The 170,539-nt window shown below is 43.1% G+C and carries 156 protein-coding genes, 2 tRNA genes, 3 rRNA genes and 21 pseudogenes (1 of these 182 running past the window's edge); 53 read left to right on the top strand and 129 right to left on the bottom strand.

All coding sequences use genetic code 11. The features are described 5' to 3' along the window. From rrf to ONZ52_RS21845, 11 genes are all read right to left on the bottom strand, one after another. Positions 1-98: ribosomal RNA gene (gene rrf, locus ONZ52_RS21895) — 5S ribosomal RNA — on the bottom strand; the annotation flags it as partial. Between the two features lie 199 nt (positions 99-297). Further along, positions 298-3,187: ribosomal RNA gene (locus ONZ52_RS21890) — 23S ribosomal RNA — on the bottom strand. 267 nt (positions 3,188-3,454) lie between these two features. Continuing rightward, positions 3,455-3,530: transfer RNA gene (locus ONZ52_RS21885), tRNA-Ala, on the bottom strand. A 133-nt stretch (positions 3,531-3,663) separates the two neighbouring features. Continuing rightward, positions 3,664-3,740 (bottom strand) — tRNA-Ile (locus ONZ52_RS21880). A gap of 172 nt (positions 3,741-3,912) precedes the next feature. Then, positions 3,913-5,456, bottom strand: a 16S ribosomal RNA gene (locus tag ONZ52_RS21875). Between the two features lie 336 nt (positions 5,457-5,792). Beyond that, the gene (locus tag ONZ52_RS21870; RefSeq protein ID WP_265220735.1) at positions 5,793-6,398 is read right to left on the bottom strand and encodes a protein-methionine-sulfoxide reductase heme-binding subunit MsrQ; all 606 of its coding nucleotides are present in this window, start codon (positions 6,396-6,398) and stop codon (positions 5,793-5,795) included. Position 6,399: 1 nt separating this feature from the next. Continuing rightward, the gene (gene msrP / locus ONZ52_RS21865) at positions 6,400-7,392 is read right to left on the bottom strand and encodes a protein-methionine-sulfoxide reductase catalytic subunit MsrP (RefSeq protein ID WP_265220734.1); all 993 of its coding nucleotides are present in this window, start codon (positions 7,390-7,392) and stop codon (positions 6,400-6,402) included. Positions 7,393-7,495: 103 nt separating this feature from the next. Further along, entirely contained in the window at positions 7,496-8,266 is a 771-nt protein-coding gene (gene pssA / locus ONZ52_RS21860) for a CDP-diacylglycerol--serine O-phosphatidyltransferase (RefSeq protein WP_265220733.1), read from the bottom strand. A 27-nt stretch (positions 8,267-8,293) separates the two neighbouring features. Next, the gene (gene hemL, locus ONZ52_RS21855) at positions 8,294-9,577 is read right to left on the bottom strand and encodes a glutamate-1-semialdehyde 2,1-aminomutase (RefSeq protein ID WP_265220732.1); all 1,284 of its coding nucleotides are present in this window, start codon (positions 9,575-9,577) and stop codon (positions 8,294-8,296) included. Between the two features lie 91 nt (positions 9,578-9,668). Continuing rightward, positions 9,669-11,330 (bottom strand): chloride channel protein, encoded by a 1,662-nt coding sequence (locus ONZ52_RS21850; protein WP_265220731.1) that lies wholly within the window; start codon positions 11,328-11,330, stop codon positions 9,669-9,671. A 107-nt stretch (positions 11,331-11,437) separates the two neighbouring features. After that, a complete protein-coding gene (locus tag ONZ52_RS21845) occupies positions 11,438-11,866 on the bottom strand; it encodes an Lrp/AsnC family transcriptional regulator (protein WP_265220730.1) in 429 nt (142 codons plus the stop codon). Between the two features lie 159 nt (positions 11,867-12,025). Between ONZ52_RS21845 and yjeH the strand changes: the two genes are divergently transcribed. Further along, positions 12,026-13,303 (top strand): L-methionine/branched-chain amino acid transporter, encoded by a 1,278-nt coding sequence (gene yjeH, locus ONZ52_RS21840; RefSeq protein ID WP_265220729.1) that lies wholly within the window; start codon positions 12,026-12,028, stop codon positions 13,301-13,303. Between the two features lie 64 nt (positions 13,304-13,367). Further along, positions 13,368-13,880, top strand: coding sequence for an S-ribosylhomocysteine lyase (gene luxS, locus ONZ52_RS21835; RefSeq protein WP_265220728.1), 513 nt, complete (start codon positions 13,368-13,370; stop codon positions 13,878-13,880). 77 nt (positions 13,881-13,957) lie between these two features. On the opposite strand, the gene ONZ52_RS21830 is transcribed toward luxS, so the two are convergent. Beyond that, positions 13,958-14,593, bottom strand: a complete 636-nt coding sequence (locus tag ONZ52_RS21830; RefSeq protein ID WP_265220727.1) for a LysE family translocator — start codon at positions 14,591-14,593, stop codon at positions 13,958-13,960. 311 nt (positions 14,594-14,904) lie between these two features. Here ONZ52_RS21830 and ONZ52_RS21825 point away from each other — a divergent pair, with 311 nt between their 5' ends. Continuing rightward, positions 14,905-15,786: a DMT family transporter gene (locus ONZ52_RS21825; RefSeq protein ID WP_265220726.1), complete on the top strand. Its 882-nt coding sequence runs from the start codon at positions 14,905-14,907 to the stop codon at positions 15,784-15,786. Here ONZ52_RS21825 and ONZ52_RS21820 read toward each other — a convergent pair. The 3 genes from ONZ52_RS21820 to ONZ52_RS21810 all read right to left on the bottom strand — a co-directional run bounded on the left by ONZ52_RS21820 (position 15,783) and on the right by ONZ52_RS21810 (position 18,549). After that, complete coding sequence (locus ONZ52_RS21820; protein ID WP_111607977.1) at positions 15,783-16,244, bottom strand: Lrp/AsnC family transcriptional regulator; 462 nt, start codon at positions 16,242-16,244, stop codon at positions 15,783-15,785. The genes ONZ52_RS21825 and ONZ52_RS21820 overlap by 4 nt on opposite strands. Before the next feature lie 99 nt (positions 16,245-16,343). Continuing rightward, complete coding sequence (gene ilvN, locus ONZ52_RS21815) at positions 16,344-16,835, bottom strand: acetolactate synthase small subunit (protein ID WP_111607978.1); 492 nt, start codon at positions 16,833-16,835, stop codon at positions 16,344-16,346. A gap of 1 nt (position 16,836) precedes the next feature. Continuing rightward, entirely contained in the window at positions 16,837-18,549 is a 1,713-nt protein-coding gene (locus ONZ52_RS21810) for an acetolactate synthase 3 large subunit (RefSeq protein ID WP_265220725.1), read from the bottom strand. Between the two features lie 438 nt (positions 18,550-18,987). Between ONZ52_RS21810 and ONZ52_RS21805 the strand changes: the two genes are divergently transcribed. Both ONZ52_RS21805 and queG read left to right on the top strand, forming a co-directional pair. Then, the gene (locus ONZ52_RS21805; protein WP_012069032.1) at positions 18,988-19,248 is read left to right on the top strand and encodes a hypothetical protein; all 261 of its coding nucleotides are present in this window, start codon (positions 18,988-18,990) and stop codon (positions 19,246-19,248) included. A 61-nt stretch (positions 19,249-19,309) separates the two neighbouring features. Continuing rightward, entirely contained in the window at positions 19,310-20,383 is a 1,074-nt protein-coding gene (queG, locus tag ONZ52_RS21800) for a tRNA epoxyqueuosine(34) reductase QueG (protein ID WP_265220724.1), read from the top strand. A gap of 28 nt (positions 20,384-20,411) precedes the next feature. Here queG and ONZ52_RS21795 read toward each other — a convergent pair whose 3' ends face one another. Continuing rightward, positions 20,412-20,786, bottom strand: a complete 375-nt coding sequence (locus ONZ52_RS21795) for an acyl-CoA thioesterase domain-containing protein (RefSeq protein WP_265220723.1) — start codon at positions 20,784-20,786, stop codon at positions 20,412-20,414. Then, positions 20,693-21,268, bottom strand: a complete 576-nt coding sequence (locus tag ONZ52_RS21790) for an acyl-CoA thioesterase (protein ID WP_265220722.1) — start codon at positions 21,266-21,268, stop codon at positions 20,693-20,695. The genes ONZ52_RS21795 and ONZ52_RS21790 overlap by 94 nt, the downstream gene beginning before the upstream one ends. 179 nt (positions 21,269-21,447) lie before the next feature. Here ONZ52_RS21790 and moaA point away from each other — a divergent pair. From moaA to ONZ52_RS21765, 5 genes and pseudogenes are all read left to right on the top strand, one after another. Beyond that, a pseudogene (gene moaA, locus ONZ52_RS21785) lies at positions 21,448-22,436 on the top strand (GTP 3',8-cyclase MoaA). Positions 22,437-22,449: 13 nt separating this feature from the next. Continuing rightward, positions 22,450-22,989 (top strand): molybdenum cofactor biosynthesis protein B, encoded by a 540-nt coding sequence (moaB, locus tag ONZ52_RS21780; protein ID WP_265220721.1) that lies wholly within the window; start codon positions 22,450-22,452, stop codon positions 22,987-22,989. Between the two features lie 5 nt (positions 22,990-22,994). Beyond that, the gene (locus tag ONZ52_RS21775; protein ID WP_265220720.1) at positions 22,995-23,975 is read left to right on the top strand and encodes a molybdopterin molybdotransferase MoeA; all 981 of its coding nucleotides are present in this window, start codon (positions 22,995-22,997) and stop codon (positions 23,973-23,975) included. Next, positions 23,957-24,187: a hypothetical protein gene (locus ONZ52_RS21770; protein WP_265220719.1), complete on the top strand. Its 231-nt coding sequence runs from the start codon at positions 23,957-23,959 to the stop codon at positions 24,185-24,187. The genes ONZ52_RS21775 and ONZ52_RS21770 overlap by 19 nt, the downstream gene beginning before the upstream one ends. An 89-nt stretch (positions 24,188-24,276) precedes the next feature. Then, positions 24,277-24,705 carry a hypothetical protein gene (locus tag ONZ52_RS21765; RefSeq protein ID WP_265220718.1) on the top strand — a complete coding sequence of 143 codons (429 nt, stop codon included), beginning with the start codon at positions 24,277-24,279 and terminating at the stop codon, positions 24,703-24,705. A gap of 4 nt (positions 24,706-24,709) precedes the next feature. Here ONZ52_RS21765 and ONZ52_RS21760 read toward each other — a convergent pair whose 3' ends face one another. Next, complete coding sequence (locus tag ONZ52_RS21760) at positions 24,710-25,645, bottom strand: LysR family transcriptional regulator (RefSeq protein WP_265220717.1); 936 nt, start codon at positions 25,643-25,645, stop codon at positions 24,710-24,712. A gap of 82 nt (positions 25,646-25,727) precedes the next feature. Then, positions 25,728-26,645 carry a phosphoserine phosphatase SerB gene (serB, locus tag ONZ52_RS21755; protein WP_265220716.1) on the bottom strand — a complete coding sequence of 306 codons (918 nt, stop codon included), beginning with the start codon at positions 26,643-26,645 and terminating at the stop codon, positions 25,728-25,730. A 258-nt stretch (positions 26,646-26,903) separates the two neighbouring features. Between serB and ONZ52_RS21750 the strand changes: the two are divergent. Both ONZ52_RS21750 and ONZ52_RS21745 read left to right on the top strand, forming a co-directional pair. Continuing rightward, positions 26,904-27,338 (top strand): annotated as a pseudogene (locus tag ONZ52_RS21750) (AhpA/YtjB family protein); the annotation flags it as partial. 128 nt (positions 27,339-27,466) lie between these two features. Next, a complete protein-coding gene (locus ONZ52_RS21745; RefSeq protein WP_265220748.1) occupies positions 27,467-28,327 on the top strand; it encodes a hypothetical protein in 861 nt (286 codons plus the stop codon). Positions 28,328-28,488: 161 nt separating this feature from the next. Here ONZ52_RS21745 and rpoS read toward each other — a convergent pair whose 3' ends face one another. The 14 genes and pseudogenes from rpoS to ONZ52_RS21675 all read right to left on the bottom strand — a co-directional run bounded on the left by rpoS (position 28,489) and on the right by ONZ52_RS21675 (position 40,801). Next, positions 28,489-29,490 (bottom strand): RNA polymerase sigma factor RpoS, encoded by a 1,002-nt coding sequence (gene rpoS, locus ONZ52_RS21740; RefSeq protein WP_265220715.1) that lies wholly within the window; start codon positions 29,488-29,490, stop codon positions 28,489-28,491. A gap of 26 nt (positions 29,491-29,516) precedes the next feature. Then, complete coding sequence (locus ONZ52_RS21735) at positions 29,517-30,293, bottom strand: peptidoglycan DD-metalloendopeptidase family protein (protein ID WP_265220714.1); 777 nt, start codon at positions 30,291-30,293, stop codon at positions 29,517-29,519. A gap of 140 nt (positions 30,294-30,433) precedes the next feature. Then, positions 30,434-31,354, bottom strand: a complete 921-nt coding sequence (locus ONZ52_RS21730; protein ID WP_265220713.1) for a DUF368 domain-containing protein — start codon at positions 31,352-31,354, stop codon at positions 30,434-30,436. Then, complete coding sequence (locus ONZ52_RS21725) at positions 31,347-32,012, bottom strand: protein-L-isoaspartate(D-aspartate) O-methyltransferase (protein ID WP_265220712.1); 666 nt, start codon at positions 32,010-32,012, stop codon at positions 31,347-31,349. The genes ONZ52_RS21730 and ONZ52_RS21725 overlap by 8 nt, the downstream gene beginning before the upstream one ends. Beyond that, positions 32,009-32,755, bottom strand: coding sequence for a 5'/3'-nucleotidase SurE (gene surE, locus ONZ52_RS21720; protein ID WP_265220711.1), 747 nt, complete (start codon positions 32,753-32,755; stop codon positions 32,009-32,011). The genes ONZ52_RS21725 and surE overlap by 4 nt, the downstream gene beginning before the upstream one ends. Next, the gene (gene truD / locus ONZ52_RS21715) at positions 32,733-33,827 is read right to left on the bottom strand and encodes a tRNA pseudouridine(13) synthase TruD (protein ID WP_265220710.1); all 1,095 of its coding nucleotides are present in this window, start codon (positions 33,825-33,827) and stop codon (positions 32,733-32,735) included. Before truD ends, surE begins: the two co-directional genes overlap by 23 nt. Further along, on the bottom strand, positions 33,824-34,360 hold the full coding sequence (gene ispF / locus ONZ52_RS21710; protein WP_265220709.1) for a 2-C-methyl-D-erythritol 2,4-cyclodiphosphate synthase: 537 nt from the start codon (positions 34,358-34,360) through the stop codon (positions 33,824-33,826). Before ispF ends, truD begins: the two co-directional genes overlap by 4 nt. A gap of 16 nt (positions 34,361-34,376) precedes the next feature. Next, positions 34,377-35,096, bottom strand: a complete 720-nt coding sequence (ispD, locus tag ONZ52_RS21705) for a 2-C-methyl-D-erythritol 4-phosphate cytidylyltransferase (RefSeq protein WP_265220708.1) — start codon at positions 35,094-35,096, stop codon at positions 34,377-34,379. Further along, positions 35,093-35,371 carry a septum formation initiator family protein gene (locus ONZ52_RS21700; protein WP_111639602.1) on the bottom strand — a complete coding sequence of 93 codons (279 nt, stop codon included), beginning with the start codon at positions 35,369-35,371 and terminating at the stop codon, positions 35,093-35,095. The genes ispD and ONZ52_RS21700 overlap by 4 nt, the downstream gene beginning before the upstream one ends. Positions 35,372-35,480: 109 nt before the next feature. Beyond that, positions 35,481-36,776 carry a phosphopyruvate hydratase gene (gene eno, locus ONZ52_RS21695; protein ID WP_265220707.1) on the bottom strand — a complete coding sequence of 432 codons (1,296 nt, stop codon included), beginning with the start codon at positions 36,774-36,776 and terminating at the stop codon, positions 35,481-35,483. Between the two features lie 51 nt (positions 36,777-36,827). Then, positions 36,828-38,463: pseudogene (gene pyrG, locus ONZ52_RS21690) on the bottom strand (CTP synthase). 198 nt (positions 38,464-38,661) lie between these two features. After that, positions 38,662-38,865 carry a 2Fe-2S iron-sulfur cluster-binding protein gene (locus ONZ52_RS21685; RefSeq protein WP_265220747.1) on the bottom strand — a complete coding sequence of 68 codons (204 nt, stop codon included), beginning with the start codon at positions 38,863-38,865 and terminating at the stop codon, positions 38,662-38,664. Then, positions 38,850-39,617, bottom strand: coding sequence for a ferredoxin reductase (locus ONZ52_RS21680; RefSeq protein ID WP_265220706.1), 768 nt, complete (start codon positions 39,615-39,617; stop codon positions 38,850-38,852). Before ONZ52_RS21680 ends, ONZ52_RS21685 begins: the two co-directional genes overlap by 16 nt. Before the next feature lie 80 nt (positions 39,618-39,697). Beyond that, positions 39,698-40,801: an aromatic ring-hydroxylating dioxygenase subunit alpha gene (locus tag ONZ52_RS21675; protein ID WP_265220705.1), complete on the bottom strand. Its 1,104-nt coding sequence runs from the start codon at positions 40,799-40,801 to the stop codon at positions 39,698-39,700. Between the two features lie 227 nt (positions 40,802-41,028). Between ONZ52_RS21675 and ONZ52_RS21670 the strand changes: the two genes are divergently transcribed. Further along, the gene (locus tag ONZ52_RS21670) at positions 41,029-41,760 is read left to right on the top strand and encodes a GntR family transcriptional regulator (RefSeq protein WP_265220704.1); all 732 of its coding nucleotides are present in this window, start codon (positions 41,029-41,031) and stop codon (positions 41,758-41,760) included. Here the strand turns inward: ONZ52_RS21670 and ONZ52_RS21665 are convergent. Then, on the bottom strand, positions 41,752-42,048 hold the full coding sequence (locus ONZ52_RS21665) for a DUF6482 family protein (RefSeq protein WP_265220703.1): 297 nt from the start codon (positions 42,046-42,048) through the stop codon (positions 41,752-41,754). The genes ONZ52_RS21670 and ONZ52_RS21665 overlap by 9 nt on opposite strands. Before the next feature lie 126 nt (positions 42,049-42,174). Between ONZ52_RS21665 and ONZ52_RS21660 the strand changes: the two genes are divergently transcribed. Further along, positions 42,175-42,852 carry a nucleoside/nucleotide kinase family protein gene (locus tag ONZ52_RS21660; protein WP_265220702.1) on the top strand — a complete coding sequence of 226 codons (678 nt, stop codon included), beginning with the start codon at positions 42,175-42,177 and terminating at the stop codon, positions 42,850-42,852. A 5-nt stretch (positions 42,853-42,857) separates the two neighbouring features. Here the strand turns inward: ONZ52_RS21660 and ONZ52_RS21655 are convergent, their stop codons facing one another. From ONZ52_RS21655 to rpsB, 26 genes and pseudogenes are all read right to left on the bottom strand, one after another. Beyond that, entirely contained in the window at positions 42,858-43,229 is a 372-nt protein-coding gene (locus ONZ52_RS21655) for an FUSC family protein (protein WP_265220701.1), read from the bottom strand. Positions 43,230-43,254: 25 nt separating this feature from the next. Further along, positions 43,255-44,436 carry an FUSC family protein gene (locus ONZ52_RS21650; RefSeq protein ID WP_265220746.1) on the bottom strand — a complete coding sequence of 394 codons (1,182 nt, stop codon included), beginning with the start codon at positions 44,434-44,436 and terminating at the stop codon, positions 43,255-43,257. Further along, positions 44,349-44,909, bottom strand: coding sequence for an FUSC family protein (locus tag ONZ52_RS21645; protein ID WP_265220700.1), 561 nt, complete (start codon positions 44,907-44,909; stop codon positions 44,349-44,351). Before ONZ52_RS21645 ends, ONZ52_RS21650 begins: the two co-directional genes overlap by 88 nt. A gap of 14 nt (positions 44,910-44,923) precedes the next feature. Beyond that, complete coding sequence (locus ONZ52_RS24920; protein WP_321160393.1) at positions 44,924-45,127, bottom strand: hypothetical protein; 204 nt, start codon at positions 45,125-45,127, stop codon at positions 44,924-44,926. Next, positions 45,124-45,783 (bottom strand): HlyD family secretion protein, encoded by a 660-nt coding sequence (locus tag ONZ52_RS21640; RefSeq protein ID WP_321160392.1) that lies wholly within the window; start codon positions 45,781-45,783, stop codon positions 45,124-45,126. The genes ONZ52_RS24920 and ONZ52_RS21640 overlap by 4 nt, the downstream gene beginning before the upstream one ends. Positions 45,784-45,787: 4 nt before the next feature. Further along, positions 45,788-45,991, bottom strand: a complete 204-nt coding sequence (locus tag ONZ52_RS21635) for a DUF1656 domain-containing protein (protein ID WP_111608007.1) — start codon at positions 45,989-45,991, stop codon at positions 45,788-45,790. A gap of 157 nt (positions 45,992-46,148) precedes the next feature. Beyond that, a complete protein-coding gene (gene tilS, locus ONZ52_RS21630) occupies positions 46,149-47,453 on the bottom strand; it encodes a tRNA lysidine(34) synthetase TilS (RefSeq protein WP_265220699.1) in 1,305 nt (434 codons plus the stop codon). A gap of 89 nt (positions 47,454-47,542) precedes the next feature. Then, positions 47,543-48,491: pseudogene (accA, locus tag ONZ52_RS21625) on the bottom strand (acetyl-CoA carboxylase carboxyl transferase subunit alpha). Between the two features lie 123 nt (positions 48,492-48,614). After that, positions 48,615-52,092: pseudogene (gene dnaE / locus ONZ52_RS21620) on the bottom strand (DNA polymerase III subunit alpha). A 4-nt stretch (positions 52,093-52,096) separates the two neighbouring features. After that, positions 52,097-52,696 (bottom strand): ribonuclease HII, encoded by a 600-nt coding sequence (rnhB, locus tag ONZ52_RS21615; RefSeq protein WP_265220698.1) that lies wholly within the window; start codon positions 52,694-52,696, stop codon positions 52,097-52,099. Continuing rightward, positions 52,696-53,846 (bottom strand): annotated as a pseudogene (gene lpxB / locus ONZ52_RS21610) (lipid-A-disaccharide synthase). The gene rnhB and the pseudogene lpxB overlap by 1 nt, the downstream one beginning before the upstream one ends. A gap of 70 nt (positions 53,847-53,916) precedes the next feature. Then, positions 53,917-54,693, bottom strand: coding sequence for an acyl-ACP--UDP-N-acetylglucosamine O-acyltransferase (lpxA, locus tag ONZ52_RS21605; protein WP_265220697.1), 777 nt, complete (start codon positions 54,691-54,693; stop codon positions 53,917-53,919). After that, positions 54,693-55,129: pseudogene (gene fabZ, locus ONZ52_RS21600) on the bottom strand (3-hydroxyacyl-ACP dehydratase FabZ). Before fabZ ends, lpxA begins: the two are co-directional and overlap by 1 nt. A gap of 6 nt (positions 55,130-55,135) precedes the next feature. Then, positions 55,136-56,167 carry a UDP-3-O-(3-hydroxymyristoyl)glucosamine N-acyltransferase gene (gene lpxD / locus ONZ52_RS21595; protein ID WP_265220696.1) on the bottom strand — a complete coding sequence of 344 codons (1,032 nt, stop codon included), beginning with the start codon at positions 56,165-56,167 and terminating at the stop codon, positions 55,136-55,138. 3 nt (positions 56,168-56,170) lie between these two features. Then, positions 56,171-56,665: an OmpH/Skp family outer membrane protein gene (locus tag ONZ52_RS21590; RefSeq protein WP_265220695.1), complete on the bottom strand. Its 495-nt coding sequence runs from the start codon at positions 56,663-56,665 to the stop codon at positions 56,171-56,173. A 30-nt stretch (positions 56,666-56,695) separates the two neighbouring features. Beyond that, positions 56,696-58,630: an outer membrane protein assembly factor BamA gene (gene bamA, locus ONZ52_RS21585; protein WP_265220694.1), complete on the bottom strand. Its 1,935-nt coding sequence runs from the start codon at positions 58,628-58,630 to the stop codon at positions 56,696-56,698. Between the two features lie 80 nt (positions 58,631-58,710). Then, positions 58,711-59,013 (bottom strand): POTRA domain-containing protein, encoded by a 303-nt coding sequence (locus ONZ52_RS21580; protein WP_265220693.1) that lies wholly within the window; start codon positions 59,011-59,013, stop codon positions 58,711-58,713. A gap of 10 nt (positions 59,014-59,023) precedes the next feature. Further along, positions 59,024-60,370 carry an RIP metalloprotease RseP gene (rseP, locus tag ONZ52_RS21575; protein WP_265220692.1) on the bottom strand — a complete coding sequence of 449 codons (1,347 nt, stop codon included), beginning with the start codon at positions 60,368-60,370 and terminating at the stop codon, positions 59,024-59,026. Further along, positions 60,367-61,542, bottom strand: a complete 1,176-nt coding sequence (gene ispC, locus ONZ52_RS21570) for a 1-deoxy-D-xylulose-5-phosphate reductoisomerase (protein ID WP_265220691.1) — start codon at positions 61,540-61,542, stop codon at positions 60,367-60,369. The genes rseP and ispC overlap by 4 nt, the downstream gene beginning before the upstream one ends. Beyond that, a complete protein-coding gene (locus ONZ52_RS21565) occupies positions 61,542-62,078 on the bottom strand; it encodes a phosphatidate cytidylyltransferase (protein ID WP_265220690.1) in 537 nt (178 codons plus the stop codon). The genes ispC and ONZ52_RS21565 overlap by 1 nt, the downstream gene beginning before the upstream one ends. Beyond that, positions 62,026-62,346, bottom strand: coding sequence for a phosphatidate cytidylyltransferase (locus ONZ52_RS21560; protein ID WP_265220689.1), 321 nt, complete (start codon positions 62,344-62,346; stop codon positions 62,026-62,028). The genes ONZ52_RS21565 and ONZ52_RS21560 overlap by 53 nt, the downstream gene beginning before the upstream one ends. Before the next feature lie 2 nt (positions 62,347-62,348). Beyond that, positions 62,349-63,077, bottom strand: a pseudogene (gene uppS, locus ONZ52_RS21555) (polyprenyl diphosphate synthase). 49 nt (positions 63,078-63,126) lie between these two features. Further along, entirely contained in the window at positions 63,127-63,684 is a 558-nt protein-coding gene (frr, locus tag ONZ52_RS21550) for a ribosome recycling factor (RefSeq protein ID WP_111608020.1), read from the bottom strand. Positions 63,685-63,691: 7 nt separating this feature from the next. Next, positions 63,692-64,414 (bottom strand): UMP kinase, encoded by a 723-nt coding sequence (gene pyrH, locus ONZ52_RS21545; RefSeq protein WP_265220688.1) that lies wholly within the window; start codon positions 64,412-64,414, stop codon positions 63,692-63,694. Positions 64,415-64,546: 132 nt separating this feature from the next. After that, positions 64,547-65,407, bottom strand: coding sequence for a translation elongation factor Ts (gene tsf / locus ONZ52_RS21540; RefSeq protein ID WP_111608021.1), 861 nt, complete (start codon positions 65,405-65,407; stop codon positions 64,547-64,549). Positions 65,408-65,492: 85 nt separating this feature from the next. Then, complete coding sequence (gene rpsB, locus ONZ52_RS21535; RefSeq protein ID WP_265220687.1) at positions 65,493-66,227, bottom strand: 30S ribosomal protein S2; 735 nt, start codon at positions 66,225-66,227, stop codon at positions 65,493-65,495. A 520-nt stretch (positions 66,228-66,747) separates the two neighbouring features. Here rpsB and map point away from each other — a divergent pair. The 8 genes and pseudogenes from map to ONZ52_RS21500 all read left to right on the top strand — a co-directional run bounded on the left by map (position 66,748) and on the right by ONZ52_RS21500 (position 73,071). Further along, the gene (map, locus tag ONZ52_RS21530; protein WP_265220686.1) at positions 66,748-67,605 is read left to right on the top strand and encodes a type I methionyl aminopeptidase; all 858 of its coding nucleotides are present in this window, start codon (positions 66,748-66,750) and stop codon (positions 67,603-67,605) included. 92 nt (positions 67,606-67,697) lie between these two features. Then, a complete protein-coding gene (locus ONZ52_RS21525) occupies positions 67,698-68,843 on the top strand; it encodes a [protein-PII] uridylyltransferase family protein (protein ID WP_265220685.1) in 1,146 nt (381 codons plus the stop codon). A 28-nt stretch (positions 68,844-68,871) separates the two neighbouring features. Then, a pseudogene (locus tag ONZ52_RS25630) lies at positions 68,872-68,964 on the top strand (hypothetical protein); the annotation flags it as partial. A 30-nt stretch (positions 68,965-68,994) separates the two neighbouring features. Beyond that, the gene (locus ONZ52_RS21520) at positions 68,995-69,840 is read left to right on the top strand and encodes an HD domain-containing protein (protein ID WP_265220684.1); all 846 of its coding nucleotides are present in this window, start codon (positions 68,995-68,997) and stop codon (positions 69,838-69,840) included. A 20-nt stretch (positions 69,841-69,860) separates the two neighbouring features. Continuing rightward, positions 69,861-70,391, top strand: coding sequence for a hypothetical protein (locus tag ONZ52_RS21515; protein ID WP_265220683.1), 531 nt, complete (start codon positions 69,861-69,863; stop codon positions 70,389-70,391). A gap of 5 nt (positions 70,392-70,396) precedes the next feature. Then, a complete protein-coding gene (gene dapC, locus ONZ52_RS21510; protein WP_265220682.1) occupies positions 70,397-71,584 on the top strand; it encodes a succinyldiaminopimelate transaminase in 1,188 nt (395 codons plus the stop codon). Positions 71,585-71,612: 28 nt separating this feature from the next. Further along, a pseudogene (dapD, locus tag ONZ52_RS21505) lies at positions 71,613-72,651 on the top strand (2,3,4,5-tetrahydropyridine-2,6-dicarboxylate N-succinyltransferase). 78 nt (positions 72,652-72,729) lie between these two features. Continuing rightward, a complete protein-coding gene (locus tag ONZ52_RS21500) occupies positions 72,730-73,071 on the top strand; it encodes an ArsC family reductase (RefSeq protein WP_265220681.1) in 342 nt (113 codons plus the stop codon). On the opposite strand, the gene ONZ52_RS21495 is transcribed toward ONZ52_RS21500, so the two are convergent. After that, positions 73,068-73,271 (bottom strand): hypothetical protein, encoded by a 204-nt coding sequence (locus ONZ52_RS21495; protein ID WP_111639572.1) that lies wholly within the window; start codon positions 73,269-73,271, stop codon positions 73,068-73,070. The two genes, ONZ52_RS21500 and ONZ52_RS21495, sit on opposite strands and share 4 nt — an antisense overlap. Positions 73,272-73,350: 79 nt before the next feature. Here ONZ52_RS21495 and dapE point away from each other — a divergent pair. From dapE to panD, 4 genes and pseudogenes are all read left to right on the top strand, one after another. After that, positions 73,351-74,497, top strand: a pseudogene (gene dapE / locus ONZ52_RS21490) (succinyl-diaminopimelate desuccinylase). A 12-nt stretch (positions 74,498-74,509) separates the two neighbouring features. Next, the gene (locus ONZ52_RS21485) at positions 74,510-74,776 is read left to right on the top strand and encodes a hypothetical protein (RefSeq protein WP_265220680.1); all 267 of its coding nucleotides are present in this window, start codon (positions 74,510-74,512) and stop codon (positions 74,774-74,776) included. A 4-nt stretch (positions 74,777-74,780) separates the two neighbouring features. Next, positions 74,781-75,155 (top strand): hypothetical protein, encoded by a 375-nt coding sequence (locus ONZ52_RS21480; protein WP_265220679.1) that lies wholly within the window; start codon positions 74,781-74,783, stop codon positions 75,153-75,155. A gap of 50 nt (positions 75,156-75,205) precedes the next feature. Beyond that, entirely contained in the window at positions 75,206-75,586 is a 381-nt protein-coding gene (gene panD, locus ONZ52_RS21475; protein WP_265220678.1) for an aspartate 1-decarboxylase, read from the top strand. A 47-nt stretch (positions 75,587-75,633) separates the two neighbouring features. Here the strand turns inward: panD and ONZ52_RS21470 are convergent, their stop codons facing one another. From ONZ52_RS21470 to ONZ52_RS24915, 3 genes and pseudogenes are all read right to left on the bottom strand, one after another. Continuing rightward, the gene (locus ONZ52_RS21470; RefSeq protein WP_265220049.1) at positions 75,634-76,989 is read right to left on the bottom strand and encodes an IS5 family transposase; all 1,356 of its coding nucleotides are present in this window, start codon (positions 76,987-76,989) and stop codon (positions 75,634-75,636) included. A 186-nt stretch (positions 76,990-77,175) separates the two neighbouring features. Continuing rightward, positions 77,176-77,674, bottom strand: a pseudogene (gene tpx, locus ONZ52_RS21465) (thiol peroxidase). 27 nt (positions 77,675-77,701) lie between these two features. Then, entirely contained in the window at positions 77,702-78,172 is a 471-nt protein-coding gene (locus tag ONZ52_RS24915; RefSeq protein ID WP_321160391.1) for a cold-shock protein, read from the bottom strand. Positions 78,173-78,460: 288 nt separating this feature from the next. Here ONZ52_RS24915 and ONZ52_RS21455 point away from each other — a divergent pair, with 288 nt between their 5' ends. Beyond that, on the top strand, positions 78,461-78,673 hold the full coding sequence (locus ONZ52_RS21455; protein WP_265220677.1) for a SlyX family protein: 213 nt from the start codon (positions 78,461-78,463) through the stop codon (positions 78,671-78,673). Between the two features lie 20 nt (positions 78,674-78,693). On the opposite strand, the gene ONZ52_RS21450 is transcribed toward ONZ52_RS21455, so the two are convergent. The 9 genes and pseudogenes from ONZ52_RS21450 to cysM form a co-directional block, all read right to left on the bottom strand. Next, entirely contained in the window at positions 78,694-79,488 is a 795-nt protein-coding gene (locus ONZ52_RS21450) for a class I SAM-dependent methyltransferase (protein WP_265220676.1), read from the bottom strand. 65 nt (positions 79,489-79,553) lie between these two features. Further along, positions 79,554-80,354, bottom strand: a complete 801-nt coding sequence (locus ONZ52_RS21445) for an undecaprenyl-diphosphate phosphatase (protein ID WP_265220675.1) — start codon at positions 80,352-80,354, stop codon at positions 79,554-79,556. A gap of 4 nt (positions 80,355-80,358) precedes the next feature. Then, positions 80,359-81,066, bottom strand: coding sequence for a tRNA (adenosine(37)-N6)-threonylcarbamoyltransferase complex dimerization subunit type 1 TsaB (gene tsaB / locus ONZ52_RS21440; protein WP_265220674.1), 708 nt, complete (start codon positions 81,064-81,066; stop codon positions 80,359-80,361). Between the two features lie 7 nt (positions 81,067-81,073). After that, positions 81,074-81,730 carry an adenylate kinase gene (adk, locus tag ONZ52_RS21435; RefSeq protein WP_265220673.1) on the bottom strand — a complete coding sequence of 219 codons (657 nt, stop codon included), beginning with the start codon at positions 81,728-81,730 and terminating at the stop codon, positions 81,074-81,076. Between the two features lie 227 nt (positions 81,731-81,957). Further along, positions 81,958-84,588: pseudogene (gene ppc / locus ONZ52_RS21430) on the bottom strand (phosphoenolpyruvate carboxylase). Positions 84,589-84,659: 71 nt separating this feature from the next. Beyond that, positions 84,660-85,463, bottom strand: a complete 804-nt coding sequence (gene mazG / locus ONZ52_RS21425) for a nucleoside triphosphate pyrophosphohydrolase (protein ID WP_265220672.1) — start codon at positions 85,461-85,463, stop codon at positions 84,660-84,662. Further along, positions 85,460-87,709, bottom strand: a complete 2,250-nt coding sequence (gene relA, locus ONZ52_RS21420) for a GTP diphosphokinase (protein WP_265220671.1) — start codon at positions 87,707-87,709, stop codon at positions 85,460-85,462. Before relA ends, mazG begins: the two co-directional genes overlap by 4 nt. 16 nt (positions 87,710-87,725) lie before the next feature. Continuing rightward, complete coding sequence (gene rlmD / locus ONZ52_RS21415) at positions 87,726-89,042, bottom strand: 23S rRNA (uracil(1939)-C(5))-methyltransferase RlmD (protein ID WP_265220670.1); 1,317 nt, start codon at positions 89,040-89,042, stop codon at positions 87,726-87,728. Positions 89,043-89,161: 119 nt separating this feature from the next. Next, positions 89,162-90,055 (bottom strand): cysteine synthase CysM, encoded by an 894-nt coding sequence (gene cysM / locus ONZ52_RS21410; protein ID WP_265220669.1) that lies wholly within the window; start codon positions 90,053-90,055, stop codon positions 89,162-89,164. 126 nt (positions 90,056-90,181) lie between these two features. Between cysM and ONZ52_RS21405 the strand changes: the two genes are divergently transcribed. Further along, on the top strand, positions 90,182-90,406 hold the full coding sequence (locus ONZ52_RS21405) for a hypothetical protein (RefSeq protein ID WP_265220668.1): 225 nt from the start codon (positions 90,182-90,184) through the stop codon (positions 90,404-90,406). A gap of 24 nt (positions 90,407-90,430) precedes the next feature. Next, positions 90,431-93,229 carry a response regulator gene (locus tag ONZ52_RS21400; RefSeq protein WP_265220667.1) on the top strand — a complete coding sequence of 933 codons (2,799 nt, stop codon included), beginning with the start codon at positions 90,431-90,433 and terminating at the stop codon, positions 93,227-93,229. On the opposite strand, the gene acpS is transcribed toward ONZ52_RS21400, so the two are convergent. The 8 genes and pseudogenes from acpS to glgC all read right to left on the bottom strand — a co-directional run bounded on the left by acpS (position 93,192) and on the right by glgC (position 101,115). After that, the gene (gene acpS / locus ONZ52_RS21395; RefSeq protein ID WP_265220666.1) at positions 93,192-93,605 is read right to left on the bottom strand and encodes a holo-ACP synthase; all 414 of its coding nucleotides are present in this window, start codon (positions 93,603-93,605) and stop codon (positions 93,192-93,194) included. The genes ONZ52_RS21400 and acpS overlap by 38 nt on opposite strands. A gap of 26 nt (positions 93,606-93,631) precedes the next feature. Continuing rightward, positions 93,632-94,369 (bottom strand): DNA repair protein RecO, encoded by a 738-nt coding sequence (recO, locus tag ONZ52_RS21390; protein WP_265220665.1) that lies wholly within the window; start codon positions 94,367-94,369, stop codon positions 93,632-93,634. 5 nt (positions 94,370-94,374) lie between these two features. Beyond that, the gene (gene era / locus ONZ52_RS21385; protein ID WP_265220664.1) at positions 94,375-95,277 is read right to left on the bottom strand and encodes a GTPase Era; all 903 of its coding nucleotides are present in this window, start codon (positions 95,275-95,277) and stop codon (positions 94,375-94,377) included. Next, positions 95,270-95,953, bottom strand: coding sequence for a ribonuclease III (gene rnc / locus ONZ52_RS21380; protein WP_111608048.1), 684 nt, complete (start codon positions 95,951-95,953; stop codon positions 95,270-95,272). The genes era and rnc overlap by 8 nt, the downstream gene beginning before the upstream one ends. A 26-nt stretch (positions 95,954-95,979) precedes the next feature. Beyond that, a complete protein-coding gene (gene lepB / locus ONZ52_RS21375) occupies positions 95,980-96,795 on the bottom strand; it encodes a signal peptidase I (RefSeq protein ID WP_265220663.1) in 816 nt (271 codons plus the stop codon). A gap of 51 nt (positions 96,796-96,846) precedes the next feature. After that, positions 96,847-98,651, bottom strand: a pseudogene (lepA, locus tag ONZ52_RS21370) (translation elongation factor 4). A gap of 240 nt (positions 98,652-98,891) precedes the next feature. Continuing rightward, positions 98,892-99,524 carry a riboflavin synthase subunit alpha gene (locus ONZ52_RS21365; protein ID WP_265220662.1) on the bottom strand — a complete coding sequence of 211 codons (633 nt, stop codon included), beginning with the start codon at positions 99,522-99,524 and terminating at the stop codon, positions 98,892-98,894. 337 nt (positions 99,525-99,861) lie between these two features. Then, a complete protein-coding gene (glgC, locus tag ONZ52_RS21360; RefSeq protein WP_265220661.1) occupies positions 99,862-101,115 on the bottom strand; it encodes a glucose-1-phosphate adenylyltransferase in 1,254 nt (417 codons plus the stop codon). 92 nt (positions 101,116-101,207) lie between these two features. Here glgC and glgA point away from each other — a divergent pair, with 92 nt between their 5' ends. Next, positions 101,208-102,641: a glycogen synthase GlgA gene (glgA, locus tag ONZ52_RS21355; RefSeq protein ID WP_265220660.1), complete on the top strand. Its 1,434-nt coding sequence runs from the start codon at positions 101,208-101,210 to the stop codon at positions 102,639-102,641. A gap of 49 nt (positions 102,642-102,690) precedes the next feature. Here glgA and ONZ52_RS21350 read toward each other — a convergent pair whose 3' ends face one another. Then, complete coding sequence (locus tag ONZ52_RS21350; protein ID WP_265220659.1) at positions 102,691-103,527, bottom strand: substrate-binding periplasmic protein; 837 nt, start codon at positions 103,525-103,527, stop codon at positions 102,691-102,693. 275 nt (positions 103,528-103,802) lie between these two features. Beyond that, entirely contained in the window at positions 103,803-105,950 is a 2,148-nt protein-coding gene (locus tag ONZ52_RS21345; protein ID WP_428981196.1) for a transglycosylase domain-containing protein, read from the bottom strand. A gap of 438 nt (positions 105,951-106,388) precedes the next feature. Between ONZ52_RS21345 and ONZ52_RS21340 the strand changes: the two genes are divergently transcribed. After that, positions 106,389-106,718, top strand: coding sequence for a Rieske (2Fe-2S) protein (locus ONZ52_RS21340; RefSeq protein WP_265220657.1), 330 nt, complete (start codon positions 106,389-106,391; stop codon positions 106,716-106,718). 101 nt (positions 106,719-106,819) lie between these two features. On the opposite strand, the gene ONZ52_RS21335 is transcribed toward ONZ52_RS21340, so the two are convergent. After that, entirely contained in the window at positions 106,820-107,269 is a 450-nt protein-coding gene (locus ONZ52_RS21335; protein ID WP_265220656.1) for a DUF2798 domain-containing protein, read from the bottom strand. 98 nt (positions 107,270-107,367) lie between these two features. Here ONZ52_RS21335 and ONZ52_RS21330 point away from each other — a divergent pair, with 98 nt between their 5' ends. Then, a complete protein-coding gene (locus ONZ52_RS21330; RefSeq protein ID WP_265220655.1) occupies positions 107,368-107,814 on the top strand; it encodes a MarR family winged helix-turn-helix transcriptional regulator in 447 nt (148 codons plus the stop codon). 27 nt (positions 107,815-107,841) lie between these two features. Here ONZ52_RS21330 and ONZ52_RS21325 read toward each other — a convergent pair whose 3' ends face one another. After that, positions 107,842-108,477, bottom strand: a complete 636-nt coding sequence (locus tag ONZ52_RS21325; protein WP_265220654.1) for an HD domain-containing protein — start codon at positions 108,475-108,477, stop codon at positions 107,842-107,844. Between the two features lie 132 nt (positions 108,478-108,609). Then, positions 108,610-109,221 (bottom strand): OmpW family outer membrane protein, encoded by a 612-nt coding sequence (locus ONZ52_RS21320; protein ID WP_265220653.1) that lies wholly within the window; start codon positions 109,219-109,221, stop codon positions 108,610-108,612. A 315-nt stretch (positions 109,222-109,536) separates the two neighbouring features. Here ONZ52_RS21320 and ONZ52_RS21315 point away from each other — a divergent pair, with 315 nt between their 5' ends. Continuing rightward, positions 109,537-110,418 carry a carboxylate/amino acid/amine transporter gene (locus ONZ52_RS21315; protein ID WP_265220652.1) on the top strand — a complete coding sequence of 294 codons (882 nt, stop codon included), beginning with the start codon at positions 109,537-109,539 and terminating at the stop codon, positions 110,416-110,418. Positions 110,419-110,485: 67 nt separating this feature from the next. Here ONZ52_RS21315 and ONZ52_RS21310 read toward each other — a convergent pair whose 3' ends face one another. After that, positions 110,486-110,881, bottom strand: a complete 396-nt coding sequence (locus tag ONZ52_RS21310) for a DUF2057 domain-containing protein (RefSeq protein ID WP_265220651.1) — start codon at positions 110,879-110,881, stop codon at positions 110,486-110,488. Then, positions 110,850-111,212 (bottom strand): DUF2057 domain-containing protein, encoded by a 363-nt coding sequence (locus tag ONZ52_RS21305; RefSeq protein ID WP_265220650.1) that lies wholly within the window; start codon positions 111,210-111,212, stop codon positions 110,850-110,852. The genes ONZ52_RS21310 and ONZ52_RS21305 overlap by 32 nt, the downstream gene beginning before the upstream one ends. Positions 111,213-111,430: 218 nt before the next feature. On the opposite strand from ONZ52_RS21305, the gene ONZ52_RS21300 reads away from it, so the two are divergent. Next, entirely contained in the window at positions 111,431-112,468 is a 1,038-nt protein-coding gene (locus ONZ52_RS21300; RefSeq protein ID WP_265220649.1) for a GGDEF domain-containing protein, read from the top strand. A gap of 16 nt (positions 112,469-112,484) precedes the next feature. On the opposite strand, the gene ONZ52_RS21295 is transcribed toward ONZ52_RS21300, so the two are convergent. The 15 genes and pseudogenes from ONZ52_RS21295 to ONZ52_RS21225 form a co-directional block, all read right to left on the bottom strand. Further along, on the bottom strand, positions 112,485-112,919 hold the full coding sequence (locus ONZ52_RS21295; protein WP_265220648.1) for a GNAT family N-acetyltransferase: 435 nt from the start codon (positions 112,917-112,919) through the stop codon (positions 112,485-112,487). A 193-nt stretch (positions 112,920-113,112) separates the two neighbouring features. Next, complete coding sequence (locus tag ONZ52_RS21290) at positions 113,113-113,430, bottom strand: MgtC/SapB family protein (protein ID WP_265220647.1); 318 nt, start codon at positions 113,428-113,430, stop codon at positions 113,113-113,115. 164 nt (positions 113,431-113,594) lie between these two features. Beyond that, a complete protein-coding gene (locus ONZ52_RS21285; protein WP_265220646.1) occupies positions 113,595-115,586 on the bottom strand; it encodes a cache domain-containing protein in 1,992 nt (663 codons plus the stop codon). A gap of 196 nt (positions 115,587-115,782) precedes the next feature. Continuing rightward, complete coding sequence (locus ONZ52_RS21280) at positions 115,783-117,111, bottom strand: esterase-like activity of phytase family protein (protein WP_265220645.1); 1,329 nt, start codon at positions 117,109-117,111, stop codon at positions 115,783-115,785. A gap of 212 nt (positions 117,112-117,323) precedes the next feature. Further along, positions 117,324-117,668 carry a response regulator gene (locus ONZ52_RS21275; protein WP_265220644.1) on the bottom strand — a complete coding sequence of 115 codons (345 nt, stop codon included), beginning with the start codon at positions 117,666-117,668 and terminating at the stop codon, positions 117,324-117,326. Between the two features lie 23 nt (positions 117,669-117,691). After that, positions 117,692-119,128 (bottom strand): sensor histidine kinase, encoded by a 1,437-nt coding sequence (locus ONZ52_RS21270; protein ID WP_265220643.1) that lies wholly within the window; start codon positions 119,126-119,128, stop codon positions 117,692-117,694. Between the two features lie 180 nt (positions 119,129-119,308). After that, a complete protein-coding gene (locus ONZ52_RS21265; protein ID WP_265220642.1) occupies positions 119,309-119,821 on the bottom strand; it encodes a hypothetical protein in 513 nt (170 codons plus the stop codon). A gap of 44 nt (positions 119,822-119,865) precedes the next feature. Then, the gene (locus tag ONZ52_RS21260; protein ID WP_265220641.1) at positions 119,866-120,372 is read right to left on the bottom strand and encodes a hypothetical protein; all 507 of its coding nucleotides are present in this window, start codon (positions 120,370-120,372) and stop codon (positions 119,866-119,868) included. Between the two features lie 99 nt (positions 120,373-120,471). Beyond that, complete coding sequence (locus ONZ52_RS21255) at positions 120,472-122,985, bottom strand: hypothetical protein (protein ID WP_265220640.1); 2,514 nt, start codon at positions 122,983-122,985, stop codon at positions 120,472-120,474. Between the two features lie 48 nt (positions 122,986-123,033). After that, on the bottom strand, positions 123,034-124,080 hold the full coding sequence (locus ONZ52_RS21250; protein WP_265220639.1) for a toxin VasX: 1,047 nt from the start codon (positions 124,078-124,080) through the stop codon (positions 123,034-123,036). Then, positions 124,067-124,987 (bottom strand): DUF4123 domain-containing protein, encoded by a 921-nt coding sequence (locus tag ONZ52_RS21245; protein ID WP_265220638.1) that lies wholly within the window; start codon positions 124,985-124,987, stop codon positions 124,067-124,069. Before ONZ52_RS21245 ends, ONZ52_RS21250 begins: the two co-directional genes overlap by 14 nt. Before the next feature lie 3 nt (positions 124,988-124,990). Further along, on the bottom strand, positions 124,991-127,129 hold the full coding sequence (locus tag ONZ52_RS21240) for a type VI secretion system Vgr family protein (protein WP_265220637.1): 2,139 nt from the start codon (positions 127,127-127,129) through the stop codon (positions 124,991-124,993). Positions 127,130-127,209: 80 nt separating this feature from the next. After that, entirely contained in the window at positions 127,210-127,728 is a 519-nt protein-coding gene (locus ONZ52_RS21235; protein WP_265220636.1) for an Hcp family type VI secretion system effector, read from the bottom strand. Positions 127,729-128,003: 275 nt separating this feature from the next. Further along, positions 128,004-129,605, bottom strand: coding sequence for an isocitrate lyase (locus ONZ52_RS21230; protein WP_265220635.1), 1,602 nt, complete (start codon positions 129,603-129,605; stop codon positions 128,004-128,006). Positions 129,606-129,666: 61 nt separating this feature from the next. Then, positions 129,667-131,839 (bottom strand): annotated as a pseudogene (locus ONZ52_RS21225) (malate synthase G). A 143-nt stretch (positions 131,840-131,982) separates the two neighbouring features. Between ONZ52_RS21225 and ONZ52_RS21220 the strand changes: the two are divergent. Together ONZ52_RS21220 and ONZ52_RS21215 are read left to right on the top strand one after the other, a co-directional pair. After that, a complete protein-coding gene (locus ONZ52_RS21220) occupies positions 131,983-132,438 on the top strand; it encodes a helix-turn-helix domain-containing protein (RefSeq protein ID WP_265220634.1) in 456 nt (151 codons plus the stop codon). 38 nt (positions 132,439-132,476) lie between these two features. Further along, entirely contained in the window at positions 132,477-133,508 is a 1,032-nt protein-coding gene (locus ONZ52_RS21215) for a DUF3612 domain-containing protein (RefSeq protein WP_265220633.1), read from the top strand. A 122-nt stretch (positions 133,509-133,630) separates the two neighbouring features. On the opposite strand, the gene ONZ52_RS21210 is transcribed toward ONZ52_RS21215, so the two are convergent. Genes ONZ52_RS21210 through ONZ52_RS21200 form a run of 3 tightly spaced genes read right to left on the bottom strand, consistent with a single transcriptional unit; the run spans position 133,631 to position 135,043 of the window. After that, a complete protein-coding gene (locus ONZ52_RS21210) occupies positions 133,631-133,858 on the bottom strand; it encodes a DeoR family transcriptional regulator (protein WP_265220632.1) in 228 nt (75 codons plus the stop codon). A gap of 17 nt (positions 133,859-133,875) precedes the next feature. Continuing rightward, complete coding sequence (locus ONZ52_RS21205; RefSeq protein ID WP_265220631.1) at positions 133,876-134,094, bottom strand: hypothetical protein; 219 nt, start codon at positions 134,092-134,094, stop codon at positions 133,876-133,878. Between the two features lie 10 nt (positions 134,095-134,104). Continuing rightward, positions 134,105-135,043, bottom strand: coding sequence for an MFS transporter (locus ONZ52_RS21200; protein ID WP_265220630.1), 939 nt, complete (start codon positions 135,041-135,043; stop codon positions 134,105-134,107). Positions 135,044-135,201: 158 nt separating this feature from the next. On the opposite strand from ONZ52_RS21200, the gene ONZ52_RS21195 reads away from it, so the two are divergent. After that, the gene (locus ONZ52_RS21195) at positions 135,202-136,158 is read left to right on the top strand and encodes an AraC family transcriptional regulator (RefSeq protein ID WP_265220629.1); all 957 of its coding nucleotides are present in this window, start codon (positions 135,202-135,204) and stop codon (positions 136,156-136,158) included. Positions 136,159-136,211: 53 nt separating this feature from the next. Here ONZ52_RS21195 and ONZ52_RS21190 read toward each other — a convergent pair whose 3' ends face one another. Next, on the bottom strand, positions 136,212-137,558 hold the full coding sequence (locus ONZ52_RS21190; protein WP_265220628.1) for an alpha/beta hydrolase family protein: 1,347 nt from the start codon (positions 137,556-137,558) through the stop codon (positions 136,212-136,214). A 182-nt stretch (positions 137,559-137,740) separates the two neighbouring features. Here ONZ52_RS21190 and ONZ52_RS25505 point away from each other — a divergent pair, with 182 nt between their 5' ends. Then, a complete protein-coding gene (locus ONZ52_RS25505) occupies positions 137,741-138,202 on the top strand; it encodes a LacI family DNA-binding transcriptional regulator (RefSeq protein ID WP_418138635.1) in 462 nt (153 codons plus the stop codon). Beyond that, on the top strand, positions 138,085-138,828 hold the full coding sequence (locus ONZ52_RS21185; protein ID WP_265220627.1) for a LacI family DNA-binding transcriptional regulator: 744 nt from the start codon (positions 138,085-138,087) through the stop codon (positions 138,826-138,828). The genes ONZ52_RS25505 and ONZ52_RS21185 overlap by 118 nt, the downstream gene beginning before the upstream one ends. A gap of 65 nt (positions 138,829-138,893) precedes the next feature. Here the strand turns inward: ONZ52_RS21185 and nudK are convergent, their stop codons facing one another. Beyond that, positions 138,894-139,469, bottom strand: a complete 576-nt coding sequence (gene nudK, locus ONZ52_RS21180; RefSeq protein WP_265220626.1) for a GDP-mannose pyrophosphatase NudK — start codon at positions 139,467-139,469, stop codon at positions 138,894-138,896. Between the two features lie 261 nt (positions 139,470-139,730). Here nudK and ONZ52_RS21175 point away from each other — a divergent pair, with 261 nt between their 5' ends. Continuing rightward, the gene (locus tag ONZ52_RS21175) at positions 139,731-140,942 is read left to right on the top strand and encodes a phosphoribosyltransferase family protein (protein WP_265220625.1); all 1,212 of its coding nucleotides are present in this window, start codon (positions 139,731-139,733) and stop codon (positions 140,940-140,942) included. A 79-nt stretch (positions 140,943-141,021) separates the two neighbouring features. On the opposite strand, the gene ONZ52_RS21170 is transcribed toward ONZ52_RS21175, so the two are convergent. Continuing rightward, positions 141,022-141,552 carry a hypothetical protein gene (locus tag ONZ52_RS21170; RefSeq protein WP_265220624.1) on the bottom strand — a complete coding sequence of 177 codons (531 nt, stop codon included), beginning with the start codon at positions 141,550-141,552 and terminating at the stop codon, positions 141,022-141,024. A gap of 240 nt (positions 141,553-141,792) precedes the next feature. After that, a complete protein-coding gene (locus tag ONZ52_RS21165) occupies positions 141,793-142,056 on the bottom strand; it encodes a DksA/TraR family C4-type zinc finger protein (RefSeq protein ID WP_265220623.1) in 264 nt (87 codons plus the stop codon). Positions 142,057-142,224: 168 nt separating this feature from the next. Between ONZ52_RS21165 and ONZ52_RS21160 the strand changes: the two genes are divergently transcribed. Next, positions 142,225-143,328 carry an OmpP1/FadL family transporter gene (locus ONZ52_RS21160; protein WP_265220622.1) on the top strand — a complete coding sequence of 368 codons (1,104 nt, stop codon included), beginning with the start codon at positions 142,225-142,227 and terminating at the stop codon, positions 143,326-143,328. A 123-nt stretch (positions 143,329-143,451) separates the two neighbouring features. On the opposite strand, the gene ONZ52_RS21155 is transcribed toward ONZ52_RS21160, so the two are convergent. Beyond that, a complete protein-coding gene (locus ONZ52_RS21155; protein WP_265220621.1) occupies positions 143,452-144,087 on the bottom strand; it encodes a LysE family translocator in 636 nt (211 codons plus the stop codon). A gap of 264 nt (positions 144,088-144,351) precedes the next feature. On the opposite strand from ONZ52_RS21155, the gene ONZ52_RS21150 reads away from it, so the two are divergent. Continuing rightward, entirely contained in the window at positions 144,352-144,933 is a 582-nt protein-coding gene (locus ONZ52_RS21150; protein ID WP_265220620.1) for a HupE/UreJ family protein, read from the top strand. Between the two features lie 204 nt (positions 144,934-145,137). Beyond that, positions 145,138-147,333: a bifunctional diguanylate cyclase/phosphodiesterase gene (locus tag ONZ52_RS21145; protein ID WP_265220619.1), complete on the top strand. Its 2,196-nt coding sequence runs from the start codon at positions 145,138-145,140 to the stop codon at positions 147,331-147,333. 112 nt (positions 147,334-147,445) lie between these two features. On the opposite strand, the gene ONZ52_RS21140 is transcribed toward ONZ52_RS21145, so the two are convergent. The 5 genes and pseudogenes from ONZ52_RS21140 to ectA form a co-directional block, all read right to left on the bottom strand. Next, positions 147,446-148,888 (bottom strand): aspartate kinase, encoded by a 1,443-nt coding sequence (locus ONZ52_RS21140; protein WP_265220618.1) that lies wholly within the window; start codon positions 148,886-148,888, stop codon positions 147,446-147,448. A gap of 92 nt (positions 148,889-148,980) precedes the next feature. Beyond that, a complete protein-coding gene (gene thpD, locus ONZ52_RS21135) occupies positions 148,981-149,898 on the bottom strand; it encodes an ectoine hydroxylase (protein ID WP_265220617.1) in 918 nt (305 codons plus the stop codon). A gap of 154 nt (positions 149,899-150,052) precedes the next feature. Then, complete coding sequence (locus ONZ52_RS21130; protein WP_067013657.1) at positions 150,053-150,442, bottom strand: ectoine synthase; 390 nt, start codon at positions 150,440-150,442, stop codon at positions 150,053-150,055. 150 nt (positions 150,443-150,592) lie between these two features. After that, a pseudogene (gene ectB / locus ONZ52_RS21125) lies at positions 150,593-151,907 on the bottom strand (diaminobutyrate--2-oxoglutarate transaminase). 117 nt (positions 151,908-152,024) lie between these two features. Then, the gene (gene ectA / locus ONZ52_RS21120; protein ID WP_265220615.1) at positions 152,025-152,534 is read right to left on the bottom strand and encodes a diaminobutyrate acetyltransferase; all 510 of its coding nucleotides are present in this window, start codon (positions 152,532-152,534) and stop codon (positions 152,025-152,027) included. A gap of 441 nt (positions 152,535-152,975) precedes the next feature. Between ectA and ONZ52_RS21115 the strand changes: the two genes are divergently transcribed. Next, entirely contained in the window at positions 152,976-154,334 is a 1,359-nt protein-coding gene (locus ONZ52_RS21115; protein WP_265220614.1) for a sodium-dependent transporter, read from the top strand. Positions 154,335-154,397: 63 nt separating this feature from the next. On the opposite strand, the gene ONZ52_RS21110 is transcribed toward ONZ52_RS21115, so the two are convergent. Together ONZ52_RS21110 and ONZ52_RS21105 are read right to left on the bottom strand one after the other, a co-directional pair. After that, positions 154,398-154,637: a DUF2061 domain-containing protein gene (locus ONZ52_RS21110; RefSeq protein WP_265220613.1), complete on the bottom strand. Its 240-nt coding sequence runs from the start codon at positions 154,635-154,637 to the stop codon at positions 154,398-154,400. 98 nt (positions 154,638-154,735) lie between these two features. Continuing rightward, on the bottom strand, positions 154,736-155,665 hold the full coding sequence (locus tag ONZ52_RS21105; protein WP_265220612.1) for a MerR family transcriptional regulator: 930 nt from the start codon (positions 155,663-155,665) through the stop codon (positions 154,736-154,738). Positions 155,666-155,847: 182 nt separating this feature from the next. On the opposite strand from ONZ52_RS21105, the gene ONZ52_RS21100 reads away from it, so the two are divergent. The 5 genes from ONZ52_RS21100 (at position 155,848) to ONZ52_RS21080 (ending at position 159,930) form a co-directional block, all read left to right on the top strand. Then, complete coding sequence (locus tag ONZ52_RS21100; RefSeq protein ID WP_265220611.1) at positions 155,848-156,858, top strand: NAD(P)/FAD-dependent oxidoreductase; 1,011 nt, start codon at positions 155,848-155,850, stop codon at positions 156,856-156,858. A 22-nt stretch (positions 156,859-156,880) separates the two neighbouring features. Next, positions 156,881-157,861, top strand: coding sequence for a YbgA family protein (locus ONZ52_RS21095; RefSeq protein WP_265220610.1), 981 nt, complete (start codon positions 156,881-156,883; stop codon positions 157,859-157,861). A 15-nt stretch (positions 157,862-157,876) separates the two neighbouring features. Continuing rightward, the gene (locus ONZ52_RS21090) at positions 157,877-158,665 is read left to right on the top strand and encodes a deoxyribodipyrimidine photo-lyase (RefSeq protein ID WP_265220609.1); all 789 of its coding nucleotides are present in this window, start codon (positions 157,877-157,879) and stop codon (positions 158,663-158,665) included. Then, entirely contained in the window at positions 158,574-159,164 is a 591-nt protein-coding gene (locus ONZ52_RS21085) for a cryptochrome/photolyase family protein (protein WP_265220608.1), read from the top strand. The genes ONZ52_RS21090 and ONZ52_RS21085 overlap by 92 nt, the downstream gene beginning before the upstream one ends. Positions 159,165-159,441: 277 nt before the next feature. Beyond that, complete coding sequence (locus ONZ52_RS21080) at positions 159,442-159,930, top strand: MarR family winged helix-turn-helix transcriptional regulator (RefSeq protein ID WP_265220607.1); 489 nt, start codon at positions 159,442-159,444, stop codon at positions 159,928-159,930. A 74-nt stretch (positions 159,931-160,004) separates the two neighbouring features. Here the strand turns inward: ONZ52_RS21080 and dapB are convergent, their stop codons facing one another. The 3 genes from dapB to pomA form a co-directional block, all read right to left on the bottom strand. Then, positions 160,005-160,805, bottom strand: coding sequence for a 4-hydroxy-tetrahydrodipicolinate reductase (gene dapB / locus ONZ52_RS21075; protein WP_265220606.1), 801 nt, complete (start codon positions 160,803-160,805; stop codon positions 160,005-160,007). Between the two features lie 137 nt (positions 160,806-160,942). Then, entirely contained in the window at positions 160,943-161,935 is a 993-nt protein-coding gene (locus ONZ52_RS21070; RefSeq protein WP_265220605.1) for a flagellar motor protein MotB, read from the bottom strand. 26 nt (positions 161,936-161,961) lie between these two features. Then, entirely contained in the window at positions 161,962-162,717 is a 756-nt protein-coding gene (pomA, locus tag ONZ52_RS21065) for a flagellar motor protein PomA (protein WP_265220604.1), read from the bottom strand. A 175-nt stretch (positions 162,718-162,892) separates the two neighbouring features. On the opposite strand from pomA, the gene ONZ52_RS21060 reads away from it, so the two are divergent. From ONZ52_RS21060 to dxs, 3 genes and pseudogenes are all read left to right on the top strand, one after another. Beyond that, a complete protein-coding gene (locus ONZ52_RS21060) occupies positions 162,893-163,135 on the top strand; it encodes an exodeoxyribonuclease VII small subunit (RefSeq protein WP_265220603.1) in 243 nt (80 codons plus the stop codon). Next, positions 163,132-164,013, top strand: a complete 882-nt coding sequence (locus ONZ52_RS21055; protein ID WP_265220602.1) for a polyprenyl synthetase family protein — start codon at positions 163,132-163,134, stop codon at positions 164,011-164,013. The genes ONZ52_RS21060 and ONZ52_RS21055 overlap by 4 nt, the downstream gene beginning before the upstream one ends. Before the next feature lie 51 nt (positions 164,014-164,064). Beyond that, a pseudogene (gene dxs, locus ONZ52_RS21050) lies at positions 164,065-165,943 on the top strand (1-deoxy-D-xylulose-5-phosphate synthase). Between the two features lie 60 nt (positions 165,944-166,003). On the opposite strand, the gene ONZ52_RS21045 reads toward dxs, so the two are convergent. From ONZ52_RS21045 to ONZ52_RS21015, 7 genes and pseudogenes are all read right to left on the bottom strand, one after another. After that, complete coding sequence (locus ONZ52_RS21045; RefSeq protein WP_265220601.1) at positions 166,004-166,357, bottom strand: succinylglutamate desuccinylase/aspartoacylase domain-containing protein; 354 nt, start codon at positions 166,355-166,357, stop codon at positions 166,004-166,006. Positions 166,358-166,560: 203 nt separating this feature from the next. Beyond that, positions 166,561-166,878 (bottom strand): annotated as a pseudogene (gene sugE, locus ONZ52_RS21040) (quaternary ammonium compound efflux SMR transporter SugE). Between the two features lie 74 nt (positions 166,879-166,952). Beyond that, positions 166,953-167,192 (bottom strand): helix-hairpin-helix domain-containing protein, encoded by a 240-nt coding sequence (locus tag ONZ52_RS21035; protein WP_265220600.1) that lies wholly within the window; start codon positions 167,190-167,192, stop codon positions 166,953-166,955. Between the two features lie 71 nt (positions 167,193-167,263). After that, positions 167,264-167,597, bottom strand: a pseudogene (locus ONZ52_RS21030) (YnfA family protein). 25 nt (positions 167,598-167,622) lie between these two features. Beyond that, the gene (locus ONZ52_RS21025) at positions 167,623-168,066 is read right to left on the bottom strand and encodes a GNAT family N-acetyltransferase (protein ID WP_265220599.1); all 444 of its coding nucleotides are present in this window, start codon (positions 168,064-168,066) and stop codon (positions 167,623-167,625) included. Between the two features lie 209 nt (positions 168,067-168,275). Next, positions 168,276-168,715, bottom strand: a pseudogene (locus ONZ52_RS21020) (DMT family transporter). A 35-nt stretch (positions 168,716-168,750) separates the two neighbouring features. Next, positions 168,751-169,139, bottom strand: a pseudogene (locus ONZ52_RS21015) (DMT family transporter). 128 nt (positions 169,140-169,267) lie between these two features. On the opposite strand from ONZ52_RS21015, the gene ONZ52_RS21010 reads away from it, so the two are divergent. After that, the gene (locus ONZ52_RS21010) at positions 169,268-170,209 is read left to right on the top strand and encodes a LysR family transcriptional regulator (protein ID WP_265220598.1); all 942 of its coding nucleotides are present in this window, start codon (positions 169,268-169,270) and stop codon (positions 170,207-170,209) included. A gap of 52 nt (positions 170,210-170,261) precedes the next feature. Here the strand turns inward: ONZ52_RS21010 and ONZ52_RS21005 are convergent, their stop codons facing one another. After that, positions 170,262-170,539, bottom strand: the 3' portion of a protein-coding gene (locus tag ONZ52_RS21005; protein ID WP_265220597.1) for a DUF7282 domain-containing protein. Its footprint extends 148 nt past the window's final position; only the last 278 of its 426 coding nucleotides appear in the window; its start codon lies beyond the right edge, outside the window — the gene reads right to left on this strand; its stop codon occupies positions 170,262-170,264.

The following is a 170,539-nucleotide window of genomic DNA, read 5'->3' as shown; positions in this document are numbered from 1 at the left end:
TCTCACATGGGATCTCCCACACTACCATCGGCGATGGCGCTTTTCACTTCTGAGTTCGGGATGGGATCAGGTGGTTCAACGCCTCTATGATCGTCAAGCAATTCGTTTTGCGTTTTGTTCTGGCTGGGCGTCTTTGTGGTCTCACCAAAACACGCGAATACGTGCTTGGATCTTTAACAATTCATTTTGAAATAGTGATAACCAAGTATCAAACCGATGCTCATCATTGCTGATGCTTTATCGTAATCTGTGTCTGTGATTGTAGCGTTTCCGCTTTAAAAACCACTTTGGTGTTATATGGTCAAGCCTCACGAGCAATTAGTATTGGTTAGCTCAATGCCTCACAGCACTTACACACCCAACCTATCAACGTCCTAGTCTCGAACGGCTCTTTAGGGAACTTATGTTCCAGTGAGATCTTATCTTAAGGGAGGCTTCCCGCTTAGATGCTTTCAGCGGTTATCCCGTCCGAACATAGCTACCCGGCAATGCCACTGGCGTGACAACCGGAACACCAGAGGTTCGTCCACTCCGGTCCTCTCGTACTAGGAGCAGCTCCTCTCAAATCTCAAACGTCCACGGCAGATAGGGACCGAACTGTCTCACGACGTTCTAAACCCAGCTCGCGTACCACTTTAAATGGCGAACAGCCATACCCTTGGGACCGGCTTCAGCCCCAGGATGTGATGAGCCGACATCGAGGTGCCAAACACCGCCGTCGATGTGAACTCTTGGGCGGTATCAGCCTGTTATCCCCGGAGTACCTTTTATCCGTTGAGCGATGGCCCTTCCATACAGAACCACCGGATCACTAAGACCTACTTTCGTACCTGCTCGACGTGTCTGTCTCGCAGTTAAGCGTGCTTTTGCCTTTACACTCTATGCATGATTTCCGACCATGCTGAGCACACCTTCGTGCTCCTCCGTTACTCTTTGGGAGGAGACCGCCCCAGTCAAACTACCCACCACACAGTGTCCTCGATCCGGATTACGGACCTGAGTTAGAACCTCAAACATACCAGGGTGGTATTTCAAGAGTGGCTCCACGGTAACTGGCGTCACCGCTTCAAAGCCTCCCACCTATCCTACACAAGTAGGTTCAAAGTTCACTGTGAAGCTATAGTAAAGGTTCACGGGGTCTTTCCGTCTAGCCGCGGATACACAGCATCTTCACTGCGATTTCAATTTCACTGAGTCTCGGGTGGAGACAGTGTGGCCATCGTTACGCCATTCGTGCAGGTCGGAACTTACCCGACAAGGAATTTCGCTACCTTAGGACCGTTATAGTTACGGCCGCCGTTTACTTGGGCTTCGATCAAGAGCTTCGCTTGCGCTAACCCCATCAATTAACCTTCAAGCACCGGGCAGGCGTCACACCCTATACGTCCACTTTCGTGTTTGCAGAGTGCTGTGTTTTTAATAAACAGTCGCAGCCACCTGGTATCTTCGACCGACTAGTGCTTACGGAGCAAGTCCTTCACACCGGCCGGCGTACCTTCTCCCGAAGTTACGGTACCATTTTGCCTAGTTCCTTCACCCGAGTTCTCTCAAGCGCCTTGGTATTCTCTACCTGACCACCTGTGTCGGTTTGGGGTACGGTTCCTGCATATCTGAAGCTTAGAAGTTTTTCCTGGAAGCATGGCATCAACCACTTCGCCCAAAAGAGGCTTCGTCATCAGTTCTCGGTCTTAAAAGGCACCGGATTTGCCTAAGCCCTAAACCTACCGCCTTAAACACAGACAACCATCGCTGTGCTGGCCTAGCCTTCTCCGTCTCTCCATCGCAATATGCACGAGTACAGGAATATTAACCTGTTTCCCATCGACTACGCATTTCTGCCTCGCCTTAGGGGCCGACTCACCCTGCCCTGATTAACATGGGACAGGAAACCTTGGTCTTCCGGCGGGGGAGTTTTTCACTCCCCTTATCGTTACTCATGTCAACATTCGCACTTCTGATACCTCCAGCCTGCCTTACAGCTTGACCTTCAACGGCTTACAGAACGCTCCTCTACCATGCCTAGTAAACTAAGCATCCGTAGCTTCGGTGTACAGTTTTAGCCCCGTTATATCTTCCGCGCAGGCCGACTCGACTAGTGAGCTATTACGCTTTCTTTAAAGGATGGCTGCTTCTAAGCCAACCTCCTAGCTGTCTAAGCCTTCCCACATCGTTTCCCACTTAACTGTAACTTTGGGACCTTAGCTGACGGTCTGGGTTGTTTCCCTTTCCACGACGGACGTTAGCACCCGCCGTGTGTCTCCCGTAATTGCACTCATTGGTATTCGGAGTTTGCATGGGGTTGGTAAGTCGGGATGACCCCCTAGCCCAAACAGTGCTCTACCCCCAATGGTGAGATACGAGGCGCTACCTAAATAGCTTTCGAGGAGAACCAGCTATCTCCGAGCTTGATTAGCCTTTCACTCCTATCCACAAGTCATCCCCAGCCTTTTCAACGGATGTGGGTTCGGTCCTCCAGTTGATGTTACTCAACCTTCAACCTGCTCATGGATAGATCGCCCGGTTTCGGGTCTATTCCCAGCAACTAAACGCCCTATTAAGACTCGGTTTCCCTACGGCTCCACTACATGTTTAACCTTGCTACTGAAAATAAGTCGTTGACCCATTATACAAAAGGTACGCAGTCACGGAACAAGTCCGCTCCCACTGCTTGTACGTACACGGTTTCAGGATCTATTTCACTCCCCTCACAGGGGTTCTTTTCGCCTTTCCCTCACGGTACTGGTTCACTATCGGTCAGTCAGGAGTATTTAGCCTTGGAGGATGGTCCCCCCATATTCAGACAGGATAACACGTGTCCCGTCCTACTCGTTTTCATGATTAAGGTGTTTTCGTATACGGGGCTATCACCCTCTATCGCGGCACTTTCCAGAGCCTTCTACTAACACCAAAACCACTTAAGGGCTAATCCCCTTTCGCTCGCCGCTACTTAGGGAATCTCGGTTGATTTCTTTTCCTAAGGGTACTTAGATGTTTCAGTTCCCCTCGTTCGCCTCCTCACAGCTATGTATTCACTGTGGGATACTCTACAAGTAGAGTGGGTTCCCCCATTCGGACATGTTCGGATCAAAGCCTGTTTATCGACTCCCCGAACCTTTTCGCAGATTACCACGTCCTTCATCGCCTCTGACTGCCAAGGCATCCACCGTGCACGCTTGGTCACTTGACCATATAACCCAAAATAGTTTCGGATCACATACCAAAGGGCTTTTGTACCCCTCTGGATTTACGATTTAGAAAGTCATCTAGGTTAAAGATGCTTTCCACCGGTTTGACGCTTGATTATCGTCTATTTCAAAATTCGAATTGTTAAAGAGCAAGTTTAGTGCAAAGCACTAAGTCAGAGACTAAAAATCACCCAACACACGAATGCATAAGATGTTTAGCGTCTTGCTTAGAACTCTCTTCTAATCTTTTACACAGAATGATCCGTAAATGGTGGAGCTATGCGGGATCGAACCGCAGACCTCCTGCGTGCAAAGCAGGCGCTCTCCCAGCTGAGCTATAGCCCCATTTTTCTCTAGATCGTATTTGCTAATTGGAATAAACATCTCCAATTAAATACCAGAATTTCAAGAACAAGACTTTTAAGGTCGACGTTTAATTCGCTAAACGAGATCTTAAATAACGAAGTTATTGGAATTCTGGTGGGTCTGGGCCGATTTGAACGGCCGACCTCACCCTTATCAGGGGTGCGCTCTAACCAACTGAGCTACAGACCCAAATACAATATAATTTGCTGTTTGTTTTAGTTCGGTCGACCTCACCCTACTCTTTACCAAAATAATGGGGTACGCTCTAACCAACAGAACAACAGATTAAAACACTTCTGTGCTTCTCATAAATTAGACATCAGATAATTTGTGTGAACGCTCACCAGAGGTTTCTATCGTTTAAGGAGGTGATCCAGCCCCAGGTTCCCCTAGGGCTACCTTGTTACGACTTCACCCCAGTCATTGACCACTCCGTGGTAAGCGTCCTCCTTACGGTTAGACTACCTACTTCTGGAGCAATCAACTCCCATGGTGTGACGGGCGGTGTGTACAAGGCCCGGGAACGTATTCACCGTGACATTCTGATTCACGATTACTAGCGATTCCGACTTCATGGAGTCGAGTTGCAGACTCCAATCCGGACTACGACGTACTTTCTGGGATTCGCTTACTCTCGCAAGTTCGCAGCCCTCTGTATACGCCATTGTAGCACGTGTGTAGCCCTACTCGTAAGGGCCATGATGACTTGACGTCGTCCCCACCTTCCTCCGGTTTGTCACCGGCAGTCTCCTTAAAGTTCTCGGCATTACCCGCTAGCAAGTAAGGATAAGGGTTGCGCTCGTTACGGGACTTAACCCAACATTTCACAACACGAGCTGACGACAGCCATGCAGCACCTGTCTCAGAGCTCCCGAAGGCACAAACACATCTCTGCGTTCTTCTCTGGATGTCAAGAGTAGGTAAGGTTCTTCGCGTTGCGTCGAATTAAACCACATGCTCCACCGCTTGTGCGGACTCCCCGTCAATTCATTTGAGTTTTAACCTTGCGGCCGTACTCCCCAGGCGGTCTACTTATTGCGTTAGCTGCGCCACTAAGTCATTACAACCCAACGGCTAGTAGACATCGTTTACGGCGTGGACTACCAGGGTATCTAATCCTGTTTGCTCCCCACGCTTTCGCACCTCAGTGTCAGTATTAGTCCAGGGTGTCGCCTTCGCCACTGATGTTCCTTCCTATATCTACGCATTTCACCGCTACACAGGAAATTCCACACCCCTCTACCATACTCTAGCCTGCCAGTATCGGGTGCCATTCCAAGGTTGAGTCCTGGGATTTCACATCCGACTTAACAAACCACCTACGCGCGCTTTACGCCCAGTAATTCCGATTAACGCTTGCACCCTCTGTATTACCGCGGCTGCTGGCACAGAGTTAGCCGGTGCTTCTTCTGGGGCTAACGTCAAGATAATTGGGTATTAACCAATCACCCTTCCTCACCCCTGAAAGTGCTTTACAACCCTAAGGCCTTCTTCACACACGCGGCATGGCTGGATCAGGCTTGCGCCCATTGTCCAATATTCCCCACTGCTGCCTCCCGTAGGAGTCTGGGCCGTGTCTCAGTCCCAGTGTGACTGGTCATCCTCTCAGACCAGTTAGAGATCGTCGCCTTGGTAGGCCTTTACCCTACCAACTAGCTAATCTCACGCAGGCTCATCTAATAGCGGAAGGCTCCGAAAAGTCCCCTCCTTTCCCCCTCAGGGCGTATGCGGTATTAGCATGCGTTTCCACATGTTGTCCCCCTCTACTAGGTAGATTCCTACGCGTTACTCACCCGTCCGCCGCTCGTCACCCAAGAAACAAGTTTCTCCGTGCTACCGCTCGACTTGCATGTGTTAAGCCTGCCGCCAGCGTTCAATCTGAGCCATGATCAAACTCTTCAGTTAAAAAGTTTGCTTACTCAAAATCTATTACACTAACAATAACTTAATCATTTCATCATCCCGAAGAACAACGAAACAACATAAAGCGAATTGACGTGTTAGACGTTTCGCAAGACTTCAATTTTTTTGACCATCTCGAATCAGTTAAAAACCAATCCGGACAATCTTCTGAAGCCTCCAGCGAGCGCCCACACAAATTATCTGATTATCTATTTTAAAGAGCGTCTGATACTTCGTTCAACTTACTTACCTTAGTAAGTGCAAACTCTTGTTTGCGTCGTTGTCCGTGTCAGTGGGTGCGTATAATACATCCCTAAATTTTCTGCGCAAGTACTTTTTTTAGATTTTCTTAAAAAAATGCTTATATATAGGTAGCGTAGGTATTTTAGATATTAACAAAGGAATTAATAATAAAGAAAAATAGACAGCTAGCGAAATATCATCTTTAACCTGCCACCATAAATGAGCAAGTATCGCTATAGCGGCTAAATACATGAAGCGGTGTAACGGCTTCCACCTCTTCCCTAGCTTGCGCATCATAAATTTTGTACTTGTTACTGTTAAAATCACTATGATAACAAGAGCTAAAACACCAGCATAAATGTAGGGTTTTTCAATAAGATCTGAAGCAATCCAAGTCCAGCTTAACCCAGCAAATAAAATTAAATAGATAATAAAATGGAGCAACGAATAGAAAAAAGCCGTTAGACCGATGAAACGACGGTAGCGATTAACAAACTTCAAGCCCCCTATTTTTCCAATCAATGTCATGGCCATGACCGCGACCACAAATATGGATGCCCAAATACCGCTCAATCTCATCAGTAACTTACCCGGATCGGGAAAGTACTGCCCCATTAATAAGGAAAGAAACATCCACAAAAATGGCAAAGCAAACAATATCAACACATAGGGCTTTTCCTTTCTATCCCAGAAACCAGCCATATTAATAAAACCTTTTCAAATCCATACCCGCATAAAGAGATGCCACTTCCTCTTCATAGCCATTGAACATTTTTGTTTCAATAACATTTGGAAAAAGCACGCCACCAGGCAAACGCCTTTCTTGCTGTTGCGACCAACGGGGATGGTCAACGCTGGGATTCACATTAGCATAGAAACCATATTCATTAGGCGCCAACATATTCCAAGTCGTCTCAGGCATTGTTTCTACAAAACGAACTTTCACAATCGATTTGATACTCTTAAAGCCATATTTCCAAGGTAAAACCAATCTAACAGGTGCACCATTTTGATTTGGCAAAATACTTCCGTACATACCAACAGCAAGAAAAGCCAAAGAATTCATCGCCTCATCAATACGCAACCCTTCTCGGTAAGGCCAATCCAGTCCGCTCCCTAATTGACCGGGCATCTGCTTAGGATCGTATAAGGTTTCAAAGTAAACATATTTAGCTTTTGACGTTGGCTCAAAACGCTTAAGGACCGTAGCAAGAGAAACGCCGACCCAAGGAATAACCATTGACCATGCTTCCACGCAACGAAGTCGATAGATTCGTTCCTCCAACATGGAATCTTTGATAATACTATCTAGATCAAATACCCCTGTTTTGGCCGCCTCACCTTCAACAGTAATGGTCCACGGCGTGGTTTTAAACTGAGATGCGCGATCTTTAGGATCACTTTTACCATAACCAAATTCATAAAAGTTATTGTATGAAGTGGCAACATCATAAGGAGAGAGTTTGTCATCTTTGCCAAAAGGCGTTTCGGCTATATTATCAAAGGAGGATTTGAGAGAAGGCGGAGGTAACAAAGGGTTCCCCTCTTGTAAGGCCGCTGACACTTGGCCAACAGCCCCCACCCCAAGCGCTAAACTTGCAGTGGTTTTCATAAATTGACGGCGATTCAGATAAATGGATTTATCAGTCACTTCTGACTCAGAGCAATCAGACGCTTTTTTATTCAAAATCAGCATAGCATGTCCCCTTATGTTATTAAAATTATTGACAAGGGAGCACGCTACTAGTTCAAAAAAAGCACCCGCAATAAAGCAGAATGCTTTTTTATATCACAATCCTCTAGCGCAATCGCTTAAACACAATACCAAGCGGTCCCCACACCCCATATAAACAAAACACACTCATCAACACAAAAGCGGGCTGTAAAGCCACAAAAACCAAAATCAAAACAGCAATTAACAAAACCACAAATGGAACACGCCCTTTCAAATCCAAATCTTTGAAACTGCGATATTTCACATTACTAACCATTAGCAGGCCTGTAATAGGAACAAGCAAAGCCATGAGTGTCGCCATACTTTCGCCTGAGATACCATTATCATTCGCAGCCCAAATAACACCCGCCACAATGGCTGCCGCTGCGGGACTAGGAAGCCCAGTAAAATAACGTTTTTCTTCAACCCCAATCATAGTGTTAAAACGAGCCAAACGCAGTGCTGCACCAACTGCATAAATAAACGCAGCAATCCAACCAATTTTACCAAGTGGTGCTAACGACCAAGTAAATACAATTAATGCAGGTGCGATCCCAAAAGACACCATATCCGCTAAAGAATCATATTCCGCACCAAAGGCACTTTGCGTATGAGTCAAGCGAGCCACACGACCATCTAAGCCGTCAAAAATCATAGAAATAAAAATGGCCACTGCTGCATGGGAGTAATTCCCATTCATAGCCGCGATAATAGAGTAAAACCCTGAAAAAAGTGCCGCCGTAGTAAACAAATTTGGTAATAAATACACCCCTTTGTGGGGCTGTTTTTTGTCATCACCAACGTCAATATCTTCAATTTCATCAACTGGTGATTTTTTGATATCATCAATGGACATGCTGTAAACCTTCCTTCCACAAATTATTTATACAAGCTTAGCAAAAGAACGCTTAGCGGCTTCTATTGTGTAATCAATATCTTCTTCAGTGTGCGCCTGAGAAATAAAACCCGCTTCAAACGCAGCTGGGGCAAAATACACACCCTCTTCTAACATATGGTGAAAAAAGGCCTTGAAACGCGGCAAATCACAACGCTGAACCTCGCTGAAACTGGTCACTGCTGTCGACTCTGTAAAGAAAAAGCCGAACATCCCCCCCACACTCACAACACAGAAAGGCACACCAGTATCGTCCGCTGCCTTTTTTAGTCCCGCCACAAGACGAGCAGCTTTAGAACCTAAAGTTTGATGAAAACCTTCTTCACTAATTTTGTTCAAAACAGCCAAGCCCGCCACCATAGCAACAGGGTTACCAGACAAGGTACCAGCTTGATAAACGGGACCTAACGGTGATATACATTCCATGATGGCGCGTTTACCACCAAACGCACCAACCGGCATGCCAGCGCCAATCACTTTACCTAGTGTTGTCAGATCAGGAACAATACCAAAATGATCCTGTGCACCACCAAGGGCAACGCGGAACCCAGTCATCACTTCATCAAAGATCAACACAGCGCCTGATTCATCACACACTTGGCGCAAGGTTTCAAGGAATCCTTTAACTGGCAGAATGCAATTCATGTTGCCAGCAACAGGTTCGACAATGATACAAGCAATTTGATCCCCGATTTCTGCAAAACAACGAGTCACTTCTTCAATATCATTGTATTGCAGTGTAATAGTATGTTTGGCCAAATCTGCAGGCACACCAGGAGAATTCGGAACGCCAAGCGTTAATGCACCAGATCCAGCTTTTACTAATAAAGAATCTGAGTGACCATGATAACAACCTTCAAACTTAACAATTTTATCGCGTCCGGTATAACCACGAGCCAATCGGATCGCACTCATGGTGGCTTCAGTACCCGAGTTCACCATGCGTACCATATCCATAGAAGGGACAAGTTCACAAACCTTTTCGGCCATGGTGATTTCAACTTCTGTTGGCGCTCCAAAACTTAAACCAAAATCTAGCTGTTTTCTAACTGCGTCTAACACATCAGGGTGAGAATGACCTAAAATCATTGGCCCCCAAGATCCAACATAATCTATATAGCGTTTTTTGTCTTCATCATAGACATAAGCGCCTTCCCCACGCTGGAAAAAAATAGGCGTACCACCTACACCATTAAAAGCTCGCACTGGGGAATTGACACCACCAGGAATACGGTGTTGGGCGCGTGCATATAGATCTTCTGAGCGACTCATATTTTCAAATCCTATAACCAATAATTTAATACATCTAGTAAGCGAGCAATCTAAAATAAAAGCATTAGACTAACGTTAACGAGGTAATTTTTTAATCACTTTTTAACAAAAATTGATCAAGCCGGTGTCTTGCAACCAGACTAAAAGAAGACATAGACAAGGACACCAACACTTCAGACAGCCCTGTTTTTTGAAACCAACTCAACATTGCCTCCAATGAGGGAGGCTCATCTATTAAAGGAATACAAGTAGATTCTAAAGCCAATGATAAGTTCATCGACACCTTTTCATCCTGAAAAACTAACCACGATTGAGGTCCAGAGTCTAACGTTTGTAATGCGTCTAACAAAGCGACGCGACGGACAAGCCGCCACTGACCACCAGCTTCAAATACAGCGTAGTCTACCATACTTGATGCCAAATCCTTTACTTGCTCAAGAGGAACACTGGCAGGTAATACCAAAACGTCTTCAGCCACTGGCTTAACGGTGTGATGACGTAAATAGCGTTGAAAGGGACTAATATTAGAAGACATCCCCATGTAACTTAGACGCTCAGCAAAAACTGACTCTTGGTGAAAGAATACACGCATTAATAAGCAGGCTAACACAATCACAAATAAAGCCGGAACAATTGCCTCAGAGGAGTGAGTCATTTCAATAATAGCGACCAATGCCGTCAGCGGAGCTTGAAAACAAGCGGCCATCATTGCAGCCATTCCAAGCAAGGCAAACAAAGCGATATCAACCGCCCCATGATCAAACATTAAAGCAACTTGAGCACCAGCCAGCCCCCCAATAATAAAGGTTGGACCTATCATACCACCCGGTATTCCCAACCCAATGGTCAATGCCGTTAATAGGGTTTTCACAACTATTAACAGGAGCAGAGAATAAACCAACAAATCACCCGATATTGAATGACTCAGCGAGCTGTAGCCACTGCCCAGTGCTTCTGGCAAATAAACCGCCGCAAAAGACGTCGCAATAGCCACGATAAAAAAGCGCAACCAGACAGAAAAACCACTCAGGTGCCACAAGACTTTTTGCGCATGGAGAAATAAAGCCGACAACAGCACGATAAAGACAACCAAAATAAAACATGCCACAAAAAGATCGGCCGAAAATACAACTGACGAAATATCCCCAATACTGAATATATTCAAAGGCCCAATAACATAATGACTAATCAGAGTCGCAACCACAGAAGACAGCAAAACTGGCAATACATAACGCTGACGATATTCCAAAAAAATCACTTCAAAAGCAAACAACACACCAGCCAAGGGTGTTTGAAATATGGCCGAGATGGCACCAGCAACACCACAAGCCAACAGCGTCTCAACCCCATATTGGGGAAGCTTAGCCTTTGCTGCTAGAAAGCCTCCCATGGTTGCGCCCAAATGTACCGCAGGTCCCTCTTTACCAATAGAAAGTCCTCCTATTAAGGCAATGACTGCAGAAAAAAACTGCACAACACCATTCCCAATAGGCAAATTACCACCATGATAATTCAGTCTTTCGATAACATAAGGTACGCCAACCTTGTGATAACGAGCGGGAAGGAGTGTCAAGAGGCTCGCTAGGGCAGTACAAGAAATGATGACTAAAGCAATCCGCCACTCTACAGGTAAAATCTCAAATGCATCAAAATCTGCCCCCAAAAAATAGCGAGTAGGCAAATAAATGACAGCATAGAAAAAGACCATCACTAAGCCACTGAATAATCCACATAATGCACCTAGGAGCGACAATGTCAGTAAATCATCGTAAGATCTCGCTTTAATAGACCATTTTTCTTTAAGCTTCCAAGCTATCAGATCGACACCTCATTTTTATACAGAAAGACAATTAAACACCTTCACCATCGATCTACACGCTTTGCTAAGCACATGTGCGTTACAATTTTATGTAGATTTGGCCAACTGTCCATTTCACTTCGAATGGCATGCAAGCGCGCCATAGAACTGGCCTGAACCAAGAGCAATAAATCCAAATCACCACTAATAGAATGAGCAAGCTTTACTTCAGGTATGGCATTAATCAAGGGCTGAACAAGATCACAAGAGAGCGGTCTAAAAGTAAGCGCTAAATAGGCCGTCACGCCATCTTCTTTTGAAACAGAGGTATGCGCGTGGTATCCAGTGATAGTACGATTTTCTTCCATACGGCGAATTCGCTCGGTAACAGCGGAGCGGGACAAATTTACCTGTCGACTTATATCTGAAACAGACAGTCGGGCATCCCCCACGAGCAAAGCCAATATTTTCTGATCATAGTGATCCGCCACTCAGTATTCCTCTCTTGTGATGTGCCACTCAAACTGACCGTTTTTCCGGCAAAATGCGCCCTAATAGGGTCAACTTGTATAGCGTATTATTCATCCGGCTATTTTATCCTTAGCGACAATAAAAAACAGCCACTGAATTTAACAAGTACAGGCAAACAAATGACTCAATACAAAAAAACTCTCGGCCCACTACAAGGCATAGCGATGACTGTCACCACTTTCATAGGTACTGGACTGATGATTTTACCCGCCATGTCTGTTGCACAGGCTGGTTCCTTTGCGTTTTATGCTTGGCTTATTACCGCTGGCATGATCATCCCCATCGCCTTTATATTTGCGCTACTTGGTGCAAAATACCCTTCTGCTGGCGGTGCATCTCATTACATAGGTCGAGCATTTGGCTCAAAATACGAGAAAGCTGTCGGCTGGTTATTCCTCAGCATTTTATTCGTCGGCCCAGCCGTAGCGATTAAAGTCGCTGCCGCATACCTGACCATCATATTTAAAACATCGGATCAATGGATTCTATTTTTTAGCCTACTAACACTTGCTGGTATGCTTTTCTTCGCTGTTGTGGGAATGCAAACATCAGCACGTTTTCAAACGGGTATCGTGATTGTCATGATAGCTTCTATTCTATGGCTTTGCTTCATTGGCAACATCCAAGACAGTCGTCAAGTCATTGAAACACCTTCTACACCATCTCAGTGGCAACAGACCCTGTACGCCACAGGGGTAATTTTTTGGTGCTTCTTAGGAATAGAAGTGATGGCCCATATGGGTGCCGAGTTCAAAAATCCAACACGCGACTTTCCGATTGCCTTGCTAGGTGGCATTACTATCGTTATTTTAGCTTATCTAAGCTTGGTACTCTTGATCGCTTGGCACCATACTTATGGAGACGAAGTCACTAATAGCCAATCACTGGCATTGTTAGTCAGCAAACTCATGGGCGAAACCAGCAGTCGATTCTTTGCTGTTGGCGCTTATATTATTGCTTTTGCCAACGTCGCTATTTATATTTTAGGCTTCTCCCGTATGGTGCAATCCATGGCACTACAAGGCGCATTACCTAAACTATTTATGAGCCTTAATAGAAACGGCGCACCGGAAAAGGCGGTTTTTCTTGTTGGCGTAATCACCCTATCTTCTATTCTGTTTTCAGAGCTTTCAGGCTGGAAGATGTCATGGTTCATTGAAATGACAAACGGCAGCTTTTTACTCATTTACGCTCTGACCTGCATTGCAGCATTTAAGTTGGTAAATCGTGCCACACAACTATTGGCCCTTATAGCCTTAATAAGCTGCGGCTTTATGGTCTTATTCATCGGACAAAGCATGCTCTTTGCTGTTATCGCTTTTTGTTTAGCGCTCAGCTACGAATATTTAAGGTCGCCAAAAAGCCCAATCAAAGATTCGAAACTTCATGTACAATAATGATCATTGATATCACCATTTATAAAACAACGATGATTTCGTTGAGTTCAGTAGGAGAGATTTTATGCCATTATTAGACAGCTTCCGTGTTGACCACACTCGTATGGACGCACCTGCAGTACGTGTTGCCAAATCCATGTCAACACCTAAAGGCGATGACATCACCGTATTTGATTTACGCTTCTGCGTGCCAAATGAAGAGATCCTTTCTGAGAAAGGCATTCACACATTGGAGCATTTGTTTGCAGGCTTCATGCGTGATCACTTAAACAGCGACAGTGTTGAAATTATCGACATTTCACCAATGGGATGTCGAACTGGTTTCTACATGAGCTTAATCGGCACACCGTCAGAAGATGTTGTCGCCGCTTCCTGGAAAGCCGCCATGGAAGACGTATTAAAGGTAAAATCCAAAGCAGATATTCCTGAACTGAACGAGTATCAGTGTGGTACCTATGAAATGCATTCACTAGAAGAAGCGCAAGACATTGCGAAAATGATTCTAAGCCGTGACGTGAAAGTAAACAGCAACGAAGAACTGTACCTAAGTGAAGAGTTCTTAAAAGCACACAGCTAAGAAAAATTATTTAAGCTAGAGCGCAAAAAGGTGACCAAGTGTCACCTTTTTATTTAATTTCAACACTTCACACTTATTTAGGAACGTGTTGCGGTTGCTAAAAACGCACTCGCTAAAACAAACACACTGCCCATACCGCGGTTGAGGTTTTTCATGCCTTTAGGACTGCGAATCAAACGACGAATTTGCTTACCACTCATCGCGTAAACATACGCGGCAATAAACTCAGTGAAGCAAAAGGTTAATCCCATCCAAAAAAACTGCATAGGTACTGGCTGACTAAGATCAAGTAGCTGCGGAAAAATAGCAGTAAATAGCAATACGGCTTTAGGATTGCCAATCGCCACTAAAAACTCTTGACGCATTCGCGCTATATGGCCACGTTTTGCCTTGGTCCCCAACTCGCTTTCATGTTCTTCAAGTACAATTGCCGCACTACGCCATGTTTTAATGCCTATATAAAACAAATAAGCAACACCAAACCATTTAATAACACTAAACCAGAAAATGGATGAGACAATAATAGCCCCCAAACCCAGTGCTGAAATTAACATCAAGATGCTAAAAGCAAGATTTCGACCTACCACAGCAATTACCGCGTTTGTCGCACCAACCTGAATCCCATTGTGCATCGCAGTAAAATTATTTGGGCCTGGCCCCAAAGACAACAACATTAGCAACGGCGCCGTTGCCAACCAAACACTAAATGTCATAGCACTTGTTTCTCTCAATAGTGTGTTAGATCGATCTAATTAGAAATCACTGTAAGTTTTAAATTTTGGCGCAACTCTACAGCCAAACCATTCACCTGTCAGCCTATTTTTTAACCTTTTCGGTAATACAAAAATGAACATATTAAGAGGTTTAAAAATCAATTAGTTAGAATTCTGTATTGCAAAAGTAAAACCTTAAATTTACTTTTTTATCCAAAGCCAAACGCTCGAATAACTTTTTCTTTCATCTGTGGAAACCTACCCTCACTCAGTAAAATTGCCATTCAGTTAACAATAATTAGGGATTAGCTATGTCAATCGCACATATTTTTTTATGGGCCACCGCCGCCATTTGGGGTTTTGCCTTTGTCGCCCAAAGCGTTGGCATGGAAAGCCTTGGACCACATAGCTTTAACGCTATGCGTTTTCTATTAGCAACGCTATCACTCTTACCTTTATTGTTTATTTTTAAACCCAAGCAATCTCAAAATAATTCTAAGTTATGGCTAGGTGGCCTAGCGGCGGGAAATTGTTTGTTTTTGGGCTTTACGTGCCAACAAATAGGTTTGCAATATACAACTGCAGGTAACGCAGGTTTCATCACTAGCATGTACATTGTGTTCGTGCCGATACTGGGACTTATACTCGGTCATAAAACTGAAAGACATACCTGGATTGGAGTTGGTCTAGCACTAATTGGTCTTTACAGCCTAACCGTTGGGCCAAACCTATCCATCAACAAAGGCGATGCAATAGAACTATTAGGTACGTTTTTTTGGACAGGACATGTGTTGCTGATTGGCTATTTATCTCGATATGTATCCGCGTTGCCACTTTCTATCGTTCAGTTCTTCGTAGCAACAATATTAGCCTCTATCACCGCTTTCGCATTAGAAACACCAACGCTTGAGGGCATTAAAATGGCTTGGTGGCCCCTAGTCTATGCTGGCGTCGCTTCATCTGGTATTGCATTTACATTACAAACGTTGGGACAAAAAAATGTGTCACCTAGTATCAGTGCTCTTATTCTCTCATCTGAGGCGGTATTTGCCGTATTGGGTGGTTGGATATTTATGGAGGAAGTTCTTTCTACTCGCGCTTTGGTAGGTTGTGGTTTTATTATGACGGGGATGATTATTAGCCAATGGCCACGTCAGACAAAAACACCTATCGAGCTTGCCCAACAACCCTAATTAATATCAGCTTCAACTCCTTTTTCAATATTCACCGGCATTTCTCGTGAAACTGGGGTTGAAAGCACCATCATGGTATTGGTGTCACTTAAATCAATTAAACGTTCTAACAACTCATCCAATAAAGACATAGAACGAACGGCAACTCGAAGCACAAAAGCGTAAGGCCCTGTCACATTATGGCAAGAAATCACTTCATCCAAACTGAGCACTAACGCTTTAAACTCCCGCTCTTTGGTTCGGTAAACCTGACACTCCACCAACGCAGTAATGGGAATTCCGACTTTTTCTAGGTTAATTTTTGCACCGTAGCCAGTAATGACACCAGACTCTTCTAACTTTCGAACTCGCTCAGCGACCGCAGGTGCAGTCAGATGTACTAACTTACCCAGTTCCGCATAAGTTAAACGACCATTCTGCTCCAACAGTTTAAGCAATTTCCAATTCGTCTTATCCATTTAACTCTCTTTAATATTTGACATTTACGCGAAAAAAAGCCGCGTACAAGCGCGGCTTTTTCAATCTTTCAATGAGACGACTACAAAAGTAGTAGGCGATTACAAAGACAGTGTCTTTTCACCACGAGCAATACCAGACACACCAGTACGAACTACTTCAAGCAAATGAGCACCGCCTAATGCTTGCAAGAACCCATCCAGTTTATCTGACTCACCTACGATTTGAATCGTGTAAATAGAAGGCGTCATATCAATGATATTGCCTCGGAAAATATCAACAGTGCGTTTTACTTCCGCACGCTGAGCACCCGTTGCACGCACTTTAACCAACATCAACTCACGCTCAATGTGTTGACCTTCGGTCAAGTCCACAAGCTTCACGACATCAATCAACTTGTTCAGCTGTTTAGTAATCTGCTCTACAACCTGATCAGACCCAAATGTCGTCAGTGTAAGACGAGACAAAGTAGGATCGTCTGTTGCCGCCACGTTCAATGACTCGATGTTAAAGTTACGCTGCGAGAACAAACCAACGACACGCGACAAAGCACCCGGCTCGTTTTCCATTAGTACAGAAATAATATGTCTCATATTAGGTACGCTCCGTCTTGCTCAAGAACATATCCCGCATAGAACCACGAGGCACTTGCATAGGATATACATGCTCTTCTGGATCCACGTAACAATTAATGAAGACCAACTGATCTGTCATCGCAAACGCTTCTTCCATCTTGGCATCGAGTTCATCTTTAGTACGAATTTCCACATACTTATGACGATAAGCGTCCATCAGTATTTTGAAATCAGGCAATGAATCCATGTACGAATTTGAATAGCGACCTTCGTAGTTCATGTCCTGCCATTGGCGAACCATGCCCAAATAACCATTATTCAAGCACAAGATTTTCACTGGCAAACCGTATTGCAGACAAGTCGAAAGCTCTTGAATATTCATCTGAATACTGCCTTCACCTGTCACACAGACAACTGTCTCCGCAGGGAAACTCATTTTTACACCCATCGCCGCCGGAAGACCAAATCCCATCGTGCCTAGACCACCGGAATTTACCCAACGGTTTGGCTTGTCAAATTTATAGTACTGAGCAGCGAACATTTGATGCTGACCTACGTCAGATGCAACAAAAGCATCACCTTTTGTTGCACGCCAACATGCTTCAATTGCGGCTTGAGGTTTAATTTTATCGCCATTGGTGTCATAACGACCACCATGCACCAAACGCCACTCATTGATTTGTTTCCACCAACCAACTAGGGCTTCGGTATTTGAACTTTGGCCTTCCACTAAAGACAGCATTTCTTCCAACACTTGACTGACTGGCCCTACAATAGGCACATCTGCACGAATCGTTTTAGAAATGGCCGCAGGATCAATATCAATATGGATAATTTTTGCCCCTGGGCAAAATTTATCTGGATCATTGGTTACGCGATCATCAAAACGTGCGCCAACCGCGAGAATCACATCACTATGATGCATGGTCATATTCGCTTCATACGCACCATGCATGCCTAACATACCGACAAACTGCTTGTCTGTTCCTGGGTAGCCACCCAAGCCCATCAGCGTGTTAGTAACAGGCACGTTCAAAGACTTAGCCAGTTTTACCAGTAAATCGGATGCTCCGCCCATAATAACGCCGCCGCCAGCATAAATAATTGGGCGCTTGGCAGCCAACAACAAATCAACGGCCTTTTTAATCTGACCACTATGTCCTTTTGTTGGTGGAGTATAAGAACGAATAGAAACCGACTCTGGGTATTTGTATTCGTACTTATCACCAGGCATGGTCATGTCTTTTGGCACATCAATGACAACAGGGCCAGGACGACCAGTGCTGGCAATGTGATAGGCCTTTTTCATGATCATAGGAATTTCAGAAGGATGCTTCACTGTAAAGCTGTGCTTCACAATTGGACGTGACACGCCAATCATATCAGTTTCCTGAAACGCATCTTCGCCGATCAAGTAACTCATTACCTGACCACAAATAACGACCATGGGAATAGAGTCCATATAAGCCGTCGCAATACCTGTTACCGTATTGGTGGCTCCTGGACCAGAGGTGACAAGAACCGTACCGGCCTTGCCCGTGGCACGCGCATAACCATCCGCCATGTGCGTTGCCGCTTGTTCATGCCTAACCAGAATATGCTTTACGTCAGACTGACGATGCAAGGCATCGTAAATATGAAGTGCGGCTCCACCTGGATAACCATAGATATACTCAACTCCCTCATCTTTGAGGAAGCGGGCGATCATTTCACCACCGGATAATAACTCCACCTTGTTACCCTCTATAGTATGTATCTGTCTTTTAATTTTAGTGTGGCTATTGTAACCGCATAAGACGAACAGATTAAAGTTGATAAAACGATGTTTGCTAAACTAACTGAGGTAACTTTTAAAAATAAGAGGTGCTTATATAAAAGTAACAAACACTCAAACGCAAGAAATCGCAGTTTTTACACTGTCCGCGTTTTTTCGCGAGGAGAAGTGCAAGATGACAGTATTGCGTCATGTTACACTTGTGCTTATCAGACAAAATCTGATTGAGATGGGCTAGTGGCCCAAAGAAAGACGTCATCGACAGGGTGTCGTCGAATAATATAGCATTTGATTCTGTCTTTATGCCCTAGATTTGTCAACACAAAGTGTATAAAAACTTGCTCTAACCCACGCTTCATGGTGTCATAGCAGCATAAATTGATTAGGAGTTCTACCATGGCTAATGAGCTTAACCAACAACGAGTTATTGATGAATTTTTGCGCTGTTTTCGTAAGATGCTTATGGATCCAGAACTCGCTGGAGAATTAGTCCGTATCGCCAAAGAAAATATCAACCAGCCAAATGCGTACCAACGCATTGCGGAAGAAGTCTCAAACCAAACCACCATAAAAATCCAAGAAGAACACACAGAAGCTGATCGTAAATTCATCAAACTATTGATGGATGTGGTGAAAGGCGACTCTCAGCTTTACTAGTTTTTTGTTTTTTCACGCTAGGTGGAGTTTCTAGCCTAGCGTCTAATGTTTCGGTACTCACTTGCTTCCTTCGTTTTTATCCAGCCCAGAAGAATTAAACCAACTTGCTGATGACATCAAATCATGGGCAATTGAATTGGGCTTTGCTGAAGCTCGTATTGTTGAGCCAGACCTTGCACAATACAAAGACGAATTTAACGAATGGCTTAATAACAAATACCATGCAGGTATGGACTATCTTGCCAATCATGGCGACATGCGCTTTTATCCGGAACAATTGCATCCGGGAACTCGTCGTGTTATTTCCCTTCGCATGCACTATCTTCCCCAATCAGTCGAAACCGTAAAACGACTGCAAACCAAAGACAAAGCCTATATCGCTCGCTATGCCTTGGGCCGTGACTACCATAAATTAATTCGCAAACGCCTTACTCAATTAGCCAAGAAAATAGAGCAAAAAGTCGGCGATCATGGCTATAGAGCGTTTGTCGATAGCGCCCCTATCTTAGAAAGACAAATTGCCGAGCAAGCCGGCATGGGCTGGGTTGGCAAAAACACCTTATTACTGACCCCTAAAGCCGGCAGCTGGTTTTTGCTCGGTGAAATATTTACTAACTTACCACTTCCTGTCGACAAACCTACTGAAACAAGACATTGCGGAAGCTGTACCGCCTGCCTAACTCAGTGTCCAACTGATGCCTTTGTTGAGCCTTGGGTTCTGGATGCGGGAAAGTGCATTTCTTATCTCACCATTGAACATAAAGGCGCCATTCCAGAAGAACTACGCAGTAAAATGGGCAATCGGATTTTCGGCTGTGATGATTGTCAGCTAGTTTGCCCTTGGACCAAGTTCGCAAAATACACCGAAGAAGAGGATTTCCAACCTAGACACAATCTGGATTCAGCAGATCTAGTTGAATTATTTGAGTGGGACGAAGAGGCCTTCTTGAAAAATACCGAAGGCTCCCCTATTCGTCGAACTGGTTTTGAAAACTGGCGTAGAAACATTGCTGTCGCGCTTGGTAATGCACCTACTAACCAAACCACCATACAAACATTAAAAAATGCACTCCCTCACTCCTCTGAGTTAGTGAAAGAGCACATTCTATGGGCATTAACGCAGCACGACCTTTGATACATAAATAGTGTTTGCTGATTGACAATTAACGTGAGTAACGCAGCAAACCTTCTTGAGCAGTAGAGGCCACCAACTCGCCCTTTTGATTAAAAATTTGCCCACGAACAAAGCCGCGAGCCGCATTCGCCGACGGGGAGTCCGCTACATACAGTAGCCATTCATCCAATCTAAATGGACGATGAAACCAAATAGCATGATCTAAACTAGCAACCGTTAGGTAAGGACTACCAATTGAAATACCATGCGGCATCAAGGCGGTTTCGATAAAACCATAATCTGTTGTATACGCCAGCATAGACTGATGAACTAATGCTTCATCGGGTAAAGCAGACACACTACGAATCCACATATGACGTTTCGCAATACCTGGACGCGGACGAAATGGATTCTGATTTTCCACGATTCGATATTCAATAGGTCGGTCTGCCGTAAACAAATCTCGCACTTTTGATGGAATTTCATCTGCATGCTCTCGATAAAGTGACAGCTCAGACTGAAAGGATTCAGGACCGGAACATTGGGCATGGCATCCTGATGGTCTAACCCTTCTTCGGTGATGTGAAACGACACCGTCATCGCTAAAATACTTTTACCAAACTGCGAAGCAATTACCCGCCGAACACTGAAACTTCCGCCATCTCTAATCACCTCAACGTCATATTCGATAGGGTGAGCGGAATCTCCCGGCCTTAGAAAATAACAGTGCAGTGAATGTGGAAAACGTCCCTCTACGGTTTGAGTTGCCGCGCTTAGACCTTGACCAATAACTTGCCCACCAAATAGTTTCGGAAAACCAATATCCTGACTACGACCAATAAATTGAGTGGCGGAAACACGCTCTAGTTTTAATAAACCGATTAGATTATTCACAACTTGATTCACAACGTCCCTCCTACTTAATATACTACTTTCTATTATGCCGTCTTTTTTGCGACAGTCTGAACAGAAAATCTGCACAAAATACAGTAATACTAAGAATCTGATCAAAATCTTTTGTCTCACTTTGCTAAAGTGACATTTTTTTGCTTTGATGGACACCTAGATTGTGAGGTATTTTGTCCATGTCCGCTCTAATCGATCCATTTGGTCGAAAAATAGATTACCTACGTATTTCGGTCACTGACCGATGCGATTTTCGTTGCACCTATTGCATGGACGAAGACGTCACTTTTATGCCTAGAGATCACATATTGTCTTTAGAAGAGATCGTTTATGTAGCAAAAACCTTTATAGCAATGGGCACCAAGCGCATTCGTATCACAGGTGGTGAACCTTTGGTGCGCAAAAATATTCTCTGGGCCATTGAGCAAATAGCCAATACGAACGGACTAGAAGAACTGACCATTACCACAAACGGTTCACAACTTTATAAAATGGCGCAAACCTTGCTCAACGCTGGCGTCTCACGCATTAACATCAGTCTCGACACACTAAAAGCAGATCGCTTTTACGCCTTGACTCGCAGAGACAAATTTCAACAAGTAATCGACGGTATCGACACCGCCAGCAAACTGCCTTTTAAACGCCTAAAAATTAACAGCGTCATGCTCAAGAATCATAACGATGATGAACTTTTTGATCTTGCACAATTTGCCTTAGATCGCAAAATGGACATCAGTTTCATTGAAGAGATGCCGCTTGGAATAATCACCGACCATAATCGTGCAGCCACCTATTTATCTAGTGATGAGGTCATTAGAACCCTAGGGCGTCATTATGAATTAACCCCCAGCTCAGTGACCAGCAGTGGTCCAACACGCTATTATCAGGTAGCAGGTTACGAGCATAAAATTGGCGTTATTTCCCCTCATAGCCATAACTTTTGTGATACCTGTAATCGTGTTAGGTTAACCGCTGAAGGTCGTTTATTACTCTGCCTAGGCAATGAGCACTCAAAAGACTTAAAAGTGTCATTCGAAACACATCAACAGACTCAATATCATTGGAAAGCGCTATTATTGAAGCGCTTGCACTCAAACCTCAAAAACATCATTTTAACCTCGCTGAAGCCCCGCAAATCTTGCGTTTCATGAGCGCAACCGGAGGCTAACTAAGGAATTCTTATGGCAAAAACACCGACTCCTTTTCGCCCACTCAATATCAGCGTTCTAACCGTATCCGACACTCGATCCATTGCCGAAGACACATCAGGGGATGCCTTGATAGAACGGCTGACTCAAGCGGGTCATAAACTCAATGAAAGAAAGCTGGTCAAAGACGATGTTTACCAAATGCGCGCTGTTGTTTCCAACTGGATCGCCGACAAGGAAACTCATGTCGTACTCATCACTGGTGGTACAGGGTTTTATTCTCGAGACAGCACACCAGAAGCAATGACACCGCTATTTGATAAAACCATCGAAGGCTTTGGGGAACTATTTCGACATATTTCTTACACAGAAATAGGTACATCAACCATCCAATCTCGTGCTATTGCGGGATTAGCCAACCAAACACTTATTTTTTGCTTACCAGGCTCAACTGGGGCTTGTAAAACCGCATGGGATGGTATTTTAGCCGAGCAACTCAACGCTTCACATCGTCCTTGCAATTTTGTCAGTATGTTGATCGGCCCAGATACCACTCATCAGCACGAGGCCTAACACTTATGTCTACTTTACTCGCCTTTGAAGAAGCTTTAGAGGCAATCAAACAGAGTGCCAATGTACGTGTAGGACAACAAATAATCCCCCTAGCAAGCTCGGTAGGTCGCATCCTTGCAACCGATGTTGTGGCAAGCATTTGCGTGCCACCTAATGCCAACAGTGCCATGGATGGCTACGCGCTCGCCACAGCCGATTGGCAAGCCGGAAAACAATTCAGCATCAGTCAGCGCATAGCAGCTGGGCACGCTCCTCAGCCTTTGATGCCAGGCACCTGCGCCCGTATTTTTACAGGGGCAAATATCCCAGCTGGCGCAGATACTGTGATTATGCAAGAAAACGCCCAAATCATGGGCGAAAAAGTGGCTTTTAATGAACAGCCTAGGCAAGGTGAAAACATTCGCCCAAAAGGACAGGATATGCAAACAGGCCAAACCGTTGTGCAAGCTGGTGAGACACTTTCAGCAATGCACATTGGCCTTTTATCCAGTTTAGGCATAACTGACATCACGGTTTACAAGCAATTGCGCGTGGGCATACTCACCACTGGCGATGAGCTGATCGCACCAGGTGAAACATTACAAGCTGGGCAGATCTATAACTCAAATGGTCCTATGCTGAGCGCACTTGTCACTCAGGCAGGTTATCTAGTGAGTCACTGTATTCATGCCGCTGACACCCCAAAAGACACAGAAGACGCATTGCAAATACTCCTTGAATCTTGCGATGTCATTTTATCTTCTGGTGGGGTTTCTGTTGGCGAAGAAGATCATGTGAAAAGTGTCTTAGAAAAACGGGGAACCGTACATTTATGGAAGATCGCCATCAAACCGGGAAAACCCCTTGTTCATGCCACTCTTCAAGGCACTCCCTTTCTTGGCTTACCGGTAACCCAAGCTCCACGCTGGTCACCTATCATTGGTTCGCACGCCTTTTACTGTCTATTTGCTCTGGTCAGAAAGTACAATTGCCACAATCTTACCTAATTGATGCGGGCTTCAACCGATCAAAAACAATCACGCGTGACGAATTCCTACGAGTATCTATCGGTCAAGATGGTCTTGCTTATGCGCACCCTCAACAAAGTTCTGGCGCCTTGTTAGCGGCTTGCCAGAGCCAAGGCTATCTGCACGTCAAAGCAAATACGCAAATCGAATACGGCCATTCTTATTCTTTTTATCCTTTCTCTGGTTTCTGACTTTCCTGTTTCCATAGAACTCATCTAAACTGAAAGTAGTGCTCGGCAAGATTAGAGTGCTACTTTTTCTCGTTATAAGGCGAATTAATATGCGTAACATTGAGTGGGAACAATCTCTCTATGAACATCAACATGCGATGATCAAACGGCTCGATGCTTTCAGGAAAGCCTCAAAAACCGTTGCTTACTCAAAAGATGACATGATGATAATCGAGCATTCCTTTCAACTGCTTGTTGCTTCGATGTTAGATCTTGCCCAATACGTTTTAAAACACCATTACAAAACTGAGATTTCGTCACGCAAAGAAGTGCTTCACGCTCTTATCACAAACAAAGACGTCACCTATGAACAAGCGGAGCAAATACGCTCACTCATTCTACTAAGAGACAAAATCTTAAACGATTATCTCGAAGAACATTTCGCGGATTTAGACGAGGCGATGAAGCTTAGACGCTACAGCCTAGTGGAAGTATTAACAAAAGAATGGACTACGCGCTTATCAACTAAAGATTTGTAAACCTTTATGGCTGTGGCTTTCTAACCGAAGCATCAAGAAACGCTTTTCTTAATAGCCCCCTAAACCAAACATGAGCGGCATCGTGTTGGAAACGCTCATGCCAAATCATCGAATAATCAAACTCACGCGTTGCAAAAGGCAACTCATACAAGGCTATTTCAGAGACGGTTCCCACCATATCTTCGGCAAAAAGTCTTGGCACTGTCAGTAATAAATTACTGTCCATAACCACTCTTGCGGCAGGTACAAAATTAGGCAAATGCACAGCGACGTGACGCTTGTGGCCTATTTTATCCAATTCACGATCTACTGCAAAATACTCTCGACGCCCTAATACCACTTGAACATGGCTGGCCTGCACATAGCCTTCTAAAGTGAGCGTACCTTGGATACTAGGATGATCCTTACGAGCCAAACACACCATACGATCACTTTTTAAACGCATAGCTCGAATCCCCGCAGGAGGCTCTTTCGACAACACAGCAACAGCAACATCGATATTCGTTTGATCAAGCTCAGCAACCATGTCTTCATTCCAAGATTTAACATCCAAAATTGCGCTCGGTGCTTTTTGACGAAATTGATCCAGAATTTTAGGCAACACAGTTAAGGTACCAAAATCCGTCGTTGATAATATAAAGCGACGTTGACTGGTTTCGGGAGTAAACAAGCTAGGCTGAATAAGGCTCTCTAACCCTTTTAAAGTATCTGCCAAAAGCGGGGCTAAACTTTGTGTTTTTGCTGTAGCTGACAAACCATGAGAAGTACGAATGAACAAAGGATCGGCAAACACATCACGTAGGCGTGACAATGAGCGACTTACCGCTGGCTGAGAAACATTAAGCCGTGTCGCCGCCTTGGTGACATTGAGTTCTTCGATTAAAACCTGAAAAACATACAACAAATTTAAATCGATATCAGACAATTTTATCTCTGACAAAATAACACCTCAGCCAAGCTTGTTATCATTATAACTCCGAATCATAACAAGCTTTTTATAGGGACAATAGCGGTCTTTTACATTACTTATAAGACAGCAATGCCCGAATGTCCTTGGAGGTCATACCCAACAAATATAAAATACCATCCAGTCCAAGGTTGTTCATTGGGCAAGGAGCCTGCTCTCGCACTAAAGGCTTCGCATGCAAAGCCACGCCCAACGCGGCGTGATTCAACATTAGCAAATCATTCGCACCGTCACCGCAAGCAATTGTCTGCTTCATGTCGATCTTTTGTTTTTCGGCAATGCTCGTCAACAAGAATTTTTTACGCTCGCCGTCAACAATAGGACCTAAATGCTTACCCGTTAAGGTATGACTCTGAATTTCTAATACATTAGCGTGCACTTCAGCTATTCCATATTCGGCTTGAACTCGATCAGCAAAATAAGTAAAACCACCCGACAAAATCGCTGTATGCCAACCAAAATGATGCAGCACTGTCATTAACGTAGAAATACCATCCATATGTTCAATGCGGTTATAAACGCCATCCATAACATCGCTACTCAAACCTTTTAACAGCGCCAAGCGCTGAACGAAACTTTCGACAAAATCAATTTCACCACGCATTGCGCTTGCCGTAATTGCGGAAATTTGTTTGCCAATGCCAGCTTCAACGGCCAACTCATCCATGACTTCCGCTTTAATCAACGTAGAGTCCATATCAAAAACAGCCAAACCACCAGCCTGTATGTCCAACATCGTCGCTTGGTAGATATGATCAATACCGGTTTCATTTGATAAACTCAAAAGCGCAGCTCGAAAATCGTTGCTATCGGTTATCTCAGAGGTAAGGCGTATCTGCACCACAGACACATTATCACTCTCTTCCGTTAACACATGGCTCACTCCATACAAGCCTCGTTTATCCAACCAAACATTAAATTGATTAAGATATTCAGGGGTCAAAGACCCGATAAGAGTAATACTGGCTGACATAAAGGTTCCTCATTCGATAAGGTCGTTACTATAGCAAATCGTTTTCTTTTCGCTAAGCACCTGTTCTAATTTAAAGAATTTAGAAAATGGCCGTTATGGTGTATAGAGACACTTTAATGTGCAATAAAAGTGATGCTCAACCCGATAGATTAGTTATTTTGCTTGAATCGTCACAAAGTCACGGTCGTTACGATAGTTGAACAAAAGTCTCGTGTATACTTGAGTCGTTGTTTTACGAGTTACCCCTAAAGGAAGTGAATGGACACCCAACCAAAAACAAAAGCTATTACGGCTTTTATTCGTAAAAAGCTCAGTGCCTATACTGTCACTGTTGCTACTTTTATTTCACTTATGATTCTGACCGTCTGTATCTTTTGGTACACTATGACGCACGCACTTGGCAATTATTTGTCTCAACAGACGGAAGTATTAGGCAGTAGTTTAGCCACCCAAGCTGCTTTCAATGCCACACAATCCATTTTAAATAACGACTTGTTAAGCCTAAACGTGCTACTCAATCGTCTCGTCGTTGATGACAATATTTTAAGTGCTCGAGTTTACAATAAAAAAGACGAACTACTCGCAGAGGCTAATAGCGGCAGTACTAGTCGAATTTCAACAGAACAAGACTTACGCCCTAATGAGCAACGTCGTGTGTACAGTTCAAGCATTAAGTTTAGAGATGAAATAGTCGGACATGTCTTAATAACTTTGGATAAAACGCCAGCACAAGCGACCCTACAACACCTCAATAACTTACTAATTGGGGTAGCCATTTTTACTTGCACTATTGCCTTATTGTTGATCATACTGATAACAAAATGGCTTTTCTCCCTATCAATGACGCCACGACCGCATTGCTATCCCATAGCAAAGGTCGTAAGCCAAAAGCACTACCTTCACCTATTTATAAAGAAGCAAGGCAGCTTTACGATGCCGTTAAAACTATACAGACACTCCCACAGACTAAAGAGGCAATCGAAAAAGCCCCCCAAGAAGATCTTACAAAAGCGACAAAAGTACAATTCGAGATCAATTTTGATGCCATTTTCGAAGAATCCAGACAACGTAGCTGCATTCTCTACTTTGATATCTTAAATTTAGAAACTTGGCATAAAGACCTGACACCACTCCAAGTAGCAAATTTACTGACACCCGTATATCGAGCTATGTTTCAAGCAAGCGAAGTGTACTTAGGTCAAGTACATCAATACAACAGTGACTCCGCTGTGATTCTCTTCAGCGCTCATCACTGTGAAGATAATCTATACATCAATGCAGTATGTACCGCTCAACTTTTCTTAGGTTTGATCAATAAGCTTTTAGAAAACGAGTTATATGCAGAGACACCGAAGCTTACATTCCATCTAGGATTACACCAAGGCAACCAACAAATAACCAATATGGTGAAAGAGAACAGCTTCGAACCAGAAAAAATAGAACCCTTACTAGAGAGTATCCACCAACTCAGTCGATCAGAAAGCGTCAACAAGCTTATCATTAGTGATGACATTTTTACTCTGCCTCACATACAGAACAGAGTATTTACTGGATTACCAGAAATAATAGAAGACAATGGCAAAGAAATTTTAGCTTATGAAGTAAAAGGTATGTCGGACAAATATAAGCGCCAAATTCATCAGCACATTACTAACATTACCAATCCAGACACAGAGCATTAAAAACACGGCGGTGAGCCTTAATAAAAAAGACCCGTTATGAAGTGCCCCCATAAAATTGGACACTTCATAGAACGGATCTTTTATATATCAGTTTATCTTTATTAGGGCTTTCCTAAGTTATCAGCACAACAGAAAACCGTACAAACTTCGCAGCAAAGCTCTTAATCCTCAAAACGAATCACATCATCAAGTGACAGCCCTTCTTTATCCATAATCAAGCGCAGTTTGCGCAGCGCCTCCACTTGAATTTGGCGCACTCTTTCACGTGTTAAGCCAATTTCAGCTCCCACATGCTCTAACGTGCTGGCTTCATGACCACGTAAACCAAAACGACGTGTTATCACTTCACACTGTTTTTCACTCAATTCATCTAGCCACAGTTCAATACTGTGTAAGACGTCACCATCTTGTCGATCTGCTTCAGGGCCTTGATGAATAGTATCTGCTAAAATCTCCACCAAGCTTTTGTCGTTATCATCTCCGCCAAATGCCGCATCAATAGAGCTGATTTTTTCGTTTAGACCAAGCATCTTTTGCACATCTTCAACGGGGCAATCTAGCATTTCGGCAATTTCTTCTGCGCTTGGCTCATGGTCTAACTTTTGCGTCAACTCACGGGCTGCTCGTAAGTAGACATTAAGCTCTTTCACAACATGAATTGGCAGGCGAATAGTTCGAGTTTGATTCATAATGGCACGCTCTATGGTTTGGCGTATCCACCATGTGGCATAAGTAGAAAAGCGAAAGCCTCGCTCAGGATCAAATTTTTCAACGGCTCTAATTAACCCCAAGTTCCCTTCTTCAATTAAATCAAGAAGAGAAAGCCCACGGTTCAAATAGCGACGTGATATTTTTACGACTAGCCGCAAATTACTTTCTATCATGCGCTTACGCGCTTTAGGGTCACCTTTTAGAGCAAGGCGAGCAAAATACACCTCTTCTTCTGCCGACAGTAAGGGTGAAAAGCCAATCTCACTTAGATAGAGTTGAGTCACATCAAGGTGACGACTCGTATCTGCCTCCGCATAACGAGCACTGACTGCCGACTCAAACTCTTCGTCAATCAGTTCATCATCTTCAACAAAATCCTCAAGCGTATCAAGATCAAAATCACCAGTGTCCGAAATCTTAGCTACTTCTTTATCCATATTGGCTAACTTCATGCCCCCTCCTTAAACGCTCATCTCGCTTAATTTATTTTAGGTAAAACATCTAGCGGATCGATCGGCCTACCATCACGTCGAACTTCAAAATGTAATAATGGCCTGTCACTTCCTTTACCACCAATCACAGCAAGGGAATCTCCAGCCCGAACACTTTGTTGTTCTTTTACTAAAATCCTTTCGTTGTAAGCATAAGCACTAAGGTATACATCATTATGCTTTACAATAACAAGGTTACCATAACCGATAAGACCACTGCCCGCATAGACAACGGTACCATCGGCGGCGGCTTTTACTAATGCTCCCTGCTCCGCTTTTATATCTATACCTTTACTACTAACGCCAGCATTTGAAAACCCCCTAGTGACCTTACCATCCACTGGCCAGGCCCAATTACCAGATATTTTCTCGTCTTTTTTGTCTTTAGTGACGCTTTTAGGCAACTTTTCAGACACTATAATGGCGTCAGCAGAAGCGGGTATAGAGGGAATCGTTTTCTCCGTTTCAACAACTGGCTCTCTCTGTTTGACAATACTTTCCGCTTTGGGTTCCTCATTATTCACGATAACCGATGACGACTTTGAGAGACCGCCTAGACGAATTTTTTGTTTTGGATAAATAGTATAGGGGGCAGCAATACGATTAAATTTTGCCAACTCTCGATAGTCCAAACCATACCGAAAAGCAATAGAAAACAAGGTGTCACCGCGTTGTACTATGTACACACCTGATGTCGGGATAGAAGAAACACTCGCACCATTAGACGCAAATTTTGAGTTGTCTTGTGTAGGGTAATGCAACACTTCATAGGAGCACCCAGTCAGCAAAAGACAAAAAAATACAAGCCTACTTAACAAGCAAGTAGGCAAGAAAAAATCATGACTTTTAAAGACAAGACAACGGATAGTGCTTTACCCCAATATTCGCTTAAATTGAATTATTACTATTTGTCTAATTTTGGTAAAAATATGTAAGAAATAAGAATCACACTCAAGAACCCAATCAAAACAAACACTAAAGGAAGTAATAAATCACTTGGCCAATAAAAACTTGGTAAGTTCCAAGGTAAAACAAGATGCTCTTCTAAAGGCAATTTTTTATCTCCGACCAACGTCCAAGTGTCCGTAACCTTCCAAGGCCAAACCTTTACTAGTGCCCCAAGCATAACACCCGTCAGAAAAGACAAGGTCATCGATCTGGCATGATTAAGCAAATAATGTAGAACTTTGGAAAAACTTAACAATCCGATCAAAGCTCCAACAGCAAAAATAAAGATCACCAAGAAATCCAAGTTTTTCACCGCTGACAAAATAAAACCGTACATCCCCATCATAAGCAGTAAAAAACTACCCGAAATACCAGGCAAAATCATTGCACAAATAGCAATCATACCAGAGGCAAAAACCATCACTAACGAAGTATTTAACTGCGTAGGAACAAGCAACGATAAGCTGGCTCCAGTGGCGACACCTAAAATAAGCCCAACAAAATGACGCCAAGAAAAGCCAATAATTTGATGAATCAAAAAATACGCCGAAGCCAAAATAAGACCAAAAAAGAAACTCCATAAATAACTAGGATATTCCGCCAGCAAATGCGTTATTAGGCCCGCCAGCAAAAAAATACTGGTCACAATACCGGAACCCAACGTCAATAAAAAAGTACCGTCAAAATGACGCCATAATGCCTTTAAATCACCTTTAAGCAGCATGCTTGCACTGTGTCTATTAACACCACTTAGTGCGCCAATCAGGCGATCATAGACCCCTAAAATAAAAGCAATGGTTCCACCAGAAACACCAGGAACAACATCCGCAGCCCCCATCAACAAACCACTCAAATACACTTTTAGCCATTTAGGCATGTTCCAATCCTTCTAATAACGGGACAAAAAACGCCGGTTCAGTTCCCAAACATTTCCAACGCTCACCCTCTTTACGCCAACAACCAATTTGTGGACTAGGATGATCGATCGGCATAATTAAAATGCCTTGTTGTTTTAGACACTCCGTCAAGGCTAACGGAATTTTGCTTGCCATCGCGGTAATAATCACAGCGTCCATTTCTACTTTGTGAGGCCACCCAGTTTGACCATCAGCAAACAAATACTCAACATTTTTAACCCCCATGGACAGCAAGCGCTGCTTTGCCTGCAAGTAAAGCCAATGCTGACGCTCGACGGTATGAACTTTATTAAAAAAGTGCGCTAAGATTCGAGTTTGATAGCCTGATCCTGTACCAATTTCCAACACACGACCAAGACGGGCGTGGGTCAAAAGCCATTGCGTCATTCTCGCCACGGTCAGCGGCTGACTGATGGTTTGATTACGCCCTATCGGAAGAGAGGTCGCAGAATACGCTAAATGGGAAAATGCCGGCTCGACAAACTCATGACGCGGAAGGCTTCCCATCAGCGCCAATAATTCGTCATGCGTAATACCCTGCTCCCTAAGATACTTAACCATTTGAGTTGCTTTGGGTTCAGGGTGTGAGATTAGCCAATTGAGATCATGCAAGCTCATAGCGTGACAGTGTCGGTCCATCCTTTGAGAAGAGGTTGAACCCCATAACAAGTCATATCTGTATGGATCGGTGTAATTGAGACATAGCCATTCTCAATCGCACAAAAATCGGTTCCCTCAGACTCATCATGTGGGCCTGACAAAGCACCAATCCAAAAGCTTGGCATTCCCCGAGGGTGTTGAGCCGAGATAGGTGCTTGCGCCTTATGACGATAACCAAGGCGTGTTACCTGTATGCCCTTAAGCTCATCATAAGGAATATCTGGAACGTTTACATTCAATAGAATTCCTGCAGGCAAAGTCAATGTATGAGCATCTTTCAAGAGTTGCATAACCACCTTTGCCGCCGTATCAAAATATTGACTCCCCACCAAAGAAACAGCCAACGCAGGACGCCCCAAATGTCGAGCCTCCATCGCCGCCGCAACGGTACCCGAATAAATAACGTCATCACCCAAGTTGGCACCATGATTAATCCCTGACACCACTAAATCAACGTCACCATCAATCACGCCAGATAAAGCGAGATTAACGCAGTCAGTAGGCGTGCCATCAACACGGTATTGATGGTCAGCAACTTTAACTGGCTGTACTGGACGCGTTAAGGTCAGAGAATTACTCGCCCCACTGCGGTTACGATCTGGTGCGACGATTAGAATCGAATATTCTTGCTGTAAATATTGTGCCAGCGTTTGTATACCAACCGCGTCTAAGCCATCATCATTGGCGATCAAAATTCTCATGGTATTTCTCAGCTGATTTATCCGTAAAATCTATCATTTCACGCAAAATACTCGTGGCGAAACAGCCCTTGGTTAAAGAAAACTCAACGATCAATTGCGCGCTCCCTTCCCTCTCCCTAAGCAATTCCCACGCCATGTTCATAGGCACAAGGCGCGCTAGTCGGCTGTCTCGGGAAAGATCAAAAGCAATCAGAGCGTCCACCAGCTCGGCACTGTCTGACAAGGAGTGTTTCATGACTTGCTCACGTTGAGCACCTGTACCGGCCTCCCAACCCTCACTAATCATAGGCAACACAGGACTTATGTGACCTCGCATCACACTTAAATGCATGAGTGCGCCAACTTCTTTTACGCGAAATTGCTCATCCTTATGCTGAAACTGTGCAATGTCACCATCACATAAACGCATCCACATACCGTTTTCCACCTGATCACTTAATGCCTCATTGAAACACCAAGAACGAATTGCCGATAACCAAAAGGATTCTGTTTTCGATAATTTACGGCGACTTTGCCGCCCTTTTAAGACAAAGTCTTTGCCGTTATGCAAATTATTACCGTTTATGCCAAAACGTTGGGGGCCATAATAGTTAGGAACACCTGCCTGCTTAATCAGATGTAAGCGCCCTTCTAGCTCGTCCAAATCGCCATTGATCTCACGAAGTCGAATCACAAAACGATTCGCTAAGTGTGTACCAGTGCGCAGTTTTTTTGAATGGCGTAGCTGTGCAATCACACGAACACTTTCCGGCTCCCTAAAAGCTTCCTGAATGGTCGAAAAATCCGGCTCGCGATTCAAAACATGCAAACAAAACCACTGACGTGTACAGGCATGACGATCTTTCACACCACTATAAGTCACCTTATCAGGACCTATGCCAGCAATCTGCGCCAAGCGCTTTGCGAGAAAGTCGGTATTCACCCCTTCCTTTTCTATAAATACAAAGCAAAATTCCCCTCTTCCATCAGGCTCAAAACCCAACTGCTCTTCGACATAAAAGTCTTGCACATGGGTTTTCAAATCCCCAGTGACAGTCGGCTTAGACCAAGCATATCGCCATTCGGTATTCATACATTACCTTGATTAAAAAGAGCTTGATTAAAAAGAGCTTGATTAAAATGAGCCTGTTTAAAAATAAGCGCAACGGCTTCAACAGCAATACCCTCTTTACGACCGGTAAAACCAAGCTTTTCCGTGGTCGTTGCTTTCACATTGACAACATTGATATCTACGGCTAAGTCTTCAGCAATATTAGTTCGCATCGCATCGATGTAAGGGCGCATTTTGGGTGCTTCAGCAATAATAGTGATATCAACATTACCTACACAAAAACCAAGAGCCTGTATTTCCTGGTAAGCACGCTTTAACAGAACCCGACTATCAGCGCCTGAAAAAGCAACGTCAGTATCTGGAAAATGTTTTCCAATATCCCCAAGAGCCGCTGCCCCTAACAACGCATCGGTCAACGCATGCAATGCGACATCACCATCGGAATGAGCAACCAGCCCCTGAGTGTAAGGGATAGAAACACCACCGATGACAATGTGGTCGCCCTCGCCAAATTTATGTACATCAAAACCATGGCCTACACGAAACGGCATCATGATAGTTACTCCTATGCTATGAATGGCACCTATTGTTTGAATTCAGAAGAAAAGAAAAAAGTGCTTCAGCGATAAGCAAATCTTCAGGAAGCGTTATTTTTATATTACTGCTCTCTCCTATAATAAGATCAGGATGCCAACCAACACTCTCCATCGCTGAACATTCGTCTGTGACTGAGATTCCTTGCGCTTGTGTTTTCTCTAATGCCTCTAACAAAGCGTGCGCAGGAAACTTCTGTGGTGTCTGTGCCAACCAGATAGCATTACGATCTAGAGTCGCATCAACCAAGGGCCGATCTGACATCTGTCGCTTTACGGTATCTTTGGCAGGCATGGCTAATAATGCACCTTGTGCAGAGTGATGATTGATGATCCGGTTCAATGCCGTTTGACTTAACAAAGGGCGTGCCGCATCGTGAACCAAAACCTCTTGCTGAAGACCATCCAAGCTATTCAATAAATAACGCAGACCTTTTTGTACGGTATCACTGCGCTCTTTACCACCAATAAAGCTGTGAACACAGTCATGCTGATACCACATAGAATCTAACCAATAAGGATCATTCTCACCAATACCCACGAGCACACCAGCAATAAGTGGATGCGATATGAAAATCTCGATGGTGCGGTCTAAAATAGTTTGTCCGGCAAGAGATAGGTATTGTTTTGGACAATTCGCTTGCATACGTTGACCAACGCCAGCAGCAGGAATAAGAACCCACAGTGGCTTCGTCATTTTTTATTCACCATACGATAAAATACTTCACCATCTTTTATATATTGCAGCTCACTACGCACATGCTCTTCTACCGCCTCTTCACCAAGACGTAGATCGTTCACTTGTGCTCTTAATGCTTGATTTCGATGTTTTAGACGTAGGTTGATACGCTCTTGATAGGCAATCTGTTTTGCTAGCTCTTCCTGACGTTTAATCCCCTGCTCACCAAAATACAAATGATAGGATTGATAGCCAACGGCACAAACAAAAAAGAAAATTAACAACCGTGCCATACAACACCCTCAACATCTTAAAAATACATTCCTTATTATCGAAGGAATTGAAGCAAAAAAAAATAAAAAAAGGGAGAACCAAGTTCTCCCTTTATTAAGTCAGACGAAATTACGCCTGACCTTTGATCTCAGAGCGACCTTTGTACGGTGCTTTACCACCTAATTGCTCTTCAATACGTAGCAATTGGTTATACTTAGCAACGCGGTCTGAACGGCATAGAGAACCTGTTTTAATTTGACCCGCCGCCGTACCTACAGCAAGATCGGCAATCGTCGCGTCTTCTGTTTCACCAGAACGATGAGAAATAACCGCTGTGTAGCCCGCAGCTTTAGCCATCTTGATAGCCTCTAACGTCTCAGTCAAAGAGCCAATTTGGTTAAACTTGATCAAGATAGAGTTCGCGATGCCTTCATCAATACCGCGCTTTAAAATCTTCGTATTCGTCACGAAAAGATCGTCACCTACTAGCTGGATTTTGTCGCCAAGAATTTTAGTCTGGTAAGCGAAACCTTCCCAATCAGACTCGTTCAAGCCGTCTTCAATAGACACAATAGGGTACTGTTCACAAAGCTCAGCAAGGTAATCAGAGAAACCTTCAGAAGTGAATACTTTACCTTCGCCTTTTAGGTTGTAGTTACCGTCTTCATAAAACTCAGATGCCGCACAGTCCATGGCTAACGTGATGTCTTTACCTAGCTCATAGCCAGCAGCCGAAACGGCTTCTTTAATAACAGCCAGAGCTTCAGCATTAGAGGCAAGGTTAGGAGCAAAACCACCTTCATCGCCCACTGCTGTATTTAAACCGCGGTCGCTCAATACTTTTTTCAACGCATGGAAGATTTCAGCGCCGTAACGCAACGCTTCACGGAAATTTGGCGCACCAACTGGCTGAATCATGAATTCTTGAATATCAACGTTGTTGTCTGCGTGCTCACCACCATTAATGATGTTCATCATAGGCACAGGCATCGAATAAACACCTGGCGTACCATTAATGTCTGCAATGTGAGCGTATAATGGCACTTTCTTAGAAATCGCTGCTGCTTTCGCTGCCGCCAAAGAAACCGCCAAAATAGCGTTAGCACCAAAAGTAGATTTGTTTTCTGTGCCATCAAGATCAATCATAATATGATCAAGCTCGGCTTGTGCAAGGGCATCTTTACCAATTAAAGCATCACGGATTGGACCGTTTACCGCAGCAACTGCTTTTAATACGCCTTTACCAAGATAACGACTTTTATCGCCATCACGTAATTCTAAAGCTTCACGAGAACCGGTAGAGGCACCAGACGGTGCACACGCTGAACCTACTGAACCGTCTGCTAAAATAACATCCGCTTCAACGGTAGGGTTACCACGAGAATCTAAAACTTCTCTGGCTTTAATATCAACGATTTGACTCATAACAAACCTCTTAAAATAAATGAAAAATCACAAACTGCCTGTTTGCTCTACTTATTTTTCTTTACCTGCATATTTCAATGCCGCATGTACAAAGGCGCTGAACAGGCCGTGTCCATATCTAGGCGTCGAAGTGAATTCCGGATGGAACTGACAAGCAACAAACCAAGGGTGATCAGCAATTTCAATCATCTCTACCAAGGAGTTGTCTTCTGAACGACCTGAAATCGTCAGACCTGCTTTTTCCAACGCTTCAACATAAAAGTTGTTCACTTCATAACGGTGACGATGACGCTCTTTAATAACTGCTTTACCGTAAGCCTCAAAGGCTTTTGTGCCTTCCGTAAGATTACAGTTCTGCGCGCCAAGGCGCATAGTGCCGCCTAGATCGGATTCCTCTGACCGGATTTCTTTGGAACCCTCTGCATTAGTCCATTCTGTAATCAGACCAACAACTGGGTTCTCTGCTTTTAAATTAAACTCGGTACTGTGCGCACCGGCTAAATTTGCCACATTACGAGCAAATTCGATTACGGCTACTTGCATACCCAAACAAATACCTAAGTAAGGCACTTTGTTTTCACGAGCATACTGAGCCGTCAATATCTTACCTTCAACACCGCGCTCACCGAAACCACCAGGAACGAGAATCGCATCCATTCCTTTTAGGGCTTCTGTGCCTTTTTCTTCAATGCTTTCAGAATCAATATAGTGCAATTTCACTTTTGTACGGGCATGAATACCAGCGTGATCCATTGCTTCAATCAAGGATTTATAAGCATCCAACAACTCCATGTATTTACCAACCATGGCGATGTTGATTTGCTTCTCAGGGTTCAATTTAGCCTGAGTCACTTTATTCCAGATGTCTAGATTTGGCATATCGCAATCGAGATTGAAATATTCAACGATCAGGCTATCTAAGCCTTGGTCATTTAACATCTGTGGAATGCGGTAGATTGTGTCTGCATCAGGAAGCGAGATAACCGCACGTTCTTCAACGCTAGTAAACAAAGCAATTTTCTTACGCTCTGGCGCTTCAATAGACACTTCTGAACGACAGATAAGAATGTCAGGTTGAATACCAATAGAACGAAGCTCTTTTACAGAGTGCTGAGTAGGTTTGGTTTTTGTTTCGCCAGCAGTGCGGATGTAAGGAACCAGAGTCAAATGCATAAACAATGCGCGACGTGGACCCAACTCTACTTTTAACTGACGAACCGCTTCTAAGAAAGGTTGTGATTCAATATCCCCTACCGTGCCACCAATTTCGACCAACGCCACGTCTGCGCCTTCGGCACCAGAAAGAACACGACGTTTGATTTCGTCGGTGATATGAGGAATAACTTGAACTGTTCCGCCCAAGTATTCGCCACGACGTTCTTTCTTTAAAACATGTTGGTAAACACGACCACTGGTGAAGTTATTGCGTTTGCCCATTTTAGTGGAGATAAAACGCTCATAATGGCCAAGGTCTAGGTCAGTTTCAGCGCCGTCTTCTGTGACATAAACTTCGCCGTGCTGGAAAGGTACTCATGGTACCAGGATCCACGTTAATATAAGGATCTAGCTTTAGCATGGTGACTTTTAGACCACGAGATTCAAGGATAGCGGCCAAAGATGCTGCTGCCAAACCTTTACCAAGAGATGAAACTACACCGCCTGTAACGAAAATATATCGTGTCGCCATGAGTGTTTAACCCGCCTTAAAATATAAAAAAATGAGATTTGATGGCACAGATCAATGCACCTTCAGGACGGGTGAAAATAATAACATTGTCAGCCCCTTCACTCAATGTAAAACACAGTTGTTTTACATTGAGTGAAGAATCAGTTACTCAGCAAGAAGAGGCAATATGATATGAAAAGCAACCCCCATGGACAGACATTACAAGTCTAGCTCTAAAATGGGCGTTTTTGAACGAGAACAGCATGGCATGACAAGCTTTCCTGAGGCGTGCTCTTGATCCGTTAAAAACACATCTCGATGGTCAGGAACACCGTCGATCACCCCCGTCTGGCACGTACCGCACACGCCCGATTCACAGGATACTGCTAAGAAAACACCATTGTTATCTAGTACTTCAAAAATACTCTGATCAGCACCGACATCAAAGACCTCACCAGTGCTATGAATTTTAACTTTAAATGGCGTATTTTCGCTAATATTTTCATCCAGAACAGGGGCTGAAAAAATTCTCGGTGTAATCTATCTTCAGGCCAACCTAATATTTTCGCTTGCAATAACACATAATCAATAAAGGCAGCCGGACCACAGATATACAATTCAGAATCATGTGCATGACGAGATAAAACACTCACTACATCCATCTGACCAGATTCAGCGACTTCACTGAAATGAAAATGCATTTTATCCGCAAAAGAACCGCTTTTTAATGCCGATGCAAACGCCGCTGTCTCTGGGGTCCTTGCACAATAATGGAACTCAAAAGACAACCCCATTTTTTGTAGCTGTTGCGCCATTGGCAGTATTGGTGTTACACCAATACCACCAGCAATCAAGACACTATGACGTTTTGTGTCCATCAAAGGAAAGTGGTTCTTAGGTGCACTAATAGACAACTCATCACCAATTTCCAAGCAATGCACCTCTACCGACCCACCTCTTGACTGTGGGTCTTTTAATACTGCAATTTCATAGTACTGCGCTTCCGATTGCAAACGACATAATGAATATTGACGAACCAAACCACTTGGCAACTTAATGTCAATATGCGCACCAGCTTCAAAAGTGGGCAACTCTGAGCCATCCAAAGAACCTAGCACAAGCCGAACCACACCTTGCGCTTCGGTAACAACATTTCTTACAATGACCGGAATCATTTGGCTCTCCTGACCTATTATTTTTTTAGACCATAGCCAGAGAGTAAGTGAGAGCTACTCTCTGGCTGGCACTGATTATATTAAAATGACACTGTTTGAAGTGGCGCTGGCTGCGAAGGCGACACCGCAGTTGATGCTCTGGCGGTCTGCTCTTTAGCAATCAGTCGATCAATGATACGTCTTGACTGAACACCACCCGCGTCAATGTCTAACTTCAATAAATCATAATCAGGAAACGCCAAAAGGTTTTGTTGCTGACGTTCAAGCACCTCTAAATCTTCAGCAAAAATCTTACCTTGCCCTTCTCGAATAGTATCAGTTAACGCTTGGTCTTCCGGCTTGAAGCTACGCGCCATTCCCCAAAAATACCAAATTGAGGTCTCGGTTTCTGGCGTAATAAAGTCCACAACGGTACTGCTGGCTTTTTTATCTGCTGGCGCCTCAAAGCCGCCATTTCCTGCATGAGCTACGCCAACATCAATCATCACATGAGAAGGTGGACTGAATCGACAAATCTGCCAACGATCAACGGGGACATTATCGGCTAGCCCGTTACCACGAAGTGCGGCTTGCCAGAATGGTGGTGCCATAATATTTTCCATAAAACGGCTAGTAATAACCTTATCACCATCCACTTTTGTAGCAACAGGTGACTCATCAATTTCTTTTTGACCAATGCTGCTAGCATGCACATATGTTTCGTGGGTTAAGTCCATGAGGTTGTCTATCATCAAACGATAGTCACAGTTGATATGGTATAAACCGCCACCATAAGCCCATTCAGGACTGACCGCCCATTCCAAATGAGGAATCAAGCTTTTATCGGCTTGTGATTGATCGCCCGGCCATACCCAAATGAAACCATAACGCTCTTCTACCGCATAAGACTTCATGCAAGGAAAGCCTTTTACACGCTGCAACGGCATCTCTTTGGTTTTGCCATCAGCGCCCATTTTTAAACCGTGATAGCCACAAACTAAAAGACCCTCTTCGACATAACCTAACGACAACGCCGCACCACGGTGTGGACAAAAATCCAATACCGCAGCAATTTCATTATCGTGAGAACGATAAAAAGCAATGCTTTCGCCACAGATTTTACGGCCAAGAGGTTTGCTGCCCGCTACCTCTTCGGACATGGCGGCCACATACCATGCGTTTTTAAGATAAGTTTGCTGACTCATTTGAAGTTCTCCTGCTTTTATTTTTATTTATTGGATCCAATATAATCAAAATAATTGATAAGACAAGATTATTATGCATAAATTGGATCCAATGATTATATTATGAATAATAGTTCATACGCTAAACAGTTGAAAAATATAAGATTATCAATTGGATCCAATGGTTACTTTTTTTTCCGGTGTATACGTTATGATTATTTTTTACCAATCGACTAAAGGCAGACTCAATGAGCAAACCGGGCCAACATGTTATCAGCCGTTTACGACAAATGATTTTGTCGGGGGAGCTTGAGTCAGGACAACGCCTTGCGGAAATTCCCACAGCGGAACAATTGGGGGTTTCTCGAACACCTATTCGTATTGCTTTTCGCACCCTAGAGCAAGAAGGCCTACTAACCAAATTATCAGGTCGAGGCTATATGGTACGCCAAGTAACACAGGCAGAAATTAGCGGCTCTATCGAAGTGCGAGGCGTACTAGAAGGATTGGCAGCTAGACAAGCAGCGGAAAATACGTTATCGAACGCGCAGACCAAGGAATTACGAGAATTATTAAAACAAGGCGATGATTTGTTTTTGAAAGGCAGTATCAATGAACAAGACCTCGCCATGTACCATGACATGAACCAGCGCTTCCATCAAATTATCATCGAAGCCAGCTTAAATCCAGCCATCGCTGAAGCATTAAGCCGCAATGAACACTTACCTTTTGCATCGGTTAGTGCCTTGGCATTCGATCGCAACAACTTGGCTCAAGAGTATCGCCGCTTTAATTTCGCCCACATGCAACATCATGCCGTGTTTGACGCCATCCACAACGGACAAGGAAGCCGTGCTGAAGCAATTATGCGAGAGCATGCAAACGCCACCCATGGCTACGCGAAAATTTTTTCCCAAAAAGAAAAAAATGGCGAGAAGATGCAAGTTTTAAACAACATGAGTCTCAATCATTTAAGATAAGTCAGTATTTCCAAGTGGCACTTCTAGCGTGTTGCCAACACCAACTGGTTGACCGACCATTTCATCATAAGCACTCTGGTGACATAACACCATGGTGCCAACGCTCTTATCCTTAAACAAAGCCTGTAAGTCTAACTTGTTATGGCTGGTTAAAAAACGCCCTTCATTGGTTGTTATATACTCTTCTTTATCCCCTATGATAACGGACAGCTGATACAAATTTGACTCTAAAGAATGCAGCTTCACTTTATCGATATGAGGAATTTTTTTAAGCTCTTTTAGTTGCATGCTAATACACTCCAGTGATTTTCTTTAGGTACGGATCCAACCATCGATCAGTTCACTTAAAATGCCGAATCAACACAATAAGTTCATGCTAAAGTACTGCAATAAAAAACAACAACAGGAAAATTTATGGCCCTTGATATGAATGATAGCTATGCAAATTCAACAGATGTACATATTGCCTTAGATAAAATCCACGCTTACTTAAATCAACCTAACCGAACATTAATCGGGTTAACGGGAGGTCCAGGTTCAGGCAAAAGCACACTCGCAGATTATTTACTCAACTATTTCAGCAGACAACAAAACATGGAAGTCATTTGCCTTTCAATGGATGGCTTTCATCTATCGAAAGCCCAACTTAACGCCCTGCCTAATGCAGAAGAAGCATTTGCCAGACGAGGCGCTCCATGGACATTCGATAGCACCGCTTTTATCGAACGCGTTAAGCTTATTAAGCAAGGCTATCAGAAAGACGATATTTTGTGGCCAAGTTTTGATCATGCCATAGGTGACCCGATTGAAGACGATATAACCATCAAAAAAGACACAAAGGTCATATTAATTGAAGGACTCTACTTGCTGCATCAAAACGATGGTTGGCAAGCGTCTCAACCCCTCTTCGACGAACATTGGTTTTTAGACATCCCCGTTACAGTCGCCATCGAGCGCTTAGCAAAACGACACATGAAAGCTTGGAACTTCAATCATGAACAGGCTATGGACAGAATAAATCAAAGCGATGGACTAAACGCAGAATTAGTCGCAACGTATAAGGATCAGGCAGATTGGTTGTTAAGAGTCTAGGCTGTCTAGACTCTCTGAGCAGCAATGGCTTCCGCACTCCTTTCAAACGTCAGGTTGATCCGCAAGAACATACCTTGAATGACCTCAACCTGATTAGCATCCCCCACTAACCGAATCAACTCATCGTATAAAGAGTTGCAAGCTTTTTCAAAGCCATCATCACAGCGGCCTTTACTTGCCAATAAAAAAGCATTGGCTAAAGCTGCCTGCCAATTTTCTAATGAGTGCAATGGCTTTTTTCCAGCTAAGCTTTCACAGATCGAACGCAAGCGAATAGAAACATGCCCAAGGTTCAAGGCAGTCAATGCCAGATCTGTAATGGCTCGCGATGTAGAACCTTGATCATAGTTCGTTAAACGTAACAACCGATCCGCCATTCGACGGTTATACCAAGCTATTGGGCTAGCTTGCTGATTGAGCCTCTAATAAATCTTGGTAGGTTGTTTTGAAAATACGATGGACTAACAACTGAATACTTGGTCCGGTAATGAGATGAAACACCCAAAATAAAATACACACGCCAGCAAAAATTGCCATCGCAGAACTCAGTGTATAGTCGATAGAAAAAGTCCGACTCATATCACGACTTGGACTCACAAGAATAGAAAAAGGGATACAAAACCCTAAGCCATAGGGCAACGTTTGCCTATCGGCCAAAAGCAATAGACCAATAAAAAACGGCCCAGCCAAAACCAGTAATAAAATCTCTAATTGACCTGAGCTTTGCGACAATACGTTAAGCGCAAAGAAAATCGCCACAAATGACGCCACGACAACGCCAATCAGCAGCCTTTTTAAAACCACTTTCAAAATCATCAGGGGCAACCTTGCTAGCATGATGGAAAAAATAACAGGTAGAATCATGATCATCAACGCAGCTGAAGAACCAGTGCCCACCCAAATAGTTGCACCAATCAAAAACACCATCGTGGTTCGAATACCAATAATTAATCCAGCCAATGGATCTTGATAAGTCTGCATACTTGGCGCATTCAATAACGTACTGTCTCGCTCCTCTAACGCGCGAAAAGCGCGTAACAATACTGTCAGCTCAGAAGTAATCTCTGCCCCAACATTCAACATATGAGATTCAAAAGGCAAATCCGAGTCATTATTCGAGCGATACTTGCTAAGGTCACTTCGCAAGAGTTTCACTTGCTCTAAGCAGTAATCAAAATCATCTGACTCCGCAATGCGCCCAAATGCGTCTCTCAATCGATCAAGAAGTTGAGTTAACACTGGCGTCATCAGTTCAGCATGACGCCGCTGCAAACGACCAAAAATTTGCACTAATGCCAACAAAGATAAGACTTTCTGAGCCAATTGGTTGGCGGCTCGTGTCCGCCCTGGCCCCTTTGGTCCCTCGTAACTGACCGCACTGGAATCCTCACTGACCATACCCAAGGTCGCCATGATGCTATCTATTTGCGTATGACGGTTCTCATGAGTACCGGATTTATCCAACTCCGTCACCAAATATTGCAGTGTCTGATTAATCACCGACCTGGCTTGTCGCTGCAAACTGTCTTTGACTTTGACAGGCCAAAACAGATGACTGACCACACCGGCACAAATAGAACCAATAACAATTTCACTGACTCGAGCCTGTGCAACCACAAACACCGCCTGACTATCGGCCGTAGATGTAGCTTCACCATGACCATTAATACAATGATTTCAGCGGTCACCGCAGCCATAGCAAAGGCATACACAAAATTAGCCTGACGAACCATAGCAGATAAAGCGGCATTCAACCCTAACCATAAGGCCAGCACCCCCAGCGCCACATAGGGATAAGACATAAATTGCATCAACAGCAAAATACCAAACAATCCACCAATGACAGTGCCAACAATTTGGCAAATGGCCTTTTCAATCACCAGACCACTTTCAGGTCGCATTTGTAAAAAAACAGCGGACACTAGCGCCCAATATGGTCGATCAAGATTTAAAGAAAGGGCTATCGTTAATGCAAGTGCCATGGCAATGACACCTTTAAGGGCAAAAATAACCGCCTGTTTTTCAGGTAAAAACAGATTACGAAGGACGATTCCCAAAACGATTCTCCTTACTACTCAGTAAGGTGAATCGTAGCGGTCATACCAGCACTCAACTGGGTACCATCTGGCAGGGAATCCAGTTTTATATCGACAGGGATTCGCTGCGATAAACGCACCCAATTAAATGTTTGTTGTATTTGCGGGAGAAGCTGCCCATTGCTCTGAGTATTGATATTCGCGATGGCTTTACCAATACTAACCACATGTCCTATCAAGGGACTTCACCACCGCTTAATAGAGTGATCTTGGCTGATTGATTTAAATGCACAAGCGGAATCTTAGTTTCCTCAAAATAACCAGTCACATAAAATGAATCAGACTGTACGATGGCAAAAACCGCAACACCTTGAGCAACATAATTACCTTGATGTAAGTTCAAATTAATAATCTGCCCTGACACTGGTGCACGTATCTGGGTTCGATCTAAATTAAGCTGCGCCGTCATTTCTTGAGCCACAGCCAAATCATAATTCGCTTTCGCAATATCAGTGTTGATTCGAGCTGATTCCAAATCTTCATCACTAATAGCATGTTGGCTTCGCAGAGCAGTACGTCGCTCATATTTATGCTTTGCTAGCTGCCAAGAATATAAAGCATTTTCTGTGTTGGCTTTGCTTTGATTGAGTGCCGCTTGATAACGCTGCTGATCCACACTAAAGAGCAGGTCGCCTTTTTTAACCGCTTGATCATTAATCACATTCAGATTTGTCACCCATCCAGAAACATCAGGTGCTACTGTCACGATATCCGCTCGCACGCGGCCATCGCGTGTCCACGGTGAATGCATGTATTCATTCCACACCCAACGCCCAGCAAAAACAGCCAGCAATACCATCGACACAGTCAAAAGAATACGCAGATATTTCGTCATTGATTTACCTTCCATTTAATACATACACAGTGAACGCCAAGTAACAAACAAACAAGGACACTTCAAACCAAGCTACCCGCCAAATGCGATCATACCAGTTCAAACGATGGAGAATAAAACGTGTCAGCGCCGCCAATAAAAAGGCAATCGGAAAATAAATGACCAGTGGGCTAAACTCTAGCCCACCAAAAACAACAGTCTGAAGCATAATCAATACCCTGTCATAGAAAGAAGGCAGGCCGTGTAAACAAGATAAACAGTTTAGTGCTAAATTAAGGATAGGATTATATCGAGATAACACCAAAAAAATGTGCAGCTAACAGCTAAATAAAAGCACAATAACACGAAAAAACGAGATGAAAATTCTATTTTGGAAATGGCAAAATCCTGTTTACTTGCCATGTGATGTTGAGGTGCGAATAATGTGGATGCCGCCAAAGATCACCAATCGCCACCAAAGTATCCCCATGATACAAGTAAGGCAAATGATCTCGCCACCAGCTTGGAATCGCCTGGTCATTAAGCCATTTTTTAAATTTTCGGGTTTGACCATTGGGCATCATAAGATTTTCCCCCTGAGGACGAGCTTTTAAGACACAGCCATCGCTTCCACTGATACAAATTTGATCAAACGCACGTGACAGCATTTCACCGGACACCAATGGTGCCAGCGTCACATCTTCGTCCATAGGAAGCACATAGACCGCATTTTGGTGACGCATCACTCTTCCATGAGAGAACCTGAATTCAGGCTGCTTATCTTGTGCACTAGAAAACATGGCTTCGACGCTCTCTAACTGAGATTGCGACAATGAAACGCCGTTTCCCTGTAGAAAGTATCGCCACCAAAAAAGTCGTTCGTCTGTCGATTTTTCGACAAGATGCGACAAATCCAAACCACCAAATTCATTACACCACATGGTTAACTGTTGCTGAGCAAATTGAGCAAGCATCGCATAATCGGTTGTAATCCGCTGAGTGCTGGACACTATATTTTGCTCCATGCTAGGAAAACGCTCTGTCAGAATAGGCACAACACTTTGGCGAAGAAAGTTACGCGTAAAACGCCCATCAAGATTTGACTCATCATGAATCCAAACAAGTCCATGTTGCCGTGCGTAATCCTCAATATCATTTTTTGATGCGGTTAAAAAAGGACGAATCAAACGCGCCGTTCCATTACCAAGCAACCTTTCTTGCGGAATGCCTGCTAAGCCCTTTCCTCCTGTGCCTCGCAGCAAACGAAATAACACGGTTTCAACTTGATCCCCCGCATGATGGGCAAGCAATATAACATCGCGTCCTCTCATGTGCTTTTGGAATGCTTCATAACGAGCATTACGTGCGGCATCCTCGACTGAAGCTTGCGCCTTTAATCGTACCCGTTCAACGACATAAGGCACGCTAAGGCGTTCACAAATACACTCGCAATGTTTAAGCCAAGCATCTGCATTAGCACTTAAACCGTGATGAACGTGAATCACCGCGATTTTTTGTTTCTGCTCAATAGATACTTGATTAACCAAAGCGTGTAATAAAACATGCGAATCAACGCCGCCACTAAAACCGACCCATACTTTTTCCTCTTCGGAAAATACAGCATCAATCCAATTCATATTAAATCGAAGGGGAGACAAGGAAGATAGTGGTTTCAATGTAGAATACGTCATCACAGGCTCTATAGACAAAGCACACAAAACATAGGATGAGAGACAAAAAAGCCCCCTAAAGATAGGAGGCTTTTCATAATAGAAATATCTTACAAGCCGTAGGACATCAAACGGTTATAACGACGAGCCAGTAACTCTTCTGTCGTCAACGCTTCCATACGATCAAGCGCCGCTAAAATATTTTTCTTTAAACTTTGCGCCATTTCTTCATGAGAAATATGCGCACCACCAAGAGGCTCTCGAATGATTGTATCAACAAAACCTAGCTCTTGAAGACGCTGGGCGGTGATACCCATGGCTTTTGCCGCGTCAGACGCACGATCTGCGCTTTTCCATAAAATAGACGCACAACCTTCAGGAGAAATAACGGAATACGTGCCGTATTGTAACATCATTAGCTCATCACAAACGCCTATAGCCAATGCGCCGCCCGAACCACCTTCACCGATTACGGTCGAAATGATCGGTGTTTTAAGGCGAGACATTACCGCCAAGTTGAAGGCAATGGCCTCACTTTGACCGCGTTCTTCAGCACCGATACCAGGATACGCCCCAGGTGTGTCGATTAATGTAACAATAGGCATATTAAAGCGCTCTGCCGTTTCCATAAGACGCAGTGCCTTACGGTAACCTTCTGGGCGAGGCATACCAAAATTACGCAATACTTTTTCTTTGACTTCGCGACCTTTCTGATGACCAATAACCATCACTGAGCGGCCATCTAAACGGGCGATACCACCAACAATCGCACGATCATCAGCGTAATGACGGTCACCGTGCATTTCTTCAAAATCGGTAAAAGCATGTTTTATATAATCAAGAGTGTACGGGCGCTTTGGGTGACGCGCTAATTGAGAAACTTCCCATGCCCCTAAATTACTAAATAGGCTCTTGGTTAATGCTATTTTCTTATCTTCAAGACGACTAATTTCATCGCTTATGTTGAGTTCATTGTCATTACCAACTAAACGCAACTCTTCAATTTTTTGTTCGAGTCTCAGCAATCGGCTGCTCAAAAGGGAGATAATTTAAATTCATGTTTAATTACACTACTGTTTGGTTGCCATCAAATTCAAAGACAAAAGGCGATAGCCTATTGTCCCACAGCTCTACTAGGCGCGTCTCGACGCCGCATTCCATTGCAAAAACTATTAAATGAGACTAAGTATACACTAACTGAACATTTTGTTTACCGTATTGTTTCTGAAGTTGATGAATTAATTCGTCATCCGGCCGAACTTTCCAACCACTTCCTAAACGAATATCACCGCACGCTTGGGGCGTATCAAAGCCTATCACCACATCACAACCCTCGCCACGATATGACGCCATGGCGTTTGCCAAGGCTTGTATTTCGTTTGGCGTGACGGTTTCGGATGTCCACGTAATACGCAATGCTTCCACATACCGCACACGTGCCTGAGCAATATCAAGAATATTACGAGCAATCACTTTCTGACCGCCACGAAATTCATCTACGGTAATTTCCCCCTCAACAACCACCACTTCATCTTTAACGATTACGTTTTTAAAAGTGTCGTAATTATCAGGAAACACCGTTACTTCAATCCGAGCAGAACGGTCATCTAATGTAACAAAAGCGATGTTACCACCTTTTTTACTCTTGGTAATGCGCAAGTCTACAATCAAACCTGCCATAATCTGCGTATCACCACGCTTAGGCTGTAAATCCACAATTTTTGAACGAACAAAGCGACGAATCTCTTTTTCGTACTCATCTATCGGGTGGCCTGTCACGTACAAACCAAGTGTATCTTTCTCACCATCAAGACGCTGACGTGGCGTCCATTCATGCTGGATACCTATTTCTTTATAGGCATCCTGTGCATTGTCTTCTACCGCGACACCAAATAAATCCATCATGCCTGCATCTTGGTTTTTAGCATCTTGAACAGCTCGTTTCAGTGCCTCATCAATACAAGCAAATAACGTCGCTCGGTTCGGACCTATGGTGTCAAACGCTCCAGAACGAACCAAAGCTTCCATAACACGCTTATTTATTTTACGACCAACACGCTGGCAAAAATCAAAAATATGTTCAAATGGCCCTTCTTTCCGTGCTTCTACAATCGCTTCAATCGGCCCTTCACCCACACCTTTAATCGCGCCAAGCCCATAAACAATCGCACCTTTTGGATTCACGGTAAATTTAAAAACGGACTCATTCACATTAGGCAACTCTAACGCCAGCTTCATTGAGCGACATTCTTCAATGAAAATAACGATCTTATCCGTATTCTGCATATCAGCAGACAAAACTGCTGCCATAAAAGGTGCGGGATAATGATTTTTTAACCACGCGGTTTGATAAGAAACCAGAGCATAGGCAGCCGAATGCGATTTGTTAAAACCATAACCGGCAAATTTCTCCATCAAGTCAAAAATGTTACCTGACAAGTCTTTATCAATATTGTTTTTCAGCGCCCCTTCCATAAAGATTAAACGCTGCTCAGCCATAACCTCAGGTTTTTTCTTACCCATGGCACGACGCAGTAAGTCAGCGCCACCTAGAGAGAACTTAGCCAGCACCTGAGCAATCTGCATTACTTGCTCTTGATACAAGATAATGCCGTAAGTTGGTTCCAACACCGGAATCAAATCTTCATGTTGATAATCAGGGTGGGGGAAGGCAAGCTCTGCACGACCATGCTTACGATTGATAAAGTCGTCCACCATGCCTGATCCCCAATGGTCCAGGACGATACAAGGCCACCAAGGCGATAATATCTTCAAAGCGCGAGGGTAGAAGCTTCTTGATTAACTCTTTCATACCACGAGATTCCAGCTGGAAGACCGCGGTCGTCTCTGCGCGTTTTAGCAGCTCGTACGTTGACTGATCTTCCAAATCAATCAGCGCAATATCTAAGGGTGGTTTTCCTTCTAGGGCATTGATCGCATCAATGTTTTTTACCGCCCAATCCACAACGGTCAGTGTTTTTAATCCCAAAAAGTCAAACTTGACTAAACCGGCTTCCTCAACATCGTTTTTGTCGTATTGGGTAACCAGACCCGAGCCGTCTTCTTCACAGTAAAGGGGAGCAAAATCAATCAACTTAGTTGGTGCGATTACCACACCACCAGCGTGTTTACCAAAGTTACGCACCACCCCCTCTAAAGAAATCGCCATTTCCATCACTTCGGCGGCATCTTCATCACCAGCCAAAAACTCAGGTAACGCAGGCTCTTCTTCCAAGGCTTTTTTAAGCGTCATACCAATTTCAAACGGGATGAGCTTCGATAACTTATCCCCCAAACTATATGGCTTACCTTGCACCCTAGCAACATCTCGAACTACCGCTTTTGCCGCCATGGCACCAAAAGTAATAATCTGAGACACCGCATCTCGGCCATAAGTGCGAGAAACATAATCGATCACTCGATCCCGATTATCCATGCAGAAATCAATATCAAAGTCGGGCATAGATACCCGTTCTGGATTTAAAAAACGCTCGAATAGTAAATCGTATTCCAGTGGATCAAGATCGGTAATTTTAAGCGCATAAGCCACCAAAGAACCGGCACCAGAACCACGACCAGGGCCAACCGGTATACCGTTATCTTTCGCCCACTGAATAAAGTCCATTACAATCAAGAAATATCCGGGAAATCCCATCTGATTGATAATGGTCAACTCAAAATCCAAACGATCCCAATATTCTTGACGACGCTTTTCGATGCGCTCGCCATATTTTTTGGTTAGAAAATTGAAACGCTCTACCAGACCGTCGTAGGATAGTTTGCTAAAAAACGCCTCCATCGTCATGCCTTCTGGCACAGGATAATCTGGTAAAAAATACTCACCCAATAGAACATCGACACTGCAACGCTTGGCAATTTCTACTGTATTTTCTAGCGCCTCAGGAATATCTTGAAAAAGCTCTGCCATTTCTTCTGGCGTTTTAAAGTATTGCTCTTCTGAATAACGACGCTTGCGCCGAGGATCATCTAAGGTCACACCATCGTGAATACATACACGCGCTTCATGTGCTTCAAAGTTTTCTCGTTTCAAGAAACGTACATCATTTGTTGCCACGACGGGACAGTCAAGCTCACTCGCCAAAGGGACAACAGCATGTATATAACTCTCTTCTCCTGAGCGACTGGTTCGTTGTAATTCAATATAAAATCGATCAGGAAATACCGACATCCAATGAGCCATTCGGCTTCTGGCCTGCTCATTACGGCCTTTCTGTAATAAATAACCGATATCGCCAAACCCTGCACCAGACAGAGCAATCACATCTTCACTATGGGCCTCTATCCATTCTCGCTGTATAACCGGACGCCCCTCCACTTGCCCTAGCTGATAGCCTTTCGAAATAATGGCAATAATATTTTTATAGCCTTTATTAGACATCGCCAATAAAGTAAAACGATATCTCGACTCTACCTCATCGTCTTCAGCAACCATAACATCAGCACCACAGATGGGCTTAATGCCTTTTTCCATCGCACCTTTGTAAAAACGCACAAAACCACAAAGATTATTTTCATCCGTAATGGCAACCGCTGGCATGGACATAAATTCAGTCGTACCAAGTAAGCCTTTGATTTTTACTAAGCCGTCGACTAAAGAAAATTCCGTGTGGACTCGTAAATGTATAAATGATGTGGACAAAATATTATCCCTCTAAAATCTTTTTAACTGGGCCAAAGCTACGTCTATGAATGGGCGTAATACCATGTAGACGAATCGCTTCAAGATGCTGTGCAGTTGGGTAGCCCTTGTGCTTTTCAAAGCCATACTGCGGATAAATTTCTGCAGCTTTAACAATATCTCTATCTCGAGTGACTTTTGCTAAAATAGATGCTGCCGAAATCGCAGCATGCCGAGCATCCCCCTTAACAACGGCTTCTGCCGAACAAGGTAAATTGAGAGGAATACGATTACCGTCGATAAGAACATGTTCCGGCACAATAGAGAGTAAAGCAACCGCACGAGACATAGCTAGCATACTGGCGTGAAGAATATTGATAGCATCAATTTCTTCTATAGAAGCGCTGGCAATACCGTAAGCTAACGCTTTTTCTTGTATTTCAATAAACAAAGCATCACGTTTTTTTTCACTGAGCTTTTTAGAGTCTGCTAACCCTTTAATAGGACGTAATGGATCAAGAATCACGGCGGCCGCCACTACCTCGCCAGCTAACGGCCCTCGCCCAGCTTCATCAGCCCCAGCCAACAAATCGCCAAAATATACCTGACTAACAAAAGGCTCCATTATTTTGTCTCTTTATTAAGCATAGACACAATCGCCTGAGCAGCCTGGTACTTCGCATTTTTACGTAACATTTTATGCAAATCCAAATACTTAGCTTGGATCGCTTTATCTCCTATAAAAGACCGCCAAGTCTGCAATAAACGTGCGGCTAAATTATCAGGTGTCGCAGCATCTTGTAACAACTCTGGCACTAACGCCTCGTTGGCCAACAAATTTGGCAAAGACACATAAGGTACTTTCACCATCCTTTTCATAATAGCGTAGGTCAGTGCATTAACACGGTATGAGACAACCATAGGTCGTTTTACAAGCATCGCTTCTAATGCGGCCGTACCCGAAGCCAACAAAATAGCATCAGCGGCCATCATCACGGTACGTGACTGACCGTCAATCAAAATGGCTTCTGCATTCGCCTCTTGCAACATCGCCTCAATCTGTAATCGCCTTTCAGCGTTTGCAGCTGGTATTAAAAAAGTGGCCTCTGACTCTTTGTGTTTAATTAACTTCATCGCCTCTATAAAAAGCGGAGCCAGACGAGCCACTTCACCTTCTCTGGAGCCAGTAAAATAGCAAACACCGGACCTTGAATTCCTTCCAACCCTAACGCCTTGCGAGCAGTAACAGCATCGTTTTCAAAAGGAATATCGTCGGCCAACGTATGACCAACACAAACCACAGGGATATCATGTTGATGATAAATCGGTAGTTCAAAGGGGAACAAAGCCAACATAAGATCAACGGATTTTTTAATATTAAAAATACGCTTCTGACGCCATGCCCATACAGAAGGGCTAACATAATGCACAGTTGGTATACCCGCCTGTTTCAATTTACGGGCTAACGGCATATTAAAATCAGGAGAATCAATACCAATGAAAGCCGTTGGCGGGTTCTGTAAACAGGAAACATACAACCGCTTGCGAATACCAAGCAACTCCCGTAGACGACCCAAAACTTCGACTAACCCCATGACCGAAAGGCGATCCATAGGCACCAAGCTTTTCAACCCCTGAGCCTCCATTAGCGGCCCGCCAATTCCTTCAAATACGGCATCAGGTTGCAACGCTTTTAAATGGGCAATAAGGTTAGCACCCAAAATATCACCAGATGCTTCACCAGCAACCAATACATAACGTGTCACAGACGTCATTTGCATCTATCCAACCTCTATAATAAAAAACCCCGAAACAGTCCGGGGTTTTCTTTTTAAAATATGACGTCTATCGGACGATCCCACGTTTTGACTGCCGGATTGACAAAGTGAAGTCCGCTACTTCAGGAATGCCAAACACGCCTTCTTTTTCTAATTCTTGTAAGGCTGCCTCTAACGTTAAACCTTTAAGGTACACTGTCTTATAAGCCGTTCGTAATGCTCGAATGATCTCAGCAGGCACACCTCGACGACGCATACCCTCAAAGTTCATACCATGTGCTTTCGCGGGACTACCAGAAACCATAACATACCGAGGTACATCCTTAGCCACCATAGATCCCATGCCACACATACTGAAAGAGTTAACCTGACAAAACTGATGAACTCCCGTATAACCGCCAAGAATGACATGGTCACCGACTCGAACATGACCCGCTAATGCTGCAAAATTAGCCATAATATTATGGTCTCCCACAATACAGTCATGCCCAACATGCGTACTCGCCATAAACAGGTTATGATTACCAATTACGGTGACGCCATTATCCTGAATAGTACCCCGATGGATCGTCGCATTTTCACGGATAACATTATTGTCACCAATTATAAGCTGTGTGGGTTCACCCTTATACTTTTTGTCTTGGTTCGCTTCTCCAACAGAGGCAAACTGGTAAATTTCATTATTACGCCCAATTGTTGTGTGACCATTAATAACAACATGAGATTTAATAATACTACCAGCCCCAATTTTTACGTTCGGCCCGATCACGCAAAAAGGGCCAATCTCCACACTGGGATCAATCTCTGCTTTCGAATCGATTAAAGTAGTTGGATGTATCGCCACTATATTTTCCTGTCTGCACACAAAATAGTCGCAGAGCAAGCCAGCTGTCCTTCAACCGTTGCTCTACATTCAAACTTCCAAATACCACGCTTCTCAGCAACGATTTTTGCCTCTAATTGCAAACGATCCCCAGGCACTACAGGGCGTTTAAAGCGCGTATTATCGGCACCAACAAAATAATAAATAGAGCCATCTTCCGGCTTCTTATCCATTGTTTTGAACCCTAATATGCCCGCCGCCTGAGCCATGGCTTCGATAATCAGCACACCCGGCATAACTGGGTGATTAGGAAAATGACCATTAAAAAGGACTCATTTATCGTTACATTTTTATAGGCGATAATGGAATCGTTCAGATTTATCTCAACAACACGATCTACTAGTAAAAATGGGTACCTATGAGGTAAATACTGACGAATTTCATTTACGTCCATCATTAAACATCAACCTTTATCTGAAAGCTTTTTAATTTGTTGTTCCAAGTTTGAAATTTGCTTCGCCATACTATCAATTCTTCTAAACCTTGCGGCCGAGCGACGCCACTTAGCGGTTGGCTCCATCCCCATACCAGAAGAATATGAACCAGCCTCTAAAATAGACTTAGTCACCATAGTCATAGCGGTAATATGTACGTGATCCACTATAGTGATATGACCAGCAAGACCCACACCACCGGATATAGTGCAAAACGCACCTATTTTTGCACTACCTGCAATGCCAACACACCCCGCAACCGCTGTATTATCACCAATTATAACGTTATGAGCAATTTGAACTTGATTATCTATGATAACCCCGTCACCAATTAACGTATTTTCGATAGCACCACGATCAATGGTGGTATTAGCACCTATTTCAACATGATTACCTATAACCACAGATCCCAATTGATCAATTTTTTCCCAACGCCCCTGATCCGGAGCAAAGCCAAAGCCATCAGCACCAATCACAGTTCCACTATGAATAATGCAAGACTCACCAATCACGACATCATGATAAAGCGTAACATTGGGGTACAGTCGAGTATTTTGACCTACTCTAACGCCTCGCCCAATAACACAGCCTGCACCAACAATGCAGCCATCAGCAATAATTGTGCCATCATCAATAACGGCATTAGGACCTATTGTTACATCCTGACCTAATAACGCATTAGATGACACAACGGCACTTGAGTGGATCCCAGTCCAACACTGTGTGGCGGGAACGAATAAATGTGACAATTGAGCAAACGCCAAATAAGGGTTTGGAACAATAATGGCGTTATCCACTAGTTGAGCAAGCTCTTCTGTTTTAACAAGTACAGCACCAGCCGAAGTCGTCGATAGATGATTCTGGTATTTAGGATTCGCTAAAAAACTCAACTCTTGTTCAGTGGCTTTTTCGAGCGTACCTAACTTTTCTATGATGAGATTTTCATCTCCTTTTACTATACCGTGAACATTGGCTGCCAACTGCCCTAGCGTATAACTCATAGATTAATTGTCCTTATTAATACGTTTTACTAGTTCGTCAGTAATATCTGCATCCGCGTTGGCATATAAACTTAGTTGTCTGTTTAACACTAAGTCCAGTTTTCGTTCTTCAATCAATGATTTTAAAGCTGCTTCGCCTTTTGGTGTCAACGACTGTATCAACTGCTGTTCAAGCTCTTTCGCTTGACGCTGCATGTTAGCCGCCAAAGCTCGTACCTGATTTTGACGCTCTCCAAGCTGTTGACGACGTTTTTTGAACTCTTCTTCAGATAAAGTCAATTCATCACGCTTTAAGTTTTGTGCAGACGCTTCAAGATCCTCTTGCTCTTTTTTCAAACGAGCATCCATAGCGGCCACTTTTTGCTTAGGTTCTTTGGCCGCTTCCTGACCAATATTACTTTGCAAAAGAGCCGCCCTAAAGTCTACGACAGCAACCTCTGTTGCCTGAGCCGTGGCTGTCAAACACAGAACAAAAATGACCATTAATATATTTTTCATCTTACATCCTACTAAAAAAAGCTATCTAAACTAAAATGTGGTACCTAGCTGAAACTGGAAGAAGTCTGTTTTGTCGCCATCTTTTGAATTTAAAGGTTTTGCAAAATTGAATGACAGTGGCGCGATCGGTGTAATCCAAGTCCAACTAAAACCAACACTGTAGCGAATTTCGTCCAAATCAACACCTTCATTACACTCGGTATTACTAGCCAAACAGGTATCAGTGAATACGTTACCACCGTCTAGAAAAAACGCTGTTCTAACTGATTTATGATCTTCAACCATGGGTAAAGGAAAGATCAATTCCGCCGTTCCAGTCATCAGAATATTACCACCTAACGCAGAACTGCTGTTTGTCGAATCTGCATCGTATGAGTTCTTTGGACCCAATGAAGATGCACCATAACCACGTACCGAATAAGAGCCACCAGCGAAGTAGTTTTCAAAGAATGGTAAAGTATCCGTGTCACCATATCCAGAACCATAACCTAAACGACCTTTTAAGCGGAACAGCCACAAATTCGAATCGGTCATACTCCAATAACGCTGAGAGGTCAAACCAAGCTTAGTATATTCTTGGTCACCTACTGGCAAAGCCACCTCTAAGGTTGCTCTGGTTGAATAACCATCTGTTGGCAACACACCACCAACCAAGTCACTATCACTCCAAGTCAAACTAGCAATAACATCGTCATAGTTATCACCGTGGGTTTCAACATAGTCTTTTGTTTCATTAGAAGGGTCATAGCCCAACTTCACTGTACTTTCTTTTACTGTCAAACCAAAAGCCAAGCGTTGGGTATCCGATATTGGGTAACCATAACTAACGCCAGCACCGATCGAATCAAGATCATAATCCTCAACATCATCATCGGCATGATCACTGGTTTTATAAAATATTTCAAAACCACGACTCACGCCATCCACTGTAAAATAGGGATTGTCATAACTAATCGAGTAATCTTGCGTCTGATTTGTTCGCGACGCATTAAAAGATAACTTATTACCTGTCCCTAAAAAGTTACGCTTAGAAATACCAAAACCCAGCACGGTACCATCTTCTTGAGAATAACCAATGCTTGCTTGAATACTGCCAGATGCTTGCTCTTGAACGACAACATCAAGATCCACCTGATCTGACGTGCCCGCCACAGGTCGAGTTCTTAAATCAACACTGCCAAAGAAGCCCAATCGTTCAATACGACGCTTAGAGGATTGAATTTTAGAATGCGTTGCCAAAGCCCCTTCAAACTGAGTCATCTCACGACGCAATACCTCATCTTGAGTCTCGCTATTACCACTAAATGTAATACGACGTACGTAAACCTTTGGACCTGGCGCGATTTGATAACTGAGATTCACCGTATGATTATCAAGCTTCTCTGGAATAACATTGACGTTTGTGAACAAATAGCCATCATCACCTAATTCCGTCGAAATCCCTTCAATAATCTTTGTCACTTCACTACGAGAAAAAACGTCGCCGCTTTTCTGCGTGATTTGTTTCCATATGCGATCTTCTGCAATCGGCAGACTACCGCTTAAAGAAACGTTATTAATGTTATAAGGTTGACCTTCCTCGACGTTAATCACGATATAAACATCACGTTTATCGGCCGACAAGCTCACCTGACTAGACACCACATTAAAATCCAAATAGCCTTTGTCTAAATAAAAGCTCTTTAGGGTATTAATATCACCTTCTATTTTGGCTTTGGCATATTCGTCTGCCGAGCTAAAAGGATTCCAAGAACCTGTCTCTCTTGATTCAAAGTCTTTGGTTAAGGTTTCTTCGTCAAAATCCTTGTTACCGACAATGTTAATATGAACGATTTTTGCCGTATCACCTTCATCAATGTTAATAACAATACCTGTACGATTACGAGGCATTTCCTCAACAGAAATATCCACCTTAGCGCTATAGCGACCAAGTGCATAATATTGACGCTGGAGTCTCTTGAACAATCTGGTTCAACGTTTCTGGCTTGTATATTTCACCAATCTCCAAGCCTGATAACTTCAGACCTCGCTCCAAATCTTCTGTTTTAATGAGACTCATTCCCTTCAATCGTCAAGTTACCTATGGAGGGACGCTCTTCAACATCAAACACTAATACATTGTTGTCTTCATACACATCAATGTCGCTAAAGTAGCCTGTGTTAAAAAGAGCGCTAATCGCTTGATAGACCTTGCCCGAATCATAAGACTCACTTTTATCAAAGCCGATTACATCAAACGCTCTAGCAGATGGCATTTGAACTAGGCCATCAATTCGAACATCCTCTACGGTTTTTGCAACACTCTGCACGCTTATTAAAGCCAAAAATACTACTGAAACGACTTTCACATATACCTCTCTACAAGCGGGCAATATCATTAAAAATGGCAACAGCCATTAAAGCAAATAAAAGAGAAGCACCAACCCGATAAGCCATAGCCTGAATTTTTTCAGAAACTGGCTTCCGGCGTATAGCTTCAATGCCGAAAAATACTAAATGCCCACCATCCAACATGGGAATAGGCAACAAATTAAGCACACCCAAACTGACACTGAGGTAAGCCATGAATTTCAAAAAAGACTGCAAACCTGAATCTGCAGATGCACTCGCCACCTTGGCGATCGTTATCGGCCCAGATAAATTATCAACCGATATCAAACCCTGTAGCATCTTACCGACTGAAGAAACTGTCAAAGATACCATCTTAGACGTTTGTTCAACACCATAAGAAATTGCCTCAAACGGACCATAATGGCGCTCTCTGACAACACTCTCATCTAATTGAGGCGGAACAACAGCGAGTCCAGCATACCCTATCAGTTTACCATTTTGCTCCGTAGATTTGGGCAATAATAATAATTTAACAACGTCTTGCCCTCGCTGAACCTCAACATCTAGTGCTTTATTAGGACTGGCTTGCACCAATGCAACGACCTGCTGCCAATTTGATATAGACTGGTCGTTCACACTAAGAATTCTGTCATTAGCCTGAAAACCAGCACTCGCTGCAGCCCCATCCTCTACAACCTGTGCAATGATAGGTAACACATCAGGTCGCCATGGCACGACCCCAAACGCCTGGATTAAGTTGTTAGGCTCCTCTCCTACCAGCCAACGATCTAATCGAATCGCCTCCTCTTGCTGATAATCTCGACCATCTACCTGATAACGAACGATAATGGTTCCTGTTTTTCCGATCAAGCCTGCTAGCACTAAATTTACATCTTCCCAAGAGACAACAGCTTGATCCGCAATAGAAATCAGCTCATCCCCTGCTTGAATCTGGGTCTGCGCCAATGGCGAATTAGCCGCAACATGACCGACTTTAGGCGCAAGTGACTGAATACCAAGTAAAGCAACTAACGCGTAAATAATGACCGCCAAAATGAAATTGGCAATAGGCCCTGCCGCAACGATAGCAATGCGCTGCCAAACTGTTTTTGTGTTAAACGCCTGACTGCGTAAGGATGCAGGCACATCACCCTCACGCTCATCTAGCATACGAACATAACCACCCAATGGAATCATTGCTAGCGTGTATTCAGTCCCTGTCTTCCCCACATAACGATAAATGGGTTTTCCAAAACCAACCGAAAAACGCAGCACTTTCACACCGCAACGACGCGCAACAAAAAAATGACCAAACTCATGAAAAGTAATTAAAAGACCTAAAGCAACAACAATAGAAAGGATATTTAGTATCATAAAAAACGACCGCGATTGATCACATCAAGAGCTAGGCGGCGTGCATAAAGATCCGCCTCGAATACATCGTCAAGGGTATTAACCGCTACGATATTAGCACCAGCCAGTACCTGCTCATTAATACGAGCAATATCTAAAAAGCGAATCTGACGATTTAAGAAAGCCGCTACAGCAACCTCATTAGCCGCATTCAAGACGGCCATAGCCGTACCACCTGCAAACCAAGCATCAGCCGCTAATTGCAGGTTCGGAAAACGCATTAAATCAGGTGCATCAAAGTTCAAGCGAGATATATCCACAAGATTTAATGGTGCCACGCTAGTATCAATCCGATCAGGCCAACTCATACCATAAGCAATAGGTATCTTCATATCAGGGTTGCCCATCTGCGCTAGCACAGAGCCATCAACATAAGAAACCATTGAGTGAATAATGCTTTCCGGATGAACCACAACATCTATCTCATTTGGCGTCACATCAAATAACCAACACGCTTCGATTAACTCCAACCCTTTATTCATCAAAGTCGCTGAATCAATCGATATTTTTTGCCCCATAGACCAATTAGGGTGTTTGCAAGCTTGCTCGGGGGTCACCGAAGCCATGTCTTCTAAAGACCAAGCTCTAAAAGGACCACCTGAAGCAGTTAGGATAATTTTAGCAACATCCTTCTTGTGAGCGCCAATAGAGCTCTGGGGCAAGCTTTGAAAAATAGCATTATGCTCACTATCAATGGGCAGCAATACTACATTATGCCTTGCAACTTCATCCATAAACAATTTGCCTGCTGTCACCAGAGACTCCTTGTTTGCCAGAAGTATGCGCTTACCCGCACGTATACCGGCTAGTGTTGGCTTTAGCCCGGCAAACCCCATGATAGCCGCCATCACCTGATCAACATCGGGATCAGCAGCAATAGAGTCCAGTGCCTCTTCGCCCCACTCAAATGACGTTGGCAAACCTTGACACTTTAGAGCCAGCTGGTCACGAGCCTGCCTAGACCCCACCACCACTCGCTTAGGTTTAAAGCGGCGACATATCTCCGCCATTTTATCAACGCTTTCATTGGCCGATGCGCTAACCAAGGAAAATTTATCTGGGTGCAGCGCTATGATATCTAACGTGCTTTGACCAATGGAACCTGTCGCGCCTAATAAGCAAATACCTTGCATCAAAGCCATCCAGTCAAACTTAATAATAATACATAAATAGGTGCCGCCGCCGTCAAACTATCGACACGATCCATAACACCACCGTGCCCAGGTATAAGGTGACTTGAATCTTTTAATTGCTCATGACGCTTGAATAGACTCTCTGTTAAATCGCCTAAGACAGAGACGGAAGAAGTCAGTAAAGCAATAAACGACAATACACACCACTGTACAAACGTAAAATCACTCAATAAGGCAAACACAGTCACACCGATTTGCGTCAGCACCAAACCGCCTGCCACACCTTCCCATGACTTACCAGGACTCACAAAGCGAGCCAGCTTTCTTTTACCAAAAGCTCGCCCAACAAAATAGGCGCCTGAATCAGCTCCCCATATTAGCCCCATCAACAGCAGCACCCACACTAAAAAATTGTCAGACTGCCTTAACATAACCAATGCTGACCAAGTCGTTACTAGCACCAACATACCAAACAATAAGCGACTAAAGGTATGCTGCCAGAAAAGAAGCACTGGATATTTCATTACCCAATACAAGGCAACCCCCCATAAAATTGAGACTCAAATACAGTGACATTTCATGAATATTTAAGTTCAAAATAGACAAGCAAAGAACGCCGATAAAGACCGCAAACGCAATACGCCCCACCTGATTACGAACACCAGATAGACGCGCCCATTCCCAACCTGCTAAAACAACCACTCCAGCCATAGCAAAAATAAAATGCGCAGCGTTGAGAACAAAAACGGCATAAACAAACAACACTGCCATCACGATGGCACTTAAAATTCGAGGGAGTAACATGGTTATCGACCACCATAACGACGTTGACGATTTTGATAAATTTGAATTGCTTCATCAAAATGTTGTTGTTCAAAATCCGGCCATAACACCGGAAGAAAGACAAATTCAGAGTAGGCGGTCTGCCAAAGTAGAAAATTACTAATGCGCTCTTCCCCTGATGTTCGAATCAACAAATCTGGCGGTGGCAAATCGGCTAACTGCATATGCTCACCCAATACCGCCTCATTAATATCTTCTGGAGAAAGCTCACCTAACGCAACACGTTCAGCTATCGACCTTGCAGCCTGAGCAATATCCCAACGACCACCGTAGTTCGCAGCAATAACCAGCGTCATTTGAGTGTTGCTTGCTGTTGCTTCTTCAACATTCTTAATTTGATTCTGCAAACCGTGACTAAAGCCAGAAAGATCACCAATCACTCTAAGTCTTATTTTGTGCTCGTTTAAACGTTTTAGCTCTTTTTCAAAGACCGCATAAAAAGCGTCATCAACCCATCCACTTCTAGCTTTGGACGCTTCCAATTTTCACTGGAAAAAGCAAACAACGTTAACACTTTAACGCCGTCTCTAGCGGCAGCCTCAACTACACGCCTGACAGCTGAAGCACCTGCTGTATGACCCGCAATACTCGGAAGATGTTTTTTTGGCCCAGCGATTGTTGCCATCCATGATAATAGCAACATGCGCAGGCACGACAACTGAATCAACGTCAGCGCCATCTAATTCAGACATAGCGTCACCCTAGTCGATAAAAAAAGCGAGCCGAAGCCCGCCTCCTTTATTATATTTCCATCAAGTCTTTTTCTTTCGCAGCAAGACGCTCTTCTACTAAAGCCACATACTTATCTGTTATTTTTTGAACTTGATCTTGAGCACGACGCTCTTCGTCTTCCGAGATTTCTTTTTCTTTCACTAAGTCTTTCAAACTTCCGTTTGCATCACGACGAATATTACGAATCGCAATACGACCATTTTCCGCTTCATTCTTCGCCTGTTTGAAATAATTTTTACGAGTCTCTTCCGTCAAGGCTGGCATAGGGATGCGGATAAGACCACCGCTAGTGGAAGGATTCAACCCCAAATCGGATTTAAAAATCGCTTTTTCGATCTCTGGCACAAGATTGCTTTCCCAAGGAGAAATCCCCAGAGTACGCGCGTCCTCGACTGTAATGTTTGCCACTTGGTTAAGAGGCGTTTCTGTACCATAGTAGTTCACTTTAACTGGATCTAATATACTTGGGTGTGCACGACCTGTACGGATTTTTTTAAACGCAGATTCAACAGAAGAAACCGCTTTATTCATTCGATCTTCTGCATCTTTAAGAATTTCGTTAATCATAACTTCCTCACTTAATCAGTGTACCTTCATTGCCACCAACCATGATATTTATCAAGGCTCCCGGCTTATTCATATTAAAAACACGTATCGGCATAGCGTGATCACGAGTCAAACAGATAGCAGTTAAGTCCATGACACCCAACTGTTTTTCAAGTACCTCATCGTAACCCAATGTATCATATTTCACCGCGGAAGGGTCTTTCATCGGATCCGCAGAATAGACACCATCCACTTTTGTTGCCTTCAGTACGACATCAGCATCAATCTCAATGCCGCGCAAACAAGCAGCAGAGTCTGTCGTAAAGAAAGGATTACCTGTCCCAGCCGAGAAAATAAGCACATCACCTTCTTTCATTAAACGCATAGCACGACGTCTATCATAAGGCTCGACAATACCTGTCATGGTGATGGCCGACATCACTCGAGTTGCGATATTGGCACGTTCCAGTGCATCACGCATCGCCAATGCATTCATTACCGTTGCCAACATCCCCATGTGATCGCCCGTCACACGATCCATACCCGCTTGACTCAGCGCTTGACCACGAAACAAGTTACCACCACCAATAACAATACCGACCTCAACACCAATACCGCGCAACTGACCGATTTCAAGCGCTATGCGATTCAATACCTTAGGGTCAATACCGAAGGACTCATCACCCATTAAGGCTTCGCCGCTTAGCTTAAGCAAAATTCGTTTGTATTTTGGACTCTTTTCTTTTGACATATCAACCTCCGGCAATGGTTTTCTTTCTTAACTCACTGAGGTCAATCCTATCACCGACACTCATCAAACCTAGCTCTCATAAAAAGGGGCAGTCAAGCTGCCCCTTTTTTTGCAAGACATTACAACTCAGAATTAACCTCTAAGCTGTGCTGCTACTTCTGCGGCAAAATCCACCTCAGCCACTTCAATACCTTCACCCACTTCTAGGCGAATGAAAGAAGTCACTGTTGCACCAGCGTCTTTCACTAATTGACCCACTTTTACGTCTGGGTTCTTAACGAAAGGTTGCTCAGTTAAGCTGTTTTCAGCCAAGAATTTCTTCATACGACCAACAATCATTTTATCAACGATCTCAGCTGGCTTACCAGCCATGTCTGGCTGCGCACGAACAATTTCTTCTTCTTTTGCAAGAACTTCAGCAGGCATATCTTCACCGCGAACTACGCGAGGAGAAACAGCAGCAATGTGCATAGAAACATCTTTAGCTAGCTCGTCAGAACCACCTTCCAATTGAGTCAATACAGCAATCTGGCCGTTACCGTGTAGATAACCACCTACCAAACCACCTTCAACAACGACTGCGCGACGCGGAGAGATGTTTTCACCGATTTTTTGAACCAATGCTTCACGTGCTTGGCCGATTTCACCCGCCAACAACACTTCCATATCGGTTTGTTTTGTTGTGAAAACAACGTCAGCTACCTTGTTGGCAAAAGCAATAAAGCCTTCGTCACGAGAAGCAAAGTCTGTTTCAGAGTTTACTTCAACCAAGATACCGTAAGAAGCATCATCAGCAACGCGCATGATGATGGTACCTTCAGCTGCTGTACGGCCCGCTTTCTTAGCTGCCTTCATGCCACTTGATTTACGTAGCTCTTCAATTGCCACTTCAATGTCAGCGTCAGCAGCGACAAGTGCTTTTTTACACTCCATCATGCCAAGGCCAGTACGTTCACGTAGCTCTTTTACTAATGCTGCAGATACTGCGGCCATGTTAAATCCTCTTTATAACAATTCAAATTTAAAAAAGGAGGTAAGAAACCTCCCTTTAGAAACCAGAACAAACTAAACAGTTTGCTTACGCTTCAGTCGCTTCGTTTACTTCAACGAATTCATCAGCAGTACCAGCAGTCGCATTACGACCTTCTAGAACCGCATCAGCAAAAGCACCAACGTATAACTGAACAGCACGGATAGCGTCGTCGTTAGCAGGAATAATGTAATCAACACCATCTGGATCACTGTTTGTATCAACGATACCGATAACAGGAATGCCTAATTTATTTGCTTCTTTGATCGCAATACGCTCGTGATCAACGTCAACGACAAACAATACATCTGGAAGACCGCCCATATCCTTGATACCACCCATAGAAAGCTCTAGTTTTTCAAGCTCACGAGTACGCATCAAAGCTTCTTTTTTAGTCAGCTTATCGAATGTACCATCAGACATTTGTGTTTCAAGCTCACGTAGACGCTTGATAGACGCACGAATGGTTTTGTAGTTAGTCAACATACCACCTAACCAACGGTGGTTAACGTATGGCATACCAGAGCGAGCAGCTTGCTCTTTGATCGTTTTAGATGCAGCACGCTTAGTACCAACAAACAATACCTTGTTTTTGTTCTCAGCCATTTTTTTAACAAGCTCAAGAGCGTTGTTAAGAGCCGGAACTGTGTGCTCAAGGTTAATGATGTGAATCTTGTTACGAGCACCGAAAATGAAAGGCTTCATTTTTGGGTTCCAGTAACGAGTTTGGTGACCGAAGTGTGAACCAACCAATAATAGGTCGCGCATAGAAACTGTAGGCATTTTACTATCCTTTAAATTTGGGTTATATGTGCTTACCAGCTAAAAGCGTCAATCGAATAAGGTTTAAAGCAACCTAAGACACCCAAGACACTTTTATTTAATTGCGGCAAGATCGTTGATTTTAAAAAAACGCTTGTTTTAGGTACAATCCTAACAAGCGGGCGTTTTATACCATATTCAACGACAAACCAAAAGACTTGAACGTGTTTTTACACATCATTTGAAGCGCGTTTTTTTCCATGAGAGAGGCGATTCTGGCGCTCAAGTCATGTAGAATGTCTCGCAACTTACTCTCAATGAGACCTTCGCACGGCGTCGCGAGCAAAGTCAAGACGAGGCAAGAACAGACAAAAGGCGGATAACTACATGGATGTAGTTATTAGGGCGACGCAGGAAGCCAAAGCCGAGCTTATGGGTTATAAATGAGCATTTTGAGTCTGTTTTTAACAAAGTATTGACGAGCACAGTAGTCGTGCAAAGGTCTCAATATAGACATAAACCTATCTAAGACACCTACATTATGAGCAATGAAATACTACAGAAAGTTGAAGCATTAACCCAAAATGGCCGCATTGAAGTGCCAAGCTGGACGCCTCGTCCTGCTGCAACGCGCTTCACCGACATCAGCGATATTGAAGGCATGCGTACCGCTGGCAAACTGGCTGCAGATGTTTTAGTCATGCTCGAAGAATTTATTGTGCCAGGCGTGACAACCGAACAAATTGATATCATTGCCCACAACTACATCGTTGAAGTACAAGGCGCTATTCCAGCTCCCCTCAACTATCATGGTTTTCCAAAATCATGCTGTACTTCAGTCAACGACGTTATTTGTCACGGCATCCCAAACGACAAGCCACTCAAAAAAGGCGATGTGGTTAACGTCGACATCACCATTATCAAAGATGGTTATTACGGCGATACCAGCAAAATGTTTTTTGCCGGCCCAGCCCTCCCCCATGCAGAGCGTCTTGCCCAAGTAACTCAAGAATGTCTTTACCTTGCCATTGATATGGTAAAACCCGGTGTACGCCTTGGTGATATCGGCGCAGCGATTTCCGCCCACGCACACAAACACCATTATTCAGTGGTCGAGGAATATTGTGGGCATGGCGTTGGCACAACGTTTCATGGCGAACCGCAAGTAGCACATTACGGTAAAGCAGGAACAGGGGTGATGTTAGAAGAAGGCATGACATTGACCATAGAACCCATGATTAATGCAGGTAAAAAACAGGTGAAACATACTGGCCTGGATAACTGGATCGCTAAAACCAAAGACGGTCGATTATCAGCACAATACGAGCACACCTTACTGGTTACCGCAACTGGTGTTGAAGTTCTTACTCGTCGACCTGAAGAAACGCGCTTCGCTTAAATGAAGCGCGATACCTTTTGGGTTTACCGCTATGTAGCACCCCAACAAATCAAACAGTACTAACATAATTATTTATTCTTCGAGGCTTTTGTATGGACTTCCCTGCTTTTCCAGACGCTCCGCCACTTCTTACTCAGGAAGAAAAACAGGAGCTAGCCCAACCAAGCTGCTCAGTTTCGCGCTATCGAGCCATTATTGAAGAAAAAACACACCTTTATAACGATTTTTTTCATTCTCTTCATCCGATAGAAAAACTCGTAAAGGGATTATCGTCTTTTTACGATGAAATTATGTTAGCTGCATGGACTGCCAAAGGCTTACACCTAGAAAGCAATGTCAGCCTTGTTGCTGTCGGAGGATATGGGCGGAGTGAGCTACACCCCAAATCCGATATCGATTTACTTATCTTAATCGATAACGAAGCACTGGCGCCTAAAGACAAAATAGAAGCCTTTATCACTTTCTTATGGGATATCAATTTAGATGTTGGCCACAGCGTTCGTACCATTGACGAATGCACCGAGATGGCGGCAAAAGACATCACCATTATCACCAATCTAATTGAGTCACGCACACTCACTGGCCCAGTCGATCTATTAGCCACACTGAAACTGCATATTGATATATCACAAATGTGGGACGGTCACTCGTTTTATCAAGCCAAGCTTGCTGAGCAAAAGCAACGTCATGCTAAGTATCAAAACACGGCCTACAATCTAGAACCCAATTTAAAAGAATGCCCTGGCGGGCTCAGAGACATGCAAGTGATCGATTGGGTTGCCAAGCGCCATCTACATACACACCGACTTAGCGCCTTAATTGAAAAGCACTTTTTATCTGAAGACGAATACATACAACTAAAAGGCGCCGTCAGCCATTTATGGCGGATCCGCTGGGCTTTACACATGGTGGCTGGCCGCAAAGAGGATCGCTTACTTTTCGACCACCAAAGAACTCTGGCTAAGCTATTTGGCTTTGACGATGACGACCTAAAGCGCAATGTAGAACGCTTCATGCAAGGCTACTATCAAAGCGTGGCTGCCATTCAACAGCTTAACGATCTACTATTGCAGCACTTTGAAGAGTCATTTTTAACAAAGGACGCCATCAATAGCATCGAGGTGATCAACGACCACTTTCAAACGGTTAACGGGCAATTAGAAGCTCGTTCTACCACGCTGTTTCAAGATAACCCTTCAAGTATGCTGGAAATATATGTTTTATTGAGGCTCCCATGAGAATATCAAGGGTATTCGCGCCAATACGATGAGACAACTGCGGGATAACCTTGATCTAGTTGACGACGAATTTAGAAACAACAAAAAAAACACCGATCTCTTTCTAGACATCATATCCAGTCGATATAGGCTCACCAGTATTTTAAGATCCATGAAACATCTTGGACTACTTGGACGTTATTTACCTGAATTTGGTGCAATAATAGGCCAAATGCAGCACGATCTCTTCCATATTTACACAGTTGATGCCCATACACTTCAACTGGTTGAAAACCTACGTCGTCTCTGGCTGCCAGAATTTAAACAAAAATTCCCAATTTCAGCACAAGCCATTCGCCATGTTGCAAAAGTCGAACTGCTCTATATAGCAGGTCTATATCACGACATAGCAAAAGGTCGCGGTGGTGATCATTCAGAACTCGGCTGTGTCGATGCCCAAGCGTTTTGTGAACGCCATGGACTCTCTAAACGAGACACTGAACTTGTTGTTTGGTTAGTCAGAAACCATCTATTCATGTCGGTTACCGCACAACGCAAAGACATTTCAGACCCTGAAGTGATCTGGGAATTTGCCAGCTACGTAAAGGATCAAGAGCATCTAGATTATCTTTTTATCCTGACTGTTGCCGATATAAACGCAACAAATCCGACCATGTGGAACAGCTGGCGAGCTTCATTGATGCGCCAACTCTATTTAGAAACGAAACGCGCTCTTCGTCGTGGATTGGATTTCCCGATTGATGCAGACATGATTAGTGATGAACATAAACAACGCGCCTTAGAAATCATTATTGAACGCAACGTTGACATCATGGAAGCGGAAGCCATCTGGGAAACCATCGAAGAGGAATACTTCATCCGTTCAAATGGTGATGAAATTGCCTGGAACACTGAAGCCATACTGCGTCATCGCCCAAGCGATAAACCGCTAATTGCTATCACCCCCTTGGTGGACGTAATTTTTCTGGTGCCAGTAAAATTTTTATTTACACCTTAATTAGCAAGCATCTATTCGCTGTGACCGCCGCAACATTTGAGCAACTAGGGCTAACCATATTAGACGCTAAAATTAGCCATACAACCGACAATTACAGTTTAGATAGCTTTGTAGTGATGGATAGCAATGACAGTGACACCAATTTACATCTCGACAAAGAGCGCATCACTTTAATACGAAAAACATTGATGGAACAACTCGAAACCCCATCATTATACGAAAGCGTAGTGCAACGTCACACACCACGCATTCTAAAAATATTTAACTCTCCTGCCACTGCGCATTTTGTTAGCCAACCAGAAGAGGTTTGGTCAGCACTTGAAATAACTGCCCCCGACAGACCAGGTTTGCTGGCTTTGATTGGCCAGTTTTTTATGAACAACAACATCATGCTACATAAAGCCAAAATCGCCACACTAGGTGAGAGAGTAGAAGACACCTTTTATATTACAGAAGAAAATGGCGATCTTATTACGGACGAAGAGAGTATGAATAAGATTTGCACCCTTTTAAAAGAGAAAATAGACCGTTTTTCTCAAGCGATGGAATAAAGACAATGAACCCTCTTATACATTCTTTACACCCATATCCTTTTCAAAAGCTCGCTGAGCTTATCGAAGGGATAACACCGAACCCAGCCAAACCGCTTATCAAGCTCACTATCGGGGAACCTCAACACGAAGCACCCGCGATCGTCCTTGACACACTAGCCAAAAGCCTAAGTGGCATCAGCAAGTACCCGAGTACGAAAGGCGAATTACCATTAAGAGACTCGATCAGCCAATGGGCAAAGCGTCGTTTTAAGCTAGAAAGCCTCAACCCTGACACACAAATTTTACCTGTAACAGGAACGCGTGAGGCATTGTTCGCCATCACTCAAACCCTAGTTGGTGAAAAACAAAACTCGCTTGTTGTTAGCCCCAACCCCTTTTACCAAATATACGAAGGCGCAGGCATCCTTGCGGGAGCCGAGATGCATCTTCTACCCTGCAGCGCCGAAACAGATTACAAAGTTAACTACCACAATGTCAGTGACGATGTTTGGAAACGCTGTGAAGTCTTGTTTGTGTGCTCACCCAACAACCCAAGTGGTGCGATCACAACCCTAGAGGAATACGCTTTTTTGATTGAAAAAGCCAAAGCCTTCAATTTCACTATCGTGGCAGACGAATGCTACTCTGAGATCTATTTTGGCGATCAAGCCCCTTTAGGACTATTGGAAGCTTGCCAAATATTAGGCAACAAAGATTACCAGCACTGCCTAATATTCCAATCACTATCAAAACGCTCAAACATGCCAGGACTACGTTCAGGGTTTGTTGCTGGCGATGCCTCAATCATGAAGCCATTCTTGCTATACCGCACCTATCAAGGCTGTGCCATGCCGATCCATCACCAAGATGCTTCCATTGCTGCTTGGGATGATGAAGAGCATGTCATCAAAAATCGTGAAATTTACACCCGAAAATTTGATGCTGTACTAGAAATATTATCGCCTGTTATGCCAATTAACAAACCAGAAGCCGGCTTTTACCTTTGGCCTAAACTCACCATGACAGACGAAGATTTTTGTACTGCTCTATACCAAGAAGAGTCAGTTCTGGTTTTACCTGGCAGCTATTTAGGTCGAGAAGTAGAAGGCATAAACCCTGGTAGCCATCATGTTCGTATGGCACTGGTTGCAGAAGAATCTGAATGCGTTGAGGCAGCCAAAAGAATCAGAGACTTCCTCAATCGCAGATAACCCCTTAGCTCTTAGTTGGAGAAATAATATGAGCAATACCATTTTCGCGTTCGGTCTTGGCATCGGCACACAAAATAAAGAAGGCAATTGGCTAGAAATTTTTTACGCCTCCCCAAGCCTAACCCCTGAAAAAAACACCGTAGATGCGCTATTAGAAAGCACCAACTATGAGGGTGGAAATAACACCCTAGTGCTAGATGAAAGCGACCTTAATCGTCTACACATGAATCTTTTAAAAGCGGGCAACATAGAGCAAGCCGAATTAGCATCTCGCCTAAAAGCCTCAACCAAACCTGTCATTTTATGCGTATTAGCAACAGATGAAGCCCCAACCAATCCAGCAGAAGTGTATTTAAAACTTCAACTAATTTCTCATCGTTTAGTGACACCGCACAATACCGTCTTAGATGGCATGTTTGGTTTATTGATCAATACCGCTTGGACAAGTGAAGGCCCAATCGACGTAAGAGAACTCGCCGATCGTCAATTAAGCGCTCGCATGGAAGGCCGCACAATCGAAGTATTCAGCGTTGATAAATTCCCTAAAATGCTCAACTTTGTCGTTCCTACGGGCATCCGCGTTGGCGATGCAGCTCGCGTCCGTCTGGGTGCACATCTAGCGGAAGGCACAACCGTCATGCACGAAGGTTTTGTAAACTTTAATGCTGGCACACTTGGTAACAGCATGGTTGAAGGTCGTATTTCTGCCGGTGTTGTGGTTGGTAATGGCTCCGATCTTGGTGGTGGCTGCTCCACGATGGGAACGCTATCCGGTGGCGGAAACATTGTCATTGCTGTTGGTGAAAAATGCTTGATTGGCGCCAATGCAGGTATTGGTATTGGTCTTGGTGATCGCTGTATCGTTGAATCTGGACTTTACATCACAGCGGGTCTCTAAAGTTGCCGTACTAGATGAAAACAACCAAGTCGTCTCTACGGTGAAAGCACGCGAGCTGTCAGGTCAATCTGACCTGTTATTCCGTCGCAACTCCGAGACAGGCACAATTGAGTGTAAAACCAACAAAGCAGCCATCGCATTAAACGAAATGCTACACGCTCACAACTAATACTCAACACCTTAACCAATCAACAACCAAGCGCCATATTGAACACTCAACTCAATATGGCGCTTTGTGGATGAGACTATGATTCAAATATTTGGCATCAAAAACTGCGATACAATGAAAAAAGCCTTTCGTTGGCTAGATGAAAACAATATTGAATACTCTTTTCATGACTATAAGAAATTAGGACTAGATGAGACAACAGCAAAAGCTTGGGTAGATGCAATCGGCTGGGAAAGCATCATCAACAAGCGTGGTACCACGTGGCGCAAGCTAGATGAAGAAATAAAAAGCAGCATGAACGACGACAGCGCTATTCATGTTATGGTAACGCAACCCTCTATTATCAGGCGACCTTTAGTCATCGCCAAAGGGTCTATTCATTTGGGCTTTAGCCCAGAAGAGTATGCCAACCTTTTTTAGCGCAAAATAGGCGTGTAAAGTCGAGGTCTTTCTTTGTTAGACTTAGGTGGCACCACAGGGGTAACACTCGGTACATATCCCGAAGTAGAAACATCCGAGCGAATGACTGGAACGAAATACGACTCTTGAACGACAGGCTGCTGGAAAAGGCTACAACCAGAACCAAGTAACCCCAAAAAAACAACGACACCCAATTTCATAACGCCACCTTATAAGAATCTACTGCTATAGTAACAGAATCTTTATCTAAGGTAGCGAAAACCAACGCAAAGGTAAAGAATGTCTGACTTGTCATCCACACTAAAACTTGCCATGGATCTTATTTCTCGCCCATCTGTCACTCCAGAAGATGCTGGCTGCCAAGATCTAATGATAGAACGATTAAAAAAATTAGATTTTGAAATCGAATACATGCCTTTTGGCGATGTAAAAAACTTTTATGCTAAACGAGGTACATCTGGCCCCAATCTTTGTTTTGCTGGACATACTGATGTCGTACCGACAGGCCCAGAAGCAGAATGGAAAGTGCCACCGTTCTCACCAAGGATTGTTGATGGCATGTTGTTCGGCCGTGGCGCTGCTGATATGAAAGGCAGTCTTGCGGCTATGGTGACCGCCGTTGAAGATTTTGTTAGTAAGCATCCGAATCATCATGGACAAATTTCCTTTTTGATTACCAGCGACGAAGAAGGCCCTTTTGTAGATGGCACAACCCGAGTTGTTGATGCGCTAATGGCACGCAATGAAAAGGTAGATTGGTGCATAGTTGGAGAAGCCCTCCAGCACCAAAACACTAGGTGATATTATTAAAAATGGGCGTCGAGGCTCATTTAGTGGCGATTTAACGATTTATGGCAAACAAGGGCATGTCGCTTACCCACATCTCGCCGAGAACCCCATCCATCTAGCCGCCCAAGCCCTGGCTGAAATGGCTAGTACTCATTGGGACGATGGAAATGACTTCTTCCCTCCCACTAGCTTCCAAGTGTCTAATATCCATTCAGGAACTGGTGCAACTAACGTTGTGCCAGGTAAATTGAACGCCCAATTTAATTTCCGCTTTTCTTCAGAGTTAGACTTTGACGCCCTTAAACGTCGTGTCATTGACATTTTGGATAAACACAACTTACGCTACGATATTGAGTGGACGTATAACGGCTTACCATTTTTGACGCGACCTGGAGAATTGGTGGATGCCATTGTTGAAGCAGTGCAAACAACGGTCAACATTACACCAGAACTCTCTACTTCTGGCGGCACTTCTGATGGTCGATTTATTGCCAAAATGGGCACACAAGTTGTGGAACTTGGTCCTATCAATGCCACCATCCATCAGATTAATGAATGTGTTGAAGCCGAAAGCCTTAATCGTCTTTCTGAAATATACGCACGCATTCTAAAAAATCTATTTGCCAATAACGCTTAGATTCATACATAAATGAAAAACGCCATACATAAATTAGCCATGAAGCTAGGCAACAACCCAAGGTCGGCACTGATCAAAATGATTCAAGGCGGATTAATTTTCGTTTTCGGCATACTGATGCTCATGGTGGCAGATCGCGTCCTTGCCGATTCTTTTTCCCAAGAGATTATTGCATTATTTGGATTAATACTGGCGGGATGCGGTGTGCTTTGGACGCTTGTTGGCTACTTATCTATGAGCGTTCTTAGAATTTATCACATGATCAAAAATAAGGATTAAGGTAATGCAAACAGACGTTGAAGTATATGTATTGTCTTGCCCGACAGAAAACATCATCGCTTGGCTGGAAACATCATTCACCCTTGTCAAAAAAAGTACCAGTGGACCTCTTTGTTCAAAATTGACCCTTCTGTGGCAAAGCAATGAAGTAGAAGTTACCATCCTTGAACAGGCGGCAGGAAAACGCTTCACCTCGATCTGGTTCGACTCGGATAAAACCCCTTGGGAAGATGATATAACCTGTGCAAGACAAGTGTTTAAAGCACTAGACTGCGAAGTACGCTGCAATTTCCAAGGATGGGAAGAAGAAGGCAATCAGGATCCAGATCTATGGTGGCGAATTAACCACCACGGTGAAGGTCCATTTATTTGGAATTAACCCCCTTTGATAACATACGCTCCACAGACACCTTAATAGAGATTTTACACATGCAAATTACACTTCTTAAAGGCAAACTTCACATGGCTAGCGTTACCCAAGCAGAGCTTTGGTACGATGGTTCCTGCGCCATAGATAAAGACCTTGTAGAGCTAGCGGGGTTCAGGGAATTCGAACAAATAGACATTTACAACGTCGACAACGGCGAGCGCTTTCATACCTACGTCATTCTGGCTGAACCTGGCTCCGGCACTATATCAATGAATGGCGCAGCTGCGAGAAAAGTACAAGTCGGTGATCGAGTTATTATTGCGGCCTATGGACAAATGAACGAAGCACAAGCCGACGAGTTCAAACCCAAATTAGTCTACTTAAATAAAGACAATAGCGTTGAACGTACAACTAACACGATTCCAGTTCAAAAAGACTAACAAAATTCTTTTTAAGAAATAATCAGTCGTCCCTGAATAATGGCGTTTCAAGCAAGAAGCGCCATTCTATTTTTGGGTCTTTCAAGTGGAAAAGTTATTTTCAGCCATAATCGTCTTAAAAATGCTCCAAAATATGGGGCACAACAAAGCCACTTCAGTAGCTTACGTAGGTTCTGACCACAGGCACTTAAGATCACGTTGATCGCATCGCCTAGCACACCTTTTAAGAAGCATAGTCTGAGTTTTCCATCGGATTTGAGATGCCCTATGATGGGTTCTACGCTGTTTCGTCTTCCCATCCAGCGCTTCTCTTTCTTGGGGACTCCGCGTTTTTGACCTGCAATCAAGACGCTAATGTCTTCCACGCCAGACCCTTTATACCCTCTGTCAACAAAACAGCTGTCCGGTTTCGTGCCTGTCAGGGTTTCTACTTGTTGCAGTTGATCTTTTAACGTATGGCCATCATACGGATTGCCAGGATAGCTTCTTGCGCCCACGATGAAGGATTCTTTCGCGGTAACGGCTACACTGGCTTTTACGCCAAATTCGTAGCGTTTATGCGCTTTGCCTTTAGATATACAGTCCACATTGGGTTCATGTAGGCTGTACAGTTTATTCTTGCTCTGGCGAGTTTGTTTTAGTAATCGATAAGCTTGGTTGAGTATATCTTCCTGTTTTTGGGTGAGCGTTAATCCTTGTCGCTTTACTTGCCGATCTATGTCACGCAATACTCGCCCTAAGAAGCCTTTGACTTGCTTAATCGCTTTTCTCATCCGCTTATATTGTTTGGCGTGGCCATAGCGTCCAATTTTTGGCATTAACTCATGGCAGACTTTGTCGTAGGTTTGTCTTAACGTGATATTTTGTTCTTTGGCTACCTGCGTGAGCTGTTGTCGAGCCTTGTTGTAGAGCTTGGCATCTGTTGGGAAGGTGATGTTTTTTTCTTGTACCGTGGTGTCTACTACGACTCGTTTTAAGCTCGCTGGTTTGATAACTTTTAGTTTTAGCCCTGCTTGTATCGTCTGGGTAAGCAGCCATTCGCAGCCTTCTTCTCCTAACCGTTTTCGCCATTTAACAAGACTCGTTGGATGGCACGGGAAGTCGTGTTGGAAAAAGGTTTCGCCACAAAAATATTGGTAATAAGGCGATTCAAGCCATTGCTCTAATACCATTTCGTCAGACAAGTTATGCAAGTGTTGCAAATACAGTAACCCCGTCATAAGGCGCGTTGGCAACGCGGCTGCACCAACCGTTGAGAAGTGTGCCCCCAATTCGTTATCCAACAGGTTCCAATCAATGATCTTAGCCAGTCGAACTAAAGGATGATTGGGATTAATGATGTCTACGAGCTGAGGTTGGAACAAATCTTTTTGCGGCATGGTCTTTCTCTGACGAGGCTTCATAAAACTCACCCATTCTGCAACTTTTTAGGTCTAAAGGCGTATTTATCGTAAGGTTTAAGCATTAACTATCTTATAAAAACCTATTAGATTCAATAGGTTGAGAGTTTTTCAGGGGCGACTAATCACTTTAATTAAAAAAGGCCGCTTCCAATCAACTCAGAAGCGGCCTTTTTTTGTAATGGTAAACTACGCCAATACAGCCAATGCGGCTTCGTAATTCGGCTCATCAGCCGTTTCAGCCACTTGCTCAGTATAGATTACCGAGCCGCTCTCATCCAAAACAACAACGGCACGTGACAATAGACCAGTCAATGGACCAGTAGTAAAAACAAGACCGTAGTCCTCGCCAAAAGTAGAGCGGAAAGTCGACCCAGTATCAACATTATCAATCCCTTCAGCGCCACAAAAACGAGCCGCAGCAAAAGGTAAATCAGCAGACACACAAAGTACATTAACGCCTTTTAACGCTGCCGCTGACTCATTAAACTTACGAACAGACATCGCACAAGTAGGCGTGTCAACGGAAGGGAAAATATTCAATACCAGTTTAGCGCCTTTATAATCAGCCAACGTAGCGACGGATAAATCCGTTTTAACAAGCTCAAAAGCTGGCGCAGTAGAAGCCCACCGCAGGAAGAGAACCAGCCGTTTCAAAAGGATTACCTTTTAGTGTTACTGTTGCCATAAATACCTCTTTAAAAAAATAAGAAAATTAACCGCGAATAATAGAGACATTCTCAGCTTGCTTGCCTTTTTCACCTTCGGTGACATAAAAACGAACCAGCTGTCCTTCAACCAAAAAGCGACGACCACGACCACGAATAGCGCGATAATGAACAAATACATCATCACCATTCTCCATCGTTAGAAAACCAAAGCCTTTCGATGAGTTAAACCACTTAACGGTTCCCTGCTCACGATCATCATCTTCGTCTTCTTCAGAGTCTGAATCATAACCTACAGAGCCGACTTGACTCACCATGGCACCAACGTAAACAGAAACCAGTATAAAACCAAAATACACGAGAAAATGTTGGCCGATCTCTTCTTGCAATACGCCTGCAATAAGCAAAGGCACAATCAAAGCAATAACAAGGCTAACTATAAATGTACGTAACGAGAAAAAAGCAGAACCAACAGAAGATTCTTTATTACGCGAAACATTATCCTGATGATCATTCATAACAGTATATCTCTTATCAAATTAAATATTATTGTGAAGCGAAGCCAATTTCAAAGAAAACAGACTCCGTATTAGTGCAAAAGTGAATAAATGAATATTTTACTAAACTCTTTCTAAAATCACCGTGCGAAGCAAAAGAAGATAGTAGTAAAATACACAACTTCTTTTGAGAGCAATTTTCACGCCACTCTTACATTTTAAATGACCGATACTTGCGCCATATATTTTTATAGAAGAGTTCTTAAAATACGAGTTTAGCTTGTTAAGGTTAACACACAGAAGGTATCTATGAACACCTCACAAATCAACCAACGTATCGACGAACTGGAATTCAAACTACAATTTCAAGAAGATACGATCGATAGTTTAAATCAAGCGCTAATCCATCAACAAAAAGATTTACTACTAATGCAAGAAAAACTGACGATGTTAGGAAAACAGCTTGAATCCTATCGCCAGCAGCAACCTAACTTTGAAGCAGAAAAGCCACCACATTATTAGATATCACTCTTAAAATAATACTACATAGAAAGAGAATCGAGCGATTTGAGCACATAGACATCAAATCGCCCAGATTTTCCCTCTAATTGGTAAGTTGGTTGTGTATTATTTAAAAATGTTGCCCCTTTGGGACGCTTTACTACAACACGATACTTTGCCAATTCCATGGCTAGGGGCAATAATGTATCGGCATCATCGTCCTTTCCAACTAAATCCCTAAAAAAAGCCATTTCTTTTTTGGCCGCTGCTGACGATTTATCAGTATGTGGATACATGGGATCCAAATACACAACATCAAATACGGCATCATTAGAGATACCACTTATATCCGTAGTCAGTAACGACATCCTTGCCACAATATCAGCCACTTCATGGTGAAATGCGGCTCGATACAAACCATCTTGAAGCATCGCTCTAACAAAGCCCACACGCTCACAAAGCGACACTGAGCATCCAAGGCAAGCCAGAACAAAAGCATCTCGCCCAAGTCCCGCTGTCGCATCTAACACGGATAAGTTAGAGCCTTTATTTAAACCAACCGCTTTCGCAATATCTTGGCCCTTGCCGCCACCAAAACGCCTTCTATGATCTACCGCTCCAGAGGTAAAATCCACATAAACAGGTTTAGGCGCAGCCTTGCCCGTCTTTGCCACCGCAATACCATCTGGTGTATGCAATAAAAGATAATCGTAATTAGCAACAAACTTTATCGGCCCGGTAAGCGATAAGAAAGGCAAGCCTAACGACTGAGCTGACAGTCGAGCATCAGGTTCCAAAAACCTATCTGTTGTTGCAACCGCGATAGAATGAAGCAAACAAACCTCTCCTCGAAATAGTATAAAACACCTTATACGCTGAGCCGTACAAAAAAACCAAGGTATTAAAGATAAACAATCGCTAAAAGAATGAGACCTAAAATCAATCGATAGACAAAAAAGGGAAAGAAACCTATTGTATTAAGCCATTTCAAAAATAAATAAATACAAATATAAGCGCTGATAGCAGACAACATAACGCCCATAAAGATCCCACTCCAATCTACCGCCAAATTAGACGACACAAGCTCAATGGATTTTAGACCACCAGCTGCCAAAATAAGAGGGATGGACAAAAGAAACGAAAAACGCGCCGCACTTTCTCGGCTAAAACCAAGAAAACGTGCCGCCGTCATAGTAATACCGGAGCGTGATGTACCAGGGATTAAAGCTAATGCTTGAGCAAACCCGATGTATAACACACTTTTGAAACCAAGCTCTTGTTCTGATTTGGTCGTTGCTCCATAACGGTCTGACAACCAAAGCAATACCCCAAAACCAATGGTGGTGTAGGCAATTACCTCCAGTGAGCGCAAATGTGTTTCAATAAAACCATCAAACACCAAACCGGCAACACAAGCTGGCAATGTCGCCAGACAAATCCACCAGCCTAGCCGACTATTAGGCGTCGATTGCCTGTCTCTAATAGAAATACACCAAGCCACCATAATCTGGACAATATCTTTTCTAAAATAACCAACGATCGCAAGTAATGTGCCTACATGCACAGCAACATCAAACGCCAACCCCTGATCTTGCCAACCAAGCAGCTGTGCCGGCAATATTAAATGAGCAGAACTCGATATTGGCAGAAATTCAGTCAATCCTTGAATAACGGCCAAGAAAACAATTTGATACCACAACATACAATTAACGTTTTCCTATTCGAGGAGCCTGCTTTTCCCACGTAATTTCATCTCTTAGATAGGTTGGAATCGCATCGTATGCACTGACCATATCACCTCTTTGAAAGGCCAGCAGAGCCAATTCAGCAATACATGCCGCACGAGGTGCAAGGTCGACCAAAACATGTTCAGGAGGAACAGGAAGCAACGGTGTAAGAATATTGTCATAACACCAACCAGAACCGACACCGTTAAAATGAGTGGAAAACGCAGACAAGTCGGTCGGTTTCACTACGCATTCTTCAATTAATGCATCAACTTGGTAATTCCCCGCTACTTTATTAACGCAGTAGCCGCCCATATAGATTTCCCCCATACGGGCATCAAGCGCTGCCAACCAATTATTTTGACCCGTGGTTTGAAAACCCTCCAACGACAAAGCCGCGAGCGTTGACACAGGAATAACAGGCAGATCAGCGCCAAAAGCCAGTCCTTGAACGACACCTGCACTGATCCTCAGCCCCGTAAAAGACCCAGGACCTCGGCCAAACGCAATCGCATCAAGATTCGCGAGCGTCAGCCCTGCTTGGCTTAATATTTGATCCACCATTGGGAGAATCAGATCATTATGAAGGCGAGGCGCCATGCGGAAATCTTCCAACACAACACCGTTTATAGACAACGCCACTGAACAAGCTGGCGTTGAAGTATCTAATGCTAAAATAACCGCCATTGCGTGTTTAGGCCTTTAACGATGCTAATAGACTTTGTTTGATCTCATTCAAATCACCAACACCATTCACTTTAACGAATTTAGGCGCCGTCGCACTGTCTGCTTTTAGCCAGTCTTGGTAATAACCAATAAGTGGTGCTGTCTGTTCATGATACACACCTAAACGCAGACGAACCGTCTCTTCTACGTCATCAGCACGCTGAACAAGGTCTTCACCTGTAACATCATCTTTACCTTCTACCTTCGGTGGATTGTAAACTAGATGATAAGTGCGACCGGATGCCTCATGAACGCGACGACCACTCATGCGTTTAACAATTTCTTCATCCGCTACATCAATTTCGACCACATAGTCAATCTTAACACCCGCATCCTTCAACGCATCTGCCTGAGGGATAGTACGCGGAAAGCCGTCAAAAAGGGCACCATTAGCACAATCCTCTTGAGTAAGACGTTCTTTGACTAAACCAATGATAATGTCATCAGACACAAGCTGACCGGCGTCCATTACCGCTTTGGCTTTTAGACCCATCTCACTTCCTGCTTTGACTGCGGCGCGTAACATGTCTCCAGTAGAGATCTGAGGAATGCCAAATTCTTCCGTAATAAATTGAGCTTGAGTGCCCTTACCAGCGCCTGGTGCGCCTAATAATATTACTCGCATAAAAAGTCTCCAAAAAAACTACGTAAACTGAATAGCAAAGGTGACCAACACAACAAACCATTGACGTAAAATATGCACGGCAACAAAGTGTTCAGGCAAACCATTTGCATGCTAAAAAATTGAATGGTCGCCAAGCATACCCAAGCTGCCCTTCACTATGCAAATTTACGCGTCTTTTTTTATCATTTTCTTACTCATAGTGAGCATTTTCTAACCGTATAATCCCATTAACCTGTGTTTTGCATTCCGCTGGCAATACCCGCCATCGTAATCATTAACGCTTTATTCACCTCAGCATTACCTTCATCTTTACGGCTGCGATACAAAAGTTCAGCTTGCAAATAGTGCAATGGGTCGATGTAAGGATTTCGAACATCGATAGATTGACGAATGGTTTTATTGTCTTCAATAAGGCGTTCTTGTTTTTTCAACAACTTCACAAGCTCGCTTACTTGCTTCAATTTACCACGTAACAAGCGCCCTAAACCTTGCAGTTCTTCACCAACAAGTCGCTTTTCATAATATTCCGCTATTTCGGAACTCAGCTTTTGCTAACACCATGTCCAACATGTCTAAATACGCACCAAAGAACGGCCACTTTTTGTGCATCTCACGTAATTTTTCCAAATTACCAGAATCAACGCCTTGTTGTAATGCGCTCTCAGCCCCCAACCAAGCCGGTAACATCAAACGAATTTGCATCCAAGCAAAAATCCAAGGAATAGCTCGTAGACTCTCTACCCCCCATCAGAACGTCGACGGGCAGGACGTGAGCCTAATGGCAGTTTTGCCAACTCTTGCTCTGGCGTTGTGGCTCTAAAATACGGCACGAAATCTTCATGTCCACGTATTATTGAACGATATTGATTCATCCCCACTTCCGCCATTTCATCCATAATGGCACGCCACTCCTCTTTCGGAGGAGAAGCTGGTATTAAAGAGGCTTCCATTACAGCCGAGCAATACAGTTCAAGAGACCGCACGGCAATATCAGGGATACCAAACTTGAAACGGATCATTTCCCCTTGCTCGGTAACACGAATCGCTCCATTAACGGAACCCGGTGGCTGAGAAAGAATCGCCACATGAGCTGGACCGCCGCCACGACCAACGGTGCCGCCGCGACCATGGAACAGAGTCAGGTGAATGCCATGCTTCTTGCAAAGACGTGTTAAGGCTTCTTGGGCACGATATTGCCCCCAAGTTGCTGCGATCTGTCCCGCGTCTTTCGCTGAATCTGAGTAACCAATCATGACCTCTTGATGACCATTGATGTAGGACTTATACCAAGGAATCGAAAATAATTGCTCAATAATCGGTTCAGCATTGTCCAGATCCGCCAATGTTTCAAACAAAGGCACTATGCGCATAGGAAAGCTCACACTAGACTCTTTCAGCATCAGAGCAACTGCCAAAACATCTGATGGAGCACTCGCCATGGAAATAACATAAGAGCCAAAAGAGTTTTGCTGCCCTTTCGAAATCATCTTGAAGGTATCCAGCACCTCTTTTACTTCTGCAGTCGGTGTCCATTCCATTGGTAACAGAGGTCGTTTAGAGTTTAACTCAGTTAACAAAAAGGCTTGCCGAGACGCCTCATCCCATTCAGCATAATCACCTAAGCCATAAAAACGTGTAATCGCAGACAAGGCATCAATATGACGAGAAGCATCTTGGCGAACATCTAATCGTACAAGGGTGGCACCGAATGTAGCAGCACAGCGAATCAGATCCAACAAAGAGCCATTGGCAATAACCTTCATACCGCAATCTAATAAAGATTGGTAACATAATACCAAATCATCGATAAGCTCTTGAATATCAAGAAAAACATCTTCAGATGAAGTCGGCTTTCCATCCAAACTTGCTTTCGCCCAATTTTTGGTCGCCAGCATTTTATTCTCTAAGTGTCGCAACACTTCGCGATAAGGTTGCGCACTGTCACCAACACGCTCACGCAATGCTGCGTTGCATTGCGTCATAGAAAATTCAGAACGCAACACGTTGAGATCTTTTATGTAAAGATCAGCCGCCATCCAACGAGCCAGCAAAGTCACTTCTTTCGTCACTTTGTGAGTAACATTTGGGTTGCCATCACGGTCACCGCCCATCCAAGTTGCAAAACGAATGGGCGCTAAATCCAGCGGTAAGCGATCGGCTTTAGAAAATTGGCTAAACTGCTCATCCAGTTGACGAAAGAAGCGTGGTACGGCTTGCCACAAGGACTGTTCAATCACAGCGAAGCCCCATTTAGCCTCATCAACTGGTGTCGGCCTTTCTTCACGAATTTCATCCGTGTGCCAAGCTTGTGTAATAATTTCCTTCAAGCGTCGTATGTGTTTGGTTTCTTCGAGTGGTAAAATATTGTCTTTGTCTAAGGCTTCCAACTCGCTAGAAATATTGTCATATTTTCGAATCAAAGAGCGACGAACCACTTCTGTTGGATGAGCTGTCAACACAAGTTCAATAGATTGTGATTGCAATGAGGCAATCATTTGTTCAGCGGTAAAATTTTGCTTGGAAAGGCGGGTCAGTAAATCGCCTATGGGATTATGGTAAACACCTAAACTTTCATTCGTACGACGACGGTGAACTCGGTGGTATTGCTCCGCAATATTAGATAAGTTCAAAAACTGATTAAATGCTCGAGCGACAGGCACAATCTCTTTGTCTTCTAAAGCTTCTAAGGCCTGAATAAGCGCTGCCGAATCTCCAGATTGACGGCCATCTTTCGAAAGCTGGCGTATGTTTTCTACTTTTTCAAGAAAGCCTTCGCCCAAATGATTACTCATACTTTCGCCAAGACAATCTCCCAGCAACCTAACATTTTCACGTAATGACGCCTGACGATCACTCACTTCACCCTCCTAAAATTACCAATAGCACCAGCTTAAAGGCGTTCTTTTTATCCATTAAATAGATGCGCAGTCTACAAACCTTCTCGTTTGGCCTGCTCCCAATAACGGTCTAATTCCTCGAGAGAACACTCTGTTAATTTTCTATTTTGCATCGACACAAGAGTCTCTATGCGACCAAATCGGCGACGAAATTTTATATTTGTCTTATTCAATGCCACATCGGGTGATACCTTAAAATGACGAGCTAAATTACAGACAGCGAACAAAACGTCGCCCATTTCTTCTTCTATGTGCAAAACGTTTTGCTGTTTCATTGCTTCTTCAAGCTCGTCTAGTTCTTCCCGAATCTTATCGAATACAGGAGCAACGTTTGGCCAGTCAAACCCCACCTTAGCGGCTTTTTGTTGTATTTTCACCGCTTGCATTAACGCGGGCATGGAAGCAGGAATATCCGCCAAGAGACGTTTCTCACTATCCCCTTTCTCCAATGCTTTAATCTGCTGCCACTGATCAGCAATTTGCTGATCAGTAAGCAATGTTGGCTCACCAAAACGTGTTATATCGCCATCGGGAAAAACATGAGGATGACGACGCAGCATCTTTTCGACAATCCCATTCACCACCTCATCAAACGAAAAGCGCTGCTCTTCTTCGGCCATTTGCGCATAAAACACTATTTGAAACAGTAAGTCGCCTAGTTCTTCCTGCAAGTCCTCAAAGTCTTCACGCTCTATCGCATCTAGCACTTCATAGGCTTCCTCTAAGGTATAAGGCGCAACACTTTTAAAGTTTTGCTTTTTATCCCAGACGCAACCAAACTCTTTATCCCGAAGACAACGCATTAGATACTGCAACTGCTGCATTGATTTGCTCAAAAGTCCCTCTCTCTGAATACATTAAGCACATTGGGTAACTGATTAATACGATGTAATAACTTACTTAATACACTTAACTCACCTACCTCAATAGTAAAGCGAATGTTCGCCGTATGATTCTCCTTAGCGGATAACGTATTCATCGACAGCAAGTTGACTTTTTCATTGGCCAGCAAGCTGGTAATATCGTTTAACAATCCCGTTCTGTCATATGCCTCAACTTGAATGTTTACTGGATATTGGTTGTCTAGCTCTTCCCCCCAACTCACATCAATAATCCTTTCCGGCTCATCTAGCCCAAGTTGAACAATATTAATGCAATCTTGCCTATGTACCGATACACCTCGACCTTGAGTTATATAACCAACAATGTCATCACCAGGAATAGGGTTACAACATTTCGCCATCTGGGTAAGCAGCTTGCCAACACCCAAAATATGAATATCGTTATCAGACGATTTGTGACGGCTCTTTTTCAAGCGAATAGGACGCGCTGGTGCACTTTCACCATTAAGACTGTAAAAATCGTCAATGACGCGCAGCACTCGCGCTAGCTGAATGTCTCCAGCACCAAGCGCTACATATACCTCATCTGCGTAAGAAAAATTAAATCGAGAGGAAATCGCCTGTAAATCAATACGATTATCATCGAAACCAAGGCGCTTTAACTGCTTATCCAGAAGGTGCTTACCCGCGTCTAGATTTTTTTCTCTGTCTTCTTTCCTAAACCAGTTCTGAATTTTGGCTCTGGCTCGGTTGGTTTGCACATACCCTAAAGTCGGGTGCAACCAGTCACGACTAGGACCGCCTTCTTTCGTTGTCAGGATTTCAACCTTATCACCCGTTTTTAAATGCGTCACCAGTGAAATGATTTTGCCATTTACTTTGGCACCACGACAGCGGTGACCAATTTCTGTGTGTACTCGATAGGCAAAATCAACGGGGGTAGCATTAATAGGCAAGTCAACGACATGGCCGTCGGGCGTAAAGACGTATATACGATCTTGCTCAATGTCACTGCGAACTTGTTCAGATAAAGACTCCAAATCCCCTTGTACTTCATGAAAATCCAGAATGGTTCTTAGCCATTGCAGCTTTTCTTCATAACTGGTGCTGTTGGAGCTTAAATCCGTTCCCTTATATTTCCAATGTGCGCACACGCCCAATTCGGCATCTTCATGCATTTTGTGGGTACGAATCTGGATTTCCAGCGCTCTTCCTTGAGGGCCAATAACCGCAGTGTGCAAAGACTGATAGCCATTTGACTTCGGGTTACTGATATAATCATCGAACTCATGGGGAATAGGCCGCCACAAATTGTGTACTATGCCAAGAACGCCGTAACACTCCATCGGCTCATCCACTAAGATACGCACCGCTCTGACGTCGTACACCTCATCAAAACCGATGTTTTTATTCTTCATTTTGCGCCAAATGCTGTAGATATGTTTGGCTCGTCCCATTAAATCGGCGTGTATATTAATGCCCTTCAAACGCTCATCCAATAAGGCAATCACATCATCAATATACTGCTGACGATCAAGACGCTTCTCATCCAACCAGGTCGCGATTCGTTTATAATCAGAAGGATACAGATAGCGGAAAGAGAGATCCTCTAATTCCCATTTGATATGGCCAATTCCTAAACGATGGGCTAAAGGGGCATAAACACTCTGCACTTCAAGCGCCACAGCGACACGACGCTCTTCATTCTGATGTTTCGCTTCTTTAATAGCGCAGGCACGCTCAGCCAGCTTAATCAGCACAACACGAACATCATCAATAATCGAAACCAGCATTTTACGCAAAGATTCCAACTGATTTTCGCTACTACCAAGCACTTCAGCCGCAGAATCGGCGGTGAGGTTTTTAGAGACCTCACCCATGCGCATTACCCCTTCAATAATCGAAGACACTTTACGACCAAACATCTCAGTCACACGAGAAATAGGCAATTGATCTTCTCGTACCACTCGGTACAAAGCTGCAGCAACCAATGAATCTTGATCCGCCCGAAAACCGGACAGAATTTCGACCATTTCTAATCCAGCACGAAAAGTACTGGCTTGCGCGCCCCAATAAGAAGGTCTGGCACTTTTTAATTCTGATTGGCGGGCCAATTCACAGGCCATACGCAAAGGAACGCGAGCACTGTCATCAACCAAATGAGAAAACTGTGCCATCCAGGCATCAATATCAACACTGCCATCGTCTAATACAGGATGATCTTTTCTTACCGTTACCATTTATCCGCCCTTCAATTTACTTCTTTTTTTGCAATAACATCATGGTTTCTACATGCGATGTTTGCGGAAACATATCCATCAAACTAACACGTAAAACACGATATCCTTTTGCAACTAAATACTCGGCATCCCTCGCTAAAGTAGAAGCATTGCAAGAAACATACAATATTTGCATGGGTCCGATTTTTATTAAACTGTCTAAAAACTCAAACGCACCCGCACGAGGTGGGTCCAACAATACTTTGGTAATCTGTTGCGTTAAAAGTTCATTTTTTACGGGCTTAGTCAAATCTGCCGCCAAAAAAGACACATTATCAAGGCCATTCAGGCGAGCGTTCTCCTTAGCAGCCTCAACCATCCCCTCCTGAACCTCTACCCCAATAACCGATTTTGACAGCTGAGCTAAAGGTAAAGAAAAATTTCCCACGCCACAAAACAAATCCATTATGACATCCTGTTTATTTGGCTTTAACCAATCTAGTGCCTGCAACACCATTTTTTGATTCATACTGGCGTTGACTTGAATAAAATCTTGCGGATGATACTTCAGTCTTAGATTACTAAGATCATAATAGCGCATTTTATCCGTGGTAACGTCTGCTCTGCTCGCTTTCGGTGCTTGCCAATACAATGCCGTATTTTCTTTTATTGCCCAATCTTCCCAAATAGCTTGCAGTTCAGTAGACACTGGAGATATTAGGCGAAATAAAACGGATACCCCTTTAGTGTCTTCCAATAATTCCACATGCCCAAGTTGTGTAAACAAAGTACTGACTGACAATGCTTGCTTCAAGGAGCGAAGTATGACTTGAAGCTTATCCGTCAACACAACACAACGATCAATAGAAACTATGTCATTTGACGCTTTCCCACGAAACCCCAACACCATTTGACCATTTTTATGATCAATAGCGATACGCGCTCGACGGCGATAGCCAATAGAAGTATCCGACAGTAATTCAAGAGACTGGGTCGTAATAAGATGGCGCAATTGGCCTTGTAACCAGTCCGCCTTTGCTGAAAGTTGCTTTTCTCTTGCTAAATGTTGAAAACTGCAACCACCACAAGCATGAAAATGCTGACAATCTGGCTCTACCTGGTGGACACTAGGTTCGATGATATGAGTTAACACCGCTTCATCAAAACGACGACCATTTTTGGTCACTTGGGCAGCGACTGTCTCTCCAGGTAAAGCCCCTTCAATAAAGGTTACTTTTCCTTGCAAACGCGCAACACCCTTTGCTTCATGAGTTAGTCCCTCTACGTTAAAAGTCTGTATGGGACCTATCGACTGAGATTTAGGGGCACGACGCTGGGGGGTTCTTTTTCTCAAAGGGGGCTCTCTTGTTCCTGACTATTTTTCTGGTCAAATAGGATAAATGCCCAAGTATTCTATCGCATCTATCCCTAGAACTGTACGCGAAAACAAGCCCTTAATTAATAAAAGGTCTTTTAGCCATCGAACACCCCTGTTGATAGATAACGATCTCCACGATCACAAACAATCGCAACAATGACAGCATTATCGAGTTGCTCGGACAAAGCCAAGGCTGCCGCAACCGAACCGCCAGAAGACACACCACAAAAAATCCCTTCTTCTTTTGCCAAACATCGCATAGTCACTTCTGCTGTGGTTTGCGAGATATCCATCACTTTATCTACTTTAGTCTCGTCAAAAATCGAAGGCAGATACGCCTTTGGCCAACGACGAATACCAGGGATACTCGAACCCTCTTGCGGCTGAAGACCAATAATTTGAATCGCTTTATTTTGCTCTTTTAAATATTGGGATACCCCCATAATGGTTCCAGTTGTCCCCATAGAGCTAACAAAGTGTGTCACAGTCCCCTGAGTCTGCTGCCATATTTCTGGACCTGTGGTCAGATAGTGGGCATTAGGATTATCTTGGTTAGCAAACTGATTGAGCACAATACCAATACCTTGATCCTGCATCTCTTGAGCAAGATCACGTGCTCTTTCCATGCCCTCCTCTTTTGTCACCAAGTGCAAAATCGCCCCATAAGCCGACATCGCTGATTTACGCTCCTGACTCATGTTATCTGGCATGATTAAATGCATCTTGTAACCCTTAATCGCTGCGGCCATGGCCAAAGCGATACCGGTGTTACCACTGGTTGCTTCAATTAAACTATCGCCTGGCTTTATATCTCCACGTAACTCAGCTTGAAGTATCATGTTAAGCGCAGGACGATCTTTTACTGATCCAGCAGGGTTTTGACCTTCTAATTTTAGCAACACCGTGTTGCGTGGATTTGGATTGATTCGCTGCAAGCGAACCAGAGGTGTTTGCCCAATCAAGGACTCAATACTAGGATATTGGATCATATAAAAACTTCATTGACATTGATGACTTAGGGAATGAAACTTAACTATTTAAGAACACTAATGGCAAACAGTACAATAAGAAAGCGTTATAAACTTAGTTTCGATTTGACATTCTAGGGCAAGAGTATGCTCGTAACACGCGTTTTCACACTACTTTTTTTATTACTTTTACTAAGTAGCTGTGAAGAGTCCACTGAAGACCTCACTGGGCTAGATACCATTGAATTAAGAAAGAAATGGCGTGAATGTGCCTATATTCATGCCCCATCCAGCCGTGAAAAACAGACATGCGATAACTATGAAAAAGAATGCACAGATCGACAGAGCAAAGGCAATTTGGCCTGCTATTAATTCATTAAGCAGATTAGTAATACGATGAAATTGCATTTCCTCACCAATCTGTCACCACTTAGCGTAAGCCGTAAACTCTTTTGGGCGCTATTCACGCCTGTGTTTGTTATCTCACTGCTCACCAGCCTTTTTTTACTGTCAACTCGTTTTGATGATTTGAATCGCCAGTTGTTTGAGCGAACTAAACAAATTACAGAGCAAGTCGCTATGACCAGCGAATATGCGATTGTCTTTTCCGATCAAAACATGATGTATCGAATACTGCAAAACGCCCTCAGCAATCACGACATCAACAGCGTGCAATTATTCAACAGCGAGCAAAAAATCATTGCTGAACTGGGCAACGCACCCATACAAAACATTATGGCTTTCACAGAAGAAAGTCACATTATCGAATACGATGACCACCTAGAATCAATGAGCGCCATCTACTACGCTAATAATTCACTGGACGGCATATTCAATGCCCAAACGGACCTATTTAATCCTACCAACCAACGCAATCTAATTGGCTGGGTCAAAATTGAGGCCAACAAATCTGCGATCAAAATAGCAAAATATCAATACGCCAGCCTGATCATCTCTATTTTGGTTTTGCTAAACATACTAACAATTTTAAGCGCATATCATATTTCAACGCATTTAACACAGCCTCTCAATAAGCTTGCTATGGCTTTAAATAAGCTCGTTAAAGGCCAATTCTCAGCCGCAAAATTAACGAAACTACCACTAGAATACGCGGAACTGCAAAAGGACCTACTTGATCTAACTGAGAGATTAGAACACCACCATGAAGAACTCATTATTGGCATAGAACAATCGACCGAAGACATCCGGCGTAGCATGGACAGCATGGAGGAAAAAAGCGCGCAATTGCACATCGCCAATCGAGAGGCAATGGAGTCAAATCGCTTGAAATCGCAATTTCTAGCCAACATCAGCCATGAAATTCGCACGCCTCTGAATGCCATTTTAGGTTACACAAAAACGCTACAAAAAGACATTGCCGATCCCCAACAACGACTCTATGTAGATACCATCGAGCAATCAACAAACAGCTTGCTAGCGATTATTGGTGATATTTTGGATTTCTCGAAAATTGAAGCAGGAAAATTAAATCTAGAAAACAATCACTTCAACTTAAAAGCACTAGTAGATGATGTTTATCAGACGTTGAGTGTTAACTTACTGACTAAAGAAAAACAAATTGATTTAGTACCAGAGTTTTGCGCGAATATTCCGGAATGGTTTGTTGGTGACAGCACTCGCATTCGGCAGATTTTAACAAACCTAATCGGCAATGCCATTAAATTCACCCATCAAGGATCAGTACGCACAAAAGTATCCATCGCTTCACAAACCTCTCAGGAAATCACCTTATCCTTCCAAATCATTGACACCGGCATAGGCATACCGGAACACAAGATACATCGTCTATTCAAGCCCTTTTCTCAAGTAGACACCAGCACCACACGACAGTTTGGGGGAACAGGCCTAGGACTGGTCATCACTAAAAAACTGGTCGAGCAGATGAAAGGAAAAATTGAAGTCAGTAGTGACCCAAGCATTGGTTCAACTTTTCGCTTTACTATCACTCTAAAAAGGTCAAATAAACTCAGTCAGCACAAAAAGAAACTGGATCGACGCGTCCTGCTGCTCGAACCTAGCACCACCTATAAAAACTACCTAACGGCCTACTTAGATAGTATTGGTATTCGCTATGTCGCCTGCTCAGACATAGAACAGATCATCTCGACTTTAAACAAACAACACGATGCCATTGACGCCATCTTATTGAGCGTTACTCCTGACGACCAAAACACGACAGAAGCACGGGAACTGATTAGTTATTGCGCGCAACAATATGCCATTCCCAGTATTATGATGGTACAACCACCAGGTCAAATAGCGCACTATCCTGATCTAAAGAGCCTATGCAGTGACATACTACTTAAACCAATCAGTCAAGACAGGTTATACAAAGCATTGTTACACATCAACAAAGCACCGATCGAGTTACTGTCTCAGAAAGCACTCTCACCAGCCAATCACGAGCACTTGAAAAACTTTAAAATATTGGCAGTGGACGATTCTCCAGTCAATCTGCAACTACTGAATCATTGGCTCACGCCAGCCGGCGTCAGGGTGTCATCAGCCTACAGTGGACGCCAAGCGATAGACATGGCAATACATGAAAAATTCGACTTAATATTTATGGACATTCAAATGCCTGAAATGGATGGCATGGAAACGACCCAACAGTTACGACAACTAAAGCATTATAAGAATACTCCTATTATCGCACTGACAGCACACGCTTTGGGATCAGAGCAACAGCAAATACTTGCAAGCGGCATGAATGCCTACCTAACCAAACCCATCGATGAAGAGCTACTCTTCGCCACCATTGAAACATGGCGTAATAATACAAAAACCTTTCAAGATCAGGTAGATGACAAGCTCGTCAATATTTTTGATTTAGACAAAGCACTCGCTGTCGTTGATGGTAAAGCCGACATAGCAAAAGAGATGTTTGATATGCTAGCGGACTCTCTAGATGCGGAAAAAAAGTTAATTCAACATCACTTAGAAAAACAAGATACTGAAAAACTCATAGAAGTAGTGCATAGAATACATGGAGCCTCCAAATACACTGGCACCATTAATATTGCTCGCCATGCTGGCTTTTTAGAAACACATTTAAAAGAGTTAGGTTTAGAAGATGTTGACGGTGTGGCAGAAGACTTTCTTGAAGCCATTGAAGAACTTCTGAATCACAGAAAGCTTATTCCTTGGCCTCAATCTTTGCACTCAACACCTTAGATTCGAGAACAACAAAAGCCTGAGCATACACTTTCTCATCCGTTAGACTTAAATGCCATGCCACAGGGAAGTCATAGCGCGCAGTAATACTTTCATCAACCATGAGAACCGGCTGTCCAGAAGGCAAATTACTGATGCTAAAGTGTTGAAAACTTACCCCCGAACCAATCCCTGTTCCTAACGCCTTCACTGCCGCTTCTTTCGCTGCAAAGCGTTTTGCGACATAAGCATTGGCTTTATCTGCGTTGCTGATTTCTAACCAGCGTTGTTTTTCGGCAGCCGTCAATATGCGGTCAATAAAACGCTCTCCCAAACGCTCAACTGACTGAGCGATTCGTGCTATCTCAACCAAATCCGTCCCAACTCCGATAATCAAACTCCCCCCTTTAATAACGTAAATCATCACAAGGCACGAAAAATAGGCACCCCGAGATGCCGATCACCTTGAAAAGGCTGCTTTGGCAATAAGCGCCTCGAAACGATTGGCTTGCCATTTAATAAACTATCCAGCCAGTTACGATGTAACTCCTTGGCGAGACTTAACACTTGTTTATCCGTCCATTTGCCTGCGTGATAATCAAGGGCTATCTGCCCTTCAACAAACAACATAGGCGTTTGTTTTGGTATTTCACCATGATAAGGCCGTAAACCGAACTTATAGTGAAATTGATAAAGCTGACGCGCTTCAAGAGGCTCACCACGACCTGTAGATATCATGTTAATGCCGACACCAAGCTCGGAAAATAACCCCACCTCAAATCGACGTAACAAGGGCGCAATAACCACCCCTGAATGCAGACTTTCAATCAGCCATTGATATAATGCAAACACCTCAGGCAATGGCAAATTGGCAGGCAAAAGCTTTTCAAGTAACTCATGCACATAAAAAGCCGCGTACAAAGACAACCCCTCAAGCACAGCAGCGGCTTTTACCGACTCCAAACTTTTCACGGTTTTTAAGTCACCGCGACCAGAAAGCTCCATTTCGTAACATAAAAAAGGCCCAGGAATGACCCGAGCCTCTTTTTTTGGTAGTCGCCAAACACCTCGAATCAAACCTTGCTCAAGAGTTAATGCATCAAGCAGAATTTTGCCATCTTGAAAAGGCCGAGTATGAATGACATACGCAGAAACGCGCATTGAGATTATTCTTCCTGGTAACCTAAACTGGCCAAGGCACGCTCATCATCAGACCAACCTGAACGCACTTTAATCCAGAGATTCAACATGACTTTATGTTGAAATAAGTTCTCCATATCAATACGCGCCTCTTTGCCTATTAGCTTAATTTTATCACCACGCTCGCCAATAATGATGCGTTTTTGCCCATTTCGCTCCACCAAAATCAGCGCACTAATATGAATAGCCGTCTCTTCATAGACAAATTCTTCAATTTGCACGGCCACTTCATAAGGCACTTCTTGACCAAGCTGGCGTGTGATCTTCTCACGAACAATTTCAGCGGCCAAAAAACGTGAACTGCGATTGGTTATTTGATCCTCAGGGTAAAACTGCGTCCCCTCTGGCATATAACTTTCAACCAAACGTTCTAAACGGTCTAAATTATTATTACGCAAGGCGGATATTGGAACAATTTGCGCAAAATCCATCCGGTCAGCTAGGTTTGCCAAACGTGGCAAAAGATCTTCTTTTTGATCAAGTTGATCCACCTTATTCACTACCAGAATAACGGGACAGCGAGCGTGTTTCACTTTTTGTAACACCGCCTCATCTTCTTCTGTCCAACGATCCGCATCGATAACAAACAGCACCACGTCGACATCTTTTAATGCCGCCGCTGCGGTTTTATTCATGATGCGGTTAATGGCTTTGGCCTCCCCCAGATGCAAACCGGGTGTATCCACATAAATAGCCTGAACATGGCCTTCTGTTTTTACACCAAGAATCTGATCGCGGGTGGTTTGCGGCTTTCGCGACGTTATGGATAATTTCTGGCCTAAGATATGATTAAGCAAAGTTGACTTACCCACATTTGGGCGGCCAACAATGGCAATATAACCACAGTGCGTCACTTCAACGTCAGACATCTTTCTTTTCCAATTTTTTCAAGGCTTTTGCTGCAGCATTTTGCTCTGCGATTCGACGACTATTTCCCTTGCCTTCTATGGCACTTTCACAAAGCTCAATATGACAATGCACATAAAAAGTTTGGTCATGAGGCTCGCCTACAATATTCACAACATCGTACTGAGGTAACGCATGCTTTCTGGCTTGAAGATACTCTTGAAGCCTCGTCTTTGCATCTTTGGTCACCACTTTTAAGGATGTCGCATCTAAGCGCTCTTTGTACCAGGCTAAAATATGCTGACGACAAACTTCCATGCCCGCGTCTAGGTACATACCACCAATGATGCCCTCAACCGTATCGGCTAAAATAGAATCTCGTCTAAAACCACCACTTTTTAACTCGCCAGCCCCCAGTTTCAAATAATCTCCCAGCTCAAATTCTCTTGCCAGTTCAGCTAGAGTATCACCCTTTACTAGCGATGCCCGCAGACGACTTAATTCGCCTTCTTTAGCCTTTGGGAAACGATGAAAAAGGTCTTCCGCAATCACATAATTAAGGATAGAGTCACCCAAGAACTCAAGGCGCTCATTATTTTTCCCACCAAAACTACGGTGCGTTAGCGCCAGTTCAAGCAGTCCAAGGTCAGCAAAAAAATACCCTATGCGCTGACTCAGCTTCTGATACGATGAACTCAAAATTTCTCCAAAAAATACTTATTCAATCAAACCGTTATTTTTAAAACTTGGGATACTAAAAATTCGTCCCAATGCAGCCATACATAAAAAGCACGACCTTTCATATTTTCATCTGGAACAAATCCCCAAAATCGACTGTCAGCACTATTGTCTCTGTTGTCACCCATCACAAAATAATGGCCTGCTGGTACAGTCCATTCACCTTCATGTGGGGTAAATCGGTAACTATTATAAATCTCGTGTTGTGCCTCACCCAAGTGCTCAGAAAATACATCTACTGGCTCTTGATTTGGGTTCAATGACACAGGCAACTTGGCTAAAAATTCTTTGCTAACTGGCTCACCATTAACCATCAATGTCTTATTATGATAGCTGATTTGATCACCAGGCAAACCGACCAAACGTTTAATATAGTTTAAACTAGGATCAAGTGGGTATTTAAATACAACCACATCACCACGTTTTGGTTCTGTAGTTGGAATAATGGTTGTATTTAAGACAGGTAAACGAAGTCCATAGTCAAACTTATTCACCAGAATAAAATCACCTATCTTTAATGTTGGCAGCATAGATCCTGACGGAATCTGAAAGGACTCAACAACAAAAGATCGCAAACCAAAGATCACCGCAATGATAACGAAATAGGACTTCACCTCCACCACCAGCTTAGGTGTTTGCGCCAATCGCTGCTGGGCATCCTTACTGAGAGCTTTGCGTGTCTCTGTTGGCATATTTACCAACAGAGCTTTACGCTTGGGAAAATACACAATACGATCATACACCCAGAAGACACCCGTCACTAAAAACGCAATGGCCAGTATCAATTCGAAATCAAAACCCATACTTCATTTCTCCATCAGGGCGTGCTGAGCACGCCTGTTGTTTTTCTGGCTCTAGCTGTCTAGCTGCAAAACCGCAAGGAAAGCAGATTGTGGCACCTCAACGTTACCTACCTGCTTCATACGCTTCTTACCTTCTTTTTGCTTCTGCAACAATTTCTTCTTACGGCTCACATCACCACCATAACATTTGGCAATTACGTTTTTACGTAACGCTTTCACTGTCGTACGTGAAATGATTTTTGCCCCCACAGCACCTTGAATCGCCACGTCAAACATCTGACGCGGAATCAAATCTTTCATTTTTTCACACAAAGCACGACCTTTATACTGTACGTTATCTTTGTGCATGATCAGCGCCAAAGCATCGACACGCTCGCCATTGATCAAGATGTCTAATCGACATAAAGGTGCAGCACTAAAGTGGGAGAAGCTGTAATCTAACGACGCAAAACCGCGGCTACAAGATTTTAGTTTATCAAAGAAATCCATGACGACTTCGTTCATGGGTAACTCATAACGCAACTGCACTTGACGACCAACATATAGCATATCTTTTTGAATGCCACGCTTTTCCACACACAACGTAATAACGTTACCCAGATATTCCTGTGGCACTAAAATATTGGCTTCGACGATTGGTTCGCGCATTTCTCGAATCGAACCAGGATCTGGCATTTTTGATGGACTGTCAACGTTAATTACATCGCCATTATTTAATTCGATTTCATACACTACCGTTGGCGCAGTCGTGATTAAATCTAGATCATATTCACGTTCTAAACGTTCCTGGATGATCTCCATGTGCAGCATACCCAAAAACCACAACGGAAGCCAAAACCTAGCGCATCCGAGCTTTCTGGTTCAAAGAACAAAGAAGCATCATTCAATGTCAACTTATCAAGGGCAACACGGAAATCTTCATAGTCATCAGAGCTAACAGGGAACACACCCGCATAAACTTGAGGTTTCACTTTTTGGAAACCCGCTAATTGTGGAACATCTGGCGTAGAAGCGTGGGTAATGGTATCCCCTACAGGCGCCCCATGAATATCTTTAATACCCGCAACAACATAGCCAACTTCCCCCGCTCTAAGCATACCAGTTTCTTTTCGCTTAGGCGTAAAAATACCTGTCATATCAACCGGATGTGTTTGTTTGGTTGATTTAATGAAAATTTTATCTTTCTTACGCAACGTGCCTTGTTTGATACGAACAAGAGACACTACACCCAGATAATTATCAAACCATGAGTCAATAATAAGCGCTTGCAAAGGCGCATCAACGTCACCCTCTGGCGGTGGAATCGTCGCAATCAGGCGCTCTAATACATCATCCACTCCCAAACCTGTTTTTGCCGAGCACGTCACCGCATTCATCGCATCAATGCCAATGATCTCTTCAATCTCAGCACTAACACGTTCTGGCTCTGCTTGTGGTAAGTCAATTTTATTCAACACAGGCATCACTTCGAGGCCTTGCTCGATGGCGGTATAACAGTTTGCAACAGACTGTGCCTCCACGCCTTGTGCAGCATCAACCACCAACAATGCCCCTTCACAAGCAGCAAGGGAGCGCGACACTTCGTAAGAAAAGTCAACATGTCCCGGTGTATCGATAAAGTTCAACTGATAAACTTGCCCATCTTTCGCATGATAATCGAGCGTGACGCTTTGCGCCTTGATGGTAATACCACGTTCACGCTCAATATCCATCGAGTCAAGAACCTGAGCAGACATTTCACGTTCACTCAGACCTTCACAAGTCTGAATGAAGCGGTCGGCTAACGTCGATTTTCCGTGGTCTATATGGGCAATTATCGAAAAATTGCGTATGTGCTTAAGATTATTAGAAGACACTATTTACTCACACTTAAAAAGCGATATTTGAATGATTACCTGTTGAAAAACGCTCGTTAAACACCTATTTCATTCTGAGTGACAGAAGAATTAAACACCATCGTCATGACAATCATAAGAAATACGCACCAACACGTTTTCAGGATAGAAATTGGCGAGCATTCTACCGAAAATTGGGCAAGGACTCCATTTATTTCAAAACCAAGAAGAATTAGCCTCTTAAATCCGTTCGAAAGTGATTTAAGGCAAAACAATCCCTCTTTGCTTCAAGATACGCTCAACGGTATCGACGGTTGCCTGAGTGTGCGCATCGATTTCAAGATTCACTCGATCTCCTAGTGACAACATACCAAAGGTCGTTAATCTCAATGTTTCTGGAATCAAAGACACTTCAATCCAATCATTACCAATAGCGCTAATTGTCAAACTCGCACCATTTAGACCCACATAACCTTTATCAAACAAATAACGTCTTGCATCCACTTCGTGCTGACGATCTGTCGTAAAGCGGATATGGACACTTTCTTCAATTTTTTCAATTCGCGATACGGCAACAGACGTCATAATGTGACCAGACATAACATGCCCACCAATCTCGTCCCCCATTTTAGCAGCACGCTCAAAGTTTACCGTATCCCCGACCTGCAAAAGGCCAATATTGGTTAACGCCAACGTGGTATCAATTACATCAAATGTCAAAACATCATGACCAATCTCAGCAACGGTAAGACAAACACCATTGATAGCCACACTTGCCCCAAGCTGCTGACCCAGCATAACACCGGCTGGAAACACCACCTCTAAACGTTTGTTACGACCCACTTGATCGGCCGCTTTGACCATCGCGGTCCCCTGAACGATACCCGTAAACATAAAACCTCCTCACTAATAGGTGAAAATACAAACATATTTACCCAATACACTACGCCAAATGAAAGACTGAAGAAGAAATGAACACCAATGTCCAAAGCTGCATACCGACTGGTTTTGCGTAAGTTATCAAAGATTCACCAATAGGGTTATCCACAGGTTACGGGGATAACCAATTCTCTATTCAATAATCTAAAAGCGAAACCCTACTAATGCGTCCAATTCAGCATTTTACAAGGCACCGGTACACAAGATAATGAAACAAAGCTTTTCAAGGCACACAAAAAAGCCGCTGATATGAGCGGCTTCTTACTAAATCAACAATCATTCCTTGAAAGTACTATTCAGGCAATGCCTCAATCATCTCTTGCGTCACTAAAGTAATACCGTCTGAATTTCGATAAAAGCGAGCTGCATCTGCAACAGGGTCTTCACCAATTATCGTGCCTTCTGGAATATGGCAGTCAGAATCCACCACCACTTTACTAAGACGACAATGCCGACCGATATTGCAGCGAGGCAAAACTACAGATTTAATCACATGAGAATAAGAGTTTACTCGAACATTATTAAATAGAATGGATTGCTCGACCGTTGAACCCGACACAATACAGCCAGCCGACACGACTGAATTCAATGCCGTACCAATGCGCTCTTCGTAGTTATAATTGAACTTTGCTGCAGGTCGTTGATACTGCGCTGTTCGAATCGGCCACTCTTCATCATACAAATCCAACTCTGGCACCAATCTTGTCAGATCCATATTCGCTTCCCAATAGGCCGTTAATGTTCCTACATCACGCCAATACGGCTTATCAGGATAACTGCTATTACTAATGACACTATTGGAAAAATGGTGAGCTTTAATTTTGCAACGCCCAACAAACAAAGGAATAAGGTCCTTACCAAAATCATGACTTGATTCGTCATCGCTTGCATCTGAACGTAAGTTTTCAGACAAAAACTTCGTATTAAAAATATAAATACCCATGCTAGCAAGCGACACATCAGGCTTACCAAGCATCGTAGGTGGATTAGCCGGTTTTTCTTCAAACGCTATAATGTTATCGTTTTCATCAACATGCATTACACCAAACTGATCCGCTTCTTTCAGTGGCACTTCTATGCACGCCACCGTAACATCTGCACCGCTTTCAATATGGTCTTGCAGCATCAAACTGTAATCTTGTTTATACACATGATCACCAGCCAGAATCAGAATATACTCGCTGTCTAAACCATCTATCATACTTAAGTTTTGATACACGGCATCGGCTGTACCACGATACCAGTCACTGCCAGTCTGTTGCTGAGCAGGCCATAGTTCAATGAACTCATTAAAATCCGATCGCAGAAAATTCCAACCTCTTTGTACATGCTGATTCAATGTATGAGAGCGATACTGAGTCAGGACGGCAATACGACGCATACCTGAGTTAATACAATTGGAGAGAGGAAAATCAATAATTTTATATTTACCCGCAATAGGCACTGCAGGCTTAGAACGATTATCCGTTAGCTGTCTTAATCTTGAACCACGTCCACCGGCTAGAATAATGGACAAAGTTTTCATACGCGCCGTATTTAAATCCATGTGATGCCCTTAAAATTTTTATCAACACACCTATTTGAAGTCCTATTTAGGTATACTCTGATCATTATTCCAAATCAATAAGATGACTAATAATGAAAATACTCTTTGCTGCTTCCGAAATTTACCCCCTAATCAAAACAGGTGGATTAGCCGATGTGGCTGGCGCACTACCTGTCGCGTTAAGAAACAAAGGCCACGATATCAAACTTATCATGCCAGCGTATCAAGGCATACTAAAAAAAGTAGCGCCTATTCAAAAGAGTATCAACTTAGGAAATCCATTTGGCGTTGGAGATTTACTGTTACTTGAAACCCACATTCCTGACAATGACACACCAATCTGGCTATTACAATGCCAAGCACTTTACGAGCGTGAAGACGGTCCCTACGTCGACAAAAATGGCATCGACTTTCAAGACAATCACATACGCTTTGCCGCCCTTTCTTGGGCTGTTGCAACATTAGCGTTGCACGGCAACCTAATAGATTGGCAAGCAGATGTTCTACACTTAAACGACTGGCAAACTGGGTTTGCAGCTGCCTATCTTAAAAGTTGGAAAGTAGACCACATTCCTATTGTAACCACCGTACATAATTTACGTTATAACGGTAGTTTTGATATGAATCAATTTTCAGACACACACTTATCACCAGAACTCTTAAGCATGCATGGCATGGAGTTTTATGGTCGATTCTCAGGACTTAAAGCAGGCTTAGTGTATGCCGACGCAATTACCACGGTCAGTCCAACCTATGCACAAGAAATTCTCACGCCTGAATATGGAGACGGCCTAGATGGCACCCTAAGAGCGATGCAAAATAAATTAAGTGGCATCCTCAATGGCGTTGATTACAACCAATGGTCACCAGAAAAAGACGCACTCATTCCGCAAAATTACGACATAGACACGCTTCATTTAAAACAAACAAACAAGCTTGCTTTATTGCGAGAAAACTCGTTGTCAGAAGACCTTAACTATCCCGTATTTGGTGTTGTGAGTCGACTCACTGAACAAAAAGGACTGGATCTTGTATTACACGTTATGCCCTCATTATTAGACAAGGGTGCTAGACTGATTGTGCTTGGCTCTGGTGATAAAAACCTAGAGTCAGGCTATTTAGAATTACAAAAAAATTACCCGCAACAAGTCGCCGTTCGTATTGGGTATTTCGAAGATTACTCTCACCGAATACAAGCGGGTATCGATGCCCTGCTCATACCCTCACGTTTTGAGCCTTGCGGGTTAACACAGCTGTATGCCTTAAAATACGCCACATTACCCGTTGTAAGGCAAACCGGAGGATTAGCAGACACTGTGTTTGAAGAGGGCGACAAAGCCAATGGCTTTGTCTTTAAAGAGGCCAATGGAGAATCCCTAAAACTGGCCATGGAAAGATGCATGGCGTGCTTCTATGATGGCAATCGCTGGCTACAAAAACAACAAAATGCCATGCGTTATGATTACAGTTGGGAAGCTGTTACAGATCAGTGGGTTGATTTATACCAGTCCTTGTTAAATCGCTAAAAATAAAAAAGCGAAGCAACTTTGCTTCGCTTTTTTTGCTCTCAGCATACTAAGGCAAGACCACACTAATGCTACTATGCGCTTCCCATTCTTGAACGCCATTAATCAGTGCTTGTTCAGTAAAGCCATCTTGCTTCATTTCTTGCAGCGCCGTCGCAATACGCTGTTTGATTCCGCTATCATTACAAGGCGATTTTTTAGACATAGTCAGGTACAAACCCTCACTACTAATATATGGCACTGCCGCCACAATAAAATCGGACAATCCCAACATGGTGGCATAAGCATGAGCAGGGCTCTTTTCATACAAAACGTAATCCACTCTATCAGCCTCAAGCATACGCAAAGCTTGTGATAGACTAGAAACAGCCAAAATATTCAAATTACGCTGGGCATATTGATCAAACTCTTGACCAAAACTGTTGTTAATGACCGTGACCCCCCACTTACCTTTTAAATCTTCCTTTTTACTAAAAGGAAAAGTTTTATCTTTGCGCTGCCAAACAACACTTGTCGTATGCAATATCACAGGCGTGAAATAATCCATATAATCTGCGCGCTCATTCGTGTAGAAAGCCCCAGCCATTAAATCAATACGACCATTTTTAACTTCTGTCTGAGCACGAGACCAAGGACCAGAATGAACAAGTGTGATAGGAATATCAATACGCCGACTAAGCTCATCAATAACAAGGCGATTCACACCATGAAGTTCTGTTGATGTGTCATTTTCTCGCCACAAGAAAGGTGGATACTCAGAATTACCTGTGGCTGTGAGAGCGTTACAAGAAGAGGTCAGAGGCAAATTTGTTACGCCAAAAGCCATACCAGCATTAAAAAAAGTTGCTGCAAAAAAACAGCCAACTGCATATGTGTAAAGCCGCATAGCCGCGCCACTCCATTACCTATAAAATTAAAATAACCAAAAGCATTTTTCTTCTAAGTATCAAGGTGGTGTTATTTCCAAGAAGAGCCTAACACGTCTTCTCAGTACGACAACTAAATCTCCTGTATTGTCTAATATCCTACTTCCGTAAAGGCACCTAAAATGCTCAGTAAAGATCGACCTAAACAGTAACCTTTTTATTTTCAACAACCTAAAAGGCTATATAAGAATAAAAGAATTATCAATCTTCTTTTTATCTTTCATATAAAGACAAACTAAAAAGGCCAAAAACATGAGCTACTATCTTTTGGTTCAGTTCCTAGAATAAAGGCTAATGTCGTCTTCTCTTTGCAACGATCCGCCGCAATTTCAAACTGACTGTCTAATACACTGAAACGTGCAGCACCATCAGGCAAGTTTTCAGGTAAAGAGATTGGATTAACATGACGAGTAAAGTCTATCCAAACGTTTTGCGCACCACTGCTGCCAGTGATACTTAATGGCACATTGTCATCATCCCCCAACCATACCGTAGACGAGTAATCACCTGTAATGCCAACAAACCAGCTGTCTTTTTGTTGGTTGGTTGTTCCCGTTTTAGCGGCAAAATTCAGATTTGGAAAGGCCGCTTGAGCAGCACGCGCCGTTCCAATTTTTGGTGTTTTTGTCATTCCATCCAAAGTTACAGCCAACACAGCATCGGTGAAAGGCACATCATTATGTTGATCAAACCGCTTCATGAGCTGATCATTCTGATCCATCACAGCAAGTACGACACCAAGCTCACTACTCTTTCCCTGCGATGCTATTGGCTGGTACAAGCGTGACACTTCAAACGGCGATAACTCCAATGCCCCCAAAGCCACAGCAGGATGCATAGTAAATGGTCGTTTCACACCAAGCTGCCTTAAAGTGTCACCAACTCGATCAAAGCCTATTTGTTGCGCCAAGGACACCGTGGCCAAGTTATAGGACTTTGCCATAGCTTCATAAAGATGCACTTCTCCATGGGTCTGTCTGTCGTAATTTTCAGGCTCCCAAGTTTTCCCACCTACATTAAAACGCAGTTTTTTATCTTCAATCTTAGACCACCAAGTAAAACGCCCCGTTGCTAATGCTGATAAATACAACGGAGGTTTCACTAATGAACCGATCGGTCTCACCGCCCCTAATGCTCGATTAAATCCCGTATAAACTTGACCACTTGATCCTACGACAGCGCGAACTTGACCTGACAGTCTATCTGTTACCACCATAGCGCCTTGTAACCCTCTTAGTTTAGGGTCTCGCTTTTCTAACACCTGCACTTGGCGTTGCATAGCTAAACTTGCCGCACGCTGGGCTCGAATATCAACACCAGTGTAAATTCGTAAATTCTTGGTTGCCAGAGTGCTTTCATCAAAATCTCTCGACAGCTGCATAGCCACCAAGTCTAAATAATCGCCAAATATAGAACGCTCTTTTTTCTTACTGGCGAGCCGAAGAGGCTGCTTTATTAAACGATTGTAATCTGCATCGGATAACCGTCCCTGACCTTTCAATACTGCCAATACCATGTTACGTCTATCTTTGGCGCGTTTTGGAAAGCGTTCGGGATTATATAAAGAAGGACCTTTCACCATACCCACCAGCAAGGCAAACTCGTCAATGTTTAACTCATTAAGTGGACGACCAAAGAAATGCTGACTCGCAGCGGCAAAGCCATGTAAGGCACTATTACCCAGCTGAGCCAAATACACTTCATTCATATAAGCCGTAATAATGGCTTCTTTTGAATAATGATATTCAAGCAGGATACTCATTACGACTTCTGTCAGCTTACGCGTGTAGGTACGCTCAGAAGTCAAATACATATTTTTAACTAACTGCTGAGTCAGAGTAGAACCACCTTGACGTCGTGAGCCATGAGTAAAATTCACCACCAAAGCGCGAGCCATACCGGTTAAAGAAATCCCCCAGTGCTCATAAAAATCTTGATCTTCAACAGCAATCAAAATATCCATTAAAGGCTTGGGAATGTCATCATAGGTCAAAATTTGGCGGCTCTCTGTATTACCACCATACAAAAAACCGATACGCTGAGGCTCAATTCTCGCTTCTGCAATTTCGTCACCATTCAGTGCCTGTATCACCAACCGTCCGTTTTGAAACGAAAAAATGCGTCTTTCACTTTTATGAAAGCCTAAGTGATCAATATATGAGCGCAAATGAGCGCTTACTTTTGTCTGACTACGAGCAGCCCAACCAACATTCTGACTGTTACGCCCAAATCGATACCCTGTCTCTTCTAGTAAGTCTTCAAGATCTTGCTTATTCCAAGGTGCACCATTACGCAAAACTATGGGCGCACTGTAGACTTCAGAAGGCACTTGCCATTTCTGCCCTTCGAAACGACTCACCACTTGTCCATTCAACCACCACACCCAAACAGAGAAAGGAATACTACCAACTAAAGTAACGATGAGCCCCCATTTAAAAAGGGTGCTGAATACTCTCTTCAGCAAAGAAGATTTAGGTTTTTTTCTTTTGTGTCGAGGACTTAGACGAAGGTTTTGCAGGCGTTTTTTTAGTCATAACTGACAATTATAAGGAGCTTGATGTCAGCAAGCAACGATCCAAAAACAACTAACTTAATTCTTGCATATTGACTCGTGAGTAATAGCACTTTAGAGTCTTTGATCACGGAAAGTTTATTTAACTGACATTTTCCTGAATTTCACCAGCTCAGTCGGCAACAGAATTGGACAAAACACCACTAAGAGTATCGCTGTAATCGTAACTTCTCTTAGTTCGCATAATTATGGAAAGCAGCAATTCTGTTGGAATAAACAACATTCATCATAAAAAAGTGCGGTAATCACGTGTTTAATAAATATCTAATACCGAACGCGCACGACCTTCCAGAAGGCAAAGCGCTCAATATCACTGTCGAACAGTCTACGTTCTTAGTCACGAAACAAAAGGGACAGATTATCGCTTTCGAAAACCTGTGCCCCCACCAAAACAAACCCCTTAACTGGTCTTCTGAGTCTGTACTTGACGACGAGGGCGATTATCTACAATGTCACCACCACGGCGCCCTTTTTTCACCTTCAGATGGTGTATGTATTACTGGTCCTTGCCAAGGCAGTCAATTAAAGAAAGCCACTGTCGGAATGGAACAAGGCAACTGCTATCTGCTTTTTGCTTAATCGGCCACTGAGTATTATTGAAGTCGTGGAAACCACATCGGGCGATGACTAAGTTGAGCCTCATCATCTTTTTCTAATAGCTTTCATATCAAGAAATTATTTTAAGCTTTAGCCCAAAAAACAGCCAATTTTGGCTTAATCACAAGCGACATTAAAATAGAAATAACCAGACCTGCAGGTAACGCAGAAATAAAAGTCGCCCCCCACAAAGCAACAAACTCATTTAGAACAAGAAAACCATGCAAATTTATTGTTGTTACGATAGCCATAATAGATTCCATTATCACCGCCATGATAAGCCCGAAAACAATATTTTTTTGCATCATAGACAAAGTGTAAAACACTTTATTGACAAGACTATTCGTCACAATAGAAATCACACCACCGATTGGTGCAATACATAAAATACACAATGCAAACGACGACAACCAAGCAGCAATAAAATGACTAGAAAAACCCATATTTCGCCAAGTCATTAAAAAGGTTAAAAATCCCCCGATAACCACAATAAAACTGATAATGATGGCAACTTTCTGAATTTTTTTTGACATAGATACCCTTCCAAGGAATGATAGTGTGAGAATAAAACTAATTGACAAAAGCAACTATAATACATTAAGTTGACTTTGTCAACTACATGGGAATCACTATGCATAATACTGAATCAGCGCTTCAAACACTCTTCATGAATACAATTGGCGGGCTAAAGACTTCCATGAAAAACATCATGAAAGAAAAACAACTCTCCCTATCTCCAATGTATTTTATGATTTTAAAAAACATTCACGATACACAAAACTGCACCGCAAATTATCTTGCTGACATCACAGAGAAGGACAAGGGTCAGATCACTCGATTGGTCCAGGAGTTGATAAATCAGTCACTCGTGACCAAAATGCCAAACCCGATAGATAAACGCAGTCAGTTTCTCAAATTAACGCCACGTGGAATGCAGTGTTATCAAGAGTTAGCCAGTGCCGATCAAGCGGTACTAAAAGAGATGAGGGCAGATATTAGCGATGAAGAGCTGAAGCATTTTTTGACCATCGGTGAAAAAATGCTCTCGAACCTGAATGCGATCAATAACAAAGCATAATACGTTTTTTACACAAGCAGAATGTCATTAGATTTCTAACGCTAATTGCTCTAAGAAAATGCGCATTATTTTTTCACGCCTCCTGCCTTCCAACCTAGCCGAAGGCGTGTTTAAACCATCCGCAATACGAAACAACTTATTATAAAAATGATCAATTGCATAACGTCCATCATCAGGCTTACGCTCATCACAAAAGGGATCATCCTGCGCATATAAAACTCTGTTTATTGCACCACTCACTTGCATACAACGAGCAATACCGATAGCCCCCAGAGCGTCCAATCGATCAGCATCCTGAACGATTTTGGCCTCAAGCGTTTCTGGCTTCACATCAGCACTAAAGCTGTGGTACCGAATCGCATGATAAATTGCGTCATAATACTCTTTTGGATAAGCAATTGAACGCAAAAAATCAACGGCTTTGTCTCCTGCCAACGTGGAAGCTAGATGCCGCTGTACATGATCTTTGGGCAAAGACACGCAATCATGCAAATACGCCGCTGGTATCACTATCGCTAGATCGGCCTGTTCCTCACAGGCCAATTGCCGAGCAATCTTAACCACTCGATTAATATGAGCGAGATCGTGAGCGACATCGGTATGCTTTTGAGTATCTAAAAAGGCATAGAATTGCACTTCATATTTGGTTAACCACTCAGACACGATTCAGGCTTCCCTACTACAAAAATGATAAAACATTATAAAAGGTTTCGAATATAAACACTAAAAAGCACCAATAAAAAAGGCTTTGATCCGAAAATCAAAGCCTTCATTGTCATTAATCGCAGAACAATATTAAAAGGTGTAACCCACACTGCCCATAAAGGTGACTGGATCAATATCAGCATCAATGGTTCCAACGCTTGTGTGCACGTCAGTGTTAATATCCATGTACCAAAGCGATGCATTCGCAAACCAGTTTTCAGCAAAATTCACATCAACACCGACTTGAGCTGCCAAACCAAAAGAGTTATCAAGATTCACATCCGTACCAGCTAACGCCCCTTTGCCTTTTTCATCAAAGAAAACGGTATAATTCACGCCAGCGCCAACATAAGGACGAATTTGACTGTTCGCTTGAGCAAAATAATATTGCGCCATGAGAGAAGGCGGTAAATGAGAGACTTCGGCCACTTCTCCCAAACCTTTTGTCGATACTTTGTGAGTAAAAGGTGTAGCAGCTAATAGCTCAACACCAAATTGCTCCGTCAACATATAGGTCAAAGTCACTCCAACCTGAGTATCGTTATCAATCTTTAATTCACCTTTATTCAATACATTATCACTACTTTCATTCGGCATAACCACAGCAAGACCGCCACGAACAAAAATATCACCAGCATCATGGGCTAAAGCAACAGAGGAACAAAACGCAGAAACAAGGGCAATGGGAAGTATAGCTTTCATAATCGATTCCTTATTAGTCAAACAACATGTCTGTGACTAAAAGGTAACAGGATAAATATTTAAATTATTAACCTAGATCAAGGTTTTACTCCCTGGTCAGCCGCGATAAACACAGCATATCGATTAGATCAAGAAAAGATGAACTACCCCAATCAAATCACTTTCCACCCAACTGTGCATACAAAAAGACAAAATCAAAAAATAGATCACAAAAATAACACTAGTAAACCCATTGAAATATAAAAGTAAACTAATTTACCGTAGCTCAATTTATCGGTAAACTTTGCGAAATATTTTCTTATGGAAGAAATCTGCATGCCAATACTTATAGCCGTTACCTTACTTTGGGCTTTTTCATTTAGTTTAATTGGGGTTTATCTTGCTGGCCAAGTCGACGCTTGGTTCTCTGTTCTGATGCGAGTATCCCTTGCAACATTGGTCTTTTTACCTTTTTTAAAACTGCGTCAAATAGAAGCAAAAATCGCCCTAAAACTGATGATATGTGGCGCACTACAGCTTGGTATTATGTACGGCTTTTACTATCAATCTTTCTTGTATCTCTCCGTTCCAGAAGTGCTATTGTTCACTGTAATGACCCCCTTGTATGTCACACTTATCAACGACATGCTGGATAAACGCCTCAACATCGGCTTTGCCATCAGCGCATCATTGGCCATTCTTGGCGCTGTCGCGATCCGTTACCAAGGTGTGGACGAAGGCTTCATCAAAGGCTTAATTATAGTGCAGTGTGCCAACATGTGTTTTGCCGCAGGCCAAGTAGGCTATAAACGAATAATCGCAAAAGAGCGCCCAGACCTGCCACAACGCACGGTATTTGGTTGGTTTTTTATTGGTGCCTTGGCGGTGGTCATTCCATGTTATATCGCTATGGGCAACACAGAACAACTGCCTACAACGACGCTACAATGGAGTATTCTGATTTACCTTGGGATTGTGGCTTCTGGTTTAGGCTATTTTGCTTGGAACAAAGGGGCGACGATGGTGAACATAGGCACGTTGGCTGTGGCAAATAACTTGCTCATCCCAGCAGGCATAATTGTCAATGTGGTCTTCTGGAATCGCGATGCCGATATTTTTCGATTAGCCATCGGCGGCGGAATTATCTTGATGGCGCTTTGGGTCAATGACAAATTCAACCAAAAATTTACTAACGCAAAAACAGTAACAGCCAAATAACAATCCAATAAAAATGCCCAATAAACATTGGGCATTTTTATCCGCAAAGGAACTAGTTAACCATGTATTACTCTATCAACCATTTTTGAAAGGCTTTTTGGTCTTCTTGATTGGCTTTTTTAAACCAAAATTGTGACATGTCGAATTGAATACTGGATGCAGCAGGATTATATGCATCATCAGCAATCCAAATACGAATATCCTTACGAGTTGCATCATTGGATTGATTGTACCAGAATTTCATCATATCAAACGCAACATCTTGAGACATGGTAGTTGGAGCAGAGACAGGGCCAGTAGAGGATATGTCATGTGAAGCATTCTTCGCTGTTAAACGCTCAATCTCTTCCACATAATCACGTGTATTTTGAAAACCGGATTTCGTTGCTAAAATTTGGTGTTGATAATCAACTTCCTTGCCGCTTAGTTCATCATGAATGGTAAACTGTGGACTTCTTGGCATTCGCCTCAGCTTGCTTTCGGGTCGATATATATGGCGCTTTTAACGTAAGATACGTATCTTTTTCAAACTGTAAGTCCAGTACAATTGGCTCAGACTGAAAGACTTGAGTATCACCACCACTGCGTAATAATTTATTAAAACGTACCACAATCTGGTGCTGACCTGCATCAAGGTCTACTTTAAAGTCACTGCCGAATCGGCCTGCACTTTCAAGGTCAACATACATGATCTCAAACGACCGAGGAACCTCAAATGTTGCCGCCATTAAAGGCGATGTCATTGATCCAAACAATACGGTAACAAACACCAAGATACGATTTTTTAAGAACATAGAACACCCCTTACAACACATAACAAAAAAGAAAAGAATTTAGCATATAGTTCCGTGTTCTTTGTTTAGTAAAATAGACATATAAGAAACTTGCTAGATTTTGTCTTTTTTCATACCCTAAAAAACTAACTGATCAGGAAGTTAGATAGGCTACGAGTTGTAAAATATAGTATTGAAGACTTACTAGCGGCTAAAAACAGGATAACACTCATAAAATTATGCCAAACAGTGCACAGACTCAGCTCAACCATACGCTGACCTTACGGATCATAGAGCTGTCAATATTAACCTTGGCATCCTCACTGGTTATCAGGCCACTCTTTGTTGACTTATCAGACATTTTTCTATGGTCAGCTGTGGTAAACCTCATCCTTACCTCTGTTTTTTATTTTGTCGTCAGAGCACATATTGTCCCGAAATGGGAGATAACCCTTTCACTTATTGTCGCTCTAATCATTATCATGCCAACTCTCGCCATTTCCGGCGGAGTAAATAGTCAAGTCGCCTATTTTTTACCACTTTATCCTATTTTAGCAGCGTTAATAGGTGGTGCCAGAGAGTCTATTGCGATCACGATCATTCTTGTAATTTGTACGCTATCAGCAACTGTATTTGGGCATCTTCTGACCGATCTGACAGAAGAGGTGTATTCAGCGGAAAAATCCTTTGATCGTGGTTTTTGGTTAACAGCAGCGATTATTTTTAGTGCATTTTTTGGTCATTTCTTCTTACGTAAATACGCAGAACTGACAACAAAATTGAATGAGGAAAATACTCAAGATCCTTTAACGGGTCTTTTAAATAGACGAGGGCTAAACATCTATTTCAGTATAGAACTTAAAAAATCACTATTCACGTCGTCACCGTTAAGCCTAATTTTGATCGATGTTGATTATTTCAAAAAAGTGAATGATATGTTCGGACATGATATTGGTGATATCTGTCTGATTGAGGTAGGTCAGTTACTCAAAAGAAATCTTAGAAACCAAGACATTATTGCTCGATTTGGTGGAGAAGAGTTCATCATCATCCTACCCAACACCAGTAAGGATGGCGCAGCACTGATTGCCGAAAATCTAAGAAACCTAGTATCAAAAGAAACCTTTAGTGATTTCAATCTGCCACTTACCATTACCTTAGGTGTGACTGAATATGAAAAACACAACGATAATGCATTAAATATGACAAAGCGAGCGGACAAAGCCTTATACAGAGGCAAAGAAAATGGACGAAACAGAGTCGAGCTATCAAAATAGTCCACATCCGCCAGTCTCAATCAAATTCATTATAAACATCCGGATTCCATTTCTGCATAAAGGTTTCAGGATAATTCAACGGTGTATACCCAAATTGCCCATACAAACCATGAGCATCACGTGTCGCCAATAGAATTCTGCGTAAACCTTGTAACGATGGGTAATCATGAATTTCCTGCATTAGCCACTTTGACAATCCTTTTCCACGATGTTCTTCATCAATAAATACATCGGCTAAGTAAGCAAACGTGGCTTGATCAGTAATCATTCTAGCAAAACCTATTTGCTTCCCTTCCTGAGAAAAAACGCCAAAACATAATGAGTTATCAAGCGCTCTTTTCAATGTTGTTTGAGGAATATTTTTAGCCCAATAGGTATTTGATATGTAATGATGAATAACATCAAAGTCCATCTCTTTATAATCCCAGCTAATGCGATAACCAGAAACCATTTTAGTCCTCCAATAACTCTTCAGTGTATTTACTCTCTATTACGCCATCGACTATATTTAGAATGTACCCCTCGAGTAAAAGCCGAAGAGTATACTTCTAAAATGTCCACGCCATATAAAATAGCCACCACAATAAAAGACAGTTTTATCGCCACATAAGAGTCAATAATAGCAATACACACACCTATTGCGGCTAGAAGTCCCAGATGGTCGCTGCAGAAGTGACGCCAATCACAGAACCGTCTTTTGACAACATAACACCTGCCCCGAGAAAACCAATACCGGTAATCACCTGCCCTATAATTCGTGATGGATCCGTTATATCAACTGCAACCAACATAGAAGACGTAATAAACACATAGGTTCCGAGCACAATCAGTGCCGAAGTCCTTATACCTACAGGCTTTCCCCTAAGCTGCCGCTCTAAACCTACAATCGCACCGCAAAAAATGGCAGTTACAATCGCACTCCAGCGGTAAGGAGCAATGGAAAATAACAACTCTAAATTCATACAAGCTTTCTTAGGGCAGATGCCATGAGTGGAAGAATAAAACCTTATCAATAGGTTACTAAGTTTTTGCTATTAGTACAGTTTTTAATCAGAGATACGCACAGAAAAATAAAACACATATTAAAATAAAGACGTCTTCCATGACGTCATATGAATATTTTAGGCTAACAAGGCACAAGTACCCAAGCTATAATCGTATTCTCATAACCATCTTGACGTTTGTATTCTCGGTATCCGTTCGACATCGCAGCACCAATAAGATACACATTGCCATCGAATCTAATAGCAGTTGCTGTACTGCCATCTTGAAAGAGTTCAGTCAGGCTAATCTCAGGAAAAAAGACACTGCCAACAGCATGATCATCTGACGAACTTGCAATGACAAAGCCTTTATCTGTGGTGAACAAGGCTTTCGTACCTGCTTTTACAACACCGTTCTCTCTAGGCAAAATATCATTAAGAATGGCACGAAACTCTACCGTAGAATCGAATACGATACCGATACCACCAACCACCACATTGTTTTTTTCAGGGCTACGAATAGCGGCATTATAAATGTAAGTATGTGCACCACCATAACAATCAAAAGGCATGAATGGCGATACGCAGTAAGAGTAAATATCTTGCGAATGAAACACGCCCATTCCTGCAGAATTTGCCTCTATAGTCTGTCCAACTTGATGTTGATAAGTGTCATCTGAAAAAGCAAGATAACGCCCATTTTGATCATAAACGTATAAGTTATGATAAACAGTATACAAAGAGTGTATTTTCTCTAATGTCTGACGAATACGATTTTTATCAATCTCTGGTGTTGACAATGCCGTTTGTAACGACGTGCTCAACCCCCACCAGCGACAGTCATTTGCACGTTCATAAAGGTTACGATCCATAATATCTACTGCCAAGTTAGCTTGCAGAGCTATTGCGTTCAATTGACCTGAAATAATAGTAGAAAACAATGATTCAATAGAGTTCGCAAACACATTGTCTATGTCTCGACCAATCTTTTTGATGGCTTCTAATACCGGCACAAACTCTACTGCATCTTTGCGAGCCGCTGTGATAATGCCATTCAGAACAATCAACTCTAAATCATCATTAATAGAAATAGATTGGCGACGGATATCAAATAAATCTGCTGAAATAAGCCCAGCAAGATCAGCAACTAATGTTTGATGATCCTGTGTATCACTTACGCCCCTATCCATGTTTTCTAATACTAATAAAGACCCCATATGCCAATTTTCAGGTCCAGTATAACCTTGATAAGGTTGGCCTTTGGTCGTCACTTGCACACAGTCTTTATGATGAAACAGCACTACTTTTGGCACAGCGCTTATAGACAAATGCATCGGAAAATCCTGCTGGTAACGTTGTGGAGCAAACAGCACATCACCCGCACCATTTAAGAGCAGAAAGTGATTATCCTCCTGTTCAAATAAAAGATGATTGGTAATTTCTTCTAGCTCATTTTGAAAGCGAAAACACAAAACAATAACACCAACAACGCGTCCCTCATCTATTACCGCATTAGCATACAAAAGGTTTGATAGAGAACCCGCCATTAAAGACGTTTGCCCGAAATACTCCACATAGCGATCTGGATATGTAATCGCCTGCTGAATGAACGCATCCTGCACCTTGCCTCGTCGTGAAGGCTGGCTAAGCTGAAACACCACCTCCCCATCAAGCGTAATGAGAAACGCATCTTGATAAACTGAATAAATATCAACATAGGCTTGAAATCTCTGTCTTAAAAAAACGCCATCCTCTTCTTTTTTATCACTATTTTTTAAAAACTTGACAACATTATGGTCTGTAGCTAAAAAGCCAATATCAGCCGTTCGCTCAAAAAGGTTACGAATTAACACATCAATCGCCATCTGGCAGCGAGACAGATCTTGCATAATTACTTTTCGAGCATGCTCGTTTGTCAAACTTTCGATCAATCGCTTTTGCAAGATTTGGAACTGCCCAAGGGTATTATCCATATCCTCTAAAATTGTCGAGGCAACTTCAAAACTATTAATCTTGCCTATTAAGGCAATTTTTTCCCACCAAGTACCCAGTGATTTTAATGTTTGATCGTACTTATCCACCCCTTTGATAAAATGCTTAATGATTGATTGGTTTTTAACAAGGAACATGTCCACTAAAAATATCCTTGAAAGCATTGAAGATCGCCGTAAACAGCAATTAGCTTGCCAACACCAATACCACTGAAAAAAAGCAAAATAATAGTGAATGACACATAATAAGAGCCAATGAGTTAGGGAATAACTCTGCTTATTTAGGATATAAAAAAGGAATGCCCTTAGACATTCCTCTTTCGTCGTTTTGATAGATCGATCAATTCCCCATCAAATCTGCTTTAATAATGTAGAGACGATTCGAGTCAATTGTGCTTTGATCAAGGTGCTTTTGCTCCAACTTACCGTTAGTTGACCAAGTAGCAAAATCGTCATCGTTTAGTACCCCAAGATGATTGTTATCAATCACCCATAAACCTTCCATCTTATCGTGTGGATAAGCCACTTCCTTCACCATATCAACCACCAAGGTTTTGCTGACAGGTTTGATCCCTTTTGCCGCTAATGCATCCCAACCGTTTTTCTGTACATATTGCTCAAGGGTCAGCCCATCAATCATCAACCCATGACTTTCATCTTGCTTAATAGAAGAAGATAGAGACACTGTCGAAAGCGGTGTTCCCGTACTTAAATCAACACGATAAACCTGTTTTTGAGCATTCGGCTTAGCCTTTGATGTACCATCAGGACCTCCAAGTAAAAAACTTCCATCACGTTCTAACACCAAAAACTGGTTAGCCGTTAACGCAGAAATTTCAGAATTGGAATTCTCCGTTTTCTCTTGACGATACAGATACTGCTCAGTGCGGCCATTATTCAAATTCACCATGACAATACGAGTCAAATCGCCTTTATGCGCTGCTTTATCGGGGTTCGTCAATGTCGATTGCATAATGCCCACCAAGGTGGTTTCATCAGGTGTAATCGCTAAACCTTCCATGCCTCGATTAGCACGACGATGTTGAAATTCCGTAGGCAAATGAAACCTCACCCGACTATCGTCTTTAAAAGCATTAATACGGCCAATTTCGACGCCATTAGCATCAAAATGTACGATATGTGGACCATATTCATCACTCACCCAAAACGTACCGTCTTTAAGCGCAACCAAACCTTCGCCATCTAGGCCATAATCGTCCAATTTAATAGGGTTGGTCATTTTATCATACGGCTTGCTGTCGTCTTCTAACACCAACCTACCATCAGCATGATAAGGTGTTTCACCTGTACCACCCAACGCCGATGTATTGGGAAGGCCAGAAATCAAACTACCATCAGGTCGTTTTAATAGAATACTCTTGACCATGGTAATAGCACCGTTTGACGACACTTCAAATAAACCAATACGAGGCGTGTAATCGGCCACAGGAAAACTCTTTCCTTTACCATAATCACCACTGTAATCTGCATTTGGACCGCGATCGGTTAACGCATAAAACTGATTCGCTTGATTTGGATTCCCTATCATTGCCGATCCAAAACCACCATTGCGAATTTTAAATGGCTGATTGGTTTTTGCATCCACAAGATCGTTACGCAATACCGAATAGGGTAATGGGATTCCCTTGCTTCGGAAAGTTCGCCACAAAGTCAGAATTTTTTATTGTCGAACCATTGCTTGTACAACCAGATAAAACACACACAGAAATCAAACTTGCTAACCAGATTTTATCCATCATCGTTTGCCTTTTTAATATGCTCGCACATATAGATTATTGAAATTGTTTCTAAAGCATAAAAGACGGCCGTGACGATTTGATGAATTCTAAATGACAATTAAATTCTGAAATTATTTCTACGTTAAAGACTTCCTTCTTTTCGAATTTTAGTAACCATAGCTTCTAAATCTTCAAACAAAAAAGGTTTGCTTAAAAATGCGTTCATGCCAGCATCAAGACATTTTTGTTTTATGCTAGCCTCAACATGAGCAGTGAGAGCAACTATCGGTGTTTGCTTTAAGTGTCTGTCTCTTTCTATCTGTCGAATAGCTGACGTTGCTAAAAATCCGTCCATTTCTGGCATATTACAATCCATGAAAATAACATCATAAGGTTGGGCACTATTAAACCTTTCCAGTGCCATTATGCCTGTTTCTGCACAGTCAACGGAGCATCCTAATTTTAGAAAGAATTGCTCGCAGAGCATTTGGTTCACCTTGTTATCTTCAACTAAAAGAATGTGTAAATCTGATTGTAGGTCAGGCTTCCCCCTATTTTTGTTGATGACTTAAACGATTTTTGTTGCATCGTTTGTGCAATCAAAGTAAACGGAAGCTCAATGGTAAAAACACTTCCCACCCCCAATTCACTTTCAACCGAAATAGTCCCCTCCATAAGCTCGACTAAGCGTTGAGTAATACTCAGCCCCAGCCCTGAACCGCGAATATTGGGATTAAAATGGTTAACTTGATAGAATTGCTCGAAAATTTTACCTTGGTCTTCAGATGAAATACCAATACCGCTATCTCTAATAACAAACGACAAGATCAGTGTATTTTCGGCATGACTTTTCTTAGAAGAAACCTCAATAGATATTTCCCCTTCATGGGTAAATTTAAGAGCATTTCCGATGAGGTTATAAAGAATTTGATGTAGCAGATATGGATCGCCTTGTACTAATTCAGGTATATCACCAAACGTACAGAGAAAATTTATTGGCTTTATATCAAACTGCGGGGACAGAAGTAATACAACTTCATTTACGACATTACGTGGACTAAACTCGATTTTTTCTAATTTTAGTTGCTCTGCATTGATTTTAGAGTAATCTAAAATATTATTAATAATATGCATTAATGTTCGGCCAGCATTATTAATGACCGTCACTTGCTGTTTCTGCTGCTCATTAAGATCTCCCATAGATAACAATTGAGCCATTCCCAAAACACCATTCATTGGCGTTCGTATCTCATGGGTCATCGCGGCCAAAAAATTCGCTTTAGCCTGACCAGCCAACTCAGCAGCTATCTTGGCTTTTTCTAGTTCTTCCGCCTGCTCTGACAGTTTTAAATTATCATTCAGTGCCTGCCAATAAATGCGATTTTGTTGCTTCCCTGTTAGAAAAATAAATAACCCATAACCTAATATTAAACCGGTAACAATAAAATTACCTGGATTATCCAAAAGCAAGCCCGCTGCTAAGGCAAATGGCCAACAGATTAAGACAAAATAACTGCGCATTATCTTATAAGAAGGGGCCAATACGGTAACACCACCAATACTAATACCCGCCGCCGCCATCATATTGATTGACACCGCTAAATCGACCATTGGGTTAACATAAAATAACCAAGCGGATCCACTCACCCAAACAATAGCAGAAGCATTATAAACAAATGCATAACGAGAAAAATATGAAGAAATATCCATAGCATTAGATGAAGAAACGCTAAAAAACAACACTAAACGATAAATTTGTAACAGCAAAAAACAGAAAGAAAAAGCACCAATAATCTCCAAGTGTGCTCGTGCTGCCGTGGAGCTAAAAACCGCAGCCCAAAAGGCCAGCAAATAAAATACTCCACCAAACCTGGAGCGTTGAGCTAAATCCTTTAAGCTAATATGGTTGACTTGCTTATCACTAAGCATATAGCGTGAATGATTCAAACATGCTCTCTTAATATCTAGGCATAAGACTATCAGCGAAAATCAACTGATTTATCTGCTAGATAGTAGAGTATTTTAGAAATATTGAACACTAGAGAAAAAAACCAGCAGGGGGAAACTGCTGGTTTTTTGTTATCAATACACTTTGACGCTTATTTCATTAACCACCGAGTCCATTGGCTACTTCTTCTTATTACGATTGTGTTTTTTGCTTACAGTGGAGTTAGGGCCTTTGAAGATATCGATTGGCTTGCCTGTCGCTGGGGTGTTTTTCTGAGCCTTTTCGATCTCGTCCATTTTTTGCTTAAACTCTTCGTCTGTCATATCGCGCCAGTATCTTGGGTTGCGGTTATGCTCTTTGTCGTACGCGATGGTGGTTGGGTCACGTTGACGAGCTGGCTCTAGTACTAAAATATCTGGCAGCGGTTGGCTGATGTCCATGTAGCGCTGCACCATATTCCAAAAACGAAGGTATTCAATCACTTTATGATTGGCGCCCATGGAACCGCTAATCGGCACGCCTACAGAATAATCACGGTAACGATGAATTAAAGTTAACGAGTAATTTAAAAAGCCTTGCTGAGTCGGTGACGACATCAATACACAATCAAACTCAATAAAGGGATGAGTAAAATAAGGCTTATTCTTTTTAAACAAAGTCACCATACCCGTCGTGCGGTTTAACTCAAACACTCGCTTAGACCGTAAAAAAGGTGCAACAAAAAAATAACCCGCATTCAACAGAAGAAAATGAACATAAATGAGTAAACAAGGCAAGGTCGCGTACAAAGTAACTTCCGAAAAAGCTTCTGAAGGGCCTTCATTCCAGCCCCCCCTAACCACCACATTAGTAGAAAAATGACATACAACAAAGGCAACAAGCCCATTAAACACATCTTGGCGATGCCAACTATTAAAAAATATAATTGGGACCAGCCACTTAAAGATTCTCCATTAAGACTTATTTCATTCCAGTAACTCTGTTTTGAACTTTTTCCTCCTTCTGTCATCTTAGAGGGTGTCATATCGTCCAGACCATAGACGGTGATGCTGTCCGTGGTGTGGCTGAACGAAAAAGGTTTGCCGCTAGTCATCATGCGGCGTAAAAAGCCCTTTTCTTGGCGTGGCTTCTGAGCAGGAAAATTCTGTGAGTTATAAGCCGTGTCTTGATATTGGCTGATGGTATTCTCCGATTCTGTTTGCGAGTCGTTTTGTTTTTTGGTGGTGGCGTTAACAAAAGCCATGTATTTGATCCTTTACTGTTTAGCGCTTATGGCGCAAATTCGTTCACTCTTAGAGCGAGCTGCTTGTGGCTCTAAGAAGTCGTATCTATTTCAATTCTGTCAGGTTTGTTGACTCGGCGTCATGGTAACGGCTTGATTGATCCAAGATGTTTCATCCTCCGTAAAACGCGGCGGATCAAATACCTCGTCCTCAAAAGTGACTTTATCCAATGCTGGCATGGGAAACACTTCATCGCCAATGTGTAATCTCACTCTTGCAATAAAGGCTTTTGAATAAGTGTAAGTATGATGCTTTCCGCCAAACCAAGCACTTTCACTATGGGCTTGAGGTAAAGCAACATCGTGTTTTACAAAATAAACGGTGCCATCCGAGCCATCCGATTGTGCGAGAATCGGTAATGCTCGATTGCCTAACGGTTTGACTTCCTCGTCATGGGAAATAGCGGCGGTTCGAGAAGAGCGGGTTTCAATTTTCTCCAAAGCCGCAGGACGAACATAAAAATCGATACGGGCGTTGTCCTCCCCCATGAGCGCAGCGAGGTTACTGCTCACTTGTATCGCATGGGTGACGCCTTTAGACTGCATGGCGACATTAAAGTCCTCTGGTAAGCCTGTTTGAATACCATATGGATAGGCTTTTATTTCCACAGAGAATAGGCAATTCACAAAGCGCTCGAACGCGACTTTATTATCTTGCAGATGGGCGTATTGTTCACCTGGATCCTCTGCAAAGGGGCCATTTTTTAACCACTCTTCAATAGGTGTGTCTAAGAACAACATATATAAGAGTGCCCCCGAGACCGCAATACCAATGCCTAACCAAGCAATCGGCCCCATCCCGAATAAAATAGGCGCACCAGTGGTAAATAAGCCCGTAGCAAGGGTAGACATTGTTGTCCCCACAGCAACCATCGCCATCGCCATACTGGCATCGTCGTCATTCTTAGCTGACAAGCGAATCGCCTCCCAACCCGCCATACCTGCGGTCAGTAAGCCACCAACAAGCCCCGCCACGGCTAAACGGCTCAGACTGCCAACCAATTTAGCACTATTAGTAAAATAGTTAATAAAGGACGCAACTTTACCGGATACCTTAACCATCTCCTTATTCGCTGCGCGAGTTAACCAAGAAGCATTTTGTCCATGCAAATTCGCCGCATGGGTCACCGCCACGCTCAAGTCAAGAGAAGCACTTGCTATGTTTAAACCAGAATAAAGCCATCCGTTTTCCTTAAATGTAGTCAGGTGCTTAAGATTTAACACCAAATTCACGGTTTCAATAGCAACAATCCAGTACGGGATTCGTATGCGCTCGTAGGCGTTGCTGCTGTTAATCTCAGTATTGTTCATGTTCCGCAAAGCACGCTGGGTATTGGCTTGGTTATAGGCTTGTGCCATGTTGCTGTCTTCTGGCAACACCACCACTTTTAGATTACCACGCTCCGCTAAGTTGGCCTTGTCCGCGTTATTAAAGGGCTTTTTATTAGATGCCACCACTAAGCGGCCATTTTCTTCACGCAATTGACCTTGTAGCCCTTTACGTCTTTTGTTTTTAATGTGCTCTCTATCATCGGCACTCAGGCCAAATTTCAACCCTTGACCATGCACACCCACTACATAGCCCTTGGTTTGCGCTCCTTGGGCTGAGGTGAACAACATTTTCCCAAGATAGGTCGGATTCGTTGCCTTCGTTAATGCCAATACGGATGCATAGGCTTGGTTAAATTGAATAACTTTGGCTTCTGAAGCCACATCTTTTATAGACATCAGAGCTTCGTAGTAACCCTTTAGAATATTATCTAGAATGCTGCTTACACGCCTTGCTTGAGAAAATGCATCCTGTGCTTTATCTGACAAAGAAGCAGCCACGTTACTCTTGGTAATAAACACGAGATCAATGACTTCCAGCTGGTCATCTTCGAGCACAAAGTCGTTAAGGCTCCATTGTGCTAGGCTTTGAGGGGTGGCAAAGCCGGAACCATCATTTAAAGCTTCTGGAGACGTATATTCAGAGTCTAAGGGAACAGCTCCTTCTTCAACAAATAGCACTTTACAAAGAGGATGGCTACTGGAGGATAAGACATTTCTGAGGGTGGCATGACAGTCTTCTACACTCAGGCTATTTATCTGATTTAGCGGTTGATCAGACGGCAAGTAGTCATGTATGTACTGGTATTTCGAAAAGGCGTCAATTTTGTCGATGTTAATACTCAATGCGCTCATAGCATGACCGACGATCTTATGTGCACCTGCTGAATTAAGGCCATTTAGTGAAGATATATCACGTAATACATCGGCCGTACGTTGACTATTAAGTACTTGATCCAAGTGATATTGCAGTTCTTTGATGTCACGGTTGGCAATCAAGCGTTCTCGTGTACGCAATGTTCGATGAAAACATCCGCTTAAATCACGGCTGACATCATCGTTGAATTTATAAAGCGGATTCTCTTTTTCACCAAACCGTTCTGTCATGATCATTTGTTGTGTCAGTTCGGCGGTCTGATAATACTCTTGTTGGCTCATATTCACATACAGTTGCTGCATGTACGCCGCACCAGAAAGCACCATAAAGGCACGCTGTTTTAAATCAAATATAGGATCATCGAGCACTAAGGTTCTTAGCTGGCGAGCTTTGGCATCACTCAGATAATCTAAGCTTTATGACGCTTCCCAAGTTATATCTAGATCATTGTCATTGGTGATCAGAGACTTCAACGCCGTTTCTTTCATACCGTATTCGTACTGGAACGCACTTCGGTGCATCAGGGCTTCGAATTGTTCATCATCATTGTTATTGGCATTTTCTATGCCATTTTTGATGTCTGTATATTGTTGATTTAGCCAACTTCCGCTTAGGTCACGGTTAAACTTAAGTGGCTCACCAATATGCCATTCAATGTCCGCGCGAGCTCGCATTTCAGGTAAGTCGCTCGCAAGTAGAACACAAGCCTCTTTTTGTCTATGGCTGGGTGGATTATCAGCGCCTCTTAACTCGTGTAAGGATTGCGCGCGTTTCTGCAGCTCTGCTACATTATTTTCAAAATAATTTAAACGCTCGCCGCTCCATGGCACCTCTGAATAGGCAAGGTAGACAAGCGTGTCTTGGTTGTTGTCTTTTACTGGTAGCCAAATATCTTTTAGGGGGTTACCCACCGCCTCTCGTTTGTCTGACGAAAAAGTCTCGTTTTCACCGGTACGATAGGCAGACAAGTCCACGTCGAAGAACTGCACACCTTCGCTATCAGAGGCATGTATTTCCAGTTCCCGCCATGCTTTATTGTTATAAAACACGTAGAAGTAGCCATTACGTGAAGGAGCGTAGCGTTCATTATCTTGTAAGTGAGGATTATAAGTAGGCAGCAGCGTCAATGGCACCACCGCATGCATTAAGTAATCCTGCTCGCCATCCACACGCTCTTTGGGCTGAACATCATTAAATAACGGCAAAAGGATATCACCCTGCTGCCCTGCTATCGCTAAGCAAGCATCCACGGGAGATGCGTTTTGCTGCCATGGCCAGCTGTTAATCGTCGTATTCACCAATGGCATAGAGACCAGCTGACCTTCAATATCTTCTTTGCGGCTCGCGTCTTGCGCATCATAAAACTGAAAACGGCAGCTTGCATCATGCTGCACCCCAGTGACTTCGATAAATACTTTAGTGCCATCACAGGCAGGGCCTGAGCCTATTTTATCCGTTGGCATACGATTCATCCTTTTTAATCAGCATTTCTATATGATGTAATTTTTGAGCTTCATTCAATGACTGAATAGCTTTTATATCAAGGCGCTCAAACAAACTGGCAGCCACCTTTTCAGCACTATAATGCTCTTGATCACATGGGCTATTTTGCGCTCGACATAAAGTAAGGTATTGATAAATATTGTCTAGATCAGCAAAACCCAGTGTCTCTGCCTCATTGAAGTAGCGTCGATATTGAGTCCATATATGGCTATCTTTTAGATCTAACGAAACATTCGTGAAGTATGTTGTTAACGCTCTATCAATATTCAGCAGCTTAAAAGCCGCTTCTTGTGACGGCGTTATCACCCATGATGGCGTATGAGCTTCTGCTTTATCTGAATGATTTTGAACTTTGCACCATAATCCTTGGTTGGGTGAATTTTCTGCGCCATACCAGCAAACTTGTTTAATCATTCCAAGCCATGATTCTGTGTTGGTACGCAACTCCGTTTCACCAAAAAAATAGTTTGCTACGTTGGGGTTGGAATAGTGCAAAATGCCTTTTCTTCCTGAGGAAAAAGACACAAACAAACGCTGGCGTAAATGAGCCAGTAACGCTTCAAAGCTGGTCTCTTCAGTCACCGCAATTAAAACGCCTGTCCAACCTTTTTTTGTGAGTGCATTCTGCTCGTATTGTTGAAGCAAATGATCTCCTTCACGTACCCGAATAACATAAGGACTAACATCAAGGAATGTGGAAAGATCGGAATCAAGGTACAAAGCTGCACTTTCTACACTGTTGCTGTGGGTATAAATATCAGCACTTAATGTTGGTGTACTAGCAGGAACACTGTTAGCAATTAGGTAATACTGTAAGCCAGCCTCAAATGAATCCGAATGTAGATTTAACGTATCTGATGTAATCATCGGTTAATTATTCCCACAAGGACAATCACCTAAAGGACAGGTTCCGTCGGCTCTCTTTTGACACACTTCGGTGACTAGTTCATTTTGCAACTGATCCGATATCAATTGATGTTTTAATGCTGCAGTTGCCACTATTGGCGCTTCATTGCCCTCTGGCGCCTCAAGGTTGGCATCGTATTCCGGTGACACAACACTGAGCGGTAGTTCGGGTACTGCCCCACTAAATCCACTGCCAGAACCCGCACCACCGCCTGAGTTTAGGTTGATGGCAGAACCGACTAGATGAACCCCTGAACCATCAATTTTTAGGAAGCTTCCCCCGCCATTAAGGTGAGTCTCAGCCCCTGCGTTAACCACCAATTTCACACCGCTGCTTAGGTGAATCTCGTTCCCAGCATCGAGCACCGCTTTCGAACCTACTTTCTGTTGTAAGCTTCCGTCCACCATAAGTGTGTGATCTTTATCTATCTTGTGGCGACTTTCGCCTTTGATGATCAGGTGGTCGTTGCCTGTGCCGTTTTCACCGCCGATTTGGGTGAAGCGGTCGTTGTCGATTTGTCTGTGTTGGTCGTGACCGATGTGAGTAATGCTGTCGTTGAGGACATCGGTTTCGTGGTCTTTTTGCGCGTGTACATAGACTTTTTCGTTGTCGACTTGGTCTTCGAAGCTAATCTCGTTAAAGCCTTCCCCTTGGTGGGTGTCGCTGCGCCACACGGTTTTGGTTTTATTGTCCGGCAATAAATACGGTGGGGTGTTTTTGGCGTTAAAGGTGCGGCCAGTGACGATCGGTTGATCTGGGTCGCTGTTTAAAAAACTGACGATGACTTCGCTGCCGATTCGTGGGATGGCCATCATGCCATGTTGGTTACCGGCCCAGCCTTGGGAGACACGCACCCAGCAGGAACTGTGATCATTCGCTTCGCTGTATCTGTCCCATGGGAAGTGCAGTTTGACGCGTCCGTGTTCGTCACAGAAAATTTCTTCCCCTTCAGGGCCAACAACCGTGGCCATCATGGGGCCGTCGACACTCGGTTTGGGTTGTGGTGTCGCTTGCCAGTTGGTAGTGGCAGGAATAAAGGTAAAGCGATTGTTGTAGGTGGTGCTGCCCGTTTGGCCTTCTTCTTCCAAGACTTGCGGCTGGGTGCCGTGGTGTTCGACCCAGACCGGCAGCCACTCTTGGTTGATGGTGTCTTCGTTGTGCCCTTCGATGGTGATTTTCATGCCAGCTTGGATGCCTGCGTGGTTACTTTTTCCCACGAGAGTGCGAGCACTACGGCGCAGGTATTCTAGGCGTATGCGAGAAAAGGCTTTGCCTGTCACGTCGTCTTTGAAACGCCCCGGGGCATCGAAGTGTTCGTAACTGGGCAGCTGGTAATCCATGTTCTCGCCCTCTTGCTGGTGCAAGAAGCGGTAATCGGGCTTTTTGAAGCTGTAGTCTTTCAGTGTGCTTTGGCTTGGTAAGCTTTGTGTGTGGTGCGTCAAAGTGGAGATGTAAAGATCGTCTGAGCCACCACCGGATAATACATTGTACGGGATTTTTTCTGGGTACTTAGGTAAAAACTGGCTTTGATCAGCAAAGTGCAGCAGGTGTTTGCCTTCTTCGTGGGTGAAGTAATAGACCCAGCCTTCTTCGGCGGCCAATCGATGTAAAAAGTCTAAGTCGGTTTCACGGTATTGAACACAAAACTCGCGCTCTAGGGGCGTTCTTTGGGTGGTGAAAAGGTGTTCTGTGATGCCCATCTCATCCAACAGTTGGGTGATGATGGCTTGGGCGGTTTTCTTTTGAAAAATACGGCTGTTGTGACGTAAAGACAAACGTTCCAGTGCAGGAACGAGGGTTAAGCCGTAGTAGGTAAAGTTGTGCCCAGTGTCGCCTTTTTCAAACTGACGCACAATGCCGTGCACACGTTGTACTAATTCGCCATTGCGAAACAGGCGTAGCTCGGCGTTTTTATCGACGATGGTGTCGGCAGACAGGTCCGATTGACGACTGGCAAGAGACAATTGATAACGGAAGCCATAACAAGGCGAACCATCTTTCAGCAGAGAATCAGAGATCGATTCATGCCCTTGGTATTCTCGAACGACGAGGGTATCTTCTTCTATTCCGTCGAGTGCCAATGTAAACGTCAATGTAGCCATACCAGTTTCCTTTGTTATGACGGTCTAAAAATACGCAAAAAGGCCGCCTGAGTGAACAGGCGGCCCGTACCAATACAAGCTTACGCTTCGATTGGCTTACTCCAGTCGTCAGAACCAGACGTACCAGAGTTGATGTGATCCCAAGTGATCTTACGGTAAGCCATAGAGACCGTTAGGTTTTGTGTAAAGTTCCCCATTGTTGGGTCTTGGCAGTGTGGCATTTCGCAATGAATGTCCACGATAACCGCGCCTTCAAGCGCCGTTACGAAGAAGTTTTCTTGCTTGCCTTCCGCAGAGGTGCGGTACCATTTCAATTCCACTTTTGGCAGTTTTTCACCAGACGACAACGCGTTGTAAAGCAGTGGAACCGCTTTGTTCAGAGCAACGGTGAATTTGAATGGTTTGTGAACGCGCTGACCAGATGGGTTACCAGACTGAGGGTTGGTTGGCACCGTTACGTTGTGGTCGAACTTTTGCACCAGCATTTCGTCGTCATGGCCTTCCAAGCCCACGTCACCGATAGAATCAACAGACATAGCGCCCGCAGTGATCAGACCCTGAGATTCACCTTCGATAGAGATATAACATGGCGTTGGCATAATAAAATTCCTTATTCGTAAAATAGTAAAAACGTGTTCTTGAACACTCTATCCAGAAGAGCAATATAGATGCCAAAGAAAAATACCCAATACTTTCAAAGACTTAAATAAAGTCGAAGCCACCAGCGAGCAAGACTTTGCTTAGGGTTGGGCAAAAAACCGCTCAGCGAGCAAGAGTTTGCTAGATGAAGAACAAGCCCCTCTAATAAAAAAACCAGCAGGGGGAAACTGCTGGTTTTTTGTTATCAATACACTCTGACGCTTATTTCATTTCATCAGACTGCAAATTGATTCATGGTGTTGTCTTTACCTGATGCTTTTAATGCTTGCTCACCAGAGAAGTACTCTTTGTGGTCATCTCCTATATTAGAACCAGACATGTCTTGGTGTTTCACGCAGGCTAATCCTTGGCGGATTTCTTTACGCTGCACTTCTCTCACGTAGCCTAACATGCCCAGTTCACCGAAGTAGTCTTTTGCCAAGTTGTCTGTAGACAAGGCGGCTGTATGGTACGTCGGCAAGGTTATTAAATGATGGAAGATTCCTGCCTGTGCGGCGGCATCTTTTTGGAAGCGGCGAATACGCTCGTCGGCTTCCTCGGCTAACATGCTGCCATCGTAATCTTGTGACATCAGTTTCTCACGTTGGTACTGGCTAACGTCTTGCCCTTCTTCCAACCACGCATCAAACACTTGCTGACGGAAGTTCAACGTCCAGTTAAAAGACGGACTGTTGTTGTAAACCAATTTGGCATTAGGCATAACGTCACAAATACGATTCACAATGGCAGCAATTTGACCAATGTGTGGTTTCTCCGTTTCAATCCACAATAGATCCGCGCCATTTTGCAAAGAGGTGATGCAATCCAACACCACACGATCTTCACCTGTATTCGGTTTAAAGCGCACCAAACCATTCGGCAAACGCGTGGGTTTGATTAAACGATTTCCTAGTTTGATCGCCATATCACCAGATTTCATTTGCTCTAGTGAGGTCACTTCTTCACCGTCAATAAAGGCATTGTATTGCTCAGCTAAATCACCAGATGTTTGTGACACTGGAATTTTTTGCGTTAAACCCGCGCCCAAAGAGTCAGTACGAGCCACGATCACACCATCGTCCACGCCCAACTCCAAGAATGCATAACGCACAGCGTTAATTTTCGCCAAGAAATCTTCGTGAGGTACGGTTACCTTACCATCTTGGTGTCCACACTGTTTGGCATCAGACACTTGGTTCTCGATCTGGATACAACAAGCGCCCGCTTCGATCATTTTCTTCGCTAGCAAATAGGTCGCCTCTTCGTTACCAAAGCCCGCATCGATATCCGCAATAATCGGCACAACGTGCGTTTCAAAGTTATCGACTTTTTGCTGCGCCGCTTGCTCACGTACTTGATCTCCGACGGCTCTCGCGTCATCCATTTCTTTGAAAAGATGCTGCAACTCACGGGCATCAGCTTGTTTTAAGAAAGTATAGAGTTCTTCAATCAACGCTGGCACAGACGTTTTTTCATGCATAGATTGATCCGGCAAAGGGCCAAACTCAGAACGCATCGCAGCGACCATCCAGCCTGACAAGTACAAGTAGCGGCTGCGCGTGGTGCCAAAATGCTTCTTAATAGAAATCATTTTTTGTTGGCCGATAAAGCCGTGCCAGCAACCTAAAGACTGAGTGTAGTTCGCTGGGTCTTTGTCGTAGCTTGCCATGTCTTCACGCATGATCTTAGCCGTGTATTTGGCGATGTCTAACCCTGTATTGAAACGGTTTTGCAATTGCATTCTAACCACTGATTCTGGGTTCATCGCCGCCCAAGTTGGTCCTTGAGAATGAATCGTTTGGCTAGCTTGTTGCGTTTTATTTTTGTAAGTATGCATCGTTTTTCTCGCTCTTTAGGTTGTTTAAATGGGAACAGATTCTTTAATTATTAATTCGTTTTCAGTGAGTTTCCTTCACCTGCATTCGATAAGCATGAAGCAAGGGACTCGGTGTAGCCGTTCGGTTGAATCACGCCTTTAAAAATCAAATCCTGCGCGGCTTTAAACGCTAGACTCTTGGCATTTTGTGCCATCGGACGATATCCTTCCGTCGCTGTGTTTTGCTTATCTACCACCCGCGCCATACGCTGCATCACCTCATCAATTTGTTCTTTGCTACAAACTCCATGAAGCAACCAGTTCGCCAAATGCTGGCTGGAAATTCGCAGCGTCGCACGGTCTTCCATCAAGCCCACGTTGTTAATATCTGGTACTTTCGAACAACCGACACCCGCTTCAACCCAGCGCACTACGTAACCCAATAGCCCTTGAACGTTGTTTTCAATTTCCCGCTCAATCACTTGGTCCGACAAGGTCAAATTGCTTGGAATCGTCGGAATGGTCAGTAAATCCGTTAGATTCGCTTTCTGGCGATGTTTTATGCGATCTTGCACTTCAAACACATTCACTTGGTGATAATGCAAAGCATGCAATGTCGCCGCCGTTGGCGAAGGCACCCAAGCCGTATTGGCGCCGGCTTTTGGATGGGCAATTTTGGTTGCCATCATGGCCGCCATTTCATCCGGCATCGCCCACATACCCTTACCGATCTGTGCCTTGCCCGGTAAACCACATTGCAAACCTATGTCGACGTTGCGGTTTTCATAGGCCTGAATCCAAGGTTGAGTTTTGATCTGATCTTTCGGCAAGAACGGCCCTGCTTGCATGCTGGTATGAATCTCATCGCCAGTACGATCCAAAAAGCCGGTATTGATGAAAAACACCCGAGATTTCGCCTGGCGAATACACTCTTTCAAATTCAAGGTCGTGCGACGCTCTTCATCCATAATGCCGATCTTGATGGTGTTTTCTGGTAAGCTAAGCATCTGCTCAACTCGACCAAACAACTTACAGCTAAACGCCACTTCTTCAGGGCCATGCATCTTAGGTTTCACCACGTAAATGCTGCTGGTTCTACTGTTACGAATGCCCTTACTACGTTGCAAATCCAAGGCACCGATCAACACAGTAACTACCGCATCCATAATGCCTTCGGGAACAAAGTTACCCAGCTCATCTTGCATCAAGTCGCATTCCATCAAGTGACCCACATTGCGAATCAACAACAAAGAACGGCCATGTAGACGGTATTCTTGGTTGTCTAAATCCGTAAAAATACGATCAGGGTTCATGCGGCGCGTTTGCATCTGTCCATCTTTACTAAAGCTGGCTTCCAGCGTGCCTTGCATCAGTCCTAGCCAGTTGCGGTAAACCTCAATTTTGTCTTCCGCATCCACCGCTGCCACTGAATCTTCACTATCCATAATGGTGCTTAGAGCTGATTCGATAAGAATGTCATTGATATTGGCTGGGTCTTTCACACCGTTTTTGCCGTTACGGTCAAACTGGATTTCTACGTGCAACCCATTGTTTTTTAGCAAAATGGCTTCTGGCTCACTGCGCTGACCATTTACCGCCACCAGCTGACAAGGTTGTTTTAAGCCGATTTGGCTGCCGTCTTGAAAAAAGGCCAACAAATGATGGTAATAAACCACGTAGCTGATCACGTCTTTGTGAGAACCAGACTCCAGCGGAAACACGTCGTCTAAAAAGTCTTTGGCTTTGGCAATCACCACTTCGCCACGAGCTGGGTTGTAGCCTTTACCTGTCTCAAGCCCCTGTGTTTTCGCAATGACATCCGTACCGTAAAAAGCGTCGTACAAACTGCCCCAACGTGCATTGGCGGCATTCAATGCAAAACGTGCGTTCTTAACTGGCACAACCAATTGAGGTCCAGCCAAATGAGCAATCTCTTCATCGACATTCGCGGTGGTAATGGTGAAATCGTCACCCTCTTCAACCAAGTAACCGATCTCACGCAAGAAGGCCTCATAGGCTTTTGTGTCCATGGCTTGGTCTTTATGATCCAAATGCCATTGATCAATTTGTTGCTGCATCTGATCACGAGTCGCCAAAAGTTGACGATTAATTGGTGACAGATCGGCAATCAACTGTTCAAGGTCGCGCCAGAATTTTGTCGGTTTGATAGCGTGAAGCGGCAGCACTTCCTCATTAATGAAGTGGCAAAACCCTGGATGAAGCACACTGTTATTTCTTGCTTGGGGCATATTCATCTCGCTTTCCTTCTTTCTCTTATCGTTCTGATTCTTAGGGTTAGCAATGCATTTGATCTCTCTTACGATTGCTTGATTTATAGTCTATGCCCGACTAAGATAAAATTTCACAATAAGAATTACACAGTGTAAATTTTACAAAAATGAAAAATAAAAATAGCCTCAATCGTAAAGCCCATTTTTTGGGTACTAAGATCCGCAACCTGCGTAAACGCAACCGTTTGACCATGGAAGATCTGTCGGCGCGCTGCATAAAAGTGGACGCAGAATCGGCCCCATCGGTGTCTTATTTATCCATGATAGAAAGGGGGAAACGCATCCCCAGTGAAGACGTATTGGAAGTCATCGCCAGCGTTTTTCAAAAAGAGGTTGAATGGTTTTTGGATGATGTTCCAGAAGAAGACGCCATTACGCCAACGAAAGGGTCTGGTGGTGGCATCAATGGTATGGCATTAGAGCCAAACTTTTTGTTCTCCAAAGAAATACTGCAAATTGCCATTCCTGAAATGCTTTCCCAAACCGGTACCAGCGGTCGCCAATTTGCGCATTTGTTGATTCAGTCCACCAGGAACATCATCAAAATCATTTCCCCGATTTAGAGCGCGCTGCTGAAGAAGTTGGTCTCAAACGCTTGCCATTGAGCCTTGATGAGATTGTCGCCATCACTAAGCAGATGGGCTTGCAAATCAAGTGGTTTAAAAAAACACCCTTAGCGGTATTGCAGGAAATGGGTGTTGGTGAAAGCCATGTGGTGACGTCTTTTTTTGATCCGCCAAGCACGATTTACATCAATCAGATCATGAAAAATCAGCCTCAGCGTCTCAAGTACAACCTTGCGGTACACATTGGCCACACGGTTTTGCATGACAAAGACGGTTTGAAAAATGTGCTAGTTACAGGGCGAAATGAAATTTCCCCCTTACAAGCCAAAAACGCAAAAATACAATCGTCGGGGATGGATGCTCAGGATATTTTATTCGCGTGGCGAGATTTTGAATGCAGTTTTTTTGCTGGCGCTTTGCTGTGCCCAAAGGTGCCATTTCGACAAATGTTAGATCGCAATGGCTACGAAATTAATACCGCACAACTGGCAGGTGTTTCTGAATCCGTCACCATGCGTCGCATGACGGCCGCGTCACCTTATCCTCATTGGCATTATTTCGATGCCTACGCGCCAGGTAAGCTCAAAGCCATCTATCGAGGCAATGGCATTCCTTTGCCTTGGGGCAACATGAGCATGGTGGAAGACCCATGCCAGCACTGGTCGGTGTTTCGCAAAATCAGCGAACCAAGTACAGGCACCTCCGCACAAATATCGATTCTTAATGTCGGCGACGAGCCGCGAATATACGCCTGTGAATCAATCAAGGTGCAAGATCTTGCCGGCAATAGCCACGTACTTTGCTCCGGCATTGACTTGAATCCTGCTATTGATGCTCAAGGCAAAGACGCCCTCTCCATCGCGGCCGATTTACGCCAAGCGTGTGTCACCAAAGGCGGTTCCTCACAGATACCAAGAAGCATCAAAAAAGACCTCATGAGCGTGGCGAAAATTCTTAATATCAACTGGGTAGAACGGGGCATAGACAACGATGCTAGGTTGATTTGCTCTCGCGGCGCCGTCTGCCCGAGGAAACCGAGTTGTTATCAGCAATGCGAGAGAGCTTAGGTTTATCGGATAAAAAAGTGATGAAGTCTAAGCCAAGCCGTGTGGTGTTTTGTTAGGCTTGGCTTTTATTTCTGTATCTTTATCACTCTTAAAATTTGACGGTGAGTAAGACAAGATAACCACTACTTTTCTTTTTGTGACTCCGAACACTCTTCTACTGCCATTGCCCCACCGTCAATACGCTTTAACAAGCCCGCTTTTTCTAAATAAATCATATCGTTGCAAATGATGTTATCCGACACATTAAATCGCGGCTTTAGTGTCTCAGAGAATACTTTTCCATCCAATGCTAGCAGCAATAGTATGGTTTGTTGTCTCTGTATGCTTGGTCTATTCTCGGTGCTCATCATGATGCCTCTCTTCGTTATTAACGTAAGAAGGTGCTGTGATAACGCCTTAAGCGTTCGGTGGTCAGCAATATAATGCCTGCCAGCAACAGCAATATCATGGGGAACGAAGCAAAGGTGAGTATCTCTGCGGTGAAACCAAGTATTGGCGGTACAACCATGATACCGATATAAGCCGTGGCCATAGATAAACCAATAATGGCTTGCGATGCCGATGAGCCAAAACGTTTAGGTGTCATTTGAATGGTGTTAGGAAAAATTGGGGCGCAACCTAACCCAATCAATATCAAGCCTATTTTGGCGAGTCTCATCTGAAAACAGTAGCGCAAGCAAAATGCAACCAAACAAGATAATGACAACGCCTGAACGGATAAGGGTTTCTTCTGTCACTTTTTCAGCAATAACGCCACAGGCAAAGCGCCCTACTGTAATACCTAAATAGTACATGGCGACCCAAAAAGCAGCGTCTACTGGTAAAATATTGCGCTCTGTTGTGAGATAACTCGCCGCCCACAAACCAGTGCTCATTTCTATTGAGCAATAGCTAAAAAATACCGCTAACTGCAGTGGGACACCTTTCATTTTTAGTGCGGAAGCATTTGTCACTAACGGAGTGTTGGTCTCATTGCTTCTTACTGAGCTAATGACAAATTTTTTCCACAGAGGAAGCGAAGCAAATAATAAAATGACCAGTAAAAATTGCACAATCGCAATGGTCATATAGCCATCGCGCCAACCATCTTTGAGAGCCAAATAATTCGCCATTAAAAGTGGTCCAGCGGTCGCACCAACACCCCAAAATGAATGCAGATAGTTCATGTGCTTGGCTCTGTAGTGCAAGGCAACAAAATTATTCAGTGCCGCATCCACAGCGCCCGCTCCAACACCTAACGGAATAGCTAAGAACACAAGCGCCCAGGCTATATTGGACATACTAAAGCCAAATAATGCTATCGCAGTCAGCAAGACACTTAGCGCAACGACTTTTCCTATACCAAAATAATGAATCGCTTTTGTCACATAAAGGCTGGAGAGCACGGTGCCAGCACTGATGATGAGAGAAATAACACCGGCAAATTCCAGCGAGGCATTTAAGTCGTTTTTCATAATCGGCCAAGATGAACCAAGCACGGCATCAGGTAAACCTAAACTGATAAAAGCGATATAGATGATAAAAAGCAAAAGCATGACATTGATTACCTATTTTAATTTGGCTATTTTGAACGACTTAGAACAATACCGCCTAATTTTTTTTATCTATAGGCATATACTCTCTTAAAATATAACGATTCTATCAAAACAATTCTGCCGAGCCATTTAACCTAACAACGTTACTAAGCGATGCCATGCAAATTTATAAGATTGAAACAGAAGAGAATGGTAGAGAACTCACAATTCACGGAAGTCATGACTTTCCCTGTGGATCTTACGACGAACGCTTTTCCCATTTTGTTGGTGGCGAAGTACCATGGCACTGGCACGACGAAATTGAAGTTGTACTGGTGGTAGAAGGCGCAACAAAGGTTGAATGCATTCATTCCAGCGACATAATCCGAACGGGCGAAATGGTCTTTATCAATGCCAACACCTTACACAAGCTAACGAATCATGGCTCTGAAGACTGTCGAATACTCAACGTGGTGTTCAGTCCCAAAATATTGGGTGGTGTTGATTTTGGGCTGATTTATAAAAAGCATGTGCTGCCTGTTCTCAATAACAAAGAGCTGCTATTTTATAAATTCTCCAATAACAAAGCTTGGCACCAGCAAGTCATCAATGAGCTGGTGACAGCCTTTGATGTATGGAAAAAAGAAGGCTCTGACCGCGAGTTTTATATGAACATTGCGCTAATGAAATTCTGGCACATCTTCTGTACCAATCAGCAAGACATCACCGCAACTCAAAACCGCTCAAAGACGAACGAAAGAAGAATACAAACCTTGCTAAATTTCATTCATGGTCATTATGGAGAGCGCATTTCCATTGCCGATATAAGTCAGACAGCAAATATCAGCGAAAGTGAATGTTATCGAATATTCCGCAACGCTCTAGGCTGTTCACCAAACAACTACCTGTTAAATTATCGGTTACGAAAATCCATTCAACTCCTAACGGAAAGCAATAAACCAATCTCAGACATTGCCTTTGAGAGTGGTTTCAACTGCTCAGCCTATTTTGCTAAAAAATTTAAACTCGCCTTCAATGTCACGCCAATGCAATTTCGAAAAAATTACAGCGTTACCTTAGATCATCCTTTAGCTCATCATTTACCCATAACACAAACTAAAGGCAAGACCTATTAACTGCTGAGAGGTCTTGCCTAGGTTATCAATACATGACGCTGCTGGCTGTTTTTTTAAGAGCCAGCCTTTAAGGTTTCCAATCTCAAGCCACTTGCGCTTCTGTTAGGGAAACCCTTCCAGTAGGTATTGTCTGAGTTCTCCATGCCATTTTTATCTTTGCTCCATTGACCATCATTCGATAGAGGTACTAAATCAAAATAGCTCGACATAGCAGAATCCTGTTTCAAATACTGACCTAACCACGCGGTAATGAAATGTGTTGAAATATTATTCATGCGTACGTTATCCCAAACAGGATCAAGATAATGCATGGTTAAATTAAAGCCTAAATCAGCGTCCACTTTGTTGGCTTCTTCAGGTGGTGCCATCGGTGCGCCTGCATTGTGATTTGCATAGTCGAATGTCAGCAAAGAGCGATGAACACTGGTTGCCGACTTCCATAAAGCACGCACACCGTCTTCATAGCCAACCACATCGTCCACCGACCCCGCTATAAATAGCATAGGAACTCGAATACCTTTTGCTGTGTTTGAATCCATAAAATGCCTTTTCATCCCAGCAGGCGCAAAAGTGACCGCGGTTTTAATTCGACTATCCGCTAAGGCGAGATACTCTTTACTTCCGCTCAAATACTGATCTAAAGTGCCTTTCGGTGTAGAGAAAAAACCTTCTCTTTGATCCAAAGCGTATTGCGTCAAACCACCACCCACGGTCACCACTGTGCCATACCCGCCCATTGAATAACCAATAATCCCAGTATTGTTTACATCTACTAGATTATACAAAAAGGAGGTTTTATCTTTTGCTAAACGATCTATTTGATTCAAAATAAACAACTGATCTTTGGTTCTATTCACCAAGCTTGAGCTAATTTTAGATAAAGTACTGTAAGTTGAATCAGTGTGGTCAATAGACACCACGACATATCCTTTTGAGGCAATATTTTCCGCGATGGGTGACATCAAGAAACGATTACCTGGATAACCGTGTGACAGAATTACGAGCGGAAACAACGTTTTAGTAGTCGCAGGTTGAGCATCTACTATGGCCTTACCATGGAGATCAACTAGGGTTTTGCCATCTCGGATCAGCGCCTTTAAGACCGTTTCCCCCTTGGCATTTGAAGCAGCAGGATACCAAACCTGTACAGTTAATGGACGATCGTAATACGGAAAAACATCATCCTCTTTTCTATTAGTGTCTGTGTTTACAATGTCTATTTGGCTTTTATGAATAAAGTCTAATTGTCTAACACCAACTGTCTGCTCGCCATAAGCCGCTAATTCAGGGGCATCTGCTCGGATAATATCAATTCTATTTTCAGCTTGTACCGCAGAAAATGGAACACAAGACACCACAAGTAACGCAGCAGCGTAACGCGTCGTTTGCTTATTTTTCATAACAACAGTCCTTATTATCTTTATTGTATTGAATGCTTAAAAATTATTTGGTTAATCGATTAACCAAATAAGTATAACCACGTCATTACACTTCGCTCAAGAGCGAAAGCACACCTAATAACAGCAACATCAGTAACTTGCTTGTTGCCACTATCGATCAAGGCTAAAATCTTGGCTCTTTAATGCCTTTATCCCAAGGAAGAGACATGCCATCAGCTCCGCGCAGAAAGCAAAAAAACACCTCGAATAAAAGAGCGTCTTTAGCGATGGTCGCCGCTCATGCCAATGTTTCGACTGCAACCGCCTCTCGTATTATCAACGGCATTACCAACAAGGCATCAGAACAAACGATCCTTCAAGTCAAAAAAGCGGTGGAAGAACTCGGCTACAGACCAGCAAGCGTTGGCAGAGCGTTAAGATGTCAAGAAAGTCGGATGGTCGGTGTATTAGCGGCAAGCTTGGCTAATCCTGCAATGTCAGCCATCGCTTCATCGATAGAGCTGGCTTTAAGGGGGAGGGTTACATTATGTCCTTATGCGATACTCATGAAGAAGCAACGATACAAGACGAATACTTACGAGAAATGCAGTCTCAGTTGGCTCGTGCGGTGGTCATCATTGGTGCCGTTCAAAGTGCACTTTTAACTGATTACCGTAACAGTGGCACGACATTACTCTTTATTAATCGCCCCGCCCCAGATCAAGAGCATAGCTATTATGTTGGCATCAATAATTACCAAGCCGGTGTAGATGTCGCAAATTTACTTTTACAGCATGGAAAGAAAAACATTGGGATCATTCATGCCTCACTCAATTTTACTGCCGCTGTAGAGCGACGTAGAGGCCTATTAGATAGGTTGTCAGAAGCTGGTATTGATCCCAACGATATCCCTCACGCTCACGTAGCAGGACTTAATCATTTAGAAGTTGGTTACGAAAGCATGCAAACTTTTTTAGACATGCCCAAAAGACCGGATGTCATTGTCTGCCTCAGCGATATGCTAGCCTATGGCGCATATCGTCGTGCACAAGAAGCAGGACTAGACCCTATTAAACAGATGACCTTTTTCGGTTTTGACGATAATCCACTTAACCCTTGGATCGCTCACTGGCTCAATTCTGTTGGCGTGCCAGCTAACTTATATGGGCCAGCTACCGTGGCTACCTTAAAATCCATCTGGCACCATTTGCCACCAACAGCGCCAGTTTATCTTCCACATCAATTTCGTTTAAATAAAGAATTTAACGCGTCATCAACGGCACCAAGTTGATTTTATTCTGGCACAAAAAAATAGGCTAACTCAACTCAGGGGAAGCATTAAATTTTACTTGTGCATTATAGCAAACCGTTTAATTTAGCATATTGCAGCAGCATAATGGTTTTACCATCTTTAATTTCCCCTGAAACTATCATGTCACACGCTAATTGAAAATCCACTTCTAGCACTTCGATATTTTCTTGCTCGTGCTCGAGGCCGCCACCATCGGATACCTTCATGTTGTCCGAGTATTCAGCCACAAAGAAGTATAAAATTTCTGTCACAGAACCGGGTGACATGTAGGCTTCAAAGACTTTTTGTACCTGCTCGACTTTAAAACCCGTTTCTTCCTCCGTCTCTCGTTTTATGCAATCTTCGGGGTTATCTTGATCCAATAATCCAGCACAAGATTCAATCAACATGCCATCCTGATTGCCATTAACGAAAGTAGGCATTCTAAACTGTCGTGTCAGTACCACTGTCTTTTTTTCAACGTTGTACAGCAAAATAGTTGCGCCGTTTCCTCTATCGTACGCTTCACGCTCTTGACGTTGCCACTGACCATTTTTGCCTTTTAGTTCAAAAGAAAACTTATTCAAGGTATACCAATTGTCAGATAGCAGTGTTTTTTCTATATTTCGAATGTCTGTCATAATCGCACGAGTCTCTTTAGAGAGGTTTATAAACAAGCCTTAATCAGAATATAGCAGGGCAAAGGGTTCCAATCTATTCACTCAAATTAAATGTTTCAAGATAGGAAGCATGATATTGGCAGCCATTATCTGGTGCATAAGTGACCCTAGCCATGTCCAATCCTTATAAAAATGCCATTTATCCTCAATCAACCCTATCGAAACAAACCTACAAGTATTAAAATCAGCGCAAATTCCCATACCCTTAGTTAAGGATCTATCATGACTTTGTTGACCGGTCAGGCTACTAATGTCGTCGTTGTTAGTAACTCTTCCGATAACCCTTTTGCTATTGATGTCGCTTATGCAATGGGGCAACACGAAGACATCGCTGATTTAATCAGTATGAAGCAGTTCATGAATTCCGAGTTTTGCCCTCGGTTTATCTCCGATGAAGCCGATTTCGATAATATTGGCCGCAAACTCAAGGGTAAGGCTGTCATCATTGTGAGTACTGGCAGCCACGTAAAAAGTCGTCAAGAACTGGCGATGTCTAACCTGATCATCGCCCGTGCAGCAAAAGAGAACGGAGCCGACCGCGTCATTTTGGTCGAGCCAGATCTTTTCTATAGTGCACAAGATCGTGGTCCTCACCAAAGCTTAGGCGAAACCAGTTTTGAACGTGATATCCAAGATATTAAAAAATTCGATGGCCAGCCTTTTACTGCCAAACTTTATGCACAGTTGCTAAAACTATCTGGCGTGGACACTGTGATGACCATTCACAACCATTCCGAGTCCGTTCAAAAGATGTTTACCGAAGTATTTGAAGGTGACTTCCATAATTTAATTCCTTATGAGATTTACGCGCATTACTTGTTGAATTCAAACATTCTACATTACGGTGAAGATGGGGAAGGATTAGTACTTTGTGCTCCCGATAAAGGCGCACGTGACTTCGTTAAGCAAATGTACAAAACACTCGGCCTAAGCAAAGCAAAATTTATTATGCTAGACAAAGACCGTACCGCTGAACGTAAAGTAGAAATCACTCTCCATAAAGAAAGCGAACACACTTTCGACGGCCTAGATGGTGCGAGCATTGTATTGTTTGACGACATGGTTCGCACGGGTTCTACCGTGGTAAAATCTTGCCAATTCTTACAACAAATCAATCCTCAACGCATGGTGTTTGCCGTATCGCATTTTTATGCCAGCGATGAAGGTCGTGAGCGTATGGCGCATCCAGCAATTGGTGAGATTTTAACGCTGAATACCCTACCCACGATTTTAAACCGTGATGAGCAAGGTCGCTTGCGTAAGAAAATGGTTGTGCTAAAAGTAGAGAAATGGCTTGCTCAAGAGCTTTGCAACATTCTTGATTTGCCACAGATCCACGAGCCTAACCCTTATAAAATCGATATGTCGTCTAAAAACCCTCGCTTTAAACGCAAAATTTGGTTTAGTGAAGAATTGTCTGAACTAAAAAGCTAATACGATACTTAGCTAACATTACCAACAAAAATGCCGCGATCACGCGGCATTTTTGTTTCTGTTCGATGTAACGTCGTTGTTAAGCACGAAAAGCCAATAAAAGAATGTCTTTGATTTTACGGTCTATTTCTACCTGAGCAGCCTCAAAATCCACTCGCTCTACCTTGTACAAGAAAGGTTGAACACCACGTAATTTCTTAATGGCTTGTGGATCTTCAGCTAACAAAACCGCCACATAAGAGAACGCGTCGTAATAAGGAAACGCTTGTTCACGCAATGCATTTAGATATGAATCGACAGACTCTTCACCAAACACTTGCTTGATGGCGGTAATTGCACCAAAGACCGCAACACCTTCACACAGTGCTGGCGTTTTAGCGCCTTCAAAACCGATAGGATATTGCCCACGAACCATTTCTTGAATGACATCCGCCAACAACATGACATCATTACTGAAGACACGAGCTGGCATCTGAATCTTATAACGGTATGGTTCATCGGCGTGTTCAAATACCGCACCTGGTTTGGCAATGTCATCACCAACTTCAAAACCATCAAACTTGGCTTCGGCAACGGCTTCGCCAAAAGAAACTCCACCGCAGGCAACCAAGCCGCACGCAGTTTCTCTAATTTATTTACTTCTGTTGAGTAAGTGTCTACCACAAGCTCATCCTTAATTTATTCTGAAAGAAACAGTGCGTTAGACTCATGATCAAAACGCCCTTTTAGATAAGCGAAACCTTACCACAACAGAGAAGATCAAGCAGGCTAAATTCAACGATAAATACACAGATTCCATGAAGAATACTGGAACCAATATCAATGCAATGACAAAAACAACTTATCGATTTTATCTTAGCTGACTGTCTTTACTGCCCGCCCGATTGTACCAAGACGTTCGACCTTTCTTCTCTTGCTCAGACTGACATTGAATACACAAACGTACACCTTGAATGGCTTTGCGACGAGGCTCAGGAATCACTGCGTCGCATGCTTCACAATGAGTCAGGCTCTTACCTTTTGGCATACTGTTTTTTGCACGCTCGACTTCAGAGTCTACCGTCGCGTCTATTTGATCTTGCACCGCGCCATCTTGCGCCCAACCGCTCGCCATAATCGTTCAGCCTCAGACTTTAGAAATAACCGATTTACCATTTAGCAATCCTTTACAATTACTTTATTATTGGCCGCCATAAAAGACACGCCCAAATATTTTTTATTTGCTTTACAGCATCATTTTAAACGTTAAGCCGACATAGAACCGATAACAGGTAAAAGTTTCATGAAAAACATAGTCATTTTGATCACTCTTTGCTCAATTAGTGCCAAAGAGGTATATGCCGGCGGTATGGATCTATCAAGACAACCCATTGCCCCTCTATTCGAGCAAGGAACGTATCTTGAATTAAGCGCCTATAGCGTTGATCCAGAAGTATCAGGCAAGCTAACGGATTCAATCCAATCAGGAAACGTGGCAAAAAAAGGCTATTTTTTCGGTGGCGCCTATAAACAAGACGTGTCCAACTCAACTTCCATAGCCATTATTGTAGATCAACCTTTTGGTGCAGATATTCGCTACCCTTCAAATTCGACTTATCCCCTTTCTGGAACCCGTGCTTCTGTCGATACCATAGCCATCAGCGGAATCGTTCGCTATAAAATAAATCCTCCTTTTTCAGTCTATGGCGGGCTAAGAAATGTCACATCAAGTGGTGATGTTACCGTCAATCAGCGATCGAACAATCTACTCTACACCATGAAAACAGATACTCAGAACGATTGGGGTTATCTGTTGGGCGCAGCCTATGAAATTCCAGATATCGCGCTTCGGACCTCGTTAACCTATCACTCAGCGATAAAGGTGAATTTTGATAGCCAAGAAAATATAGTCAGTTCCTCTTTTACGAAAGAGACGTCGTTTAACGTCGATATGCCTAAATCATTAAACTTCGACTTTCAGACTGGTATTACACAATCCACACTTCTGATGTTTTCTGCCCGTTGGGTTGAATGGAACAAAACAAAAATCACTCCCCCGCTTTTCACCCAGTTTGTCAATCAAGCAAATAACCTTGTTGGTTATAGAGACAACTCTCTCACCTACTCTCTCGGGCTTGGCCAGAAACTAACAGACAACTTTACAGGGTTACTCTCCATCGCGTATGAAAAACCATCAGGAAACCTAGTTAGTAACCTGTCACCAACCGATGGCTATACTTCATTAACTGCTGGGCTAAAATATCAAGCAACACAAAACACTGCCATTACGACAGGCGTATCCTATACATGGATTGGTGAAGCTAAGGCTAATCTAGCGAGCAATGAAGTAACATTCGAAAACAATCACAGCGTGAATTTTGGAGTGAAACTGTCTCATCATATGTAATATTTTGGAAACACCTAGTAACAAGGCCTTATTGCCACCTAATAAATAGAGTAAATAAGGCTTTCTGTCATACTTCTATTCACAATCATTGTTAGTTTGTTCGTATACGTCCTTCCGTTTACGTTATCGGTTACTCAACAATATTCCACCACCCATGGTGATAAACAAGCCGCCTGTTATTTTGGTGATTTTTGCTTCCATGTTTTTTAATGAAAAGCGTTTTCCTAGGCGAGCGATACCAAAAGCATAGCCGATATGCACGCTAGTAACGATAGCGCAGATAGTAATAAACATGATCGAAAACTGTTGATACGCTGGCGATTCTAGGGTTAAAAACTGGGGTAAAAAGGCAGACAAAAATATCAACGTTTTAGGGTTACTGGCTGAAACCAAGAACGCCTCACCAAACAGCGCAAGTCCGGTTTTAGTCGACTTAGTGACAACTGTATTATCTATAGCATCAAAAGTAGATTTCTTTTTGGATCGTAACGCTTTAATCCCAAGGTAAATCAAATAGGTTCCGCCTAATATTTTCATCACCAGAAACCAAACCGGCAATGTTTGTAACAATGCGCCAACACCCAAAGCAACTAAGCACACGATCAACAACTGGCAGGTCAAATTACCGAAAATAGTAATGAAGGCTGATTTCCAACCGAATTGAATACTGTTCTTAAGCACCAACAATACGTTCGGCCCCGGTGACAGAGTGGTCACCAAGTAAGCCAAGAAAAACAAAGTCCATAGATGGAAGGCCATAGTTCACTCCTAGGTAAACACCAGATTGATTGCCCAAATTAAATCAGACTGATTATGAAATGGATAGTTAACACTAAATAGAAGATTAATTTACCACCGTATTTTGTTGGCAGCTGAATATTTCGTTATCGATTGGCAAGATCATTCAATTTACCCACACTGTGGGTATGTTAGAATCTTCTGTTCCAGCCGCAAGAGCGGTGGTTTAGACAAGACCATTTTGTACGGTCTTAATATTTATAAATATTTTTTGGAGACAAATCCATGCGTTTATCGCTTAAAATGGCATTAGCCGCACTTGTTGCCGCTATACCCGCTCTTGCATCCGCTCACCCAGGACACGAACACACAACCAGCTTTATGACGGGCTTTATGCACCCTATGGGTGGTTTGGACCATTTGTTAGCGATGCTAGCCATTGGCCTTTGGGCTGCAAGCCTTGGTGGTCGTGCTTTGTGGGCGATTCCTGCCGCATTTGTTGGCACCATGTTGGTTGGTGGCGGATTAGCGGTTGCGGGTGTGCAAGTTCCTTTCATCGAGCAAGGCATTGTCTTGTCGGTGATTCTGATGGGCGCTTTGTTAGTTGGCGCGGCACGTTTCCCTATTGCCGTTTGTGCTGGCATTGCTGGATTGTTTGCTCTTTTCCATGGCGCCGCTCACGGTTTAGAAATGCCTTTGAATGCTAACGGAGCTGAATATGCATTAGGCTTTGCTGCTGCAACCGCACTGTTGCATATTGTTGGTATCGGCTTTGCTATTATAATGGCTCGTTTTCAAGCTCCCATTTTGACTCGCATTATGGGTAGCTTGATTGCCGTCGCAGGTGTCTTTCTCGCCCTAGTATAAATGGCTTTTCACGCCACGATTTGATCACTAAATCGTGGCGAACTCTTCTTCTCTCCATCAACTATCGTTTGGTTTAACTGCCGCTTAATGCAATATAATCAAAACAATAACCTCATATGAATTTACAAAAAAACCAAATACCTCTAAGCAATTTATGTGTATGATTCCAGACTGTTTATCAATTATCGAATAAAGGATAGCTCATTGAAAAAAGCCGAGTTTAAACAGCCTTCAGCTCTATTTTTCTCGTTGGTCGCTTTTTTTGCTATTGCTTTATTTGGTGTTTATTGGACCCAATCCACGACCAATTCCATTATTAATCAACAACAATCTATTTTAAGCGGCCTTTCTCGCACGCAAGCCTCTCTTCTCGAACGCCGTCTATCCTCTATTTTTACCACGGCGCAAATATTAGCTTATGAAGTTGAACTAAATAATGGTAATACCGAATGGTTTGATAGCTACGCAGACAAACTGATACAGTCAATTGGTGGCATTGAAAACCTGCAACTCTCACCAGACGGTATTATTAAACAAATCTATCCACTGAAGGGCAATGAAGCCGCCATTGGACTCGATATTGTATCAACACCAAGATTCAAAGATGAGGCCTTATTAGCTATTCAAAATCGCCAACTCTTTGTTATTGGTCCCGTTCCTCTCGTTCAAGGCGGTGTAGCTGTGATTAGTCGTGCGCCGGTTTTTTTACATAAAGAAACCCAATATGAATTGTTTTGGGGATTTGCTTCGGCAGTTGTGTATTTAGAAAATCTATTAGAAACGACACAGTTAAAACAACTGGAGAAAGAGGGCTATCAATTCAGCCTTACCAGAATCTACGCAGATAGCAACCAAAGCATTCCTCTTTTCTCTTCAGCTATGCCTCTAACGGATATCAAAGCGTCAACGGAGTTGATTCTGCCCGTTGGTAAATGGACCCTTAGCGTTAGCCGTGATTTAGATCAACAATTAGAAAAACGCAGAATATCAGGCTATATGCTTTCTATTATTGTGGCGCTTTTACTCGCTATGTCGCTATACGGTATTTTACTTCAGCCACTTAGACTCAGAGTTTTAGTAAAAGAAAAAACCGCAGAACTGCAAGATTTAGCTTATAAGGACCCTTTAACTGCTTTACCAAACCGTCGTTACCTACAAGATAGCCTTCCACAAATACTATTTGATAATCAAAAGGCTAAGCGTATTTCAGCCTTTATTTACTTTGATCTCGATAACTTTAAACGCATTAACGACACCATAGGTCATGATGTTGGAGATCATGTTCTGGTTATTGTGGCAAATCGTCTCACTAAATTAAAAGGTATTTCCGACTTAGTGGTCCGCTTAGGTGGCGATGAATTTGGTATTTTATTGGGTGACGTGAGCAGTAAAAAACAAGCAGGCGAAAAAGCCACACGAATATTAGAGAGCATTCGTGCTCCAGCAAAACTAGAGACACGTGAGTACATGCTCAGTACTTCTCTTGGCATTGCCATGATACCTGAACATGGCTATGACTTAGTCACTATTATGCAGAACGCAGATATGGCTTTGTATCAAGCAAAGTCACAAGGTAAAAATCAATACGCTTTTTATACTGAAAATATGAAAATCAGCACTCATAACTTGGTCAAAGCAGAAGAAGACTTAACACAGGCCTTGCAAAAAAATGAGTTTGAACTGTACTTTCAGCCCCAGTTTGACCTTCATACCAACCAAGTCATTGGTGCAGAAGCTCTGATCCGCTGGAATCATCCTGAAAAAGGCTTAATTTTCCCCAATGATTTTATTCCACTGGCCGAAAGCACGGGAAAAATTGTGGTGTTAGGCTACTGGATTCTAGAAACAAGTATTGCTTATCTGGCTAGACGTAAATTGGAGAATAGACCCGATATTTTACTGCATATCAATCTTGCCTCCTCGCAATTGTCTGACCCATATTTTGTTGTTTTAGTTAAAGAGCTGCTGATTAAATATCAAGTGCCGGCTAATTTAATTGGCTTTGAAATCACTGAGACATCTATTCTTGAAGACGTCCACCTCGCAAGAGCACTGCTACAAACCTTTAAAGACATGGGCATTTGTATTGCGATTGATGACTTCGGCACAGGATATTCCTCTCTTTCTCAGCTAAAAAATCTTCCCGTGGATTTATTAAAAATTGATCGAAGCTTTGTGATAGACCTAGAAGAAGACCCAGACGACCGAAAAATTGTCGAAGCCATTATTGCCATGGCGCATAAACTTAATATTAAAGTATTAGCAGAAGGCATAGAAACCAGAGCACAGTGGAAAATGCTCGCTAATTTTCAATGTGACTTTGGTCAAGGCTACTATGTGAGTAAAGCGGTGACAGCGGAGGAATTCAATCGCGGCAGCCCTATCGTTCACATTGACTAGGGCAAAATTAAGGCTCTAAACGTCAAAGGCCTCTCATTAATATAAAAAAACCCTAAATGTCATTTCTAACATTTAGGGTTGGTAGTCTTCACTTGGACAAATTACTTATCGATTAGGACGCTAAACAGATAGCTCGACCATGATTATGCACTTCAACCAATTCTTTATGTAAGCTGCAGATGGCTTTTTCGTAATCTTCTTCATCGACAACAAACTGCATATCTACCTGACGCATAGATTGGTGCATTGCCAACACATTCACATTCTGTTCTGCAATGGCTTTTACCGCCTTCGCTAACATACCTGTGGTTTTCATATCACTACCTATCGCGGAAACAATCGCCACTTTACGTTGCGTAATCTCAGCGTCTGCAAAACGCTCATGCAATACTCTCATGACACGCTTCAAGGTTTTCAGGTTGATAGCCAAATAGTGTGTAATGGTATTCGCATTAATGTCTTTAGCGATGATATGCGCATGGAATTGTCTTAATACTTTAAGAATATCCACATCAAATTTATCGATATCACCTGCCATATCTTGATCGAACAGTTCCACGGCAAATACGCCACGACAGCCAGCAATGATCTCAACACAAGGTGCATCACTGACGTAATCACCAGTAATAAGCGTACCAGTATGCTCTGGCTCAAAGGTATTCTTCACACGCAATGATATACCACTTTGGCGTAAACCTTTCGCCGCTTTCGGATGAATCGCTTCCATCCCAAGATTAGCAAGCTGATCAGCGACATCGTAGTTGGTCCGACCTATTGGCACCGCTTTACTCTCACCAACCAAACGAGGATCGGCACTGCTTAGATGGAATTCTTTATGAATAACGGCTTCATGAGCTTTCGTCAGAACCGCAATTCGACTAAATGTCATTTCACTGTAACCACGGTCAAAAGTAGACATTAGACCTGTTTCACTGTGCGCATAACCTGTCGCAATAGGAAGCTCTTTGCTTAAATCGATATCTTTAAACGCATCTAGAATACGCTCATCAAGCGACATATGACTTGGACTATTCCAACCGGTCAAATCAACAAACACAGCGTTTACACCGTCGCGCTGTAAAAGGTGCGCGGTATTCCAAGCACTGTGTGCCTCGCCAAGACTGGCAAGCATTTCACGAACTGTCGCAAGGTGCTCACTAATTGAGAAATGTCCGTGTTGACAAAGACGATGCAAGTCTTCTAAACATTCTTGAGCTTCTTTCAAACGACTATTTAAAAAAGCATCCGCTTTATGGCGTAGCTCTCCCGCTTCAAATAGGCTGTGATTGATTGCCAACATTGAATTGCGAACATCTTGCAAAGCAGGAAACCAATTGTTTTGCTTGCGCTCCTGAGCAAACAAAGCAAATACACCTGCGTCACCCGTTTTCTTATGCTCCAACAGCTTATCTGTCATACCTGCATAAGCAGAAACAACGAATATTCGCTGGTACATATTATTCGCTAAAGTGGGTTTAAAAATTATATTATCTCTAACTGAACGGTAGTCACTCATGGACGTGCCGCCGATTTTCTCAACTGTATGTTGTCCCATCATTTTTCCAATTTTTAAGGGGCTAAAAGCCAACTTATGCCGAAATTTAAAACTGCCGCTATATTGTCATAAGGTTGCGGAAAATTTAAGCACTAATCGCTCTTTTTGAGGCCTTTAATCGACTTCCTAGCCGCGATGTATTCAGGCCTTGGCGCCGTATTACCAAACGGTAAAACCACACGATTCGACAAGGCATTGTAGACAAAAAATAAATTCGACCTAGGCGATGAAGTAATATTGCTATTTGAGCCATGTAGCAGATTGCAATCAAACAAAATAATTCTGCCAGGCTGACCAACAGCTGCTTCAATACCATTCTGCTCAATCAATGACTGCAATGAGACATCATCTGGAATGCCAACATCTTGTTTTTTAAGCGAAGAAAGGTAGTTATTGTCTGGTGTTTCACCAACACAAGATATAAACGTTTGATGAGAACCCGGAATCAACAACAAAGGGCCATTATGATAATCATTGGGAGTCAGTGTAATCGACATACTCAAGGCTCTCATACGCGGCATACCGTCTTCCGTATGCCATGTTTCAAAGTCCGAATGCCAGTAAAAATCTTTTCCACGAAATCCTGGCTTATAATTCAAACGCGTCTGATGAAGATAAACCTCGTCACCCAAAAGATATTCTGCAATTCGAACTAACCGTGGGTCTTGTGCGATACTCTGAAAAAAATGACTCAACTTATGAACATCAAACACCGAACGAACATCACCGCTACTCACTTCTGTAATACTTTCTGCTCTGTGCTTTATTTCATCACTGTCTCGTAAGCGCTGCATATGTCGTTGCATATCAGCCACTTCATGATCATCAAAAAGATCATCTAAGAATAAAAAACCTTTCTTTTCATACTGATCTAAAAGCGCTTCTTCGAGCGGCGCTTTTTTTCGGTCATTGGAGTAAATAACGGGGTCTTGGCGATGAATGTGCGTTGGTGAAGAATACTGTCTAGAGGGATACACATCTTTTTGTTCTCCTCGTATGTTCTTTTTCACCCACTCTTCACTAGAATTTTTTTACTTGAAAGCTCTTGTTCCAAAAGCTTCGTATCATAAAAAACATTTCTTGCTAAAGCTGATGCCGACGCGGACATTATCGTACCCCCTCATCTACTCCTTCAATATTAACGAATTGATTTTATATGTATTCTTAATCCAACAGCTCGTAAGCGCCTTCGGAGTTATGTACTTCTTTGCCAGTAATAGGCGGATTGAAGACACAAGCCAATTTCAATTCTTTAAACGCTCGTAAGGTGTGTGCGTCGTGTTTATCTAGCACATAAACAACACCTGGCTTAATATGATGCTTTTGACCCGTCTCGCGACTTTCCACTTCACCTTCGCCAGAAATGCAATACACAGATTCAAGGTGATTTTGATAGTGCATATCAAAATCCTTACCTTCATAAATAGTCGTAATGTGGAAAGAGAAGCCCATATTGTCTTCTTTCAATAAAAGACGAGTGCTTTCCCAATTTCCGTCTGGAGACACAACACGGCGTTCGGTTTTTTCACATTCAGCTAAATCACGTGCAAACATTCTTTTCTCCTTATGATCCGAAGATCGCTTCATTGTCGGTAAAGCGTTACCGAAAGAAACTTGAGGTTTTTGACTTACTATTTACTTCACTCAAGTGTTCGACACAAAAGACCGCCCTCAAAATAAGAAGGCGGCTTTGTATAAGAGAGACTAGACAGCGATATCATAGTTCTCATCAAAATAACTTTTTGCCTCAGGCATATCGTCTTCTTTAGCACACACATCACGAATGGCATTCTCTAAAATATCAATACCTTGTTTTAGATCTTCATCACTAATAATAAGCGGACAAAGGAATTTAACGACTTGATCATCAGCGCCAGATGTTTCGATCATCAGACCATTCTGGAAGCATTTTTTAGTAATCTTGCCAGCCAACTCACCACTCACGCAGTTAATGCCTCGCATCATGCCTCGACCTTGAAGAGTGAAGTTACCCTCACCAAATTCATTGACGATCGCTTGTGTACGCTCATGAATGTACTCACCTTTACGCTTAATCTCTTTTTCAAACGCATCATCTTTCCAGTAAGTCTCAATGGCTACTTTAGCCGTAACAAAGGCAAGATTATTACCACGGAATGTACCGTTATGCTCACCGGGCTTCCACTCATCCAACTCAGGACGCATAAGAACAACTGCGAACGGCAAGCCATAACCACTTAGTGATTTCGACATAGTAACGATATCCGGCTTAATGCCAGCGTCTTCAAAACTGAAGAAGGTACCAGTACGACCACAACCCGCTTGGATATCATCAACGATTAGAAGAACACCGTGCTTTTTACAAACGGCTTCTAGATTCTGCAACCAACCAAAGCTTGCGGCATTAATACCACCTTCGCCCTGTACCGTTTCAACAATCACGGCAGCAGGCGTATCAACACCACTACTAGAATCAGATAGAACCTTGTCAAGATACTCAGTAGTTTCAATACCATCACCTAAATAACCATCAAAGGGTACGGTAGAAACGCCAGCACCAAGGCTAGTACCTGCAGCACCACGATGATGAGAATTACCCGTTACGGATAAAGCCCCTAAACTGCAACCGTGGAAACCATTGGTAAAACTGATGATATTTTCACGACCAGTGACATTACGTGCCAATTTCAGCGCTGCTTCTACGGCGTTAGTACCCGTTGGTCCAGTAAACTGCACCATATACTCAAGACCACGAGGCTCAAGAATGTGCTTTTTGAATACTTCAAGGAATTCACCTTTGGCTTTCGTATGCATATCTAGACCATGTGTAATTCCATCCTCTAGAATGTATTCCACCAATTTTTCTTTAAACACTGGATTGTTGTGGCCGTAGTTTAAAGTACCTGCGCCCGCCAAGAAATCTAGGTACTTATTACCTTCTTGGTCAAACAAGTGAGCCTCCTTGTGCACGGTGAAAAACGCGTGGGAAAGAGCGGGCATAAGACTGTACTTCTGATTCGATTTCGTCAAAAATTTTCATATTTTCATCATCCTTTAAGTGAATAAACTGTTGTTTTGAGCAATATGTTAGAAAGCAAAAACTGAGAACGACACTTTAGGACTCATCGCATTTCTAACTTATCTCCTGATAAATCCATCAGATCTCTGATTTCTTGAAAAAAGGACCGATCCTGACTAAATGTTCGGTATCGTGTAATCCTTTAAAATGATCTTTCTTATCAAACATTACAGATTCTTCTAAAGCCGCTTCTAACTGGTCTGCCAGTCGTCGGAACAAAGCCCATGAACCTTCATTTGATGCTGTAATACTAGTTTCAATGTAACGCACACCTGCACATGCTGTTCTTTCCAGTAGTGATAAAAGCATTTTTTTCGCTAAACCTTGCCCACGCGCCTTCTCACTAACCGCTACTTGCCAGATAAACAAAGTGTCTAGCTGATTGGGGATAATATAACCAGAGACAAATCCCAACATACTTCCACCCTCCACACTAGCAACAACCGAGGTTTCGTTGAAATGGCTTGCTTGTAGCAAGTTACAGTACACCGAGTTTGTATCCAGTGGTGGACAGGCTGCCACCAACTGATTAACAGCCATACCATCTATCGCACTGGGTTTAGTAAACACAATTCTTTCTGAATTCATAATTATATCCATTAGAAAACAAAGTATTTATAACCAGTTAAACTTATAAGCCGGACCGTTACCAAACATCGTAACCGCCTAAATAAAGAGGCTTAACGTCAATAAACTGATATTTAAAACAATTTAATTTGATGTCTAATCATTCTACATGAAATCAAATATATGTCCAGATATTTATTTAGAGAACTAACTATTACATGCGTAACCTTATTGATTGATAATTCATTTTAAAAGGTAAGGAACAAGCAAAATGATAGAAAACGCCACAAAAAAACATTTTTAGTTGCATATCCCTATCGAAATTCGGAAAATCCCGCCCCTACTCAGAGTTTTGCTTACCAGCAATATTTCGTGCTGGCAAAATAGGAAGCATAGGTATGGGTCAAAAAACCAACTCTGATCGCTGTTTATGTTTTTGCTTTCAACCATTTAGAGATAATTATGACAAATAAAACATCAATCCAGGACTCGTGGGCGAGCCGATGGATCTTTATTTTGGCAGCTACAGGTTCTGCTGTCGGTTTGGGTAACATTTGGAAATTCCCTTACATTACCGGCGAGAATGGTGGTGGCGCCTTCGTTCTTGTGTATCTAACTTGTATCTTACTGGTTGGTATCCCGATAATGATGGCCGAAGTATTTATTGGACGACGTGCTCGTAAAAATCCAATAAATGCATTAAGTGACGTAGCAGAAGAATCTGACAGTACTAAAAAATGGGGCCTAATTGGTGTCATGGGAATGCTGTCTGGCGTTCTAATTTTTTCTTTCTACTCTGTGGTTGGTGGCTGGGTACTTCACTACATAAAAGTCATGCTAACAGGCGAAATGAGTGGCATTTCATCTGATGAGGCAGGAACTGCCTTTGGTGCTCTTCTTGCAGACCCTGCCACTCTTCTAGGTTGGCATACCTTATTTAGCATCATGACCGTCGTTGTCGTTGCAGCAGGTATTAATAAAGGGATTGAAACCGCTACTCGCATTATGATGCCAGCGTTATTTGTTTTACTAATCATCTTACTTGGTTATGCAATGACGACTGGCGGTTTTGCTCAAGGCTGGAACTTTATGTTTCATTTTGACTTTAGCAAACTCACATGGAACGCAGCGCTAATTGCTTTGGGTCATTCTTTCTTCACCCTATCTCTTGGCATGGGAACCATTATGGCTTATGGTTCTTATATGACCAAAAAAGCCTCTATCGGTAAAACAGTTTTGACTATTGGTGCACTGGATACTCTAGTGGCTCTAGTGGCTGGTCTTGCTATATTCCCGATTATCTTCTCAAACGGTATGGATCCAGCCGCAGGCCCAGGCTTGATGTTTATTTCACTGCCTGTAGCTTTTGGTCAAATGCCTTTTGGCCAGTTGTTTGGCACTCTGTTTTTCGTGTTAGTCGGTGTTGCTGCATGGACATCCGCGATTTCTTTACTAGAGCCAACTGTTGCCTTTTTGGTAGAACGCTTGAAAATGAAGCGAGTTACCGCTTCTATTGGTTTAGGCGTGATTGTTTGGGGATTGGGGATTGCCTGCCTAGGTTCGTTTAACTTTATGGCTGACGTTACTTTCTTCGGCAAAAACACATTCGATTTCTTAGATTACATTACTGCCAACATTATGTTGCCACTAGGTGGTATTTTGATTGCATTGTTTGCTGGCTGGATAGTGAAAGATAAGTTTGCAAAAGATGAGCTAGAAACCTCAGATACGATCTACAAGTTGTGGAACTTTTCGATGAAGTTCACAGCTCCGATCGCGGTTGCTGTAGTATTGTACTTCTTATTAAATCCTATCAAATGATTTAATGAACACGCCCCCACCGGAACATTACTCTGGTGGGGCATTTTTAACGTCTGTAAAAAATCACATCGATCTTAGGGCGTAATTTTCCCCTGCAGCCTGAATAGTGTTGCTCAACTCAGAAGCCACATTGGTCTGTTGAATTTTATTCCAAATAGTTTCATGAAAATAAAACGCGACCGTATTAATAGCGGGTTCCACTATCGCCACCAAGCCGCCAACCAACAAACTGCCAGTTATAAGGTACGCGACCGAAAACGCTATCGAAAAGTGCATTACCGCAAAAGTCATTGTTTTAGCCATGTTGAGTCTCCTGTTGATTTACTATAGAGACTAAGGGAAGGCTTAATATAAGAAAAATATATTATAGATATTTATCTAATAGCTTTTTACTTTCAATGTCACACTTTACCCAAGAAATCCACTACGCCCTCTAAAAGCTCAGAATAAACATTTACTTGCGCAACCTCAGGCATAGCAACTTCACGAGTCGCTAACCAAAAGCTTGGACTTATGACACCAACAGGCCGTCGCCATTGCTGTATTTGCTGTATAAAGTCAGTCACTTTATTAGCAAATTCATTTTCACAAAAGACTAATACAGACCTTGGATTTATTGCCTCAACAAGGCTAGACCAATCTTGACTGTGTTGTATATTTGGCACCACACGACACGACACCCCCTTATCAAGTAAGATAGCCGCTGACATATAGCACCATAAGATACGCTGAGACGACAGACCAGTTATTAGCATCTTAGGTAAGCTCTTTTTCTGAACGTTAAAATGACTTTGTCGCGTCATTAGGCATGACAATATGACCGATTCAGAAAACGCTAAAAACGCCCCTTTCCCTAACTGCTCAAAGCTCGGTAACAACCAATCTCGTATCGCAATTTCAGCAGGATATTGAGAAAAAATTTGCTGGTACATCTGTTCGATCTTATCAGCCTGAAACATTTTTGCGGCATGGATTAAAGACTCTTGCCACTCCAACCATTCACTGGAAGGTAAGACGCCATCGAATGCAGCGCCTTGTTCTAATAAAGCTCTTACCTTACTGACAGCAACACCCTGCTGAACCCAGCGCAATATACCCTCTACACGCAACACATCAGTCTGGTCATAAAGTCTATGCCCTTTTGCTGTACGCTTCGGCTTTAACAAACCATAACGCCGCTCCCAAGCCCTAAGCGTGACAGAGTTCACCCCCGTTTTTAAGGATAAATCTCGAATAGGAAAATACCCTGAACCACTCGATAACGCAGATTCATCTAAAACCTCTTGGGAGGCTTCACCGTGTGTTTTTACCGCTTGATTCGATCGACTCATACATTTTTCCAACAAATCATCACTCATATAAGGCAATTCACCTATTGTGACCTAAACTTCTATAACCACCAAAAACGACGCCAATAAAACTATACAAATTTTTTTGTACAATCCAGTTGCTTTTCTTATACAGTTTTCTATATTGTATAAGAAAAGCAACATGGACACTGGGAAAAAACGAAATGAACACATTATCTACCGGTCAAGTTCACACTCCAACGTTTGATATTGCCATTATTGGTGCAGGCCTTGCTGGCAGCTTATGTGCGCATTTGCTATCCCAGTCTGGCAAAACGGTATGTGTCATTGATAAGAGCCGCGGCAGTGGCGGTCGGGCAAGCAGCAAAAGAATAGACGATGATCATAGCTGCGATCTTGGTACGCCTTACGTTGTTGCTAAGCAGCCCGAAGTGATTGAACTCTTCAAACAACTGACTAAAGAGCATGTCGCTGCGCCATGGAAACAACTCAATAAAGCGGATACTCAAGCCTTTGTGGGTGTTCCCAAAATGAGCGCTATTACACGTCATTTGCTAGGTAACACACATTTCATCACAAATACTCGTATCCAACACTTAGAGCAAATAACAGAAAAAAACCAGCAACCACACTGGCAACTAAGAGACGATAAGTACCAACCCATTGTGATAGCGAAAACCATTATTATCGCAGCACCAGCACCGCAAGCGGCCTCAATATTAGCCACTCACAGCGAATTGGCGGTACTCCTACTTAGAGCAAATCAAGCAAGCGCTTCTTATCAATCACAATGGGCAATGTGGTTAGAAACAGACACATGTGATCTAAATGCGCTTATTGAACCGAAAAATTCACTAATCAAACGCATGATTAAAGACAATTACAAACCCATGCGTCACAGTGAAAAAATAGATCGTTGGGTCATTCAAACTCATCCAGATTGGACTAAACAGCACCTTGATCATGATAAAGAATGGGTCACCCAGACACTTCTGCAAGCCTTTGCAGACATAACCGAACACAGAGTACTAAAACACGGTGAGCCACATCGTTGGTTCTTCAGTCGATTTACCGAAAATAAAGGCAATAACGCCTTTGCTTGGTCAGCAGAAAACAACGTTGGATTGGTTGGTGATTGGCTATGTCAAGGCGACGCAGAAGGCGCATTACTCAGCGCGCTCTCACTTATTCAATACATTAAAGACCCAAAATAGAAGAATATTGGAGGATTCAACTATGACGCACTCGCAACCGTCACCGGATCAATTGCCCCATAAAATCCCAGTTGGAATCAGCTCTTGCCTACTCGGAGACAATGTTCGCTTTAATGGTGGCCATAGTCATTCAGACTATTGTGACAACATACTCAGCCAATATTTTGACTACCAGAAATTTTGTCCTGAAGTGGCGGCCGGCTTCGGTACACCTCGCCCAACGCTACGACTAGAGGGCGATCCTAACTCACCAAGAATGGTTTTCAGCAAACATTCTGATCAAGATGTTTCTGATGTTTTCATGGCGGCGTCTAACCAGTACCTAGAAAAACTAGACCATTTAGACGGCTATATTTTGATGAAAAAGTCACCAAGTTGTGGCATGGAACGAATCAAGGTTTATCAGGAAAATGGTCACCCGCACATGCAAAGAAGTGTCGGACTTTTTACCAAAGCACTGAGACAACGCTATCCATTGCTACCGATTGAAGAAGACGGACGTTTAAATGACCCCGCACTGCGTGAAAATTTTTTGCTGCGAGTCTTCACTCATCATGATTTTCGTCACAGCATGACTGCTGATGCTCGGATGAAAGACCTGATCGCCTTCCACAGTCGTTACAAATACATGGTCATGGCCCACTCACAACCTACTTATCGTCAGCTTGGACGCATGCTCTCAGGTAATGACCCAAGACCTTTTGATGAATTAAAAACGGCTTATTTTGACATTTTAATGACCACACTATCAAAACCAGCCGAACGCAAAAACCATTGCAATGTTCTTATGCATCTAGTGGGGTATTTAAAGCACGCTGTAGATGTATCGGTGCGCAACGATATTTTAGATGTGGTTGAGCAATACCGACGCGGCGAAGTTAACCTTGCCACTCCCGTTACTTTACTTCGTCACTACTTAAAGCATTACGGCAGTGAATATGTAAACCAACAAAGCTACTTTATCCCCTATCCATCGCCTCTTGGTATTCGTAATACAGTTTGAAGGTAACACAGAAAAATGAACATTGAACATCTGGTTTGGTTAAGAAACGATCTTCGTTGTCTGGATAACCCTGCGCTCTATTTCGCCTCACTCGAAGCGGGCAAGGCAGAGCAAGGCATAGCGGTTATCCTAACCCCTACACCAATACAGTGGGAGAAACATAACGAATCAGACGCAAAAACTGGCCTTCGCGCTGGGCTGATGAAGTCTCTTGCTAACACCTTAGCAACACTAGGCATCCCGTTGCATGTTATTGATGCCGACACGTTTGACCAACTCCCTGAAGCCATCACCACTTTCTGTCTCAACCACAATATCAAACATCTTTGGTTTAACCGCGACTTACCGATTCACGAACAGCAGCGCGATCTAGCAGTGTGTGAACAGTTACAGCAACATCAGATTCACACTCACGTACAAGCGACTGACATCATTGTTCCGCAAGATGTGCTGAGTCAGCAAGGTACGCCATTTAAAGTCTTCACACCCTTTTTCAACAAATGGATAAGTCTGCTTGCTCAACAAGATAACACACCGATGCCAATGCCTGAATCTCAAGCAGAGCCGCTGCCAGAGCCCAGCTTAAATTTGACATGGGAAAAACCATTTAGAGACGATCTATGGCCAGCCGATCATGACACAGCAAAACAAAAACTTTGGCAGTTCTGTCATCACAAAGAACGCCATTACCAAACTGCTAGAGATTATCCCATTGAAGCCCGCCACCAGCACATTATCACCTTATCTTGCCTTAGGTGCTTTAGGGCCAAGACAATGTTTAGAGGCCATTCTCTATATTTGTAACCAAGAAGGAAGACGCTGGCAAGAAAGTATCTGGCTAAAAGAGCTTGCATGGCGTGACTTTTACCGCCAGTTGATGAGCCATTTTCCTTTTCTTTGCATGAATCGACCATTCAAGCCAGAAACAGATGCCCTGGTATGGAGAGAGAACGAAGAAGAATTTCAAGCATGGTGTGAAGGCAGAACAGGCTTCCCTATTGTTGATGCAGCCATGCGTCAATTAAACCAAACGGGGTGGATGCATAACCGCTTAAGAATGATCACTGCCAGCTTTTTTACCAAACTAATGTTTGCCGATTGGCGCAAGGGCGAGGCTTACTTCATGAGTAAACTCATTGATGGAGAGTTCGCGGCAAACAATGGTGGATGGCAATGGAGCGCATCCACCGGATGCGATGCCGCTCCTTATTTCCGTGTTTTCAACCCCACAAGACAATCTCAAACTTACGATGAAAATGGAGATTTTATTCGACGCTTTGTTCCGGAGGCTCGCCAAACTTGACGCAAAATCCATTCATGACCCTAAACCTGAACAAAGAAAACGCTGCCACTACCCTATACCTATCATTGATTATAAATCAGCAAGGTTAGCGGCTATTGCGGCGTTTGACACAATAAAAGATCGTTAGGATAACGGTGTTTTTCTGTTGTCCATAGCGAGATTATTGGCAAAAACGAAAAACACCTATATACTTTGAACTGTAACTTTTCAAACTAATCTTTTACAGATCAAAACAAAACCCTATAATCCGTAAAATTTTCGGGATTACTGAATACATATGCCTAACTCACCACAACACTTACACGACGTTTTAGTCCATCTACGACGCATTATTCGCGCTACTGATCTTCAATCAAAGCGTGTAGTAAAAGCTTGCGGATTAACGATTCCACAAATTATGGTACTGCGTTCTATCGAAGCACTTGGCGATGTAACGGTTCGCAAGATATCGGATAGTGTCTCATTAAGCCAAGCAACCGTGACAACCATATTAAATCGTTTGGAAGATCGAAAATACGTAGAACGAGTTAGAGCACAAAAAGACAAACGAATTGTCAATGCACGACTAACAGAGTCCGGACTTGAAATACTCAAAACAACGCCACCATTACTTCATGAAAAGTTCATTGACGAGTTTGAATCACTAGAGGGCTGGGAACAAACTCAAGTCCTTTCATCATTACAACGTATTGCTATGATGATGGACGCAGAAAATCTCGATGCTGCTCCACTATTGGATATTAATTCTCCTGACGCTATGGCTTAGCACATATCAGAATTAACAAAAAATGGCCGCAACGATGCGGCCATTTTTTGATCTTATATAATGCTATCAAACCATTATTTTAAATTCAGCACATCCTGCATATCATACATACCTGCAGATTTCCCCTCTAACCAGCTTGCTGCACGTACAGCACCTTTGGCAAAGGTCATTCGACTACTAGCCTTGTGAACAATCTCAATACGCTCACCTTCAGTCGCAAACCAAACGCTGTGCTCACCAACAACATCGCCCGCGCGAATGGTCTCAAAGCCAATTTCTTTTTGAGTACGGGCACCAGTTTGGCCTTCACGACCATAGACAGCACATTCTTTTAAATTGCGTCCTAACGCTTCAGCAACCACTTCCCCCATACGTAATGCCGTACCAGAAGGTGAGTCGACTTTGTGACGGTGATGCGCCTCTACAATTTCCACATCATAATCATCACCCAAAATCTGCGCAGCAGTCGCCAATAGCTTAAGCGTTAAATTCACACCAACACTCATATTAGGGGCAAATACTATAGGCGATCGTTTTGCTGCTTCATTTAGTTTTGCTTTTTCAGCGTCATTTAAACCCGTTGTTCCAACCACGATGGCTTTTTGATGTTTAGCACAAAAAGCGGCATTTTCTAACGTTAACGTCGGTGTGGTAAAATCAATTAGAACATCAAAATCATCCACACAATCAGCCAACGACGCAACCGCAGCAACGCCCAATTTTCCAACCCCAGCAATCTCGCCTGCATCGGCCCCAATCAAACTACTGCCAGGCTTTAAAATAGCCGCGCCCAAAAAAACACCATTAGCGTCATTAATAGCGGTAATTAAATTTTTTCCCATGCGCCCGGACGCGCCAATAACTGCTACTCGCATTTGTCTGTTTCCTCAATTTTGTCTGCGCAAACCATAGCAAAAATTCTCTTGAATCTCAGCATTAAAAATCAACAACTCGCCATACAAACAAAAAAAGAAGCCGAAGCTTCTTTTTATATATCTACGCGCTAAAACGCCTAAAAGATTTCATTAGGCCGCAACTCTTCAACATTGTCCAAACCAAACTCAATGGCGCCATCGGAAGGAACATCATCCACCGTCGTCCGCATAGTCGGACGAGAGGTGTCATTTTGCTTAATCACAATTTCAACACGCCGATTTGTGGCGCGGTTCACTGAGGTGTCATTTGGCACCAAAGGACGGGTATCCGCATAACCAGTCACGGCAAAACGATCCTGATTAAGAATTCCAGTTGAAAATAACTCTTCAGCGACAGAAATGGCTCGGGCAGAAGATAGCTGCCAATTCGAGCGAAAACGACGGCTGTCAATCGGCACATTATCCGTATGCCCTTCGACTGAAATTGTCCCTTGAATACCTGCCAAGACATCACGAATTAAGTCAATAACAGGAATAAAGTCGTAATTTAGCTCCGCAGAACCGGACTCAAACGATCCTTTGTCCTTAATCCTTATCGTGATTGTCTGCTCTTGCGTTTCTATTTCGACTGTACCTTTTGAAATCTCTTCACGCATCACTGAGGCAATCATTTGCGCATCGCCCTCTGTTTCTTGAATTTTTTTCTCTCGATCAAGATCCGCGTTAGATTTATCCACAAAAGTAACTGGCGAAGGGGAGCCGGAGTTATTTTGCTCTTTCAATTCCGCATCACCGGGCTTACAAATAACCTCAAGCGTATTTTCAGGAGTACTGTCTACTTTTTGCCTCACTTCATTAATCGGTGTTGGCTCAGGTCGACCTGGACTAAACTCTTGGGCAATTATCGACGTTCCCATCGGAATTGAATCTGCTTTCAATTCACTCTGCACACCAAACGCTGCTTTCAATGAACCAGCAAGCTGCTTAAATTTCAACACATCCATCTCAGCAAACGACAGCAAAAGTACAAAGAAACACATTAACAACGACATGAGATCCGCAAACGTTCCCATGTAAGCAGGTAAGCCCTCTACACATTCGGGGCAATCTGACTCTTCTTCATCACTCATTATCGAATCCGTTTACAACTAAAATATTATTCACGTTCAGTTCGCTTGCTTTCAGCAATATAGGTTTTTAAAGCACCATCCAAAATACGAGGGTTTTGGCCTGACTGAATGGCAAGCAAGGCATCCAAAATAAGCTTCTGACAAGTTAACTCCTCATTAGCACGAATGTTTAACTTAGCTTGAATGGGCAAGCACACCATGTTTGCTAACATCGCACCATAAAGAGTGGTCAATAAGGCAATAGCCATCGCAGGGCCGATAGCCTTAGGGTCGTCCATGTTAGCCAGCATCTGCACCAAGCCGACCAGTGTCCCTATCATCCCCATCGCAGGGCCAACATCACCAAAGGCTTTAAACACTTTAGCGCCAGCCGTATGACGAAGATACGACTGGTTCATATCTTTAGTTAATTGGCTTTTCACAACATTACTATCATGACCATCCACCAACATTTGAATGCCTTTTGACAAAAAAGGGTGTCCAACTTCTTTTCCTTCTAAAGAAAGCAACCCCCCTTTTCGTGCTTCATCGGCTAATCCGTATATTTCATCGATCAAAGTATCTAACGGAACGCTTTTAAACATAAACGCTTTTGCCGCCACCTTACCCGCGCTAAGAAACTGGCTTAAAGGATATTGCATCAAAACAACGAAAGTAGATCCGACCAAAACAATCAACGTGGATGCTGTATCAATAAACATTCCCGCTGACCCACCAACAAAAATGGCGGAAATAATTACTATAAAAGACCCAACAAGTCCTATTAACGTTGCGATATCCACACACGTCTCCTGACAAAAAAGCTATAATACGACCAATTAATGCTAGTGATTCTATACGAAACAAAGACAAAGGATGACATCTTCTTACAGGATTTTTGTAATTTTCATTAACACTCCCTCGAACAATGGGCAATTTTCTGTTACAAAACGTAGGTTCAAAATAAGAGTAGTCATCATGTCACGTAAAACAAATGTCCGCCATTTTGAAGAGAACCTCAGCGAGTTGGACACGCTGGTCACACAACTTGAATCGAATCAGCTCTCACTCGAAGAAGCATTAAAAGCCTTTGAAAAAGGCGTAAAGCTTAGCCAAGAATGTCAAACGGTCTTAACACAAGCTGAGCAAAAGGTTCAAATTTTGCTAGAAAAGCAAGATGGTGAACACCTAGAAACCTTTGATCCGGAATTAAATTCGTGACGCTAAACGATTTTTCTAAATACGCCCGTCAGCGCGTAGATGCATACCTTACGCAAAATTTAGACCAATATAAACCCGCAGATCATTTACAGGAGGCTATGGCATACAGCTTATTTAATGGCGGCAAACGCGTTCGCCCTATGTTGACCTATGCCGCCGCTTCCTTATTTGGTGAAGCAAACAGTCTTACAGATGCTTGTGCAGCAGCCATTGAGTCAATCCATGCCTATTCCCTAATCCATGACGACCTTCCAGCCATGGACAATGATGACTTACGCCGTGGCAAACCTACCTGTCATATTCAGTACGACGAGGCGACAGCCATATTAGCAGGCGATGCATTACAAACGTTTGCTTTCGAATTATTAAGCGACACCAAGCACCAAAACATAAAAATCCAGCTACAATTAATTCAAGAACTGGTTGTCGCTTCAGGTCGCCATGGCATGGTCACAGGACAAATGATTGACCTAGCTAACGTGGGCAAAGATATCGATATCAATGCGCTTGAGCAAATGCACCAACACAAAACCGGCGCGCTCATTCGTGCCAGTATTCGTATGGGGGCAATCAGTACTGGCGCTAATAACGAAGCTGAATTGGCCGCATTAGACGCTTATGCGATAGCGATTGGACTCGCCTTTCAAGTGCAAGATGACATTATTGATATCACCAGTGATACAACCACACTAGGTAAAACACAATTTTCGGATGAGGACGCAAATAAACCAACTTATCCTAAGCTGCTTGGTTTAGAAGGTGCTCAATTACTTGCTCAACGCCTGCATGAGCAAGCCATAACTGCGATTTCACCCTTTGGTGACGCTGCTCAACCTTTAGTTGAGCTTGCGAACTATATTATTGGCCGCAACCACTGATATACTTACCCGCTTTTTTAGACTAACTAATATGTGACCAAACCTGTGCCCATGTTCGAAGAGATACCTACAGCGCGACCTGAAACACCACTGCTTGATCAAGTCAATGCTCCAGCTGACTTGCGCGCTTTTAAAAAAGAGCAACTACCAACGCTTGTTCGTGAGTTACGAGAGTTCATGCTTTATAGCGTCGGGCAAACTGGCGGACATTTTGGTGCAGGACTGGGAGTTGTTGAACTCACCGTAGCCCTTCATTACTTATACAACACACCTGAAGACCGCATCGTTTGGGACGTCGGCCATCAAGCTTACCCTCATAAAATTCTAACAGGCCGTCGCGAAGCCTTGCTTAATATACGTCAAGAAAATGGGATCTCAGGATTCCCAAAACGCGATGAAAGTGAATACGATACGTTTGGCGTTGGTCATTCTAGTACATCAATTGGTGCAGCGCTTGGCATGTCTCTTGCTGCACGTCAGTTAAAAACAGGCCGCAAAGCTGTTGCTATCATTGGTGATGGTGCCATGTCAGCAGGCATGGCCTTTGAAGCGCTTAATCATGCAGGCGATGTCAAAGCCGATATGCTGGTCATTTTGAACGACAACGAAATGTCTATTTCCAAGCCTGTAGGTGCATTATCCAGCTACTTTGCTCGGATTTGGGCGAGTAAAACTTACGACCATATTCGTGAAGGTGGGCGCAAAGTGTTCTCAGGGCTACCCTCTGCCCTTGAGCTGGCTCGTAAAGCAGAAGAGCACATGAAAGGCATGGTATCGCCCGGCATGATGTTCGAGGAGCCTCGGCTTTAATTACATCGGCCCTATTGATGGTCACGATATGGATCACTTATTAACTACCATATCAAATCTAAAAGATCGAAAAGGTCCTCAATTCCTTCATGTCATTACAAAGAAAGGCAAAGGCTTTGAACCTGCTGAAGGCGACCCTATCGGCTACCACGCTATCAATAAGATAGAACCTGACCCGAAACCAAACGAAGAGAAAAGCAAACTGCCAAAATACTGCAATGTTTTTGGTAAATGGATATGTGATGCGGCAGAGCAAGACGATAAGCTGGTTGCTATCACACCTGCTATGAAAGAGGGTTCAGATCTCATTGATTTCGCAGAACGCTTTCCAGAACGATATTTCGATGTCGCGATCGCCGAACAACATGCCGTAACGCTAGCCGCTGGCATGGCATGCGATGGCATCAAACCTGTGGTTGCTATCTACTCCACGTTTCTGCAACGTGCTTATGACCAGCTTATTCACGATGTGGCACTGCAAAATCTTGATGTTTTATTCGCCATTGACCGAGCTGGATTAGTGGGCGAAGACGGTCCAACACACGCAGGTGTTTACGATTTAAGCTATCTTCGCTGTATCCCTAATATGGTGGTAATGGCCCCATCTGATGAAAACGAATGTCGTAGAATGCTCCAAACTGGTTATCAGTATAAAGGCCCAGCAGCGGTTCGCTATCCTCGTGGCACAGGTCCAGGTATCGACATTGATAGCGCCCTAGATACGCTAGAAATCGGTAAATCACGAACCTTAAGAACAGGACAATCAGGTATCGTTATTTGTGCTTTTGGCCGACCGACTTATGATGCGTTGCAAGCGGCTAAGCATTTTGATGCCACCCTTCTTGATATGCGTTTTGTTAAGCCACTTGATAAGGAAGCCTTGCTGGCTCAACGCACAGCTAAATTGATTGTTACTGTGGAAGAAAACGCCATCATGGGCGGTGCGGGTTCTGCAGTAAGTGAGTTTTTACTTGCTAACAACATCAACACTCCAGTTCTTCATCTTGGTTTACCGGATCAATACGAAGAACATGCCAGCCATGCCTCCATGTTGAAACGCGTAGGACTGGATGCAGAGGGCATTCAAAAGTCTATTGAACTGAAGCTCAATCATTTATAGTTACGCTATTAAAAATAAGGCCAGATTATCTGGCCTTATTTTTTTAGTCTATGAAGATATTTACAATTTTGACGACTTATAATCTCGACAAGACATCACAATTTTTTTAGAAAGCGTCATCGCACTGTGGCTCTTATGATAAGCCGCTTCATTAATAAACAATGGATAGGCGGTATAATCCCTCTGCCAAGTAATTTTTTCTCCTGCAAACGTTTCCATTACCACCTGACCTGGCTCAATCGGTTGAAAGTCTTTCTGATCAACATGCAGAGAAACCATACCTTCCCTTTGTCCATTTGCATCGATTGGCAAACGTAAATTTTCAGAATATTGAAAAGCATCGTATTCATCTGGTATAACAAAACCCTCTCCACTATTACTCAGCGCAACAAAGTCCAAAATATGCTTTGTCATCGATTACGATATCGCTACAATATGTATTATTCTACTGACCACATTCGTAGTAAGTTATCGAGAGAATTTTCGACTTGTGCGAAGAGAAACATAAAAAAATGCCTCTATATAAAAGCATTAAATAAACTCACTTATGACATTAAAATAAAACCTAACGCTAAAAAATCTAGCGCTATGTTTGAATAATAAGAAGCTACTGTTAATTAAGAACTAGTCAATTTCAAACCCACTACTCCAGCGGAGATTAAGCCAAGACTGATTAGCTTTAATGTCTGGGCTGATTCATCAAACAACAAAATACCCAGCATTGCTGTGCCAACCAAACCTATGCCAACCCATACTGCATCAGCCACACCCACAGGTAATATTTTCATCGCCAAACCAAGTAATACAAAGCTAACAACCAATGACAAAATAGTCCCTATTGAGGGCTATAACTTGGTAAAGCCCTCGGTATATTTCAAGCCAATAGCCCAACTTACTTCCAATAACCCTGCAATGACTAGAATAAACCAGCTCATGTTATTAAGGTCGTCCTCATTATTAATTAGAGTGGTGAGGTCGTCCCCACATCATTAGGCTTTAACATTAGATTTTAAGAAACGCCCTGTCTAGCTCGAACTATCGCAGAATCTACAGCAGACAAAGCCTGCGGACTATTTTTCCAACAGGTTGTTCTCAACATCGAAGCAACCATGCCGGCGATATCTTTTGCTTCATAAGCAGCCAGTTTTTCGAATGAATCAATACCGATTTCTTCAAAACGCTTAATAACAGTAGGCCCAACACCTTTCAATTCAAGTAATGCTTTTTTCTCTTGCTCTGAAAATGCCATGTTTAAAATCTCTCCCTCAGTTAACACTTACCCTTTAGATCTGTCCGTTTAAAACTATCAATTAAACCATATTATGTAGTCCGTGGCGCAAACATAATAATAGCCATGCCTAACAGTGCTACTGCAGAATCCCACCATGTCCCACGTTGTCGGGCGAATACCGTCAACCACCCACAACCATAAAACCGCCATAAAGATATAAACACCGCCATAAGCCGCATAGACTCTTCCTGATGCCGTTGGATGCAACGTCAGAAGCCAAGCAAACACAGCCAAACTTAACGCCGCAGGTACTAATAACCAGATCGTTTTATCTTCACGCAACCAAAGATAAGGTAGGTAACAGCCAACAATTTCTGCCAATGCTGTCAGCATAAAAAGACCTATTGTTTTTAACTCAAGCAAAAGAACCTTCCTTCTAGTGATGTGATCAACGCGCCAAGCTCATAGGCACAAAGCGAATACCATTGAAATCAGCCTCACTGCCTGTAGCCTCAAACCCATACGATTCATAAAAACCAACCGCATTCACTGAAGAGCGCAGGCTAATTTCTTTAGCTTCTGTCGTATTTAATAAAGCACTAAGGAGTCGCTTTCCTATTCCCTGACCTTGTACCGATTTAGACACAAATAAGTGGGTAAGATAATTGCCATCGCGTAACGCACCAAAACCCACGATCTCGCCAGCAAAGACGACTTTAAGTGTCTGAAAACGCGCTGCATCAAACGTTGTAATAATATCTGGCAAAACACGCGCTTTGTACTCAGCCTTACCTTGATCATTAAAATTAGGCAACACATCCACAGCAGATACTTGGCCAATAAAGTGCTTAACAAGTTCCAAATCAGCCATATCAACTTTCTGAATATCCATTTCTACTCCGTAATTACTGAATCTATAGTCGACAGTGTTTTACCAAAAGATGTCAGTTTACAAGCAAAGTGAATAATACAGAACGTTGTTCAGTGACTTTTCTCGAGACAGTTCTATTGAGACGGTTGTATTTGAAGAGTAAAGACAAAATAGCCTAGCCAATCTATTTATCACGAATCGACTAGGCCGTTAAAAACAAAATAAATGTTTTATGATGCGGCTTTAGCGATACGCTTATTACTTAGGTAAATCATTGTAATAGCGCCCACTAGTAGCAAAATCGCCATGTATCTACTGCTATCTAATGGAATGATATTATTTTCCAACCAGCCAAAATGATCGATGATTAGATTCATAATTAACTGACCCGAAATAGTACAAACAGTTGCTGCAGCAATACCAATTTTAGGCACGGCAAAGACCACAATCAACATGTACATTACGCCAAATAAAGCGCCACTTAGTTGCCACTTTGGCGCACTAAAAAGGGTGACTTCATGGTTCGGTTCAAAGAAAAAAACAATAAAAATGAGATAGCGAAACCAATAACAAACGTCAGCCAAGCACTGGCGATCACACCAACGCTATTACCAAGACGTCCATTAATGGAAGATTGTACTGACAACGCAACACCGCCCAATATCAACATAAAAACTGCGAAAAATACCGTCATACTATTTGCTCCTAACTCAAAAGCCAAAGGGCGACAATAATCATCATCACAGCCAAAATTCGATACGGATCAATCCCGCGTTTTTCACTGCCCAACAAACCATAGTGATCAATCACGAGGCTCATGCCGATTTGTCCTAATAAAACACTGGTCATCGTCATACCGACACCAATAATTGGTGTGGCTATGGTGAGAAATACCACATAAATAGGCCCCAACACGCCGCCAGTCAGTAGCCATTTAGGCTGTTTGAATAGCTCAGGTAAATTTGGCTTGGCAAAAAAATCATAATCAATGACAGCAATATCGACCCAATCATAAAAATCGCTAGCGTGGCTGAAAAGTGCCCGACTAACTCACCTAAAGGCCCTAAAAGCCCAGCTTCAATAGACAATCCCATACCCGCCGCTAACACCAGAAGATAAACCATTATTTGCATATGTTTCGTTCCACTCGTTTTCGTTGCGGGCATTCTTAATTAGTGCTTAAATTAAATCAATAACACAAATAACAAGTGATAATTGCACTATGAGCATCAAACCACTTAGAGTTTTTCTTTCCGTTGCCAAAACAGGTAGCTTTATTGCGGCAGCAAAAGAATTGGATTTACCGCCCTCTTCTATCTCTCGATACATTTCAGCCTTGGAAGAAGAGCTTGGCCAACGTCTATTTCACCGACACACACGTGCGGTTAAACTGACGGAAGTAGGTGCCTATTATTTCGCTGAAGTCAGAGAAGTATTAACCAGCCTAGATTTAGCTACCGAACACGTCAAAGGCTCGCTTCTCACACCACAAGGTAACTTAAATATTAACGCGCCCGTTTCATTTGCTCGTTTACACTTGTCCAAATTAATCTGTCAGTTTCAACAACGCTATCCAGACATTAACGTCGAATTGATGCTTACCGATGCCTATGTAGATCCTGTCGCCAATGGCTCAGACATTGTTATTCGCATTGGTGAATTTGAAGACTCTAGTTTAAATTACCAAGCCATTGCAGATGAGCAATTCGTACTGTGCACAGCGCCTAATTATCTGCAAAGCATAAAAGATAAAATCGGCCACCTGTCCCACCCCAAGCAACTGCTCGACTTAAATTGTTTGGTTTATAAGGGCAATAACGGACGGCGTAATTGGTACTTTCGCCAAGAAGACAAAACCTTATTCGAATGTATTGAAGTCACCGGAAACCTATGCAGCAATAACGCGGATATATTGGTACAAGCCGCTTTAGCTGGCCAAGGAGTTATCTTATTTCCACGCTGGTTGGTGTTTCAGCATTTAGCATCTGGGGAATTAGTCGCCTTGTTAGAAAACTGGGAAGGTTCAGAAAAAGATACTCAACAAAGTATTTACGCCCTCTATCCTGGAAATCGGATGAAGTCATCAAAAGTTATGTATTTTCTCGACTTTATGGCTGACTTTTTTGGCCGTTCACACCCTTACTGGGATAAACAAAATACATAAAAATAAGGGGGCGAGAAAAATTCATCGACCCCTTATTGAATAATCTTCTATATTATTTTGCTGTAATCACATCCATCACTAGCTTGCCGTCCACCTTGATCGGCCCATCTTCTTTCGCGCCTAAGGTGTATTCAAAAATACCCGTTTTCATGCCACCAGCTTCGCCATGCAACATCAGCATTAGCATTTCACCAGGCTTAACAGATTCGGTAAGAATTGCTGCCACATCATGATTTTCGCCTTTTTTAAGTGGCGCGTAAGCCACCACAGGACCGAGCTTCATCGCCTTATCCGTGCGATGTACAACTAACCAACCGTTGCTATCAGCCA

Source organism: Marinomonas rhodophyticola (genome assembly GCF_026113935.1).
Taxonomy (GTDB): Bacteria; Pseudomonadota; Gammaproteobacteria; order Pseudomonadales; family Marinomonadaceae; genus Marinomonas; species Marinomonas rhodophyticola.
Note: the sequence above shows the minus strand (reverse complement) of the source record. Positions and strands in the feature narration are given on the sequence as shown.

Bases quoted from the DNA above. Each gene is read 5' to 3' on its own strand.
- ONZ52_RS21820 (WP_111607977.1), bottom strand. From the start codon at position 16,244: ATGGATAAGACGAATTGGAAATTGCTTAAACTGTTGGAGCAGAATGGT.
- ONZ52_RS21495 (WP_111639572.1), bottom strand. From the start codon at position 73,271: ATGAAATTGGGTGTCGTTGTTTTTTTGGGGTTACTTGGTTCTGGTTGT.
- ONZ52_RS21245 (WP_265220638.1), bottom strand. From the start codon at position 124,987: ATGATTACATCAGATACGTTAAATCTACATTCGGATTCATTTGAGGCT.
- ONZ52_RS21520 (WP_265220684.1), top strand. From the start codon at position 68,995: ATGAAACATCTTGGACTACTTGGACGTTATTTACCTGAATTTGGTGCA.
- yjeH (WP_265220729.1), top strand. From the start codon at position 12,026: ATGACTCAATACAAAAAAACTCTCGGCCCACTACAAGGCATAGCGATG.
- cysM (WP_265220669.1), bottom strand. From the start codon at position 90,055: ATGATCCAATATCCTAGTATTGAGTCCTTGATTGGGCAAACACCTCTG.
- ONZ52_RS21590 (WP_265220695.1), bottom strand. From the start codon at position 56,665: ATGAAAAATATATTAATGGTCATTTTTGTTCTGTGTTTGACAGCCACG.
- hemL (WP_265220732.1), bottom strand. From the start codon at position 9,577: ATGAGTCGCTCAGAAGATCTATATGCACGCGCCCAACACCGTATTCCT.
- tilS (WP_265220699.1), bottom strand. From the start codon at position 47,453: ATGACGTATTCTACATTGAAACCACTATCTTCCTTGTCTCCCCTTCGA.
- ONZ52_RS21830 (WP_265220727.1), bottom strand. From the start codon at position 14,593: ATGACATTTAGTGTTTGGTTGGCAACGGCGCCGTTGCTAATGTTGTTG.
- ONZ52_RS21725 (WP_265220712.1), bottom strand. From the start codon at position 32,012: ATGAGCTTGCATGATCTCAATTGGCTAATCTCACACCCTGAACCCAAA.
- ilvN (WP_111607978.1), bottom strand. From the start codon at position 16,835: ATGAGACATATTATTTCTGTACTAATGGAAAACGAGCCGGGTGCTTTG.
- ONZ52_RS21195 (WP_265220629.1), top strand. From the start codon at position 135,202: ATGCAAATTTATAAGATTGAAACAGAAGAGAATGGTAGAGAACTCACA.
- ONZ52_RS21260 (WP_265220641.1), bottom strand. From the start codon at position 120,372: ATGGCTTTTGTTAACGCCACCACCAAAAAACAAAACGACTCGCAAACA.
- ONZ52_RS21560 (WP_265220689.1), bottom strand. From the start codon at position 62,346: ATGTTACTCCCTCGAATTTTAAGTGCCATCGTGATGGCAGTGTTGTTT.
- ONZ52_RS21110 (WP_265220613.1), bottom strand. From the start codon at position 154,637: ATGGCTAAAACAATGACTTTTGCGGTAATGCACTTTTCGATAGCGTTT.
- ONZ52_RS21140 (WP_265220618.1), bottom strand. From the start codon at position 148,888: ATGGGACAACATACAGTTGAGAAAATCGGCGGCACGTCCATGAGTGAC.
- ectA (WP_265220615.1), bottom strand. From the start codon at position 152,534: ATGAATTCAGAAAGAATTGTGTTTACTAAACCCAGTGCGATAGATGGT.
- ONZ52_RS21230 (WP_265220635.1), bottom strand. From the start codon at position 129,605: ATGCATACTTACAAAAATAAAACGCAACAAGCTAGCCAAACGATTCAT.
- rpsB (WP_265220687.1), bottom strand. From the start codon at position 66,227: ATGCCTACAGTTTCTATGCGCGACCTATTATTGGTTGGTTCACACTTC.
- ONZ52_RS21730 (WP_265220713.1), bottom strand. From the start codon at position 31,354: ATGCCTAAATGGCTAAAAGTGTATTTGAGTGGTTTGTTGATGGGGGCT.
- pyrH (WP_265220688.1), bottom strand. From the start codon at position 64,414: ATGTCAAAAGAAAAGAGTCCAAAATACAAACGAATTTTGCTTAAGCTA.
- ONZ52_RS21320 (WP_265220653.1), bottom strand. From the start codon at position 109,221: ATGAAAGCTATACTTCCCATTGCCCTTGTTTCTGCGTTTTGTTCCTCT.
- ONZ52_RS21745 (WP_265220748.1), top strand. From the start codon at position 27,467: ATGGCTTTTCTCCCTATCAATGACGCCACGACCGCATTGCTATCCCAT.
- nudK (WP_265220626.1), bottom strand. From the start codon at position 139,469: ATGACAGACATTCGAAATATAGAAAAAACACTGCTATCTGACAATTGG.
- tsf (WP_111608021.1), bottom strand. From the start codon at position 65,407: ATGGCCGCAGTATCTGCAGCATTAGTAAAAGAGCTACGTGAACGTACT.
- ONZ52_RS21045 (WP_265220601.1), bottom strand. From the start codon at position 166,357: ATGACAAAGCATATTTTGGACTTTGTTGCGCTGAGTAATAGTGGAGAG.
- ONZ52_RS21400 (WP_265220667.1), top strand. From the start codon at position 90,431: ATGAAATTGCATTTCCTCACCAATCTGTCACCACTTAGCGTAAGCCGT.
- rnhB (WP_265220698.1), bottom strand. From the start codon at position 52,696: ATGGAGCCTTTTGTTAGTCAGGTATATTTTGGCGATTTGTTGGCTGGG.
- dapB (WP_265220606.1), bottom strand. From the start codon at position 160,805: ATGCGAGTAGCAGTTATTGGCGCGTCCGGGCGCATGGGAAAAAATTTA.
- truD (WP_265220710.1), bottom strand. From the start codon at position 33,827: ATGAATACCGAATGGCGATATGCTTGGTCTAAGCCGACTGTCACTGGG.
- ONZ52_RS21675 (WP_265220705.1), bottom strand. From the start codon at position 40,801: ATGAGTCAGCAAACTTATCTTAAAAACGCATGGTATGTGGCCGCCATG.
- ONZ52_RS21350 (WP_265220659.1), bottom strand. From the start codon at position 103,527: ATGCGGCTTTACACATATGCAGTTGGCTGTTTTTTTGCAGCAACTTTT.
- eno (WP_265220707.1), bottom strand. From the start codon at position 36,776: ATGAGTCAAATCGTTGATATTAAAGCCAGAGAAGTTTTAGATTCTCGT.
- ONZ52_RS21870 (WP_265220735.1), bottom strand. From the start codon at position 6,398: ATGGCTGGTTTCTGGGATAGAAAGGAAAAGCCCTATGTGTTGATATTG.
- ONZ52_RS21775 (WP_265220720.1), top strand. From the start codon at position 22,995: ATGTCTACTTTACTCGCCTTTGAAGAAGCTTTAGAGGCAATCAAACAG.
- ONZ52_RS21330 (WP_265220655.1), top strand. From the start codon at position 107,368: ATGCATAATACTGAATCAGCGCTTCAAACACTCTTCATGAATACAATT.
- ONZ52_RS21290 (WP_265220647.1), bottom strand. From the start codon at position 113,430: ATGAATTTAGAGTTGTTATTTTCCATTGCTCCTTACCGCTGGAGTGCG.
- adk (WP_265220673.1), bottom strand. From the start codon at position 81,730: ATGCGAGTAATATTATTAGGCGCACCAGGCGCTGGTAAGGGCACTCAA.
- ONZ52_RS21655 (WP_265220701.1), bottom strand. From the start codon at position 43,229: ATGGCGGATCGGTTGTTACGTTTAACGAACTATGATCAAGGTTCTACA.
- ONZ52_RS21155 (WP_265220621.1), bottom strand. From the start codon at position 144,087: ATGGCCTTCCATCTATGGACTTTGTTTTTCTTGGCTTACTTGGTGACC.
- ONZ52_RS21200 (WP_265220630.1), bottom strand. From the start codon at position 135,043: ATGCTTTTGCTTTTTATCATCTATATCGCTTTTATCAGTTTAGGTTTA.
- glgA (WP_265220660.1), top strand. From the start codon at position 101,208: ATGAAAATACTCTTTGCTGCTTCCGAAATTTACCCCCTAATCAAAACA.
- frr (WP_111608020.1), bottom strand. From the start codon at position 63,684: ATGATTAACGAAATTCTTAAAGATGCAGAAGATCGAATGAATAAAGCG.
- rseP (WP_265220692.1), bottom strand. From the start codon at position 60,370: ATGATACTAAATATCCTTTCTATTGTTGTTGCTTTAGGTCTTTTAATT.
- ONZ52_RS21485 (WP_265220680.1), top strand. From the start codon at position 74,510: ATGAAAAACGCCATACATAAATTAGCCATGAAGCTAGGCAACAACCCA.
- ONZ52_RS21680 (WP_265220706.1), bottom strand. From the start codon at position 39,617: ATGATTCCGGTCATTGTAAGAAATGTTGTTACCGAAGCGCAAGGTGTG.
- glgC (WP_265220661.1), bottom strand. From the start codon at position 101,115: ATGGATTTAAATACGGCGCGTATGAAAACTTTGTCCATTATTCTAGCC.
- relA (WP_265220671.1), bottom strand. From the start codon at position 87,709: ATGGTAACGGTAAGAAAAGATCATCCTGTATTAGACGATGGCAGTGTT.
- ONZ52_RS25505 (WP_418138635.1), top strand. From the start codon at position 137,741: ATGCCTTTATCCCAAGGAAGAGACATGCCATCAGCTCCGCGCAGAAAG.
- ONZ52_RS21670 (WP_265220704.1), top strand. From the start codon at position 41,029: ATGAGCAAACCGGGCCAACATGTTATCAGCCGTTTACGACAAATGATT.
- ONZ52_RS21295 (WP_265220648.1), bottom strand. From the start codon at position 112,919: ATGGTTTCTGGTTATCGCATTAGCTGGGATTATAAAGAGATGGACTTT.
- ONZ52_RS21190 (WP_265220628.1), bottom strand. From the start codon at position 137,558: ATGAAAAATAAGCAAACGACGCGTTACGCTGCTGCGTTACTTGTGGTG.
- msrP (WP_265220734.1), bottom strand. From the start codon at position 7,392: ATGCTGATTTTGAATAAAAAAGCGTCTGATTGCTCTGAGTCAGAAGTG.
- surE (WP_265220711.1), bottom strand. From the start codon at position 32,755: ATGAGAATTTTGATCGCCAATGATGATGGCTTAGACGCGGTTGGTATA.
- ONZ52_RS21095 (WP_265220610.1), top strand. From the start codon at position 156,881: ATGACGCACTCGCAACCGTCACCGGATCAATTGCCCCATAAAATCCCA.
- ONZ52_RS21335 (WP_265220656.1), bottom strand. From the start codon at position 107,269: ATGTCAAAAAAAATTCAGAAAGTTGCCATCATTATCAGTTTTATTGTG.
- ONZ52_RS21405 (WP_265220668.1), top strand. From the start codon at position 90,182: ATGCTCGTAACACGCGTTTTCACACTACTTTTTTTATTACTTTTACTA.
- ONZ52_RS21365 (WP_265220662.1), bottom strand. From the start codon at position 99,524: ATGTTTACGGGTATCGTTCAGGGGACCGCGATGGTCAAAGCGGCCGAT.
- ONZ52_RS21105 (WP_265220612.1), bottom strand. From the start codon at position 155,665: ATGAGTCGATCGAATCAAGCGGTAAAAACACACGGTGAAGCCTCCCAA.
- map (WP_265220686.1), top strand. From the start codon at position 66,748: ATGAGCAATGAAATACTACAGAAAGTTGAAGCATTAACCCAAAATGGC.
- lpxD (WP_265220696.1), bottom strand. From the start codon at position 56,167: ATGAGTTATACGCTAGGGCAGTTGGCAGCCAATGTTCACGGTATAGTA.
- ONZ52_RS24915 (WP_321160391.1), bottom strand. From the start codon at position 78,172: ATGAATGATCATCAGGATAATGTTTCGCGTAATAAAGAATCTTCTGTT.
- ONZ52_RS21240 (WP_265220637.1), bottom strand. From the start codon at position 127,129: ATGGCTACATTGACGTTTACATTGGCACTCGACGGAATAGAAGAAGAT.
- ONZ52_RS21640 (WP_321160392.1), bottom strand. From the start codon at position 45,783: ATGACGAAATATCTGCGTATTCTTTTGACTGTGTCGATGGTATTGCTG.
- ONZ52_RS21235 (WP_265220636.1), bottom strand. From the start codon at position 127,728: ATGCCAACGCCATGTTATATCTCTATCGAAGGTGAATCTCAGGGTCTG.
- tsaB (WP_265220674.1), bottom strand. From the start codon at position 81,066: ATGGCGGTTATTTTAGCATTAGATACTTCAACGCCAGCTTGTTCAGTG.
- pssA (WP_265220733.1), bottom strand. From the start codon at position 8,266: ATGTCCATTGATGATATCAAAAAATCACCAGTTGATGAAATTGAAGAT.
- lepB (WP_265220663.1), bottom strand. From the start codon at position 96,795: ATGGGTTTTGATTTCGAATTGATACTGGCCATTGCGTTTTTAGTGACG.
- ONZ52_RS21765 (WP_265220718.1), top strand. From the start codon at position 24,277: ATGCGTAACATTGAGTGGGAACAATCTCTCTATGAACATCAACATGCG.
- ONZ52_RS21010 (WP_265220598.1), top strand. From the start codon at position 169,268: ATGAGCATCAAACCACTTAGAGTTTTTCTTTCCGTTGCCAAAACAGGT.
- panD (WP_265220678.1), top strand. From the start codon at position 75,206: ATGCAAATTACACTTCTTAAAGGCAAACTTCACATGGCTAGCGTTACC.
- ispC (WP_265220691.1), bottom strand. From the start codon at position 61,542: ATGCAAGGTATTTGCTTATTAGGCGCGACAGGTTCCATTGGTCAAAGC.
- ONZ52_RS21665 (WP_265220703.1), bottom strand. From the start codon at position 42,048: ATGCAACTAAAAGAGCTTAAAAAAATTCCTCATATCGATAAAGTGAAG.
- ONZ52_RS21210 (WP_265220632.1), bottom strand. From the start codon at position 133,858: ATGATGAGCACCGAGAATAGACCAAGCATACAGAGACAACAAACCATA.
- ONZ52_RS21070 (WP_265220605.1), bottom strand. From the start codon at position 161,935: ATGAGTGATGAAGAAGAGTCAGATTGCCCCGAATGTGTAGAGGGCTTA.
- ONZ52_RS21470 (WP_265220049.1), bottom strand. From the start codon at position 76,989: ATGAAGCCTCGTCAGAGAAAGACCATGCCGCAAAAAGATTTGTTCCAA.
- ONZ52_RS21275 (WP_265220644.1), bottom strand. From the start codon at position 117,668: ATGCTCTGCGAGCAATTCTTTCTAAAATTAGGATGCTCCGTTGACTGT.
- ONZ52_RS21220 (WP_265220634.1), top strand. From the start codon at position 131,983: ATGAAAAATAAAAATAGCCTCAATCGTAAAGCCCATTTTTTGGGTACT.
- ONZ52_RS21250 (WP_265220639.1), bottom strand. From the start codon at position 124,080: ATGCCAACGGATAAAATAGGCTCAGGCCCTGCCTGTGATGGCACTAAA.
- ONZ52_RS21700 (WP_111639602.1), bottom strand. From the start codon at position 35,371: ATGGCACGGTTGTTAATTTTCTTTTTTGTTTGTGCCGTTGGCTATCAA.
- ispF (WP_265220709.1), bottom strand. From the start codon at position 34,360: ATGATGCCGTTTCGTGTAGGCCATGGTTTTGATGTACATAAATTTGGC.
- ONZ52_RS21445 (WP_265220675.1), bottom strand. From the start codon at position 80,354: ATGTTGTGGTATCAAATTGTTTTCTTGGCCGTTATTCAAGGATTGACT.
- serB (WP_265220716.1), bottom strand. From the start codon at position 26,645: ATGTCAGCCAGTATTACTCTTATCGGGTCTTTGACCCCTGAATATCTT.
- ONZ52_RS21025 (WP_265220599.1), bottom strand. From the start codon at position 168,066: ATGGATATTCAGAAAGTTGATATGGCTGATTTGGAACTTGTTAAGCAC.
- ONZ52_RS21060 (WP_265220603.1), top strand. From the start codon at position 162,893: ATGTCACGTAAAACAAATGTCCGCCATTTTGAAGAGAACCTCAGCGAG.
- moaB (WP_265220721.1), top strand. From the start codon at position 22,450: ATGGCAAAAACACCGACTCCTTTTCGCCCACTCAATATCAGCGTTCTA.
- dapC (WP_265220682.1), top strand. From the start codon at position 70,397: ATGAACCCTCTTATACATTCTTTACACCCATATCCTTTTCAAAAGCTC.
- ONZ52_RS21160 (WP_265220622.1), top strand. From the start codon at position 142,225: ATGAAAAACATAGTCATTTTGATCACTCTTTGCTCAATTAGTGCCAAA.
- ONZ52_RS21825 (WP_265220726.1), top strand. From the start codon at position 14,905: ATGTCAATCGCACATATTTTTTTATGGGCCACCGCCGCCATTTGGGGT.
- ONZ52_RS21315 (WP_265220652.1), top strand. From the start codon at position 109,537: ATGCCAATACTTATAGCCGTTACCTTACTTTGGGCTTTTTCATTTAGT.
- era (WP_265220664.1), bottom strand. From the start codon at position 95,277: ATGTCTGACGTTGAAGTGACGCACTGTGGTTATATTGCCATTGTTGGC.
- ONZ52_RS21100 (WP_265220611.1), top strand. From the start codon at position 155,848: ATGAACACATTATCTACCGGTCAAGTTCACACTCCAACGTTTGATATT.
- luxS (WP_265220728.1), top strand. From the start codon at position 13,368: ATGCCATTATTAGACAGCTTCCGTGTTGACCACACTCGTATGGACGCA.
- ispD (WP_265220708.1), bottom strand. From the start codon at position 35,096: ATGACGAAGCCACTGTGGGTTCTTATTCCTGCTGCTGGCGTTGGTCAA.
- ONZ52_RS21500 (WP_265220681.1), top strand. From the start codon at position 72,730: ATGATTCAAATATTTGGCATCAAAAACTGCGATACAATGAAAAAAGCC.
- recO (WP_265220665.1), bottom strand. From the start codon at position 94,369: ATGCGCGTTTCTGCGTATGTCATTCATACTCGGCCTTTTCAAGATGGC.
- ONZ52_RS21455 (WP_265220677.1), top strand. From the start codon at position 78,461: ATGAACACCTCACAAATCAACCAACGTATCGACGAACTGGAATTCAAA.
- ONZ52_RS21660 (WP_265220702.1), top strand. From the start codon at position 42,175: ATGGCCCTTGATATGAATGATAGCTATGCAAATTCAACAGATGTACAT.
- rpoS (WP_265220715.1), bottom strand. From the start codon at position 29,490: ATGAAGTTAGCCAATATGGATAAAGAAGTAGCTAAGATTTCGGACACT.
- ONZ52_RS21805 (WP_012069032.1), top strand. From the start codon at position 18,988: ATGGCTAATGAGCTTAACCAACAACGAGTTATTGATGAATTTTTGCGC.
- ONZ52_RS21130 (WP_067013657.1), bottom strand. From the start codon at position 150,442: ATGTTTGCACGTGATTTAGCTGAATGTGAAAAAACCGAACGCCGTGTT.
- ONZ52_RS21150 (WP_265220620.1), top strand. From the start codon at position 144,352: ATGCGTTTATCGCTTAAAATGGCATTAGCCGCACTTGTTGCCGCTATA.
- ONZ52_RS21165 (WP_265220623.1), bottom strand. From the start codon at position 142,056: ATGGCGAGCGGTTGGGCGCAAGATGGCGCGGTGCAAGATCAAATAGAC.
- ONZ52_RS21035 (WP_265220600.1), bottom strand. From the start codon at position 167,192: ATGGCATTTTCAGAGCAAGAGAAAAAAGCATTACTTGAATTGAAAGGT.
- ONZ52_RS21635 (WP_111608007.1), bottom strand. From the start codon at position 45,991: ATGCTTCAGACTGTTGTTTTTGGTGGGCTAGAGTTTAGCCCACTGGTC.
- ONZ52_RS21480 (WP_265220679.1), top strand. From the start codon at position 74,781: ATGCAAACAGACGTTGAAGTATATGTATTGTCTTGCCCGACAGAAAAC.
- ONZ52_RS21305 (WP_265220650.1), bottom strand. From the start codon at position 111,212: ATGTTCTTAAAAAATCGTATCTTGGTGTTTGTTACCGTATTGTTTGGA.
- ONZ52_RS21090 (WP_265220609.1), top strand. From the start codon at position 157,877: ATGAACATTGAACATCTGGTTTGGTTAAGAAACGATCTTCGTTGTCTG.
- ONZ52_RS21185 (WP_265220627.1), top strand. From the start codon at position 138,085: ATGTCCTTATGCGATACTCATGAAGAAGCAACGATACAAGACGAATAC.
- ONZ52_RS21080 (WP_265220607.1), top strand. From the start codon at position 159,442: ATGCCTAACTCACCACAACACTTACACGACGTTTTAGTCCATCTACGA.
- ONZ52_RS21525 (WP_265220685.1), top strand. From the start codon at position 67,698: ATGGACTTCCCTGCTTTTCCAGACGCTCCGCCACTTCTTACTCAGGAA.
- ONZ52_RS21115 (WP_265220614.1), top strand. From the start codon at position 152,976: ATGACAAATAAAACATCAATCCAGGACTCGTGGGCGAGCCGATGGATC.
- ONZ52_RS21300 (WP_265220649.1), top strand. From the start codon at position 111,431: ATGCCAAACAGTGCACAGACTCAGCTCAACCATACGCTGACCTTACGG.
- ONZ52_RS21310 (WP_265220651.1), bottom strand. From the start codon at position 110,881: ATGCCAAGAAGTCCACAGTTTACCATTCATGATGAACTAAGCGGCAAG.
- ONZ52_RS21205 (WP_265220631.1), bottom strand. From the start codon at position 134,094: ATGACACCTAAACGTTTTGGCTCATCGGCATCGCAAGCCATTATTGGT.
- ONZ52_RS21175 (WP_265220625.1), top strand. From the start codon at position 139,731: ATGACTTTGTTGACCGGTCAGGCTACTAATGTCGTCGTTGTTAGTAAC.